Source organism: Phyllobacterium sp. K27 (genome assembly GCF_054796155.1).
The window spans coordinates 1,485,277-1,714,823 of the sequence record NZ_CM139240.1 but is presented as its reverse complement, the minus strand read 5'-3'; the positions used below and the strand labels follow the sequence as shown (position 1 = coordinate 1,714,823).

Annotated in this window: 223 protein-coding genes, 1 tRNA gene, 2 other RNA genes, 2 pseudogenes and 1 riboswitch (2 of these 229 only partly in view); of the genes and pseudogenes, 99 read left to right on the top strand and 129 right to left on the bottom strand. The window is 52.0% G+C overall.

Annotation, left to right across the window (positions count from 1 at the left end; all coding sequences use genetic code 11):
- The 5 genes from nthA to miaA form a co-directional block, all read right to left on the bottom strand.
- A protein-coding gene (gene nthA / locus ACYJL1_RS08310; protein ID WP_460894975.1) for a nitrile hydratase subunit alpha crosses the window boundary here: on the bottom strand, positions 1–123 show its 5' portion. Its footprint begins 498 nt before the window's first position; the window shows 123 of its 621 coding nt (coding positions 1–123); its start codon is at positions 121–123; its stop codon lies beyond the left edge, outside the window.
- A 37-nt stretch (positions 124–160) separates the two neighbouring features.
- Entirely contained in the window at positions 161–754 is a 594-nt protein-coding gene (locus tag ACYJL1_RS08305; RefSeq protein ID WP_460894974.1) for a LysE family translocator, read from the bottom strand.
- A gap of 116 nt (positions 755–870) precedes the next feature.
- Positions 871–1,443, bottom strand: coding sequence for an acetolactate synthase small subunit (gene ilvN / locus ACYJL1_RS08300; protein WP_115052604.1), 573 nt, complete (start codon positions 1,441–1,443; stop codon positions 871–873).
- 17 nt (positions 1,444–1,460) lie between these two features.
- Entirely contained in the window at positions 1,461–3,215 is a 1,755-nt protein-coding gene (locus ACYJL1_RS08295; RefSeq protein ID WP_460897972.1) for an acetolactate synthase 3 large subunit, read from the bottom strand.
- A 320-nt stretch (positions 3,216–3,535) separates the two neighbouring features.
- Complete coding sequence (gene miaA, locus ACYJL1_RS08290) at positions 3,536–4,429, bottom strand: tRNA (adenosine(37)-N6)-dimethylallyltransferase MiaA (RefSeq protein WP_460894973.1); 894 nt, start codon at positions 4,427–4,429, stop codon at positions 3,536–3,538.
- 15 nt (positions 4,430–4,444) lie between these two features.
- Here miaA and serB point away from each other — a divergent pair, with 15 nt between their 5' ends.
- Positions 4,445–5,332, top strand: coding sequence for a phosphoserine phosphatase SerB (gene serB / locus ACYJL1_RS08285; RefSeq protein ID WP_460894972.1), 888 nt, complete (start codon positions 4,445–4,447; stop codon positions 5,330–5,332).
- 167 nt (positions 5,333–5,499) lie between these two features.
- Here the strand turns inward: serB and ACYJL1_RS08280 are convergent.
- The 7 genes and pseudogenes from ACYJL1_RS08280 to ACYJL1_RS08250 form a co-directional block, all read right to left on the bottom strand.
- A pseudogene (locus ACYJL1_RS08280) lies at positions 5,500–6,897 on the bottom strand (DegQ family serine endoprotease); the annotation flags it as partial.
- 304 nt (positions 6,898–7,201) lie between these two features.
- Positions 7,202–7,387, bottom strand: coding sequence for a DUF2065 domain-containing protein (locus tag ACYJL1_RS08275; RefSeq protein WP_460894971.1), 186 nt, complete (start codon positions 7,385–7,387; stop codon positions 7,202–7,204).
- A 15-nt stretch (positions 7,388–7,402) separates the two neighbouring features.
- Positions 7,403–8,347, bottom strand: a complete 945-nt coding sequence (gene hflC / locus ACYJL1_RS08270) for a protease modulator HflC (RefSeq protein WP_460894970.1) — start codon at positions 8,345–8,347, stop codon at positions 7,403–7,405.
- The gene (gene hflK / locus ACYJL1_RS08265) at positions 8,347–9,453 is read right to left on the bottom strand and encodes an FtsH protease activity modulator HflK (RefSeq protein ID WP_460894969.1); all 1,107 of its coding nucleotides are present in this window, start codon (positions 9,451–9,453) and stop codon (positions 8,347–8,349) included. Before hflK ends, hflC begins: the two co-directional genes overlap by 1 nt.
- 189 nt (positions 9,454–9,642) lie before the next feature.
- Positions 9,643–10,146 (bottom strand): dihydrofolate reductase, encoded by a 504-nt coding sequence (locus ACYJL1_RS08260; protein ID WP_460894968.1) that lies wholly within the window; start codon positions 10,144–10,146, stop codon positions 9,643–9,645.
- A gap of 49 nt (positions 10,147–10,195) precedes the next feature.
- Positions 10,196–10,990, bottom strand: coding sequence for a thymidylate synthase (locus ACYJL1_RS08255; protein ID WP_460894967.1), 795 nt, complete (start codon positions 10,988–10,990; stop codon positions 10,196–10,198).
- A gap of 122 nt (positions 10,991–11,112) precedes the next feature.
- Complete coding sequence (locus tag ACYJL1_RS08250) at positions 11,113–11,424, bottom strand: DUF2853 family protein (protein WP_460894966.1); 312 nt, start codon at positions 11,422–11,424, stop codon at positions 11,113–11,115.
- Between the two features lie 277 nt (positions 11,425–11,701).
- Between ACYJL1_RS08250 and ACYJL1_RS08245 the strand changes: the two genes are divergently transcribed.
- The gene (locus ACYJL1_RS08245) at positions 11,702–11,908 is read left to right on the top strand and encodes a hypothetical protein (RefSeq protein ID WP_115052592.1); all 207 of its coding nucleotides are present in this window, start codon (positions 11,702–11,704) and stop codon (positions 11,906–11,908) included.
- Positions 11,909–11,925: 17 nt separating this feature from the next.
- On the opposite strand, the gene ACYJL1_RS08240 is transcribed toward ACYJL1_RS08245, so the two are convergent.
- Entirely contained in the window at positions 11,926–12,513 is a 588-nt protein-coding gene (locus ACYJL1_RS08240) for a tyrosine phosphatase family protein (RefSeq protein WP_460894965.1), read from the bottom strand.
- Between the two features lie 94 nt (positions 12,514–12,607).
- On the opposite strand from ACYJL1_RS08240, the gene ssrA reads away from it, so the two are divergent.
- From ssrA to ACYJL1_RS08210, 6 genes are all read left to right on the top strand, one after another.
- Positions 12,608–12,966: a transfer-messenger RNA gene (gene ssrA / locus ACYJL1_RS08235) on the top strand.
- A 138-nt stretch (positions 12,967–13,104) separates the two neighbouring features.
- Positions 13,105–13,455 carry an ArsR/SmtB family transcription factor gene (locus ACYJL1_RS08230; protein WP_460897885.1) on the top strand — a complete coding sequence of 117 codons (351 nt, stop codon included), beginning with the start codon at positions 13,105–13,107 and terminating at the stop codon, positions 13,453–13,455.
- Positions 13,439–13,912 carry an SRPBCC domain-containing protein gene (locus ACYJL1_RS08225; RefSeq protein ID WP_460897884.1) on the top strand — a complete coding sequence of 158 codons (474 nt, stop codon included), beginning with the start codon at positions 13,439–13,441 and terminating at the stop codon, positions 13,910–13,912. The genes ACYJL1_RS08230 and ACYJL1_RS08225 overlap by 17 nt, the downstream gene beginning before the upstream one ends.
- A 39-nt stretch (positions 13,913–13,951) precedes the next feature.
- Positions 13,952–14,722 carry a DUF899 domain-containing protein gene (locus ACYJL1_RS08220; RefSeq protein WP_460897883.1) on the top strand — a complete coding sequence of 257 codons (771 nt, stop codon included), beginning with the start codon at positions 13,952–13,954 and terminating at the stop codon, positions 14,720–14,722.
- A 42-nt stretch (positions 14,723–14,764) separates the two neighbouring features.
- The gene (locus ACYJL1_RS08215) at positions 14,765–15,031 is read left to right on the top strand and encodes a hypothetical protein (RefSeq protein WP_460897882.1); all 267 of its coding nucleotides are present in this window, start codon (positions 14,765–14,767) and stop codon (positions 15,029–15,031) included.
- A 169-nt stretch (positions 15,032–15,200) separates the two neighbouring features.
- A complete protein-coding gene (locus ACYJL1_RS08210; RefSeq protein WP_460897881.1) occupies positions 15,201–15,746 on the top strand; it encodes an AAA family ATPase in 546 nt (181 codons plus the stop codon).
- A 52-nt stretch (positions 15,747–15,798) separates the two neighbouring features.
- Here the strand turns inward: ACYJL1_RS08210 and ACYJL1_RS08205 are convergent, their stop codons facing one another.
- A complete protein-coding gene (locus ACYJL1_RS08205) occupies positions 15,799–17,007 on the bottom strand; it encodes a multidrug effflux MFS transporter (RefSeq protein ID WP_460897880.1) in 1,209 nt (402 codons plus the stop codon).
- Positions 17,008–17,310: 303 nt separating this feature from the next.
- Between ACYJL1_RS08205 and ACYJL1_RS08200 the strand changes: the two genes are divergently transcribed.
- The 5 genes from ACYJL1_RS08200 (at position 17,311) to ACYJL1_RS08180 (ending at position 19,808) form a co-directional block, all read left to right on the top strand.
- A complete protein-coding gene (locus ACYJL1_RS08200) occupies positions 17,311–18,018 on the top strand; it encodes a TetR/AcrR family transcriptional regulator (RefSeq protein WP_460897879.1) in 708 nt (235 codons plus the stop codon).
- Between the two features lie 206 nt (positions 18,019–18,224).
- The gene (locus tag ACYJL1_RS08195) at positions 18,225–18,818 is read left to right on the top strand and encodes an SspB family protein (protein WP_460897878.1); all 594 of its coding nucleotides are present in this window, start codon (positions 18,225–18,227) and stop codon (positions 18,816–18,818) included.
- 8 nt (positions 18,819–18,826) lie between these two features.
- Positions 18,827–19,018, top strand: coding sequence for a DUF4169 family protein (locus ACYJL1_RS08190; RefSeq protein WP_460897877.1), 192 nt, complete (start codon positions 18,827–18,829; stop codon positions 19,016–19,018).
- A complete protein-coding gene (locus ACYJL1_RS08185; protein ID WP_460897876.1) occupies positions 19,015–19,248 on the top strand; it encodes a ribbon-helix-helix domain-containing protein in 234 nt (77 codons plus the stop codon). Before ACYJL1_RS08190 ends, ACYJL1_RS08185 begins: the two co-directional genes overlap by 4 nt.
- 74 nt (positions 19,249–19,322) lie before the next feature.
- The gene (locus ACYJL1_RS08180) at positions 19,323–19,808 is read left to right on the top strand and encodes a VOC family protein (protein WP_460897875.1); all 486 of its coding nucleotides are present in this window, start codon (positions 19,323–19,325) and stop codon (positions 19,806–19,808) included.
- 157 nt (positions 19,809–19,965) lie between these two features.
- Here ACYJL1_RS08180 and ACYJL1_RS08175 read toward each other — a convergent pair whose 3' ends face one another.
- The 6 genes from ACYJL1_RS08175 to ACYJL1_RS08150 all read right to left on the bottom strand — a co-directional run bounded on the left by ACYJL1_RS08175 (position 19,966) and on the right by ACYJL1_RS08150 (position 28,582).
- Positions 19,966–23,622 carry an AsmA family protein gene (locus tag ACYJL1_RS08175; protein ID WP_460897874.1) on the bottom strand — a complete coding sequence of 1,219 codons (3,657 nt, stop codon included), beginning with the start codon at positions 23,620–23,622 and terminating at the stop codon, positions 19,966–19,968.
- A gap of 163 nt (positions 23,623–23,785) precedes the next feature.
- A complete protein-coding gene (locus ACYJL1_RS08170) occupies positions 23,786–25,195 on the bottom strand; it encodes an FAD-binding oxidoreductase (protein ID WP_460897873.1) in 1,410 nt (469 codons plus the stop codon).
- A gap of 110 nt (positions 25,196–25,305) precedes the next feature.
- On the bottom strand, positions 25,306–25,674 hold the full coding sequence (locus ACYJL1_RS08165; RefSeq protein WP_460897872.1) for a DUF2185 domain-containing protein: 369 nt from the start codon (positions 25,672–25,674) through the stop codon (positions 25,306–25,308).
- A gap of 8 nt (positions 25,675–25,682) precedes the next feature.
- A complete protein-coding gene (locus ACYJL1_RS08160; RefSeq protein WP_460897871.1) occupies positions 25,683–26,636 on the bottom strand; it encodes a hypothetical protein in 954 nt (317 codons plus the stop codon).
- Between the two features lie 109 nt (positions 26,637–26,745).
- On the bottom strand, positions 26,746–27,633 hold the full coding sequence (locus tag ACYJL1_RS08155; protein ID WP_460897870.1) for a dienelactone hydrolase family protein: 888 nt from the start codon (positions 27,631–27,633) through the stop codon (positions 26,746–26,748).
- Positions 27,634–27,670: 37 nt separating this feature from the next.
- Positions 27,671–28,582 carry a DMT family transporter gene (locus tag ACYJL1_RS08150; protein ID WP_460897869.1) on the bottom strand — a complete coding sequence of 304 codons (912 nt, stop codon included), beginning with the start codon at positions 28,580–28,582 and terminating at the stop codon, positions 27,671–27,673.
- Positions 28,583–28,727: 145 nt separating this feature from the next.
- On the opposite strand from ACYJL1_RS08150, the gene ACYJL1_RS08145 reads away from it, so the two are divergent.
- Positions 28,728–29,198, top strand: a complete 471-nt coding sequence (locus ACYJL1_RS08145) for an Lrp/AsnC family transcriptional regulator (protein WP_460897868.1) — start codon at positions 28,728–28,730, stop codon at positions 29,196–29,198.
- A gap of 1 nt (position 29,199) precedes the next feature.
- Here the strand turns inward: ACYJL1_RS08145 and ACYJL1_RS08140 are convergent, their stop codons facing one another.
- Positions 29,200–29,733, bottom strand: coding sequence for a glyoxalase superfamily protein (locus tag ACYJL1_RS08140; protein WP_460897867.1), 534 nt, complete (start codon positions 29,731–29,733; stop codon positions 29,200–29,202).
- A 183-nt stretch (positions 29,734–29,916) separates the two neighbouring features.
- The gene (locus ACYJL1_RS08135; RefSeq protein ID WP_460897866.1) at positions 29,917–32,259 is read right to left on the bottom strand and encodes a glucose/quinate/shikimate family membrane-bound PQQ-dependent dehydrogenase; all 2,343 of its coding nucleotides are present in this window, start codon (positions 32,257–32,259) and stop codon (positions 29,917–29,919) included.
- 257 nt (positions 32,260–32,516) lie between these two features.
- Between ACYJL1_RS08135 and ACYJL1_RS08130 the strand changes: the two genes are divergently transcribed.
- On the top strand, positions 32,517–34,958 hold the full coding sequence (locus ACYJL1_RS08130; protein ID WP_460897865.1) for an ATP-dependent helicase: 2,442 nt from the start codon (positions 32,517–32,519) through the stop codon (positions 34,956–34,958).
- Positions 34,959–34,962: 4 nt separating this feature from the next.
- Here the strand turns inward: ACYJL1_RS08130 and ACYJL1_RS08125 are convergent, their stop codons facing one another.
- From ACYJL1_RS08125 to ACYJL1_RS08105, 5 genes are all read right to left on the bottom strand, one after another.
- Complete coding sequence (locus ACYJL1_RS08125; protein WP_460897864.1) at positions 34,963–35,400, bottom strand: helix-turn-helix transcriptional regulator; 438 nt, start codon at positions 35,398–35,400, stop codon at positions 34,963–34,965.
- Positions 35,393–35,644 carry a type II toxin-antitoxin system RelE family toxin gene (locus tag ACYJL1_RS08120; protein WP_460897863.1) on the bottom strand — a complete coding sequence of 84 codons (252 nt, stop codon included), beginning with the start codon at positions 35,642–35,644 and terminating at the stop codon, positions 35,393–35,395. Before ACYJL1_RS08120 ends, ACYJL1_RS08125 begins: the two co-directional genes overlap by 8 nt.
- 89 nt (positions 35,645–35,733) lie before the next feature.
- Positions 35,734–36,357, bottom strand: coding sequence for an N-acetylmuramoyl-L-alanine amidase (locus ACYJL1_RS08115; protein ID WP_460897862.1), 624 nt, complete (start codon positions 36,355–36,357; stop codon positions 35,734–35,736).
- Between the two features lie 108 nt (positions 36,358–36,465).
- Positions 36,466–36,948: a CreA family protein gene (locus ACYJL1_RS08110; RefSeq protein WP_460897861.1), complete on the bottom strand. Its 483-nt coding sequence runs from the start codon at positions 36,946–36,948 to the stop codon at positions 36,466–36,468.
- An 85-nt stretch (positions 36,949–37,033) separates the two neighbouring features.
- Positions 37,034–37,666, bottom strand: a complete 633-nt coding sequence (locus ACYJL1_RS08105) for an LbetaH domain-containing protein (RefSeq protein WP_460897860.1) — start codon at positions 37,664–37,666, stop codon at positions 37,034–37,036.
- Positions 37,667–37,780: 114 nt separating this feature from the next.
- Here ACYJL1_RS08105 and ACYJL1_RS08100 point away from each other — a divergent pair, with 114 nt between their 5' ends.
- From ACYJL1_RS08100 to ACYJL1_RS08090, 3 genes are all read left to right on the top strand, one after another.
- On the top strand, positions 37,781–38,656 hold the full coding sequence (locus ACYJL1_RS08100; protein WP_460897859.1) for a 50S ribosomal protein L11 methyltransferase: 876 nt from the start codon (positions 37,781–37,783) through the stop codon (positions 38,654–38,656).
- Between the two features lie 300 nt (positions 38,657–38,956).
- A complete protein-coding gene (locus tag ACYJL1_RS08095) occupies positions 38,957–39,559 on the top strand; it encodes a hypothetical protein (RefSeq protein WP_460897858.1) in 603 nt (200 codons plus the stop codon).
- A gap of 99 nt (positions 39,560–39,658) precedes the next feature.
- Positions 39,659–41,497, top strand: coding sequence for an aminopeptidase P family protein (locus tag ACYJL1_RS08090; RefSeq protein WP_460897971.1), 1,839 nt, complete (start codon positions 39,659–39,661; stop codon positions 41,495–41,497).
- Here the strand turns inward: ACYJL1_RS08090 and ACYJL1_RS08085 are convergent, their stop codons facing one another.
- Together ACYJL1_RS08085 and ACYJL1_RS08080 are read right to left on the bottom strand one after the other, a co-directional pair.
- Positions 41,498–41,791 (bottom strand): AzlD family protein, encoded by a 294-nt coding sequence (locus tag ACYJL1_RS08085; RefSeq protein WP_460897857.1) that lies wholly within the window; start codon positions 41,789–41,791, stop codon positions 41,498–41,500.
- Positions 41,791–42,537, bottom strand: coding sequence for an AzlC family ABC transporter permease (locus ACYJL1_RS08080; protein ID WP_460897856.1), 747 nt, complete (start codon positions 42,535–42,537; stop codon positions 41,791–41,793). The genes ACYJL1_RS08085 and ACYJL1_RS08080 overlap by 1 nt, the downstream gene beginning before the upstream one ends.
- A gap of 133 nt (positions 42,538–42,670) precedes the next feature.
- Between ACYJL1_RS08080 and ACYJL1_RS08075 the strand changes: the two genes are divergently transcribed.
- Entirely contained in the window at positions 42,671–43,015 is a 345-nt protein-coding gene (locus tag ACYJL1_RS08075) for a cupin domain-containing protein (protein ID WP_460897855.1), read from the top strand.
- Positions 43,016–43,062: 47 nt separating this feature from the next.
- Here ACYJL1_RS08075 and ACYJL1_RS08070 read toward each other — a convergent pair whose 3' ends face one another.
- The 8 genes from ACYJL1_RS08070 to ACYJL1_RS08035 all read right to left on the bottom strand — a co-directional run bounded on the left by ACYJL1_RS08070 (position 43,063) and on the right by ACYJL1_RS08035 (position 52,973).
- Positions 43,063–45,363 carry a TonB-dependent hemoglobin/transferrin/lactoferrin family receptor gene (locus ACYJL1_RS08070; RefSeq protein ID WP_460897854.1) on the bottom strand — a complete coding sequence of 767 codons (2,301 nt, stop codon included), beginning with the start codon at positions 45,361–45,363 and terminating at the stop codon, positions 43,063–43,065.
- Between the two features lie 247 nt (positions 45,364–45,610).
- The gene (locus tag ACYJL1_RS08065; protein ID WP_460897853.1) at positions 45,611–46,315 is read right to left on the bottom strand and encodes a DUF2461 domain-containing protein; all 705 of its coding nucleotides are present in this window, start codon (positions 46,313–46,315) and stop codon (positions 45,611–45,613) included.
- On the bottom strand, positions 46,312–48,456 hold the full coding sequence (gene ligA / locus ACYJL1_RS08060) for an NAD-dependent DNA ligase LigA (RefSeq protein ID WP_460897852.1): 2,145 nt from the start codon (positions 48,454–48,456) through the stop codon (positions 46,312–46,314). Before ligA ends, ACYJL1_RS08065 begins: the two co-directional genes overlap by 4 nt.
- A 62-nt stretch (positions 48,457–48,518) precedes the next feature.
- Positions 48,519–50,189, bottom strand: a complete 1,671-nt coding sequence (gene recN / locus ACYJL1_RS08055; protein ID WP_460897851.1) for a DNA repair protein RecN — start codon at positions 50,187–50,189, stop codon at positions 48,519–48,521.
- 24 nt (positions 50,190–50,213) lie between these two features.
- Positions 50,214–51,113: an outer membrane protein assembly factor BamD gene (locus tag ACYJL1_RS08050; RefSeq protein WP_460897850.1), complete on the bottom strand. Its 900-nt coding sequence runs from the start codon at positions 51,111–51,113 to the stop codon at positions 50,214–50,216.
- Between the two features lie 495 nt (positions 51,114–51,608).
- Positions 51,609–52,136 carry a DUF4865 family protein gene (locus tag ACYJL1_RS08045; RefSeq protein ID WP_460897849.1) on the bottom strand — a complete coding sequence of 176 codons (528 nt, stop codon included), beginning with the start codon at positions 52,134–52,136 and terminating at the stop codon, positions 51,609–51,611.
- Entirely contained in the window at positions 52,136–52,567 is a 432-nt protein-coding gene (locus tag ACYJL1_RS08040) for a cupin domain-containing protein (RefSeq protein ID WP_460897970.1), read from the bottom strand. Before ACYJL1_RS08040 ends, ACYJL1_RS08045 begins: the two co-directional genes overlap by 1 nt.
- A gap of 16 nt (positions 52,568–52,583) precedes the next feature.
- Entirely contained in the window at positions 52,584–52,973 is a 390-nt protein-coding gene (locus ACYJL1_RS08035; protein ID WP_460897848.1) for a tautomerase family protein, read from the bottom strand.
- Between the two features lie 109 nt (positions 52,974–53,082).
- Between ACYJL1_RS08035 and ACYJL1_RS08030 the strand changes: the two genes are divergently transcribed.
- The gene (locus ACYJL1_RS08030; RefSeq protein ID WP_460897847.1) at positions 53,083–53,973 is read left to right on the top strand and encodes a LysR substrate-binding domain-containing protein; all 891 of its coding nucleotides are present in this window, start codon (positions 53,083–53,085) and stop codon (positions 53,971–53,973) included.
- 1 nt (position 53,974) lies between these two features.
- On the opposite strand, the gene lpxC is transcribed toward ACYJL1_RS08030, so the two are convergent.
- The 24 genes from lpxC to ACYJL1_RS07910 form a co-directional block, all read right to left on the bottom strand.
- Positions 53,975–54,925 (bottom strand): UDP-3-O-acyl-N-acetylglucosamine deacetylase, encoded by a 951-nt coding sequence (gene lpxC, locus ACYJL1_RS08025; RefSeq protein WP_460897846.1) that lies wholly within the window; start codon positions 54,923–54,925, stop codon positions 53,975–53,977.
- Between the two features lie 116 nt (positions 54,926–55,041).
- The gene (gene ftsZ, locus ACYJL1_RS08020) at positions 55,042–56,730 is read right to left on the bottom strand and encodes a cell division protein FtsZ (RefSeq protein WP_460897845.1); all 1,689 of its coding nucleotides are present in this window, start codon (positions 56,728–56,730) and stop codon (positions 55,042–55,044) included.
- A 67-nt stretch (positions 56,731–56,797) separates the two neighbouring features.
- Positions 56,798–58,120 (bottom strand): cell division protein FtsA, encoded by a 1,323-nt coding sequence (gene ftsA / locus ACYJL1_RS08015; RefSeq protein WP_460897844.1) that lies wholly within the window; start codon positions 58,118–58,120, stop codon positions 56,798–56,800.
- Positions 58,117–59,058 carry a cell division protein FtsQ/DivIB gene (locus ACYJL1_RS08010; RefSeq protein WP_460897843.1) on the bottom strand — a complete coding sequence of 314 codons (942 nt, stop codon included), beginning with the start codon at positions 59,056–59,058 and terminating at the stop codon, positions 58,117–58,119. Before ACYJL1_RS08010 ends, ftsA begins: the two co-directional genes overlap by 4 nt.
- Positions 59,046–59,972 (bottom strand): D-alanine--D-alanine ligase, encoded by a 927-nt coding sequence (locus ACYJL1_RS08005; protein ID WP_460897842.1) that lies wholly within the window; start codon positions 59,970–59,972, stop codon positions 59,046–59,048. Before ACYJL1_RS08005 ends, ACYJL1_RS08010 begins: the two co-directional genes overlap by 13 nt.
- A 262-nt stretch (positions 59,973–60,234) precedes the next feature.
- On the bottom strand, positions 60,235–60,573 hold the full coding sequence (locus ACYJL1_RS08000) for a type II toxin-antitoxin system HicB family antitoxin (RefSeq protein WP_460897841.1): 339 nt from the start codon (positions 60,571–60,573) through the stop codon (positions 60,235–60,237).
- A 191-nt stretch (positions 60,574–60,764) separates the two neighbouring features.
- On the bottom strand, positions 60,765–61,721 hold the full coding sequence (locus ACYJL1_RS07995) for an IS481 family transposase (protein ID WP_460897840.1): 957 nt from the start codon (positions 61,719–61,721) through the stop codon (positions 60,765–60,767).
- 84 nt (positions 61,722–61,805) lie between these two features.
- Positions 61,806–62,780, bottom strand: a complete 975-nt coding sequence (gene murB, locus ACYJL1_RS07990; protein WP_460897839.1) for a UDP-N-acetylmuramate dehydrogenase — start codon at positions 62,778–62,780, stop codon at positions 61,806–61,808.
- Positions 62,781–62,825: 45 nt separating this feature from the next.
- Positions 62,826–64,226 (bottom strand): UDP-N-acetylmuramate--L-alanine ligase, encoded by a 1,401-nt coding sequence (gene murC, locus ACYJL1_RS07985; RefSeq protein WP_460897838.1) that lies wholly within the window; start codon positions 64,224–64,226, stop codon positions 62,826–62,828.
- The gene (murG, locus tag ACYJL1_RS07980; RefSeq protein ID WP_460897837.1) at positions 64,223–65,350 is read right to left on the bottom strand and encodes an undecaprenyldiphospho-muramoylpentapeptide beta-N-acetylglucosaminyltransferase; all 1,128 of its coding nucleotides are present in this window, start codon (positions 65,348–65,350) and stop codon (positions 64,223–64,225) included. Before murG ends, murC begins: the two co-directional genes overlap by 4 nt.
- A gap of 9 nt (positions 65,351–65,359) precedes the next feature.
- Entirely contained in the window at positions 65,360–66,517 is a 1,158-nt protein-coding gene (ftsW, locus tag ACYJL1_RS07975) for a putative lipid II flippase FtsW (RefSeq protein ID WP_460897836.1), read from the bottom strand.
- A complete protein-coding gene (gene murD / locus ACYJL1_RS07970) occupies positions 66,517–67,935 on the bottom strand; it encodes a UDP-N-acetylmuramoyl-L-alanine--D-glutamate ligase (RefSeq protein ID WP_460897835.1) in 1,419 nt (472 codons plus the stop codon). Before murD ends, ftsW begins: the two co-directional genes overlap by 1 nt.
- A gap of 6 nt (positions 67,936–67,941) precedes the next feature.
- Positions 67,942–69,024: a phospho-N-acetylmuramoyl-pentapeptide-transferase gene (gene mraY, locus ACYJL1_RS07965; RefSeq protein WP_460897834.1), complete on the bottom strand. Its 1,083-nt coding sequence runs from the start codon at positions 69,022–69,024 to the stop codon at positions 67,942–67,944.
- A gap of 31 nt (positions 69,025–69,055) precedes the next feature.
- Positions 69,056–70,489 carry a UDP-N-acetylmuramoylalanyl-D-glutamyl-2,6-diaminopimelate--D-alanyl-D-alanine ligase gene (locus ACYJL1_RS07960; RefSeq protein ID WP_460897833.1) on the bottom strand — a complete coding sequence of 478 codons (1,434 nt, stop codon included), beginning with the start codon at positions 70,487–70,489 and terminating at the stop codon, positions 69,056–69,058.
- The gene (locus tag ACYJL1_RS07955) at positions 70,486–71,955 is read right to left on the bottom strand and encodes a UDP-N-acetylmuramoyl-L-alanyl-D-glutamate--2,6-diaminopimelate ligase (RefSeq protein ID WP_460897832.1); all 1,470 of its coding nucleotides are present in this window, start codon (positions 71,953–71,955) and stop codon (positions 70,486–70,488) included. The genes ACYJL1_RS07960 and ACYJL1_RS07955 overlap by 4 nt, the downstream gene beginning before the upstream one ends.
- A gap of 72 nt (positions 71,956–72,027) precedes the next feature.
- On the bottom strand, positions 72,028–73,767 hold the full coding sequence (locus ACYJL1_RS07950; RefSeq protein WP_460897831.1) for a peptidoglycan D,D-transpeptidase FtsI family protein: 1,740 nt from the start codon (positions 73,765–73,767) through the stop codon (positions 72,028–72,030).
- Complete coding sequence (gene ftsL, locus ACYJL1_RS07945) at positions 73,767–74,180, bottom strand: cell division protein FtsL (protein ID WP_460897830.1); 414 nt, start codon at positions 74,178–74,180, stop codon at positions 73,767–73,769. Before ftsL ends, ACYJL1_RS07950 begins: the two co-directional genes overlap by 1 nt.
- A gap of 3 nt (positions 74,181–74,183) precedes the next feature.
- Positions 74,184–75,221, bottom strand: coding sequence for a 16S rRNA (cytosine(1402)-N(4))-methyltransferase RsmH (rsmH, locus tag ACYJL1_RS07940; protein ID WP_460897829.1), 1,038 nt, complete (start codon positions 75,219–75,221; stop codon positions 74,184–74,186).
- Positions 75,221–75,664, bottom strand: a complete 444-nt coding sequence (gene mraZ, locus ACYJL1_RS07935) for a division/cell wall cluster transcriptional repressor MraZ (RefSeq protein WP_460897828.1) — start codon at positions 75,662–75,664, stop codon at positions 75,221–75,223. The genes rsmH and mraZ overlap by 1 nt, the downstream gene beginning before the upstream one ends.
- A 361-nt stretch (positions 75,665–76,025) precedes the next feature.
- Positions 76,026–76,460: RNase P RNA component class A (gene rnpB / locus ACYJL1_RS07930), an RNA gene on the bottom strand.
- Between the two features lie 89 nt (positions 76,461–76,549).
- Positions 76,550–77,299 carry a lytic transglycosylase domain-containing protein gene (locus ACYJL1_RS07925; protein ID WP_460897827.1) on the bottom strand — a complete coding sequence of 250 codons (750 nt, stop codon included), beginning with the start codon at positions 77,297–77,299 and terminating at the stop codon, positions 76,550–76,552.
- Between the two features lie 213 nt (positions 77,300–77,512).
- Positions 77,513–78,277, bottom strand: coding sequence for a peptidoglycan recognition protein family protein (locus tag ACYJL1_RS07920; protein ID WP_460897826.1), 765 nt, complete (start codon positions 78,275–78,277; stop codon positions 77,513–77,515).
- Positions 78,264–78,983: a TerB family tellurite resistance protein gene (locus tag ACYJL1_RS07915; protein ID WP_460897825.1), complete on the bottom strand. Its 720-nt coding sequence runs from the start codon at positions 78,981–78,983 to the stop codon at positions 78,264–78,266. Before ACYJL1_RS07915 ends, ACYJL1_RS07920 begins: the two co-directional genes overlap by 14 nt.
- Positions 78,984–79,104: 121 nt before the next feature.
- Positions 79,105–79,461 (bottom strand): hypothetical protein, encoded by a 357-nt coding sequence (locus tag ACYJL1_RS07910; protein WP_460897824.1) that lies wholly within the window; start codon positions 79,459–79,461, stop codon positions 79,105–79,107.
- A gap of 175 nt (positions 79,462–79,636) precedes the next feature.
- Here ACYJL1_RS07910 and ACYJL1_RS07905 point away from each other — a divergent pair, with 175 nt between their 5' ends.
- From ACYJL1_RS07905 to ACYJL1_RS07870, 8 genes are all read left to right on the top strand, one after another.
- Complete coding sequence (locus tag ACYJL1_RS07905) at positions 79,637–80,158, top strand: GNAT family N-acetyltransferase (RefSeq protein ID WP_460897823.1); 522 nt, start codon at positions 79,637–79,639, stop codon at positions 80,156–80,158.
- Between the two features lie 67 nt (positions 80,159–80,225).
- Complete coding sequence (locus ACYJL1_RS07900; protein WP_460897822.1) at positions 80,226–80,672, top strand: MarR family winged helix-turn-helix transcriptional regulator; 447 nt, start codon at positions 80,226–80,228, stop codon at positions 80,670–80,672.
- Between the two features lie 5 nt (positions 80,673–80,677).
- On the top strand, positions 80,678–82,321 hold the full coding sequence (locus ACYJL1_RS07895; protein ID WP_460897821.1) for an MFS transporter: 1,644 nt from the start codon (positions 80,678–80,680) through the stop codon (positions 82,319–82,321).
- 4 nt (positions 82,322–82,325) lie between these two features.
- A complete protein-coding gene (locus ACYJL1_RS07890) occupies positions 82,326–83,366 on the top strand; it encodes an HlyD family secretion protein (RefSeq protein ID WP_460897820.1) in 1,041 nt (346 codons plus the stop codon).
- Between the two features lie 168 nt (positions 83,367–83,534).
- Positions 83,535–84,800, top strand: a complete 1,266-nt coding sequence (locus ACYJL1_RS07885) for a BtaA family protein (RefSeq protein WP_460897819.1) — start codon at positions 83,535–83,537, stop codon at positions 84,798–84,800.
- Positions 84,801–84,803: 3 nt separating this feature from the next.
- Positions 84,804–85,463 carry a class I SAM-dependent methyltransferase gene (locus tag ACYJL1_RS07880; RefSeq protein ID WP_460897818.1) on the top strand — a complete coding sequence of 220 codons (660 nt, stop codon included), beginning with the start codon at positions 84,804–84,806 and terminating at the stop codon, positions 85,461–85,463.
- Positions 85,464–85,573: 110 nt separating this feature from the next.
- Positions 85,574–86,392, top strand: coding sequence for a glycoside hydrolase family 25 protein (locus ACYJL1_RS07875; RefSeq protein ID WP_460897817.1), 819 nt, complete (start codon positions 85,574–85,576; stop codon positions 86,390–86,392).
- A 113-nt stretch (positions 86,393–86,505) separates the two neighbouring features.
- Positions 86,506–87,717 (top strand): lytic murein transglycosylase, encoded by a 1,212-nt coding sequence (locus ACYJL1_RS07870; protein ID WP_460897816.1) that lies wholly within the window; start codon positions 86,506–86,508, stop codon positions 87,715–87,717.
- Here ACYJL1_RS07870 and ACYJL1_RS07865 read toward each other — a convergent pair.
- Entirely contained in the window at positions 87,712–88,947 is a 1,236-nt protein-coding gene (locus ACYJL1_RS07865) for an alanine racemase (protein WP_460897969.1), read from the bottom strand. The genes ACYJL1_RS07870 and ACYJL1_RS07865 overlap by 6 nt on opposite strands.
- 139 nt (positions 88,948–89,086) lie before the next feature.
- Here ACYJL1_RS07865 and ACYJL1_RS07860 point away from each other — a divergent pair, with 139 nt between their 5' ends.
- A complete protein-coding gene (locus tag ACYJL1_RS07860) occupies positions 89,087–90,022 on the top strand; it encodes a DMT family transporter (RefSeq protein ID WP_460897815.1) in 936 nt (311 codons plus the stop codon).
- Positions 90,023–90,504: 482 nt separating this feature from the next.
- Here ACYJL1_RS07860 and metF read toward each other — a convergent pair whose 3' ends face one another.
- Both metF and ACYJL1_RS07850 read right to left on the bottom strand, forming a co-directional pair.
- Positions 90,505–91,431 (bottom strand): methylenetetrahydrofolate reductase [NAD(P)H], encoded by a 927-nt coding sequence (gene metF / locus ACYJL1_RS07855; RefSeq protein ID WP_460897814.1) that lies wholly within the window; start codon positions 91,429–91,431, stop codon positions 90,505–90,507.
- Positions 91,431–92,438 carry an ArsR/SmtB family transcription factor gene (locus ACYJL1_RS07850; protein ID WP_460897813.1) on the bottom strand — a complete coding sequence of 336 codons (1,008 nt, stop codon included), beginning with the start codon at positions 92,436–92,438 and terminating at the stop codon, positions 91,431–91,433. Before ACYJL1_RS07850 ends, metF begins: the two co-directional genes overlap by 1 nt.
- A 127-nt stretch (positions 92,439–92,565) precedes the next feature.
- On the opposite strand from ACYJL1_RS07850, the gene ACYJL1_RS07845 reads away from it, so the two are divergent.
- Positions 92,566–92,883: a DUF2293 domain-containing protein gene (locus ACYJL1_RS07845; protein WP_460897812.1), complete on the top strand. Its 318-nt coding sequence runs from the start codon at positions 92,566–92,568 to the stop codon at positions 92,881–92,883.
- Here ACYJL1_RS07845 and bluB read toward each other — a convergent pair.
- The 3 genes from bluB to ettA form a co-directional block, all read right to left on the bottom strand.
- Complete coding sequence (gene bluB / locus ACYJL1_RS07840; protein WP_460897811.1) at positions 92,816–93,559, bottom strand: 5,6-dimethylbenzimidazole synthase; 744 nt, start codon at positions 93,557–93,559, stop codon at positions 92,816–92,818. The two genes, ACYJL1_RS07845 and bluB, sit on opposite strands and share 68 nt — an antisense overlap.
- Before the next feature lie 46 nt (positions 93,560–93,605).
- Positions 93,606–93,798, bottom strand: a riboswitch (cobalamin riboswitch).
- 27 nt (positions 93,799–93,825) lie between these two features.
- Complete coding sequence (locus tag ACYJL1_RS07835; RefSeq protein ID WP_460897810.1) at positions 93,826–94,434, bottom strand: MOSC domain-containing protein; 609 nt, start codon at positions 94,432–94,434, stop codon at positions 93,826–93,828.
- A 97-nt stretch (positions 94,435–94,531) separates the two neighbouring features.
- Positions 94,532–96,181, bottom strand: a complete 1,650-nt coding sequence (ettA, locus tag ACYJL1_RS07830) for an energy-dependent translational throttle protein EttA (RefSeq protein ID WP_460897809.1) — start codon at positions 96,179–96,181, stop codon at positions 94,532–94,534.
- A 481-nt stretch (positions 96,182–96,662) separates the two neighbouring features.
- Between ettA and ACYJL1_RS07825 the strand changes: the two genes are divergently transcribed.
- The 4 genes from ACYJL1_RS07825 to ACYJL1_RS07810 all read left to right on the top strand — a co-directional run bounded on the left by ACYJL1_RS07825 (position 96,663) and on the right by ACYJL1_RS07810 (position 100,834).
- Positions 96,663–97,604: a lysophospholipase gene (locus ACYJL1_RS07825; protein WP_460897808.1), complete on the top strand. Its 942-nt coding sequence runs from the start codon at positions 96,663–96,665 to the stop codon at positions 97,602–97,604.
- Positions 97,601–98,800 (top strand): CaiB/BaiF CoA transferase family protein, encoded by a 1,200-nt coding sequence (locus ACYJL1_RS07820; protein ID WP_460897807.1) that lies wholly within the window; start codon positions 97,601–97,603, stop codon positions 98,798–98,800. The genes ACYJL1_RS07825 and ACYJL1_RS07820 overlap by 4 nt, the downstream gene beginning before the upstream one ends.
- Positions 98,784–100,433, top strand: a complete 1,650-nt coding sequence (locus tag ACYJL1_RS07815; protein ID WP_460897806.1) for a thiamine pyrophosphate-binding protein — start codon at positions 98,784–98,786, stop codon at positions 100,431–100,433. The genes ACYJL1_RS07820 and ACYJL1_RS07815 overlap by 17 nt, the downstream gene beginning before the upstream one ends.
- An 80-nt stretch (positions 100,434–100,513) precedes the next feature.
- On the top strand, positions 100,514–100,834 hold the full coding sequence (locus ACYJL1_RS07810; protein WP_460897805.1) for a lipid-A-disaccharide synthase N-terminal domain-containing protein: 321 nt from the start codon (positions 100,514–100,516) through the stop codon (positions 100,832–100,834).
- A gap of 8 nt (positions 100,835–100,842) precedes the next feature.
- Here the strand turns inward: ACYJL1_RS07810 and ACYJL1_RS07805 are convergent, their stop codons facing one another.
- The 8 genes and pseudogenes from ACYJL1_RS07805 to ACYJL1_RS07770 form a co-directional block, all read right to left on the bottom strand.
- The gene (locus tag ACYJL1_RS07805; protein WP_460897804.1) at positions 100,843–102,153 is read right to left on the bottom strand and encodes a UDP-glucose dehydrogenase family protein; all 1,311 of its coding nucleotides are present in this window, start codon (positions 102,151–102,153) and stop codon (positions 100,843–100,845) included.
- Between the two features lie 135 nt (positions 102,154–102,288).
- A pseudogene (gene mgrA, locus ACYJL1_RS07800) lies at positions 102,289–103,313 on the bottom strand (L-glyceraldehyde 3-phosphate reductase).
- 242 nt (positions 103,314–103,555) lie between these two features.
- On the bottom strand, positions 103,556–104,557 hold the full coding sequence (locus ACYJL1_RS07795; RefSeq protein ID WP_460897803.1) for an ABC transporter ATP-binding protein: 1,002 nt from the start codon (positions 104,555–104,557) through the stop codon (positions 103,556–103,558).
- A gap of 27 nt (positions 104,558–104,584) precedes the next feature.
- Positions 104,585–105,646, bottom strand: coding sequence for a Gfo/Idh/MocA family protein (locus ACYJL1_RS07790; protein WP_460897802.1), 1,062 nt, complete (start codon positions 105,644–105,646; stop codon positions 104,585–104,587).
- A complete protein-coding gene (locus ACYJL1_RS07785; RefSeq protein WP_460897801.1) occupies positions 105,643–106,482 on the bottom strand; it encodes a carbohydrate ABC transporter permease in 840 nt (279 codons plus the stop codon). Before ACYJL1_RS07785 ends, ACYJL1_RS07790 begins: the two co-directional genes overlap by 4 nt.
- Positions 106,483–106,492: 10 nt before the next feature.
- The gene (locus ACYJL1_RS07780) at positions 106,493–107,443 is read right to left on the bottom strand and encodes a carbohydrate ABC transporter permease (protein ID WP_460897800.1); all 951 of its coding nucleotides are present in this window, start codon (positions 107,441–107,443) and stop codon (positions 106,493–106,495) included.
- 145 nt (positions 107,444–107,588) lie between these two features.
- Positions 107,589–108,848, bottom strand: coding sequence for an ABC transporter substrate-binding protein (locus ACYJL1_RS07775; RefSeq protein WP_460897799.1), 1,260 nt, complete (start codon positions 108,846–108,848; stop codon positions 107,589–107,591).
- A 54-nt stretch (positions 108,849–108,902) separates the two neighbouring features.
- The gene (locus tag ACYJL1_RS07770) at positions 108,903–109,811 is read right to left on the bottom strand and encodes an N-acetylmuramic acid 6-phosphate etherase (RefSeq protein WP_460897798.1); all 909 of its coding nucleotides are present in this window, start codon (positions 109,809–109,811) and stop codon (positions 108,903–108,905) included.
- Between the two features lie 198 nt (positions 109,812–110,009).
- Between ACYJL1_RS07770 and ACYJL1_RS07765 the strand changes: the two genes are divergently transcribed.
- The 9 genes from ACYJL1_RS07765 (at position 110,010) to ACYJL1_RS07725 (ending at position 118,863) form a co-directional block, all read left to right on the top strand.
- Positions 110,010–110,897, top strand: coding sequence for a glucosamine kinase nucleotide-binding domain-containing protein (locus ACYJL1_RS07765; protein WP_460897797.1), 888 nt, complete (start codon positions 110,010–110,012; stop codon positions 110,895–110,897).
- Positions 110,890–111,678, top strand: a complete 789-nt coding sequence (locus tag ACYJL1_RS07760) for a GntR family transcriptional regulator (protein ID WP_460897796.1) — start codon at positions 110,890–110,892, stop codon at positions 111,676–111,678. The genes ACYJL1_RS07765 and ACYJL1_RS07760 overlap by 8 nt, the downstream gene beginning before the upstream one ends.
- Before the next feature lie 14 nt (positions 111,679–111,692).
- Positions 111,693–112,703, top strand: coding sequence for an SIS domain-containing protein (locus ACYJL1_RS07755; RefSeq protein ID WP_460897968.1), 1,011 nt, complete (start codon positions 111,693–111,695; stop codon positions 112,701–112,703).
- Positions 112,700–113,860, top strand: coding sequence for an N-acetylglucosamine-6-phosphate deacetylase (gene nagA / locus ACYJL1_RS07750; protein WP_460897795.1), 1,161 nt, complete (start codon positions 112,700–112,702; stop codon positions 113,858–113,860). Before ACYJL1_RS07755 ends, nagA begins: the two co-directional genes overlap by 4 nt.
- Positions 113,861–113,912: 52 nt before the next feature.
- Positions 113,913–114,512, top strand: a complete 600-nt coding sequence (gene pncA / locus ACYJL1_RS07745; RefSeq protein WP_460897794.1) for a bifunctional nicotinamidase/pyrazinamidase — start codon at positions 113,913–113,915, stop codon at positions 114,510–114,512.
- A gap of 149 nt (positions 114,513–114,661) precedes the next feature.
- Positions 114,662–115,972 (top strand): sn-glycerol-3-phosphate ABC transporter substrate-binding protein UgpB, encoded by a 1,311-nt coding sequence (gene ugpB / locus ACYJL1_RS07740; RefSeq protein ID WP_460897793.1) that lies wholly within the window; start codon positions 114,662–114,664, stop codon positions 115,970–115,972.
- Between the two features lie 66 nt (positions 115,973–116,038).
- On the top strand, positions 116,039–116,929 hold the full coding sequence (ugpA, locus tag ACYJL1_RS07735) for a sn-glycerol-3-phosphate ABC transporter permease UgpA (protein WP_460897792.1): 891 nt from the start codon (positions 116,039–116,041) through the stop codon (positions 116,927–116,929).
- Positions 116,930–116,942: 13 nt separating this feature from the next.
- Positions 116,943–117,791: a sn-glycerol-3-phosphate ABC transporter permease UgpE gene (gene ugpE, locus ACYJL1_RS07730; protein WP_460897791.1), complete on the top strand. Its 849-nt coding sequence runs from the start codon at positions 116,943–116,945 to the stop codon at positions 117,789–117,791.
- 1 nt (position 117,792) lies between these two features.
- Positions 117,793–118,863 carry a sn-glycerol-3-phosphate import ATP-binding protein UgpC gene (locus tag ACYJL1_RS07725; RefSeq protein ID WP_460897790.1) on the top strand — a complete coding sequence of 357 codons (1,071 nt, stop codon included), beginning with the start codon at positions 117,793–117,795 and terminating at the stop codon, positions 118,861–118,863.
- A 158-nt stretch (positions 118,864–119,021) separates the two neighbouring features.
- Here the strand turns inward: ACYJL1_RS07725 and ACYJL1_RS07720 are convergent, their stop codons facing one another.
- The 4 genes from ACYJL1_RS07720 to ACYJL1_RS07705 all read right to left on the bottom strand — a co-directional run bounded on the left by ACYJL1_RS07720 (position 119,022) and on the right by ACYJL1_RS07705 (position 122,957).
- A complete protein-coding gene (locus ACYJL1_RS07720; protein WP_460897789.1) occupies positions 119,022–119,804 on the bottom strand; it encodes a MetQ/NlpA family ABC transporter substrate-binding protein in 783 nt (260 codons plus the stop codon).
- A 22-nt stretch (positions 119,805–119,826) separates the two neighbouring features.
- Positions 119,827–120,492, bottom strand: coding sequence for a methionine ABC transporter permease (locus ACYJL1_RS07715; protein ID WP_460897788.1), 666 nt, complete (start codon positions 120,490–120,492; stop codon positions 119,827–119,829).
- Positions 120,482–121,522 carry a methionine ABC transporter ATP-binding protein gene (locus tag ACYJL1_RS07710; RefSeq protein ID WP_460897787.1) on the bottom strand — a complete coding sequence of 347 codons (1,041 nt, stop codon included), beginning with the start codon at positions 121,520–121,522 and terminating at the stop codon, positions 120,482–120,484. The genes ACYJL1_RS07715 and ACYJL1_RS07710 overlap by 11 nt, the downstream gene beginning before the upstream one ends.
- A gap of 334 nt (positions 121,523–121,856) precedes the next feature.
- Positions 121,857–122,957 carry an NADH:flavin oxidoreductase/NADH oxidase gene (locus ACYJL1_RS07705; RefSeq protein ID WP_460897786.1) on the bottom strand — a complete coding sequence of 367 codons (1,101 nt, stop codon included), beginning with the start codon at positions 122,955–122,957 and terminating at the stop codon, positions 121,857–121,859.
- Here ACYJL1_RS07705 and ACYJL1_RS07700 point away from each other — a divergent pair.
- Positions 122,956–123,354, top strand: a complete 399-nt coding sequence (locus ACYJL1_RS07700; RefSeq protein WP_460897785.1) for an ArsR/SmtB family transcription factor — start codon at positions 122,956–122,958, stop codon at positions 123,352–123,354. The two genes, ACYJL1_RS07705 and ACYJL1_RS07700, sit on opposite strands and share 2 nt — an antisense overlap.
- A 398-nt stretch (positions 123,355–123,752) precedes the next feature.
- Entirely contained in the window at positions 123,753–126,044 is a 2,292-nt protein-coding gene (locus ACYJL1_RS07695) for a putative bifunctional diguanylate cyclase/phosphodiesterase (RefSeq protein WP_460897784.1), read from the top strand.
- 38 nt (positions 126,045–126,082) lie between these two features.
- Here ACYJL1_RS07695 and ACYJL1_RS07690 read toward each other — a convergent pair whose 3' ends face one another.
- Positions 126,083–127,897 (bottom strand): acyl-CoA thioesterase, encoded by a 1,815-nt coding sequence (locus tag ACYJL1_RS07690; protein WP_460897783.1) that lies wholly within the window; start codon positions 127,895–127,897, stop codon positions 126,083–126,085.
- A gap of 300 nt (positions 127,898–128,197) precedes the next feature.
- Between ACYJL1_RS07690 and ACYJL1_RS07685 the strand changes: the two genes are divergently transcribed.
- Entirely contained in the window at positions 128,198–128,344 is a 147-nt protein-coding gene (locus ACYJL1_RS07685; RefSeq protein ID WP_460897782.1) for a hypothetical protein, read from the top strand.
- 14 nt (positions 128,345–128,358) lie between these two features.
- Here ACYJL1_RS07685 and ACYJL1_RS07680 read toward each other — a convergent pair whose 3' ends face one another.
- From ACYJL1_RS07680 to ACYJL1_RS07665, 4 genes are all read right to left on the bottom strand, one after another.
- Positions 128,359–129,156 carry an inositol monophosphatase family protein gene (locus tag ACYJL1_RS07680; protein ID WP_460897781.1) on the bottom strand — a complete coding sequence of 266 codons (798 nt, stop codon included), beginning with the start codon at positions 129,154–129,156 and terminating at the stop codon, positions 128,359–128,361.
- A gap of 29 nt (positions 129,157–129,185) precedes the next feature.
- Positions 129,186–130,250, bottom strand: a complete 1,065-nt coding sequence (locus ACYJL1_RS07675; RefSeq protein WP_460897780.1) for an ABC transporter ATP-binding protein — start codon at positions 130,248–130,250, stop codon at positions 129,186–129,188.
- Positions 130,250–132,472, bottom strand: a complete 2,223-nt coding sequence (locus ACYJL1_RS07670) for an ABC transporter permease (RefSeq protein ID WP_460897779.1) — start codon at positions 132,470–132,472, stop codon at positions 130,250–130,252. Before ACYJL1_RS07670 ends, ACYJL1_RS07675 begins: the two co-directional genes overlap by 1 nt.
- A gap of 82 nt (positions 132,473–132,554) precedes the next feature.
- The gene (locus ACYJL1_RS07665; RefSeq protein WP_460897778.1) at positions 132,555–133,583 is read right to left on the bottom strand and encodes an ABC transporter substrate-binding protein; all 1,029 of its coding nucleotides are present in this window, start codon (positions 133,581–133,583) and stop codon (positions 132,555–132,557) included.
- A gap of 180 nt (positions 133,584–133,763) precedes the next feature.
- On the opposite strand from ACYJL1_RS07665, the gene ACYJL1_RS07660 reads away from it, so the two are divergent.
- A complete protein-coding gene (locus ACYJL1_RS07660; protein WP_460897777.1) occupies positions 133,764–134,780 on the top strand; it encodes a LacI family DNA-binding transcriptional regulator in 1,017 nt (338 codons plus the stop codon).
- Here ACYJL1_RS07660 and ACYJL1_RS07655 read toward each other — a convergent pair.
- Together ACYJL1_RS07655 and ACYJL1_RS07650 are read right to left on the bottom strand one after the other, a co-directional pair.
- Entirely contained in the window at positions 134,773–135,447 is a 675-nt protein-coding gene (locus ACYJL1_RS07655) for a GGDEF domain-containing protein (RefSeq protein ID WP_460897776.1), read from the bottom strand. The genes ACYJL1_RS07660 and ACYJL1_RS07655 overlap by 8 nt on opposite strands.
- 21 nt (positions 135,448–135,468) lie before the next feature.
- On the bottom strand, positions 135,469–135,975 hold the full coding sequence (locus ACYJL1_RS07650; protein ID WP_460897775.1) for a peptide deformylase: 507 nt from the start codon (positions 135,973–135,975) through the stop codon (positions 135,469–135,471).
- A gap of 225 nt (positions 135,976–136,200) precedes the next feature.
- Between ACYJL1_RS07650 and ACYJL1_RS07645 the strand changes: the two genes are divergently transcribed.
- Positions 136,201–138,333: a sensor histidine kinase gene (locus ACYJL1_RS07645; protein ID WP_460897774.1), complete on the top strand. Its 2,133-nt coding sequence runs from the start codon at positions 136,201–136,203 to the stop codon at positions 138,331–138,333.
- A gap of 584 nt (positions 138,334–138,917) precedes the next feature.
- Here the strand turns inward: ACYJL1_RS07645 and ACYJL1_RS07640 are convergent.
- Positions 138,918–139,139 carry a hypothetical protein gene (locus tag ACYJL1_RS07640; RefSeq protein WP_460897773.1) on the bottom strand — a complete coding sequence of 74 codons (222 nt, stop codon included), beginning with the start codon at positions 139,137–139,139 and terminating at the stop codon, positions 138,918–138,920.
- Between the two features lie 348 nt (positions 139,140–139,487).
- Here ACYJL1_RS07640 and ACYJL1_RS07635 point away from each other — a divergent pair, with 348 nt between their 5' ends.
- Together ACYJL1_RS07635 and ACYJL1_RS07630 are read left to right on the top strand one after the other, a co-directional pair.
- Positions 139,488–139,625: a hypothetical protein gene (locus ACYJL1_RS07635; protein WP_460897772.1), complete on the top strand. Its 138-nt coding sequence runs from the start codon at positions 139,488–139,490 to the stop codon at positions 139,623–139,625.
- A gap of 178 nt (positions 139,626–139,803) precedes the next feature.
- A complete protein-coding gene (locus ACYJL1_RS07630; RefSeq protein WP_460897771.1) occupies positions 139,804–140,007 on the top strand; it encodes a hypothetical protein in 204 nt (67 codons plus the stop codon).
- A gap of 43 nt (positions 140,008–140,050) precedes the next feature.
- Here ACYJL1_RS07630 and ACYJL1_RS07625 read toward each other — a convergent pair whose 3' ends face one another.
- The 3 genes from ACYJL1_RS07625 to ACYJL1_RS07615 form a co-directional block, all read right to left on the bottom strand.
- The gene (locus tag ACYJL1_RS07625; protein WP_460897770.1) at positions 140,051–140,245 is read right to left on the bottom strand and encodes a hypothetical protein; all 195 of its coding nucleotides are present in this window, start codon (positions 140,243–140,245) and stop codon (positions 140,051–140,053) included.
- Between the two features lie 39 nt (positions 140,246–140,284).
- A complete protein-coding gene (locus ACYJL1_RS07620) occupies positions 140,285–140,620 on the bottom strand; it encodes a hypothetical protein (protein ID WP_460897769.1) in 336 nt (111 codons plus the stop codon).
- Positions 140,621–140,967: 347 nt separating this feature from the next.
- A complete protein-coding gene (locus ACYJL1_RS07615; protein ID WP_460897967.1) occupies positions 140,968–141,441 on the bottom strand; it encodes a VOC family protein in 474 nt (157 codons plus the stop codon).
- 200 nt (positions 141,442–141,641) lie between these two features.
- On the opposite strand from ACYJL1_RS07615, the gene ACYJL1_RS07610 reads away from it, so the two are divergent.
- The 4 genes from ACYJL1_RS07610 (at position 141,642) to ACYJL1_RS07595 (ending at position 144,434) form a co-directional block, all read left to right on the top strand.
- A complete protein-coding gene (locus ACYJL1_RS07610; protein WP_460897768.1) occupies positions 141,642–142,025 on the top strand; it encodes a VOC family protein in 384 nt (127 codons plus the stop codon).
- A 304-nt stretch (positions 142,026–142,329) separates the two neighbouring features.
- Positions 142,330–142,713 carry a DUF6152 family protein gene (locus tag ACYJL1_RS07605; RefSeq protein WP_460897767.1) on the top strand — a complete coding sequence of 128 codons (384 nt, stop codon included), beginning with the start codon at positions 142,330–142,332 and terminating at the stop codon, positions 142,711–142,713.
- On the top strand, positions 142,710–143,186 hold the full coding sequence (locus ACYJL1_RS07600) for a DUF6644 family protein (protein ID WP_460897766.1): 477 nt from the start codon (positions 142,710–142,712) through the stop codon (positions 143,184–143,186). The genes ACYJL1_RS07605 and ACYJL1_RS07600 overlap by 4 nt, the downstream gene beginning before the upstream one ends.
- A gap of 423 nt (positions 143,187–143,609) precedes the next feature.
- On the top strand, positions 143,610–144,434 hold the full coding sequence (locus tag ACYJL1_RS07595) for a nickel-binding protein (RefSeq protein ID WP_460897765.1): 825 nt from the start codon (positions 143,610–143,612) through the stop codon (positions 144,432–144,434).
- Between the two features lie 74 nt (positions 144,435–144,508).
- On the opposite strand, the gene ACYJL1_RS07590 is transcribed toward ACYJL1_RS07595, so the two are convergent.
- Together ACYJL1_RS07590 and ACYJL1_RS07585 are read right to left on the bottom strand one after the other, a co-directional pair.
- Positions 144,509–144,585, bottom strand: a tRNA-Ile gene (locus tag ACYJL1_RS07590).
- Between the two features lie 98 nt (positions 144,586–144,683).
- A complete protein-coding gene (locus ACYJL1_RS07585) occupies positions 144,684–145,736 on the bottom strand; it encodes a sugar-binding transcriptional regulator (protein ID WP_460897764.1) in 1,053 nt (350 codons plus the stop codon).
- Positions 145,737–145,966: 230 nt separating this feature from the next.
- Here ACYJL1_RS07585 and ACYJL1_RS07580 point away from each other — a divergent pair, with 230 nt between their 5' ends.
- Positions 145,967–146,611, top strand: a complete 645-nt coding sequence (locus ACYJL1_RS07580; RefSeq protein ID WP_460897763.1) for a hypothetical protein — start codon at positions 145,967–145,969, stop codon at positions 146,609–146,611.
- On the opposite strand, the gene ptsP is transcribed toward ACYJL1_RS07580, so the two are convergent.
- From ptsP to ACYJL1_RS07555, 5 genes are read right to left on the bottom strand one after another with little or no spacing between them, the layout of a single operon-like run.
- Positions 146,608–148,566, bottom strand: a complete 1,959-nt coding sequence (ptsP, locus tag ACYJL1_RS07575) for a phosphoenolpyruvate--protein phosphotransferase (protein ID WP_460897762.1) — start codon at positions 148,564–148,566, stop codon at positions 146,608–146,610. The two genes, ACYJL1_RS07580 and ptsP, sit on opposite strands and share 4 nt — an antisense overlap.
- 37 nt (positions 148,567–148,603) lie before the next feature.
- Positions 148,604–148,981, bottom strand: a complete 378-nt coding sequence (locus ACYJL1_RS07570) for a PTS glucitol/sorbitol transporter subunit IIA (RefSeq protein ID WP_460897761.1) — start codon at positions 148,979–148,981, stop codon at positions 148,604–148,606.
- Positions 148,982–149,010: 29 nt separating this feature from the next.
- Positions 149,011–150,033 (bottom strand): PTS glucitol/sorbitol transporter subunit IIB, encoded by a 1,023-nt coding sequence (srlE, locus tag ACYJL1_RS07565; protein WP_460897760.1) that lies wholly within the window; start codon positions 150,031–150,033, stop codon positions 149,011–149,013.
- Positions 150,034–150,051: 18 nt separating this feature from the next.
- Positions 150,052–150,810 (bottom strand): PTS glucitol/sorbitol transporter subunit IIC, encoded by a 759-nt coding sequence (srlA, locus tag ACYJL1_RS07560; protein ID WP_460897759.1) that lies wholly within the window; start codon positions 150,808–150,810, stop codon positions 150,052–150,054.
- Between the two features lie 40 nt (positions 150,811–150,850).
- Positions 150,851–151,285: a transcriptional regulator GutM gene (locus tag ACYJL1_RS07555; RefSeq protein WP_460897758.1), complete on the bottom strand. Its 435-nt coding sequence runs from the start codon at positions 151,283–151,285 to the stop codon at positions 150,851–150,853.
- Between the two features lie 199 nt (positions 151,286–151,484).
- On the opposite strand from ACYJL1_RS07555, the gene ACYJL1_RS07550 reads away from it, so the two are divergent.
- A complete protein-coding gene (locus ACYJL1_RS07550; protein WP_460897757.1) occupies positions 151,485–152,123 on the top strand; it encodes a hypothetical protein in 639 nt (212 codons plus the stop codon).
- On the opposite strand, the gene ACYJL1_RS07545 is transcribed toward ACYJL1_RS07550, so the two are convergent.
- From ACYJL1_RS07545 to ACYJL1_RS07530, 4 genes are all read right to left on the bottom strand, one after another.
- Positions 152,104–153,423 carry an acetoin dehydrogenase dihydrolipoyllysine-residue acetyltransferase subunit gene (locus ACYJL1_RS07545; protein ID WP_460897756.1) on the bottom strand — a complete coding sequence of 440 codons (1,320 nt, stop codon included), beginning with the start codon at positions 153,421–153,423 and terminating at the stop codon, positions 152,104–152,106. The two genes, ACYJL1_RS07550 and ACYJL1_RS07545, sit on opposite strands and share 20 nt — an antisense overlap.
- A 3-nt stretch (positions 153,424–153,426) precedes the next feature.
- Positions 153,427–154,425, bottom strand: coding sequence for an alpha-ketoacid dehydrogenase subunit beta (locus ACYJL1_RS07540; protein WP_460897755.1), 999 nt, complete (start codon positions 154,423–154,425; stop codon positions 153,427–153,429).
- 4 nt (positions 154,426–154,429) lie between these two features.
- Positions 154,430–155,461 (bottom strand): thiamine pyrophosphate-dependent dehydrogenase E1 component subunit alpha, encoded by a 1,032-nt coding sequence (locus ACYJL1_RS07535; RefSeq protein WP_460897754.1) that lies wholly within the window; start codon positions 155,459–155,461, stop codon positions 154,430–154,432.
- 183 nt (positions 155,462–155,644) lie between these two features.
- Positions 155,645–155,938, bottom strand: coding sequence for a hypothetical protein (locus ACYJL1_RS07530; protein WP_460897753.1), 294 nt, complete (start codon positions 155,936–155,938; stop codon positions 155,645–155,647).
- Positions 155,939–156,081: 143 nt separating this feature from the next.
- On the opposite strand from ACYJL1_RS07530, the gene ACYJL1_RS07525 reads away from it, so the two are divergent.
- Complete coding sequence (locus ACYJL1_RS07525; protein WP_460897752.1) at positions 156,082–156,810, top strand: SIMPL domain-containing protein; 729 nt, start codon at positions 156,082–156,084, stop codon at positions 156,808–156,810.
- A gap of 498 nt (positions 156,811–157,308) precedes the next feature.
- Here the strand turns inward: ACYJL1_RS07525 and ACYJL1_RS07520 are convergent, their stop codons facing one another.
- Positions 157,309–157,761, bottom strand: coding sequence for a YcgN family cysteine cluster protein (locus tag ACYJL1_RS07520; RefSeq protein WP_460897751.1), 453 nt, complete (start codon positions 157,759–157,761; stop codon positions 157,309–157,311).
- 245 nt (positions 157,762–158,006) lie between these two features.
- On the opposite strand from ACYJL1_RS07520, the gene ACYJL1_RS07515 reads away from it, so the two are divergent.
- Positions 158,007–160,130, top strand: coding sequence for an OmpA family protein (locus ACYJL1_RS07515; RefSeq protein ID WP_460897750.1), 2,124 nt, complete (start codon positions 158,007–158,009; stop codon positions 160,128–160,130).
- Positions 160,131–160,327: 197 nt separating this feature from the next.
- Here the strand turns inward: ACYJL1_RS07515 and rpoD are convergent, their stop codons facing one another.
- Positions 160,328–162,355 (bottom strand): RNA polymerase sigma factor RpoD, encoded by a 2,028-nt coding sequence (gene rpoD, locus ACYJL1_RS07510; RefSeq protein WP_460897749.1) that lies wholly within the window; start codon positions 162,353–162,355, stop codon positions 160,328–160,330.
- 303 nt (positions 162,356–162,658) lie between these two features.
- Positions 162,659–164,620, bottom strand: coding sequence for a DNA primase (dnaG, locus tag ACYJL1_RS07505; RefSeq protein WP_460897748.1), 1,962 nt, complete (start codon positions 164,618–164,620; stop codon positions 162,659–162,661).
- 363 nt (positions 164,621–164,983) lie between these two features.
- Here dnaG and ACYJL1_RS07500 point away from each other — a divergent pair, with 363 nt between their 5' ends.
- On the top strand, positions 164,984–166,654 hold the full coding sequence (locus ACYJL1_RS07500; RefSeq protein WP_460897747.1) for a Na/Pi cotransporter family protein: 1,671 nt from the start codon (positions 164,984–164,986) through the stop codon (positions 166,652–166,654).
- 16 nt (positions 166,655–166,670) lie between these two features.
- Here ACYJL1_RS07500 and ACYJL1_RS07495 read toward each other — a convergent pair whose 3' ends face one another.
- Complete coding sequence (locus ACYJL1_RS07495) at positions 166,671–166,835, bottom strand: hypothetical protein (protein WP_460897746.1); 165 nt, start codon at positions 166,833–166,835, stop codon at positions 166,671–166,673.
- Positions 166,836–166,928: 93 nt separating this feature from the next.
- Here ACYJL1_RS07495 and ACYJL1_RS07490 point away from each other — a divergent pair, with 93 nt between their 5' ends.
- Both ACYJL1_RS07490 and cml read left to right on the top strand, forming a co-directional pair.
- Positions 166,929–167,417: a GNAT family N-acetyltransferase gene (locus ACYJL1_RS07490; RefSeq protein ID WP_460897745.1), complete on the top strand. Its 489-nt coding sequence runs from the start codon at positions 166,929–166,931 to the stop codon at positions 167,415–167,417.
- Between the two features lie 506 nt (positions 167,418–167,923).
- Positions 167,924–169,126 (top strand): CmlA/FloR family chloramphenicol efflux MFS transporter, encoded by a 1,203-nt coding sequence (gene cml, locus ACYJL1_RS07485; protein WP_460897744.1) that lies wholly within the window; start codon positions 167,924–167,926, stop codon positions 169,124–169,126.
- 70 nt (positions 169,127–169,196) lie between these two features.
- On the opposite strand, the gene ACYJL1_RS07480 is transcribed toward cml, so the two are convergent.
- Entirely contained in the window at positions 169,197–169,646 is a 450-nt protein-coding gene (locus tag ACYJL1_RS07480; RefSeq protein WP_460897743.1) for a GatB/YqeY domain-containing protein, read from the bottom strand.
- A 281-nt stretch (positions 169,647–169,927) separates the two neighbouring features.
- Between ACYJL1_RS07480 and carA the strand changes: the two genes are divergently transcribed.
- On the top strand, positions 169,928–171,169 hold the full coding sequence (gene carA / locus ACYJL1_RS07475) for a glutamine-hydrolyzing carbamoyl-phosphate synthase small subunit (protein ID WP_460897742.1): 1,242 nt from the start codon (positions 169,928–169,930) through the stop codon (positions 171,167–171,169).
- On the opposite strand, the gene ACYJL1_RS07470 is transcribed toward carA, so the two are convergent.
- Entirely contained in the window at positions 171,166–172,086 is a 921-nt protein-coding gene (locus ACYJL1_RS07470; protein WP_460897741.1) for an aldo/keto reductase, read from the bottom strand. The two genes, carA and ACYJL1_RS07470, sit on opposite strands and share 4 nt — an antisense overlap.
- A gap of 82 nt (positions 172,087–172,168) precedes the next feature.
- A complete protein-coding gene (locus ACYJL1_RS07465) occupies positions 172,169–172,633 on the bottom strand; it encodes an Lrp/AsnC family transcriptional regulator (protein ID WP_460897740.1) in 465 nt (154 codons plus the stop codon).
- 142 nt (positions 172,634–172,775) lie between these two features.
- Here ACYJL1_RS07465 and ACYJL1_RS07460 point away from each other — a divergent pair, with 142 nt between their 5' ends.
- Complete coding sequence (locus ACYJL1_RS07460; protein WP_460897739.1) at positions 172,776–173,498, top strand: aspartate/glutamate racemase family protein; 723 nt, start codon at positions 172,776–172,778, stop codon at positions 173,496–173,498.
- A gap of 15 nt (positions 173,499–173,513) precedes the next feature.
- On the opposite strand, the gene ypfJ is transcribed toward ACYJL1_RS07460, so the two are convergent.
- Positions 173,514–174,425, bottom strand: coding sequence for a KPN_02809 family neutral zinc metallopeptidase (ypfJ, locus tag ACYJL1_RS07455; RefSeq protein WP_460897738.1), 912 nt, complete (start codon positions 174,423–174,425; stop codon positions 173,514–173,516).
- 337 nt (positions 174,426–174,762) lie between these two features.
- Between ypfJ and carB the strand changes: the two genes are divergently transcribed.
- Positions 174,763–178,248, top strand: coding sequence for a carbamoyl-phosphate synthase large subunit (gene carB / locus ACYJL1_RS07450; RefSeq protein ID WP_460897737.1), 3,486 nt, complete (start codon positions 174,763–174,765; stop codon positions 178,246–178,248).
- A 29-nt stretch (positions 178,249–178,277) separates the two neighbouring features.
- On the opposite strand, the gene ACYJL1_RS07445 is transcribed toward carB, so the two are convergent.
- On the bottom strand, positions 178,278–180,062 hold the full coding sequence (locus tag ACYJL1_RS07445) for an ABC transporter ATP-binding protein/permease (protein WP_460897736.1): 1,785 nt from the start codon (positions 180,060–180,062) through the stop codon (positions 178,278–178,280).
- 335 nt (positions 180,063–180,397) lie between these two features.
- Between ACYJL1_RS07445 and ACYJL1_RS07440 the strand changes: the two genes are divergently transcribed.
- Positions 180,398–180,610, top strand: a complete 213-nt coding sequence (locus tag ACYJL1_RS07440) for a cold-shock protein (RefSeq protein ID WP_008124164.1) — start codon at positions 180,398–180,400, stop codon at positions 180,608–180,610.
- Positions 180,611–180,695: 85 nt separating this feature from the next.
- Here the strand turns inward: ACYJL1_RS07440 and ACYJL1_RS07435 are convergent, their stop codons facing one another.
- A complete protein-coding gene (locus ACYJL1_RS07435; protein ID WP_460897735.1) occupies positions 180,696–181,370 on the bottom strand; it encodes a type 1 glutamine amidotransferase domain-containing protein in 675 nt (224 codons plus the stop codon).
- A gap of 180 nt (positions 181,371–181,550) precedes the next feature.
- Positions 181,551–182,165, bottom strand: a complete 615-nt coding sequence (locus ACYJL1_RS07430; RefSeq protein WP_460897734.1) for a glutathione S-transferase family protein — start codon at positions 182,163–182,165, stop codon at positions 181,551–181,553.
- A 242-nt stretch (positions 182,166–182,407) separates the two neighbouring features.
- Here ACYJL1_RS07430 and ACYJL1_RS07425 point away from each other — a divergent pair, with 242 nt between their 5' ends.
- Positions 182,408–183,610 (top strand): pyridoxal phosphate-dependent aminotransferase, encoded by a 1,203-nt coding sequence (locus ACYJL1_RS07425; RefSeq protein ID WP_460897733.1) that lies wholly within the window; start codon positions 182,408–182,410, stop codon positions 183,608–183,610.
- A gap of 360 nt (positions 183,611–183,970) precedes the next feature.
- On the opposite strand, the gene ACYJL1_RS07420 is transcribed toward ACYJL1_RS07425, so the two are convergent.
- Together ACYJL1_RS07420 and trxB are read right to left on the bottom strand one after the other, a co-directional pair.
- Complete coding sequence (locus tag ACYJL1_RS07420) at positions 183,971–184,867, bottom strand: LysR family transcriptional regulator (protein WP_348599327.1); 897 nt, start codon at positions 184,865–184,867, stop codon at positions 183,971–183,973.
- A 59-nt stretch (positions 184,868–184,926) separates the two neighbouring features.
- Entirely contained in the window at positions 184,927–185,901 is a 975-nt protein-coding gene (trxB, locus tag ACYJL1_RS07415) for a thioredoxin-disulfide reductase (protein WP_460897732.1), read from the bottom strand.
- A gap of 280 nt (positions 185,902–186,181) precedes the next feature.
- Between trxB and ACYJL1_RS07410 the strand changes: the two genes are divergently transcribed.
- Positions 186,182–187,582, top strand: a complete 1,401-nt coding sequence (locus tag ACYJL1_RS07410; protein WP_460897731.1) for a TrkH family potassium uptake protein — start codon at positions 186,182–186,184, stop codon at positions 187,580–187,582.
- A 96-nt stretch (positions 187,583–187,678) separates the two neighbouring features.
- The gene (locus ACYJL1_RS07405) at positions 187,679–188,149 is read left to right on the top strand and encodes an Lrp/AsnC family transcriptional regulator (protein WP_122084125.1); all 471 of its coding nucleotides are present in this window, start codon (positions 187,679–187,681) and stop codon (positions 188,147–188,149) included.
- Here the strand turns inward: ACYJL1_RS07405 and ACYJL1_RS07400 are convergent.
- Both ACYJL1_RS07400 and greA read right to left on the bottom strand, forming a co-directional pair.
- Positions 188,146–189,216, bottom strand: a complete 1,071-nt coding sequence (locus tag ACYJL1_RS07400; RefSeq protein WP_460897966.1) for a glycosyltransferase family 4 protein — start codon at positions 189,214–189,216, stop codon at positions 188,146–188,148. The two genes, ACYJL1_RS07405 and ACYJL1_RS07400, sit on opposite strands and share 4 nt — an antisense overlap.
- Positions 189,213–189,686 carry a transcription elongation factor GreA gene (greA, locus tag ACYJL1_RS07395; protein ID WP_115052440.1) on the bottom strand — a complete coding sequence of 158 codons (474 nt, stop codon included), beginning with the start codon at positions 189,684–189,686 and terminating at the stop codon, positions 189,213–189,215. Before greA ends, ACYJL1_RS07400 begins: the two co-directional genes overlap by 4 nt.
- Before the next feature lie 281 nt (positions 189,687–189,967).
- Here greA and ACYJL1_RS07390 point away from each other — a divergent pair, with 281 nt between their 5' ends.
- The 3 genes from ACYJL1_RS07390 (at position 189,968) to ACYJL1_RS07380 (ending at position 193,121) form a co-directional block, all read left to right on the top strand.
- On the top strand, positions 189,968–191,113 hold the full coding sequence (locus ACYJL1_RS07390) for a PQQ-dependent sugar dehydrogenase (protein WP_460897730.1): 1,146 nt from the start codon (positions 189,968–189,970) through the stop codon (positions 191,111–191,113).
- A 75-nt stretch (positions 191,114–191,188) separates the two neighbouring features.
- On the top strand, positions 191,189–192,094 hold the full coding sequence (locus ACYJL1_RS07385) for a DMT family transporter (RefSeq protein WP_460897729.1): 906 nt from the start codon (positions 191,189–191,191) through the stop codon (positions 192,092–192,094).
- A gap of 88 nt (positions 192,095–192,182) precedes the next feature.
- Positions 192,183–193,121: an extensin-like domain-containing protein gene (locus ACYJL1_RS07380; RefSeq protein WP_460897728.1), complete on the top strand. Its 939-nt coding sequence runs from the start codon at positions 192,183–192,185 to the stop codon at positions 193,119–193,121.
- Here ACYJL1_RS07380 and ACYJL1_RS07375 read toward each other — a convergent pair.
- Positions 193,118–194,302: a low temperature requirement protein A gene (locus ACYJL1_RS07375; protein ID WP_460897727.1), complete on the bottom strand. Its 1,185-nt coding sequence runs from the start codon at positions 194,300–194,302 to the stop codon at positions 193,118–193,120. The two genes, ACYJL1_RS07380 and ACYJL1_RS07375, sit on opposite strands and share 4 nt — an antisense overlap.
- Before the next feature lie 298 nt (positions 194,303–194,600).
- Here ACYJL1_RS07375 and ACYJL1_RS07370 point away from each other — a divergent pair, with 298 nt between their 5' ends.
- Positions 194,601–195,023 carry a VOC family protein gene (locus ACYJL1_RS07370; protein WP_460897726.1) on the top strand — a complete coding sequence of 141 codons (423 nt, stop codon included), beginning with the start codon at positions 194,601–194,603 and terminating at the stop codon, positions 195,021–195,023.
- Here ACYJL1_RS07370 and ACYJL1_RS07365 read toward each other — a convergent pair.
- Complete coding sequence (locus ACYJL1_RS07365) at positions 195,020–195,409, bottom strand: acyl-CoA thioesterase (protein ID WP_460897725.1); 390 nt, start codon at positions 195,407–195,409, stop codon at positions 195,020–195,022. The two genes, ACYJL1_RS07370 and ACYJL1_RS07365, sit on opposite strands and share 4 nt — an antisense overlap.
- 158 nt (positions 195,410–195,567) lie before the next feature.
- Here ACYJL1_RS07365 and ACYJL1_RS07360 point away from each other — a divergent pair, with 158 nt between their 5' ends.
- The 5 genes from ACYJL1_RS07360 (at position 195,568) to uvrB (ending at position 202,395) form a co-directional block, all read left to right on the top strand.
- Entirely contained in the window at positions 195,568–196,764 is a 1,197-nt protein-coding gene (locus ACYJL1_RS07360; RefSeq protein WP_460897724.1) for a mandelate racemase/muconate lactonizing enzyme family protein, read from the top strand.
- A gap of 139 nt (positions 196,765–196,903) precedes the next feature.
- Positions 196,904–198,073 carry an alpha/beta hydrolase gene (locus ACYJL1_RS07355; protein ID WP_460897723.1) on the top strand — a complete coding sequence of 390 codons (1,170 nt, stop codon included), beginning with the start codon at positions 196,904–196,906 and terminating at the stop codon, positions 198,071–198,073.
- A 105-nt stretch (positions 198,074–198,178) separates the two neighbouring features.
- Positions 198,179–198,436, top strand: coding sequence for a SemiSWEET family sugar transporter (locus ACYJL1_RS07350; RefSeq protein ID WP_460897722.1), 258 nt, complete (start codon positions 198,179–198,181; stop codon positions 198,434–198,436).
- A gap of 92 nt (positions 198,437–198,528) precedes the next feature.
- On the top strand, positions 198,529–199,461 hold the full coding sequence (locus tag ACYJL1_RS07345) for an HNH endonuclease (RefSeq protein ID WP_460897721.1): 933 nt from the start codon (positions 198,529–198,531) through the stop codon (positions 199,459–199,461).
- A gap of 111 nt (positions 199,462–199,572) precedes the next feature.
- Complete coding sequence (gene uvrB, locus ACYJL1_RS07340; RefSeq protein WP_460897720.1) at positions 199,573–202,395, top strand: excinuclease ABC subunit UvrB; 2,823 nt, start codon at positions 199,573–199,575, stop codon at positions 202,393–202,395.
- Between the two features lie 7 nt (positions 202,396–202,402).
- On the opposite strand, the gene ACYJL1_RS07335 is transcribed toward uvrB, so the two are convergent.
- The gene (locus ACYJL1_RS07335; RefSeq protein ID WP_460897719.1) at positions 202,403–202,987 is read right to left on the bottom strand and encodes a TetR/AcrR family transcriptional regulator; all 585 of its coding nucleotides are present in this window, start codon (positions 202,985–202,987) and stop codon (positions 202,403–202,405) included.
- A 122-nt stretch (positions 202,988–203,109) separates the two neighbouring features.
- Between ACYJL1_RS07335 and ACYJL1_RS07330 the strand changes: the two genes are divergently transcribed.
- Positions 203,110–204,414: an MFS transporter gene (locus ACYJL1_RS07330; protein WP_460897718.1), complete on the top strand. Its 1,305-nt coding sequence runs from the start codon at positions 203,110–203,112 to the stop codon at positions 204,412–204,414.
- 9 nt (positions 204,415–204,423) lie between these two features.
- Here ACYJL1_RS07330 and ACYJL1_RS07325 read toward each other — a convergent pair whose 3' ends face one another.
- On the bottom strand, positions 204,424–205,008 hold the full coding sequence (locus ACYJL1_RS07325) for a TetR/AcrR family transcriptional regulator (RefSeq protein WP_460897717.1): 585 nt from the start codon (positions 205,006–205,008) through the stop codon (positions 204,424–204,426).
- 155 nt (positions 205,009–205,163) lie between these two features.
- On the opposite strand from ACYJL1_RS07325, the gene ACYJL1_RS07320 reads away from it, so the two are divergent.
- Both ACYJL1_RS07320 and ACYJL1_RS07315 read left to right on the top strand, forming a co-directional pair.
- The gene (locus ACYJL1_RS07320; RefSeq protein WP_460897716.1) at positions 205,164–206,192 is read left to right on the top strand and encodes an NAD(P)-dependent oxidoreductase; all 1,029 of its coding nucleotides are present in this window, start codon (positions 205,164–205,166) and stop codon (positions 206,190–206,192) included.
- A gap of 102 nt (positions 206,193–206,294) precedes the next feature.
- Positions 206,295–207,812 (top strand): helicase HerA domain-containing protein, encoded by a 1,518-nt coding sequence (locus ACYJL1_RS07315; RefSeq protein WP_460897715.1) that lies wholly within the window; start codon positions 206,295–206,297, stop codon positions 207,810–207,812.
- 1 nt (position 207,813) lies between these two features.
- Here ACYJL1_RS07315 and ACYJL1_RS07310 read toward each other — a convergent pair whose 3' ends face one another.
- The gene (locus ACYJL1_RS07310) at positions 207,814–208,515 is read right to left on the bottom strand and encodes an HAD family hydrolase (protein WP_460897714.1); all 702 of its coding nucleotides are present in this window, start codon (positions 208,513–208,515) and stop codon (positions 207,814–207,816) included.
- Positions 208,516–208,668: 153 nt separating this feature from the next.
- Here ACYJL1_RS07310 and ACYJL1_RS07305 point away from each other — a divergent pair, with 153 nt between their 5' ends.
- From ACYJL1_RS07305 to ACYJL1_RS07295, 3 genes are all read left to right on the top strand, one after another.
- Entirely contained in the window at positions 208,669–209,514 is an 846-nt protein-coding gene (locus ACYJL1_RS07305; protein WP_460897965.1) for a transglycosylase SLT domain-containing protein, read from the top strand.
- Positions 209,515–209,884: 370 nt separating this feature from the next.
- Entirely contained in the window at positions 209,885–210,100 is a 216-nt protein-coding gene (locus ACYJL1_RS07300) for a cold-shock protein (protein WP_008124224.1), read from the top strand.
- 369 nt (positions 210,101–210,469) lie between these two features.
- Positions 210,470–210,898 (top strand): BA14K family protein, encoded by a 429-nt coding sequence (locus tag ACYJL1_RS07295; RefSeq protein WP_460897713.1) that lies wholly within the window; start codon positions 210,470–210,472, stop codon positions 210,896–210,898.
- Positions 210,899–210,941: 43 nt separating this feature from the next.
- Here the strand turns inward: ACYJL1_RS07295 and ACYJL1_RS07290 are convergent, their stop codons facing one another.
- The 3 genes from ACYJL1_RS07290 to ACYJL1_RS07280 all read right to left on the bottom strand — a co-directional run bounded on the left by ACYJL1_RS07290 (position 210,942) and on the right by ACYJL1_RS07280 (position 213,034).
- Positions 210,942–211,586: an MBL fold metallo-hydrolase gene (locus tag ACYJL1_RS07290; protein WP_460897712.1), complete on the bottom strand. Its 645-nt coding sequence runs from the start codon at positions 211,584–211,586 to the stop codon at positions 210,942–210,944.
- Between the two features lie 108 nt (positions 211,587–211,694).
- Positions 211,695–212,006 (bottom strand): hypothetical protein, encoded by a 312-nt coding sequence (locus tag ACYJL1_RS07285; RefSeq protein ID WP_460897711.1) that lies wholly within the window; start codon positions 212,004–212,006, stop codon positions 211,695–211,697.
- Positions 212,007–212,143: 137 nt separating this feature from the next.
- Positions 212,144–213,034, bottom strand: coding sequence for a branched-chain amino acid aminotransferase (locus ACYJL1_RS07280; protein WP_460897710.1), 891 nt, complete (start codon positions 213,032–213,034; stop codon positions 212,144–212,146).
- 246 nt (positions 213,035–213,280) lie between these two features.
- Between ACYJL1_RS07280 and ACYJL1_RS07275 the strand changes: the two genes are divergently transcribed.
- The 3 genes from ACYJL1_RS07275 to ACYJL1_RS07265 all read left to right on the top strand — a co-directional run bounded on the left by ACYJL1_RS07275 (position 213,281) and on the right by ACYJL1_RS07265 (position 215,998).
- Complete coding sequence (locus ACYJL1_RS07275) at positions 213,281–213,784, top strand: MarR family winged helix-turn-helix transcriptional regulator (RefSeq protein WP_460897709.1); 504 nt, start codon at positions 213,281–213,283, stop codon at positions 213,782–213,784.
- A gap of 32 nt (positions 213,785–213,816) precedes the next feature.
- Positions 213,817–214,545, top strand: coding sequence for a response regulator (locus ACYJL1_RS07270; RefSeq protein WP_460897708.1), 729 nt, complete (start codon positions 213,817–213,819; stop codon positions 214,543–214,545).
- Positions 214,546–214,702: 157 nt separating this feature from the next.
- Positions 214,703–215,998: a sensor histidine kinase gene (locus ACYJL1_RS07265; RefSeq protein ID WP_460897964.1), complete on the top strand. Its 1,296-nt coding sequence runs from the start codon at positions 214,703–214,705 to the stop codon at positions 215,996–215,998.
- 23 nt (positions 215,999–216,021) lie between these two features.
- Here ACYJL1_RS07265 and ACYJL1_RS07260 read toward each other — a convergent pair whose 3' ends face one another.
- Together ACYJL1_RS07260 and ACYJL1_RS07255 are read right to left on the bottom strand one after the other, a co-directional pair.
- A complete protein-coding gene (locus ACYJL1_RS07260; protein ID WP_460897707.1) occupies positions 216,022–216,357 on the bottom strand; it encodes a tRNA-binding protein in 336 nt (111 codons plus the stop codon).
- A 45-nt stretch (positions 216,358–216,402) separates the two neighbouring features.
- Complete coding sequence (locus ACYJL1_RS07255) at positions 216,403–216,903, bottom strand: type III secretion system chaperone family protein (RefSeq protein WP_008124252.1); 501 nt, start codon at positions 216,901–216,903, stop codon at positions 216,403–216,405.
- A gap of 547 nt (positions 216,904–217,450) precedes the next feature.
- Here ACYJL1_RS07255 and ACYJL1_RS07250 point away from each other — a divergent pair.
- Positions 217,451–217,624, top strand: a complete 174-nt coding sequence (locus ACYJL1_RS07250; protein ID WP_460897706.1) for a hypothetical protein — start codon at positions 217,451–217,453, stop codon at positions 217,622–217,624.
- 20 nt (positions 217,625–217,644) lie between these two features.
- Here ACYJL1_RS07250 and ACYJL1_RS07245 read toward each other — a convergent pair whose 3' ends face one another.
- Entirely contained in the window at positions 217,645–217,941 is a 297-nt protein-coding gene (locus ACYJL1_RS07245; protein WP_460897705.1) for an accessory factor UbiK family protein, read from the bottom strand.
- 169 nt (positions 217,942–218,110) lie between these two features.
- Here ACYJL1_RS07245 and lgt point away from each other — a divergent pair, with 169 nt between their 5' ends.
- From lgt to ACYJL1_RS07185, 12 genes are all read left to right on the top strand, one after another.
- Positions 218,111–218,962 carry a prolipoprotein diacylglyceryl transferase gene (gene lgt, locus ACYJL1_RS07240; RefSeq protein ID WP_460897704.1) on the top strand — a complete coding sequence of 284 codons (852 nt, stop codon included), beginning with the start codon at positions 218,111–218,113 and terminating at the stop codon, positions 218,960–218,962.
- A complete protein-coding gene (locus ACYJL1_RS07235; RefSeq protein ID WP_460897703.1) occupies positions 218,959–220,053 on the top strand; it encodes a class I SAM-dependent methyltransferase in 1,095 nt (364 codons plus the stop codon). The genes lgt and ACYJL1_RS07235 overlap by 4 nt, the downstream gene beginning before the upstream one ends.
- A gap of 60 nt (positions 220,054–220,113) precedes the next feature.
- The gene (gene pgeF / locus ACYJL1_RS07230) at positions 220,114–220,899 is read left to right on the top strand and encodes a peptidoglycan editing factor PgeF (RefSeq protein WP_460897963.1); all 786 of its coding nucleotides are present in this window, start codon (positions 220,114–220,116) and stop codon (positions 220,897–220,899) included.
- Positions 220,900–220,903: 4 nt separating this feature from the next.
- Positions 220,904–222,055 (top strand): M24 family metallopeptidase, encoded by a 1,152-nt coding sequence (locus tag ACYJL1_RS07225; RefSeq protein WP_460897702.1) that lies wholly within the window; start codon positions 220,904–220,906, stop codon positions 222,053–222,055.
- A 63-nt stretch (positions 222,056–222,118) separates the two neighbouring features.
- A complete protein-coding gene (locus tag ACYJL1_RS07220) occupies positions 222,119–222,721 on the top strand; it encodes a hypothetical protein (RefSeq protein ID WP_460897701.1) in 603 nt (200 codons plus the stop codon).
- 148 nt (positions 222,722–222,869) lie between these two features.
- Complete coding sequence (locus tag ACYJL1_RS07215; RefSeq protein ID WP_460897700.1) at positions 222,870–223,802, top strand: ribose-phosphate pyrophosphokinase; 933 nt, start codon at positions 222,870–222,872, stop codon at positions 223,800–223,802.
- Between the two features lie 188 nt (positions 223,803–223,990).
- A complete protein-coding gene (locus ACYJL1_RS07210; protein WP_460897699.1) occupies positions 223,991–225,043 on the top strand; it encodes a type I restriction endonuclease in 1,053 nt (350 codons plus the stop codon).
- Between the two features lie 222 nt (positions 225,044–225,265).
- A complete protein-coding gene (locus ACYJL1_RS07205) occupies positions 225,266–225,901 on the top strand; it encodes a 50S ribosomal protein L25/general stress protein Ctc (RefSeq protein WP_460897698.1) in 636 nt (211 codons plus the stop codon).
- A 24-nt stretch (positions 225,902–225,925) separates the two neighbouring features.
- Positions 225,926–226,645 (top strand): aminoacyl-tRNA hydrolase, encoded by a 720-nt coding sequence (gene pth / locus ACYJL1_RS07200; RefSeq protein WP_460897697.1) that lies wholly within the window; start codon positions 225,926–225,928, stop codon positions 226,643–226,645.
- Between the two features lie 12 nt (positions 226,646–226,657).
- Positions 226,658–227,761 (top strand): redox-regulated ATPase YchF, encoded by a 1,104-nt coding sequence (ychF, locus tag ACYJL1_RS07195; protein ID WP_460897696.1) that lies wholly within the window; start codon positions 226,658–226,660, stop codon positions 227,759–227,761.
- A gap of 9 nt (positions 227,762–227,770) precedes the next feature.
- Complete coding sequence (locus tag ACYJL1_RS07190) at positions 227,771–228,235, top strand: MaoC family dehydratase (protein ID WP_460897695.1); 465 nt, start codon at positions 227,771–227,773, stop codon at positions 228,233–228,235.
- Positions 228,232–228,705 carry a MaoC family dehydratase gene (locus ACYJL1_RS07185; protein WP_460897694.1) on the top strand — a complete coding sequence of 158 codons (474 nt, stop codon included), beginning with the start codon at positions 228,232–228,234 and terminating at the stop codon, positions 228,703–228,705. Before ACYJL1_RS07190 ends, ACYJL1_RS07185 begins: the two co-directional genes overlap by 4 nt.
- 24 nt (positions 228,706–228,729) lie before the next feature.
- On the opposite strand, the gene ACYJL1_RS07180 is transcribed toward ACYJL1_RS07185, so the two are convergent.
- Together ACYJL1_RS07180 and ACYJL1_RS07175 are read right to left on the bottom strand one after the other, a co-directional pair.
- Complete coding sequence (locus tag ACYJL1_RS07180) at positions 228,730–229,275, bottom strand: adenine phosphoribosyltransferase (protein ID WP_460897693.1); 546 nt, start codon at positions 229,273–229,275, stop codon at positions 228,730–228,732.
- Positions 229,276–229,370: 95 nt separating this feature from the next.
- Positions 229,371–229,547 carry the 3' portion of a cytochrome c1 gene (locus ACYJL1_RS07175; RefSeq protein WP_460897692.1) on the bottom strand. It continues 693 nt past the right edge of the window, so the window shows 177 of its 870 coding nt (coding positions 694–870); its start codon lies off the right edge, out of view; its stop codon occupies positions 229,371–229,373.

Genomic DNA, 229,547 nt, shown 5'->3' with positions numbered 1-229,547 from the left:
GGCATCTATCGCCAACGGATCAATAAGGCCCTTCTGGGTAAGGATTGTTTCCAGCGCACGCACCCGCGCAGCCATCGGGTCAAGCTCATTATCATGGTGGTGGTCATCGTGATCATCTGACATGGCAAAATCCTATGCATCTGCGCGTCTGGGCGCAAGGTCACTTCAACATAGGCCAAAGACTAGCGACCAAGAGAATTGCCATGGTGATATTGAACCATTTAAGTCTCGCAGGATCGGTGAGCCAACTGCGCATGATCTGGCCAAATGCTGCCCAACTCGATACCGAAGGTATATTAACGACGGCGAAGGCGATGCCCACGGTCATCATTGTCGTGAAATAGGCGTCTGGAGAGGTATAAGTAGCCATGGCTGTTACAGCCATTACCCAAGCCTTGGGATTGATCCACTGAAATGCTGCCGCTTCGAGAAATGTCATTGGCCGCGCCTTGCCATCAACGTTGCTTATTGAGCGAGACATCGCAATTTTATAAGCAAGATAAAGAAGATAGGTACCTCCCGCAAATTTCAGGACGATATAAAGCACGGGTATTGTTTCAATCAATGCACCAAGTCCGGAGCCAACGCCAATTAACAGGGTGAAGAAACCGGAACCGATGCCCAGCATATGCGGAATCGATCGCCTGAAACCGAAATTGACGCCAGAGGTTAGCAGCATCAAATTATTTGGTCCCGGCGTTATCGATGTCACGAAAGCGAAAAGAAGCAGTGTCAGAAAAATATCGAGCGTCATCTGAAAACCAACCCAAAAATGCAACGCTAATATCTGGCCAACCGTCGCTCAATGTCTAACTTGTCAGGGGCACAATTTAGCCCTGACAAGTTGGAATGATGGGATTGAGAAGGTGATCACATGCCCAAAGGACCACGGTTCATTGCCGCTACGCCGGTGCGGCAAATCTCGACAAGACCAAGCGGCTTCATGATCGCAATAAACTGATCAATCTTGGAACCTTTACCTGTGATTTCAAAGATGAAGTGTTCGGTTGTCGCATCAGCAACTTTTGCATGAAATGCATCTGCAAGGCGCAGTGCCTCATTGCGATGTTCGCCAAGTCCAGCAACCTTAACCAGCGCTAGTTCCCGCTGGATTGGGCCAGCCTGACCAAGCTCGTCAGCGCGCACTGAGAGATCCACAACACGATGCACTGGCACGATCCGCTCTAGTTGATGGCGTATCTGGTCAAGAATGTGCGGCGTACCCCGTGTCACGATGGTAATGCGTGACAGATGCTGCTCGTGCTCCGTTTCAGAGACAGTCAAGCTTTCAATATTGTAGCCGCGACCGGAAAAGAGCCCAATGACGCGCGCAAGCACACCAGGTTCATTATCTACAAGGACAGATAGGACAGTCGTGACAGGTAGTTCAGTCTCCTTGGCAATGAAATATGCCGAGCCGGAGGCTAGATTTTGAGCATTCATACTATTTCTCCGGGTTCTTAAACGAGCTGTCTGCCCTTGGCATCAATGGCATTTGCAACGGCTTCATCCGTCGCTTCATCGGGCAGAAGCATTTCATTGTGCGCCTTGCCTGACGGTATCATCGGGAAACAGTTTGCAAGATTGGCAACGCGGCAATCGAACAGCACAGGCTTTTTGACATCGATCATCTCCTGAATGGCATCATCAAGATCACCCGGCTTCTCGCAGCGAATACCATGCCCGCCATAGGCTTCCGCCAATTTAACGAAGTCCGGCAATGCTTCCGTATAGGAATGCGACAAACGATTGCCGTGCAGCAATTGCTGCCATTGGCGGACCATGCCCATATACTGATTATTCAAGATAAAGATTTTGATCGGCGCTTCATATTGCACAGCCGCGCTCATCTCCTGCATGGTCATCTGAACCGAGGCATCCCCAGCAATATCGATAACGAGCGAATTTGGATGGGCGATCTGCACCCCCAGCGCTGCCGGCAAACCATATCCCATAGTGCCAAGTCCACCGGAGGTCATCCAGCGGTTTGGCTTTTCAAAGCCATAGAACTGGGCTGCCCACATCTGGTGCTGACCAACTTCCGTCGTAATGTAAGTGTCACGATCCTTGGTCAAGGCATAGAGGCGTTCAAGCGCATATTGCGGCATGATCACGTCTTTGTTGCGCGTGTAAGACAAGGATTTACGGCTACGCCATTTGTCGATCTGCAACCACCAATCATCAATCGCCTTTGCGTCAGGCTTCGTGGATGAAGCACGCAACAAGCGGATCATATCCTCAAGAACCGAGGCAACATCGCCTATGACGGGGATATCGACACGAACGGCTTTGTTGATTGATGACGGATCAATATCGACATGAATCTTTTTCGAATTGGGCGAGAATCCACTCAAGCGCCCGGTAATACGATCATCAAACCGTGCCCCAATATTCACCATAACGTCGCAATCATGCATGGTCATATTGGCTTCGTAAGTGCCATGCATGCCGAGCATTCCCAGCCAATTCTTGCCCGAAGCCGGATAAGCCCCCAGTCCCATCAACGTTGAGGTGATAGGAAAATTGGTCAACTGCACCAACTCGCGCAACAATTTGCTTGCCTCGTCACCTGAGTTGATGACGCCGCCGCCCGAATAGATCACAGGACGCTTCGCAGTCAGCATCAGCGCTACAGCACGTTTAACGGATTCGAGATCCGCTTGAACAGTAGGGCGATAACTGGTGCGCGGACTGGTTTCCGGCGGCGTGTAAAAGCCGGTTGCGAACTGAACATCCTTAGGAACATCAACCAGAACCGGGCCGGGACGACCGGTGCGCGCAATGTGAAAAGCTTCGTGCAATATGCGGGAGAGATCGTTTACGTCCTTCACCAGCCAGTTATGCTTGGTGCAAGGGCGCGTGATACCAACGGTATCGCACTCCTGAAAAGCATCGGAGCCGATCAAGCTGGTTGGAACCTGTCCGCTGATGCAAACAAGCGGGATAGAATCCATCAACGCATCCTGAAGCGGCGTAACAGCATTGGTTGCACCCGGGCCTGATGTTACGAGCATAACACCGACCTTGCCGGTGGAACGGGCATATCCTTCAGCCGCATGACCAGCGCCTTGCTCATGGCGAACAAGTATGTGGTTGATCTGGTCCTGCTGGAAGAGTTCATCATAAATCGGAAGTACAGCACCGCCGGGATACCCGAAAATATCGGTTACGCCTTGATCAATGAGTGCCTGCACGACCATTTCGGCGCCGGTCATTTCACGTCGTTGTGAGGTTTTACTGCTATCCTGTTTATCTGCGGTCATCGTCTCTTCCCGTCTATTCTGCGGCGCAAAGCCTTCCAGAAGGTGCTTTCGTTTAACTGAGATGTAGAAAATAAAAAAGGCCCCCGAGGGAGCCTGTGTTTCGCGCATGGGAGCTTTCGCCGGGTGCTTACAACACCCTGCCCATACGCGGTCCCACGACAATAAGAACTGTTTTCATGGTCGCGGACGATAATTTAGCGATTTCAATTCGTCAACCGGCAAAGTGTAAATCAGCCTATGTGATTACATCGGCAATGATAAAAGCTGATAAATCACGGATATTGCAGTCTTTCCCAATCATCACCAAGTTGATTGCGAAACCAGGTCATCTGCCGTTTTGCATATTGTCGCGTGGCAATTGTCGCAAGTTCTGCCGCCTGTTCGGCTTTTAATCTTCCGGCCAGTACTTCCGCAATCTCCTTAACGCCAATCGCACGCATGGCAGGCAGTTCATGCGACAGGCCGAGTGACAACAAAACCTTGACCTCCTCAATAGCGCCCTCTTCCATCATTGTTTCAAAACGTTTCGCGATACGCGAACCAAGCCACTGCCGATCCGGTTCAATAACGATCTTTCTAGCCGTGGCAGAATCGATCAACGCCCGGCCAGCCGTCTTTTGCCATTCAACAATTGAACGACCCGAAGCATCAAAAACTTCAAGCGCACGCACGATGCGTTGGCTATCGGTTGGGCGGAGCGAGGCAGCAGCAAGAGGATCTTTCAACAACAAAAGTTCATGAAGTTTTTCGGCACCCAACTCCGTATCCTGCATCCGCCAGAAAGAGCGAATATCATCCGGAATTTCCGGCATTGTTGAAAGACCGCCAAGAAGCGCGCGGAAGTAAAGCCCGGTGCCACCTGCAAAAATCCAATTCTTTTCAATAAGTTCTGGAGATTTCAGCAGCGCTTCGACATCTGAGAACCAGCGACCAGTTGAATAGGCAACGGATGGCAAGACGTGTCCATAAAGGTAATGAGGCACCCGTTCCAACTCAGCCTTGCCCGGACGGGCGGTCAACTGTTCCAGCACATTGTAAACTTGCATGGAATCCGTATTGATGATCACGCCTTCCAATTCCTCGGCTAAACGAAGCGCGAGCGTTGACTTGCCGCTGGCCGTTGGTCCGGCTATCAGGATTATCTGTCTCGTCAAATCACTGCCCAAATGGAAATCGCCCCTATGCCTCTGATGGCCACGCTCATTGCAAATCCAGCCGCACCCAATTTAACACCATCTCTGGGGATTAAAGCCTCGGCGGCTATCAATGCAACAGGTCTTTATTGGCTGGCCGATGGAATTGCCTGTGACATCACTTTGAAAGACACCAGCGACCCGGAAGAAGCCAGAAGCCTCCTTACCCGTGCGATTGATGGTGAACCTGTTGATATTATTATTCAAAATCAAGACAGCAGACGAAAAAGAATCCTGATTGCTGACATGGATTCGACCATAATCCAGCAGGAATGCATCGATGAACTGGCAGAAGAAGCCGGGTTGCGCGATAAAGTAGCCGCAATCACAGCGCGAGCCATGAATGGCGAAATCGAGTTCGAACCCGCGTTGCGAGAACGCGTTGCCCTGCTGAAGGGCCTGCCCTATTCAGTCATTGATAAAGTGATCGCCAGCCGGATTACCTTGATGCCGGGCGGGCCAGAGCTTATCAGAACCATGAAGAAACACGGAGCCTATACGGCACTTGTTTCCGGAGGCTTCACGGTGTTCACGCAACGTATTGCCGAAATGATCGGGTTTAATGAGAATAGCGCTAACATATTGATAGATAATGGAGAAACGCTAACAGGCGAGGTCAAGGAGCCTATTCTTGGGCGTACTGCAAAAGTGGCCGCTTTAACTGGAATTTGCCAACGTTTTGGCCTTGAGCCGAAAGAAGCGATCGCAGTGGGCGACGGGGCTAACGATCTTGACATGCTACAGCTTGCGGGAACTGGCGTGGCTCTTCATGCAAAACCTGTCGTTGCCGAACAGGCAAAGGTCCGGATTGACCACGGTGATCTGACTGCCCTTCTCTATATTCAGGGTTACCGAAAGTCCGACTTCATTATCTGAAAATTACTCGCCTACCCACAACCGTTTTTCACGCTCTGGTGGAAAAAATACAGGAAAATTCGAGCTTTTCTCTGCAACCTCCCACGATTATGCTTCGAAATGAATCTGAACCGGTAAAAACATCACCGAACAGGGTGCTTTCATACGCAGATTGAGTATCCGAATGCTCAATCCATCTGCAATGTTACAAATCGCAACTCACCGGTCTTGGATGCGAGCATGAGGAGCGCATTCTTGCGGCCCTCATCGCGGAGCTTTTCGATACGTGCTGCAACGTCCTCCGGAGTCGAAACTGTCTCCTGCGCAATATCGACGATGACATCTCCTGCTTGTATCCGCTTGTTGCCAGCAACCGAATCATCCTGAACTTCCGTCACGAGCACACCTTCGACTTCTTTGGCGATACCGAATGACTTGCGGGTATCTTCGTCCAATATGCCCAGAGTCATACCCAAGACATCGACGCCCTGAATGGCCCCGTCTTCATCCTGATCAGCATCAGCAGGTTTCTTGGCAACCTGCTCGCTATCTTCAAGACGGCCAAGCGTGACCTTCACTGTCTGTTCCTTGCCCTTGCGAACGACGACGACATCCACTTCCTTGCCCACGGGGCTTTCAGCGACAACCCGCGGCAGGTCTTTAACAGTTGCCACCTCTTTGCCATCGAAACGGATAATCACATCACCGGGCAGTATAGAACCATTGGCAACAGGACCACCATCAATAATACCGGCAACCAGTGCCCCCCTGCTGGTGGTCATGCCGAGGCTTTCGGCAATATCATCTGTCACGGGTTGGATACGCACGCCAAGCCAACCGCGGCGCGTTTCGCCAAATTCACGCAACTGGGCGATCACGCCAGACGCAAGCTCGGCAGGGATAGCGAAGCCGATACCAATTGAGCCACCGGTTGGCGAGATAATCGCGGTATTGATGCCGATGACCTGACCATACATATCAAACAGCGGCCCACCAGAATTACCGCGATTGATCGCAGCATCGGTTTGAATAAAACTATCGTAGGGTCCGGAATTAATATCGCGGTTACGTGCTGAGACAATGCCCACGGTTACTGTGCCACCGAAACCGAATGGATTACCGATTGCCATAACCCAATCGCCAATGCGCGTTTTTGAAGAGTCGCCGAATTTCACAGCAACAAGCTTGCGCTTCTTCGGATCAACTTTGAGAACGGCAAGATCTGTCTTGGTATCCTTGCCAACCAATTCCGCCTTCAGCTTCGATCCGTCGCTAAAGTTGACCTCGATTTCGTCCGCATCGGCGATCACATGATTATTGGTTACGATAATGCCTTCTTCGGCATCAACGACAAAACCTGAACCAAGCGATTGTACCTGGCGAGATGGATTGTTCCTCCCCGGTTCTTGCCTGTCAAAATAGTCATTGAAGAACTCCTGGAAGGGCGAGCCATCGGGAACTTTCGGCATCGGAATCGGACCCGATTCGCCATCTCGTCCTTTAACGGTCTGCGACGTGGAAATATTCACAACAGCGCCCAAAAGACCCTCGGCAAGATCGGCCACGGAAGCTGGCCCCTGCGCTCTTGGCTGCGCACTATTGGGAACAGCCGGCGCTTGTGTCTGGGCATATGCCGACGTGACCAGCACCGGGCTAAGTCCGGTGGTTGCCAAGGCGGACAATGCAATTGCGGCTGTGGCAGAACGAAGCGCTTTGCGGGCAGTGCAGGAAACCATGACGACAGGCCTTTTCAGTAAGGTCGAGTATTTCAGGCCAGCAAAACCACCACTATGGTCGAAAGTATGGCCGAATAGCAGTTCAGCGTTTATTTCGATGGAGTTCAACTCAAGATTTGCTGATTAGGTCAGGACTCCAAAGCAACATCCAGCTCTACCCGCGGACAAGCCATATGACGAACACGCCAATTGCGATCGATGCAACGCCAGCTACGCGTAAGAAACCATCGGGTTGCTCGCTGACATCGCGGGCAACCCGTTTGGCGACGATTGGAAAACACCCATAGAGTAATCCTTCAAAGACGAGGAATAGCCCAACGGCATCCAAAAAATCAGTCATCAGCCGATCCTGCCCCTATTGAGGGGCAGGTGTTGTTGCAGCAGGAGCAGGCGGTGTCGACCCGCTAACTGGCGGCAATGCTCCACCAGCATCCTGGAAATAGCGGAAAAACTCGGAGTTAGGCGAAAGGACCATTGTTGTTCCGGTGTTCTCCAGTGCAGTGCCATAGGCCGACATTGACCTGTAGAAAGCAAAGAAGTCCGGGTCCTTGGAGAAAACTTCCGCGAAGATGCGGCTGCGTTCGCCTTCACCCTGACCACGAATAATTTCCGATTCCCTGCGGGCTTCGGCAACAATCTCAACCACCTGACGATCGGCAATGGCCTTGATCCGCTGAGCAGCTTCACGGCCGCGCGCACGTAAACGTTCGGCTTCAGCAAGACGCTCGGCGCTCATACGGGCAAAAGTCTGTTGCGACACTTCCTGAGTAAGATCGGTACGGCGAATACGCACATCGGTGATCTGCAATCCAAGCGACTCGGAGTCCGGACGCAATTGCTCACGCACTTCAAGCATCATGCCTGCACGTTCATCGGACAGCGCGGCTTCGAATCCGCGCAGGCCATATACGCCACGCAAAGCAGCATCCAGACGGGTACGAAGACGGGCTTCTGCCAACGTCACATCACCCGAAACAGTCTGACGGAACTTGCGAGCGTCAGTAATGCGGTAAACGAGAAACGCATCGACTTCATAGAACTTGCCGCCGGAAACCTGCACACGGATATTATCGAGTTCAAAGCTGAGCTGACGATTTTCGATCATCTGCACACTATCGGCTTCAAGAAAGCCGAAAGGCATTTTGAAATAGATACCTGGCTCGGTTTCCACATCGACGATTTCACCAAAGCGCAGGACAATAGCCTGCTGTCCGGCCCGCACAACGAAGATTGAAGCATAGACCAGAAGCGCGACGAAAAGGATTGCACCGACATAAATCGGGAGACGATTCTGGTTCATCACTGTGCTCCTCCGGCTGCCGGCTTCGCCTGCTTGTTCAGTTCTGGCAGTGGCAGATAGGGAACAACGCCCTGCCCGTTCTGATCAACAATAACCTTGGTAGAGTCTTTCAGCACACGCTCCATCGTTTCAAGGAAAAGACGCTTGCGGGTCACTTCCGGCGCCTTGGCATATTCATCGTAAACAGAGGTAAAGCGCTGGGCCTCACCCTCTGCTTCCTGAACGATACGGCTTTTATAAGCCGCCGCATCTTCACGGATCTGCGCACCCTCACCGCGAGCCTGACCAAGCTTCTGGTTGGAGTATTGGTTGGATTCTTCTACGAAACGGTCTTCGTCCTGCTCGGCACGCTGAACTTCATCAAAGGCGTCAGCAACTTCGCGCGGCGGAGCTGCATCTTCAATCGAGAGCGCATTGATGGCGACTCCAGCGCCATAGTCATCAAGCGTTTTTTGGATGATGCCCCGCACATCATTGGCTATACCGGCACGATTATCACGGAAAATATCCTGAGCCGGGCTGCGGCCAACGATCTCGCGCATGGCGCTTTCGGAAACCTGCTGTACGAGATTTTCCGGATTCTGGACCTTGAACAGATAGGAAACCGGATCGGAAACGCGATAAAGCACAGAGAACTGAACATCGACGATGTTCTGATCACCGGAAAGCATCAGGCCTTCCTTGGCACCGCGTGTACCCTGCCCGCCAATATTCTTCTGCTTTTCGACAATTTCCACCTTTTCGTAAGATTCAATTGGCCAAAAATGGAAATGCAGACCGGGCTCAGCAATAGCCGTCTTCGGCTTGCCAAAGCGCAATTCAACTGCCCGCTCGTCCGGCTGAACAGTATAGACAGACTGGAAAACCCAAAAAGCTACAACGGCAAGTCCGATCAGGCCCCAGATAGCTGGACTACCGCCACTGCCGCCGGGGATTGCCTGCCGCAGGCGATCCTGACCACGGCGGAAAATGTCTTCAAGATCCGGAGGCGTATTGCCTCCACCGCCGCCTTGCGGTTTTTGCCCCCAAGGGCCACCACCACCGCCATTGTTATTACCGCCGCCGCCCCAAGGACCGCCGCCACCGTTCTGATTACTCCAGGGCATTCCTACCTCTTAATTTGAACGAAAATCACCACCCTGTGGCTACCCCTCGCTAGTCCAATACCCCGTTTATAGGGACGGCGGGGTTCGCTTTCAACGTACGCCGATGCTTTTCTAGGCCTTTTGCTGAAAAACCGAACAATTATCGCCAGTTATCACGACATTTTCATAATATGCGCCGTGTTGACAAGGTTAACGGCGTCTCTCGTAGACAACATAGCGCGTCGGATAGTTGTCTTTTTCACCAGCGGGAAATTCTTCACTGGACGATTCCGACCAGATCGCAGGATCAATCTCGGGAAAATGGACGTCACCCTCCACGCTCGCGAGCACCCACGTCACATAGAGCTTATCAGCACGGCTGAAACTCTGCCGGAAAATCTCACCGCCGCCAATAATGCAGATTTCGTCGACTTGATCCGCGTCGGCGTGACTGCCTGCGACAAGCAGCGCTTCGTCAATAGAGCGGGCCGAAATAACACCTTCGACACCAAAGGCAGGATCGCGCGTGATGACGATATTGGTGCGGCCAGGCAAAGGCTTTCCAAGCGAATCCCAAGTCTTGCGACCCATGATGATGGGCTTGCCCATGGTAATCGCCTTGAAACGCTTCAAATCAGAAGACAATCGCCACGGCAGATCATTATCCCGGCCAATCACACCATTCTGCGCAATGGCAACTACAAAGCTGATCATTCAAACTTCTCCCTCTTCAGAGGCAGTACTTTATTCATCGACAGACGAACTAAACCGCAATAGGCGCCTTGATGCCGGGTTCAGCGACATAATCAGCGAGACGGAAATCGTCATACTTGAAAGCGAAGAGGTCGGTCACTTCGGGATTGATATGCATGACGGGCAATGGCCCCGGTTTACGTGCAAGCTGCAATTGCGCTTGCTCGAAATGATTTGCATAAAGATGCGCGTCACCCAGCGTATGGACGAAATCACCCGGTTTCAGACCCGTCACCTGAGCGATCATCATCATCAGCAGCGCATAGGAGGCGATGTTGAAGGGAACGCCAAGGAAGATGTCTGCGGATCGCTGGTAAAGCTGGCAGGATAGCTTGCCGTCAGACACGTAAAACTGGAAGAGGCAATGACAGGGAGGCAGCGCCATCTCATCAACAAGCGCAGGATTCCACGCCGATACGATCAGGCGTCGTGAATTGGGATTGGTTCGTATGGCGCTGAGCAAACCGGCAATCTGGTCGATATGCCCGCCATCCGGTGTCGGCCATGAGCGCCATTGATAACCATAGACGGGGCCAAGGTCACCATTTTCATCGGCCCATTCATCCCAGATCGTCACGCCATTCTCACGCAGATAGGCGACGTTGGTGTCACCTTTCAGGAACCAGAGCAACTCGTGGATGATGGATTTGAGGTGAAGTTTCTTCGTGGTGAGCGCCGGAAAGCCTTCGGCCAGATCAAACCGCATCTGATAGCCGAAAACCGACCGTGTACCCGTGCCTGTGCGATCGCCGCGGTCGGAGCCGTTGTCGAGAACGTGCTGTAGAAGATCAAGATAGGTGCGCATCGTTTCTCTTTAACAGATTCGACCAACGAAGGTGTAAAACTTGTGCGTGATCCACAGCACTGCAAACAGAAAAAGCCCTGCCGTCAGTTAAACAGCAAGGCTCGTTCTGTTGAGCCGAAAATTCAGATGCTATCCAGCGCTCCAAGCGCCTTCGCCGTCAGATAATAGAAGGTAACACGGCTTTTGGTGCGATCCTCCTTCATCGTCACGCATACGGACTCGATTGCAGCATCGGCTTTGGCTGCATCTGTCAGGCCGAGCTTTTTTCCCACCCAATTGGTGCGAACGCGCGCCAATTCTTCAGGATCAGTACAGGATACCAGTGATGAATCCCGGTTGCGCAAAGCAATTCCGAGATGTTTGACGATTTTTGCAACGATGGCTTCATCAGCCGCAGCATCGTAATGACGAACATCGGTCAGATAGTCACTCATGTAAAATCCCCTGATTGTTAGGGTCCGGACTCATTAATCTGGTCGAAATGGTATGAGGTTTTTCGTTTGGATACAAGGAGCAAAGGCGAAGGCAATGTGGTTCATTGTCGAGCTTTTGCGACAAAGTAGCCGGGCGAAAAGACCATATCCTCCGGACGCCGAAACGGCTGCAAGCTGCAGTGTGGGGCAGTCAATGCCAGATAACGACACGAAACTGCTTTCGAAAAATTCCCCCAAAGGATACTACATCCCAATCAAATGACAGGAAGGCACCGCCATGGATACTGTAGAAATTACAACGCGAAGTGATTTTGCCATGTGGGCGATTGAGCGCGCTCAGGAAATAGTCAGGTCCGAAGGGTCGGCGCTTGCGCTCGCCGCGCGCGACATGGATGAAGCCGGATTGAAAGAATCCGGAGCGGCGCTGGGCAAAGCCATTGCCGATGCAATGCTGGAAGTTTTCGACGGCCTCGTGCCTGAATAACCTATGGCACAGAACTGTCAGGCCGCCGCCCTTCCCATCTCCAACTCACGCGTGCGACCGATGCGCCTCATCAATTCTTCGAATCTGGCATCGCGCTTGAGCTGGAACGCATAATGGCGGCGCAATTCGGCGACCAGTTGACCCTTGCGATTTAGCAGATCATCAGCATAGCCAACCATCAGAGAATTTGGCCAAGCCTGAGGGCGGATCGTCCGCAACCGCTCAAAAAGAAGCTCCTCGCTTTCGTCAGGGCTGTCTTGCGCCATCAGTGTCAGCATGGCAGCGGTGGAACGTGAAACGCCCATATGGCAATGCACAAGCAGATGACCCTCAACGCGATCTTCTGCCGATTGAAGCAGGCGTGAGCCGAAATCGAGTATTTCCGTCATATGCTGCTTTTGAGGCAAAATGCGGTCCGGCGCAGCGTCGATAATATCGTGAAATTGCAGAATTGTGCGATCATGGACACCATAGGTTTGAAAAGCTTCCAGCGCCGGCCAATCGGGATCAACAATTGAGAGCACATGGCTGACGCCGCGCTCCCTTTGATCGGGCAGCTCGTCAATACCGCATATTGTGAGCGTGGATATTTTCAATGTCTGCATGATTTGACCGCTTTGCTGATGATTGTACGTTCTGCTTATAGGGCAACAGAGCAGCGGCTGCTACACTTGCATCAACCGGAAAATCAATGATTTGAGCGTTGATTTATTTATGTGGCGCACCTATATACGTACCGCTGGCTTCGGCCAGCTATGGTGATAAACGGACGATGAAATAAGCCATTTGGACCCGGGGGCGGTACCCGGCGCCTCCACCACAATGCAGCAGATTATCGCTGCCTTGTGGCGGGGGCGAAATAGGATCGACAAGGGTGTAAAGATCGAACTTTTGCCCGGCATTGTACCACCGTTATCGGGCTAACTCAGTAGTTGCAAACGACAACTATGCGGAAGCACGTCTCGCTGCTTAATGCAGTGCGATAGCTTCAAATTAAGTCCTAGGGGTTCGCACTTCTAGGCGGGGTTCGGAGGTACCTGGCAACAGAAACCTCCACTTCTCTCCCCTCACTGAAAAACCTCCTGCCATGCAAAGTTCGCGCTTGCAGACCTTTCCGCTTGCAAAGTTACGCTTGACGATCTCATTCGCGAGGCATATATAACCATTAAGTTAAATAACCGAATGGTTCGATAGCAATGCAAACAGATCGCCTCGATAATATTTTCTCTGCACTGGCCGACCCTACACGCCGTGCAATTCTTGCGCGGCTGTCGCTCGGAACAATTTCGGTGACGGAATTGGCCGAGCCTTTCAAAATGTCAGGCCCTGCCATTTCAAAACATCTGAAAGTTTTGGAGCGTGCAGGCCTGGTTATTCGTGGCCGGGAAGCGCAGTGGCGCCCATGCACCCTTAATGCTGCCCCGTTGAAAGAAGTGGAGACCTGGATCGAGCACTATAAGCGCTTCTGGGAAAGCAGCTTCGAGCGGTTGGAAGAATATTTGGAAGAAATACAGATGGAGGAGCAGAACAATGATTCAGGACAATAGTGCCACGACTGCAAACACCGAATCAGGGCGTGTGTTGACAATCAACCGGGTTTTCAATGCTCCCCGCCCCCTGGTTTTCAAGGCATTTACCGACCCGAAGCGAATGCTGCAATGGCTTGGTCCCCGCGACTATCCGGCAAGCTTTGTCGAGGCAGATGTGCGGCCCGGCGGCAAATGGCGCGCCTGTCTTGATTCTGCAGCAAGCGGCGAAGAGCTCTGGCACGGCGGAACCTATCACGAGGTCGTACCGGATGAACGGCTCGTTTTCACATTTGCCTGGGACCAGGAAGACGGAAAGGCTGGCAGGGAAACACTTGTCAAAATTGATTTCGAAGATCTAGCGGGTAAGACCAAAATGCAGTTTCAACAGTCCGAATTCGAAACAGTAGAAGACTGCGAAGGTCACCGGAAGGGTTGGAACAGTGCTTTTGACAGGTTGGAAGAACTCCTCGCCTGAAGTCAGCAGCGATGAAGCAAACAGCAACAGGAGATGATCATGCAACATGAGATCGTATCACGCGAGCAATGGCTCCAGGCACGTACTGCACTGCTCGAAAAAGAGAAAGCCTTTATGAAAGCGCAAGACCGGATGAGTGCGGAAAAGCGTGCGCTGCCTTGGGTGAAGATCGAAAAGGAATATGTCTTTGACAGCCCATCGGGCAAGGTAACACTGTCCGACCTGTTCAAGGGTCGCAGTCAGCTTTTCGTCAAGCATTTCATGCTGGCCCCGGGTCAGGAAAAGCCCTGTCACGGTTGCAGCCTTGTCGTCGATCATATGGATGGCATTTTGCGGCATCTTGCGAACAATGACGTATCTTATGTCTCGATTGCACGCGCGCCAATCGCGGAAATCGAAGCCGCACGCAGGGCCATGGGCTGGAATTTCCCTTGGGTGTCATCTTTCAATAGCGACTTCAACTATGACTTCGACGTATCTTTCACGGCGGAAGAAAGAGAAAAAGGCACGGCATTCTATAATTATCAGCATGGCGATCCGGGGATCGATGATCTCTCCGGTGGCAGCGTGTTCTACAAGGATGAAGCCGGCCAGATCTATCACACCTATTCGGCCTTTGGCCGGGGCGATGAGCAATTCCTTGGTGTCTATGCCTTTTTCGACGTCATGCCCAAGGGCCGCAACGAGAATGGTCCGCATTTCAACCTCGGCGATTGGGCGCGTCTGAAAGACACCAGCGGCAGAAACGGGAATGCAGCGGCTCAAAGCCGCGAGCAGACAACCGACTGCGCCTGTTCGGCGCCTAGCTGAGTTCGCCCCATGTGCTGCGCACTCATCGCATTGTGTATCGCAATGGCAACCGCAACCCGGGCGGGGCTGAAAAACATCCTCGCCCGGCGGTTGCGTATTTTCAGCTATGCCATCGTTTCGATCACTATGATTGCGGGCTCGGCTTTCGCCGCAGAGCATGTCCGGCACTACCTCAACAGGGCAGCCGATAATGAGCGTTCTGTGCTGGCCGAAATTCTGGCGCAACCCATTTGCAGTGGCGCCACGACAGATAAAATCAAGCCTGCACAGCTGTCCTTTGCGGACTATGAAAAACTCAAGCGCCAATGAAATCCGCTTGAGTTTTCCAAAGAGACTTGTTTAAATTCCCATACGGTTCGCTGATCAAGCACCGGCACCCTCCCCCAAATCCTTCCAAGCCAGCGGCGCTTTGCGTCTGCTGTTCGTAAACCCATGACGCTGACAGCCGTGATTGCGGCGGCGTCAGCAGGAGCGATCCATGCACATTGTAAATGAAAGCTTTGTCGTCCTCACAGGCGGCCCAGGTTCAGGAAAAACGACTCTCATTGAAGAGTTGAAACAACGCACTCATGCCGCTTCAGTCGAAGCCGGGCGAGCAATTATCCAGCACCAAATGAGCATCAGGGGACCAGCGCTCCCCTGGAAGGACCCGGCTCTTTTCGCTGAATTGATGCTTTCCTGGGAACTGCGATCTTACGACATTGCAAAAGACATGGAAGGGACAGTCTTTTTTGACCGCGGCATCCCGGACGTCGCAGGCTATTTACAACTATCGAAACTTCCGGTGCCCACGCATGTGAAAGAGGCTGGCGAGCAGTACCGTTATAATCCACTGGCTTTCATACTGCCGCCCTGGGAGGAAATCTTCGAGCAGGATAAGGAACGCAAACAAACGTTTGAGGACGCCATCCAGACCTATCATGCCATGGTGAAAGCCTATGGCGATTATGGCTATGACTTGATCGAAGTGCCACGCTTGCCGGCGGGACAACGGGCCGATTTCATTCTCGAACACCTATCATGAAAAGGGCCCGAAACTGCATTCGGGCCCTTTCCTCCACATCTGTAACCCAGAATTATTCGGCAGCAGCACCAACTTCAACAGGACGGCGGCGGCCGATCGTCAGCTGAGTAATGGCGAAGGCTATCACGGCGCACATAGCAATGCCGGCTGCCATCGGCAGGGGCTTTCCTGTGAAGAAAAGCGCTGCCACAATCATAGCAATGATCGATATCACAAACTGCAAAGTGCCCAATAAGGCCGATGCGGAACCGGCAATTTCTCCGTGATCTTCCAGCGCAAGAACACCGGTCGTTGGAATAACAAGGCCAAGGAACCCATAACCCACAAACAGGAATGCAGCCAGAACCGGCAATTGGTCAAAGCCGGAGCCCATGACAATAACCATGGTGGCCAATGTTAACCCAAAGCCTGTGACCGCCATACGCATGACACGTACCAAGCCAAAGCGGCTGCCAAGCCAACCGGTCAATTGCGACACGGTGAAGAACGAAACCGCATTGATCGAGAAGGCAATACTGTATTGCGTTGGAGTGAGGCCGTAATGGTCAATCAAGACGAAAGGCGAGTTGGCAAGATAGACAAGGAAACTCGCAATGCCAAAACCGCCAATCATCGACAAGATGATGAAATTGCGGTCACGCAGCAGAATTCCATAAGCATTAAGCGCGCTGCGCAGCCCACTTTCGGCCCGCGCTTCCTTTGGCCGGGTTTCTTCAAGCTGTGTTGACAGCAAAACCAGACCGATGAGTGCTGCAATCATTACAGCCCAGAACACGCCGCGCCATCCGAAAAAGTGAATAACGGCACTGCCTGTCAAAGGCGCAAGGATGGGGGAAATGCTGAACACCAGCATCAGTAGCGACATAAGGCGGGCCGCCTGAACGCCGGTATGCATATCACGCACAACGGCGCGCGGAATGACCATGCCCGCCGCACCGCCAATTCCTTGAAGGAAGCGGAATGCGATCAGCATCTCCACACTGGTTGCCAGAGCACAACCAATGCTGGCTACGGTAAACAAGCCGATCCCCAGATAGAGCGGCAGCTTGCGCCCCCACATATCCGAAAGCGGACCATAGACGATCTGGAACAGCGCAAAAGACAGGAAGAAGGCCAAAAGGCTCATTTGCACGGCATTTTCATCCGCCGCCAAATCCGCTCCGATGAACGGCAGCGCAGGCAAATACATGTCGATCGCAAAAGGACCAATGGCCGACAACAATCCAAGAATGACTGCATAGCGTAGGAAGGAGGACTTCATGATGATGCTCTTTCAAGCAATCGCGGCAGATAAGCGCGTTGCACTTGCGAATTGAACGGCTTTGATAGAGCGCACTGTCTCATCTTGATGAAACAGCCGCTCTATCCGTAATTTTTCCGCAGCTTCCTCCGGAAAGCTGCATCCGGTATTCTGGAACTACGATAAACATGAAGGCGTCTGCTTGGGAGGAGCGGCGCTCACGCAATAAATGGCGCGTCAATATATTTGGACACAGTTGTAAAATTAGACACTATTGTCTAACACGTCAAGACGCATTATCTTGGTCAGATGAAAAATCGTACGATGGCCCCAAGCCGATCATCAAGTGCACGAAAAGACACCGGCCCTACCCAACACGGTCAATGTTCAAAACGTGTTTCCATTCTGGACGCCGCAGCAAACGTCTTTTGCCGAGAAGGTTTTTCGGGAGCCAGTATTGATGAAATTGCGATTGAGGCATGCGTATCGCGACAGACAATATACAATCACTACCGCGAAAAAGAAACGCTGTTTGTGGCGGTAATCGAAGATGTCATGGAGCGGGCGAACGCTATGCTTTTCTCCACACTTTCGACCTTCCCTGACAAGCCGGATCATTTGCAGAAGGATTTGACTGACTTCGCCATGCGACTGACGAAGAATTGCCTGTGCAATCAGGATGGAAAGTTCTTGCGCAGGCTCGTCCAGTCAGAAGGTGAGAGATATCCGCATTTGTTTGAAGGCTGGCGTCAGCACGGTCCATGCAAGATCAGCACAACGCTTGGTGCCTTGTTCGCAAAGCTCGCCCATAAGGGCGCATTGCAAATCGATGATTTTGATCTCGCCGCCCGCCAATTCCTGGCATTGGTGAATGCTGACCTCCAGATGATTTATCTGTTTGGCGGGAAACCGACAGAAGAAGAGCTACAGACCGCCGCAAACAACGCTGTTGAAACTTTCTTGCGCGCCTATGGTCCGCGCGAACAGGAAACCAGTGACCAACCGGCTCCCGTTCTGATGGCTGTAAGTTAAATTTCACTCCTTTACGTAGCCGCCACAAATTTTGCCGCAAACTGTATTGATAATACCCTTTGTAGATATCGATATTCTATTCATTGGATAAATTTAACCCCATTGCTGACAAGCAGTCGCAAATGCATTAGCGATGCGCCATAATGGCCGGATACGATTTCTATCTCCGCTTGACAGGCAGGGGGGAATCCATGGGATAAGAGTGCATGCCACAAGATATGATCCGTTACGATATACTTGCCCAGGAAGCGCTTCGCGGCGTTATCCGAAAAGTGCTAGGCGAAGTTGCCAAGGCAGGACTGCCGGGCAACCATCATTTTTTCGTCACCTTTTTAACCGGCGCACCCGGTGTGCGTATTTCGACGCGGCTTCACGAGAAATATCCAGAACAGATGACGATTGTACTTCAGCATCAGTTCTGGGACATGCAGGTCACTGATACCCATCTTGAAGTCGGCTTGTCATTTGGCGATGTGCCGGAGCGGCTCGTCGTACCGTTTTCCGCGATTCGTGGTTTCTACGACCCGTCTGTAAACTTCGAGCTGGAGTTTGATGTCGAGGTTGAAGAAGCCGTTGGCGACAATGATCAGGGCATTACGAGCATAGCGCCAGCCGAGATTGTTGACGGACCAAAGCTGGCTTCGACCAGCGCCAAGCCAAAGCCTCCCGCAAAATCTGCAAAAAAGCCTGCGAAAGCATCTGGAAAAACGGAAGCGCCGGAAGATGCAGGAAGCGACGATAATGGCGAGAAAGCTTCGGCTTCAGTCGTTTCTCTCGATTCATTCCGCAAGAAGAAGTAAGAGCTTCCATGGCTGAGATCGTAAATCTCCGACGGGTCAGGAAGCGAAAGGCCAAAGATGCCGAAGAGAAGGTTGCGGCCCAAAACCGTATCCTTTTCGGGCGAACCAAAGCCGACAAGAAATTTGAAACCGCTTTATCAGATAAAGCAGAGCGGTTTCTGGATAACGGTCGGCTGGAAAAGCCATCGGACGACAAGTGAGCCTTGTCCAGAAACGCTCGGTGACAATTCATGGGCACCGCACCAGCTTTTCACTCGAAGATCCTTTTTATGAAATCATTACCTCCATTGCACAAGACCGCCAGATGACCCTGGCGGCGCTTGTCGCTGAGATTGACAAGGACCGGGATCGCGACTCCAGCCTTTCATCCGCATTGCGGTTGTACGCATTGGCCTGGGTGCAAAATGGTGGCATGTCGACGCAAAAATAATTCCGGCATCATGTAGGATTGGCCAGCTTTCCTTCGTCTTTCAGGCAGTTCAAATCGCAATGAAAGGGAATGACATGCCAATCAAACAAAAAATTACTCCATGCTTGTGGTTCGAAGGCAATGCCGAAGAAGCGATGGATTTCTATTTTTCCATTTTTGAGAGCGGAAAGATCCTTAAAAAAACTTACTGGGGTAAGGGCGGAATGGGGCCGGAAGGTTCATTGCTTACCGCCCGATTTGAGATCGCCGGTCAGGAATATATCGCGCTCAATGGTGGTCCGGAATTCAAGTTCAACGAGGCCATCTCTCTAACAATCGATTGCGGGTCCCAAGCTGAAATAGACGAACTCACCGAGAAACTGACGGCTAATGGCGGTGAAATCGGTCCGTGCGGTTGGGTTAAAGACAAGTACGGTCTGTCATGGCAAATTGTGCCGTCCATACTCACTGAAATGATGCAGGACAAAGATCAAACGAAGGTTGACCGCCTTTTAGGAGCGCTGCTGCAAATGCACAAACTTGATATCAGCAAGCTGGAAGCGGCTTATAGGGGAGAATAACTGCAAGGTGTGCGGTGCGTGGTTCGACAAGCTCACCATGAGGGAAGTAGTTTGGCTGCATGAATATCGCGACGCCCGTCACATCATTGCAATCCACGATCTCCCTCATGGTGAGCTTGTCGAACCACGCACCGCAATAACTGCAAATTTAACAGGCTCACTGCGGAACGGTAGTCGGCTCGATGGTTTTCAAGAACTCATCGACCGACTGTCTGTCAATTGCGCCTTGCGGCTGTGCTGGCGGGGGTGCAGCGGGCAGAGTTTCAAGAGCTTTGCGCGCTGCCTCCTCAGCGGCTTTTCTTTCCGCCGCTTCACGCGCTTCCTGCTCGGCTTTGATGCGCGCGGCCCTCACCCGCTCTTCTGCCAACGCCTGAAACAACTGTGTCTCGCGGCGCAGACGCTGCTTTTCCACCAGCGATGCTTGCAATGTCTCGACGCGCTGTTGCTCGCGCTCCAGCGCGCGCTGGGTCAGGAACTGCTCCAGCGGTTGACGATTAAATGTCACCGCTGGATTTTTCCATGGACCATCCAGCGCAAACTCGACCACAGGATCAGCACCGACAACCACAGCCTTTCCGGGTTCAAAGGTAAATTTGCCTTGGGAAGCAACCGTCATTTCCGGAAAACTTATCCGCAAATCAGCCGAAAGCCGGGCATCCTCGTTACTCAACTGGAATGTTGATGTGCGCGCCACTCCCCCGGCAATCGTATAGGGAATCTCGGAAGCGGTAGCGTTCAACACACCAGCGTTCAAATATTGATCGATGGTCGTATTGATGGCGGCGGTCGTAACAGGCCCCTCCACAGCGTCGACATTCGCCAAAATCGGTATGAGCGCTGCCGGATTGAGCGAGTTGATTGCCAGCTCGCTGACCGACACCACGCCGGAGCCGGCAATCGATTTGACAAACTCGCCCATGGAGGTTCCGGTTGCATTTATCGAGGCTGATATTTTAGCCTTACCTTTGACTGGCGGTATACCAGTTTCCGGCCGGTAAATCTCATCAATGGCAGCTTGATCAAGCGTGAACTGGCCAGTCGCCAAACCAGTACCACTTGTGTTGCGAAGCTCGAACATGCCGCCCAACTTGCCGCCGAACAGATCGCCTTTCGTGTCATCGAGGCGCAAAGCACCGTCTTTCAGTGAAGCATTGGCTTGAAAGTTGCGTATCTGGCCAATGATTCCCGCATCTGCCGTTTCAGCTTGCAGTTTCAGATCAAAACTCAACGGAAAGAGTGGGCTTGCAAGAAAAGCCCGTTGCGGCCACAGCGACCTGCCTTCACCATCCGTACTGCCCGTGCCGAGAAGAAACTGCGTTACAGCATCAAGATTGAGTTGGCCAAGCGTGATATCGCCTTGTGCGTTTGGCACGCCATTTTCGAGCACAAAGCCGAGGCGTCCGCCAATTTTCGTGTCGCTCACCTGCCCGCTCAGGTCAGGGAGCATGAGCTTGCCATTGTTCAGCGAAAAGCTGCTGGCGGCATCAATGGGCATGCCATTACCAAAGCCGGGCAAGGAATAGCCAGCCGTGGCGAGATAAGCATCAATATCCGTGCTTTTGAGCGAGGCGCGGCCCTCACCGCTCAAAGCACCTTCTGCATAGCGGAAACTCCCGTCCAACAATGCGCGACCATCTGGCGCTTTCAAAGCGAGCTGCGTCTGAAACCCGGCCTTCTGGTTTCCTTTGAGAGCAATATCGGCTTCAAGCTCTCCTGCAAGACCGAGCGGCAAGGCAGGCAGGCCAATAAAGGCCATCAAACCTTCTGCGTGCTCGGTGCGGGCATTCATGGTCAATTCGAGCGTGCGCAGTTGCTCGTCGCTCATCATGTTTGTACCGGACAGGGTGATGTTCATCCCGCCGGACTTTCCCGCAGCACTTAACGAAAACTCGTTTGTTCCGGACTTCCCCTGCAGCGTATTGGCGAGAACGCTCAGCTGCGTTTCCTCAAACAGACCGGGAAAACGCGATGCCCGCTCTTTCATGGCAACGAGAAATGGGAAGTCAGGAAAGCGTTGTGCAAGCGCATCTACAAACGGCGCCATGTCGTCTGAAAGCAGGGTGGCGTCAATCGAGCCCGATGGCTCCGCCTTAAAGGGTTCCAATTTGCCTGTGGCGGTGATCGTGGTGCCAGCAACATTGCCAATGGTCAGGCGATCAATATCAAACACACCATTGCGCAGACGGAATGCCGTATCCACCGTTTCGGCAATGAATCCATCATGGGTAACCGGTCCCGCCTTCAGATCAACATCAAGGTCCTGGCCGTTCAGGATTGAAGAATCTGTGCTCGACGTATTGCTGTTGAATAATGCCGAGAAGGCTCCTAGCGCATCTGCATCCAGCGCACCGCCCTCCAGTTTCAGCTGCGTCAGTGGCAGTGAATCGCCCTTTGCGCTGCGAACGAGCGATCCCTTCAATGATGCACCACCAAGCGCCAGTTCGAGATTATCAACCTTCTGCAATTCGTCGTGCAGGCTTACATCGCCAGAAAAACCCGCACCGCGAATACGGCGGATCGCATCATCCACAGAGTTCGTCAGCCAGGCAGCAAGTCCCGAAGGCTGGCGCGATGCCACGAGCAATTTGCCATCGAAGCCGAAATTATCACCAACCTGCAAGACGCCCTTTGCCTCAAATTGCGTACGCCCCGGCAGTTCCGCTTTGAGCTGATTTATCGTCCAATTACCGGCGGCGGGCGCTGCATCAACCGTGACAGAACGTATTGTCGTATCGCCCGCCACGATAGCAGGTAGTTTCAGATCGATTCTGCCAGGCACAGTGGGTACTGGCAATTGATCCATCAGACGCCGAAATATGCCAAGGCGTTGTTCCGTCGTTTCAGAGCTTTCCTTCGCGTTTTCCTGCTCCTGCTCCTGATTGCCGAAAGTAACCTGCTGGCCATCGGCTTTCACCTCAAATCGCGGATCAGAGCCATAATCAAAATGGGCATTCCCGTTGACCACATAGGGGTCGGCGGCGGGCCCTTGTTCCATACGGAATTCCGGTATGACTATCCTTGCATGGTCGGCTTCGAATTGTCCAAACAAGCGAAGATCGGAAAGCAATGGCTTCTCTGTCGATTCGGCCTTTTCTCCAGTTTTAACAATGGGTTCGTCGCGGGAGCGAATGTCAATACGGCCGGCATATTTCAAGGCGCCTTGATCGAGCGTGATCTGACCGTCAGTTTCCATCGTCGCCGGAATACGATCGGGAATGACACGCGCATGCATTTGCAACGATCCGTCAGGCTTTAACGCACCGGTCGAAGACGAAACAGACAATTTCTCGCCATTGAAGAACAGGCTTCCATCGAATTTCCACGGCCCGGAAAGGTCTTCAGCAGACATGGTAGCATTCAGATCAGAAAGGGAGCGGGTCGTGCCCGTCGAAGCATCGCGGACAATCAACGAACCATTGTTTATCTGCAGATTCTCCAACTTGACCTGCGTCTTCTGGAAAGGTGTCCGTGGCCGGATAGCCCAATCGACAATGCCGCCTTCATTGATCCGCACGGTTGCCGCCGGCTTTTCCAGCCGCATATCGAATATGAGAATCTCGCCACGCAAAAAGGGTGCGAGTTCCGCGTCCATCGAGAATTTCTCGACAGTTATCACCGGTTCGACACCGGGGTCACCGACGCGCACGTCTGAAAAAGTCACGGATGGAAATGGCAACAGCCGCGCACTGGCGTTTCCGGCAACAGTCACCGGACGGCCAAGCAAAGTGGAAGCTTCTCGTTCGAACGAAGAGCGATAACCGGCCCAATCGACGAAATATGGCACCACGAGCGCCGCCGTCAGCAGCAGTACCAACAATCCGCCGATGAAAACAAACAAACGTGCCAGTGTCTTACTCCGATAGGTTCGCGCCGGTCACCATAGAAACGACTTTATGGCAGCGCCGAGACATGACCGGTTTTACGCGCGATTTGCAATGCTTACACCATGCTTTAACACGCGGAATCAAAATGCGAACCTAAAGCCGTAAGATCTTGCCAGGATTCATGATATTTCCCGGATCAATAGCTCGCTTGATCGTTTCCATGACATCGACAGCACCACCAAGTTCAGCACGCAGAAACTTGATCTTCCCTTGCCCGATCCCATGTTCGCCGGTGCACGTTCCATCCATCGCGATAGCGCGGAGATTCAGGCGCTCGACAAAGGCCTCCACATTCTCGATTTCGACTGGATTCTTCTCATCAAAAAGCACGAGCACGTGGAAATTGCCATCACCGGCGTGACCAACGATAGGTGCAATGAGACCGCTCTGCTCAATGTCCCTCTCGGTCTCGACGATGCATTCGGCCAGACGTGAAATCGGCACGCATACGTCGGTGGAAAGCGATTGCTTGCCAGGTGCCAAGGTCATGCAGGCAAAGTAGGAATTGTGCCGCGCGGACCACAGTTTTTCCCGCTCTTCAACATTGGCGGTCCATTTAAATTCGCCACCACCATTGGCCGCAGCAATTTCTCCAAACAATTCCGCCTGCTCGGCGACACTCGTTTCACTGCCGTGGAACTCCAGAAACAGATAGGGTGCGGGATCATAATCCAGCTTGGAATAGGCAATCATTGCCGTCATTTCGAGTTCATTGACGAGCTCGATGCGCGCAACAGGAATTCCCATCTGAATTGTTTCGATAACCGTATTGCAGGCACTTTTCAGATCAGGAAAAGCGCAGATACCACCGGAAATCGCTTGTGGAATGCCGTATAATTTCAAAGTCAGCTCGACGATAATGCCAAGCGTTCCCTCGGAGCCGATCAAAAGCCTTGTCAGATCGTAGCCCGCTGAAGTCTTCTTCACCCGCTTCGACGTCGTAATAAGCCTGCCATCCGGCATCACGGCTTTAAGGGCCAAAACATTTTCCCGCATCGTGCCATAGCGGACGGCGTTTGTTCCCGACGCGCGGGTTGCAGCCATACCGCCAAGGCTGGCATTTGCACCGGGGTCGATAGGGAAGAACAAACCGGTATCGCGCAGATACTCGTTCAACTCCTTGCGTGTGACACCCGGCTCAATGACGACGTTCAAGTCTTCATTATAGACCTTCAAAATGCGATTCATCCGCGAAAGATCAATTGATATGCCTCCAGCGGGCGCATTCACCTGGCCCTCAAGCGAGGTTCCGGTTCCAAACGCGATAACGGGTACCTGCCATTCACTGCAAAGGCGCACAATCTCCTGCACGTCTTCAACAGACTCGGCAAATACAACCAGATCAGGAGCCTGATTCGGCACATAGCTGGTGGTATGGGCATGCTGCTCGCGGATAGATTTTCCGCCTTGAGCATTCTCGCCGAAGCGCTTCTTGAGGATTGATACAACGGTCGCAATGCCGTTCTCGTTGCGCAGCAATGCACCTGCGTCTGCCAATGCCATTCCAGTTTCCAGCCTTTTGTTGGATTCTCTTCAGGTCGGCATTTTCAGGCAATACACGGCCCTTGTCCAGTTGTAACTCTGCGTTACACGAAAGGTCACGTGTGCCAACGTCAATCGTCGTCCTCGTCATCATCTTCGTCGGGAGACCAATCCGTCACAGCAACAAAGCGCTCCTGCTCGCCGGTCTTTTCAAAGACGCTTCCAACGGGCGAATCCAGAAGGGGGATTATGCTCGGATCATAATTTGCAATGGTATTGACGTCGAAGATACCACTGTTCTCAGGATCTTCCATGTAATCGTCGCTCTCAAAGCCGGAGAGGAAGCGCCAGCCGCTATCAAGATCATTATCGGGATCTTCACGATACATGAATCGCACCGGATAGCCGTCAATGGTTATTGTGTCAGTAGCGATGCAACCACCATAATTGCGTATCAGTGGCCGTATTTCTTCCTTGGTGAGTCGGTAACTTTTATCCATACCCAATTTTAGTTGATCGTCATGGACTTGGCTAGCTTCCGGAAGCGGTCGGCATATTTGCTTTTTTCCGTGCTGTTAACGATAAGGATGGCGCGTACGTAACGACTGGTCTCAAACCGGGCGATCTGCGCCACATACAGCGCATCGCCACTGGCGGAATCTGTCGCCGTCCCATCGATTTCGATCCACTCCGCGCCATCCGCCTCACTGCTGGTCTCATTGTCGGATTGGACGTCCTTTATCCCGGTTAGCGATGCAAAGGCCTTTTTGGAGAACTCAAGCCGTGTAGCGGGTTCCGGAGCCGTATTCAGATTTGAGGCGATAACTAGCATTGGCTGCATGGAGTTGATCGCAACATCATTCGGCCCCTCGGTCAGAAGCAATGTCGCTCCGGCAATAACACGCACGGGGCGAAAACCGGATGTATCGGAAACTTTGAACGGTAAAGATGCGATCTGGTCGGACAGGCTTGTCGGGGGGCGAACAGTCAAAGTGCGCAGGGCTTTTTCTACATCAGCGTCCGACAACACACCTTTGGCGCCATCCGGTATCTGCACTGTCACCATCGCCGTCGTGCTTTCAGCACCCACAAGCACGATCCACTTGCGATACTTAACACCAGCCGCGACCTGACTGGCGCGGATCAGCTTTGAAACGACAGCGCCTTGTACCGGCCACTCGTCGGGACCGGATATTGTTTCTATGCCGGCAGCCAGCAAGCCTTCCCTGTTAAAGCCCGCAGCAATTGTGGCATAGGCATCAACGGGAAGCTCGGTCACCACAATAGATGTGCCCTTGGCGGGGTCTTCAAAACCGCTGAAACTGGATGATGGCGCCAGACCAGCTGGCGGAACCAAGCCGATACCTGATCCACCGGGAAAAACCGCTTCTTGAGCGAATCCGGGCTGAGCGAGCGCCAGCAAAACAAACAATAGAGCGAAGACCCGTCCAGCAAACCGCATTTATCAATTCCCGTTTTATTCCATGCACAAATAGTAAGCACAGAACGATCCGGCAAGCGATTGGTTTCGCAGGCCGATTGGTCTGGACCACAACTGAGTTGAATTGCTCTCAGTTTAAATGCTTCTTGAAAAACTCGACAGTGCGACCCCATGCCAGATCAGCGGTCTTCTTGTCGTAACGCGCTGCAGAGGTGTCATTGTTAAAGGCATGATTAGCGCCTTCATAGATATGAATCTCAAAGGTTTTCTCGTTGGCTTCCAGCGCCTTCCTATAGTCCTCGATTCCGGCATTGATTCGCGTGTCGAGACCGGCATATTGCAAAAGCAAAGGCGCTTTGATCTTTGCGACGTCCTCTGACTTCGGCTGGCGGCCGTAATAGGCGACACCTGCCCCAAGCTGTGGCGCATTGACAGCAAGGTCATTGACCATGCCGCCGCCCCAACAAAACCCCACTGCGCCAACCTTGCCATTTGATGATTTGACTTTGGCAAGATAGTCCAGAGAAGCGATGCCCTCTGCGATCGCCGTCTTTGAATCCAGAGCGCCGATCATGCCACGCGCTTTTTCCTCGTCCTCCGGCGTGCCGCCAGCCGATGAAAGCAGATCCGGCGCCATTGCAACAAAACCTTCAAGTGCCATGCGCCGGGCAACGTCACGAATATGGCCGTTCAGGCCGCGATTCTCGTGGATGACGATAACCGCCGGAAGCTTGCCCGAAGTCTCGACAGGAACGGCGAGATAGGCCTTTATATTACCGGAAGGCCCTGCAAATACGAGATTTTTGGTAAAGAGCCGTTTGTCTTCCGGTGCAATGATTGCAGCCTGAGCAGAATTTGCTGCAAGCATGGGAGCAATGACTGCCGCAGCGGCGCCCGAACCTGCAAGCTTGGTGAGCTTGTCCATGAAAGAGCGGCGGTCAAGCGTGAGGTGGGTATACTCATCAAACGCATCGACCATCGCCTGGGTAATATTCGGATGCTTTGTTGGTTCGCTCATTTTATAACCCTTCTCGAGGATGAGCCCCCTCCTCCAATCAAATCCTGACCCGATGCGACAGGATGCCGGTAGAAAGAGCAACGCCAAGTCCTGTGATGACAGCAGCTGCAATTTCCCAGACGCCGAGCGCCTCGTCAAGGAAGATGGAGCCACCTATCGCTGCAAGTACCGGCGTGAGTGCACTGAATGCAGCAGCCTGACTGCCGCCAAGCGAACGAACGGCTATGCCATAGGCCAGCATGGCAGCCAGCCCCGAGAGGACGCCTTGGGTTAGAAACTGCAAACCAAGCTCCGGCAGTGGCACATCCATGATCGTGGTACCGAAGCAGGCAGCCAACACCAAGTGGATAATAAATGACCAGACAGCAATCAAAGCCCCACCCTGCAGAGCGGTCAGACCTGAACGCTTGAAAGCGTGGGTGTACCCGGCCCAAAGCAATGCCCCAAGTGGCAGGCAAACAAAGCTCACCCATGAAATCTCATGGCTGCCAATGGCAAGCGTCAAGAGAATGGCAAGCCCGGCAACAATGGCGGCAAGGCCGAGCCAGCGTGTGGGGTCCGGGCGCTCGCCGAACAACACGACCCCGATCAAAGCGGCTGCAAGCGGCATGGAACCGCCGAGCAACACGCCAACGGCAGCGGCAGGCGTCGAATGAATGGCAAAGGTGGTGATCTGGAAAAATAACACGCCTGCGCCACACACCATGATTGCGAGCAATGCCAGGGGCACATTGCGCGGCACAAGACCAATCTTCAACCAGACCGGCGCCAGCACCAGCGCTGGCAGACCATAGCGGATGAGACCAAGATCAATAGTGCCAAGTTGCGTGCCGCTTGAGTGGCGCGTAGCGACAATCCATGTTGCCCAGATGAAGACCGTCACCAGAGCGCCAGCATAGCCGGGTGCCAGAGAGCTTGACTTGTTGATTTCCGGTGAGATCGCAACCATCGAAGTTTCCTTTCAGATTAACTGAATATGTTTTCCGTGGAAGCAATATATGGCGAATGGCACTAGCAGGTCCTTGCAAGTTGATGCCACTTAGAATAGCATTTTAGCAACTTTCAATAAGATCTAAAAGAAAAATAGGCAAATTATGCCAAATCTTGATAAATTTGATATTGGTATCCTCGAAGCGCTTCAAAGCGATGCGCGCGCGACAAATGTGGAGATTGCAGAAAGGGTGAACCTCTCACCCTCGCCTTGCTTGCGGCGCATCCGCAATCTGGAAAAGTCGGGCGTTATTCGAGGTTATCGCGCCGATATTGACCGCAAGGAAGTTGGGCTTGGACTGACTGTCTTCGTGGAAATCAAAGTGGGGCAGCACAGCAAGGCAAACTCCGAGCTTCAACAGGCGGCTTTGATCGCCATGCCGGAAGTGACCGGAGCGTTTCTCATTTCAGGAACTGCGGATTTCCTTGCTGAGGTGGTCGTCGAAGACCTTTCCGCCTATGAGCGGTTTCTTACGGAAAAACTGCTGGTCCTGCCCGGCATATCCGACATTCGCTCGAATTTTGCCATTCGCACGATCAAGACCAACAGTCCGTTGAAGCTGCCTCAGCGCTGAATCAGGATTCGCAGAAGGTAATCCGGTTGCTGAACGGGTCAGTAACGGTAACTTCTCGTCCCCAGGCTGCTTCTTCAAGACCAGGTTTCATGAAGCGATAGTCTTGGGAATACAATTCCTTATGAAAAGCCTCAATACCCGTCATGCGGACAAAGACCCGAGCGCCTGGGCTGGCATCGCCTGAATGTTCGCTGAGATGCAGCGTCAGACCGGAACGTGATACCTGACAATAAAGCGGAAAATTGTCTCCAAACCGATGCTCCCAATCGAGCGTGAAGCCAAGAAAATCGAGATAGAATTCCCGGGCTTTAGAGACATCAAAGATACGCAGGATGGGATTGGCAGGTCCGATGGCAATATTCCGCTTTGTAGCAGGCTCATCGGCGATCCTGGCCGCCAACACATTCCAACTATCGAAACCGAAGCCGGCTGCGACGAGTTCAAGCCCCTCACTGTGGGAAATTTTGATATTCTTTTCGTCCAGAGCGTTGCGCAGCGATTTGGCAATAGCCTTGGCGTCATTGAATGTACGCATGATCGATCCTTCGTCGTCGTCGGTGAATCTGGAAAGTCAGTGCTCGCATTGCCGACCCGTTCACCTTTCAAAGGATGAAGCCAAGCTTGTTTACTCGATACATTCACCGTAACCCGAAGGCTGCGAGCGGCTGGCTGTATCAGCCGCACGCAGCAATATTACTGCTTCAGATTACCGTCAATCTTATTTTGGCAGGGTATAGGCGATGACGTAATCGCCTGGCTTGGTCCCAACCGAACCATGGCCGCCCGCAACAATGACCACATATTGCTTGCCATCATCCAATGAGAACGTCATCGGCGTCGATTGACCACCGGCAGGGAGACGCGCCTCCCACAATTGCTTGCCATCGGTCACATCATAGGCGCGCAGATAATCATCAACCGCAGCGCCGAGAAACGCGACACCACCAGCGGTGATGATCGGACCGCCAATGCCCGGCACGCCAACCTTGAATGGCAGCGGCAGCGGGGAAGAATCCCGCACAGTGCCATTGCGATGCTTCCATGCGATCTTGCCCGTGCGCAGATCGGCACCAGCGACATAGCCCCATGGCGGTGCCTGGCAAGGCAGGCCCAACGGCGAAACAAACGGCCCCATGACCACCGCGTAAGGTGCACCCTCATTGCGGTTGAGCCCCTGTTCGCTACCCTTGGTGCCAACGCCAGGCGGAGGCACATCGGCGCGTGGCACAAGACGCGAGGTAAAGGCAAGATAGGTCGGCATGCCGAACATGATCTGTCGTTCGGGATCAACCGCGACCCCACCCCAGTTGAACACACCAAAATTGCCCGGATAGACCAGCGTCCCCTGCAATGAAGGTGGGGTATAGCGCCCTTCATAGCGCAGCTTCAGAAACTCGATCCGGCACGCGAGCTGGTCGAACATCGACACACCCCACATATCCGTGCCGGTCAATGGCGGCGGCGAGAATGTCAGGTCGGAAATGGGCTGCGTAGGCGCGGTAAAGTCGCCCTCAATCGCACCTTGCGGTGCAGGTATTTCCTTGATGGGGATGATCGGCTCGCCCGTGCGGCGGTCGAGCACATATATATCACCCTGTTTCGTCGGCCCCACCAGTCCCGGCACGGTGCCGTTGGCTGTGTTGATGTCAACCAGCGTGGGTTGCGCAGGCACATCCATATCCCAAAGATCATGATGGACAGTCTGGCGCACCCAGCGCACCTGGCCGGTATTGAGATCAAGCGCAACGATGGAGGATGAGAATTTCTCGACATTGGCCGAGCGCCCTGCCCCAAGCTGATCAGGTGTCTGATTTCCCAGCGGAACATAGATCAGTCCAAGCTTTTCGTCGGCGCTGGAAACTGACCAGCTATTGGGAGAATTATGCGTGTATGTCTGCCCCTCCGGCAATGGCGTCGTTACATCCGGATTGCCGGAATCCCAGTTCCACACAAGTTCGCCGGTGTTGATATCGAAAGCGCGGATAACACCGGACTGTTCCTTCGTCGAATAATTATCATTGACCGCACCGCCGACAATGATCTTTCCTGCCGCAACAACCGGCGGCGATGTGGAATAATAATAGCCCGCAGGATTATAGGGCATGCCCTTTTCAAGATGCAGCGTGCCCTTGTCAGCAAAGGCTGGACAAATCTGGCCATTGGCCGCATCGAGCGCGATCAAACGCGCATCGGACGTTGGCAGATAGACGCGTTCCGCACACGGCTGTCCGGGCGTTGCCGCAGGGTCGGCATAATATGACACACCACGGCAGGTCTGGTGCTGACGATCGGGATTCATGCCGGAATTGGAATCAAACTTCCACTTTTCCTTACCTGTTGCAGCATCGAGCGCGATGGCCCAATTATGCGGTGTACAGATGAACAGCGTATCGCGAACCTTCAGCGGCGTTACTTGATAGGTGGTCTCGCCGACATCTTCCGGCAGCTTGACGTCGCCCGTCTGATAGGTCCAGGCGACTTGCAACTTGTCGACATTTTGCGTGGTGATCTGCTTAAGCGGCGAATAGCGCTGACCATAGGGTGTACGCCCATACTGGTGCCAGTCACCTTCAGGCATATTGCCACCCAAATCGACAGTATCCGAGACAATTTCCTTGCTCAGTTCGCCCGTAATTTGCAATGGATCCTGACTCATTGAATAGCCTGCAACCACCAGCGCAGCGACAACAGCAACGGACAATGCCAAGGCCGGGCCGCCGGATGAAGAACCGGCACTACCTGCAGATGAATTCAAGCCTCGCCTGATCCACGGAGCAAGCAACCAAAGGCCAAGGATCATGATGACACCGCCCCGCGGTGCAAGCTGCCACCAGTCGAAGCCGATTTCCCAGATGGCCCAACCGAGCGTTCCTATGACCAACAGTGCATAAAACAGCAATGCGGACGACCGCCTGCGGAAGAGCAGAAAGGCAACTACGAGGAACGCAAGAGCGGCAATGATGTAATACCAACTGCCTCCCAGGACAGCGAGCCATATACCGCCGATGCCAAGCGCTGCGCCAATGAAAAGGAAAACGAGTGCGGTGAGAGTGATTGCCATGGGGAAAGTCCCTTTCCAAGCTCAATCATAACCGGATGATCCTGACACGGGCAACGAATGTTGCCGCCGACTGTCAAAACCTTGAAGGTAACGAGTCACTAATCAAAATGGGTAGGCCCATAAAGTGGGAGACGCAATATCCTGACTTGATATTTCAACCTCACGCCTCAACCGAAAGTCGGGGCTAATTGCAATTGTTCTCTTTTTGTATCGCATTTTTCTGGTTTTTCGGTGCCGAATCACTACATTGGGTTCAAATGTCTGGATTACCTGACGATATTCCGTTTTTTGACGAACCTGAAGCGCCACGCCAGCCTTCGGGCATAGCTGCGCGCGCCATGCAGGCGCGTAGCGCACCACCTTATCTCAACGGCCTTAACCCTGAACAGCGACTGGCGGTTGAAACGACCGAGGGACCTGTACTCGTTCTGGCTGGTGCAGGCACGGGCAAAACACGGGTGCTGACTTCGCGTATTGCGCATATCCTTTCGCTGGGCAAAGCCTGGCCAAGCCAGATACTTGCCGTGACATTTACGAATAAAGCAGCACGCGAGATGAAAGAGCGCATTGGCGTTCTGGTCGGCGGCGCTGTCGAGGGCATGCCATGGCTGGGTACATTCCACTCCATCGGCGTCAAACTGCTGCGCCGTCATGCCGAACTCGTGGGCCTGCGTTCCGACTTCACCATTCTGGACACGGATGACGTCATAAGACTGATCAAACAGATCATTCAGGCGGAGGGTCTGGACGACAAGCGCTGGCCCGCCAAGCAATTTGCGCTGATGATTGATGGCTGGAAAAACAAAGGGCTTGGGCCTTCGGAAATTGCCGAAGGCGATGCCCGGTCATTTGCCAATGGCAAGGGCCGCGAACTTTATACCGCCTATCAGAACCGCCTCAAGACATTGAACGCCTGTGATTTCGGCGATTTGCTGTGCCACCCTATCCGCATGTTCCGCGCCTATCCCGATATTCTCAAGGAATATCACGCCAAGTTTCGCTATATTCTTGTTGACGAGTATCAGGATACCAATACCGCGCAATATATGTGGCTGCGCCTGATTGCACAGGGTTCGAAGAATGTCTGCTGCGTTGGCGACGACGACCAGTCGATCTATGGCTGGCGCGGCGCGGAAGTGGACAACATTCTGCGCTTCGAGAAAGATTTCCCCGGTGCAGTCGTTATCCGGTTGGAGCGCAACTACCGTTCCACTGCGCATATTCTTGGCACCGCATCGCATCTCATTTCCCACAATGAGGGACGGCTTGGCAAAACGCTTTTTACCGATGCGCCAAACCCGGAAGATGCCAAGGTCAATGTGCATGCCGGCTGGGACTCCGAGGAGGAAGCACGGGCAGTTGGCGAAGAGATTGAGCAGGCCCAGCGCAAGGGCCACAATCTCAATGACATTGCCATTCTCGTACGCGCTTCATTTCAGATGCGTGAGTTTGAAGACCGCTTTGTCACGCTTGGCCTGAATTACCGCGTTGTCGGAGGCCCGCGCTTCTATGAACGCATGGAAATCCGCGACGCGCTTGCCTATTTCCGCGTCGTTGCGCAAGGCTCCGATGATCTGGCGCTAGAGCGTATTATCAACAATCCCAAACGCGGGCTTGGCGAAGCTGCAATCCGACAGGTGCATGATTATGCCCGCGCCAAGGACATTGGTATGCTGGATGCGGCCGCAGATCTTGTGGAAACGGAAGAATTAAAGCCGAAGCCACGCTCCGCTTTGCGCGAAGTGGTGGAAAATTTCCGGCGTTGGCAATCACAGATCGATTCAACACCACATACGGAACTGGCCGAGAAAATTCTCGATGAGTCCGGCTATACTGCCATGTGGCAGGCGGATCGTTCAGCTGAAGCGCCGGGACGGCTGGAAAACCTCAAAGAGCTTATCCGCTCGATGGAAGAATATGAGTCACTGCGCTCTTTCCTTGAGCATGTGGCACTGGTCATGGATGCCGAGCAGAACGAAAATCTTGATGCTGTTAACATCATGACGCTGCATTCAGCGAAGGGGTTGGAATTTGAAACAGTCATTCTTCCCGGCTGGGAGGAAGGTCTGTTTCCGCATCAGCGCGCGCTTGATGAAGGTGGACGCTCCGGGCTGGAAGAGGAGCGCCGTCTGGCCTATGTCGGCCTGACTCGCGCCAAGAAAAATCTGCATATCTGGTTTGTTTCCAACCGCCGTATTCATGGCCTGTGGCAATCCACCATCCCTTCCCGCTTTCTTGAAGAACTTCCCGAAGCGCATGTGGAAGTGATTGCAGGCGGTGACAGCTATGGCGGCTATGGCGGTCGCGGTGGTTATGGCCAATCGCGTTTTGATCGTGCCGATCCTTTTGAAAACAGCTATTCAACGCCAGGCTGGCAAAGAGCCCAGCAGAACCGCTCAGACGCAACGCGGAACAATTGGGGCTCGCGGTCAGGCGCACGCGTGGAACGCATAGGCTATGGCGAAACGGATTCCGGCCATGGCGCAGGGCGCGGCTCTGTTAAAGGCCGCATGATTGACGGCGAACTCGTCGCCAAATCTGTCAGCGAAACGCCGTCGAATTTCGATGTTGGCGACCGGGTATTCCACATCAAATTCGGCAATGGCAACGTCTCTTCCATTGAAGGCAACAAACTGACCATCGACTTCGACAAGGCCGGACAAAAACGCGTGCTGGATAGTTTTGTGAAGGGGATTTGAACTGTTATCCCGCCAAATCATCAAGTGTCACATTCAGTATAGTCGCAATACGTTTCATCACTGATAATGATCCATCTTTTGAACCATTTTCAATTTCGGAAAGATATGGTTGCGAAATTCCTGCTGCCTGCGACAGCGCCACGGCTGTCATGCCGCGCCACTTCCGGAAAACTCTCACCGGGTTCTCACCTTGCACGAGAGCGAGTACCACATCTTCGGGAAATGCCTCCTCCTCGCCCCGTGCAATAGCATCTCGAATGTTCAATGCTTCCACAAGTTCATTTATGGAATGACCATCGCTGCCAAGCACGACATCATCGAGACGGGTTATAATTGCTTTTAAAGCGAGAAAATCGCCTTCTGAAATCATGGCGTAACGCTGATCGCTGCCCGGAGGCATGACATAGCTTACCTTCAGTTCACCCATTTTTGCCTCAATCATAGACACTACTCCGTGGGCCAATTTTAATGATTGTCAGCACGTTTCCATTCTCATCAAAAATGACGCGCCACTCACCAACCCGAAGGCGCTTAAGTCCCAAGCCTTGCAAGGTTTTCACATTATTTTTCAAACTTGCGGGATCATCCGCGTAGGCGCGGATTTTCCTTATTATCTTTTCAGCTTCGTTTTTCGGAATTCGTCGCAATAATTGCGACGAAGATTTGCTATATGCAATAGTTTTCATTATAATTATTACCAATAGCTATAAAATGCAATAGATTTTAATTAATCCAGTGTACCTCTTCTCAATGTCTGAACAAGCGATAGCTGCGATTAGCAGCTTGGCACATATACCCTCCCCCTGAACGCATCCATATCCCAGGCGGGTCCTGGGTCTGACTTTCGGCCCGGCGCAATGTCATCATGGCCCATAATGTCTTCGATCCTATAGGCGGCGCAGATTGCCCGCGCCGCAGCGACAGCTGTTTCCATCTGCGCTTTGGTAAAAATTTCCCAACCACAATCCGGAACACCGAATTTGTGGCGTGCCTCGATAATTTTTGAGCGGGGAACATTGACGCCAGTCCATGAAGACCAGCGATCTTCCATCCTCTTGAGTGGGCCCCAATTTTCAATTTCGATGCCTATTGAAGAACTGTTCAAGCCGGAATAATGCCTGCCGTCTTTGCCCGTCCATCGGCTTTTGCCCGCGTGCCACGCCACCCTGTTGAAAGGAACGCATTGCTTTACAGTTCCGTCACGACGGATAACCAGATGAGCCGAAACATTGGACGATTTTTGAGCGAAGTAACTGGCAATATCCGAATTCGGGCCACTGGCCGTATAGTGGATAATGAGAAATTTCGGGGTGAGGCGCCCGCCCATATTGGGTGATGGAACAAAAGGAATTTTACTGGAACCGGCATATAATCTGTGGCTTTTAACGGCAAAACTCATGATAAAATTCCTTAAAGCAAATCTATATCCCGCATAATAAGTTTTTATTCCTATTCGTCAATGAAAAAGATGCCGCATCATGCGGCATCGCTGCTTCGTTCTTGCTGATTATTCCGGCTTACCCTTGGTCCAGGTGACATTGCCCGCAAATAGCGGGACCGTGGATATGGAAGTCTTGGCCGAACCGTCCTGCACCTGGCTGGCATGGGCCAGATAGATCAGCGTATTGTTCGCCTTGTCGTAAATGCGGGTGATGATGAGCTTCTTCCAGATCAGACTGGTGCGCTCGGAGAATACCCGCTCGCCGCCTTCATCCAGTTCAATATCACCGATAACGACCGGACCTGTCTGCTGGCACGAAATGGAGGCATTGGACGGATCTTCGAACCAGTTGCCCTTTTGCAATCTGTCGATGACACCGCGTGAGAAGGAGGCAAGATGGCAGGTGACGCCCTGCACTTTCGGATCAGTCACAGCATCAATGACAATATCATTGCCCAGCCAATCGACGCCGACTTGCCCCACCTCCTCCGCATGAGTAGGCATTATGGCAGCGCCCAGAATGGCCAGTGCAGCAAGAGTACGCTTCATCGAAATCTCCACAAATTTTGGCAGAATGATACGCTCCAGTTGGGTATGAAGCGTGTGGGATGCAACCGGGAACGGCGATATTGCGTTAATGTTCCCATTTGGCGAGAAAATCTTCAATGCTCAGGGATTGGATGTCAGCAATGGCATCAAACAGGATCGTATGCGGCCAATCCCACCAGGCAAGCTTGATCAGGCGAGCAGCAATCTCTTCCGGAAAACGCGGACGTATGGGCTTGGCAGGATTACCGGCCACGATCATATAGGGTGCGACATTCTTGGTGACGACAGCATTGGCACCGATGACCGCGCCATGACTAATGCTGATCGCCGGCATGATCACTGCGCCATGGCCGATCCAGACATCATGACCAATTCTGACCCGCTTCGCTTGCCTGCGCGCACGAAAATCGGCGTCTATGCCCTGAAACTTGAAAAACTCATTGGGCCGGTAGCTGATCTTGTGGGTTGTGACCCGCTCCATGGGATGTTCTAGTGCGTTGATGCGCACATTTGGACCAATAGAACAAAACCGGCCTATATCGGCGTAAATTCCCTCGCTGTGGCGCTCAATATAGGAAAAATCCCCCATTGTGACGTCGCGCAGGATGACGCGCTCGCCAACTTCCGCATATTTGCCAAGCTTGACGCCCTTCAGATGCGCGCTCGGGTGGATGCGCGGCTGCGGATTAAGAAAGCGGGGATCGTCAGTTTCAGTCATTGCGGTTTCTCGTATCAGGGTGAGCAATTCTTTCGCACAAATGATGCACCGTTGCCTATGGCGAAAATCCTGATAGGGGTAGCCAATAACAGCCTTTCCGAAAGCAAAAAGCCCATGACGACCCAGACCCGCCTTTTCATTACTGCCGGCAAGGCCGAAGCCGAGCGGCTGTTTACCTTGCTTGAAAATGCTTTCGAAGACGATGGCTTTCCAATCTCCTCAGCCGAGATCGATGAGGATCGCGAAATATTCGAAGTTTCGGTCTATACATTTGAACCGGAAGAGATCGAAGCCCGGATGATCGAAGCACTGGGCAGCAACTGGCCGGTAGAGCGCGAGCAGGTGCCGGATATTGATTGGGTGGCGCATTCGCTGGAAGGGCTGAAGCCTGTGCGCGCCGGACGGTTCTTCGTGCATGGCTCGCATGATCGCCACAAGCGCCGCACCAATGATCTTGGCATTGAAATCGATGCCGGGCAGGCTTTTGGCACCGGCCACCACGGCACGACCTCGGGCTGTCTTGATATGATCGGCGAAGTGATCCGCCGTGAACACCCGCGCAATGCGCTCGATTTGGGAACAGGTAGCGCGGTGCTGGCAATCGGCATTGCAAAACTAACGCATATTCCCGTTCTTGCGACGGATATCGATCCTGTAGCAGTAGATGTTGCGAGGGAAAATGTGGTGAAGAACGGTGTCGCTTCCCGGGTTCGCACCGAAACAGCAACCGGCTTCCATCACCCAGCCATGCGCAGCGCGGCACCTTTTGAGTTGATTGTCGCCAATATTCTGGCGCGCCCGCTGATGATGCTCGCGCCTGAAATGCGCAAGCATCTCGCCTGGGGCGGCTCGTTGATCCTTTCCGGCATTCTGGAAAGCCAGCGCGAAAAAGTGCTGGCCGCCTATCGCGTGCAGGGGCTTTTCCACGTGAAGACCCTCCGCCGCGAAGGCTGGGTCACGTTGCATCTGAAAGCGCGCGCAACTTACTGACCCATGGGCTAAATGCTTCTTTGGTATAATTGACAGCCTTATCTCGATATAGCGCTATGAGGATCAAGGCGTACGATATGGCCTAAAAGGATCACTTCGTCTGGATGTGCTCGAAAAAGTTAAAAATGGTGTCGTTTGCGTTTACGATCTCAAAACAGGCAAAACAGGTCTCACACCCGCCAGAATGGTAGAGATTGGCCAATCTGTGCACAAGAATTTTTCAGGACCATACCGCATCTTCGTTATCCCAATCCAACCTGAGCTAGATTATTGACAACAGCCGCACATGTGAAACAGGCTATGATGCCCTTGCTGGAGCGCCATTCCGATCTGGCGCTTATTGGACGCATGCTGGTCTTAACACCAGTACGCAATGTTCTCCGCTTTATCTGTATAGATCGGCGCTCTAACCCCAATATTTTTGTGGTAGACACAGCAATTACACTATCATTTCTCAGATTGAATCATTGGCCTTTAAGCGGGGGGCGTCTTCTCTACATACATCAACGTTTATGGGACATCCGCGATCCGGAATCTATTGAGCTCATGCGCAACATGATTGAGGAGGCCTTACCAGAACTGCGCCGAATAAACTCGATAGATGACTATGTAACCCACCGTAGCAATGATCCCGAAAACTCCTGGTATTTTCTTCGAAATGCCAGCCTGCGCGCAATAGCTGCCTTAGCGAACGGTGACCTTGATCTTGCAATTTCTTTTATTGAAGAAGGCATTACAAGCGGTCTGCTGGATAGGAAACCAGACTACTATAACGCGCTGATATCTCATGATAGGGCGGCCTTATTGAGGAATCTACAAGAAAGGCAAGCTTTCACGATCAAGAATCTCAAGCTCGAAAAATACTGGGAGCCCACGCCCTTTCCGCTTGAACTTCAGGACTAAAACACGGCAAGCGATTAAACCGGTTGCTAAATTCAATGCTCCATTGCGCAGAGCAAATGGGGAAGCTAGGTTTCGACCCAAACAAAAGAGGTCGATATCATCATGTTCCAGTCGTTTGAGGTGTCCAGCAATCCTGCCACCGGCGCACCGCGTGTTGCAAAATTACGCGCTGAACTCGAAGCCTTGAAGCTGGATGGTTTTCTTGTGCCACGCGCTGACGAGCATCAGGGCGAATATGTCCCTGCCCGCGCGCAGCGTCTGGCCTGGCTAACAGGCTTTACCGGTTCTGCGGGCGTTGTTCTCGTGCTGAAAAGCAAAGCGCATCTTTTCGTTGATGGGCGTTATACCCTACAAGCGGCAGACCAGACAGATCCTTCTGTGTTCACTATAGAAAGCCTTATCGAAACGCCGCCCCCCGTTTGGTTGCGCAATATTGAGCGCCCGCTGACCATCGGCTTTGATCCCTGGCTGCACACAATCAGCGAGACAAAAGCCCTGCGTGAAGCGCTGGAGAAAAATGGCGGCAGTCTTGTCGCCGTGAAGGACAATCTGGTTGATCTGATCTGGGACGACCAGCCTGCTCCCCCACTCGAAGCCGTGACGATCCAGCCGGAAAAATATGCGGGTAAGCTTGCCAAGGTGAAATTGCAGGAACTGGCTGATACTGTCGGCAAAGCCAAAGCAGATGCAACCATTCTGACAGACCCATCCTCCATTGCATGGGCGTTCAATATCAGAGGCAATGATGTCAGCAATACGCCTCTGCCCTTGGCCTTTGCCCTGATCCCCGCTAGCGGCGAACCCTCGCTTTTCATCGACAAGCGCAAGCTTCCGATGGAAACAGAAGCCTATCTGACCCAGCTTGCTACGTTGCGTGCGCCTTCAACACTCGACAATGGCGTCGCCGATTTTGCTGCACAGGGTCACACGGTCATGCTCGATCCGGCTCTTGCTGCTGAAAAGCTGCGGCTGATCATTGAAAAGGCGGGGGGCAAAGTCGTGGAAGGTCTTGACCCCGCCCGCCTGCCCCGCGCGATTAAAAACAAAACCGAGCTTGAGGGTGCACGCAAATCGCATGAGCGCGATGGCGTGGCCATGGTCTCCTTCCTGTCCTGGATTGACCGTCAAGCGCCCGGTACAATTGACGAAATCGATGCCGCGACCAAACTGGAAGAAACGCGCCACGAGACTGCGCAGGGCTTCCAGATGCCGCTCGAAAACCTGTCATTTGACAGTATTTCCGGTGCTGGACCCAATGGCGCTTTCGCGCATTATCGCGTCAATACGGAGTCCAACCGCAAGCTGCAGGAGGGCGAACTCTATCTGATCGATAGCGGCGGTCAGTATCGTGATGGCACCACCGATATCACCCGGACCTTGCCTGTCGGCACGCCGACCGACGATATGAAAAAGAAGTTCACGCTGGTTCTGAAAGGCATGATTGCCATTTCAACGGCTCGCTTTCCCAAGGGAACGCGGGGGATGGATATAGATGTGCTCGCGCGTATTGCTTTATGGAAGCAAGGCTATGATTACGGCCACGGCACCGGGCACGGCGTCGGCTCTTTCCTTTCCGTGCATGAGGGCCCGCAAAATATTTCTAAGCGCGGCACACAGGAACTTTTGCCGGGCATGATCCTTTCCAATGAACCTGGATACTACAAACCGGGGGGGTACGGCATTCGCACGGAAAACCTGCTGATTGTAACCGAGTTGGAGGTGCCGGAAGGCGGCGATTTGCCGATGATGGGATTTGAGACAATCACCCTATGCCCCATCGATAAGCGGCTGATTGATACGAGCCTGCTGGTTCGCGAAGAACTGGTCTGGCTTGATGCCTACCATGCCAAGGTTCGGGAAAAATTGCTGCCTCACACCAATGGCGAGGCGCGCGAATGGCTCGTCAATGCGACAGAGCCATTCGGTCACGAAGGATAATCAGGAAAACTGGCGCAGCAGGATGATAACCGCTGCGCCAGCCAAAAACATAGTCAGCGCGTTGAAGCGCAATGCGATCAACCCGGCAAAAGCAAGCGCGACCAATCCACGCCAATCAGCATTAGCCGCCGCGGGCGCGACCAGCGTTGTCAAAACCGCAGCCGGCACTGCATTCAGCGCGACTTCAACGCGTGGATGCACCCGCTCGAAGCGCGACAGAACGAGATGGCCGCCGATGCGCGTCAGGAAAGTGGCAATTGCGCCTGCAATAATGATCCAGAAAATCGAGGACATCAGCGTTTTTCCTTTGCAGGTTCAGGTTTAGCTAGAATGACCGCGACGAGAATGCCCGCAACGGCGCCAATGCTCACGTGCCAGGGGGATCCAATAGTCTTGGCGGCAATGATCGAGGCAATGGCACTGGCAATGACGATTGGTCCCCAATTGGCACGGGTACGGAACCCCATAACCAATCCGAGAAAATAAATGGGAAGAAGCATGTCAATGCCAAGCGCATGTGTATCGCTTATAAGATTGCCGAAAAGCCCACCTATGAATGCCTCGAGAACCCACATTACATAGATTGGCGTGGCCACGCCAAGATACCAGATGAAAGTCACCGGTCTGCCGGATTCCGCACGTCTTTCAGTTTCAGCATATTGCGGGTCGGTCAGTAAAAAATAGCTGAGCATGGCCTGCAATGGCCGGAAATGCCCGATACGCTGCCCCACTGCCGCGGAATAAAGAACATGGCGGAAGTTGACCGCGAAGATTGAAAAGACAATGAGCCAGGCTGGAATGTTCTGACCAAACAGCTCGATTCCAACCATTTGGCTGGCACCGCCGTAGATTGCGGCGCTCATGAGCACAGTTTCAAACAGGCTGAAGCCTTGATCGATTGCCAGCGCGCCGAACAGCAAGCCAAATGGGGCCGACGCGATCATGATCGGCAGCCCTTTGGCAAAGCCTTCCCAAAACTGCGTGCTCTTGCTTGTTGGATCAGCCTGCAATGGCTTCTGTTGGCGTATATGTTCGTCCATGGCCATCATCTATGCCAGCAAGCCCGTTCTGTCACGTTAGATTTCTTGATGGATATGATCAATTGCGGACACAGCCATGTCTTGCTGATGAAATGTTGACTGTCTAAGTTTCCCTAAAACCGGAGGAGAAAAAATGGCGCATCTTATCGACAGGGAAGCATGGGAGGAACGTCCGCTAAGCTGGCACGGGGAAATTACCGGCAAGCCCTATGGCACCAATGTGTCGATCATATTCAACAATCAGGAACGTGTTGGCGCCGGGCCGCGACTGCATAAACATCCCTATACGGAAACCTTCATTATTCGCAAAGGGCGGGCGCGTTTCACAGTTGGGGAGGAAACAATCATCGCTGAGGAAGGGCAAATCGTGGTCTGCCCGGCAAACACGCCGCACAACTTCAAAAATCTGGGACCAGGAGCACTGGAAACAATCGACATTCACGCCAATGAAGTATTTGTCACCGAATGGCTTGAGTAACGGATCCGGCCTCTCGCCTTTCGACAAGAGGCCGGATCAATTTTTGACTAAAACTTCTGCGTCAGAGATACACGGAAGCTGCGACCGACCTCAGAGTAGCGGCCAGTAATATCGGTACCATTTCCATCGGGATTTATTCCGTTTGGAACATCCGTTGCAGTCCAGTACTTCTTATCGAACACATTGAAAATACCGGCCTGTATCTTCAGACCCTTGGCAAATTTCGGCTCCCAATAGGCAGTGGTGTCAACAATAGCGTAACCGGGAGCGACAAAGCCTATAGGTTTATTATCCGTTGTGCTTCTTTCGACTTTGTCTCGTCTGGCAGCCATTGTCATGGAGACGTCAGCACCCCAGCTATCGGCCGCATAGCCAAGACCAACAATGGCGCGGAGTGGCGGAATGGAGTTCAGATATTGATCTGTCTCAGTATCCTTGCCTACGGCATATGCAACCGATGCCCATGTCGTCCAGTTTTCAGCAAAGGTTACATGACCGCTCAACTCAGCACCATAAATCTGAACCCGTGCCTTGTTTTCGTATCCGGTAATGCCGCCAACCGGATATTCAGGATTGGGTCTGGCAATTTGAACATCCGCAATGAAATTACGATAGTAATTATTGAATACACTGGCTGATAAACCATACGTGCCATCATCATACTTCGCACCAATTTCAAAACCATTGCTGGTTTCCGCCTTCAGATCCGGGTTGCCAATTCTTGCATAGGAGCCAGGTGCGCCGTAATTCTGGTAAAGCTCCATCGCCGACGGCATCCGGAAGCCCTGCGCCCATTGTGCATAGAAATCGAGATTATCGTTTGCATGCCAGGTTGCCCGGAGCTTCGGCGTGAAGCGTGAATCGCTGTTGGATCCAGGCAAACTGCCATCATAATTCGGCCCGCGCTCGTAAGCTGCAGTCGATTGCGGGCTATGCTCGTACCAGTCAAAACGACCGCCCGGTGTCAGCGTCAGCTTACCATTGAGAAGTTCGATGTCATCCTCAACGTAAAGACCAAACCCCGTCGTTTCCACATCAGGCATGTCCGAAGCATTGGTATGCAGCATTTTGCAGGATTGCGGGCCAAATGGTGAGGGAATCATTGTCCAGTCAACATCCGGGCAATTGTCTACCCCTGCGGAATATTGATGCAGGTCCTGGCGGTAAATCTCCGCTCCAATGCGGAATTTGTGTTGAATGCTGCCAATCTCGACACTCTTTGTGGCATTGCCTGTAAAACCGTAAGCGTCGAGCTTCAGCTCATTGTCACGCTTGTAGACGCCAAAAGGATAGCCGTAACGGAATGGATCGCCCGGTATAATGAACGACCTGCCATCCGGCACTCTGATTGCATCGGTGGTGGTGTTCAAAGTCTGCCGGGTCCAGTAAGCAATGGCGTGCGCTTCATCAACCCAGCCGGTTTTGTCCGGCGCGACATAATCATAACTGCCCGAAATCCGGATGCGCTCTGATTCTTCACCCGACTGGAACTTGCCGGGCACATAAGACGATGTTGTACCGATAAAATTATCGCCATCCTGTTCGCGGTTGGAGATTTCTCCCGTCAAACCAAAGCGATGGCCGCCTTCGACGTTCTGGTAAAGCTTTACGAGCAGATTACGCTGATCAAGATCGAGCGGGTTTGGCTCCGTCCGTCCGGCACCGAACCCGCCAATGTCGCCCATCCGGTCTTTTTCGTGACCTGTTGTGTACCCGCCCTGGACAAGCAGCTCAGTATCATTGATACGCGTTGCAGCAGCGATATTTGTCCGCCAACTGCGGTTTGAATCATCATAGGTGCCCTTGCTCCAGACACCCCAATTTTTTCCTTCACCAATAATATCGGCTGGATCAAGCGTATGTATCTGGATAACCCCGCCCAGAGCACCAGACCCATAACGGCTGGAATCTGTGCCCTTGGTGATGTTGATCTTGGAAAGGCCGTCAAAACCGAACGTATCCAGCCCACCTTGAGTACTGCGTGGATCAGAAATCCAAGGCACACGAATGCCATCAAGAGTAGTCAACACGCGGTTCTGATCAAGCCCGCGAAGGTTTATGCTTTTAGAGGTTGAGTTGTAGTTTACACCTGCATCAACTCGGCGGCCAAGATCCTCGAAGTCCTGAACCATACGGTTTTGGATCACCTCGCGGTCGACAGTATTTGTCAGCACCGTTGCTTCCTCACCACCCTGTTTGCCCTTGAGCACAATGGGTGCAAGCCTGATGCTTTCACCTTCAGTCGCAGCGGTCTGCGCTGCCGCGACCCCAGTACCCAAACCAAGCGCCAAAATGGTGCCAGCGCTACCGCACATAAGGCGTGCAAACAGAGTCTTACCCAAAACCATCACAAATCCCCGTGAGAAAATGCTTGGCTGGCTGGACCTGCGACAGGGTTATCGCGAGATGTCGATGGCTTGCTGAGCGAATAATGTACGCAATCGCGCACAACTCAGGGTAGGTACTTAAACTTTACTATTTAAGTCAAGATTAATCGCACAGAATATTTCCATATGTTTCAGCGAAGGGACATATGTGACAAGAAGGTCACAATTGATGATTGTGACGAGTGGTAAGGACAGCAAAAGAAGGGGGTCAGGCAGGTATCGTCCCTTGAATTGCCCTGCCCCAATCTATCAGCGGCTTGGCACGTAGTGCAAAATCGAACAGATCATCCGCCAGCCCCGCAGATGTAATTCTGCCGGGTTCAATCGTATAGCGAACCATAAAATGCCGGTTGCGTAACGCTTCAATAAGATCAGCATCCGTCACATCTTCAAACCCGCGTGGCGTGCGCTTCAAACGCTCAATATCACGCAGTTCCAAACCATTCTTGGCAAGCGCCTTGACCATTGCACGATATTTTTCCGGTTTGGCAACAATCGCTCTTCGCATCGCAAGTAAAAGTTCGGGCTTGCCCTGCCAGAAGGCAACGGCGGCGTAACACCCCCTATATTCCTCAAGGCCGACACAGACATAAAAACAACCGCTTTCGCTCCACTTGCTTCCATCGGGCGAAAGCAATGCCGACAGATGCCGGTTGTAGGGACTTTTATCCTTGGCGAAGCGCGTATCGCGTTTGATACGAAATTGCGATTTCTTGCGATCGCCCTTGAACGGCAGTCCGGCCTTCTCAAAACGCACGATCAGATCATCGACGAGATCACCCAAAGGCTCATAAAGATGCGCTTCGAACAGATCCTTGTTTTCCAGAAACCATTCACGGTTCTGGTGGAAGTCCAGCGCTTTAAGAAAAGGAAGTGCTTTATCGCCGAAGCCCTTGAAGACAGTCTCGCTCATGCGCCCACCAGTTCAAACCACGCATCTTCGTCAATGACCTCGATGCCCAATGCCTGTGCCTGTATCAATTTCGAACCTGCACCCGGACCGGCAACAACAAGATCGGTTTTCTTTGAAACGGAGCCAGCGGTCTTCGCACCATAACGTTCCGCCATTGCCTTGGCTTCATCGCGCGACATGCGTTCCAGCGACCCGGTGAACACTATGGTTTTTCCCTCGACAGGCGAGTTGCTGACTATACGGACTTCCTCGTCAAGAGGCGTGACTTCATTGAGGAGTGCCGCCAGCGCATCACGATTATGCTGCTCTGCATAGAAATCGACCAGAGCTTCCGCCACGATGCTGCCAATGCCTTCAACATCGTTCAACTCACGCCACGCATCATTGCCCTTGTCACCTCTATCCTTTGGCGGAACAGCTGCGATTGCCGCATTGGCAAGCGCATCATAGGAACGATAGGCCTTTGCCAGCCGCTTGGCATTCACTTCGCCGACATGACGAATGCCGAGACCGAAGATAAAGCGGCTGAGCGAAACTTCACGGCGCTCATCGATGGCGTCGTAAAGTTTCTTGACTGAAGTCGCGCCAAAGCCATCAATATTTTCAAGCTTGGCCAAAGAGCCAGCCTGTCGCTTTTTCAGCGTGAAAATATCGGCGGGCGTGCCAATATGCAGCGCGGGATCGTCGGACTTGAAGAAGAATTCAACCTGCTTTTCACCAAGACCTTCGATATCAAAGGCATTGCGCTGGACAAAATGCCGTAGGCGTTCAACGGCCTGTGCAGGGCAGACCAACCCGCCAGTGCAGCGGCGCACGGCCTCGCCCTCTTCGCGCACCGCGTGGGAACCGCATGCAGGGCAAGTATCCGGGAACACATAAGGTTCTGCCCCACGGGGCTTGTCTGCCACGATATCAACGATTTGCGGAATAACATCGCCTGCGCGTTGCACCACCACCGTATCGCCAATACGCAGATCGCGGCCTTCGCGGATCGGTTGGCCATTCTGGCCGATCCCCTTGATATAATCCTCATTGTGCAGTGTGACATTCGTCACCACGACGCCGCCAACAGTAACAGGCTCAAGCCTCGCAACAGGCGTGAGTGCGCCTGTGCGACCCACTTGAATATCTATACCGCGCAGGATGGTCATGGCGCGTTCTGCCGGAAATTTATGCGCAATCGCCCAGCGCGGACTGCGTGACACGAAACCCAGACGCTGCTGTAGCGCCAGATCGTCAACCTTATAGACCACGCCATCAATATCGTAGCCGAGCAGAGCACGCTGCTCTTCAATCTGGTGATAGTGTTCGACCAGACCTTCGACGCTTTCGAAACGCTGCATCAGCGGGTTAACGCGGAACCCATAGGTTTTGAAGGCCTCTACCATGCCCATCTGCGTGGAGGCCGGCATTTTGCTTACCTCACCCCATGCATAGGCAAAAAATTGCAGAGGTCGCGAGGCAGTGATGGTGGAATCCAGCTGGCGTAGCGATCCGGCAGCAGCATTGCGCGGATTGGCAAAAACCGGCTTGCCATCCTTGGCCTGGCGCTCATTCAGGGCAGCAAAATCGGCGTGGCTCATATAAACCTCACCACGCACCTCGAGCACATCCGGGGGATTTCCATCAAGCACGTTGGGAATGCTGGCAACTGTACGCGCATTCAGAGTAACATTCTCGCCAGTCGTTCCATCGCCGCGCGTTGCGGCCGTCACCAGTCGACCAAGCTCGTAACGTAGAGAAAGTGACAGTCCATCAATCTTTGGTTCGGCGGTAATTGCCACGCTTGAATCGGCACCCAGCTTCAAAAAGCGACGGACGCGACCTACGAAATCCTCCACATCGCTGTCATGAAATGCATTATCCAGCGACAGCATCGGAGCGGAATGGGTGACCTTGTTGAACTTCTCCGAAACACTGGCGCCAACCTTGTTGGATGGCGAATCCTCGCGTTTCAGCTGAGGAAAACGTTGTTCGATGGCAAGATTGCGCCTTCGCAGCGCATCATACGCGGCATCAGAAATTATTGGTGCATCTTCGGTGTTATAACGATAATCATGTTGGGCGATTTCGGCTGCAAGCCGACCGAGTTCCTCGGCTGCTTCCGCTTCGGTCAGTTTTTCTACTGCAATGTCTGCCATGGCTTGCCTGTTACTGGATTCGGCGCGAGACTAAAGCCTTTCTTGCTTAAATGGAATCCGATTCAAGCTGCATTTTCCCGCAGCAAGCGAACCGCCGCAGCACGCGCTTCGTCAGTGACGCTTGCGCCTGCCAACATGCGCGCGATTTCTTCCTGACGATCATCCGTTTCCATTGCCCGGATCGATGTCGCCACACGATTATTGCCCGCAGATAATTTGGCGATGAGGAAATGAGTCTGCGCCCGTGCTGCGACTTGCGGCGCATGAGTGACCGACAGCACCTGCACATTGCCCGACAAACGCCGCAACCGCAGGCCTATCGCATCAGCCACCGCGCCGCCAACACCTGTATCAATTTCGTCGAAAACCAGCGTAGGGGCCGATCCGCGATCTGCCAGGGCAACTTTCAGCGCAAGCAGAAAGCGCGAAAGCTCGCCGCCTGATGCGACTTTCATCATTGGACCTGCGCGTGTGCCGGGATTGGTTCGCACCCAATATTCGACCGTATCAATACCGTCTGCAGTGCGATTATTCGCATCCGTCGTCATCTCGACGATAAACTCCGCCCGTTCAAGCTTGAGCGCTGGAAGCTCGGCCATGACAGCCTGCTTCAAATGTTCAGCGGTCTCGTGACGATGAGCGGAGAGTGACAGCGCAGCCTCATCATAGGCATCACGCGCCGCAAGGGCTTCCTTTTCCAACGCAGCCAAACGTTCGGCTCCAGCATCTATGTCGGCAAGGTCCTCATCCATGCGATCCCGCAATGCTGAAAGCTCATCCACAGTCACTGAATATTTGCGCGCCGCGCCGCGCAGGGCAAACAGGCGCTCTTCGGTTTGTTCCAGCACGCGCGGATCAAAATCAATGGCGCGGATCGCCTGCTCTATTCCATTTTGCGCTTCGGCCAGGAAATTCAGGGCCTCGTCAATCGCTTTGACCACTGGTTCCAGCAAATGCGGCGCTTCCGGCACTTTACGCTCGAGCCGCCGTACCAAGCTGGCAAGCGATGGCACGGGTGAGGCATGGCCCGACAAAATATCATTGGCCTCATTGACATCACCGGCAATCTTTTCCGAGCGCATCATCTCCGTGCGCTTTATGGCCAGCATTTCCTCTTCCTGCGGCTCTGGGTCAAGCTTGGAAAGCTCGTCCACCGACGCACGCAAATAATCAGCCTCACGGGCTGCCGCCTCAACCTTTGCACGATGGCGAACCAAAGCGTTCTCAGTTTCGCGCCATGTCTTATGCAGCGACCGGACAAGGCTTGCCTTGGTTTCCAGTGCTCCGAAGGCGTCGAGCAATGTGCGATGAATATCAATATCGATCAGTGCTCGATCATCATGCTGGCCATGAATTTCGACAAGCCGACGTCCTAGCTCTTTGAGCATTGTAACGCTCGCCGCCTGATCATTGATAAAGACCCGGCTCCGCCCATCCGCATTCTGCACACGCCGCAGAATGATGTCGCCATCATCGTCAATGTCATTTTCACGCAAGAGCTGGCGAGCCGGATGGCCGCCTGCGACATCAAAAACCGCGGTAACCTGGCCCTGCTCCGCACCATGCCTGACAAGGGATGCATCACCCCGCGCGCCAAGCGCAAGCGACAAGGCATCAAGCAGGATGGATTTGCCAGCACCTGTTTCACCTGTAAGCACAGACAGGCCTTCGCCGAACTCGATGTCGAGCCGTTCAATCAGGACAATATCGCGGATCGACAGATGCGAAAGCATGATCGCTCAGGTTGGGTTCTAGTTCTATGCGCCTTCTTTGCCGCCGGTGATAGCAGAGGCTGCTTTCGAGAGCCACGAGCCCGCATTTTCGCGCGGCTCGAGACCACCGCTTTGCAACAGCTTGTAGCTATCCTTATACCATTCACTGTCAGGATAATTCTGACCAAGAACGGCGGCAGCAGCTTGAGCTTCGCTCGTCAGGCCAAGCGCATAATAGGCCTCAACAAGACGCGCGAGAGCTTCTTCGATGTGACGGGTATTGGAATATTGCTCAACGACACCACGGAAACGTTTGATGGATGCCAGATAATCCTTCCGCTCCAGATAGTAGCGGCCGACCTGCATTTCCTTGCCTGCGAGCTGATCGCGGCCGAAACGAATTTTTGCCTTTGAGTCTTCCACATATTCCGAGTCGGGATAGTTCTGCACAACCTCCTGAAACGCGGCAATCGACCTACGGGTCATGGTCTGTTCGCGTGTTACGTCGGGAATCTGGCGATAATAGGAAAGGCCAGTTATGTAATAGGCATAGGCGGCTTCAGGCTGCGTTGGATAAAGTGCGATATAGCGCTTCGTCATGGCAACTGCGTCATCATATTTGCCGCTGCGGTAGTTGGCGAAGGCACCCATGACCAGAGATTTGCGTGCAAATTCGGAATAAGGGTGTTGGCGATCAACCGCATCAAACTTCTTGGCAGCCTCATCAAGGCGGCCTGAATTCAAGTTTGCCAAAGCCTGATTGTAAAGAACGTCTGCTGGCTCAATCGTGTCTACATAAGCGGAAAGATCAAGATCATCGTTGGATGCGCAACCCGAGATTGCAACAGCGCCGGCAATCGGAAAGAGAAGAAGAGCGAGACGGACCTTTCCGCCAAGCCTTGCGTTTCCAAACCTTGCGCTGATAAGCGTTCTGCTATTCGCCATGCTGTCTCCGGCCCCACATTATAATTTAAGAGCATTTGTCGCGAAACCCGATATCACGTTTTCGCGCCATGCTCTAGACATAGACAATCTTACCGTCGGTTGGGCGTTCATAAACCACAAGCAACAGGAATCAGCAATCTTATTGCCATGCAATCGTCCAAATTTGTGGCGGAGCAGGAATTAGTCGGCCTTTGGCAGCGAAAGATGCCCGATTTTATAGGTTTGAACGCCTGTTTGCGATGCTAGAGCAAGTTTTGTTTATATAGAGTCATTCTGCCGGAGGGAATTCGTGGACAAGATCAAGGGATTTAGCGAGGCCGATGTTTATCCATCGGACGAGACTGAAGCCCGATGGAATTGGTCCGAATTCACCCGGCCCTTTGGGTTTCCGGCTGACGGCCAACCACTTTGTCAGGCAGCTTCGTCCGATGGAACCACATCGACCTCGCTACCTTCCTCGTGGATTGTCTCGTCATCCGAGAAACAGAACTGGCTCTATATAAGCAAAATTTGCTCTAACTGCGGCGCTTCTCTCCACATTCGCAGGCGTATATGGTTCCAGAAAGTGGGATCAAAAGCCGAAACTGCTGCAAGCGCCCCACCTTTTTCAGCGTCTGCAATAGCCTTGTTCATTTCATAAGCTCGCAAATCTGTCAGCGATGACGAAGGTTCTATCGGCAGTATTTCTCTCGTGGCGAAAGCAGCCGATGCTATGGCCGCAGATATTTCCGTCTGCCATACGATCCATGTTTTGATGCTTGGTCGCCCGAATGACTGGCTGACTGCCGCAAATCCATTCCCGCAGACAAAATCGTTCAGGCCGGCTTCATGCCGCCATAGATAGAATGGCGCATAAAGGTTTTCGCGACTTTGCGTTTCATCGTCTCCGCGCGCAGTCAGATAAGCCTTGAATGCAAGATTGGGGAAACTGTCCAGTAACGGTCCCTTTTCCGCTATCCGCCGGTCGATTATGCCCATGTCATAATCCGCCGGCAGCGTAAAACTATATTGCATCGCAATCATTACACTGTCTCCTTGCGAATAACGGGCTCAAGCCACGATACGGCGGCTCCATCCTGTGTGGCTTGAATGCTGATATAGCAGAACATGCTGGTGGGGCTTGCTCCATGCCAATGGCGCTCATTTGGCGCGAACCAGACACAATCTCCGGCACGCAATTCAACCATTGGACCGCCGTCACGCTGGGCAACGCCAACACCTGACAGGACATAGAGGAATTGTCCGCGCGGATGCGTGTGCCAATGGGTAATAATTCCGGGGTCGACCGAGGCTCGCATAACATTATTCTCGCCGTCAACGTCGCTTTCCAGCAGCATTTCCGCCCAGAAGGGAGCCGTGGAAATATTAGTGGGGCCGCGTTTGATAGATTGGCCTGCTTGACGGACGGTCATTTGTTGCGGGCAACGTTTGAGTGACTGTGGTGGGCTTTTCATTGTCTCGCTGATCCGTTCACGCTGGTTCGACCATCTGTGTGTCGCCATTGCTGAAGGACCACTCATCGCGTGTAGATGTGCTGACGACGATCATAATGTCTTCGGGGCGAATACCGGGCGACTTACCAAGAAGCTCCACGACACGCTTGTAGAACGCCTGCTTGGTGGCTGTATCGCGCGGCTTGCCGATCGTTATCGTGAAGATGACAAAATCGTCGGAGCGACCCTCGCTGAAGTAAGTCGGATCAATGATGAGTTCGTTGGGCCGATGCTGATGAATGGCCTGAAACTTGTCAGTTAGCGGAACGTTGAAAGTCTCTACCATTGCTTGGTGGAAACTGTCCGACAACGCCTTAAGGTACTCGGAAGATTTGCCTTCCAAAAGTGAGATCCGGGTGAATGGCATTGGACTTCCTTTCATGAATTGCTTGACCACCAATCATTAAACCCGCACAATCATCCTGAAAATCAGATTATTTAGGATTAGTCATCCTAAAAAAGTGGACTATTATTTGATGAGGAAGATCACGCTCGATCTGGATGTGCTGCGCACTTTCTCGACTGGAATGGAGTTGGGCAGCTTCGCCAAAGCTGCTGAACGTCTTGGCCGTTCGACATCGGCAGTCAGTGCCCAGCTGAAGAAGTTGGAACAGCAAGCTGAAACGGCTATCTTTATTAAATCCGGCCGTGGTCTTGCCCTCACAGAGGCTGGCGAAACCATGCTTGGTTATGCGCGGCGCATGATTGATCTCAATGATGAGGCGATAACGGCCGTCCGTGGCAGCGAGCTGGAAGGCTGGGTGCGGCTTGGCCTGCAGGAAGATTTTGGCGAAAGCCTGCTAACGGATGTGCTTGGTCAGTTTGCCAGAGCGCACCCTAAGGTGCGTATTGAGGCGCGCGTGACGCGAAATGCCGACCTGCTGGACCGGATCACATCAGGGCGTCTTGATCTTGCATTGGCGTGGAGCAACGGAGTTTCCGCAACACCGCACTATGAACACGTTCTTGATGTTCCCATGTGCTGGATAGGCCCCGCCGGAGAGGCAGGCAATTGGCAAAACCCAAATGAACCCTTGCCTTTAATTTCACTGGAAGCGCCTTGCCTTCTGCGCACCGCTGCCGTTAACGCCCTTGACCACGCCGGAATTGCCTGGCGGCTATCGTTTATCAGCCCGAGCCTTACAGGACTATGGGCTGCCACGGCTGCCGGTCTGGGGGTGACGATACGAACCTCCTTTGGTCTGCCAGCAACAGTACAACGGCTGGCACCGCAGGAAGGCGGATTGCCATCCCTGCCCTCACTCGGTTTGATGCTTCATCGGTCTGAGGCGCAGCCCGAACCAGCAACAGCCCGGCTTTCAGCCATTCTGCTGCAAGCCGTCAATTCAATACCGCGAGTAGAATGACTTATATGGTTGAAGCCGCGCTGGCGGTCTTGCTCACTTCCATAGACGAACCACCCTGCGGCGCCTCCACAATTTCGAATGCCGACAGATCTTCAAGCAAAGCACGTAGTGCGGTAGCATTCAGACGATGCCCGCCACGATAGGAGCGAAAGCAGCCGATAAAAGGGGCACCCGCAAGCGATAAATCGCCTATGGCATCGAGGGTCTTGTGACGAACAAATTCATCCGGATACCGCAATCCGCTGGGATTGATGACAGTATTGTCATCACCAATGACCAAAGAATTATCCAATGATGACCCAAGTGCGAGGCCAGCGGCCCAGAGCCGTTCCACATCACGCATGAAGCCGAATGTACGGGCGCGCGATATTTCCATGCGGAATACCGCGTCATTCATGTCGTTCGCAAATTTCTGACGACCTATGACCGGTGTTTCAAAGTCAATCTCGACTTCATAACGTGTGCCGTTATAGGGAATGAATTCCGCCCAAGATGCTCCAGACTCAACACGAGAGGGTTTAAGAATGCGGATGTAACGCCGCTTGGCTGATTGCTGGACTAACCCCGCCTCATCAAACGCCTCTAGGAAGGCAGCTGATGATCCATCGAAGATGGGTACTTCGGGACCATCAATCTCAAGCACCATATTATCAATGCCAGAACCTGCAATGGCAGCCATGACATGTTCAATAGTGCTGACACTCATACCTTGAGCATTTGTCAGCTTGGTCGAAAGATCTGTTGCACCGACTTCCGAAACCAGCGCTTTGATTGCGTGGCTGGCGCCTGCGCTGTCAATCACATGGAAGACAATGCCGGTATCGACTGTCGCAGGTATAAAGGAAAGCGTGACTGGAGCACCGCTATGGACGCCCGTGCCCGAGACCGAAATGCGTTTTGCAATTGTTGTCTGGAAATCCTGCAACAAAAACCTCGTATTTGTGAATCGCATTGGTGCGACGCTTCGCCATCAACTAAGCCGTTTGCTGTGTTTTTCAATGGGTTGAATGAAAAATTCCGCCATTGAGGCAATGGCGGAATTTCAGTTCTGGGATGCCTGAAATGGGATCAGTTGGCCTGACGGCGAAGGAATGCCGGGATTTCCAATTGATCGTCTTCCGAAGTCTGACGCGCTTGTGGCTGAACGCGACCCTGCTCATCTAGCTGTCCACGACGAGGTGCATAGATGGAAGCATCTTGCGAAAGCGGACGGCGTGGCTCAGCCGGGCGCATTGCAGGCTCGCGTGGCTGCGCTGGTTCCAGACGGGCAGTCTCGTCTTCGCGACGTGTAAGACCGGCTGTAAGGCGCTTGAGGAGACCCATAGGGCCACGGTCCTCATGGGCCTCGTGGGCAGCCTGGTCACGGGAATGATCGCGTGATCCCATATCACGGGCGTTGAGTTCGGCCTGAACCAGTGGCGGGAAATCAGCAACATTCGGCATACGCGGTGCAACCGGCTGCGGTGCAGGCTCAGCCATCTGCGGTTCAGGCTGCGGCGCTGGCTGATAGGCCGGTGCCTGTGGTGCAGCGGCAACCGGAGCATCAAAGACTTCCGGAGCAGGCGCCTGGAAAATACGGCTCTGCGGACGGAATTCCTGCTGGACTGGTTGTGGTGCATGCTGCGCTGTATCAAGCCCGGCAGCGCGGACTGCCTCTGCAACAGGCGAAGCTGGCTGCTGGACAGACGGACGAGCGACTGTTTCAACCTTGGCTGCCACCTGCGGCGCTGGCTTTGGCATTGGCTTTAGCGGCTGGCGAAACTCGATCGGCGCTGGCGCCGCATCCCCAACCTGCTTGTCGATCCCGGTCGCAACAACCGAAACACGGATGATGCCTTCAAGGCTTTCATCGAAGGTGGCGCCAAGAATGATGTTGGCGTCCTGATCAACTTCCTCGCGGATACGTGTTGCAGCTTCATCAACCTCAAACAGGGTCATGTCGCGACCGCCTGTAATGGAGATGAGGAGGCCTTTGGCACCCCGCATGGAGGTTTCATCCAGAAGCGGGTTGGCAATTGCGGCTTCAGCAGCAGCCATTGCGCGGCCATCGCCGGATGCTTCGCCTGTGCCCATCATTGCCTTGCCCATTTCGCGCATGACTGAACGAACGTCAGCAAAGTCGAGATTGATCAGGCCTTCCTTGACCATCAAATCGGTAATGCAGGCAACACCCGAATAAAGAACCTGATCGGCCATTGCGAATGCGTCGGCGAAAGTCGTCTTGTCATTGGCAATGCGGAAGAGGTTCTGGTTCGGAATGACGATCAGTGTATCGACATTCTTCTGCAGGTCTTCAATGCCCATATCGGCGGTGCGCATACGGCGCTGACCTTCGAAATGGAATGGCTTGGTGACAACACCAACTGTCAGAATACCCTTTTCCCGTGCAGCGCGAGCGACAACAGGAGCAGCGCCAGTGCCTGTACCACCGCCCATACCGGCCGTAACAAAGCACATATGCGTACCCTGAAGGTGATCATTGATTTCATCAATGCACTCTTCAGCGGCTGCCCGACCAACTTCCGGCTGCGATCCAGCGCCGAGACCCTCGGTTACCGAAGCGCCGAGTTGAACCAGACGCTCTGCCTTGGACTGCGCCAAGGCCTGTGCGTCGGTATTTGCCACAACGAATTCAACGCCGCGCAAGCCGGCATTGATCATGTTATTGACCGCATTGCCGCCGCCGCCGCCAACACCGAAAACGGTGATCCGGGGCTTAAGCTCGGTAATGTCCGGCTTTTGCAGATTGATGCTCATTTGTCCGTTCCTTTTTGTCTTTACCGCGTCGCCGCTGCGGCAATTTCTTTTGGGTTTCCCCGATTAATTAAAAACTCTCTTTCAGCCACTGGCCGATACGCTGAAAACGCCCACCCGTACCTGTCATCAGCGATGATGAACCGGCCTTTACAGAACGCTCTTCGATACCTGCTACCTGCGGATAGATCAGGAGACCAACCGCTGCAGAAAAAGCCGGACCCTTTGCCGCTTCGGGAAGCCCCGTAACGCCCAATGGACGGCCAATCCGTACATTGCGAGCCAGAATACGGCGGGCCACTTCGGGTAGCCCTGCCAACTGACTTGCACCGCCCGTCAGAACAACGCGTTTGCCTACAATCTGGCCATAACCGGATTGATTGAGGCGATCGCGCGCCAGTTCCAGTGTCTCTTCGACACGGGCACGAATGATGCGCGTCAGAACTGCGCGCGGATATTGATTGGGTACATCGCGGGCATCATTGCCGAGCGGCGACACACTGATGAGATCACGATCATCGGCAGCACTTGGAAGCGCCGAACCGTGCATGACCTTCAATCGCTCGGCATCATCCATATGAGCCGACAAGCCACGAGCCACGTCCATGGTCACGTGATTGCCGCCAATGGCGATTGCATCCGCATGAATGAATTTGCCTTCCGAGAAGACCGAAATCGTTGTTGTGCCACCGCCCATATCGATGCAGGCAGCCCCCATTTCGGCTTCATCATCGACGAGCGCCGAAAGACCGCTGGCATAAGGCGTAGCAATCATCGCCTCGACTGACAGATGGCAGCGATTGACGCAAAGCTCGAGATTGCGCAGCGGAGCCGCATCAGCCGTCAGCACGTGCATATCAACGCCGAGCGTATCACCAATCATGCCGAGCGGATCGCGGATGCCGCGCTCACCATCAAGCCCGTAAGCAATCGGCAGTGAATGAACGAGATGACGCTCTGTTGCCAAAGCCTGCTTGGCACCGGCAGCGAGGACACGGCGAATGTCTGCCTGATCGACCTCATGACCGCCAAGATTGATGCTTGCGGAAAAGCTTTCACTCTTCAAGCGTCCTGCAGAGATATTGACGATCATTGAATCGACAGTCAGGCCAGCCATACGTTCTGCTGCATCTACAGCCAATCGAATAGCTTGCTCTGCGGCGTCCAGATTAACAATGACGCCGGACTTGATGCCGCGCGATTTCTGATGCCCGATACCCAAAACTTCAATGCGATGTGTGCGGCCTGGCAAATGCGCACTTTCCTCGCGCGGACGCAGACGGGCGATGATGCAGCACACCTTGCTCGAACCTATGTCCAAAACCGTCAAGGAACGCGTCCGTTTTGCGGAAGACGTTCCTGATGTTGCGCTTTTTCCGTTCAGAATACTCATACACGCTTCTCCGAACGCTTGGACGCCTTATCACGCGCCTTCAGATACTCAATACGCTGCACCATGGCTTCCGGTGTCAGCTTCACAACAACACGGTCATCCAACCGCAAATCGACAGAAGCAATATCGCGAGACAACAAACCTGCCTTTGCTTCCATGCCCGCTATGTCAGCCAAGGCTTCAGAAACACCATGCTCAGGCAGCATCAGCGTTACGCCATTTTTGAGAACCAGATCCCAGCGGCGATCTCCCACGCGGGCATAGGCCCGAACGTCCCGGGCAATCTGCGGATAGGCAGCCATCTGCGCCATCAGAAGCTTTACCTGCTGATCAGCACCCGCACCGATGACCAAAGGCAATAGCGCACTGCGTCCACCGGTAAAAGGAACGATGATCCGGCCATCAGCATCAATAACGTTCAGTTCAGTACCATTCTGCCAGACGGCCAATGCCGTGCGCTCATGGATCGAAATCTGGATCGTATTTGGATAAACCTTGAAAACATCCACGCTCTCCACCCATGGCAGGCTTGCAACAGCAGCCTGTGCATCAGCGGCACTTAAGCCGACCAGCGATGTCTCGCCATCAAGGCCAAGTGCGCCGAGAATATCAATCTCGGACGTTTCTTTATTGCCAACAACTTTTACATCTTCAATGGCAAAGCCGAATGTGGACGTTGTAACCTTGACCACTTCCGGAGCATGACCACCGAGGATCGCGCCGTAGGCACCGGTCAATGCCAGGAAAACAACAGCCCCGAATGTGCCTGTGTGATTCGGGATCGACACTTCCCCATCGACCACCCGCAAGAACACACGTACGGGCTTACGAAGAAACTTTGGCAAGACCATGCGAAAACGGCCAAAAGCCACCGATCTGTCCGAAGACATCGGCGCAGCACCGCGGCGGTGCGTATTTTTGCCCTTCAACGCAAACACGATGCGTCCTCCACCATCCAACTCAACAATTCACCGAAGGAATGCCCCGCAGCTTTGGCGATATCAGGCACAAGTGATGTGGGAGTCATGCCCGGCTGGGTATTCACTTCCAGCCAAATAAGCTCGCCATCTTCGGAAAACCGGTCGTCATAACGAAAGTCCGACCGGCTAATCCCTTTACATCCAATTGCCTGATGCGCCTTGAGAGACAGTGTTTGTATTTTTTGGTAAATTTTTAGTGAAATTTTAGCGGGAACCACATGATTTGATCCGCCTGCAACATATTTTGAATCATAATCGTAGAACTGATGCCCCACCGGAATGATTTCGCACACACCGAGGGCCTCATCGCCCATCACGGCGCATGTCAACTCACGCCCGTGAATGTAGCGTTCGACCATGACAGAGCCGCCGAATCTCCACTCATCAGAGGTAACGATCTGCGGCGGGTGCGGCTGATTTTCCTTGACGATGACAACGCCAAAGCTCGACCCCTCACTTACAGGTTTGATGACATATGGCGGCTTCATGGGATGCTTGGTTGTAAACTCCGAGCGATCCATGACCTTTGCCTCTGCAACGGGAATACCCGCAACCTTGGCAACGATCTTTGCCTGCTCCTTATTCATCGCCAAAGCCGAAGCAAGTACACCGGAATGGGTATAGGGAATCTGCAAATATTCGAGAATGCCTTGAATCGTGCCATCTTCGCCGAATGGACCATGCAGTGCGTTAAACACGACATCGGGCTTAAACTCTTGCAAGACATTGGCGATATCGCGAGACACATCCACACGAGTGACTGTGTAGCCTTCCGCCTCCAAAGCATCAGCACAGGAATTACCTGACGAAAGCGAAACGGGACGCTCCGAAGAAAATCCACCCATCAGCACCGCAACATGCTTTTTCGCCATCAAGGCATCCCCTCAAACACATCCCCATCTGACGTGCAGCCAAACCGAAGCCCACAAAAACAGGCCAGCCACACGCGGGCGGAAAAAGGCATGAGTCGTCGCACATCCGGCGGCAAGGACCGCAGATACCCAAGACTGGCAGAACCAGCCGACTCAAATCAGTTAACGCTTGCCCCTAAAGAATCAGAGAGTTGATTCGCTGACAAGTCCCCAATGATTCAACAATGATATTTCGTGTAAAAAAATGTGTCAGGAGCGCGATTCAGGCAGCACGGGCAGCGGCTTCGATTGCTTCAGCCACCCATTCATTGAGGCTTTTATTTTCCGCGGCAGCCGCCAAAACGGCAGCTTCATGAACTTCAGCCGCAAGGCGTACGTTAAAACATCCCGAAAATTCACGAAACGGAGGAATATTTTTCTCCGCACACATTTCAAGAAAAATCTCGAGAGACTTTCTGCCTTCGCTCAAAAGCTCATCAACGCTTCTGGCATAGAAATCGGCCCCGCCATTCAAACCGAGGAACTCACCGCGTATGAGACCAATTTCAGGATCGAACGAAACGGCAGCCTTGTGGCCATCCACATCCAGAATGTTTTTCAAGGTTTTACTCCATGACCTTCAAGCCAAGGCAAGCGCTTTGCATTCAGGTCGCTGCGTGGTTCGACGGGGCTCACCATGAGGAAAGTGGTTGGATTGCACATTAGTCGCCAACCTTGCAGGGAATAACTCCCCGCAAATAACAACCTTCCTCATGGTGAGCCCCGTCGAACCACGCACAACATACGTGCAGGCTAGCTGTGGAGCCTCAAGAGGTTGTCCCAGTTTAGACTGAGTCGACTGATGGGTGTTTGTGATTTTAGGCTGCCGTGCGGGCGATGCCAATTGTACATATGCGTCCACTGTGGGAGATGGGCTTTGCGGAGCTCTGACGAAGGATAGGCACGTGCATAGGCCCATTCTCGCAAGGCTGTCTGGATGAAGCGTTCGGCCTTGCCGTTGGTTTGGGGCGTATAGGGTTTGGTTCGGATATGCTTGAGACCGAGCGCCTTGCAGGCCTTTGCAAAGTCCTTGGCTTTGTAGCATGAGCCGTTGTCGGTCATGACGCGTGTGACGGTGACGCCGAGGTGCTTGTAGTAGGTGACCGCCGCCTTGAGAAAGGCAATGGCGCTGACGGCCTTCTCGTCGGGCAAGATATCTGTGAAGGCGATGCGGGAGGCGTCGTCGATGCAGACGTGAACGTATTCCCAGCCGACACCACGTGAGTTGCTCTGCCCTTTGCGGTCACCGGTGATGCGGTGACCGACCCGTTCGAAACGGCCTAGCCGCTTGATATCGAGATGGATCAGGCCACCTGGCTCACTATACTGGTAGCGCACCACCGGTTCGGCCGGTTCAATGTCCTTCATCCGCGAGAGCTTTGCGCGCCGCAGGATACGGCTGACGGTAGCGGGCGAGACGCCCGTTTCGAGAGCAATGTGCTTGCCAGTCAGGCGCTGGCGGCGAAGCGTGATGATACGCTGCGCCAGCGCCTGATCTGTCTGCTGTGGACTGTTTTGCGGGCGCGACGAGCGATCGATCATCTGGGCACGCCCACCCTGTTCGAAGCGTTTGACCCAGCGCGACACGATCTTGAGCGAAACGGCATAAACGCGGCCGGCTTCTGCCTTGGTCAGCGCACCGCAAAGAACCGCGACAGCCATTTCCTCTCGACGCAACGGGGTCAGTCGGGCATTTTTAGGAATGTTCATTCGGAGCGATCCTGGAAAACTGAGGTGTGGTAACTCCAGTCTCCTAAATCCGCTCCGAATGGACAACCTCCTGAAAGCTCACACCTAGAGCAGTTGGCCCATGAATTCATGCACTTCCTGCCCCGGACGGAAAAGACCAAGCCGCTTTATTTCCCAGTGCAGGCGAATTCCGGAGTTTTGGAGGACACGCGAACGTATTGTTTCGCCCAATGTTTCAAGATCGTAGCCATTGGCCGTGCCGGTATTGATCATGAAATTGCAATGCATCGGCGACATTTGCGCGCCGCCAATTCTCAAGCCTCGCCCGCCTGCCGCATCGATTTCCTTCCAGGCAGATGAGCCTTCAGGATTTTTGAATGTCGATCCGCCCGTTTTCTCCCGAATTGGCTGCACGGTTTCACGATGATGCTGAACCGCATCCATCGCCGCCTGAATTTCGCCGCGCTCACCCGGCGTTCCTTCAAAAAGGGCAGAGGTGAAAATCAGATCGCCGGCCGCACCGGAATGACGATAGGCATAACCCATATCGGCATTGGAAAGGATATGCAGTTCGCCCTTGCGATCCAGCGCCCGAACCTCAACGACGCGCTCACGGGTTTCGGCGCCATTGGCACCCGCATTCATGCGCAGCGCACCACCAATGCCGCCAGGTATGCCATGATAAAAATGGAACCCGGCAATGCCCGCTTCCAAAGCGGCAGAGGCCACGCGCTTGTCGGGCGTAGCAGTACCGGCGCGCAGTTGCGTATCGCCAACGCGCTCTACTTCGCCAAAACCTTTGGCCGAAAGGCGCACAACGAAACCCGGAATGCCACCATCCCGCACCAGCAAATTTGAGCCGATGCCGACGGTCAGAATCGGATATTCTTCTGGAACGGCTTTCAGGAACGTTGCCAAATCTTCTTCATCGGCAGGTTGAAACATGACTTCCGCAGGCCCGCCTGCACGAAACCAGGTCACTTTTTCCATGCCCATATTGGGCGTAAGCCGCCCACGCAAACCAGCAAAACGATCCCCCAGCTTTGCAAGCAGGGCTTCGCCATCAACGAGTGAAGACATTTTATCCTTCCAACAGTTCTGCCCTACCAAGAGCAACTGCCAAATCTAGAGCGCCGCCAGTTCTTTTGGCAAGGCATAGGCCCATTGGGTGATATTACCAGCCCCAAGAAAGATGACAAAATCACCTGGCTTGGCGATTTCTGCAATCAGCGGAGCGATTTCCTGCGGGCCATTGATGTAGCGCGCATCTCTGTGCGCTGCTGTCTTGATCCGAGAAACCAAGGTTTCCGACGTGACGCCTTCAATAGGATCTTCGCCGGCAGTGTAAACCGGGGCAACGATAACCGTATCAGCATCATTGAAGCAGGCCGCAAATTCATCGAACAGACTGGCAAGCCGGGTGAAACGATGCGGCTGCACCACAGCAATAACACGGCCTTTGGCCGATTCGCGTGCGGCCTGCAGCACTGCTTTTATTTCGACAGGGTGGTGACCATAATCATCAAATACGTCGACGCCATTCCAAGAACCGGTATGCGTGAAGCGCCGCTTCACACCACCGAATACTGACAGGCCCTTTTTGATATCAGCCGATGAAATGCCCAGCTCGTGCGCGACCGCAATGGCGGCGGTAGCATTCGATACATTATGCTTGCCAGGCATCGGCAAATGTAGCCCGGTAATCTCGGTCACTTCGCCGGTCTTGCGCTTGGCGATGTGGACATCAAAACGGGAACTTGCTCCATCCACGATCAGATTGACAAAACGCACATCGGCCTGTGGATTTTCGCCATAGGTGATAACACGGCGATCCTCGATACGCGAGACAAGCGACTGAACTTCCGGGTGATCCAGACACATGACGCCAAAGCCATAAAATGGAACATTTTCAACAAATTGGCGAAATGCCTCACGCACCCGATCGAATGTGCCGTAATGATCGAGATGTTCCGGATCGATGTTGGTGACAACTGCGATATCTGCCGGAAGCTTCAGGAATGTGCCATCGCTCTCATCGGCCTCGACGACCATCCAGTCGCCCGCTCCCATGCGCGCATTGGTGCCATAGGCATTGATGATACCGCCATTGATAACGGTCGGGTCGAGTTTGCCCGCATCAAGCAGCGTTGCCACCATTGACGTCGTGGTCGTCTTGCCATGAGTGCCGCCAATGGCAACGGCCTGACGGAACCGCATCAGCTCAGCCAGCATTTCTGCACGGCGGACGATGGGCAGCAGCTTTTCGCGTGCAGCCACCAGTTCAGGGTTGGATTTTTTGATAGCAGTCGAAACTACGATGACTTCTGCATCACCAATATTAGGCGCCGCGTGGCCGACAAATACCTCTATGCCCTTCTCACGCAAACGCTGCACATTGGCGCTGTCTGCCTGATCGGACCCCTGGACCTTGTAACCAAGATTATGCAGCACCTCGGCAATGCCGCTCATGCCGATACCACCGATACCGATAAAATGGACCAGACCTATATTGAGCGGCATCTTCATGGACGCACTCCTTTTTTGAATTCTTCGACGCTTTGGCCGGTTGCAATAGCCTCTGCGAGATCGCCAAGCAACCTTGCCGCGTCCGGTTTGCCTGTCGAGCGTGCCTTTTCAGCAATAAATGCCAGACGGGTTGGCTCGTTCATGGCGCTCGTCAGGATCGCTGCAATGCGCTCAGGCGAAAGATCCGACTGCTTGATCACATCGGCTCCACCTGCTGCTTGCAGCGCAGCGGCATTGGCAGCTTGATCATGGTCAAGCGCATGAGGAAACGGCACCAGAATGGCTGGCCGTCCAATGGCCGCGATCTCCGAAACAGTGGATGCGCCTGACCGGGACAAAACAAAATGCGATTCTGATATACGGCGCGCCATATCCGTAAAGAACACCGCTACCTCGGCCTTGATTCCTGCACGATGATAGGCCGCGCGAAGCTGCGCCTCATCTTCCGGGCGAGATTGCTGTGTTAAAACAAGACGGGCCCGTAAATCCGGCGCCAGCAGATTTATCGCCGCCGGTATCGCCGTCGAAAAATACTGAGCACCCTGGCTGCCGCCAAACACCAGAAAGTGGAATGGCTGATGTGCCTGTGACGCCTTGTAAGACTTGCCTATTTCGGCAAGCACCGCCGGACGCACCGGATTGCCAGTGACAATTGTCTTGGCTGAAAAAGGCCCGCCATTGTCAGGCAGAAATCCTCCAGCGATGGCATTGACGCGTGGGGCAAGCGCTTTGTTGGCGCGACCCATCACAGCATTCTGCTCATGAATGAGCGACGGGATTTTCAGGGCAGTGGCCGCGTAAAGTGGCGGGAGCGTCGGATACCCCCCAAAACCGGCAACGAGCTTCGGCTTCAAAGAGCGGAACAATTTGCGGGAATCAAGATTGCCGAGCCAGAGCTTCCAGAATGTTTGCGCCAAAGCGATCGGGTTTCGCCCGCCAATCGTGGCAGAGCGAACAACATGAACCTGACTTGCCGGGAAATTGGCGGTAAAGCGTTGCGCACGATCATCGGTGGCAAGATGAATTTCCCAGCCTCGATTAATCAAATCATGCGCCAGCGCTTCGGCCGGAAAGAGATGGCCGCCGGTACCACCGGCGGCAAGAACAATGATACCCTTGGACATATCAGCCTCTTAGCCTGCGCCCATCATGGCTGGCCTTTGCGAATTTCCCAAAGTCGCAGAACGGCGGCCTTCAGGTCTGCGCCTGGTCAACGCCAACAATAGTCCTGACGAAATTGCCACGGAGATAAGCGACGAACCGCCATAAGAGATGAATGGCAGCGTCATGCCCTTGGCGGGCATCAGATGCAAATTGACCGAGATGTTGATGATCGACTGAAAACCAAACAGGATCACCAGCCCCGATACCGCAAGGCGTGTGAAGTCGTCACGCTCTTTGAGAGCAATCGATAGGCCGCGAATGACGATGAAAGCGAAGATCAGAACGATCAGAAGGCAAAGCACGATCCCATATTCTTCGGCAGTCACCGAAAAAATGAAGTCCGTATGACTGTCCGGAATAATACGCTTGATGGTTCCTTCACCAGGTCCTTGTCCGAGCCAGCCCCCACGAATAATCGCTTCTCGTCCAGCATCCACCTGAAACGTGTCGCCCTCTCCGGTAATGAAGCGGTCAATACGGCCAGCAACATGAGGAAAGACTGTGTAGGCACCGAAGAAACCGACAACACCAAGACCGCCCAAAGCGATGATCCATATCCACGGAACACCAGCCATGAAGAACATAGCGCCCCATGTTCCAGCAGTCAGGATCGTTTGGCCTAGATCAGGCTGTGCAACCAGGAGTGCAGCGACAACCCCGAACAGGACCATGGAAAAGAAATTGCCGGGAATGTCCTTACGGCGCTCATTTTCGGCGAATAGCCAGGCACAGACTATGACAAAGGCAGGTTTCATGAATTCGGATGGTTGAACGGATATGCCAGCCAGCGAAATCCACCGGCGTGCGCCTTTGACTTCAACACCGAAGAACAGGGCGAGCACCATCGCACCCAGTGCGCCGGCGAGCAGGATGATCGCAAATCGCCGGATTGTTCTTGGGGCCATGAACGACACCGCAAACATGACGATCACTGCCGGAACCATGAACATGGATTGATGCTTGACGAAGTAGAAGCTCTCTAGCCCGAGGCGCTCAGCCACAGCGGGGCTGGCGGCAAAGGACAGCAGAATGCCAAGCCCCATCAGGCTCAGACAGGCGGCGAGAAGAAAACGGTCAATTGTCCACCACCACTCGGCAACGGGACCACGGTCAATGCGACTAACCATTAGCTTCTTGGCTCCCCAATAGGTGATGCGCCCTCAAGCGCCAGAACGGCAGAGCGAAAAGCTTCACCGCGTTTTTCAAAATTCTGAAACTGATCGAAACTGGCACAGGCAGGAGACAACAGGACCACTGGTTCGCTGGCATCATCCTTGCTGGCATCCAATGCCGCATGCTGAACGGCAACATCGATCGTGCCGGAAATCTCATATGGAGTGGCATCACCAAGTGTTGCTGCAAATTGCGGAGCAGCTTCGCCAATCAGATAGGCTTTTGCGATACGCGGAAAGAAACCCGACAGAGAGGCAATCCCGCCCTCTTTGGGCAGCCCCCCGGCAATCCAGTAAATGCGCGGAAAGGAAGACAATGCAGGCGCTGCCGCCTCGGCATTTGTCGCTTTGGAATCGTTGACGAAAAGCGTAGAATCCAGTTTTGCTACCTGTTCCATCCTGTGAGCAAGACCGGGGAAAGTCCTTAGACCCACATTGATCTCTTCGGCTGAGAGACCCGCCGCCTGGCAGGCGGCAAATGCTGCAAGAGCATTTTGCGCATTGTGTTCGCCGCGCAGCGATCCAATGCCTTCAAGCGAGGCAATCGTGGTTTTAACACTGTCATGCGCATGGATCAGATCACTGCCAAGGGCGAAAAAGCCCTCTGCTATTGGCATACGCTTCGAGATACGGGCGACAAGCTTGCCTGCGCGTTCCAGCCGGTCGGCAATTGCGGCGCAAAAACTGTCATCAACGCCAATGATCGCGGTCTGACTTCCTGCCACCAGTCGTTCCTTGATCTCGGCATAGTGCTGCATCGTGCCGTGGCGGTCCAGATGATCGGGCGTGAGATTCAACAGGATACCCGCTGTCGGATTGATCGAAGGCGCAAGATCAATCTGGTAGGATGAACATTCGACCACATAGACGCGCCCGTTCGCCGGAGGGTCCAACGTCATGACCGCAGTGCCAATATTGCCGCCAAGCTGCACATCGCGGCCAGATGATTTGATGATATGGGCGATCAGGGCAGTGGTGGTGGATTTCCCATTCGTGCCAGTAATGGCGATGAATGGAATCTCTGCTATCGGCCCATCTGCGAGGACGAGATTGCGCTCCCGCACGAACAATTCAACATCACCGATAATCTCAACACCTGCTGCCCGCGCAAGATCAACACTCCAGTGCGGTCTCGGATGGGTCAGCGGGACGCCGGGAGACAAGACGAAAGAGGAAAACTGCTTCCAATCGACATTGCGCAAATCAGACGTCGTAATGCCTGCATTTTGGGCGCGGGTAACACTATCGGGATTATCGTCCCACGCGATAACCTTCGCACCGCCAGCAATAATGGCTTGGGCCGTTGCAATGCCCGAACCGCCGAGCCCGAAGAGCGCGACGGTTTTATCCTTCATGGAATGGGCAGATATCATATCGACTTATCTCAACTTCAACGTTGAAAGACCAATGAGCGCGAGTATCACAGCAATGATCCAGAAGCGGATCACGACCTGACTTTCCGTCCAGCCCTTCTTTTCAAAGTGATGATGGATCGGCGCCATGAGGAAAACCCGTTTCCCCGTCAATTTGAACGAAGCAACCTGAATGATGACAGACATGGCTTCCATGACGAAAACGCCGCCGATGATGGCAAGCACGATCTCATGCTTGGTTGCGACAGCGACAGCGCCGATCAGCCCGCCAAGTGCCAGCGAACCTGTATCGCCCATGAAAATTGCGGCGGGTGGCGCATTGAACCAGAGGAAGCCAAGCCCTGCACCGATGACCGATCCGAGCACCACAGCGAGTTCGCCTGTACCGGGGGTAAAGTGGATTTGCAGATAATCTGCAAAAATCGCATTACCCGCCAGATAGGCGATGATGCCGAAAGATGCTGCAGCAATCATGACCGGGACCGTTGCAAGACCATCCAGACCATCGGTGAAATTCACCGCATTGCCTGCACCAACCATGACGAAGGCAGCAAATGGCACGAAGAAAATTCCAAGATTGAGAATAAACTCTTTAGCAAAAGGAAAGGTCAGTGATGATGAGAAAGGCTCCTGCCCTGCCCACATGATTGTCAGACCGGCAATGGCTGCAATAATGAACTCGATGCCAAGACGCGCACGGGCGGAAAAGCCCTTGGATGCCTGTTTACTAACCTTCAGATAATCGTCGTAGAAGCCGATAGCGCCAAAGCCTAAAGCAACAAGCAGCACAACCCAGACATAAATATTGGACCAGTTTGCCCAGAGCAATGACGAGAGAATTATGCCCGTCATGATCATCAGACCGCCCATTGTCGGCGTACCGGCCTTCTTGAAGTGAGTCTGCGGGCCATCTGCACGGATAGGCTGCCCACGACCTTGACGAACCCGCAATGAATCGATGATCCGGGGTCCGAAAAGGAAAACAATGAGCGCCGAAGTAATCAGCGCGCCGCCGGTCCTGAACGTGATATAACGAAACACGTTGAGAAATTGCAGTTGTTCCGCCAGACCGGCAAGATAATAAAGCATTGACTAGTGCCCTTTCCCCATCCCCGCAGGCTCACTCAGCAGGAGCGAGAGGTTCGGCGGTGTTATATTTCTGCAAGAGCGTTTTGACGATCCGAGAGAAGCCGGTCCCCTTGGACGACTTGATCATGATCACGTCACCAGCTCTGATCGTATTCAGCAATTGCGGTTGCAATTCTTCCACGCTCTGCCTGTATTCGGTGCGAATTTCAACCGGCATGGCTTCTTTCAGCGCCGCCATCTCCGGTCCGCCGAGAAAAACCATGTTGATATTGTTTGCGGCGATGACCGAGGATAATTCGGCATGCAGCTTGGGTGACTGCTTCCCCAGTTCCAACATATCGCCCAGAACGGCAATGCGGCGCCCTTTCCCCGTGGGAGTTGCCGACGCAAGAAGTTCGACGGCTGCACGCATTGATGCCGGATTGGCGTTGTAGCTCTCGTCAATAAGCGTAAATGTGCCCTTTGCGATCTCAAGCCTATGCCGCTCGCCGCGTCCGCTTTCAGCCCTAAGCGACGAAAGCGCCAAGGTAACCTTCGCCATATCTGCGCCGGTGAGATGTGCAGCTCCAAGCACGGCAAGAACATTCTGGACAATGTGGCGACCGGGTGCACCAACCTTGGCCACAACCTCTTCGCCGGCAAGACGCGCAGTCATGCATGAGCATGCATCATGCAGTTTAAGCTTCATCAAGCGGTAATCCGCTCTGGCATTTTCGCCAAAGGATTTGATGTGCTCGACACCAGCTTCAAGCGCCAGTTTCTCCAGGAATTTATAGTGCTTGTCATCGCGATTGAGCAGCGCATAGCCACCGGGCAACAAGCCTTCGAAAATTTCCGCCTTGGCTGTTGCAATCTCCTGAAGATTCTTGAAATGACCTAGGTGTGCCGGAGCAATCAAGGTCACGAGTGCAACGTGCGGGCGAACCATTTTAACCAGAGGGCGGATTTCGTCGGCGTGATTCATCCCGATTTCGAATATTCCGTAATCCGTGTCCTGCGGCATGCGCGCCAGTGTCAGCGGCACGCCCCAGTGATTATTGAACGATGCAACCGAGGCATGAACCTTACCGGCTTCGGAAAGAACGTGCCGCAGCGCCTCCTTTGTCGTTGTCTTGCCGACAGAGCCAGTCACCGCGATGATCTGCGCGTGAGAGCGCTCGCGCGAAGCAATGCCAAGCCGCGTCATGGCAGCCAGTACATCGTCCACGACGATCATGGGGGCTTTCAGCTTGCCAAGAGCAGGCAATTTGGCTTCTGCGACGACCAACAGCGCTGCGCCCGCGGCAACAGCGGCAGTGGCATAGTCGTGACCATCCAGAGCGTCGCCCTTGATGGCGAAAAATGCCTCGCCGTCCCGCAATGTTCGCGTATCGATGGAAATGCCGGTGATCCCCTCGGGAAGTTTACCAACGGGCCTGCCATTCATAGCCGCAATCATGGCATCGGAAGACCAAAGAAGGCTCATATACCGCCCTCCTGTGACATACGATCTTTCAATGCCTGCGCCACTTCAATGTGGTCTGAAAATGGAAGGACGACATCGCCAACAGTCTGGCCTTCCTCATGGCCTTTTCCTGCAATAATCAATGTGTCGCCCGATTTCATCATGGTGACAGCTTCGCGGATAGCTTCGCGCCGGTCACCGATTTCGCGCGCTCCCGGAGCTGCTGCAAGAATTTCGGCCCTAATGGTTTCAGGCACTTCTGAGCGTGGATTGTCATCCGTAACAATGACGACATCCGCGAGCCGCGTAGCGATTTCGCCCATCATCGGACGCTTGCCTTTGTCACGATCGCCGCCACAACCAAAAACCACGATAACGCGGCCAGTTGTAAATGGGCGCACTGATGTCAGCACATTTTCAAGCGCATCGGGCTTGTGCGCATAATCAACATAAGCGGGGGCACCTTCTTCTGTTGCTCCGACCAGATCAAGCCGTCCCGGAGCCCCTCTGAGACGTTCGAGACCGCGCATCGCCGCTGCTGCGGGAACACCCGTGGCGATAGCAAGACCTGCTGCTACAAGCCCATTGGCGACCTGAAAATCACCGGCAAGCGGCAATGTTATTTCATAAATCTCACCCGCAATGTGCACTTCAACGTGCTGACGGAAACGCTCATGTTCAACCCGTTTCAGCGAAATAAACTCGCCTTTGCGTCCGACCGTCAGGACGTTGCAACCGGCTTCTGTCGCTGCGGCAATTGTCGCCTTGGAGAAGGGGTCGTCGGCAAAGATGACCGCTGGAGCGCCTTTGGGTAGAAGCTCCGTGAAGAGCCGCAGCTTGGCAGCATGATATTCTTCAATCGTAGGGTGGTAATCCATATGGTCCCGCCCGAGATTGGTGAACGCGCCAGCGGCAAGCCTCACGCCATCAAGCCGACGTTGATCGAGGCCATGAGATGAGGCTTCCATAGCCGCATGGGTCACGCCTTCATCAACAAGTTCGCTCAACAGCTTGTGCAGCTCCACCGGATCTGGCGTTGTCAGCGAGCCGTAGTCATCGCGCGTCGGTGAGATGACGCCAGTGGTGCCGATGCTGGCAGATGCGAAACCTGCCTGCGCCCAAATCTGCCGTGTGAAGGAAGCAACGGAGGTTTTTCCGCTCGTCCCGGTAATAGCCACCATCACGTCAGGCTGACGCATGTAGAAACTCGCCGCAGCAAGCGCCAGAGTACGGCGCGGATCATCAACATAGATGATCGGCACACCGATATTTCCAAGCTTGGCATCACTGGATGCAATGATAACCGATGCACCTCTTTTCACCGCGTCTTGGGCATAGGCAATTCCGTCGGCCTTTACCCCTTTAAGAGCGGCAAAAACATATCCCTTCTGAACCTGCCGGGAGTCCGATGTCAGGCCTGTAATGATCCTGTCTCCAAATTCGGAGATGGCCAAGGCTGGGATGCCGTTCAATTCTTTCAACTTCATGGCCGGACCGGAACCTGTTCTTTCCCGTGAGTTCGGTTGAAAAACGCCTCTTATTGATTCGTTTTTCGAGTGTTATTGGTTAAAGTTCACCATCATTGGAGCAGATATTTGTTCTTCATTGAAATCCGGCTGTACCCCCAAGAAAGTGGCAGAGCGCCGGATAATCTCCTGAACCATGGGCGCAGCATTGTAGCCAGCCGTCGCACCGATCTTGCCGGCTTCTGCCTTTGGCTCATCCACAATGGTCAACACGACATATTCAGGCTTATCGATTGGAAATGCGGCAACAAAGGCGTTGAACCTGACATCCTTGGAGTATCGTCCATTGACGACCTTCTCGGCTGTCCCGGTCTTGCCGCCAACGCGATAACCGGGCACCGTGGCGCGATTACCCGAGCCACCGGAACCTTTTTCAGCATTCAGACGATACAAGTAACGCATATCTTCGCTGGTCTTTTCGCTAACGACCTGCTTAGCAACTTTGTTGGCTTCTTCGATGGTACGTGGCAGGAATGTCGGCGGCATGAGGCGACCGCCATTCATAAGAGCGGCGGCGCCAACGGCCGTCTGCAAGGGTGTAGTCGCCATACCGTGACCGAATGCGATGGTGATCGAGTGAACTTTTTTCCAGACTTTCGGCTCCATTGGCCGAGCCACTTCCGGCAATTCAGTTACCATACGGTCCAAGAGGCCCATGCGGTGCAAAAATTCGCGGTGACCATCGATACCAACAACGTCGGCTTCCTTTGCAGACCCGATATTGGATGAGTAAATGAAGACTTCCGGCAAGGTAAGAACACGGCCTTTGCCATGAAAATCCCGGATCGTCTGGCGGCCAATAGTAATTGGCCGACGCGCATCAAATGTGCTTTGCAAATTGACCTTGCCGGAATCAAGCGCCATTGCGGTGGTAAAGCTTTTGATGGTCGAACCCATCTCATAGGCACCGGCAGACATACGGTTAAGCCGGTCTTTTTCCAGGGCGTTATAAGGATTATTCGGGTCAAAATCCGGCGCCGAAGCCATTGCGAGAACTTCACCAGTCCTGACGCTCAACACAACTGCGCCAGCGGCAATGGCACTGTATTTTTGCATGGCCTGAACAACCACGTCGCGCACCACGTGCTGCACCCGCAGATCGATCGAAAGCTTGACGGGTTCCAGCGATCGACTATCCGCAAGACCAGCGTCACGTAGATCCGACAAGCCGTGGTCGTCGATATATTTTTCCATACCGGCAATCCCCTGATTGTCGATATTGACCAGACCAAGAATGTGTGAGGCGGTGGGACCACCGGGATAAAACCGTGCTTTCTCGGTGCGAAAGCCGATGCCGGGAATGCCAAGAGCCATGATTTGGCTCTTTTGCTGCGGAGTGAGGCCACGCTTTAACCAGGCAAACCCCGCCTTGCTTTTCAGGCGGCTATAGGTCTGCTCAAAATTAAGATCGGGAAGGACCGTTGATAGCAGTTCGATTGCTTCATCAGGGTCAATGATCCTCTTCGGTTCGGCATAAAGCGAATTCGTCTTGATATCGGTGGCGAGTACTTCACCGTTACGGTCAAGAATATCTGGTCGCGCAGCCAGAACCGTGCCGGTCGGGCCGTTATATCCGTTTGTGTCTTCCTGAATTCCGTAATAAATCAGCCTTCCGCCAATCACACCATAAATGCCTATGAAGCAAGCAATTGCCATAACAACACGGTTACGCGCGCGATTGCCTGATTTCTTCTTCTTTGCATCAACTGCAAAGGTCGGCGCAGTTCCTGATTCGAGCTCAGTCTTTTTCCGCTTGATCCAAACAGCAGCCATTATTGCGCAGCTCCTTTTGGTGCGGGATTGGTTTTCTTCGTCACACTTCCAGTCAACGTGGAATCCGGTTTCAAATCCTTGGCGCTGGCCTCTATAAGAATGTCTTCTACGGAGTCGAAAATGACCGGCTTGGGTTGCGGAAGGTCATTGATATTGATGATCTGATTGGCTTGAACGAGTTGAAGATCCAACTGCCCCTGAAAGGCTTCCACTAGTTTTTGCAAACGGTTTGGTTGCGTAAGGAGGCTCCAATCGGCCTTGAGCAGATCAATCGTGTCGCGCTCTTCCGAAATCATACGCTCAAGCTTTGTCACTTGATTCATCTGCTTCTGGGCGTCGTGCTTGATTTTATAGGTTATCGATGCCGCCGCTATCATCAACCCGATCAAAATGATGTCGAAGGTACGCAGCACTGGTCAACTCCCCATTTTCTTCTGAGACTGGGTTTCATGAAATATGGGCAGATTGGGCAAACCATAAATCGCATGATCTTCAGCAAGCGGCGCGCTATCTGTACGGATGCCTGCACGAAGCTTGGCCGAACGCGCCCGGGGATTGCGTGCTGCTTCGGCTTCTGTGGGCGCAACAATACCCTTGCCTATGGGCGTGAACGTGGCACGACGCTGTTCGACCTGCGGCAAATGACGAGAGCCACCGCCTGAGCCTGATCGATCAGCAAAGAAGCGCTTGACGATACGGTCTTCAAGAGAATGAAACGTTACGACGACAAGGCGCCCACCGGGCTTCAAGACACGTTCAGCTGCATGTAACGCGCGCACCAGCTCGCCAAGCTCATCATTCACAAAAATGCGAAGCGCCTGAAACACACGCGTCGCAGGGTGTATCGGCACTTTCGGATTTCGACCCACCAGCGCTTCGATTGCATTCGCCAGATCGCGGGTACGATGAAACGGTTCTGTCGCCCGCCGCTTGTCGATCATTCGGGCAATGCGTCCAGCATTGCGCTCTTCGCCAAGAAAATTGAAAATGCGCGCCAAGTCACCAATTTTCAGTCGATTGACTACGTCGGCTGCACTGGGACCTGAGCTCGACATGCGCATATCGAGTGGCCCATCCTTCTGGAAAGAAAAGCCACGCTCAGCCTCGTCGATCTGCATGGATGAAACGCCAATATCGAGCACAATGCCATCGGGAGCCCCCAGAAGCGCGACGTTGTCCAAGGTAGAAAAGGTTCCCTGAACAAGAGTCAGCCTTCCCGCATATTCTTTTTCCATGATACGGCCAGCTTCGATAGCCGAAGGATCACGATCAATCGCTGTTACTTCAGCGCCCATTTCGAGAATGCGCCTGGTGTAACCGCCAGCCCCGAAAGTTCCGTCTATGATTCGCTGACCTTCTGCTGGCTGCAAGGCGGCAATGACCTCATCGAGCAGAACGGGCACATGACGATTGTCCGAGTTCATGGATGTATTATCCTTGCCGGAACCGCTCATCAGCTTGTCTCCAAGCGGCGTTTTTCCGCCAGCCGGGCCCGAACCCTGGCGCGATGCGCTTCGAACTGATCCGGCTGCCATATCTGAAAATGCGTATTCGCACCCGCAAAGGTCACATCCGTGGAAATGCCCGTATGCTCCCGCAGGAAATCCGTCACTGTGATTCGCCCATCCGCGTCCAATTTGAGAAAACCGCCATCCGCGTGCAGATAGAACGACATATCGTCCGCCGTCTCCGCGAAGGGGTCTTCGCTTTCGAGCTTTTTGTCGAATCGGGTCAACAACTCCGGTCCGCCCACATCCAGCGCAGGAAGATGTAGGGAGCGCAGGGCATAAAGCTCCGTATGACCGGCGGACTGCACAATCAGACGGAACTGAGCCGGAACGGAAACCCGTCCCTTTGCATCGATCCTGTTCGTCATATGCCCGAGGAACCGGTTCAAAGCTCAACCCCGCCGTTCTGACCTCAAGGGTCTCTAATCGTTTCGCCCCTGCCTCCCCCTGCAACCAAGGAGAGCAAATCTCATAAGCGCGCGTCGAAACTCCGGCTAAATGCCGGCCCTGCATGGCAAAATCCAATGTCGGGAAACACCGTGTCGACTGAACGCTACTGATGAAATCAATCGATATCATGGGGCACTGTGGGCGTCAATGGGATTAGAGTACACATGATGGGAGCAGCTTGCAAAACCAAGCGCACTTCCGGCGATTCTGAATTTATCCCTCATTAAGCTTAATGAAGCGTTAGGAATCGCCGTCCCGACATCTCCCTTTCGGGAGAATGATGAACAATCGGAGAGTTAAAGTGCCAGCTGGCCTGTAAGCCGGGTTCTGTATGGCCGGACTTGCGTCCGGCGCGGCAGCCATTCATCTTGGACGGATGTTGCCATCCGTCTCCTGCAACCTACCCGGACGACTGACCCGGAAACTGATCGCCTGACTTTCGCCAGGCACGCCGTCCCTATTCGGTTTTGCTCCCGGTGGGGTTTGCCATGCCGCCCCTGTTACCAGTTGCGCGGTGGGCTCTTACCCCACCCTTTCACCCTTACCCCGTCATTCCTTGTGTCCCATCTATTCATAGACGCGGCACAACGAAAGACGGGGCGGTTTCCTTTCTGTGGCACTTTCCCTGGGGTCGCCCCCGCCGGACGTTATCCGGCACCGTGTTTCCCTGGAGCCCGGACTTTCCTCACATGCCGCCTTTCGGCTTATGACATGCGCGGCTGCCCGGCCAGCTGGCGCCCGTATAAATGCCTATCTTCCAGAAAAGGCAAATGAAAAAAGGCCGGACGGTAATCCAGCCTTCCTCAGAGCGACAAAACGAATGCTTAGTTAGCCGCCATCTGTGACTTGACCTTGGCGCAATAATTGGCCGAAATCGGGTTCATTCGGGTGGCACCGTGCCCCGCATTGTAACGAAGGATCGTACCGCAGGTCGTGCCATTGCCAAGCTTGTGGGCTCCGGCAAGGTACTTCATACCCCAGCGAATGTTTGTATCCGGGTTGTAGAGCGCCTGACGGCTACCCGTGTAGCCTAAGCCCTTTGCTGTCGAATACTTGATCTGCATCAAACCAACCTCACCAGCGCGGCCAGTCATGTTAGGACGGTAGTTGCTCTCAACGCGAACAACAGCATGAGCAAGGGCAACCGGCACACCATAAGACGATGCATAAGAAGTGATAATACTGGAATATTTGGTCGAACCACCAGCAGAGGCAATGCTGCCAGTTGTCATTTTATCAATGCGATTATTTACCGTCGCAGTCTTGAGACGGGCCTTTGCCTGAACAACCGGACGCTTGGAGCCAGAAACCTTCTTCGAGATGCGCTGAGTTTTTGCTCCAGCCTTTTTCCCCGATGAGTCCTTGGCAGTTACCTTTTTGCCGCGGCTCTTTGCATCAACTTTCTTTGCAGTTTTTTCAGTTGCTTTTTTCTTGTCAGCTTCAACGCGTTTGGCCTTTAAATAATCAGCCAGATTAGTCGGCTGAGCCTCTACCGGTTTACTGAATGCTGAATTTGAACCAAACAAAGCCACCGCCCCAACGAGGGCGCAAATCATACCAAATCTATTTGTCATCTTTTTCCGTTTAATTTTTTGGGCCGCACGAAAAATGCGCGCCGGGAACGTTCCGAGCCCAAAAACCTAAATGGGCTGCCCGAAACACTGGGCTAGGATGTGACGGCCCAATGCAGCCGAATATTGATACATCAAATAACTTTGTGTAACCCATTGTAATATATAGGTTGCAATGCACAAAAGCTTTTAAAAAAGGCTTTGACGTTCAATAAGTTACACTGACAATGCCGGAAGGGCAGAAAGTAGCTTATGCAGCGTTTCGATAGTTGACATGTCCGCGACTCCATCGACCTTTGCAGGCCGAAAGTGGCGCTGGAAGGCCAAAACGCTCAATTCGGTCGCATTTCCAAAGATGCCATCAATGGGCACACCGTAGCCGTAGAGGGCCAGCATGGACTGCAAAGCTTCGACAGGTTGCCCCTGATCGCCGGCAGAAAAGAACCGACCGCCACGCACCGGAGCCGGATCGACCCAATGCCCGACACCGGAATTAAAAAGGATGGGCCAGGGAAATTTCTCGCCAGGATCAATTTTGCGCGCTGGCGCAACATCGGAATGGGCAAGGATATTTTCAGGGCGAATCCCATTGCGCGAAATTATACCCTTGCAAAGGTCGATAACTGCATCGATCTGTTCACTTGGAAATACAGGGAAGCCGAGCAATGGGCCGGCGTTTACGATCTCAATGCCAATTGAGCAGGAATTGATATCGGTTTCGCTTTTCCACGCTCCCTTTCCAGCGTGCCAGGCGCGCTCACTTTCGGGAACCAACTGCACGACCCTGCCATCTTCATGGACGATATAATGTGCTGAAACTTCGCTTTGTGGATTTGTCAGCCAGTTTTCCGCAGCTTCCCCTGTCTCCATTCCAGTATAATGCAGAATAAGAAAATGCGGACGCTTTCCGTCCTTCCGGGGACCAAAATTTGGCGATGCATGAACAGCCGCGTTCAAGTGATCAGGTTTAAACGCGCTCATATGCCTTCAGGTCTTTTTCGACTTTTTCCCAAGCCGCATTGATAGCCGCTATGCGTTGATTGGCGATCGCCATGAATTCTTCCGGCACACCACGAGCGATCAACATATCCGGATGATTTTCGCGTACCAGCGCGCGATACTGCTTGCGTGCAGTTTCAAAATTGACATTGCGGGCCAGCCCCAGGACCAAGTAGGGATCTGCCTGTCCACGCCCGACATGTCGGGCAAGGATACGATCGAACTTTTCCTCATCAAGCGCAAAAATTTCCGCAACTGTTCCAAGAAACGTCAGCTCCTTGTCGTGCAATGCGCCATCGGCCTTGGCGATATGGAAAAGCCCGTCAAGAACGTCTTCGAGCATTTGGCAGTTTCTATGACCGGACCCGCACAGCGACGCCAGCTGCGCTGCATAGGCCTCGTAGCCGGCAACATCCTGCTTTGCCAGATTATACAATCGGGTCACCTGATCTTTATACTGTGCAGGCACGTGAAAAATGTCGTGGAATGCATTGACCTCGGCTTGCGACACGACACCGTCAGCCTTGGCCATTTTGGCCGACAAAGCAATCATCGCTATCGAGAACGCTACGCGTCGCCGCGTTTCAGGATCGCCCTCAAACGCTGTACGTACAGCCTCGATAATGCTGGAGAACGCATCGACTGCTGTGGTGGTGATGAAATCGCTGATGCGGCGCCAAATAGACATGGCTCTATTTTATTCAAAGTTTTTCGCAATTGCGAGAGAGATAATCACGCATCAAAACTGTTTGACATTGACGGGCGCAAGTACGGCAAACACAAGGTCTGCCGTGCTTGCTGATTGAATATTATTGAACGCCAAGCGCATCCTTGATGGCTTTTTCAGCTGCATCGGCAGCGGCCTTAACCTGATCGGCTGTTTGTCCCGCCGCTTTTGCAGCTTCTTCAGCTGCCGTGCGGGCGGTCTCGACGGCAGCCTGCTTCTGCTCGGCAGTCATGGTTGCGGCCTGCTCTTTGATGGTCTTCATCGCATCTTGAGCAGTCATTGGCTTGGCTGGTTCAACTGCTGCGGGAGCTGGTGCCGGCGCAGGAGCTGGTGCCTCAGTCGTTGCAGGTGGCGTTTCCGTCTTCTGCTCGCTTTCACCACAGCCAGCCAAAGCAAACAACGACACGGTTGCCAAGGCGATAACAAATTTATTCTTCATCTATTTTAATCCTCTCCTAGATACTCAAGTGGCCCCTCACATCCACTCTATCTGAAATAAGGCGGAATGGAGTTCTATTTTTATTTTCAATCAACTCTTATGTGGATATCTCTTTGTAAACATGGCGACATTCGTCATTTGCCTGTCAATAATATGTAACATTCGGAGTTTGCGCATGGAAACCCTTATCCGGAGGCTGAACAGCAGTGATACGGAACGATTCCAACAACTACGTTTATACGGGTTGAAAGCGACACCGGAAGCATTCGGTTCAAGCTTTGAGGAAGAGGCTGATCTCGACCTGAGCGAGATTGGACGTCGTCTTGACGCCTTGCCCAACGCTGTCTTTGGTGCATTTGCTGACAATGAGCTGGTCGGCGTTGCGGGTTTCGCCGTAAATCCCAAAACGAAACAAAAACACAAAGGGCAGCTTTGGGGTGTCTATGTGCATGAACGATGGCGTGGACATCAGCTCGGAAAAAGGCTGACGCTGGCAGTGATCGACTATGCACGCAATCATGTCGATACCCTGCACGCAACTGTCATGGCTGCGAATATCTCAGCCCGCACACTTTACCTTGGCCTGGGATTTACAGTGTTCGGCGTGGAGAAGGATGCTCTGCGTTTTGGCGGCAAATCCTACACTGACGAACTCTTTTACGTCTCGACTTGCGCTAAATATCAGTTCGAAACTTGAAATCCAATTCGTTCGAGGTTATATCGCGTGTTAATAATTAGCAACCTACTTATTATATGGCTATCTTATGACGCATCGCGGTTTGCATTTCATTTTTGTAGATGAGCTAAGTAGGGCCAGCCGGAAGCTGCGCACGCACTTTGATTCGCGCGTGAAAAAATTGGGGCTGACGCAGGCCAGAGCCAGAACGTTGCTGCTGCTGGACCGGCTTGAAGTGCTTAATCAAAAAGAGCTTGCAGAAGAGCTGGATATTGAAACACCCACGATGGTGCGGCTGCTCGATGGTCTGGAGAATCAGGGATTCATTCAGCGGAAAGAAGCTGACGGTGACCGGCGCGCCAAGGAAATTCATATCACACCCACGGGTAGAACATTGGCAAAAAAGGTCGATCATCTGGCTCAAAAGCTTCGCGCAGATGTTCTGGCGGGTATTGCTGATGGGGATTTGCAGAAAACGATCGATGTACTTCAGTCAGTTAACCGCAATATCAGCGAACTTGACGGGAAGGACTGAATCGCATGCTTCCTGAAGCTGAATTTGTTGGCTTTAATCCGAACAGAACCGAACCACCTGCTGCTGCTACGCCCGTGCCTATGCACCCGCTTCGTTCTGCAGCCTATATTGGTGCCTCGACACTGCTATCGATGACTCAAGGCCTTGGAATGAATCTGATTGCGACCAATATCCCGCAGATTCAAGGCTATCTCGGAGCAACAACCACCGAAACAACCTGGCTGATCGCTGCCTATATGGCACCGAATGTCAGTCTGTCGATCGCGCTTATCAAGATCAGAAATCAGTATGGTCTGAGAAACTTTGCGCAATTGAGTCTGGCAATTTTTGTGTTCGTATCGCTGCTGCATCTGGTCGTTACGGATTTACAATCGGCAATCATCATTCGCTTTGTAAGCGGTATCGCCGCCGCTCCATTATCAAGCCTTGCCTTCCTTTACATGCTTGAAGCTTTCACACCCGCGCGCAAGATGACGATAGCGATTTGTCTGGTACTGACCAATATCTCGCTTGCATCGCCCTTGGCACGCCTGCTTTCTCCGACGCTGTTGGATATCGGCCAATGGGGCGGACTATATACATTCGAAATTTCGCTCGCTCTCATTGCCTTCGGTGTCATCTATCTCTTGCCGCTAACGCCGATACCAAGGGCTAAAGTCATCGAAAAACTGGATATCGTCAGCTATCTTCTGATCGCTATCGGTTTCGGTTGCATCGCCGTGACGCTTGTTACCGGCAGACTCTATTGGTGGTTCGAAGCCCCTTGGTTGGGCGCCCTTCTCGCCGTTGCCATTACAACCATCACGGCCGCTGTCGTCATCGAACTTAACCGTGAGAAACCGCTCCTCGACATTCGCTGGATAGCCAGCAAAGAGATCGTGCATTTTGCCGGAACCATCCTCCTTTTCAGGCTTGTCGTCTCCGAGCAATCAGCTGTTGCCAATAATTTCTTTCAGAATCTGGGCCTGTTAAACGATCAAATCAGCATGATCTACATCATTTCCATGGCTGCCATGATTGTAGCCGGACTTTCCTGTGCGGCTGTAATGACACCGGAAAGAGTGCCTGCAATCCATGCGGTTGCATTGATGCTTCTGATTGTCGGCTCCTATATGGACAGCCAATCGACGAACCTCACGCGCCCTGCGCAAATGTATGTCAGCCAGGCCTGTATTGCGGCAGCGACAGCGCTGTTCCTGCCTCCAGCCATGTCGGTCGGACTAAGCTCGGCGCTTAAGCGCGGGCCCAACTATATTTTGAGCTTCATTATCGTGTTTCTGGCCACTCAAAGTCTTGGTGGGCTCTTCGGGCAAGCGGTTTTCGGCACATTCATCACGATACGCGAGAAATTCCATTCCAATATTCTAGCCGAAAGCATCGTCCTATCGGACCCGCTTGTAGTGCAACGAATTGGCCAATTGACCGGAGCCTATAGCCGGGCGATTACGGACAGTAACTTGTTGAACGCCGAAGGCATTGCCTTGCTTACTCAACAGACGACGCGAGAGGCCAATATTCTGGCTTATAACGACGCCTTTTTGCTGATTGCCATCGTTTCCCTCCTCGCACTCATCGCCCTTTTAACGCACGTCTCCGCCCGCGCACTTCTGCGCCGTCGAGCACCGTCCCTCACCGTTCAAACGAGTTGATTCCATGTCAAAATACTTGCGTCATTCAGCAACGATTTTTGCCATTCTCATTGGAATTGCGGGACTCACCCTTGTTCTTTACTCATGGAGGCTGCCGCCATTTCAGAGCGATATTGAGATAACCGAAAATGCCTATGTGAAGGGGTATGTCACTCTCATAAGTCCGCAGTTGAGCGGCTATATCGTCGATGTCCCGGTTCAGGATTATAACAAGGTCAAACAGGGTCAGCTCCTCGCAAAAATCGATGACCGGATATTTGCTCAAAAGCTGGATCAGGCCAAAGCAACCCTTGCCAGTCAGCAGGCTGCCCTCGACAACTCAACCCAGCAGCAGCGGGCCGCCGAAGCCCGTATTGGCTCCAGTCGGGCGCAACTCGATAGTGCCGAAGCTGTATTGAGACGCGCCGCAGCCAATTGGGCTCGTATCGAACCATTGGCTCGTCAGGGCGTTTTGACAAAGAGCGACGCGGAACAGAGTGAGACAGCATTGGAACAGGCCCAAGCCTCTGTAACCCAAGCTAAAGCAGCGCTTGAAGTCTCCAAACAGGACCTTGAGACCATCAAGGTGAGCCGTGGTTCGCTGGAAGCAGCGGTCGCTGGGGCAAACGCGGCAGTTGAGTTGGCCAGCATTGATCTGTCAAACACTCGGATCGTAGCTCCACGTGATGGCACGCTTGGTGAGGTTGGCGTCAAGCTCGGGCAATATGTCAGCGCAGGAACGCAACTGATGGCCATCGTTCCCAGTGATGTCTGGATCATTGCCAATTTCAAGGAAACCCAACTGAGCAGGATTGCGTTGGGGCAGCCGGTCACATTCACAGTAGATGCTCTCAACCGCAAAAGCCTGTCCGGCAAGGTCGAACGCTTTGCACCCGCAGCTGGCTCTGAATTCAGCGTACTTAAACCCGATAACGCCACCGGAAACTTTACTAAAGTCGCGCAACGTATTTCTGTGCGCATATCAGTCGATCCTGGCCAGGATCTGGCACAATATCTCGCGCCCGGAATGTCGGTCGTGGTGCAAACCGAACCATTTGAGCACTGAAGTCCGCAAAGCTTGGGCGATGCATTTCGATTCAAAAACCAATCGCTTATCAGTAAAATTTTAATCAAATTGTCATGGTCTTCATCCGATACGTCACAGCAGCGTCACCGACTTGTTACATGCGGATGCTAGGCGAGCAGGAATTTCCAATAAAGGGGATTCGTTTGGATGCCAGTTGCTCGACAGTCTGCAAATACACCGCCTCCTCGCCCGCATGTCAAAAATGAAAAGTTGAACAGGGCTGTTCGGCAAAACCGGCTTCTGTCACGTGCCGGATTATCCGAAAGATTATTTGCTCATGTCTTCAAGGGACTGGTCTATCCGCAAATCTGGGAAGACCCGGAAGTTGACATGGAGGCTCTGCAGATACGCGCCGGCCATCACATCGTTACAATTGCATCCGGTGGCTGCAACGCAATGTCTTATCTCACGGCCAATCCCGCAAGTGTCGAAGCCGTTGATCTCAATACAGCTCATGTTGCCTTTAACCGCCTTAAACTTGCAGCGGTCGTCAATCTTCCCAATTATGATGCGTTTTATCGCTTCTATGGAACAGCCGACAGCAAGTCCAACCTCACGGCTTATGAGCGCTTCATTCAACCACATCTTGATGCAACCAGCCGCGCCTATTGGGAAAAGCGGATGCTTTCCGGGCGCCGACGCATCACCATCTTTTCGCGTGATCTTTATCGTCATGGCTTGCTTGGTCTGTTTATTGGTATGGGACACCGCGTCGCCCGTTTATACGGCATTGATCCACGAGATATTTTGAAAGCATCAACGCTGGCCGAACAGCGGGTCTATTTCGACACCGCCCTCGCCCCACTTTTCGACAAACGTATGATCCGATGGGCGACAGCGCGGAAATCCTCGCTTTTCGGCCTCGGCATTCCGCCCCAGCAATATGACGCGCTGGCAACAGCCGGGAACGGCGATATGGCCAAGGTATTGCGCGGTCGCCTTGAAAAACTCGCCTGCGGCTTTCCGCTTTCGGAAAATTATTTTGCGTGGCAGGCCTTTGGTCGGGGCTACAGCGACAATGCCGAGACGGGCCCGCTACCTCCTTATCTATCTCGCAAGAATTTTGAAGCGGTGCGCGAGCGGGCTGGCCGAATGAGTGTCGTCAACGCGTCATATACAGAGTTCCTGAGCGCGAAGCCTGCCGGTTCGGTGGATCGCTTCATACTGCTGGATGCACAGGACTGGATGAACGATACACAGCTTAACGAGCTTTGGACCGAGATCACCCGCACAGCCGCTCCCGGCGCGCGCGTCATCTTCCGTACCGCTGCCGAGCCATCTCTTCTGTCGGGCCGTGTTGATGACGCAACGCTAGCGCAGTGGGAATACAGCGAAGAACAGTCGAAAGCGCTTCATGCTCGCGACCGCTCTTCGATCTATGGCGGATTTCATTTGTATACATTGAGAGGCTAAATCATGTTTACGAAGATCGAACATGGTCCTCTCATGGATCGCGTCTACCGGCATCAACGGCACTTTTATGATGCGACGCGCAAATATTATCTACTGGGTCGCGATCCCATGATTGCCGGCCTTAATCCACCAGAACGAGGCTCCATCCTGGAGATTGGTTGTGGAACGGGCCGAAACCTCATTCTAACCGGCGATGCCTATCCTAAGACTTCCCTTTACGGCCTTGATATTTCGCATGAAATGCTGGCGACGGCCCAAAAGAAAATAGAAGCTGCGGGCATTGGCAAGCGGGTCAAGCTTGCTTACGCCGATGCAGCCGAGTTTAATCCGCAACTGCTTTTTGGTCGTCGGCATTTTGACCGAATTTTCATCTCCTACGCCGTGTCGATGATTCCGCAATGGCAAACCGTTGTGGAGCAAGCAGTAAGCCACCTTGCCCCAAATGGCTCACTCCATATTGTGGACTTCGGCGATCTGGCAGATTTGCCAACCATTGCCCGAAAGGCGCTTTATACGTGGTTGGACTGGTATCATGTCACGCCCCGCAATGATCTGTTCGATGTGGCTGAAGCCATTGGCCTGCAAAACAACGCTGTAGTGCACAAACAACGGCTTTACCGCGGGTTTTCATGGATAACGATCATCCGGCGGAAAGGCGCGTAATTATCAATTTTATGTGTGCCAACGCGGTCGCTCATGAACTGTTAAGCATAATAGTGCATCTGTGAGTTTGCACCAATGCCGACCAATGATCCAGCCGCGGAAAACTTTATATGAAACGCCTTGTAGCCGCCTTCATGACGCTTCTTCTCACCGGCTGCACAACTGTCGATTATAATTTTTCAGATGCCAAAAAACCATCGGCTAGCCGTCAGATGGATGCCCCATCCGGCAATGTCAAAGCACCACGTTATGGCGATAGTGATCCCCATGACTGGACCGGAAAAACGCCTTGGCATTATCCAGTGCACGGCACGGACGTATCAAAATATCAATCCACGATAGACTGGCAGACCGTTCGATCAAGCCGCATATCTTTCGCCTTCATAAAAGCAACTGAAGGCGGTGACCGGGTTGATGACCGCTTTGCAGAGAATTGGGCTGCCGCCAGGTCCGAAGGCATTCCGCGCGGTGCTTATCACTTCTACTATTTCTGCCGCTCAGCCGCTGATCAGGCCCGGTGGTTTATTCGCAATGTACCCAACGATCCGGGTGCCCTCCCGCCTGTGCTCGATATGGAATGGAATTCTGCCTCGCCCACCTGCAAGCTGAGGCCCAACGCTTCAATCGTTCGCAAAGAGATGCGCGTCTTTATTGATATGGTGGAACGGCATTATGGCAAGCGCCCGATCATTTATACCACTGTCGATTTCTTTGACGATAATGATCTGCGACAACTCTCCGGTTATCCGTTCTGGCTTCGCTCCGTTGCCGGTCATCCCGATGAGAAATATGGCCCGCACCCATGGACCTTCTGGCAATACACCGGAACCGGTTCAATTTCCGGCATACGTGGAGACGCTGATATCAATGTTTTTGCCGGCAGCGAAAGTGCTTGGAAACAGTGGCTGGCGCGCAACAAAGTCCGATAAAGCTTTGAGTTCCGGGGTTCTCTCTATTCTGTGACTTCACCTAATGGCCGTTATCGTGCATTAGCAGGGAAAGTGTGCGTGCTGTTGACGCGCCTGCCATCAACGAGATCCCAATGAAGAAACTATCCATCGCCATCGTCACCAGTCTGTTTGCCGTTTCCAGTGCTCAAGCTTTAGACCAGGTGGCACCTGCAGAGCCTGTTGTTGCCAAACCTGCTTGTGGCGGCGAACTTGAACCTTGGTTCAATGGCTTGATTGCCGAGGCGAAAGCCGCAGGCGTCAGCGATAAGGGCATCAGCGAGCTGTTCAAGGCGTCAATGGACGACAAGGTGCTGGAGCGTGACCGCGCGCAGGGCGTGTTCAGCCAGACATTCTTGACGTTTTCATCGCGCATGGTTGCTGATTACCGCTTGAAGCAGGGTGCTGCCAATCTGAAGAAATATGCTGATACTTTTGCCAAGGCAGAGGCAGAATATGGCGTACCTGGCCCCGTTATCTCCGCCTTTTGGGGATTAGAAACTGATTTTGGCGCCGTTCAGGGCGATTTTGATACACTCAATGCTCTCCTTACTCTATCCTACGATTGTCGTCGGCCGGAACTTTTCCGCCCACAATTGATCGCATTGCTCAAACTTTTTGATAAGGGTGTCGTGGATGCAAAAACAACCGGAGCCTGGGCTGGAGAGATCGGTCAGATGCAAATGTTGCCCACCGATTATCTGGAGCGCGGCGTTGATGGCGACGGCGATGGCAAGGTTGACCTGAAAGGCTCCGCGCCCGATGCGATCATGACCGCAGCCCGCGTTATGCGCGATCTTGGCTGGCGCAAAGGCGAGCCATGGCTCGAAGAGGTCAAACTCACCAAAGAACTCCCATGGGAGAACGCCATCCGCACCAATCGCCTGCCCCACTCAAAATGGGCTGAATGGGGTGTGACAGGGCTTAAAGGGCCGCTTGGTCCCGATGATGGCGACGCATCCTTGTTATTGCCAATGGGCCGAAAAGGTCCAGCGTTTCTTTCCTATTCAAACTTCGACATCTTTGTCGAATGGAACAAATCCATCATCTACGCGACCACAGCCGCCTATTTCGCTACGCGCTTGGCAGGAGCAGGACCGCTGGAACAGACCACACCTGAGCAGGGGCTAAACCCGGAACAGATGAAAGAACTGCAGACCAAGCTGGCAGCGCGCGGCCACGATATGGGCCCGAAGATTGATGGCGTATTCGGCATTCTGACCCGCGATGCAGTTCGTGAAGAACAGATGCGGCTTGGGCTTCCCGCCGACTCTTGGCCAACGCCGGAACTTCTCAACAAGCTATAGGTCTTGTGACGCGTATTCCATCGTCTCAAGCGAAGCAAAACCTTCTGGTCGCCCGCCAGCTTCAAACGGTGTTTCCACCTCGACAAATGTGTCCGGGTAGAAACCGTTAAACCGGGTACGCAGCGATAAGGAATAGGCACCGATATTGCCTATTTCGATCCAGTCACCTGTATCCACGGTTTCCGGCAACCAGAACGGACGAGACAGGATATCAACGGAATCGCAAGTCGCACCGCAAACTCGAAACGGTACGATTGTCTCCGGATTGCCATTACGGTGTTTCTTGGCAGGATCCGGGATAAATCGGGCTGGCAAGGTAATTTTTCCGGTCCAGGAATCCGACAGGGATGCCCATATACCATCATTGATGTAAAGCCGCCTGCCTTTGCGCAGAAGCACGCGAACAATCAGCGAAAAGGCTCTCGCAACAATAACCCGTCCGGGCTCAGCAACCAGCGGCAAATCCCCAAAGCCATATTCGTTGATGTCGCCGCGCAAACGGGACATCAACTGGCCCAGCGAGGGCATCTCAACCTGCTTGCGTTTTGGGTCGTGACCATATTCAGCAGGAAAACCACCACCGACATCCAGTCCGGCCAGTGTCACGCCAGCACGATTCCTGACCCAATCAGCGGCACGCAATGCCCGTTCATAGGTATCGGGATCATCAATCTGACTGCCAACATGGAAGCAAAGGCCCACCTTGTAACCAATTTTCTCCGAGCGTTGCAGCAGTTCCACCGCGTGGGCCGGAGCAGCACCGAATTTCTTTGAAAGCTCGTAGGCAGCATGCCCTTTTGTTTGTAAGCGGATATAAAGCGTTATGCTTCCGGGATCGATATCCAAGGCGCGCACGATACGCGTGACTTTGGCGATTTCATCTTCATGATCCACGGCGAGGATACGAATGCCATAGGTCTCAAGCGCCAGACGAATGTCCGACTGTGCCTTGATCGGGTGCATATAGAGCATATGTGCGTTGGGAGCGACTTTTCGAACAGCCGCAAATTCTCCCGGCGAGGCCACATCAAATGTATTGATACCGTTGCGGGCAAGGGTTTCCAGCACAAGATTTTCACCATTGGTCTTAACTGCATAGGCTGTCTCGCCGGGAAACATCTTCATGAAGTTATGGGCGTCTTCGATGAGAACCTGAGGCCTGAAGCAATATACCGGCTGATCCAGGCGCAATTCGAGCGCGGCATCACGGGCGGTGGCGAATCGTTGCATCTGTGTATCTTGCGTCATCCCAAACTCTTAGCAAGTGAAAGTGACGGATGAAAGTCACGACTGAATGCAAGAATTGGGTGGCAACGCACGATAAAAAGCATAAGGATTTGCAATCCATCACACTTGGAAGGGTAAGTCTGTGTCTATTGCTGATGCCAAAGCTCCGCCGCCGCTTTCGATGTCCGGTTTCGTCTGGCTGCAACTTCTGTTGCTCGGCGCGATTTGGGGTGGTTCATTCTTCTTCGCGCGCATAGCCGTACAGGTTGTTCCTCCCCTCACTCTGGTGTTGTTTCGTGTTGTCATTGCGGCACTGGCGCTGCACATTTATCTTGCGAGCCGCGGCATCAATTTCTGGGACTACCGTCGCCATGCACTCGGTTTTGCAGGACTTGGCCTGTTGAACAACGTCATTCCTTTTTCCTTGCTCTTCATTGGGCAAACTGCGCTGGGTGCTGGCCTGGCCTCCATTTTCAATGCGACAACGCCTATCTGGACAGTGATTTTGGCGACCATTCTGACTGCCGACGAAAAGGTCACCGTGCCTAAGCTTGTCGGTATTCTTCTGGGCATCGTCGGAATAGTGGTGATGATCGGACCTGGAATATTAACCGGTCTTGGCGGCCCACTATGGGCGGAACTTGCTGTCATCACCGCAACCTTATCCTATGCCTTCGCCAGCATTCTGGCTAAGCGCTTCAAGGGAATTCCGCCAACCGTCACGGCGACAGGGCAAATGACTGCATCGACACTGATCATGATACCTGTCGTGCTGCTCTATGATGGATTACCACATCTGGATGCAATAACCCCGGGCATCTGGTCCGCAATTCTCGGATTGGGACTTCTATCAACGGCCTTTGCCTATATTCTCTTCTTTTCAATCGTGAAGGCGTCAGGGGCAACCAATGCCTCCCTCGTCACGCTGATTGTTCCGGTCAGCGCCGTGCTACTTGGAACAATTTTTCTTAGCGAAACACTCGCGGCGCAAGATATTGCCGGAATGGCACTTATTGCCATTGGACTCTTGGTTATTGACGGTCGCCTCCTAGCTATTTTCAGAACGAGGAATAGGTAGAATTATCATAAATTTTCAGTAGTTAGACCGAAATACCGGGAGTTAATCCTGTTCAAAACATGGCAAAACAAGGCCTGCATAGACGTTGCGTTAATTTTGCCGCACTGCAAAAATTTACCGCCATCTTACATTTTTTTTATTTTTTCCGCCATTTTTAAACGTTTAAATGTGTTTATTTTCAAAAACTTATCGTTCCTGTAGAAAAATTTTCTACATTCTTTGTCATCATCCGGTAATATTTGGGCTTTTTCTGTGGCGAATTTGCGCTATGTTATGCAGGTTAACTGCAGGAGACAAGCGATGGGACTAACTCGATCGATGAATGTCCTTATGATCTGTGCAGCGTTCGCATTTATTGGTGCAATGGTCGTAGGACTGATACCTTGAAATAAAATATGAGCGCTACGGATATGGTCTCTGACCGTTAGATAAGTGAAACAAACGAAACGGCCCGGTTATAGCAACCGGGCCGTTTCACTTTATCAAGCGGCAGCGCCAGCCAGATTGGACTGAAGTGCGCCCGCATCCGGACGAATACCGATCAAGTGGCAGATTGCGAAGGCAAGATCGGCGCGGTTCATTGTATAGAAATGGAAATCCTGCACTCCACGCTCGACCAGATCCAGCACCTGCTCGGCAGCAACAGCCGATGCCACCAGCGCGTGAGTCTGCTCATCATTTTGCAGCCCATCAAACCGCTCTGCCAGCCATGCAGGTATGTGCGTGCCTGCTTTGGAGCAGAAGTTGGTTACCTGGGTGAAATTGTGAATTGGAAGTATGCCGGGCAAAATTGGGATGTAGATGCCAGCGCGCCGTACCTTTTCGACGTAACGCTCATATTGGTCGTTTTCAAAAAAGAACTGCGTGATGGCACGTGTCGCGCCATTATCGACCTTGCGCTTCAACATATCGATATCGGTGGCAAAATCCGGGCTTTCCGGATGCTTTTCCGGATAGGCAGAAACTGAAATATCGAAGTCTGCAAAAGCTTTTAATCCAGCAACAAGGTCAGCGCCGTTTTCATAACCGCCTGGTGTCGGCTTGTAATGGGCACCCACGCCGCTTGCGGGATCACCACGCAAGGCAACGAAGCGATTGACGCCCATGGCTGCAAACTCACGGATTACCGTGTCTACCTCTTCCTTTGTGGCATCGACGCAGGTCAAATGTGCCGCTGCATTCACATCGGTTTCAGTTAAGATACGCTTGATTGTACGGGCTGTGCGTTCACGGGTAGAGCCACCTGCCCCATAGGTCACAGAGACAAATTCCGGGTTGAGTGGAGCCAGACGTGTTACAGTTTCCCAAAGGCGCTCTTCCATCACCTCGGTCTTTGGTGGAAAGAACTCAAATGAAACCCTGATATTGCTACCAAGATCAGCACGGCGGGATTGGCGGAAAAAACTCATTAGACACTCTCCGTAACGCGGGAGGTTGAAACGGGATCGGCAATAAGCAGGCGTGGGTCGCGTGCCAGCCACAATTTAACAGTCAGCTTGTCTTTGTCTTTTGGCTGCAATTCCATGCTTTGCTCCAGCGTCAGTCCGGCTTCTGTCAGCCAGTCCTTTATCTGCCCGTCATGAAAACCGAGACGCAAATGCGCATGTCTGTCGCGAAGAAATTCAAGCTCATGCGGAGCGAAATCGACGATCAACATTCGGCCGGAAGGACGCAAGGCACGCGCAGCTTCACGAATAGCCTCAGCCGGATTATCAAGGAAATGCAAGACTTGGTGGATTGTCACCAAATCAAACGACTCTCTGTCTACCGGCAAGGAATAGACGTCACCTTGACGAACTTGCGCATTGGCAACGCCAGATCTCTCAAGGTTTGACCGGGCAATCGTCAACATGTCGCGATTGATATCAATGCCAACACCGCGCAAGTAAAGCGGGGCAAAGAGCTCAAGCAGACGTCCCGTTCCAGTACCGACATCAAGCATTGCCTGAAATGGCCTTGTGCCTACGATCTTTGTAAGCGCTTCTTCGACAGCGCCGTCTGGAACATGCAAGGAGCGGATAGCATCCCAGCTCGAAGCATTCGCGCTGAAATAGGCCGCTGCACGCTCACGACGCTGAAGCTTCACTGACGAGAGACGCTCAAGATCGCGCTCCAGCAAAGGATCAGAGCAATCCAGACGCTCCAGCAGGGAACGAGCAATATCTCCCACGATTAATGATTCTGCCAAACGGAAATAGGCCCAGGAACCCTCCTGATAGCGATTGATAAGGCTTGCTTCAAACAGCAACTTCAGATGTCGTGAAACGCGTGGTTGAGATTGGCCCAAGATGGAAGTGAGATCAGAAACGGTAAGATCACCACGCGACAGCAAAGCAAGAATACGAAGGCGGCTAGGCTCAGCTGCCGCTTTCAATGTATCAACCATCAGGTCGAGATTAAGATTGTGCCGGTCCATAACCAATCCTCAAAAGATATAAAGATATGTTTATGTCATGACGAGAGCTTTGGCAAGGCTTTTTTGCCATTGACGACAATTTCTGCCGCGTCTGAAATAGGTAGTAGAATCAAATCAGGGGGACATCATGAGCGCAGGAACGAACCGTCAGCGTTCAATCAACAAGGCGTTGACCTTGCTTTTGCCCGCCGTTCCTTACTCAGATTCAGAACCAATACGCGCAGCCGCAGGCGCGCCACACATGAAAACTCTGCCGCCCCCGATTGCCGTATGGTTAGCGGCGGTTGCTCATGTGCGGCATCAACATACGGATTATGATGCGCTTCGTAACGAGGGATACGACAAGGAGTCGGCACGTTTCTTCGTGCTTGAGGCGATCAATCGCAAACTGACGGAATGGCGGGCGACACGTCTTCTGGATCCGGATGAGGAAGATTCGAGCTAAGCCGACCCCAACCTTCTTCAAAAATAAGATCCTGCAGTTGGATTCTTTTACGCCAGCCTTTTTTTTCCAACTCTGGCGCATTGAAAAGCTCGCTGACATAACCCAGGCACAGATAGGCGATGATCTCGACATGATCCGGAATGCCTAATATTTGGCGCATATCGCTGTCGTGATAGATGCTCACCCAGCCGACTCCAATGCCTTCAGCACGGGCAGCAAGCCACAGGTTTTGAACCGCACATACGGTACTGTAAACATCCATCTGCCGGTTGTGGGTACGACCGAGCACGACCTTGCCGCCACGTGTCCGGTCACAGGTGATGCATAAATTAATCGGCGCCCTAAGGATGCCCTCAAGTTTGAGAGAGGCGTAGAGCGCTTGGCGTTCATCCTGAAACAAAGCAGTGGCTTCTTCATTGGCTTTGCTAAAGGCCCGGTGCACTTCCTTCTTGCGGGCCATATCTCGGATAGTGATGAAATTCCAAGGCTGCATAAAGCCGACCGACGGTGCATGATGGGCCGCATCAAGCAGGCGCAACAAAACATCATCAGCTATCGGTTCTGGCAAAAACTGATCGCGGACGTCTCGTCGGTTATAAATGGCTTTGTAAACCGCAGCACGCTCATCGTCAGTAAAATCGGCGGCAGGAACCGGACCATCAAAAATTTCGTGCATTGTTTGCTCCTAACAACGCTTGAGACCTTTACTGCCGTCCGCGCAGCTTGGGCTATAAGGTCCGGCCGGTCTTCTGACTGAGGTTCAACTGAACCGTGCGCCTTCCTGCAACTCTTCAATTACAGTGGCATAATGCGCGGTCATCCCCTTTACAGCGTTGGGCACGTGCCGGATTTTCACCGGCTTCCCGATTCTCCGCAATCGTCTGAATTGCTGGCACCGGACCTGTTTTCCTATTCGCCATGAAAAAACTTCTCGCGCAAGTCTCAGGGCCTGTAAATCCACTGTTCGGGAATACGAATGTCAACTTTTTCACCGACATGTATGATGCCCGGCTTTTCAACCCAGGCGACAAGACCCCGCGAGCGCTTGGACACCCGCACAAAATCCAGTGCGGTGGTGGTCTCGTCAGGTGTACCGGCATTCGCTGCAATTGCGCGACCTGCGATTTTACAGGGCGCATTCTGTCCATCAACTTTCAACGTGACACCACCCTCGAAAAACATGAGCGATCTGGGTGGCAACATTGATAGAGACGGGATACCGGCTATCACCATATTCCCGCCAACCCATTCGGCTTTAAGCTCAGGCAGGCCCATACCCGCTGCAATCTGCTCAAGTTCATCAGTACTCAGAATGGACAGCTGACGTTCATTGCGCATCTCGGTGCCACGCGGATACCAAGGCTCGCGTCCGCCGGAGCGACGTGTCTGACCGGCATGAAAATCACCTACAATACCGTCAAAAGTTAGTTCCAGCGAACTTGTCGAAGTTGTAACAAAATCATGCCCCAGCGCTTCAAAGAGCCCGTTTACACGCCCGCTGATTTTGCGAGACGGAACTATTTGGTCTTGCTTGCCAAACAGATCGGTCATTGTTTTGCTCCAAGAAAAAACACTGGTTAGAATCGGCAGCTGTGGCTGACGATAGCGTCAGCCAAAATAAGGGGAGCCTTTCGACTCCCCCTTGCAATCACCGGGTCAGAGGCTTGTAGCTTGGACGTTTGGGATTGACACTATCGGGGCCGAGACGACGGATTTTGTCGTTCTCGTAGTCTTCGAAATTGCCTTCAAACCATTCGACATGGCTGTCGCCTTCAAAAGCGAGGATATGCGTCGCAAGGCGATCAAGGAACATGCGATCATGGCTGATGATCACAGCGCAACCTGCATATTTCTCCAAAGCATCCTCAAGGGCTGCCAAGGTTTCCGTGTCCAGATCATTTGTCGGTTCGTCGAGCAGCAGAACATTGCCGCCGGACTGCAGCATCTTGGCCAAGTGCACGCGATTGCGCTGACCGCCGGAAAGATTTCCGACTTTCTGCTGCTGGTCTGTACCCTTGAAGTTGAATGCCGAAACATAAGCGCGGGAGTTCATCTCGTGCTTGCCAAGTTTGATGATGTCAGTGCCGCCGGAAATCTCTTCCCAGACATTCTTGTCGGCTTTCAGGTGATCGCGACTCTGATCGACATATCCGAGATTGACTGTCTCACCGACACGAATAGTGCCTGAATCCGGCTTTTCCTGACCGGTGATCATCTTGAACAAAGTGGTTTTACCCGCACCGTTCGGACCAATAATGCCAACAATACCGCCGGGTGGCAGCTTGAAAGTCAGATTTTCGATTAGCATACGGTCACCGAAGGACTTGGTGAGATTTTCGGCTTCAATAACCACCTGACCGAGCCGTTCACCGGCCGGTATGAGGATTTGCGCATCGCCGGGGCGCTGATCATTGGCGGCGTCAACCAGCGCATCATAGGCCTTGATACGCGCCTTCGACTTAGCCTGACGTGCTTTCGGGCTCGCGGAAATCCACTCGCGTTCGCGCTCCAGAGCTTTCTGACGAGAATCGTCTTCGCGGCCTTCTTGCAGCATGCGCTTGGACTTGGCACCAAGATAAGCAGAATAATTGCCTTCATAGGCAATGCCACGTCCACGGTCGAGCTCAAGAATCCAGCCCGTTACATTGTCGAGGAAGTAGCGATCATGTGTAATGAGCAGCACGGAGCCTTTATATTCACGCAGATGCTTTTCCAGCCAGGCAGTCGTTTCAGCGTCCAAATGGTTGGTCGGTTCGTCGAGCAGGAGAAGGTCAGGCTGCGACAGGAGCAAGCGGCACAATGCAACACGGCGGCGCTCGCCACCGGAAAGATTCGTTACTTCGCTGTCACCAGGCGGGCAACGAAGTGCTTCCATTGCCATTTCGACCTGTGATTCAAGGTCCCAAAGGTTTTGGGAATCGATAACATCCTGCAACTTGGCGCCTTCATCAGCGGTCTCGTCGGAGTAATTCATCATCAATTCATTGTAGCGATCGAGAATGGCCTTCTTATCAGCGACGCCATCCATAACGTTACCCATAACGTCTTTGGTCGGGTCCAGATGCGGCTCTTGCGCCAGATAACCGACGGTTGCTCCGTCTGCCAGCCAAGCCTCACCTGTATATTCCTTATCAAGGCCGGCCATGATCTTCAGAACTGTAGACTTACCGGCGCCATTTGGACCAAGAATACCAATCTTGGCATCTGGATAGAAGGACAAGTTGATATTCTCAAGAACCTTTTTGGTTCCATATGCCTTGTTCAGGCCGGACATGTGATAGATGAATTGGCGTGCCATAACGCGCGTCACTCCGATGCTCGGGATTTCTTTTGAATGAATTTGCGCCGTATGTAGGCGAAAGCCTTAGCTGTGGCAATGGATGCCTATGAATTTCGACTTTCACTGAAACGAGCGAAACCGGGCGCGGATATTTCCGTCACCCGGTTTCCCCTCTGGTGCCGCAACGGGAAGCGTCCTCTTCTCCCAGTAACGGCCATGTAAACAAACCAGACGAAACACGTTTCGTCCTTGGGCAGCATCAACGGTTCGCAATGCACTAACGATTGCAATAATCGCAAACTAATATGCTTCAGGTATGAAGTTCTGCGGCAAGTTTAAGAGGTTTGCAAGGGGTTTTTGCAAAATAAAATTGCAACTCAACTTCCAGCCTAATAATTGTGCACAATATTCCAAAATTAAAGGTATTTTGCAGATTGTTTTCTACATTGACTAATTTTGCGGCACGTTCTCAATTGGCATCTGCATAAACAGGTAAGCCATGGCGTTTGATAATCCCGAATTTTTGAATACCCCAGATGACACTGCAATTGCTGTGCGACACATATCGGCAAGGGGAGATGCTTGCGCAATTGTTCAAGTAAATCATGGATTGGCAGAACATTCCCTGCGTTACAAGAGATTTGCTGCCCATTTGAGCGAGCAAGGCTTCCATGTCTATGCACATGATCATCGTGGCCACGGCCTAACAAGGGCGCCAGACGCACCAGCCGGGCGCTTTGCTGCGAAAGACGGAATGGAAGCTGTGTTGCGTGACGTCGATGCAGTGAACTGCCACGCACGGGAACGTCATCCTGGTCTGCCACTTATAATCTTTGGACATTCTCTGGGAGGACTGATTGCTTTCAATTACGTGCTGGAGCACCAAAGCAAAATTGATGCAGCTGCGATCTGGAACGCAAACTTTTCTGCTGGAATGCTGGGTCGCTTCGCCCAAGGCTTGTTGCTCACCGAACGCATGTTTCTAGGTTCTGATGTTCCAAGCATGCTGCTGCCTAAACTGACATTTCAGGAATGGAACCGCAGTGTCGCTAATCCGCGAACAGATTTCGACTGGTTGTCACGGGACTCTGCCGAAGTTGATTTGTACATAAACGATCCTCTTTGCGGGTGGAGTCCTACGGTAAGCATGTGGCGTGATACGTTCGATTTGGTATTCATGGGGGCAAAGAATAGCTCGTTGAGCAAGTTACGTCGCAACCTACCCTTCAACCTCGTTGGCGGTGCCAAGGACCCTGCGACAGCACAAGGCACTTCCGTCAATCATTTGGACCATAGAATGCGCAAGCTCGGCTTTACTGACGTTACCACCAAAATATACCCGGATACGCGCCATGAAGGCCTTAACGAAATCAACCGTGAACTTATCATGAGCGAATTTGCCCAGTGGGCTGTCCGCACAGCCTCAAAGGCAAGTCGATGATCGCAGTGCAAGCAGAAGCTCCGCTTAAAGGCATACGAGTCATCGAGTTGGCGCGCGTGTTGGCTGGTCCATGGGCCGGTCAGATTCTCGCCGATCTTGGAGCCGATGTTATCAAAGTCGAAAACCCTGCCGGGGGTGACGAGACCCGTGGCTGGGGCCCTCCTTTCATAACCAGCGCAGAAGGTGAAAACCTTTCAGCCGCGTATTTTCACTCCTGTAACCGAGGCAAGCGCTCTATCACTGCCGATTTTACGACCGCCGAGGGACAGGAGACCGTGAAAGCGCTTTGCCGGTCCGCAGATGTTGTGCTTGAAAATTTCAAGGTGGGCGGATTGGCAAAGTACGGACTGGACTATAACAGTCTGAGCGCGGAGAACCCACGTCTTGTCTATTGTTCAATAACAGGTTTTGGACAAACCGGGCCTTACGCGGCGCAGGCAGGCTATGATTTCATCATTCAGGGCATGTCCGGACTGATGTCTGTGACTGGCGATCCTGCGGGCCAGCCTCAAAAAGTAGGCTTGGCAGTCGCAGACGTATTTACCGGTCTCTACTCAGTCATTGCTATTCAGGCTGCCCTCGCCCACGCAGCCAAGACCGGCCAAGGTCAAATGGTGGATATGGCACTTTTTGATGTGCAATCCGCCGTGATGGCCAATCAGGCGATGAATTATCTGGCAACAGGAAAAAGCCCGAACCGCATGGGTAACGCACACCCAAATATCTCACCTTATGAAGTGGTACCAACCTCCGACGGTCACTTGATTCTCGCGGTTGGGAATGACGGGCAATTCGCAAGGTTCTGTTCAATCATCGAACATCCAGAATGGGCCAGCGACGAGCGATTTCTTACAAACCGCTCGCGGCTCGAAAATCGCGCAATACTCACAACGCTCATCAGTACGGAAACCTCAAAAAGAACCCGGGCTGAACTGCTGGAGGCATGTGCGGCAAACGCGGTGCCAGCTGGACCGATCAACAAGATCGGGGAGATGTTCGAAGATCCGCAGATCGTGGCACGGCAGTTGCGGCTTGACCTTGAAGACTCACATGGCAGCTCTATTCCTTCTGTGCGAACACCGATCATCATGTCAAAAACACCATTGGCCTACGCACGGCCCTCGCCTCGCTTGGGCGAGCATACTGCCGATATTCTCCAACAGCTGAAGGACGCATCCAATGAAGACGGGCGGTGAACTGATCGTTGAAGCTTTAGCTGCCAATGGCGCGGAACGTCTGTTTTGCGTGCCTGGTGAAAGCTATCTGGCCGTATTGGATGCGCTTTATGATGCGAAGATCGGCATAACGATTTGCCGCGCAGAAGGCGGCGCTGCCATGATGGCCGAAGCTTGGGGTAAGCTTACAGGAAAACCTGGAATCTGTTTCGTCACGCGCGGGCCGGGAGCGACCAACGCTTCTCCCGGCATACATATCGCTATGCAGGATTCAACTCCCATGATCCTGTTCATCGGGCAAGTTCAGCGCGATGCCCGCGAACGCGAGGCATTTCAAGAGGTGGAGTATCGCCGCTTTTTTGCCGATACCGCCAAATGGGTGGCAGAAATTGACGATGCCCGGCGTATTCCCGAATTTGTAACCCGCGCATTCTCTGTCGCGACCTCCGGGCGGCCTGGCCCGGTTGTCCTTGCTCTGCCTGAGGACATGCTGACCGACATGGTTGAAGCGGTCACGGCACAAGCGTGGCAGCCGGTGGAGACCGGCCCATCCGCCGCCAGTATAGAGAAGCTTGCAGACATATTACAGGCCGCCTCTAAACCACTCATGATATTGGGGGGAACCCGTTGGAGCGCAAATGCCGTTAAATCAATTACCCATTTTGCCGAGAAATGGCACCTTCCCGTGGGGTGCTCGTTCAGACGGCAGATGCTGTTCGATAATTTACATCCCAACTATGCAGGCGATGTCGGAATCGGCATTAACCCGGCATTGGCTGCACGTGTGAAAGAGGCTGATGTATTGCTGCTCGTGGGCGGACGGTTTGGCGAAATGCCCTCCTCCGGCTACACGCTCATGGATAGCCCCTACCCCAAGCAAACCTTGATCCATATCCATCCGGATGCAAACGAGTTGGGTAGGGTTTACCGGCCAACCCTTTCGATCAACTCGGCACCAGACGCATTTGCCGAGGTGGTGGAACATCTTGCCCCACCATCCCACATAAATTGGCTTGGGGAAGCTGATGCAGCGCATAAATCTTATTTGGCCTGGTCGACGCCGCCGCAAAGCGGCCCCGGTAAAGTCGCGATGGGACCAATCATGTCCTATCTTGAAACCATATTGCCTGACGATGCGATCATGACCAATGGTGCCGGCAATTACGCGACCTGGTTGCATCGGTTCCATCGTTTTCGCCGCTATGCGACACAAGCAGCTCCCACGTCGGGATCAATGGGCTATGGTCTTCCTGCCGCTGTTGCTGCAAAACAACTTCATCCTGAACGCACGGTCGTCTGTTTTGCCGGCGATGGCTGCTTTCTCATGAACGGTCAGGATTTTGCCACTGCAGTGAAGTACAATCTGCCTATTATTGTTCTCGTTATTAATAATGGCATCTATGGCACAATCCGCATGCATCAGGAGCGCGAATATCCGGGACGCGTATCGGGCACGGACCTGACCAATCCCGATTTCGCAATGCTAGCACGAGCCTATGGCGGTCATGGTGAGACGGTGGAAACTACCGGCGAGTTTGAGGGCGCTTGGCAACGTGCAATACAAAGCGGAAAGCCAGCGATCATCGAAATTCGCCTGGATCCGGAAGCGATCACTCCGGCCAAATCATTGAGTGATATCCGCAACCGCATATAAACCAGATGGCGCAGGGCTTCATTCAGTGATAATCAGCCCGCCCGCGAGGGATTTTTCCCTGAATAATATGGAGATCAGCAATGGCTGAAGCATTTTCCAATTGGCTGCATACGGTTTTTATCGAGCAGTTTGACGCCTGGATTTTGCTGGGCTTTTTCGCTCAGGGCTGTTTCACCATGCGCTTCGTTGTCCAGTGGCTTGCGTCGGAAAAGGCGAAGAAGAGCGTCATTCCCGTTGCCTTCTGGTTTTTCTCGCTGTTTGGCGGAGCGTTGCTTTTTGTCTATGCGATCGTGCGAAAGGACCCGGTATTCATAGCAGGCCAAGGCTTTGGCCTGTTTGTCTATATTCGAAATCTCTGGCTGATCGCCAATGAGAAACGGACTCTTACCCAAGATATGTAAGCAACAGCCTACCTAATAAGCGGTCGCCCGACTGAGTGATATTCGATTCCCGCGCCTACGAGTTCCTGCTGGTTGAAGACATTACGCAGATCAAACAGAATATTGCCGCTCATCAGTTCTGAAACCTTTTTCAGATCGAGCGAGCGATAGGCATTCCATTCAGTCAGCAATACGGTGATGCCGGCACCTTCAATGGCCTCATAAGCAGAGGTGCACCAGATAACGCCCGGCAGTACCGGTTCGGCAGCGCTACGCGCTTCCGGGTCATGCGCCCGCACAGTCAGGCCTGCATTCTGTAGGGCTGGAATAATGTCCAAGGCCGGAGACTCACGGATATCATCCGTATTTGGTTTGAATGCGATGCCGAGAACAGCAATAGTCTTGGCACCGCTCTTGTTTGCGGCTGCCACAATCCGTTCAGCCATCGAACGCTTGCGCTGCTCATTGACTGTAACAACCTGTTCAATCAGCGTCTGAGGTGCATTCATCTTGCGTCCGGTTGCAGCGTAAGCTCGTGTATCCTTGGGGAAACACGAACCACCGAACCCCGGACCGGCATGCAGGAACTTCGAACCAATGCGATTATCCATGCCAATGGCACGCGCAACGTCCTGCACATTACCGCCACTCTTCTCGCAAAGGTCCGCCACTTCGTTGATGAAAGTCACTTTCATCGCCAGAAAGGCATTGGCGGCATATTTGATGATCTCGGCGTTTTCCAGTGTCGTTACAATCATCGGCGTTTCGCGCAGATAAAGCGGGCGATAAACGCGCTTCATGGCAGCGGCACCGGCATCATCATGCACCCCAACCACAACGCGATCGGGCCGGAGGAAGTCCTCTACCGCCGAGCCTTCACGCAGGAATTCCGGGTTGGAAACCATCGAGAATGGCACGCCCGGCCGCGCCTTGGCGATGCGATCACGTACATCGGCATTGGTGCCGACAACCACCGTCGATTTGATGACAATCACGGCATTCGGCTTCATGGCGGCAGCAATCTCTTCCGCCGCCGCATGAATATATTGCAGATCAGCCTCGCCATCACCGCGTCTTGACGGTGTACCGACCGCGACGAATATCACGTCGGCATCTGCAACTGTCTCGGCGAGTTCGGTCGTGAATGTCAGCCGACCGTCGCGCGCATTGCGCGCAAGCAGTTCATCAAGGCCGGGTTCAAAAATGGTGACTTCACCCGCCTGCAATCGTTTGACGATAGCCGGGTTTTTATCAACGCATGTTACCGAAAAGCCGAACTCGGCAAAGCACACTCCCGATACCAGACCGACATATCCGGTCCCGATCATCGCAATCTTCATCGAAAAGTTCCATTCCGCATGTTTTGGCAGGTTCAGTTTCTGGCGCAGACGTTTCGCACAATTGACGCTTCATGCCAATTACCTACGATCAATGGCGGCACAATCTGCCGCCGTAGCAATGTTCCGTCTGATATGTCAGTCCAGTTTGACCGGTTTGCGCTCCGGCCCCTTGCGTTCCGCAGATGCAGCCCAAAGATTGACATTGGCGTCATTCGCATAGCTATCGATCTCGGCGAGTTCCGCATCGGTGAACTCAAGATTATCGAGTGCTCTCACACAATCAACGACCTGTTGTGGCTTGCTGGCACCGATCAAAGCCGTCGTAATGCGACCATTCCTCAACACCCAAGCCAAAGCCATTTGACCAATGTCTGTCCCCGTCTGGAGGCTATCTCGTTCAATGAGCGAATATTGGCAATATTCTGATCGCTAAGAAAGTCAGGATTGAGTGATTTCCCTTGTGCAGCACGGCTCTGTTCCGGAACACCCTTAAGATATTTGTCCGTCAGCATCCCTTGGGCCAAAGGCGAGAATACAATTGAGCCAATCCCCAGATCCTCCAAGGTATCAACCAAACCATCTTCCTCGATCCAACGATTAATCATGGAGTAGCTTGGCTGGTGAATAAGGCAAGGCGTGCCAAGCTCTTCGAGAATGGCCGCAGCTTCACGTGTACGGTGAGAATTATAGGAGGAAAGCCCGACATATTGAGCGCGGCCAGACCGCACGATATGGTCAAGCGCCATCATGGTTTCTTCAAGAGGCGTATCCGGGTCGAAACGATGGGAGTAAAAAATATCGACGTAATCGAGACCAAGCCGCTTCAAGCTCTGGTCACAACTGGCAATGATATATTTACGGCTGCCCCACTCGCCATAGGGGCCGGGCCACATTCCATATCCCGCCTTGGAGGATATGATCAGCTCATCACGGTGCGCTTTGAAATCTGTACGCAGAATTTCACCAAAAGCGGTCTCCGCAGAGCCGGGGGGTGGGCCGTAATTATTGGCAAGATCAAAATGGGTTATGCCAACGTCAAATGCCTGCCGACATATGGCCTGTTTGAGATTATGAGGCGTATCATCGCCGAAATTGTGCCAAAGGCCGAGAGAAATCGCTGGTAGCCTTAAGCCGCTGCGGCCACAACGATTATACTTCATGGCGTCGTAGCGCTTGGAATCCGGGATATAGCCCATAAGATCGATCCTGTTCTCGTCAATAAATATGCCGCGCACTCGATCGCCGGACGCCCTCACGGACGCAAGAGGCGATCTATTCCTTTGTTTTTAGCATCGGATTATCCAAAAACCGGGATTCCACTTTTCGGTCCGATGCTCTAAGGCGACTCTGTACGCGGCGGTGACTATGGCCCAAACGGTTTATGATGTCATGACATGAATCGTCACGATTTGATGACCTGCCCTTCGCTGTCAAAGCGATAGGTGCGCCCGGCATCAGGCGTTGCATAAAGAATGCAGTCTACTTCATATTGATGCTCTCCGAACAGGCGGACTGTCAGCGGTCCGAAATCGGTTTGCAGATAGATGATCGTATCGGCACCCAAATGCTCGACGTGAATGACAGATCCCTTCCACTCACCTGATGTGGGGCTGACCTGAATATGCTCTGGGCGAATGCCGATAGTTTTCGCGTCGCTATGACCAAGCTTTGTTGCATCAATCAGGTTCATTTGCGGTGACCCGATGAAGCCAGCAACGAAGACAGTTTGTGGAGCATTATAAAGCTCCATAGGCGACCCCACCTGCTCGATCTTGCCCTTGTTGAGAACGACGATCTTATCGGCGAGCGTCATTGCCTCAACCTGGTCATGCGTCACATAAATCATTGTCGCTTTGAGCTGACGATGAAGACGGGCAATCTCCAGCCGCGTGTTAACACGCAGCGCAGCATCAAGATTTGACAATGGCTCGTCAAAAAGAAACAGCTTAGGCTCACGTACGATGGCGCGCCCGATTGCAACACGCTGGCGTTGACCACCGGAAAGCTCTGAAGGACGCCGCTCCAGATAATCGTCAAGCGACAACATGGCGGATGCGACTTTGGTACGCTCCTTGATTTCGCCTGCCGGTTTTCCCGCCTGTTTCAAACCAAGCCCCATATTGTCACGCACCGACAGATGCGGATAAAGCGCATAGGTCTGGAAAACCATCGCAATGCCGCGTTTGGCCGGCGGCGTATTGTTGACCTTCTTCCCATCAATATGAATTTCGCCAGACGTTGCATCTTCCAGACCGGCGATAATGCGCAGCAGGGTTGACTTGCCACAACCTGATGGCCCGACAAAAATGACGAACTCGCCATCCTCTACTTCAAGGTCGATACCTTTCAGTACGTCCACATGGCCAAAGGACTTAACGATATTTTCGATCTTCAAAGAACCCAATGTCTTGTTCCCGTTTCTTGGATAAATTTACAGGTTTACTGGCTGGCCGGTGCGAACACTTTCGTCGGCTGCAAGACACACGCTCAAAGAGCGCACAGCGTCCTGCATGTGGCGCGTGAGATCAATGTTTTCCCGGATAGCCTTGAGAACATAGGCCTGCTCAAGATCGCAAAGTTCCTGATGACCGGGTTCCCCCGCCATATTCAACAACTCGTCTTGTTTGGTAAAACGCCCATCGGCGCCCATCGCTGCCGAATGCAACTTTATTGTTGACGTCTTGGTATGCGAGTCGATGTCGTCCGATTTCGCATTCTGATCCATGACAATAGACACGCAGCCATTGGGAGATATGACATCCTTTACGAAGAAGGCGGTTTCGGAGATCATCGGACCCCAGCCCGCTTCATACCAACCCACAGTCTTATCATCGAACAGAACTTGCAGATGACCATAATTATACATTTCAGGCGCAATCTCATCTGATAGCCGTACGCCCATACCTCTTACCTGTACGGGCTTAGCGTCAGTAATCTGCAACATCACATCGAGGTAATGCACACCGCAATCAACAATCGGCGATGTCGTCTGCATAAGCGCCTTATGCGTGTTCCAGGTTGCACCACTGGATTGCTGATTCAGATTCATCCGGAAAACATACGGACCGCCAAGTTTGCGCGCTTCGTCGATCAACCGAATCCATGACGGATGATGCCGCAATATATAGCCGATAACCAGTTTGCGGCCATATTTTTGGGCGGCTGCAACCACACGCTCCGCATCAGCGACAGTCGTGGCAAGTGGCTTTTCAACGAAGACATCCGCCCCCGCTTCCATTGCCGCAACCGCATAATCCGCATGGCTGTCGGAATAGGTATTGATCGAAACCAGTTCCGGCTTCAGCTCCGCCAAAGCTGCCTCAAATGACGGATGTATCGTGTATCCCGCAAGCTCCGGCTGCAGGTCAACCACTGACCTGTTAACCAAGCCGACAATCTCAAAACCCGGATTATTGTGATAGGCGAGCGCATGACTGCGGCCCATATTGCCAAGCCCGGCAACCAGAACGCGGATCGGCTTTTGTTCGCTCATTTCACGGCTCCTGCAGTGATGCCGCGGATCAACTGCCGCGAGAAGATAAGATAAAGGACAAGCACCGGCACAATCGCCAATGTCAGTGCAGCGAGAACGGCATTCCAGTTCGTCACGAACTGACCGATAAAGACTTGGCTACCCAGCGTTATCGTCTTGGTCGCGTCGCTTGGCGCAAGGATGAGCGGAAACCAGAGATCGTTCCAGATCGGTATCATCGTAAAGACGGCAACGGTTGCCATGGCCGGCCTTATCAGTGGCAGGACAAGCCGGAAGAATATCGAATATTCGGAAAGACCGTCGATGCGTCCGGCATTCTTCAAATCATCAGAAACGGTCCGCATGAATTCTGTGAGAATAAAGACTGCCAGCGGCAGGCCCTGTGCGGTATAAACCAGGATCAGCGCGGTAAGTGTGTTGACAAGACCAGCTGCGACCATCCCCTGCAGAATAGCAACTGTCCCGAGGCGAATCGGGATCATGATCCCAAGCGCAAGATAAAGACCCATCAGCGTATTGCCGCGAAAACGATATTCCGACAATGCAAATGCAGCCATTGCTCCAAACAGAAGAACGAAGAAAATCGATACGGAGGTAACGATGAAACTGTTCTGGAAATAGAGTGTGAAATCGCCCTGTTTCAGTACTGTCTCATAACCCACAAAACTGAATACCGATGGCGTCGGCAATCCCAGCGGATCGCGAAAAATAGAAGCGCGATCCTTGAAGGAATTAATGACTGTCAGGAACACAGGAAATAAAGCAATGAGCGTATAGCTTAGCAGCGCAAGATGTACCAAGCCGGTCCGAACTGGGGATGTTGTTGTTTTCGCCATGAACGTAATCCTAGAACTGGTAACGGCGCATGCGCCGCTGAATGGCAAACAGGTAGAGACAAACGCCCGAGAGGATGATGAGGAACATCACCGTCGCAATGGTCGCGCCCATGGATTTGTCACCGATCTGTAGCTGGAAGCCGAAGAAAGTTCGATAAAGCAGCGTTCCAAGAATATCCGTCGCCCCATCCGGCCCGGCCAGCGCACCTTGCACGGTATAAACCAGATCGAACGCGTTGAAGTTGCCCACAAAAGTGAGGATCGAGATGATGCCAATGGACGGCAATATCAGCGGAAGCTTGATCTTCCAGAACTGACTCCATCCGGTAACACCGTCACATTCTGCCGCTTCCAGAACTTCATCTGGGATGTTCAGCATGGCCGCGTAGATCAGCATCATCGGTATGCCGACATACTGCCACACAGAAATTAGCGACACCGCAATCAACGCCGAGCCAGGCTTGCCAAGCCAGGGAGAGAAAAGCGATTTGAGGCCGACTAGATCCAAAAGGAATGGCGAGACGCCCCATATTGGCGAAAGGATGAGCTTCCAGATAAACCCGACAATGACAAATGATAGCAGCGTCGGCAGAAACAGAGCGGTGCGGTAAAAGGCGCCAAAGCGCAATTTCGGCACTGACAGGAGCGCTGCCAATGCAACCCCGATTGGATTTTGCACGACCATGTGAATGAAAAAGAAGATGAAGTTGTTCTTCAGTGCGTTCCAGAAGCTTGCCGCCCAACGCGGATCTCCAAACAGCACAGCAAAATTGTCAAAGCCTACAAAGACGCTTTGGCCATCTTTAACATTAAACAGCGAAAGACGCAGTGTTTCGATGAGCGGAAGGATCATCACCGCCGTGTAGACGAGCAAAGCCGGTGCCAGAAACACCAATATGTGCCAGCGCCAGTGACGCTTGTCGTTGCCGCGGTCGGCCGATACATGCTCGACTGTGCTCATGGATAAGAGAACCCCTGCTTGTGGTTTTGGCCGCATCATAAAACGGCGTGCGACTGCCGATCTGAATCCGTTGCGCCCGGTTATCGAGCCTCAGGATAAAAGAAATGAACGGGGCATCAAACGACACCCCGTTCATGATCAGTGCTTATTTGGCCGGCTTGTACCAGCTATCGAGACCGTCCTGCAGCTTTTTGGCGGCAACTTCAGGCGTATCCGTACCATTGATAACGTTGGCGGATTCTACCCACGTCTCGTTTTCGAGATTAGGCGTGCCCCGCGACAGGATCTGATAAGTCGAACGAATTGTTGGCTTGCACTTTTCACGCCAGGAAACGAACTCCTGCGCCAATGGATCCTGCATCTTTACCGGCGTCGAATTCAGGCTGAAGAAGCCCGGCAGCGCATTGGCGTAGATATTGGCAAATTCAGGCGAAGCGACCCAATCAAGAAACTTTTTGGCTTCTTCCGGATGCTTGCTCTTGGCATTCAGGCCTGCACCAATGTCATTGTGATCTGAGATGTAGCATGCATCACCGGCATTTTTCACCGGTGGTGGGAATGCGCCCATTTTGAACTGGGCTTGGGTGTTGAACAGGCCAATTTCCCATGAGCCAGCTGGGTAAATGGCAGCACGACCCAATGTGAACAGATTTTGGCTGTCGGGATAAGTCTGGGCTTCAAAGCCATCGCCTAGATAGTCCTTCCACTTCAGCAAAACCCTGAAAGGCTCGACCCAAGGGTCGTCTGTGAGCTTTTCCTCGCCCTTGATCAGCTTGGCGCGACCTTCTTCACCCTTCCAATATGTCGGACCGATATTCTGGTAGCCCATGGTTGCGGCTTCCCACAGGTCTTTGGTGCCCATCGCCATTGGAATATAGGTGCCATCAGCCTTGATCTTGTCGAGAGCTGCAAAGAATTCGTCTTCAGTCGTTGGAACAGCGATGCCGAGTTTGTCAAATGCCTCTTTGTTGTAAATGAAGCCATGAATAACCGAAGCCATCGGCACGCAGAAGGCGTCCTTGCCATCGTCTGTCGTCCAAGCAGCCTTAGCTACATCAGAGAAATTCTTCATGCCGGGCAGATCGGTGAGGCTGGCAAGGTTGCCACGCTTGAACTGTTCCAATGATTTATCGAAGGGGCGGCATGTAATGATATCGCCAGCACTGCCTGCATCGAAACGCGCGCCAAGAGCCGCATCATATTCGGTGGGTGGTGTTGGCGCGAATTTCACCTTGATACCGGGATTCTTTGCTTCAAAGGCCGGGATCAGCTTTTCCTGCCAGATAGCAAGATCGTCCGTACGCCAGCTTTCAATCGTAAGCTCGGTGTCGGCGGCATGGGCAAAACCGGCTGTCGCCAGGATGCTTGTCGCCATTAGCAGTGATTTCAATGTCTTGCTTCCCATTTTAGTCTCCTGTTGCACCCTCATGAGCAGTGCCGTTAATGAGAACCCAAGACCCTAACGGGAACCAAGGCTCTCTTTGAGTTCCGAAAGCGACGGGCGAAGCCTCTGTTGATTGCTTTCGAGAATTCTTGTTGCTGTATTTGAATGTGCGCCGGTAGCCAGCAATATTGCCAATTTCACGGACCCGCCGCTTGCATCCAGAAATTTCGCAGCGTCGTTCAGATTGCATGCGCTTATTGCCGAGACGATGCGGGCAGCTCGCTCGCGCAATTTGATATTATCCGCGACCAGATTGACCATGTAGCCGTCATGTACGTGTCCAAGATGGATCGCCATCAAAGTAGACAATAGATTGAGCGCGATTTTTTGGGCCGTTCCAGCCCCCATGCGCGTGGAGCCAGCGACCATTTCCGCCGGAGTCTCTAGCGCAATGGCAACATCAACACCGTCAAAGATCGGCACATCGCGATTATTGGCAATCGAAATGGTTCTAAGTCTGCGTCTCTTGGCCTCATCGATTGCTGCCAGAGCGTAAGGCGTCGTACCGCTTGCCGAAACGGTTATCAGGCAATCGCCCTCGCCCAAGCCTGCATCTGCAATATCCTTCGCTGCTTGACTGACATCATCTTCATAGGTTCCGGCAAGACGATTAAGGCTGGCAATGCCACCGGCGATCAGAATGACAATCTTTTCAGGCGCGATGCCATATGTGCCGGGAATTTCCAGCGCATCGGCCAAAGCCATAAGGCCTGAGCTTCCAGCGGCTGCATAAACCAACTTACCGCCGCCAGCGATTGTTTCAGCAGCGATCCGTGCGGCCTCACCGATCGAGCCCAATTCATTGGAGACAGCTTGTGCAGCAGCGATTTGCGCATCCAGCAACAAGCGTAAAACAACGTCCGGTGACTTTTCGTCAAGACCGGTCGCCCTGTCGTTGCGTTGCTCGGTGCGGCTAGGTTCCACTCTGCTCTCCTCGTTTTTATAATTAATGCCAAAAAAATACCACTTGTCCAGTGAATCTTAAAGAAATCCTACGGTCATTTACCCATAGCTAATTTTACGTATATATAACAACATATTATAGGAAAATTCCCAAACGCGTAAATTAACGCTTGGCTATTGGTACTTTATTGGTATTCTATTCGTGGAGGGCAATTTGTCGTGACTTATCTCTTGGGAATCGATGGTGGTGGCACTGGTTGCAGAGCGGCGTTGGCCACTCTGGACGGTCGTATCCTTGGTATGGGCAAGAGCGGCTCAGCCAATATAATGACTGATATGAATGCGGCGCGGCACAATATACTTGATGCCACCGAAGCGGCATTCGCCAGCGCTGGCATTGACAAGTCATTGATCAGTTCCTCATCGGCAGTTCTTGGGCTAGCCGGGGCAAATGTTGGAGACAATGCTGCAAGCCTCAAAGCCTCGCTCCCATTCAAGAACGCAATGGTGCTCTCCGATGGCCTGATCGCGCTTCAAGGCGCAATCGGCAATAATGACGGCACTGTTGTTATTCTGGGAACTGGGTCGGTCTTCATTACACGCACGGGAGATGACGTGCGGTTCGCCGGTGGATGGGGATTCAAGGTCGGTGATCTGGGAGGCGGCGCACGCTTGGGCCGACATCTCCTTGAGGAAGCGCTATTGGCCTATGATCGTTTCCACCCTGCCTCCGCGCTCACACAAGCAGTCATGCAGCGCTATGGAAACAATCCGCATAAGATTGTGCAATTTGCACATTCTGCATCTCCGAGTGACTTCGGGGCGCTCGTGCCGATGATATTCGATTACGCCGCTAAAGAAGATGCGGTTGCTCTTGCTCTCTTGCAAACTGCTATTGATCAGATTGAGCAGGGACTTGATGCTATCATGTCAGCATGTCAGACACGACTTTCCCTTCTTGGCGGGCTTGGTCCGCTTTATGAAAAGCGCCTGTCAGCTCGTTACCAGGAAAAGCTGCAAAAACCACTGAACGACGCTTTGACCGGCGCCGTACAGCTTGCAGTTTTGAATTTCGCCTCAAAGCCGGTGGAGCACATTCATGTCTGACGGCCTGATCGATATTCTCCCAACCCTCAATGACGGATCGATTGCAGGCGGTCCTCTTTATGTAAAATTGCAGCGGCTAATTGAAAATGCCGTACTTGATGGCTTGCTCAAACCCGGAGACGCGTTGCCGCCAGAACGCGAACTTGCCGCAATTGCCGATATTTCGCGCGTAACAGTTCGCAAGGCAGTGCAGGGTCTCGTCAATGATGGCTTGCTTATACAGCGTCACGGCTCTGGCACATTCGTCGCGCCTCGCTCTGCCCGGGTCGAGCAATCATTGACACATCTAACCTCGTTTACGGAAGATATGGCTCGTCGCGGCATGATTGTTCGATCGACCTGGCTTGATCGTGGTATTTATGCGCCATCTCCTGAGGAAATGGTGACGCTAGGTTTAACGTCAGGCGAAAGGGTTTCACGGATCAGCCGTCTGCGTGTTGCCAATGATACCCCTATGGCCATCGAACGAGCGGCTTTGTCAGTGCATGTTCTGCCCAGTCCAGAACTGGTCACTCTATCGCTTTATGCGGTGTTGGCTGCCAACGGCAATCGCCCCGTTCGCGCGATACAGCGCATCTCAGCAGCAATTCTGAAAGAGAATGACGCAAAATTGCTTCAGGTTCCTACCGGATCAGCCAGTTTGAACATTGAACGAATCTCCTACCTCGATTCCGGAAAAGTGATTGAGTTCACCCGGTCCATTTATCGCGCAGATGCCTATGAATTTGTCGCAGAGTTGAAACTCGGCGACAGTTCGGAAATATCAGGAGCAGTACTTTGAGCAAGACAACATTGATGCGGGAAGAAATTCTCTCGATTCCTGACGTGACTATGCGTTTTCTGGATAGCTCTCGTGTTACTCTTGCCGCTGCCGGTGCAAAGCTACGCGAAAAGAACCCGCCATTTCTTGCATCCATTGCACGAGGCTCATCGGATCATGTCACGGCTTTCCTCAAATACTCCAGCGAGTTAACGGCGGGTATTCCTGTTGCATCACTTGGTCCATCGGTCTCTTCCATTTACGGCGTAACCTTGAAGCTTGGTAGTGCGGCCACCTTATCCATCTCACAATCCGGCAAAAGCCCCGATATTGTCAGCATGACAAAGGCAGCGCGCGAAAGCGGCGCACTGACGATTGCGATAACAAATGCCATCGACTCCGATCTTGCTTACGCAAGTGATCTCCCCATTGACATTCTTGCTGGCCCGGAGCGTAGCGTTGCAGCGACAAAATCCTTTGTGAGTTCAGCGGTAGCGGGTCTTGCCTTGATCGGGCACTGGACCAATGATCAAAAGCTGCTTGCTGCCATAGATGATCTCCCTGCAGCTATGGCAAAGGCCGTGACATGCGACTGGTCACCATTTGCCGCGGCACTGGAAAATGAGAATTCGCTTTTTATTCTTGGACGCGGACCTTCGCTCGCTATTTCCAATGAGATTGCCCTGAAATTCAAAGAAACCAGTGGCATCCATGCGGAATCATACAGCGCAGCAGAAGTAATGCATGGGCCAAAGGCGATCGTCGGCAAGGGCTTCCCTATTTTGGTGCTTGCTGCAAGGGATGCAGCCGAAGCATCGCTCATCGATGCTGCTGACCGCCTTGCCGACCAGGGTGCAGCGGTTTTCCTGACATCAAACAGAACCTCCAAGGCTACAGCCCTGCCTTTCGTTGCCACATCGCACCCACTCACCGATCCACTCGCACTACTCGTTTCATTTTACGCATTTGTAGAAGGGTTTGCGCGCAGCCGTGGATTTAATCCGGATGAACCACCTCACTTGCGAAAAGTGACGGAGACCATATGAGTACCGTCTACGCGATTACCGGCGCCGCCATTTTTGATGGCGAGAATTGGCACCAAAACTCCGCGTTGGTCGTGGAGCACGGCGTAATCAAAGGTATCGAAGATGCAAGTGCTCTGGCTGCGTATGTCCGCCGGGTCGAGATGAACGGTGGAAAACTCGTGCCCGGGTTCATCGATATTCAGGTAAACGGTGGCGGTGGTGTGTTGCTCAATGACGGACCAAGTATCGACACTATCCGTACCATCTGCGACGCACATTTTTCTTTTGGCACCACTGCGCTGCTCCCAACGCTTATCACCGATACGCCTGAAATCACGGCTGCGGCTATCGCCGCTAGTAAGGCGGCGGCACAGGAAAAAGTGGCAGGCTTCATCGGACTGCATCTTGAAGGTCCCCATCTGTCTGTTAGCCACAAGGGTACGCATGATCCTCAGCTGATCCGGCCTATGGACGATGCGGATCTGATTACAATTATCGAAGCCGTTCAGGAGATACCGGTACTTCTCACCACCGTCGCCCCGGAAACGGTTCCACCGGAAAAGATCAAGGCAATGGTCAACGCGGGTGTTATCGTCAGCCTTGGTCACAGCGGTGCATCATATGAAACAGCTCTTGCTGCGCGCGATGCTGGCGCATCAATGGTCACACATCTTTTTAACGCAATGAGCCAACTCGGCCATCGCAGCCCGGGTGTTGTCGGCGCAACTTTGCAATCAGGAGAATTGTCAGCCGGTCTGATTGCCGATGGCTTTCACGTTGACAAAACCTCCATGTCGATTGCGCTCCGCGCCAAACAAGGCCCTGGCAAGATTTTCCTGGTGACCGATGCGATGTCTACAATAGGCACAGATATTACATCATTTACTTTGAATGGCAGGACCATAACACGCGCTGGTGGCCGCCTGACTCTTGATGACGGCACTCTTGCCGGTGCGGATCTTGATATGATTTCGGCCGTTCGCTTTGTGCATCAGCAATTGGGACTTACACTCGATGAAGCACTGCGTATGGCCTCGCTTTATCCTGCCCAAAGCATTCGTATTGACCATATTCATGGTCGCCTCTTGTCGGGTTATGTGGCGAACATTGTCCATCTGAATGAAAATCTTGATGTGGATCATGTCTGGATTAGTGGCGACGTCCACTATGCGCGTTGACGTCCGAGCGTAATTGACCATAGACTCTCCTCATTCCGCAGGAGATTTCATCATGGCCAAGGACGCATTAATCGTTATCGATGTTCAGAACGATTTTTGCGAAGGCGGTGCCTTAGCTGTGTCCGGTGGTAAGGAGATCGTCCCAATCATCAATAAGCTGATACTTCGTTTTGACAGAGTCATCCTGACGCAGGACTGGCATACATCTGCTCATTCGAGCTTTGCCTCAAGCCATCCTGACAAAGCACCCTTTGAAACCATTGCTATGCCTTATGGCGAACAGACTCTTTGGCCGGACCATTGCGTGCAGGGCACAACCGGCGCCGATTTTCATCCTGATCTGGAGTGGACTAAGGCCCAGATGATTATCCGCAAAGGTTTTCGCCCGCACATCGACAGTTATTCGGCATTTTATGAAAACGACCATGCGACGCCAACCGGCCTTGCTGGTTATCTGAGAGAACGTGGGATCACTCATGTGACACTTGTCGGGTTAGCCACCGATTATTGTGTCGCCTACTCGGCACTTGACGCCGTCGCACAGGGTTTTACCGCAGAGGTCCTACTGGACGCCTGCCGCGCAATCGATCTTGGTGGCTCGCTGGCAGCGATGACAATCAAGATGCGCAAAGCAGGTGTAACGCTCATTTGAGACTTAAAAAAATGAACAGCTGAGCATTTTTCCACAGGACTACACATGCCTTGTTAGACTAAAGTCAAAAAACTGTTGTTTCTCTGTCACATAATGAGGATACTTAGCCCAAGCGCGCTAAAGACGACGCCTCACCATGGGAGACTACAATGATTAATCACGGCACCAAATTCACCGTGGCCTTCGGCATTTTGCTGGCCTCATCGACCGCATCTTTCGCTGTTACCGAAATTAGCTGGTGGCACGCCATGACAGGTGCCAATAATGAAGTTGTCGAGACCTTGGCCAAAGAGTTCAACGAAGGTCAGAGCGAATATAAGGTCGTACCTGTATTCAAGGGCACATATCCGGAAGCACTCAATGCTGGCATTGCAGCGTTCCGCGCCAAACAGGCTCCGGATATTCTTCAAGTTTTTGATGCTGGCACGGGCGTCATGATGGGTGCAGAAGGCGCGGTCAAGCCGGTTGCCGACATCCTGTCGATGGGTGAGGCAAAATTCGACAAGAGCCTCTATCTGCCAGGGATTGTTGCCTATTATTCGAAGCCAGACGGCACCATGCTGTCATTCCCATATAACAGCTCTTCTCCCATCCTTTATTATAATAAAGATGTCTTCAAGAAGGCTGGCCTGGACGAAAACACACCGCCGAAGACTTGGCCCGAGGTTTGGGAAGCAGCAAAGAAGATCAAAACAAGTGGCGCCGCCAATTGTGGCTTTACTTCCACATGGATGACATGGATTCAGACTGAAAACTTTGCGGCATGGAATGACCTTAGCTGGGGCAGCAACGAAAACGGCATCGCCGGAACGGATGTCGAGCTAAAAATCAATGCACCTATCTTTGTCAAGCATTTTCAAGCGCTGGCCGACCTCGCCAAAGATGGAACTTTCCGTTATGGCGGTCGTGCGTCCGAGGCTAAGCAATTGTTCCTGTCGGGCGAATGCGGCATTTTGAACGAATCCTCAGGTGGACTTGGCGATATCGTAAAGTCAGGCATGAATTTTGGCACAGGTCAGCTTCCCTATGAACCGGAAGCAAAGAATGCGCCACAAAACACTATACCGGGCGGTGCAAGCCTTTGGGTATTTGCCGGAAAAACCGACGAGAAGTATAAGGGCATAGCCGCTTTCTTTGACTTCCTCTCCAAGACTGAAATCCAGTCGAAACTCCATCAGGTATCAGGCTATCTTCCGGTTACGCTGGCAGCCTATGAGGACACGAAGAAATCCGGTTTCTATGAAAAGAACCCTGCTCGCGAAATTCCAATCAAACAGATGATGGGCAAGGCACCGACGGAAAACTCCAAAGGTGTTCGCCTCGTCAACCTGCCTCAGGTTCGCGATATCCAGAACGAAGAGTATGAAAACATGCTTGCTGGCAAGCAAACTGCCCAAGAGACCCTCGATAAGATCGTCGAGCGCGGCAATGCAGCAATCAAGCAGGCCATCGGTCAGTAATCAAGCCGTCAAAAATACCCGCCCGTATAATCTCATACGGGCGGGATTTGTTTAAGCGAGGCGTTAATGGCATCTTCCACTCGTGTCACCTTTCCGAATAAACTGCTGCCCTATCTTCTATTAGCGCCTCAACTGGCAATCACTGCGATCTTCTTTTACTGGCCCGCATCGCAGGCCATACAGCAATCTGTATTAAGGGAAGACCCGTTTGGACTGTCGACACAATTTGTCGGATTAGCCAATTTCAAGCGCGTTTTGAACGATCCCAATTACTTGAACTCACTTCAGGTGACCGTAATATTCTCAATTGCCACCGCTTTGATTGCCATGGCTTTCGCACTGCTGCTTGCCGTAATGGCCGACAAGGTCATCCGCGGCAAAGGTGTCTATCGCACACTCCTCATCTGGCCATATGCTGTCGCTCCCGCGATTGCTGGCATGCTCTGGCTGTTTCTCTTCAACCCTTCAATGGGTACATTGGCCTATCTGCTTCGCTCGACCGGCTATAATTGGGATCCGCTGCTCAACAGTGATCAGGCAATGGTGCTTGTCGTGGCAGCTGCTTCCTGGAAACAGATCAGTTACAATTTTCTGTTCTTCGTCGCTGGGCTACAGTCCATCCCCAAATCGCTGATCGAAGCTGCGGCTATTGATGGTGCGGGAGAAACCAAACGCTTTTGGACGATTATTTTTCCGCTGCTTGCACCAACGACATTCTTCCTGCTGGTCGTGAATACCGTTTACGCATTCTTCGACACGTTCGGCATTATTCACGCCGTTACAGGCGGTGGCCCGGGCAAGGCAACCGAAACCTTGGTTTACAAGGTTTACAATGATGGTTTCGTCAACTTGATCCTCGGAGACTCAGCGGCACAGTCCGTTATTCTGATGGTGATTGTCATAGCTATGACTGCGGTTCAATTCCGCTATGTCGAGCGCAAAGTCCATTACGGCTGAGGGGAACCGGATCATGATTCAAAACAACCCCATCAGTCGCATCATTGCCCATATCATCCTGATAAGTGGCATTTTGATCGTTGCCTTCCCGATCTACTACACCTTTGTCGCTTCGACGCAGACATTGCAGGACATTATTCGTCCCCCGCTATCCCTGCTTCCCGGAGGTCATTTCTGGGAGAATTATTCCACTGCCCTGTTTGGCGGCATCAGCAAGATCGGCGGCGTTGGTGTTGATCGCCTTTTGCTCAACACACTGGTCATGGCGCTCGGCATTGCCATCGGCAAAATCATCATCTCGATTCTGTCTGCATATGCGATTGTCTTCTTTCGCTTTCCGGGCCGCATGTTCTTTTTCTGGTTCATCTTCATAACGTTAATGTTGCCGGTCGAAGTTCGCATTCTGCCTACCTACAAAATCATGGTCGACCTTGGTCTGATCGATACCTATACGGGCCTTATTCTTCCGTTGATGGCGTCGGCTACAGCAACGCTATTATTCAGACAATTCTTCATGACAATTCCGGGTGAATTGGTTGAGGCAGCCCGCGTTGATGGGGCCGGTCCGTGGCGATTCTTCAAGGATATTCTCCTGCCATTATCGAAGACCAACATCGCTGCCCTTTTCGTCATCCTCTTTATCTATGGCTGGACCCAGTACCTCTGGCCATTGCTTATGACCAATCGCAACGACATGGCAACGATCGTCATTGGTTTGCGCAAAATGATCGACTTCACCGACGCCACCACGCAATGGCATCTGGTGATGGTCACCTGCATTCTTGCCATCGTGCCACCAATTCTGGTCGTTGTTCTAATGCAACGCTGGTTTGTGCGCGGACTGGTTGAAACGGAGAAATAATATGGCAAGTGTAGAACTAACCGATGTCCGCAAGGTCTATGGAAGCTCTGTTGAAGCGGTAAAGGGCGTCAATATTTCCATCAATGATGGAGCACTTTGCGTGCTGGTCGGCCCTTCCGGTTGCGGGAAATCCACCCTCCTTCGAATGATCGCTGGCTTGGAATCCATTACGGACGGCACTGTCAAGATCGATAGTACAGTCGTGAATAACCTGGGTCCTGCCGAAAGGGACATTGCCATGGTTTTCCAGAACTACGCGCTTTATCCACATATGAAGGTCTACGATAATATGGCCTATGGATTGCGTAACCGTGGCATGCCTAAAGACGAGATCGACAAGCGTGTGAGAGAGGCCGCGCAAATCCTTGAATTGACTCAACTTCTGGAGCGGCGACCAAAAGAGCTTTCAGGTGGTCAGCGCCAGCGTGTTGCAATGGGGCGCGCCATCGTACGCAGCCCGAAAGTGTTCCTCTTTGACGAGCCGCTTTCCAATCTGGATGCAAAACTGCGCGGCCAGATGCGGGTGGAAATCAAAAACCTGCAACGTCAGCTAGGCGTCACCAGCGTTTACGTTACGCACGATCAACTCGAAGCAATGACCCTTGCAGATATACTTGTTGTCATGAATGGCGGTGTCGTGGAGCAGATTGGCGCGCCGCTGGATATATATGAGAAACCCGCAAGCACCTTCGTTGCAAGTTTCATTGGCGCACCTCCCATGAACCTCGTTCCCGTTACGGCTGACGGATCAGGACTCATCCTCAAGGACGGCACGCGTATTGGCGCGCAGGGTCTGGTAGTTCCCGCATCCGGCGCCGTTATCGGCTTTCGTCCTGAGGATTTGGAAGTATCCGCCGGGACAGACACCCATATAGGTGGGTTGGCGCTTGATCTGAAAGTGCTCGGTGTCGAACCTGTTGGTGCCGAGAGCTATGTCTATGGTATTATTGGCGGGGAGCGTGTCGTCGTGCGCGTCTCCGGACGCTCGACTTCACAGACTGACGATCATCTGCGCGTGATTATTCCCAAGGAAAAGCTGCACCTCTTCAACGAGGCAGGAAAGCGTATCTAGGGCATCGGATCGAAAAGTGGAACCCGGTTTTCGGGTAATCCGATGCTAAAACAAAAGGATAGATCGCCATCTTGCGTCCGTGAGGACGTACGGCGATCTAAATGCAAAAACTCCCCCAATCGCTGGGGGAGTTTTTTCATTTCGGCTGATAATATCGATTACCAGCTTGGAACGGCAGCGCCCTTATACTTGTCCAGGATAAACTGCTTTACCGGCTCTGAATGGTAGGACTCAACCAATGTTTTCACCCAAGGCTTATCTTTATCGGCGGTGCGAACTGCAATAAGATTGATATAGGGTGCCTTTTCACCTTCCTTCAGGATCGTATCCGTCATCGGATTAAGGCCAGCTTCGAGCGCGTAATTGGTATTGATTGCGGCGGCATCAACATCGTCGATCGAACGCGGCAATTGGGCTGCATCAAGCTCGACAAATTTGAAATTCTTTGAGTTCTCTGTCACGTCGGCCGGGGTAACTTTCAAGCCAACACCGTCTTTCAGCTTGATTGCACCCTTGTCAGCCAGAATAAGCAAGGCGCGTCCGCCATTTGTCGGATCATTCGGAATCGCAATCGTAGCCCCGTCCGCCAACTCGTCGAAACTCTTCACTTTTTTGGAATAGATGCCCATGGGAAAGTTGACGGTATAGGCAACATCGACGAGATCGAATTTGCGATCTGCAATCTGGTTGTCGAGATATGGCTTGTGCTGAAACGAGTTGGCATCCAGTTCGCCATCATTCAACGCCTGATTTGGTACGACATAATCTGAGAACTCAAGTATTTCGATATCAAGCCCCTTTGGCTTGGCAACTTCCGCAACCTTTTCCAAGATCTGCGCGTGCTCACCCGGCGTCACGCCGATTTTGATTGTTTCGGCAAAGGCCACAGTCGCGCTAAGGCTTGCTACCAGAACGGCAACGCCAAGTATCTTCTTCAGCATTTTGTACTCCTGTTTATGATGATTATTTTGGTCGATTACGCTTGTCGAACTGCCGAGCCAGCCGATCACCCGCGCTCTGCACCAACTGCACAAGAACGATGAGGACGACCACTACGATGGCCATCACATCCGGCATGAAACGTTGGTAACCGTAACGGATACCAAGATCGCCAAGTCCGCCACCGCCGATTGCGCCGACCATGGCTGCATAGCCGATGAGACTGACGATCGTAAGCGTTAAAGCCGAAGCGATACCAGGCCGGGCTTCGGCGAGCAAAACCTTGAAAACGATCTGCATCGGGCTTGCGCCCATGGCACGTGCAGCTTCAATGAGACCGGGGTCGACTTCACGGATTGCTGTTTCGACCAAGCGAGCAATGAAGGGTATGGTTGCAATTGTCAGCGGGACAATCGCGGCCGTCGTTCCGATGGATGTACCGGCAATAGCCCTTGTGAAAGGAATAATGGCAACAACCAGAATGATAAACGGCGTGGATCGAGTAGCGTTGACGATAAGTCCCAACACTTTGTTTATTGAAGGAGCAGGAAAGAGTTCACCGCGCCCGCTCGTCGCCAGAAAAACTCCCAGTGGAATGCCAAATAGCGATCCAATCAGACCTGCCACAGCAACCATGTAAAGTGTTTGCCCGGTTGCTTTGAACAACAGCGCCAGAATATCAGCGGACATAACCCAACACCTCCGACGACAGACCATGCTCGGCGAGGAAATTGCGCGCCAACTCTATCTTTTCCATGTCAGCTGACAGAGAAACAACCAGCATACCGAAAGGCCTACCTGCAATTTCATCGACCGCTCCAGCCATGATATTGACCTCTATGCCAAGGTCACTGCCAAGCCGTGCAAGCATGGGTTCTGTTGCATTCTCACCTTTAAAGATGACCCGCAAGATTGTACGCGAACCAGATGCGGCAACGTTAGTCATGCGGCTGGTAAGGAACTCCGGGAGATACATGCCGGCCAGACCGCCCAGAAGTGCCCGCGTCGTCTCATGCTTGTGTCCGGTAAACACGTCGAAAGTCGGCCCCTGTTCAACGATCCGGCCACCATCAATAACCGCTACATGATGCGCAATCGTCTTAATCACTTCCATTTCGTGGGTGATTAGGAGAACGGTTAGCCCAAGCTCACGATTGATTTTTTGGAGGAGTGCTAGGATTGACCGTGTTGTTTCCGGATCGAGCGCCGATGTAGCCTCATCCGAAAGCAACAATTTTGGTTCCGTCGCCAAGGCACGTGCGATGCCGATTCGTTGTTTTTGACCGCCGGACAGTTCCGACGGATAACGATTACGCTTGTCGGAAAGCCCGACCAGATCGAGCAGAGGAGTAACCCTCTTCTCTATTGCCTGTTTGTCGACACCAGCAATTTCCAAGGGTAGAGCAATATTATCGAAGGCCGTTCTGGACGATAAAAGATTAAAGTGCTGGAAAATCATGCCAATCGAGCGACGTACGGAGCGCAAATTCTTTTCGCCCAACCCCGCAACATCTGTCCCATCAACGAGAACATGACCGGATGTTGGTTTTTCAAGGCCATTAACCAGACGGATAAGTGTTGACTTACCTGCTCCCGAGCGACCGATGATGCCCGTCACGGAGCCGCGGGGAACGACAAGGTCTACATCATCCAGCGCAACAACCTCCGCCCCGCTGCTACCGGCACTAAATCGTTTCGAGACTCGTTGGAATTCAACCATAGGCTTAGCTCTCGATCCGTCGCTTGGCGACGGATCGAGAAGGCCTTTTTCTATTTTATTCATAACTGCCATGTTCATCCGCGGCGCTCGCACAACCGCCCTGTTGCCTGTTTGCGACCGTCTATACAGACCATCCGCGATTTTCGATAGACCTTGACAACAGACATGAACATTTCAGCTTCGGATTGTTGATGGCAAAGACCTGCTGTTGCCAACAACATAAGTGACGCGCGCTAGAACTGACACGCAGTATATTTCTCAATCTTCGCCACAGCCGGAATCTCGTTCTAAAGATTCTGGCTATGGTAGCCAATTAGAACCTCGTCCAATTTTATTATGCTGCCGCGCGATATCGCTCCAACCAATGAGCATATGGTGGCGGGAGAATCCATGATGGCTTTTCAACGCCTAATTCTTTCGCGGCACGATAAGGCCAATGGGGCTCATCAAGCAGAGGGCGACCGAGCATCACAAGATCCACCGATCCATCCTGCAAGAGACCTTCCGCCTGTTGCGGGGTGCTGATGTACCATGATGTTGATGCTGGCAGGCCTGTCTCATTCCTAACACGCGCTGCAAGAGGACCAAGAAACGCAGGACCCCAAGGGATATTGGCTTTGCCAGTGGAGAATCCCATGCTGACATCGATAAAATCCAGCCCATCAGCCTTCAGCAACTTTATCAGTTCAATTGCTTCCCTTACCGTATCTTCATCATTGCCATCATATTCGATGACGCCAAGGCGCATGGCAAGGGGCAAATGTTGTGGCCAGACTGCGCGTACCGCCTGAAGCGTTTCACGAAGAAAACGCGAGCGGTTCTCGAAACTGCCGCCATACTCGTCTGTGCGCTGATTAGAATGTTTGGACAAAAAGCTTTGGCCAAGATAGCCATGCGCAAAATGCAGTTCCAACCACTCAAAGCCACTGGCCAACGCGCGTTTTGCACTGTCTACAAAGGCCTGCTTTACCCGCTCTATATCGGCAATTGTCATTTCACGAGGAATTTTTGGCAAGCCACCTCCATAAGCAATCGAAGAAGGAGCTATGGTTTCCCAACTGCGTGGGTCATCAGCAGCGATGTGATCGTCACCTTCCCATGGACGATTAGCACTCGCCTTACGCCCGGCATGTCCGATCTGTATTCCCGCAACTGCTCCCGCCGCTTTGATCGTCTTGACGGCTTTGGCCAGTTCTGCCGCCTGTTCCTCATTCCATAATCCAACGCAAGCGGGAGTGATCCGCCCTTCAGGGGACACAGCCGTGGCCTCCACTATCACGAGACCGGTGCCCCCTCTAGCCAGTCCCCCTAAATGAATTTGGTGCCAATCGTTGATTACACCATCAACAGCAGAATACTGGCACATGGGTGATACTGCTATGCGGTTGCGTAAGGTGACGCCCTTGAGAGTGTAAGGTTCGAAAAGAGTGGTCATGCGCTATTCTCCAGTAATTGCTATTGTTCGTTTGTTCGATATTATTCGAACAATAGCAATACACAAAATTTTGTGCTACCCAAGCCCCATGAGACAGTTTGTGCACCCTTCACCATCAGATATCAGGCTCGAGTCAGTTCTTCATGCCTTGAGCGATCCTGTCAGACTTTCAATCGTCCGGCAGTTGGCCCGCGATGGCGAAGCGACCTGTGCCGCGCTTGATGGCGGCCGCCCCAAATCCAGTATGTCCCATCATTTCCGTATTCTGCGAGAGTCCGGCGTAGTGAAAACTCGTAATGAAGGCACGTCGCATATGAACGAGCTTCGATCACAGGACCTGGACAATGTATTTCCCGGCTTACTAACCGCAATTCTTAATACCACGCCAAATATTTGAATCTCGGAATTTTGATTTGGCCCTTCGCATGGTTCAACGAACGCCAGTCACTGAAAACACCGTGCATATCAAGCAGTCAAAAAAGCGCAAACTATATAATGACTATACTTTGTGCTGAAAGTATATACAAATACTTACGGCTTAATTTCCTGTAAACTTAATGCAGTTCACAATTAGAGCCAATCGACTGATAAATATGTTTCACTTGACATCCAACCTCAAATGTCTAGGTTTTTCAGACTTAAAGACATTGGTAACTAATATAGAGAAAGTGATTCATTTTAACGAATACAGAACTCAAAACAGTTAGAACTGACTGATCCGTTTTTGTATTGCCGAGGCTCCGCGTGCGACTGTCAAGCTTTCATACTTTTGACGCTGTCCGATCGATGTTCGGCATGCGCGGAAACATAAACCCCGTTGTCAAACGCCGCGTTTACGCGGAGCAGATGGACGTCGCGCTTAGGTTGGCACCTTTCACGGTTCTCGTGGCGATGTGTGTTGTGTTCGTTGTCACTTACGTTTTTTGGGACCTCGGTCCCCGCCCCTATCTGGCTGGTCTAGCGACAGTCGTGGCTTTCATGACCGCTGTTTCCCTGCTGGCCTGCTGGCAATGGTATAATGTTCCGAAGGTAAAGGAGCTGGGCTTTGACGCCATAAAATACCTGATCATTGTATCTGCCCTTTATGGTATTTGTCTTGGAAGCATACCCTTGATGCTTTTCTTGAATGCTGATGCATACCATCGGCTTTTGATAGCCTGTACAGCAGCAGGTCTGATGGCGACGGGCATTGGTGTAGCGGTCGTGCCCCTGGCAGCAATCGCGTATTCGGGTACGATCATTACCGGCTCCTTCTTTGCGCTGGCCTCTACTGGCGAAGATTTTTTCCTTTTCATCGCAATTTTGCTGGCGTTTTACGCGCTCTTCATTCTGTTCACAATTGTTCACATGAGCAATCTTATCGTTATGAGAACGCTCGATCAAATTAAGGTGGAACAGCAAAAAGAAGTTATCAGCTTGCTACTCTATGATTTCGAGGAAAATGCCAGTGACTGGATCTGGGAGACTGATGCCGATCTGAAACTGCAGCATACATCGCCACGCCTTGCTCAGATTTCTGCAAAAGCTATGCGTGAGCTGCAGGGCATGCCTTTCGCGCAGCTTTTCAAGATAGACCAATCACATGCAGATGCCGCGATAAAAGTCGGTTCGATCTGGCAGGCTATCGAGAACCGTGCAACTTTCCGCGACCATATCCTACCCGTGAACATCAAGGGGGAGACGCGGTGGTGGTCTCTTACCGGCAAACCAATTTTCGATAATGCCGGCCAATTTGTTGGATATCGCGGCGTTGGATCAGACGTAACTGCAGCAAAACAATCCGAAGACCAGTTGTCTTATCTGGCGCGCTACGACGTGTTGACCGACCTGCCTAACCGCACGTTGTTCAATGATCAGCTGAGTGAAGCAACAAAGAATCTGGAACACGGCCTTCGCAGCTTCGCCGTATTTTGTATTGATCTTGATGAATTCAAGACCGTTAATGACAGTTTCGGCCACGGCATTGGCGATCAATTGTTGAAACAGGTCGCCGATCGTCTCCGGAGCAGTTCGCCATCCACCTACACTGTTGCTCGTTTGTCAGGGGATGAGTTTGCAATATTGGCAAATGGTGCCGACCATGCTGTAGCAACGGAACTTGCCCATCAGCTGGTGCACAATATTTCCCAACCATTTTGGATCGATGGCATCCAGATCAACATCCATATCAGTGTTGGCATTGCGATAGCACCGGTTGACAGCGTCACAGACATTATGCGCTGTGCAGACTTGGCACTTTATCGCACCAAGAATGAGGGCCGTAACAGCTACCGGTTCTACGAAGTTGAAATGGATGCACGTATAGAAGCCAAACGTGCACTTGCCATGGACCTGCGCGGTGCTTTGGCCCGCAACGAATTCATCTTGCATTTCCAACCGATCGTCTCTGCTTCAACGCTCAAGACCGTCGGTTTCGAAACGCTTTTGCGGTGGAAGCATCCCGTTCACGGATTTATTTCGCCAACGGTCTTCATTCCCATAGCAGAAGAAACCGGCAATATAATTCCACTGGGAGAATGGATCATTCAGGAGGCGTGCCGAACGGCAGTTGATTGGCCTGCAGATATCCATGTTGCAATCAATATCTCAGCGATTCAGTTTCGCCATTCCGATCTTGCTTCAATTGTGCGGGATGCACTTACAAAGAACAAACTCAATCCCAGCAGATTGGAACTCGAAATAACGGAATCCGTATTCCTTGAGGCAAATGTTGCCGCAATTTCACTCCTTCGGCAATTTCGCGCTATGGGCGTCAGCGTAGCACTTGACGATTTTGGTACCGGATATTCCAGTCTGAGCTATCTGCGAAAGATGCCCTTTGACAAAATCAAAATCGACCAGTCATTTGTGCGCGATCTTCCACACAATCGTGGCAGCTTGGCAATTATCAGAGCGGTCATGGGTTTGGGCGCAAGCATGGGTATGAAGATTACGGCCGAAGGCGTTGAGACGCGCGAACAACTGGCATGCCTTCAAAAAGAGGGCTGCGATCAAGTGCAGGGTTTCCTTTTCAGCCCAGCGGAACCAGTGGAAAAAACTTTCGCTCTCCTGGAATTTGATCGCGAAAGATATCAAGTCGCAAGCTAGAGCAATTGATCAAAACGCTCCCAAATTTATCGACCGCCTCAGGCTTGCCGCTTTGACTGCTCAATAGTTTTCGGACGATAGTTGGGCGACAGACGCGAGTCCTTTGGCCAATAGGCCAGAAAGCCCTTGATAACGTCTCCGGGTATGTCGAGCGGGTTATAATTATCCCTATCAACAAACATCAAGGATTGTTCGCCGTGCCCGAGAAGCCCTTGTGAATGGCTGTGAATCTCGTGGCTTAAAGTCACGAACTTCCGATTGTGGCGAGCGATCTTAATCCTGACGCTGATCTGCTCGAACTCTTTCGACTCGCGTCGGTAATCGTGCGTGAAGGAACGGGTAAGAATATAAAAACGGGTCGTCGCTAGATCAAAATCCGGCATGCATACATTGAAGAATAGCTCGCGCGCTTTCCCGACCCAGCGTACATAATTTGCGAAATATACGTTACCGACCGAATTGGTATCATCATAGGTCGGAACGAGTTGCATGACGAACCACTCCCCATCGAAGCCATGTGAGGGCGATGTTTCCTCATTGTCCGTCGATATAAGCGGCGTGGATGTCATCATACGTACGGGTTGATCGACAATATCCACGGGAATGGCTTTAGAACGTGGCCCAACCAACTCAATGATGACCGGCAACGCACCGATAAGGCCAATGAACGGCGATATCACCAAGAAGCCCGGAATAGGTTCAATATACCCAATTACAAAAATCAGCGATGAGCCGCATCCAATCATGAAACTCAAAACAGGATCGAAGCGCGCCTTCGCCCCAAGAGCCTCACAGACAAGATTCGCCGATGCGCTGACAAATAGCGTCGCAAACGGCATCATGAAGTACATCAGCGAAAAATTTGCGGGCACAGCTGCATAGGAAACCCATGTTGCGCCAATCAGCAGCCAGAGTGGTGAAGAAGCAATGCTGTCAGGAATCAGTGCGAGCAGCGGGCTGTTACTGCGCAGGTTCTTTCCCTTCAAAAACCACGACGTTGCGCAGTAAAAGCTATCAACGGTCGAGGCCATCGCAATGGTTGTCCAAATCACGAAAGCCACAGCAAGATAAGGCTGACCATTTTCGGCAGACAGCACAGTAGCTGCCGAAACTGCCCCTTGTGCGCTTGGCAATCCATCAATCGAAAGAATACTGCCAATAGGCCCCACGGCTGAAGCAGTTAGTGCATTAAGAAACAGAAACCCGAAAAAGAGCAAGGCTCCCATTCCGTAAGCTAACCCTACATTTCCGCCTTCACGCTTGATAGTCACCGCACGTTGCCAATGCTGTATATCCAGCCACGGCCCAAGCAAAAAACCAATCAGGGTTGGCATAACCAAACCATAGAAACGGGCATCGAAACTTTGCAGCGGCACGCCCGGATAAGTTGATGATTCCGCAAGTCCCAAGTACAGCACAATAGCCGCAGACACGCCTATAATTGCATAGACGATATGCAACAGTTTGAGTTGCTGCAAGGAAAGTGCGTGGCCAATGGCGCAGGCAAACAGGAGCAGAAGTGCGATGCCCAGACCCGAACCTTCACCAACGACAGGCTGCCAGAGATAGGCGACAAACCCGAAGATTGTTACAACCAGCGCTGCCATTTGAAACAGCAGGAAAACGCCCGCATAGCGACCCTCAATATCCTTGATAATTTGGTCCGGTGATCGTTTGGTTCGTCCTAGAATAAAACCGAACAACCAAAGCCCCACGACATTGGCTATCGCAAATCCAAAGAAACCCAGCCAGCCATATGTCAGCGTGACGTGGATGGAGTAAAAGAAGCCCAACCCCCAAAGCCAAGATAGGCCGATTGTCGGCGCCCAAAGTAAATCTCGCACAAACTTCATGATATCCAGCTTTTCCAGAACCAGTGCCCCACACACCAACATTAATCGATGTTATTTGCTGTGATATGTCAATGATCTACGCCCGGCACACACATCAGGAAACCGTACTTTTTTAGCATGCACAATTTGAGGGCAAAGTTGCTCATTTAAAGGCATGCTTATGCATATTTAGTGTATCATCGACATAGTATCAGACCAACAACATATCTCGATGGATGATATGAGCGTGAATTTGAGGGCGGGCACTATTGCCAGTATTGCAGCCGGACCATCTGTAATTTTGGCAGGGAAGGAATATCCATGAATCGCAATATGCTTTTTCTGATCATTGGCGGCCTTATAGTGCTCGTCGCCGGTTTGGGATTTTACATTTACGATAAAGAATCAAAGCCCGATGGCATTGAACTCAAAATTGGCGAAGGTGGCGTTTCCATTCAGGAAAACTAACGACCCCAAGCTATTCAAAGGTTGGCAATGGCGCGCAGATCGCTAACTGCGCCCGTGGCTGCAGCAAGTACGGGTGCACCTTTGGTAAGACCATCGCCTTTAACCGGAAATGGATGATGCCAGCCCCCCGCCTCTTTAACGAGGCAATATCCAGCCATGCAATCCCACGCATGCATGTAAGGTTCATAATAGCCCACCAATCTACCAGCCGCGACATAGGCGAGCATCAATGCACCGGAACCGTTGCGGATGAAGTTTCCACCTGCATCCAGCAGTTTTTCCACAATGCGAGCCACACTTGCCGGGCTCACATGATGGTTGGCGCCTATTCCTGTAACCGCATTGCGAATTGTTCTGTCACCATTGAGCTTCAGGACCTTTCCATTCAAGGTCGCGCCCATTCCCAGTGCTGACGCGTATAGCTCATCATTGCATGGAACGTAGATTACCCCGATGGCAATTTCCTCACCGTAGAGCGCAGCGATCGAAATACACCAGCTGGGCATGCCGTTGACGAATGGGCTGGTGCCATCAATAGGATCAATGACCCATGTATAATCAGATGTGCCGACGCTAACGCCATATTCTTCGCCCAGTACAGCGTCGTCGGGGAAGCTTTCGACAATCCGGGACCGGATAAGCTCCTCTACTTCCCGATCTGCAATGGACACGACATCCTGAGGATCAGCTTTTGTCTCGACAATCAACTGCTCTCGCGCATTAAAATATTTTAACGCCAGAACGCCGGCTTCAATTGCCATCTTCTGGGCCAAGGCAAAGCGTTCCTCGAGATTGGCGGCATGAGATGTCATTGTCTGTTCCTCTGAAAAAAACTGGTAGGTCAACTATTGATGAGTGCAATGCCACGATGATGAAAACCGATACTGACATTGGTACCCGGTCGAAGATGCTGATCCACAGCCGGATCGACGACAAAGAGCGCGCCAGATTCTGTCTCGACTTCGTACTCCACATGATCGCCCAGATAGGCCGCAAATTTGATCCTGCCGGGAAACGCAGCATCCTCAGCCGTCTGCAAAATGATGGCATTCGGTCTTACTGCAAGCTTGGCTGGGCCGGGTGCAGAATGACTCCGTGCCGGAACATTATGTTCAAGTTTTCCAACCCGAACGATGGCCTGCCCCCCTTCGCTTCGCAGCACTTCACAGGGCACAACATTTGCTTCGCCTATGAAATCGGCAATGAACGAGGACACCGGCGCCTCATAGAGTTCGCGAGGAGATCCCTGCTGTGCTACAATGCCGTCCTGCATAACGATGATGCGATCGGATACAGCCAAGGCCTCCTCCTGATCATGTGTTACATAAACGGCAGTAAAGCCAAGGCGTTGCTGAAGTTCGCGAATTTCCGTTCGCACGCGGCGGCGCAACCGCGCGTCAAGATTGGATAATGGCTCATCCAGCAGCAAGACTTGTGGCTCCAACACCAGAGCGCGGGCAACTGCAACGCGTTGCTGTTGCCCACCGGAAAGCTCAGCAGGCAATCTCTGTCCATAGCCTGCAAGTCCAACCTGGTTCAGGCCCTCTTCTGCTCGCTCCCTCGCTTCTGCTTTTTTCATCTTCGACGATTCAAGACCGTAAGCCACGTTTTCCAGAACTGACATATGCGGAAATAACGCATAGGACTGGAACACCATCGACACGTCCCGCTCATTTGCGGGAAGCATGGTGACATCCTTGCCGCCAATCATGATCCGTCCAGCAGTTGGATGCTCAAGGCCGGCCAGCATACGCAAAGTGGTTGTTTTGCCACAACCAGATGGCCCGAGAAGAGTGACCAGCGTTCCGGGCTCTATATCGAGCGACAGATCGTGGATGGCCGTAAAGGTGCCAAACTGTTTTTTGACGTTGGAGAAAACGACTGATCCTGTGAGGTTGGGTGCCATTACACGGCCTTCTCTGGAGATGCGGGTGGTATGAAAGCAGTTGCAACACGGTTCTCGCGGCGCAATTTCCTCTCCCCAACCAGAAGCTGGAAACAGGTGATGATAACGACCATGACAATGATCAGCATGGACGAGTAAGCAATCGCCACGCCGTACTCTCCATTTTCGACAAGGCCGACAATATAGGCAGTCGCCATATTGTACTCGGCGCTGACGAGGAAGATGACCGCGCTAATCGATGTGATGGCCCGAACGAACGAATAGACGAGCGCCGCAACGATTGCTGGACGCAGCAAGGGCAAAATCACTTTGCGAATTGTCCGGAAGCTGGCTGCGCGCAAGGTCAGCGAGGCTTCATCGAGACTCTTGTCTAGCTGGCTCATGGCAGCAATGCCTCCCCGCACGCCCACTGGCATATTGCGAAAGACAAAGCACGCAACAAGTATCAGGGCAGTACCAGTCATTTCCAAGGGCGGCAGATTAAATGCCATAATGTAGCTGATACCGATAACAGTGCCGGGGATAGCAAAACTCATCATAAGTGCAAATTCAAACACATTCCTGCCGACGAAACGCTGCCTGACGATCAGGTAAGCTGTCAGCAAGCCAACGGCAGCTGTTAGAGGTGCGGCGATCAAAGCAATTTTGATTGTCGTCCAGAAAGAATTCCAGGCCACGCCAGTCCAAGCGATTGCTCCATCAGCGAAGGTAAATGAGAAGGCACGTTGGTAGTGGTCAAAGGTCAACGTATTATCAAGTCCCCAAGTGCGGACGAAACCGCCGAAGAAGATCATTCCGTAAATCACCAGCGTGAAAATGATCCACGGAATGACAATCGCATGAACGCCGATCGACAAGGACTTCGGAAGAGCGATATGGGCGCCGGAATCGCCTTTACCCGTTACCGTCGCGAAACTCTTGCCTGACAGCCACAGACGCTGTGCCAGAAAAGCTGAAAGCGTGAAGAAGAGTAGAATTATCGCGAGCACCGCAGCGCGTGATGGATCGTTTTGCGAGCCAACAACAGCAAAGAATATCTCTGTTGAAAGGACACCGTGACTGCCTCCTAGAACCAATGGATTACCGAAATCGGCCATGCTTTCAATGAATCCAATAAGGAAAGCATTGGCGAGACCGGGCTTCATCAAGGGTAGCGACACCCTCCAGAAGGTGCGCCAGCGATCTGCGCGCAGGGTCTGCGAAGCCTCTTCCATTGAAGGGCTTACCCCCTCAACCACCCCGATGAGCACGAGAAATGAAATCGGCGTAAACGACAGTACCTGCGCGATCCATATCCCCGTCAATCCGTACAGCCAGCGACCCGGCTCAATTCCAAAAAGGCTTGATAACTGCTGGGTGACAACGCCCGCACGGCCAAAAAGAAGGATCAGCGCCAAGCCGATTACGAAGGGTGGCGTGATGATTGGAAGGACGGTCAGGAGTCGAAGGCCCTTTTTGAATGGAAAACGCGTGCGTGTTGCAACCAAAGCAAAACAAAGCCCCAAAAGCGTCGATCCGAACGCCGTCAATATTGCCAGCAATAACGTTCGCCATGCAATGCCACAGCGGTTTCCACCAACGAGACAATCCAGACTCCAGATTGAAGGATCTTGAATATTGCGAATGAAGCCGGACGGTTCAAATGAACCATCAAAGCTTTGAAATGCGCCAACGAGCATGCTTCCGACCGGATAGAACACGAAGATTGCTACGAGGAAAATGAGCAATGCGATCGATGCAACAACGAAGGCATCGCCCCTCAGCACAGCTCGCTCAGCCAGCCCAAATGAGAACATCAACACAAGAGAGAGAGCAACCAGACCTGCACCAGCGCCCATTGATGATTGCCCGTCGGAAAGTGGGCCGAATAAATGCTCGCTAATCGCCCAGGTCCACCCGCCAAAGCCCACAGCTAATCCCTGAAGAACGAGGAATAGAAGACCGGCAGATCCAGCAGTGACAAGCAGATTTGAACGAAGTTTCGATACGGTCAAAGTGCGGGCGAAAAGGCCAATTGCAAATATTGACGCGATGATCGCTATAGTCCAGCGGCCATAGCCAAATATCTGGACAAGCCCCGGTCCCTCTGCAGCACCAGCAGGAAAGCCGCCAAGCCAATCAAAGCCGTAAAAGCCCGTTTCAATTCTGTACCAAGGCACCAGAATCAGACCCACAAGTCCGATACCGAGAGCTATGTTCAATCTCCGGTCACTGCGTTCCATAGGGCATTCCGCGCATTATTGTATGAGTATGGAGAGTGCATGCCCAAAATTCTATTCGGGCATGCTCCAGATTATTTGACAATCAATTGGCACTGGCGCCGATTTCCTTGTCCCAACGCTCAAGCAACTCTTTGCGCTTGGCAGGATCACCATAGGTCTTGAAGTCGTAGTCAATAAGCTTGATATCTTCAAACCTCGGAGCTTCCGGCGGAATAGTTGCAGTCTTGTTCGATGGCAATTGGAAGGATTTTGCATCCTTCATACGAGATTGAACTTCACCACTCAGAGCCCAGTCATACCACTGCTTGGCTTCATCAAGATTACGAGCTCCCTTGATGATCGACATTGAGCCTATTTCATAACCGGTCCCTTCGCATGGCGCGACTGCCTTAACGGGGAAACCTTCCGATGTCTGCGCCACCGCATCATGCATAAACACGATACCAAGCGCAGTCTCGCCACGCGCCGCAGCTTTTACCGGCGCCGAACCCGATTTGGTGTACTGCGATACATTCGCATTTAGCTCTTTCAAATATTCGTATGCCTTGTCTTCTCCCATAATTTGCACGAGAGATGCCAAAGCCGTATAAGCGGTGCCCGAGGAATTGGGGTTCGCCATCTGGATTTCCCCCTTATAGGCAGGATCGACCAGATCAGCCCAGCATTTGGCTTCCTTGAGACCCTTCTTCTTCACGATTTCCGTGTTGTATCCCCAGCCCAGCGCGCCAGCGTAGACACCTACTGTTTTGTAACCTGCGCTTTCGGCCTGTTTTTTGGCCCAATCCTGCAACTGGTCCAGCAATGGCGATTTATACTCCTGCGTCAGGCCTTCAGATGCTGCTTGAAGATGAGGATCGCCGGTGCCCGCCCACCAGATATCGGTTTTGGGATTGCGTGCTTCCGCGCGGATTTTGGCATAGGTCTCGCCGGACGAGAGTCTCACCATGTTCACGGAGATTCCCTTCTCCTTTTCAAACAGGCCCTTCATCATTTCACAGATGACAACATCGGCAGAGCAGATCAAATTGAGACTTCCGGCGGCCTTCGCTTCTCCAGGTATCACCTGAAAGCCAAAGGCAAAAGCAGCAGCTATTGCGAACACTGATCGCATGGTTATTCCTCCCTGAATAATACGGCACCTCCATGCCGCACGCATTTTGCAAGCGTGTGCAAAAGTTTCACATGCCAAGTCCCATTGTCAAGTAACGAACTTGATTACGGCTAATAAATTTGCGTATAAATGCACTTTCAGTATACGCAAGCGCGTGCAAGTTGTGCAAAGGAGGACTGATTGAGCAAGTCATTTGTCAGCGCCAATGACGTCGCGCGACACGCAGGTGTATCGCGGTCAGCAGTTTCACGTGCATTTACGCCAGGTGCAAGTGTCTCCGAAGATACGCGCAAACGCGTTATGAACTCGGCTCAAATTCTCGGATACCACGTCAATCAGCTCGCGCGAGGCCTTATGCGCAGCGAAAGCGGCATTGTCTGTCTCGTCGTGTCTGAAATGGACACACCATATCGCGCGAGGCTTGTTCGAGCTCTCTCCTATGAGCTGCAAAAAGCCGGAAAGATATCAATGCTCATCAACACTGATCGCTCAGATGGCGGCGTTGATGCAGCGTTGCGACAAACATTGAACTATCGCGCTGATGCATCCATACTGCTCTCCGGTCTTCCTGACAAAGCGATCACAAAACTATGCCTCGACAGTGGGCAGAGGATTGTACTGATCAATCGCGACGATGACATCAGCGGGCCCTTTCACATCAATCTCGATGATCATCAGGCGGCTAAAATAGCCGTAAGCGCCTTTCTGCGCGCGGGCTGCCGTTCACTAGCGTTTGTCAACTCAGAGGTGGGAACGCCAAGCCTGATGGCCCGCGAGAAGGGCTTCTTGGCTGCCGCAGCAAACTTTGGTCTTGATGCGACAACAACACGCCATGGCAATACCGTTTATGAGAGCGGCAGGTGTGCCGCGCATACCCTTCTAACCAGTTTAAATCGACCGGATGCAGTTTTTTGCGTCAATGACTTGATGGCGCTCGGATTTATGGATAGCGCCAGGCAAGACTTTGGCATTCGCATACCAGAAGATCTATGCCTGATCGGCTTTGACAACATTGAGCAGGCCGGATGGTCATCCTATGAGTTGACCACCTTTGCTCAACCGATAGATCAAATTGTTGAGGCAAGTTTGTTCTGGCTCGGTGATGCCCCTGACGATCAAAACGTTAAATCCCAGACCTTCAATGCACCGCTCGTTTGGCGAAAGACAATTCGAGGAAACCACCAGCCAATTAGCTAAACGCTCCCCAAAGACTAACTCTTCCACGTCCATTGCGCTTGGACTGGTAGAGCGCAGTATCCGCCAGATTGAGAAGATCGTCCGGTCCAGCTATTGCCGCTTTATTGTCCTCAGCAAGTATTGCTATACCCAGGCTGATAGATACCAATCCGCTCGAACTAGCTTCATGCTTGATATTCAATGCAGTGACGGAATCAAGCATCTGGGTTGCGATTTTCATCACGTCATATTCGGGAACGCCGAATAAGAGCGCAGCGAATTCCTCCCCACCAAAACGTGCAAGCGATCCGCCTGTCTGTTTTACAACCTTGTTCAAGTTACGAGCGACCTGCATAAGACAACCGTCGCCTGCGAGGTGTCCGTAGAAATCATTATAAGTTTTGAAGTGGTCAATATCGACCATTATCACAGCAAGATTTTTGCGAGCCTCGTGAGCCTGTCCAAATGCTTGCCTAAGAAGATAATTAAACTTTCGCCTGTTAGGCAAATTGGTGAGATGATCCCGTTCAGAGAGGTTTTTTAGCTTACGGTTGGCAGCTAAAAGCTTTTCTTCGAGCTTCATCCTTAACTCGACAGTATTTGAAAGTTGCTCTTCAATACGCTTTTGCATGCTGATATCGACGCTGGTGGTCATGGCGGTAAATGAATTGTCTTGAATCAAACTCAAACTGACTCAGCGAGCAGCGGATCAATCCATTATACTACTTCGAATCTTCTCGAAGCGCTTTACAATTCGATCACGTCTTAACTTGGATAGTCGGTAAATCCAGAAAATCCCATCGAGCTGATCGATCTCGTGTTGCAAGCAAACAGCCAGAAGACCATCTGCAGCCTGTGTTTTCTCCAATCCAGACAGATCCTGATAACGCACCCGGACTGCAGCAGGTCGTTCTATGGACTCCATGACACCCGGCATTGATATGCTTCCTTCATCATGCCGTGCCATTTCACTGGAGGACCATTCAACTGTAGGATTGACATAAATTGACGGTTCTGCCCCTCCGGGAACCTCAATTGCAATAACGCGTTCCAGCACGCCGATATGAGGTGCAGCAATACCAATTCCAGGTGCCGCTCGCATTGTCTGTAAAAGATCATTCGCCAATTCCTGCAAATGATTGTCGAACGCCTTCACAGGGTGAGCGATTGCTCTTAAACCAGCATCGGGGAACGTCAAAATCCTTCTTCTTGTCAACGCAATTCTCCATTAGGCAGACAGGCAGAGCGTGTCGTGAAATAACCTTTCTCACTGCGGTAGAGCAATGTCGCAGAAGAAGCTTGCTTTACAAGTTAAGCTGGGAGCAATAATCGAAACGTCTATCTTGTCGCTCTGGCTGATTGAGCGGCGCAAAGAGGCTGATGAATGCCGGGCAGCAAAAACACAATAAAACACCAAGTGTTACCCAAGGGTGCGTTAGGTATGACGCTCCTGGTCTTGGCGACCACTATCGTGTCCTTTGTTGTCATGATGGGTATAACAGGAATTTCGCCCACAAAAACTGTTACACAGATCATCATAGCGGCGAACGCGGTATCCATCTTCATTTTGATCTATTTGTCCTATGCAACATTAAGAAAACTGATTTTCTTCAAGAGCAAAGAGAAAAACCGCGACCTACATACCAGTATCACAATTGTTTTTGCGTTGATTGCCTCAATCCCGTCAATCATAGTTGCTTGTTTTTCGCTCATAGTTCTCGATAACAGATTGAATTCTTGGATTAATCCCGAGAATAATCAGATTATCGACATGTCTATCAAGGCTGCGCAGTCTTATACGGAAGACAATGCCCAGAGCCTTTTATCCACAACGTTGTCGATGGTAATCGAGCTTGACCAGCGGAGGCTTCTTTACAATCTCGACAGGGGTGCTTTTTCGGATTGGCTTACATACGATGCCGACCGCAATAATCTGCTGGGCGCCTCTCTGGTCAAATCCAACGGAGAAGTAGTCGTTAGCGCACGATTGTTCAACGACCTGACATTACCGGCAGTTCCACTCAAAGCGATCAGCGGTGCGGCTGGTGATCGTCCTGTCTTGATTCCGCCAGGAGCAACCAATCTTGTCGGGGCCGTTATTAAAACCCAGGCACTGCCCGATCTTTATCTCTACACAATTCGCTCCGTAGATGCATCTGCCCTCAACAATATGCGTGTTATGAACGATAATAATACGGAGTATCAGTTACTTGCCAGCAACAGATCTAATACACAAATTGCCTATGCACTCCTCTACACCGAACTGACCTTGTTGCTTTTGCTGACAGCGGTCTGGACAGGTATTGCGGTCGCCAATCGCGTCGTGCAACCGATCCGCGCGCTGATTGGCGCTGCAGAAGAGGTAGCAACCGGCAATTTTGATATCTCTGTGCCTGTAAAGGGCTCCGACGGCGACATTGGAGCCTTGTCACAAACATTCAACAACATGGTTGGACAGCTAAAAACCCAGCACCATGATCTTACGTCTGCCAAAGACGAAATCGACGAGCGAAGGCGTTTTACTGAGGCGGTGCTGTCGGGCGTGACCGCAGGTGTTATCAGCGTCAACGCAAATGGCGAAATAGCAGGCTTGAACCGCCCTGCTGAAAGCATGCTTGATATCAATGTAACTGATGCACTTGGCCAGCAGCTCACCTCGGTATTTCCAGAGATCAGCGAAATCTTTGCTCTGGCCGGTATCAATGATCGATCATCGCACCGTAGACAGATCAGTATTGCACGCAATGGCGTTGCCCGCTCGCTGAACGTTCAAATAACGCGCGAGGATGCTGATGACAGAAACGCCTCTTATGTCGTTACCGTCGATGACATTACTGATCTCGTAGCCGCCCACCGTTCATCTGCTTGGGCCGATGTGGCCCGTCGTATCGCACATGAAATCAAAAACCCGCTTACTCCAATCCAATTGTCTGCCGAACGCATCCGCCGTCGCTATGGCAGGGTTATTGTTGAAGACCGCGCAATTTTTGATCAATGTACAGACACTATTATTCGTCAAGTTGGTGATATTGGTCGCATGGTCGATGAGTTTTCGGACTTTGCGCGAATGCCAAAACCGCAATTCGCCACAACAAACGTGGTAGACGTACTGAAGGATGCTTCATTTCTGGTTGAAATTAGCAACAATCGCATCACATTCGAACATGATTTCAGCGACGAGCCGCTTTTGGGTAATTTCGACAATCGCTTGCTTGGCCAAGCCTTCGGAAACATTCTCAAGAACGCGTCTGAATCAATCGATGGAACGCTTGAGCAGGGCATTATTGATCAGGGGCATATCCTTGTCCGTGCAAAAGGGTCTGGCACCTCAATCTTGGTCGAAGTGCTGGACAACGGAAAGGGACTGCCAACAGAAAACCGCCATCAATTGCTTGAGCCTTACGTCACGACGCGAGAAAAAGGTACCGGCCTAGGGCTGGCAATCGTCAACAAGATTATCGAAGATCATGGCGGTCATTTGGAAATGCTTGACGCACCAACAGATTTCCACGGCGGACGCGGCGCATTAATGCGGATGGTCTTTCCCAGACTCATCGAAACCTCTGCGGCATGACCAACGCATCGCCATATTCCCTAGCGCACATCAGAATGTGATGATGCTTGTACCCGGCAAAAATTGAACAAGATTGATTAAATTGCTATAATACAACCATTCCATTAATGAAGTGCGAAACAAACATTCGCAATCGGATGGAGAAAAGGATCACGACATCGCTCAACGACATTGGCGCAAGTCAAGACAGTTACGTGATTATTGAGAACGCACTGATTTGGTCAGTCACTCTCAGGAGGAGTCGATAAGATGCGGCACACAAAGCACAATGGTGATATTTCCAATTGGATGACATGCTGTATGATTCTGTTCGGTGCGCTGGCAGTCATGGCCGTGCTGCTTGCTGTTTAGGCATGAGAGTAAATATCCCTTCGTAATGAGGATATGAAATTACCTGTACCCGCTAAGCGTTGCGTTTGGCCTATTGCCTAGCTCTTACCTGCCTGTTTGCCGCCGGTCATGCACAGTCGAGTTCGCAAGAAATCTGCCGTCGCGCTGATAGTCGCTTTGAGGCCAGGCGCGCGCCATCTGCAACGCGTTAGGTACCGATTAAAGTGATCAGAATTTGACTGACTTACCAAATTTCAGGTGGGGGTGTGCACGCGCCCCGAATTCCATAAGACGACCTCCTGCCTGCCGTCTCTATACACCACTGTTAGTGACGCCTCCGAACTGGAAATAACTTTCGCATGCGCCCACTCATCATCATTAGGGAAACCTGATACCACCTCATGCTTGAGAATTTTCACATCATCCCCTTCTTTTAGAGAAGCTCTGTATTTCGAAACAAGATCTGGCTGTTCCATGATCAATCCTCCCAGTTACTACAACCTTTTCCTAAGCCAAGGGTTGCAGTGTGTGTTTGAGGGAACTTCTTCCTCGCAGGAGTCGTTTCCCCACTTATGGAGGTAATTCCGTCGACGAAATACATGGCTCGCCAAGTTGGCATGAGGTCTACCGTACAGATCATATAACCAACAGAGTTCAATGTGACGGCATGGATACCGAAGCTTGATACCGCCAAGCACACGTTCTTGAAATCATATGACAGTTAGATTACCGCCTGCGTACGGCGTCCACTGAAACCGACTAAAAGTAAAGCGGCGCAACAAAGTGCCGGTAAAAATTGGCACGAGGTAGAAAAGGAGACGGATATGACAACAAGAATAGCTTGGTTTTGTGCTGCAGTTGCCGTCATTGCAATTGCAACCTTTATCATCATAAACCCGCTTGAAAACCGCACGACCGGGCAGCAACCATCACCGCATGCGCTGGATCAATCGGGGCAATAACAACTCAAGCTCGTACTTAATCGCATATCATGAGAGGCAGCAGAGGCACGTCCCGGTCAATTGCCGCATCCATTGGCTGCTACCCGAATCTTTAAGATAGACCGCAAGTCGCAAGCGTTTCCATCTTGTCTTCCATTCAGCAACACGGTTAGATCGCTTTTTTACAAGGGGACGAGCCATGATTGCAGCTTATATCGACGAGTTGATTATGTTTTGCGCCGGATTATGGATGACAGCTGTGGGTTTTCGCTATCTTCCTTTTCCAACTCCCAGCCAAGGCGCCAAGAACGCGTGGCTTGCAAGCCTCGTACCTCATTTCAAATGGATGGGACCTTCATTGCTGGTAATCGCTGTCGTTCTGGCAATCGCCTCACCGGCTTAGCGAAGTTCTCAATTGGCAGAAGCTCGACGACGCCTGTGTGACGCTACTTATTTGGCGCCTGTCGATCACGCTCGTTCTCTTTTGCATTTGATTTGAACGTAGCGTCACCATCTTCTTTATCGGATAGAATTCGTGGATTGGCACTCACAATCCCATCGTTTCTCCCACCATGCTGAGTCTTCACAAACTGCCCTTTGGCATCTTTTTCAGGATCGTTCTTGTCCGTTTTCTCTGTCAACGCAATGTTCCTTTCCAAGCCTTCACCAGTTATGCAGCTTCACTGAGGCGTATCGTTTGAGGGATTGACCTGAGTGCTCCCTCCAGATCCGGTCTGCGGTCTTGCATTTTCAGCGGGCGCATTGGAGGTTGGTTGGTCACCAGACGGAGGTGTTGCCTGATCAAAAGCTTTGTTCTGGCCGGCTGCGGGATTTTCTTGCTCAGTTACGGTTGCGTTGTCGTCAGTGCTTTCGCCAAACAACTCGGCCCCACCCCATGCAATCAAAGTAAGAAGCAGTCCGCTCACCAATACAAGCAATATCGGTTTACCCAATGAACCTTGCCTGGCCTCTGTGCCAGTTCTCTTCACGTCGTTCGATGGGCGCTGGTCAGTCATTGCTACCTCCTTCCATTTGGAAGGTGAACCAGCGAAAACGGTTATGGTTCCGAGGCACGACAATATGTTGCATAATCATGCCATGAATGTGGGTATCTGATGCTCTACTTCGTTGCGTTGATGCACAGGCCTTCGAAGGATTTGCGCGAAAGGCAGAAATACTCGAAGATACCGCTTCGGTGCTCGCTTGGATCATGAAAGCCAAGCCAGACGGTGGCCTTATAACTGTTTGAATATATCCAGGGACCGCCTCAAACAGCGGGAGCTGGTAGTCCCATCAGCCCGTCCTGAGACCACGGACCTCGATCCGTAAAGACCGACACCAAGTTTCTGCGCGTGGATCATTCTCAGCCGCGGCGTGCAGCCTCGATTGCAGCAACGTCAATTTTCTTCATATCCATCATCGCTTCAAATGCACGTTTCGCTTCATCGCCTCCAACGAACAGAGCTTCAGTAAGCACCCGCGGCGTGATTTGCCATGAAACGCCCCATTTGTCCTTGCACCATCCGCAGGCACTTTCTTGACCGCTATTGCCGACAATTGCGTTCCAATAGCGATCTGTCTCCTCCTGATCATCAGTAGCAATTTGAAACGAGAAAGCCTCATTATGCTTGAATGCGGGGCCACCATTGAGACCAAGACAAGGTATTCCTGCAACAGTGAACTCCACCGTCAGCACATCTCCCTTGCTACCGGAGGGAAAGTCACCGGGAGCATGGTGAATGGCCGTAACGAAGCTGTCGGGGAAAATCTCTGCGTAAAAGCGGGCTGCGACCTCAGCGTCCTTGTCGTACCAAATGCATATTGTGTTCTTGGCGATTGGCATCACTTATCCTCCTGTTCAAGACTATACTGCATTCTGTGCAGCAGCTGATCAACCGACAAAAGAAGTGGAACACACGCGCATGCTGGTGGACTATCATGACAGCAAAAAGAGACTTGCGGGATTAAGGCGCTGCTTGCGTACAAGCAGGGATCGCATATCATCCCTAAAACTCGAAATGATGGAAGGATAGCGGAGTGTTCAGTCACATTGCTGTTGGTTCAAATGACCTTGCCAAATCTCAGACATTCTATGATGCCCTGTTTGCTGCAATGGGTGGCGACAGCGGAAAAATGGATGAGAAAGGGCGCCTCGTTTACATTAAGGAGGGGCGGGCATTCATTGTCACTCTTCCTATAGACGGAAACACGGCATGCCACGCCAATGGCGGTACAATTGGCTTTACAATGACATCGCCTGAAATGGCGATTGCCTGGCACGATGCTGGTGTGAAGAATGGAGGAACATCCATCGAGGAGCCGCCAGGGGTCCGCCACATATGGGGAAGGCAGTTCCACATTGCTTATCTTCGTGATCCAGATGGCAATAAACTATGCGCTTCTCACACAGTTCAGCCATAACGAATCCCATATGTGCAACTTATTCAGAGTATCCACTGGCTTTGACGCGGTCCGCAACCTCTTCAATGGCATTGGATTCCTTGCGCTTGCTGAAAATATAGCGCAGTCGGTCAATATCCATTTATCGGCATTATTGAAGAAGCGTGATGTCTGAATACCACTGCCCAAGCCTCAATATCCTGCCCATATGGAAGCAGCTGCTGCGCAACTGATCGGACCAACTCCTCACTCAAGAGTGATGACGCATATGCGGCCTGATGTGTTTTGATCCTGTTGCGACCATATCCGCAAGGAGGAGATCACGATGTTCAATGCGAAACATATTGCGGGCGCAGGACTTCTGGCGTTGTGTTCCGCAACGGTGGCCATGGCCCATCACGGCTGGTCCTGGGCGGAAGGCGAGCAGACCATGCTGACCGGCATCATCCGCACGGTCTCGTTAGCTCCGCCCCATCCTTCACTTTCCGTGGATGCCAATGGCGAGAGCTGGCAGATCGATCTCGGCAATCCGCGCCAGACGGAACGCTCCGGCTTTCGCGAAGGTGCCGCCAAGCCCGGGGATGAAGTCATCGTTCTCGGCAACCGGTCCCTGGACAAGAATGAGAAACGTATGAAGGCCGTCCGCATCACCATCTCGGGCAAGAATTACGACATGTACCCGGATCGCATAAAAACGACCGAGGAATGATCTGGCCCGCTCTCGAATGGCTTGGACAGACGCCGCTTGCACTGGTGCTCGCCCGCAATTCCACGCTCTACATGTTGGTCAACGCGGCTCATATTCTCTCGATCTCTGTGCTCGTCGGAGCAATCCTGCCGCTTGATCTGCGTCTTGTCGGCCTGTTCCGGCAGCTGCCGCTGGCACATATGGGGCCATTCCTTGCCGGCTTTGCTGCGGCAGGCGCCGTGTGCGCCATATTGACAGGCTTCATGCTCTTCAGTGTGCGACCGGTCGTCTATGCTCAGAATCCGGCCTTCCTGGCGAAGCTCTGCATCCTCGCTATTGGAGTAATCAACGCCGTGGCGCTCCATGCGGGCAAGGGCTGGCGCGCCGCGATACGGGATGGAGAGATTCCGATGATGGTCCGCGCCAGTGCCCTCATCTCTCTGATCGCCTGGCCATCAGCAATCGTCGCGGGCCGCTGGATCGGCTTCCTGTGAACCGATCCAGCGGCTGGCGTCAAGCTTAGGAGGAAGTACAGCTTTGGCTTTACGGGCCGACGGGACTAGCTGGTACTGCGGAGAGGATACGAGCGAAGGCAGGAACAACGCTGGAGGGTAAATGATCGATAAGGATGCGAAAAAAGCTCTTATGAAAAAACTGGAAAACTTAGGAAGCCGAGAATGCAATCAAGCTGTTTCCATTGGAAGACGCTCAGTTGGATCGGTTTTCTCCGAACTATATGACTTGATGTCGGAAGTGAGCTGCTCACACGACCAACGCCATGCTCACAGCGTAATAGCCAATATGCGGTTGTCACCAGAGCAATCACGCGCATTGCTTGATTGGTGCAATGGTAACGATCGATTGCCCCAAATTCCGATAGGGTATACACTTCTTGGAGACTGGGAAGGGGAAAGACGATGGCCATATTTATGGATCGTCATGATCTCAAAGGATTTAGCGCCGCAGACGTTGCCGAGGCACATCGGAAGGATCTCGAAGTCCAGGACGACTATGGGGTGAAGTTCCTGACCTACTGGTTTGACCACCAGCGAGGCACTGCGTTTTGCCTGGTAGATGCACCAGACAAAGAAACCGCTCAGTGCGTCCATCGCGTGGCGCATGGCAGTGTAGCCGGCGAGGTTGTCGAGGTAGCCCTTTCCGCCGTAGAGGCTTTCCTTGGCCGGATCCAAGATCCCGAACCTCTTGCAGGAAAATCACAAAATAAAGAATGCGCCCATCGCGCGATCATGTTTACAGATATAGTGGGCTCGACAGAAATGACCGCCCGCCTCGGCGACCGCATGGGCACGGAACTCGTCAGGGCACACGATTCCGTAGTCCGAAAATGCTTGAAAGAGTACAGCGGGAGCGAGGTGAAACACACCGGCGACGGCATAATGGCGTCCTTCGTGTCCACTACGCAGGCCGTTGATTGCGCCACCGCCATTCATCAAGGGTTCCAGCGATACAACCGAGGTAACGCCGAGCCTATACACATTCGGATCGGCATTGATTGCGGAGAACCCGTCGAGGACAGTAACGATCTTTTTGGCACAACAGTTCAGCTAGCTGCCCGCTTATGCTCGGCAGCCTCGACTGATCATATTCTCGTTTCGGAGAGTGTATTCCGGGATCAGCACAGCAGCGCTACCTTTACGGAAACCGCACCAATGCAATTGAAGGGATTCTCTGCGCCGATACCTGCGTTCGAATGCACGTGGGCTGGATCAGTTGGGAACTGAGAGCGCTGTTCTCCTGTCCCGTGGGACGTACCGAAAGCGGCGTTCTCAAGCAACGGCCTTGGTCTGACAGGGGATGGTGGGCCCGGAGGGACTCGAACCCCCAACCAAGCGGTTATGAGCCGCCGGCTCTAACCAATTGAGCTACAGGCCCCACCTGAGGCAGCGTTGCAAGAAACGCAAGCCGTGCGGGGATCAATAACGGGAAAAATCCCGAATGCAATCCCCGACTTGCCAAACAGTCCAATTACCTCAACTTTTTCTGACAGAAGCTTCTGCCCGCACCGTTTCATTATCAGCGAGTGCAAGCAATTGTCTGGCGCTTTCTTCGTCGGTGATGAATACAGTTGGTCGAATGAGTTTCATAGCACCGTAGAGCGCAGTGATCTTTTCCCGCCCTCCCGATGTGAGAACACGCACGGGAACTCTCTGTATGGTGTCTATACCGACAGACATGACAAGATCATGAACCGGGTGATCGACAAGATTTCCTTGCGTGTCATAAAAATGGAACAAAAGGTCGCCAACCGCACCTCTTTCAGCCAATGAGGCTTGATGCCCTTCATTGAGAAATCCGATACGATATGGTGTGCTTGATGCTGTCTCGATGGCACCCACGCTGAGCAGCACCATGTCCAGATCTTCTGCCATTTCGAAAACGCTTTTTAACCCGCACCGCTCGATCAGTGCAGTACGGGTTTCGATGCTATCCACCATTGCCGGAGCTGGAATAAGATAGCCCTCGCCTTGAAAAAGCTGGGCGAACTGCCATGCAAATTCAGCAGGATTGAACCGGCGCGGTTGACTGATTCCCCCCAAAAGCGAAATGACTGTAAAATCTTCAAGCGCCCGGGCCTCGATAAATGAGAGCGTGCTGAGCAGTGTGCGGCCCCAGCCGACACCGACGCGCATGCCATTGCTGACTACATCTGATAGATATGCGCCAGTCGCAGCACTAATGGCAGGTATTGGATCGCTTTCCGCTTGAGATAAAGGCGCAATAATCACTTTGTCCAAACCGAATCGCTGTTCTAACTCACGCTCCAACGCGATCAGATCAGAAAGATAACCCTGAATGCCGATTTTGACCTCGTTGCGCGCCCGCGCTTCTGCCAGCATTCGCACAATTGTTACTCGCCCAACACCGAGGACTTCAGCAATCTCGTTCTGCGTCATCTGTTCGATGTAATACATCCATGCAGCACGCATGCGCATCCGGCTGATTTTCGTGTCAGGCTGGCCAACATCTAATGCAGCTTTTTTTTGGTTGCCAGCACCACTCAGTCGCTTGCGTCGATCAGTCAATCATCTCCCCCCTATGCCTGCGCGGACAAATCGTCTGCGTGGTCATTATTATACAACCCCACCATAATATTATTTAGCAAGCCACGAAAAAAAGATACAAAGCCTTATCCACTTTCCTGCATGGGATTGCCAGTATGTTACGGGACATTCAAAACGACTTCGTCATCAATCTGAAAGACAGGCTCCGAGATGTTCGCCATCTCATAAGAGCCAGTCGGTATGATGCAGCATTGACACCTCATGAACTGCCCGAATTCATGCTGGATAAGGTCGTTCGGGTGTTGGATAAAGCCCTTACGTCAGTGGAAACAGTGTCCATTTCACTTATTTCACAAAATCCGGCTGCTCATTCCGGCGCTTCCGAGGCCCACAGCTTGGCCACTTATTTCTGTGGGAATCGTGATACTGGCGAAACGTTATTCTGCCGCGACATGTATTACCTGACAAAATATCTTCTCAAGGCGCTCCATGAACCCAATGCGCTTGTTCATGAAGCGGGGTTCGCATCTGTCCATGCCACGATGATTCGTCGGCATGCTGCTTTGCTGGCAGCAACAACAGGCGGTGATCAGAAGGCCATAGCCACGGCGTGCGCCGCATTGGCTATCGAGTTGCAGTCGCGGTACCGGAGCACGGCACTGTTCACGCAGCACGCGCCTGATCAAACGAAATCGTTTTTGTGCTTCTCTGCTGTCGCATTGGCAATAGGTTTGGCGACATATTCAAATCATAAATCCGGCGGCGAAAAGCTGGTAGAAACCACTCTCTTGGCCCTGCAAGCGCGTCCCGAAAAGTTCGAACAGGCTATAACCGGACGCGATAGGCTCCACACACTATCCGACCTATTCGCTTTTTTAATACCGCATCTGCCCTAATTCAGTTGAGTCATGTCTCGCACGCATTTTTTGGCCCTTTGAATTGACGCGGGGCTCATGCTGAGTTCGGTCAATCCCATTTGAATGAAAGTCGGGATAAGATCAGGGCGAGCCGCAGCTTCACCGCACATACCCACCATTATTCCTGCTTGAACACCGGCAGAAGTCGTCATCTTGATGGCGGTCATAACTGCGGGATGCGTTACGTCATTTAACTTGGCAACCGTTGGATTGAGCCGGTCCGCAGCCATAATATATTGGGTCAGGTCATTCGTTCCTATGGAGAAGAATGCGACTTCACGTGCAAGTGCCGGAGCAATCAATACAGCGGCTGGCGTCTCGATCATAACCCCCAAATCGAACGACGCATATTCGTGACCTTCTGCTTTCAGTTCAGAGACGCACTCAGCGATGAGCGCTCGTGTTGCACGCACTTCATCAATGCTTGAAACCATCGGCAACATGACTTTGATACTTCCCTTGGCAGAAGCGCGCAAAAGCGCGCGCAACTGAGGTTTAAATACATCGGGCCGATCAAGGCACATGCGAATTCCACGCCATCCCAAAAACGGATTGTCCTCGTCAGGAAAATCAATGCCTGAAATGGCCTTGTCTCCGCCTATATCAAGCGTGCGGACAATAACTGGATAAGGTGCAAAAGCGGTTGCAAGCGCCGCATAGGTTTCTGTCTGAAAATCTTCCGATGGCAGGTGCATGTGACGCATGAACAAAAGCTCTGTCCGAAAAAGTCCGACACCCATTGCACCGGCTTCCTGCGCAGCCTCGATTTCCTCAAGCGACCCTATGTTGGCTGCGACTTCAATAATCGTCCCGTCTGTACGTTTGGGAATAAAATCTTTGAATGCAGTGAGTGCCTGTTTTTCAGTTGCCGCTTCTGCGATTTTTCTTTCAAATCTTGCGACGATATTCTGATCCGGATCAACGAATACCTCACCGCTGTGACCGTCAATTGCAACGGTACCAATATTCTTTAGACGCTGCACATTCGATCCAAGCCCAAGCACAGCAGGAATACCATGGGCACGCGCAATAATGGCTACATGCGATGTGGCCCCTCCGCGACCGCATACAATACCCGTAATGCGTTTGAGAGGCGCACGCGCCAAGTCCCAGGCTCCAATATCTTCGGCAATCAGGATTGAGCCCTCTGGAATTGCATCCAGATTGACATCGTTCTGTCCAAGCAAAGCCAAGCAAATCTGGCGTCCGACGGCGTTTATATCGTCAGCACGCGCATTCAAATAAGGGTCATCAAGAGCTGCAAAATCCGAGGCAATTCTGGATGTCGTGCCAATCACAGCCGATACTGCATCCATCCCACTTTCAACAAGCTTTGTAGCGCCGTCAACGAGATCTTCATCGCAGGCAATATCCTTCAGCGCCGCAATGATCCCTCTATCACTCGTAGCGAGGGCATCAAGCTCAAGCGATGCATTCATGCGATCCTGCACTGTTGCAAAAGCCTGCCTCAATCGAACGAGTTCTGCTGGAATGGCGTCTTTCGCAATAGCCCGGTTTTCCTGATCAATGACAGCCGGGAAAAAACAAAATGCCTGTCCAATCGCCATGCCTTCACTTGCCGCAACTCCTCGCAACTGACCGTACGACATGGTGCTATTCGCAACTGTCGTGACCTCGGCGGATTCTGGGGATTTTCCCCCATTGATTTCAAACGTACCTGAGAGGGGATTTTCGAGAAAACCAATAAGGGCCTCGACAGCCTCAGCCGCATCGGCTCCAGTAGCGCGAACCGTTACCTCTTCATTTTCTTTGACGCCAAGCAGCATCAGCTTCACGGAGCTTTTTGCGTTGATCGACTTGTCGACCTTGATCAATTCGATATCGCACTCGAAACCCTTGGCAAGGTTCACAAATCGAGTGGCTGGCCGCGCATGCAATCCATCATGCACCCGGACGATAGTCGAGCGTTCCATTCAATTCTCTCTTCGGTATTCGATGTATTTCCAGCAATCAACCGATGGTAATCACGGTTCCGACTTTCAGCGCCGATATAAGCTTGTCGGCCGATATTTCAGCAGCGCAAATTTCCCCTGGTCGCTCCACCTTGCTGGCACCATTAAAAGTAATGACAACGTGACCAATTTCCTTGACCTTTTGCCATGCATAATCACCCATTCCGGTAATCTTGGCCGAAATGTCGCCGATCTGAATAACTGACCCGACAGGAGGACTTGAATCAGAAGGATCAACCTCTGAAAGATGGAGAACGGAAACCTCGGCCAGTTCAGGAGGGGCGCCTTCGGCAAAAAGAATGACGACGCCTCCTTCCGCGAGATCCGCCACTTCAGGCCCGACGGCTGTTATCCGTGTTTTGAATTGGACTGACATAATAGCGAACCTCTATCTCTTCTTTTGGTTTAAAATACGATCAGGCTGACAACCCAGGCGATCAGCACAGATACGGGGCCCATGATCTGGCGGCTTATCAGAACAGCGGGTACACCAATTTCAATCGTCTTTGGTTTGGCTTCACCCAATGCCAAGCCAACCGGCACGAAGTCGCAGCCAACTTGCGTATTATAAGCAAAGAGCGCCGGCAGAGCCATCGCAGGCGATATTGTCCCATTGGCGATCTGCGGACCGATGATTGCAACCCCGATAACCTGCGCGATCACAGCGCCCGGCCCCAATATTGGTGACAGAAATGGCAAACCGCAAATCGCAGAAAGTATCAGCAACCCAACAATATTGTTGGCAAGAGGCCCCATCGGTTGCGCCAATACATCACCGATGCCGGTGTACAGAATGAAACCGATAAGCATCGTAACGAACGCCATGAAAGGCAGAACATTGCGAACAACCTGATCGATGGTCCGGCGACCGGCATTGAAGAAAATACCAACAACGCGGCCCATTACACGACCAACAGCGCTGATCAGACCGATAAGACCGCCTTCACTTGCCTGTCCTGCGTCAGAAGCACGCAAGGAAGCAGCAAGCTCGGCAGGGGTTGGCGGCGCAGACCGCGATGAGGAACTGCCGGCAACCGCGCTTGGCTGCGATCCGTCGGCAAGCACGATATCGCTTTCCTTCACACCCGAAACATAGATATCTTCTGTGATAAACTGTGCCAAAGGGCCCGCTTGCCCAACCGACGTCAGATTCACTGTCGGAATGCGCTTGCGAGGGTAAACGCCGCAACGCGCCGTACCACCGCAATCGACAACAACGACACCCATTTCACCCTCAACAGGCGGAGCCTTGAAACCATCAACGGCTTCACCACCGGTAAGTTCGGCAATGCGCCTTGCAACGGGATGAATACCACCTCCGGTAACGGAAACAACTTTGTTCCGCTCCGGTGTCAGCTGGATCACGAGTGGGCCTCCCCACCCATTCTTGCCGCGGGAAATTTTTACTGGCGTATAAGTTTTTGACATTGTCTGTTCCCCCCGGACTTAAAGCTCAATGCCCTGACGGCGTGCCATTATGGCTGTTATCCGCTCAGTCAACATGCCCTTCAGCAAGATAACGATCAGTCCGACAATCGCATACCAGATCGCGACATTGATGTGATAACCAGCAGGGACAGCACCCTTTTTTTCAAGTTCAAGGAGTGCAACCAGAATACCGCCCCAAACGAAGTACTCGCCAGGATTAATATGGGGAAACAGCCCGAGAGGCGGATGAACATAAGAAACAGCAGCGTCATAGAAGGCAGGCTTATGTTTTTCCTCAAGAAAGGAGCCGAATGTATAAGCCATTGGATTCGTAAGAAAGAACACCGAAAGCAGTGGCAGAATGGTATATCGCGTTAGCGCGATCCGTCCTGCACCACGTGCAATTCCGTGAACCCGCTCTTCTCCGACGAGTTCTGTCAGAGCATAGAATGCTGTCATCAGGACAACCAGAGTGGGAATGATACCCGTTACGAATCCGGCAAAAACCTCGCCACCCTTCTGGAAGATGCCGATAAAGTATTTACCGATACTCGTCAGCCAGCCAAGTTGCTCTTCTTGCTGTACATTCTGCAACTTTTGCTTGAATTCTTCGACGGAAATGTCGCCCGTTGACTGTGCAAGAATGAGAAGATCATTTCCTGCATGGTTTACTGCATGTTTGCCATGCAAGGCCGCATCCGAAACGATCGACCCGGCCGCCGATATATGGTGGGCGGCGATATCCGCATGCTGTGCCAAAATTGTTAGAATTGACATGTTTCCCTCCTCCTTTTGGTCACCCCCGAAGTGACCGTCCCTATGCGTTGACTGCTCTTATACCGGCAAGCCCCTTACTCTTCGGTTCAGCCTTTGCTCTATCGATCTGAGCTATCGCAACTTCTGTTGCTTTTGCGAGTGCGCGATCTTCCTCTGTCGTCATCAACGAACTCGTTCGCAAAGCATCAATCGACATGTTTTCGAATTCCGGACGCCGTTTAAACTTTGCAAATACAGAGCGGCCACTCATGACCAGAAATCGTTGAATCGCCAAATCTGCATTTGTTACGATCAGTACGATCATGCCTTTGCCAAGGCGACCGCGGACATTGCCGGCTCCAACAAAACCATCATTATATTTTGACGTGATCCCCTTCATGACATCAGTGTAGTGGCGCATCTGGTACCAGACACCAAGCGATTGCAAAGCCCACAAAAGACCGAGCGCGAGCAACCCCCATTGCCACATGACCATGCCAACTCTCCTCCCTGTTTCACCGTACGATGTGGTATGATTAGCCTATAACCTGAAAAACCGTCACCGGTTTTTGAAAAGGGAATGGCAATGATCGAAAATACCCAACAGTGAACAGAAAAAAATAGAACATTTGTTCTTTAAAGTGTCAATATGTATAATACACAAGTCAAAGCTAAACACAGTCAGGTGAACGGGAATGAGCTTTATTTTTAAGGATGAACTTGTTCGCATGCCAGACCTACGGCATCGGTTGCGTCAATTGCGCTGGTTTCGCATGGCTTTTCGAAAGAACGCTGCACTGGTGACCCAGCATTTTGGCTATCACTTTTTAATTGACGACACCAAATTGACACGAGCTTTTCTCAACTGGATCGAAACCGTCGAATTGCAAAAATCATATGCTGATATTGATCGAAAAGACTTCATTGTCTTCGCAGCAGGCATTGCACTTAAGGAATTGATTAAAGAGGGGCCCGCAAAGCTCACTGGAAAGGCGGGCGAGAGTGCCCTCTCACAATCGGAAATGCGCGAAATTGTGGCATTTTGGCCGGAGGGCTTTCTCTACACTAATTATTGTGTGGGTGCGATTGCTGCGATCTGCCAACAGGAGTTTGGCACAGCACCTGAAACCAGCAAATGCGCCGAGGATTTGCGGACGTGGTGGTCTTATCGCGAGAATGTTGCTGAGATACCCGATTATGCGATCGCATTTCTCGACAAATTCATCGGCATCGAGCCCAATTGGATCACACCAAATCTCGCATCTGCACGGAGCGCCATCCGGCGTGCCACACTTGATAACAGAACTATCAATCCTATTTTACCGACCGGCTGACTTCCTTCAATATCCGCATGACCACCTCGCGGCGCTCCAGTTGCGGCATGTGGCCGGTTTGAGCAAACAGGTGCAATGCGATCTCGCCGGGCAGACCAGCGACATGGCTTGCAGGAATGATACGGTCTGCGGCTCCGAAAATAACGCGGACCGGAATCGAGAGGCGGTTCAATGTCTGCCTTATGCTGAAGATCTGAGTACCATCTGCAAAGAAGCGTTCACTGATCAATCTTTGCGCTTCACGTAAGTCCTCACTCCCTGATTGCTGCAAAGTGGCTGCGATAAAGGATTTGGATAGAAGGCTCTCATCTTCGACCAGCTGCTTCATCCACGCAGTCAGGCTGGCTTCAGAGCGGGCACGTACGAAACCCGTGAGGAATGCACCGTTGATTTCCGGTCCTAGTCCAGCCGGCGCAATCAAGACCAGTGCTTGAACGTCCAAATTCCCGCGACCAGAAACCAGAGTAGCAATAGCCCCACCGAACGAATGCCCAACAAGTATGAGTGGCCCGGAATGTTGTTCGGTAATGGTTTGCTCGACCATTCCGGCAATCGCTTCAAGTTCACCGGGGATGGAACATGTGGATCCGCCATGACCAGGCAGATCGACGGCGAGAATTGGGTTATCAATATTGCCGCCGCCAAGCATCGGCCGCCAGCTGTTCATATCTGCGCCAAAGCCGTGAAGCAGGACAATCGGCGCGAGCGACTTGTCTTTGCCTTCTCGCAACCAGGCAGCCTTGAGCGTATCTCCATTGCTGACTTCTGTCCGGGTGGCTTTAGACCCGGCAGCAGGTGCCTTGCAGGTTTTCAGTTCAACGTCTTTCTTTTGCACCCGACCTTTTGGTCCGGAACCGGAGATAGAAGCCAGGTCGACACCTGCTTCGCGCGCAATACGCCTAGCCAGAGGAGTAGCGCGGACACCTTCATTCTCATATGGGGCAGAGGCCACGTTCGTAGGTTTAACCGGAACATCTTGCGATACGACCTCTGACTGCAGCTGCGGCACCGCAGTTTGCACTTCCGTTTCTACGGGAGCGATGGCCGCGTCATAGCTTTCATCCTCAGCATATATCCAGCCGACAGCTTGCCCTACAGGAACGGTGGATCCCTCCTGTGCCGTCACATTACGCAAAATACCCGATGCCGGCGCGTCGACTTCCATCGCTGCCTTGTCAGTCTCGATTTCAAAAAGCAATTGACCTTTTGTTATCGTATCCCCCTCCTTCGCATACCATCTGGAGATCTGGCCGCTTTCCATATCCATATCGACCTTTGGCAGGATAACTTCGACTGGCATAACCTATCGCACCCCTTTTACGAGATCGCGCGCGCTCTGGATAATTCCCGGCACTTGAGGAACCGTCGCCTTCTCCAAATCGGGATTATAAGGAATTGGAGTTTCTGCACCGCCAAGACGAACGATTGGCGCATCCAGATAGTCAAATGCTTCGCTCTCGGCAATCATGGCGCTCACTTCGGCACCCACACCAAGTGTCTTCACACCCTCATAGACGCACATGAGCTTCGACGTTTTCTTTACGCTGGCAATTATGGTGTCCTTATCCATCGGACGCACAGTTCGTAAATCGACGACTTCAACGCTGATGCCTTCTTTGGCTAATTCCTGGGCCGCCTCAAGCGCCTTGTGCACCATGATCGCTGACGCAACAATCGTTAGGTCAGTGCCTTCACGCACAACAGCCGCCTTGCCTATAGGGACAATGTAATGGCCCTCTGGAACTGGCCCCTTCATTTTGTAAAGAAGCTTATGTTCAAAGATCATGACGGGATCAGGATCCTCGATCGCAGCAAGCAGCATGCCCTTGGCATCATATGGAGTTGACGGTTGGATAACTTTCAACCCGGGGACATGACCAAACCATGCTTCGAGGCTTTGGCTGTGTTGTGCGGCCGCTCCTGTGCCGGAACCGGCAGGAAATCGCATAACCAGCGGAACTGAAACCGCACCGCCGAGCATATAGCGCATTTTCGCTGCCTGATTGACTATCTGTTCCATCGCCAACGCAGCAAAATCAGAAAACTGAAACTCGAATATGGGCCGCATACCCGTCAGAGCGGCGCCTACAGCAACGCCTGCCCCGCCCAGTTCCGAGATGGGCGTATCCATGACGCGATCTTCGCCGAAACGTTGCACCAGATCACCGGTGACCTGAAATGCACCGCCGTAGACGCCTATATCCTCTCCCATAAGAAACACCCGGTCATCAGCCTCCATAGCGACTGCCATCGCCTCCTGGATCGCCTGCGAATAGCTCAGTTCGCGCACTACTTCATTCATGAGATCAGTCCGTATATACGTCACGCGTGAGATTATTGAGGTCTGGTGATGGACTGTCTTTGGCAAATTCGATCGCGTCAGCGATCTCCTTTGCTACACTATCGCAAAGATCCGTGATCTGACTGTCGTCGAGGAACCCAAATTCTTTCAGCTGATCCTCAAACAGATGAATGGGATCGCGATTGCTGATCCACTCCTCGATTTCCTCTTTGGTGCGATAGCGGTTGCGGTCACTTTTCGAGTGCCCACGATGACGATATGTCTTGCACTCGATAAGTGTGGGCCCCTCGCCGCGGCGTGCACGCTCCACTGCATTGTGAGAGGCTTCGGCAACGTCTGAAAGGTTGTTACCATCAACAATTACACCCGGCATGCTGTAAGCGACCGCGCGGTCGGCCACATTGGCTACGGCAGTTGAACGTGCCGTAGAAGTAGACATGCCATAACCGTTATTTTCGCAGACGAAGACAACCGGCAGTTTCCATACCGAGGCCATGTTGAGAGCCTCATGAAAGGCACCTTCATTGTTTGCACCATCACCAAAATAGGAAACGACTATCTTGCCGTTCTTCTGTTTCTTGGCTGACAGTGCTGCGCCTACGGCTATAGGAATGCCTCCACCAACAATGCCATTTGCACCAAGATTGCCTTTGGAAACGTCCGCAATATGCATCGAACCGCCGCGGCCCTTGCAGTAGCCAGTTTCTTTACCAAAGAACTCAGCAAACATTTTTGAAACATCCGCGCCTTTGGCGATGCAATGACCATGCCCGCGATGCGTAGAGGTAATCATGTCATCTTCGGCTAGCGGCATGGATATGCCGACGGCGCTTGCCTCCTGACCGATTGAAAGGTGCATCGTACCGTGGATTAGCCCGCGCGTGTATGACTCCTCGGCGCCCTCTTCAAAGCGGCGTATCAGGTACATTTTGCGCAAGGCTTCCTTCAATTGATCTGGCGTGTAGTGCCGAAAAGCGAATGGAAGGTTGCTGCCGTCATCCTTGAGCTTGGCATTTGACGTACTGGCGGAAGCCATCTCGGCGCTCCTTGACTGATTGTCCAACTATGCTGCTGGCGCCCCGAAAGACATGATTGCAACTGCATTATCGAGTAATGAACATTTGTATCTTAGTCAACACCTATGTCCAAATCTCGAAGTTGGCACAAAAGCAAACGCCCGCTCATGTGGGTATTTTCTTTCTCAACAAGATGCTGCTCCTCAGTCGCCAAACCGATGCCCTTCGCGCTCCGGATCAATTGCAATCTCCGCTTCCTCCTCGTCATCCGGCAAGGCTGCATCACTTTCCTGATATGGATTATCATCGTCGTCTTCGGACAGATCACCAGCATCTTCGGACTCAATCTGGCGTTCACCCAATATTGCCAGTTCATCATCTGCCTGCACTTCCGTCATACCAACATCATCCAAATCCTGGATCTCGATTGGCGTCTTGGTGGGCTTTTCCTGCTTTTCGGACTGCGTGGCGCTATTTTTGTCTTTCTCGTCAGTCATAATGTACTCCTTTGGCTGTTCAGAAACGCTGAACCGCGCTTTTCGATGCATATTTTACATGCCGTAAGATTTTTTACTTTTTGCCCTAATCCACCCATAATGACCTGCGAGTCAGCAGCTTCACGTCATTTGGGGAGATATCCATGACATCAAAAATCCTGACCTTAGCCTTTGCAACAACTGCGATGATGGCAGTTCCCTTTGCTGCCCTCGCGGATGAAACTCCGCGCCCCCGCATCATCGTAACTGGCGAAGGCGAAGCTGCAGTTGCGCCTGACACTGCAGTTCTTTCGCTTGTCGTCATGGAGGAGAAGCCAACGGCACGGGAGGCGCTGACCGCCAATAATGAATCGATGACCAAGGTTCTTGATGGAATGAAGAAGGCCGGTATCGCTGATCGCGATCTTCAGACCTCCGGATTTAACATCGAACCGCGTTATGTTTATCCGGAAAACAAGGACGGCAAACAACCGCCTGAAGCACCAAAAATCGTTGGCTATGCAGTATCCAATTCACTTTCAGTCCGCGTCCGTGACTTGAAAAAGGTAGGAGAAATTCTGGATCAATCCGTATCGCTCGGCGTCAATCAGGGTGGTAATCTTACATTTACCAATGACAAACCTGATACGATACTTGAAGAGGCCCGCAAGAAAGCGGTCGCAAATGCAATTTCAAAGGCGAAGACTCTAAGTGCTGCTGCCGGAGTTGAACTTGGCAAAGTCGTGGAGATTACCGAGCAATCATACAATCCTGGCCCGATGCCTATGGCGCGAGGCAAGATGATGGCTATGGCCGCTGACTCAGTTCCTGTAGCAGCAGGCGAGAATAGCTATAATGTAACTGTTAATGTTACTTTTGAGCTCAAGAATTAATCGATCGTCACTTCCGGTAACAAAAAAGGGTGCCCAGGCACCCTTTTCACCTCAAAGCTGATTAGCGAACAATCGGACATCCTCTGGCTCTCGCAAAGACCACCGCAGTTCGATTGCCATATCTCCAACCAGTCACACGTAAAACGTTTCTTCGCACAGTTACCCTCGGGTTACGCAATCCCATGCGGCGGGCCTTGCTTGCTGCCTGCCTGACCGTGCAGGCGCGACGATATGCTGGACTCCAGTGGCCCCTTCTATGGTCCACTTTGACAATCTTCGATGAAGCAATTTCAGTATTCACAAGCGGTTGAGCAGATGGTGCAGCCGAAGCAACCCCTGCGCCCAGCACGGAAGAAATACCAATTATGGCGCCCAGCGCCAGCATTTTGATAGAATGACGAGCCATAGAAGCTTCTCCTGTCAGTACGTCCAGCCAAACCGGACAGACAATAAAGACCAAACCAGCCCTCTTTGTTCCCTGATCATACTATAAACAGTTCAATCGCCAGGCATTCTGATCATGTGTTCAAAATAATCTTCAGCAGATTTCAGATCGTGATCAAAGGCAGTGACTTGTCCGCGAACAGAGATACCCGCTTCATGAATTGTCTCACCGCTACCGGAAACTAATGGATGCCACCAATATAGATCCTTGCCCTCATCGACGAGCCGATAGCCACAGGTTTCAGGTAACCAGCTGACGCTTCTTACAATTTCGGGAGTAAGAAACACGCAGTCGGGCACCTTTTTCTTGCGGTGAACATAATCCGAGCATTGGCACGTCCCTGCATCAAGCAGCGTGCAGGCAACCGTCGTGAAGTAGATTTCTTCAGTATCTTCGTCTTCAAGTTTGTGGAGGCAACAACGACCACAACCATCGCAAAGGCTTTCCCATTCAGCGCGGTTAAGCTCATCAAGTGTTTTGGTTTTCCAGAACGGTTCGCTATGCATGCGCTCAAATACAACGTCGGCATCATCCCGTCCAGCGCAAGGATGACTTTGCCATGAACGCCAGATGAACGGCCCCTTCACATCAGATACAGGCGTAGGCTGCAATCCTGCATTTATCGGATTCGGTCATCAGGACCGGACAGAACAATGATCGCGTGACAAGACCTTGCCTTAAAAATGGAACAGGTTGCGGTTGAAAACATTTGACGTGTTTCAGACTTTTGAAATGCGAGACAGGGATGGACATGAAACGGACAGCACTTTTCTTCGCCTCAACAGCAATTCTCTTTTCATCGCCGCATGCGATGGCAGAGCAGCCGACTTTGAACAGGCCGTATATTTCATCGAATACAAATGTTCCGCAAATGCTGCTTGCACAAGTTGAAGAGCAAGAGCCTGAAGCTGAAGCAATTGAAAAGCCAATCAGGAAGAAGAAGCAGGTCGAGGAACAGATAAACGACGCCCAGCAGCAAGCGGTGGAGGAGTCCGATGCAGCTGCCGAGTCGCAAAAACAAGCTGTAGAGCAGGCAAAGAAGCAAGCCGATCAGGGCGCGAGGGATGCCCAGGCAAAGGCTGCTTCGAAGGCAGAACAAGCTCAACGTGATGCTCAAGCAGAATCTGACAAAGCTGCGGAGCAACAAAAGGCTATTCAATCGGAGGCCAAACAAAAAGCGGCAGACGAAGCGGCGGCGGCAGAGGCGGCTCAAAAGCAAGCCTCCGATGATGCTGAACAAGCCAAACGGGATGCCCAAGCCGAAGCAGACAAAGCAGCCGAGGAGCAAAAGGCCGTAGGAGAGGCCGCCCGCGCGAAGGCTGCATCCGAAGCTGAAGCAGCTAAAGCAACGGAGGAAGAAACTGCCAAGGAAGCTGAGAACGCCAAGAAGGCTGCTCAGGAAGAGTCTGACAAAGCCGCAGCCGCTCAAAAATCAGAGGAAGAAAAAGCGCGCAAGAAAGTAGAACGCGCTCAGAAGGACGCTGACAAGCAATCTGAACAAGCAGTCGAAGACGCCAAGAAGGCGGCTGACAAAGCTTCCAAAGGAACGCCAGCCCAGGACACTGCCCCTGAAGTAATTGAACAGAAGCCAGCAATTGTAACGCCCAACCAGCCAGCGGGCGAAACTCCAACAGCGCCATCTCAGGAAGCTACGCCCGTAACACCAGATCAAAATTCGACGCCTGCAGATGAAACGACCACTGCCCCTTTGGGAGAGACGGTTGAGCCGGGGCAGCAGGAAGCATCGCCCCTCCCCGAGAATGCTGCACCCGTGCTCGATAGCGATAAGCCGCTAAAGGGTGGGCGCGAGGAAAAAGGCCGTGGTGGTAAAAAGGATCAAGCGACAGGAAAAGCCTCGGAGGCGCAGCCAGCGGTTGAAGCACCAGCAACGACTTCTGTCGCGCCGCCAAAATCTGATGCAGATGTCCAGCAGGAGCTTGCTCCGGTCAAGATCGAGCCAGTGCGGACAGAAAAAGGCACACGCACCAAAGAGCGTAGGCGAGATGAGCGCCCCGATGATGTGCAGGTCATCAAGCAGTTTGATAACCGTACTATCGTTGAAGTGAACAATAATATCTTCGTCGAAAGCTCGGATCGCCCCCGCATGTCACGGGATGCGCAAGATGTTTATTATGAGGACTTGCCGCGCAATCGCACACGGGAAACGATTATCCGCGAGAATGGCGTTCAGATTATAACAGTGCGTAATCGCTACGGGGATGTGATTCAGCGCTCACGGGTAATGCCAGACGGACGTGAGGTCGTGCTGAGTTACGCGCCTGACTATGATCGCGAAGAACGGCTCGTTTGGCGCGATCCGGGTGACGATCTGCCACCGTTGCGTCTTACCATTCCGGTGCGCGAATACATTATGGATGCGGAAGAAGTACCGGAGGAGGAGGTTTATGAATTTTTTGCTCAACCACCGGTCGAACGCGTCGAGCGTCTCTATTCTATAGACGAAGTGAAGCGCTCTGCACGTATTCGTGACAAGGTTCGCCGTGTCGATCTGGATACAATCACCTTCCCCTTCGGTTCTGCTGAAATTGGTGAAGATCAGATCGCCCGCATCGAGAGTGTTGCCAATGCAATAGCACAAACATTGAAAAAGAACCCAGCAGAGACCTTCCTTATCGAAGGCCATACGGATGCGGTGGGTTCGGATCAGGCAAATTTGATCCTATCGGACAAGCGGGCCGAGTCAGTGGCGCAGGCCCTGACCAATGTCTTTGACATTCCACCAGAAAACATGGCCACACAAGGTTATGGCGAAAACTATCTGAAGATCAAATCAGAAGGCCCTGAACAGCAGAACAGGCGTGTTGCGATCCGCAGGATCACTCCATTGGTCGCGCCGATGGCAAGCAACAAGTAATTCCCTTCGAAACAAACTGAACCCGGCGCAAGCCGGGTTCAGCCTATAGCTGATGGTGGAGGATACAACGACAGATATCTATCTTTTGCTCTAACAGATAACGAGTAGCGCAAATAGTTGAAGTGCCAGTCTGCTAAAAACAAAAAAACCGGGATGGCGAAACCATCCCGGTTTTTTTGCATTAACCATTGATAGTATTAGCTATCCAAGAACGATCGCAGCTTGCGCGAGCGGCTCGGGTGTTTGAGTTTGCGCAATGCTTTCGCTTCAATCTGACGGATACGCTCACGCGTAACCGAGAACTGCTGGCCTACTTCTTCCAGCGTGTGATCCGTGTTCATGCCGATACCGAACCGCATGCGCAAGACGCGTTCTTCACGCGGTGTCAGCGATGCCAGCACCCGTGTCGTCGTATCGCGCAAATTCGCTTGAATTGCAGCATCGATGGGCAGAAGCGCATTTTTGTCCTCAATGAAATCACCGAGATGTGAGTCTTCTTCGTCACCCACCGGTGTTTCGAGCGAGATCGGTTCCTTGGCAATCTTCAGGACCTTACGGACCTTCTCCAACGGCATTGCCAATTTCTCAGCCAATTCTTCCGGCGTCGGCTCACGGCCAATCTCATGCAGCATCTGGCGCGATGTGCGAACGATCTTGTTGATCGTTTCAATCATGTGTACCGGAATACGGATCGTGCGAGCCTGATCGGCAATAGAACGGGTGATTGCCTGCCTGATCCACCATGTCGCATAGGTCGAGAACTTGTAACCACGGCGATATTCAAACTTATCCACCGCTTTCATCAAACCGATATTGCCTTCCTGAATAAGATCAAGGAACTGCAACCCGCGATTGGTGTACTTCTTGGCAATGGAAATAACGAGACGCAGATTTGCCTCAACCATTTCTTTCTTGGCTAGAGCGGCTTCGCGCTCGCCTTTTTGCACCTGGTTAACGATGCGGCGGAACTCAGAAATGGAAATTGCAGTTTCCTGCGCCATATTCTGAATTTCTGTCCGCAGATTCTTGATCGTCTCTTTTTCGTTCTTCGTGAACTCTTTCCAGCCGCGTGTGGTCAGGTTGGAAACGGCTTTCAGCCAGTTCGGATCAAGTTCGTTGCCCTGATACTCTTTCAGAAAATCTTCGCGGCGTACACCGTAGGACTCTGCAAGACGCAGCAAACGTCCCTCGTTCTGGACTAGGCGCTTGTTGATATCATAAAGCTGGGCAACCAGCGCTTCAATACGATTTTGATTCAACGACAGCGACTTCACTGCCTTGATCAGCTGGTCCTTGAGCTCCTTATAACGGCGCTCCTGACTTGGCGACAGCGAACCGGATGCAGCAAGGCGGTTCTCAACCTGTTGATCCTGAAGCTTGCGCAGCTTTTTGTAGGTATCAGCAATGACGTCAAGCGTCTCCATAACCTGGGGACGCAGTTCGGCTTCCATCGCTGCAAGCGACAGATTTGCTTCATCATCCTCATCATCATCGTCTTCTACCTGCGTATCGCCACCGACATTTGTAATGTCATCATCATCACGGCGACTGCGCGAACGGTCATTTCCTGGCGCAGGCTTTTCTTCTTCAACGCGCTCGATTACCGGGGCCTGCTTTGCTTCAGGACCGGCATAGGTCGTTTCAAGATCAATAATCTCGCGCAAAAGAATCTGCGATTCATTCAAGGCTTCGCGCCAAATAATGATCGCTTGAAATGTCAGCGGGCTTTCGCACAAACCGGAGATCATGGTCTCGCGGCCAGCCTCAATACGCTTGGCGATCGCAATTTCACCTTCGCGCGACAAAAGCTCCACAGTTCCCATCTCACGCAAATACATGCGGACAGGATCATCTGTGCGATCCGTTGGTTCTTTCTTGGTGACAGTCGGAGCTACCGCAGTGCCCGTTGACTCAGCGAGCTCGCGTGCATCGCTTTCTTCGTCGGCGCTGGTGTCAGCCTCTTCAGCGTCTGCGTCCTGCTCGTCATCCTCAACGACATTGATACCCATATCACTGAGCATCGCCATCGTATCTTCGATCTGTTCTGAAGTGACCTCTTCAGATGGCAGAACTGCATTGAGTTCATCCATCGTCACATAGCCGCGCTTCTTGGCGAGCTTGATCATCTTCTTGACAGCGTCATCGGAAAGGTCGAGAAGCGGACCGTCTGGCGCGCCTTCGCGCTCGACTTCTACTTCTTCATTTTCCTTTGCCTTCGTTGCCATATTCTATATCTCCAAGCGACATTCGCTTTTTTCATGCATGAGAACAACGAGTGCAGCAGCGCACCGGTTCCCCTACATCAATCAAGGTATTAATGATCGACTAGCCGAAATCCTGTTAATGGCGGATTAACCCTGTTATTCCGGTGGCGAGCACGCTGCATCTTTGTTGAATTTGCCGGTATTTCTGCCAAACCCACAAACATCAACGCAATATCTACAATTCTGCGCAATCTGATTCCGTCATTATTGACCCACGTCAACCCCGACTCAACTGATTCGGGTCAAAAAAGCGAATCAATTCGGTTAAAAACCCTTCCCCGAGCGTCCAGAAGGGATTCCAAACCCTTCAATCAGTGCCTCCGTGGCCTGCGCGTTACGGATATCATTCTGTATATCGAGTAACCTGTTAAAGTTTTCTTCGGTCGCATCTGCACCCAAAGCTACCCGAGCCAATTCCAGTTCTTTATGTAGTGCGCGAGCGCGCTGATGCAAGTGGATGGCCTGCCGCAGAGCCTCTCTGGCATCTTCTTCTGCAGCGTCGGCGGACGCAAACCACTCACGATTACGGCGAATAACAGCTTCAAGCGCTTCAACCAAGGTAGACAGACCTTGGTCAGCGATCACTTTGCGCATTTCAGCACCGTTAGCGACATGATGCTCAGCCATAGCATCAAGCATTGCCGTATGAAAACGCTTCAAATCCGGATGATCCAATTCAAGATCGACAACGGTTTCAAAATCATCCTCAATTAAACGAGGATGATTGAACAGGGCCATTAGAATAGCGGTTTCCCTAGTAGGAAGCTTTGATGATGACCTGCCGCCCAATGCTGATTGTGTTAGGGTGGCACTTACAGCAAGTCGCCCGCTCGCTGCACCCTTCCCGCGTTGAGCATATCCGTTTTGGCCATAACCATTTTGATTATTGCCGCGCTCACCATTATTACGACCAATACTGCGTTGGTTTGACCCAAAAAACTGCTGGATCCGCTCACGCACGTCCTGACCATAATGACGCCGGACATTCTCATCACTAATTAAAGCAGTCATCTGCTTTAAGCGCGCTTCAAGCTCGGCTCGACGTTCAGGCGTGTCAAAGACACCGCTTGATGTCTCACGACTCCATAGCATGTCCGCCAAGGGCCGCGCGTCATTAAGCACTTCCTGAAAAGCTTGAGGTCCCGACGACTTAACGAGGTCATCCGGATCTTTACCTTCTGGCAGTACAGCAAAACGAAGTGAAAATCCCGGCTTCAAAACCGGCAAAGCCAAGTCAATGGCCCTATGTGCAGCCTTTATGCCGGCACTGTCGCCATCAAAACACAGCACGGGTTCGGGGGACATTCGCCAGAGAAGATCCAGTTGATCTTGCGTCAGCGCTGTGCCCAGAGGCGCAACGGCATGCGTGAAGCCCGCTTGGGCCAAGGCGATAACGTCCATATATCCTTCGACGGCAATGACAGCCTTGGCCGCCTGTCCTGCCTGTGGCTGCGCAGCTTTGCGGGCGCGCAATGCGTTGAATAGGATCTTTCCTTTGTGGAAAAGCTCCGTTTCATTGGAGTTCATGTATTTTGCGATGGCATTGGGAGCGAGCGCTCGTCCACCAAAGGCAATAATACGCCCCCGCAAATCCTCAATCGGGAACATGATACGATCACGAAAACGATCAAAAGAAACTGGCTTGTCATCTCCATAGACAACCAGCCCACATGCTTCCATTTGATCCTTTGTAGCCCCCTTGCTGGCCAGATGTTCTTTAAGCGCATTGCGGCTTTCAGGAGCATAGCCGAGACGGTAAGAATGTTGCGTTGCTGCGCTCAGGCCACGATCCCGCAAGTAAGCCCGTGCTTTTGCTCCACCAGCCGCCTGCAACTGATCCTCAAAGAACTTGGTTGCCATTTCCATGACATCATAAAGCGTCGCGCGCTTCGCCTCGCGTATCTCCATTTCGGCGTCACGTGCAGGCATGGGAATACCCGCCATGTCCGCTACACGCTCCACCGCCTCTGGAAAGCTCAAGCCCTCCAGCTCAGTCAAAAAACGAAAATGATCGCCTGTGACCCCACATCCGAAACAATGGTACCGCCCTTTGCGGTCCTCGCAGTGAAAGCTTGGTGATTTCTCCCCATGAAACGGACAGCAAGCCCAGAAATCACCTTTCTGAGCATTGGTTTTCTTTCGATCAAACGAAACGCGTGTCCCGATTACGCTGGAGATCGGCACACGCTCCCTGATCTCGTCGAGAAAAGATGGCGGAAATCGCATATGAATATTCGTTCTAAATTACGCCCTGCTGCAAGATATGGACTGCTCGATACGCAGGTCCCAAATCCACGCTCATTGTGCCTTAAATAAGGTCGCTATGAAAGGCCTTCAAGCGCTTCATCCCCGACTCATACAATGCAACCAAAGTAGACGAGGCTTTAATTTTTACAAAGCCGGCAAATTATCAAAATCCCATATATGAATTATCTTCCATCAACATATTTACGCTAGGAACGACATATTTTTTCTTAGCCGGGACATATTTTTTTCTCTTTTTGAGTGATATCTTATATTAATAAGTTGCAATCAAACTTGGCATGGTTGCTATTTCCCGCTTCTTTCAACACGTCAGGATTGTAGCAAGTGAATGGTTCCGCAATTTTGTTGCATTTGGCAGGCGCCGTGGCGCTTCTGCTGTGGGCAACACGAATGGTTCGAACAGGCGTCGAGCGCGCCTATGGAGAACGCATGCGTCAGAGCCTACGCGGCGTCCTGCACAACCCTATTCTCGCAGTTCTCTGGGGCCTAATGCTCTCTATTGCTTTACAGAGTTCCACAGCGGTCAGCCTGCTTGTCGGCTCATTCGTCGGTTCGGGTTTTGTCAGCGGTGTTGCAGGACTGATGGCAGTTCGTGGCGCCGAAGTCGGATCAGCCCTGGTTGTAAAAATTCTCAGCTTCGATCTCACTCTGCTGGTGCCGCTCTGTCTTGTCGCAGGCACGGTCATCTTCATGTCAACAGAACGGAGCAATTGGCGGCAAATTGGCCGCATACTGGTCGGCATCGGTCTTTTGATTCTTTCGCTGGAGATGACAGGGCAAGCGACCGAGCCTTTACGCAATAGCGACCTGCTCCCGGTTATTGTTGGTTACCTCAATACCGATCCGGTTACGGCGTTTCTGCTTGCGGCGATTATGACATGGCTATTCCACTCCAGTATTGCCGCTGTGCTTTTATTAGTCACCTTCGCCTCACGAGGCCTTATCCAGCCTGAGTTGGGCATTGTGATGATCTTCGGCGTAAACCTCGGATCATCATTTATAGCCCCTCTTCTCACCCGATCAGCTGCCCCACAGGCTCGGATTGTGCCAATGGGAAACCTGCTGATGCGGGGGGCTGGATCAATCGTGATCCTCGTTCTTTTTATGACATTCAGACCCTCGATTGCTTTCCTTGGCGCGTCTCCAGCAGATCAAGTCATCAATGGCCATATCCTGTTCAACATCATCATCCTGTTGGCAGGAGTACCGTTGTCAGCACTGGTTTTACGCATAACCAAGGCAGTCGTTGCATTGAACGCACCCATCACGCCCCCTCCTTCTCTGGTTCAAGCAGAATTGAGTGCCTTGGATGAGAGTGTCTTGGACACACCAAGCCTTGCACTGGCGAACGCAACACGAGAAACTGTGATGGTGTGCGAGACAGTAGAAATCATGCTTCGCGGCGTCATAGAGCTTTATGAAAATCCGGAACAAGATCGCATCAACGAACTATCAATGCTTGACGATAAGGTGGATCGCAAGCATGCAGCGATCAAACTCTATTTGGCCAAACTGACAACGAAAAAGCTATCTGATTTTGAGGTAGCCCGTGCTCAAGAGCTGCTGGGCGCATGTGTTAAACTTGAACAGGTCGGCGATATCATTGTCCGAAATATGCTCGCACTCGTTCAGAAGAAAATGGATCGCAAACTAAAATTTACGGATGAAGGCTGGCTGGAACTCAGCAACTTCCACGCAAAAGTATTGGTTAATGCCCGTATGGCTTTCAATGTGCTGGTATCCCGTGATCGGGAAACTGCGCATCAATTGGTTTTGGAAAAGGATCACCTGCGTGACCTTGAGAAGCAGAGCAGTCAGCGCCATTTCAGTAGATTACGCGAAGGGACAGTGCGCAGTCTGGAAACCAGCTCAATCCACCTCGACACCATACGGGACCTAAAGCAGATCAATTCGCTTTTGGCCTCAATGGCTTATCCTGTTCTTGAGGAACAGGGTCTGTTGAACACCACGCGCCTGCGCGCGTTGCACAGCTGAGCGAATGAAGATGGTCTCAATAGTTGCGATGTATATGAGTATTTGATCCGATAAAAGCTCCCATTGCAGAGCCGATGAGAACTCCAAGCAACATGTTACCCATCATAGTTTCACCGATACCAGCACCGATGGAAAGGCCCGCAAGTATTCCGATTACGGTAGACCAAGTGTGTTCTTTCATATCTGCCTCCATTTATTAACCATAACGTAGGCACGTCATTTCGGTTCCACCTGTTTGGTGCACAAGGCGCAGTACACGCAAAGGACGCGATTGATGCTCATGCTCAGACCAATGCGAACAGATCAGTATTTGGATTTCTTGGATTATTTCATTACCGATTACGCAATCGAGATTGCAGCTAATTATGACCTTGAGCATTCAACCGCAAAGGATCGGGCCATCAGCGAAGTCGAACGGGATTTGCCACAGGGAATTGATACGCCCGGACACACCCTGACTTGTATTGTTGATCTTGGAGAAAATACAGAACGCGTTGTCGGCTATCTTTGGTATAAAGTGAATGTGAAAATGAGAGAGCTTTATATCTGCGACTTCTATATTTTTCCTGCTGAACAAGGCAAAGGACACGGCAAAGAAGCGTTAAGACTTCTCGAAAATGAAGCCGGAATCATAGGACTTCATCAAATCAAATTACGTGTTGCCGCCAATAATCGTCGCGCGAAAAATCTGTATGATGCCTTTGGGTTTCACGTGACAGGTATCAACATGAGTAAACATATCGCCGAGCGTGGAGATAATTGATGGCCGAGACAGATGACGTAGCGAACGAACCTCATGATGCAAGCAAAAACTGCTCCATCAGCCATGTACGGAGCCTACGACCCGGCAAACGCGATCAAGAGGAATGTTAAGACAAAAAAGGACCGCTGCGGGAGGAGGTGCAGCGGTCCTGATTGTAAATGTACCGCGGGAGGAGTGCAGTACATTCGGCGTTGGGGTATCTGGGAGGAAAGAGCCCAACACGATGAAGATAGCAAAGCCTAAATTTTTTGCTACCTTCAAATATGCATAATAGCTATGCAAATAATTGCATGCCTTTTCATGCCAGTTGCAGTCGGCGTCTATGACTGCTAGTCGAGTATGCAATTCCTACGTCCCGTCTGGAGCAGTACAATGGGTGCACAGAAAACCTCGGACAACTAAGCCGCAGCAACCTTTACGTTGTTGCGGCGACCTGTCGGACCAATCCTATCATTTGATCACAGGCAAACGCCGCTAAATGAATTCATTTTTGCGGACATATAATCATGCCTATCGAACGACAAATCTGGGCTTACTCGCTCCCGGCAACCCTCCTATTGATGGCGCCATTTGACATTCTGGCTTCGCTTGGAATGGATATCTACCTTCCAGTCGTTCCAGCAATGCCTGGCATTTTGGGAACAACTGCGAACATCGTCCAGCTCTCGCTTAGTCTTTACATGATCCTTCTAGGTCTTGGACAAATCATCTTCGGGCCCTTGTCCGACAGGATCGGCCGACGGCCAGTCCTGCTCGCAGGGGCTCTGCTTTTTACCGGGGCATCGTTTTGCCTCGCCTTGTCATCCACAGCACTGCCTTTTTTATTGTTCCGGACTCTACAGGCAATCGGCGCATCGGCGGTGCTGGTAGCAACATTTGCCACGGTTCGGGATGTTTATGGTGAACGGCCAGAAAGCGCGATCATCTATGGGATGTTTACGTCAATGCTCGCATTCGTACCGGCACTTGGCCCCATCGCAGGCGCCCTCATCGCAGATATGCTTGGCTGGAGGACAATATTTGTCGCCCTGGGTGGCCTGAGCGCGTTGGCAGGCTTGCGCGCTGTTTTGATGTGGCATGAAACATATCCGATCCACACATCTACAACGGAACGAACATTCATTCCGATCCTTTGCAACATCACATTCTGGACTTACACCCTGGGATTCAGTGCGGCGATGGGAGCATTCTTTGTATTCTTCTCGACAGCGCCCAGGGTTCTTATCAACAATGCACAATATACCGAAATACAGTTCAGTCTGGTCTTCGCAACTGTTGCAGTCGTGATGATAATCGCCAGCCGATTTGCCAAACAATTTGTGTCGCGATGGGGCATAGAAGGCTGCCTGATGCGCGGAATGCTGACAATTATTGCTGGGGCAATAGCGCTCTCGATCGGCCAGCTGTTTCTCACTCCATCATTTGCGAGCTTTGTGTTGCCGATGTGGATTATCGCTGCCGGCATCGTGCTGACGGGATCGGTTACCGCGAATGGTGCCCTTGCCGATTTTGCTGATAGGGCTGGTTCCGCTGTAGCTCTCTATTTCTGCATTCAAAGCCTGATCACGGGGCTTATAGGAACCAGTGTCGTCATCTTGTTTGATGGCAGCACACCCCTGCCATTGGTGGTCTACTCCTTACTACTTCCCGTAACCGTGTTATCGGCACTCGCCTTGCAACGTCGCACATTTCAGAAAAACGCCGTATAATCAAAAAGGGCGAAAGACTTAGTCTTTCGCCCTAGTCATTGGGGTCAAACCCAAGCAGCCAATGCAGGCTTTATTGCAATATTTCTTTGACGATGCCGCTAGCTTTACTAAAGTCCATTTGCCCGGCGTACTTTTCTTTAAGGGCATTCATGCACTTGCCCATATCGCGTAGTCCACCGGCTCCTATTTCGCCGATTACCTGCGTGCAGGCACTGCGTATGTCAGACTCACAAAACTGTTTCGGCATAAAATCGCGAATAATCTCGATTTCTTCACGCTCCTGTTCAGCCAATTCAAGTCTGTTGCCTTCTTCATACATCTTGGCGGATTCCTCGCGCTGCTTGATCATCTTCGCCAGAATCACGCAGATTTCATCGCCGCTAACCGGGTCTTTCCCGACTCCACGATTTACGATGTCACGATCTTTGATGGCTGCCATGATCAAGCGCAGCGTTGATACGCGGCGTTTATCCTGGGATTTTATAGCTGTATTCAGTGCCTCGGCGATTGTATCGCGCATGGCCGTATTCTCCTGTTATGCATTCACCCTAGTCATGGCTTCGAGCGAAATCAACAATGGCGCCATGTCATCCACGACATGAATTACCACCAAGTGCTCGTCTTGCAATTGACCGAGGGCGTTGCTTTGTTTATGGACTGGGACTTAGCCAGACATTTTTATTGTTGCTGCGGTGGGTGATTATCAACCATCGCGCTCAGCCACGTCATATGGGATATTTGAGTGCATTTTTCAATGCCCTTTTTATTCACTGCGACGCTAGCTCAATTTAGGAGTACCGCATGACAGCCATACCAATAGAAGCAGGTACGCAAGCAAAAACCGCGGCATGGTCCGAAGTAAAGCCCACAGCTTTGCTCGTATTGGCTGACGGCACCATTATTGAAGGCAAAGGTCTCGGTGCCACTGGCATTTGCGAAGCTGAAGTCTGCTTCAACACTGCGCTGACTGGATATGAAGAAATCCTCACTGACCCTTCATATGCTGGTCAGATTGTCACATTTACATTTCCGCACATTGGTAATGTCGGCGCTAATAAGCAGGACATTGAAGATCTTACGCCAGCCAATCGTGCCGGTGCAGTTGGTGCAGTGTTCAAGGCCGACATCACTTCACCATCGAGTTATCGCTCGACCGATCACCTGAATACATGGTTGAAAGCACGTGGCGTTATCGCCCTTGCTGGTGTTGATACGCGAGCATTGACGGCACTCATCCGCGAAAAGGGAATGCCAAACGCTGTAATTGCACATGATCCTGATGGTAAGTTCGATATTCCAGCGCTCAAGACGCGCGCTGCTTCGTGGCATGGCTTGTTGAATCTTGATCTTGCCAAGGACGTTACGTCAGGACAAAGTTCGGTATGGACCGAAAAGCCATGGGTTTGGAACGAAGGCTTTGCCGAACAGAGTTCACCTGAGTTTCATGTCGTTGCGATTGACTATGGTATCAAGCGGAACATCCTGCGCCTTATAGCAGGACTTGGTGCGAAGATTACAATTCTCCCTGCGACCGCCACCGCAGAAGATGTTCTGGCCCACAAACCAGATGGAATATTTCTCTCCAATGGACCTGGCGATCCAGCTGCAACCGGAAAATATGCCGTCCCGACAATCAAGGAACTGATTAAAACTGACATTCCAGTATTCGGTATATGCCTTGGGCATCAAATGCTGGCATTGGCACTTGGTGGCGACACCAAGAAAATGCATCAAGGCCATCATGGGGCGAATCATCCAGTTCGTGATGACACAACCGGCAAGGTTGAGATCGTTTCCATGAACCATGGCTTTGCCGTTGATGCCGCCTCCTTCCCTGAAGGCGTGGAAGAAACCCATGTCTCGCTATTTGATGGCAGCAATTGCGGCCTGCGTGTAACTGGCCGTCCTGTATTTTCGGTTCAGTATCATCCCGAAGCCTCTCCCGGGCCTCAGGACTCACACTATCTTTTCCGCCGGTTCTTTAATCTGATCCGGCACAAGAAAGGCATGGAATTATTGTCGGAGCGTGATCACGCTGCTTAGGCGACGTCTTTCCCTGTACTGGCCTTTAAAATCGCAAACCACTGCTGGCGATCGAGCTCGATATCGAGAGCGGTCGCCATGGTCTTTAGTCGATCAATTTTCAGACTGCCAAGAACAGGTACCAATCTGGCTGGATGACGGAGCAGCCAAGCAATGGCAACTGTCGAAATGTCGCTCGTCCCTAAATCTGAAGCGACTTCGCTCAGAGCCATGCGAAGTCGAGCTTCTCGCGGGCCCTCGCCTGTGAATAGACTACCGCCGCCGAGCGGTGACCAGATCATCGGTGGGTATTTCAGTCGTTGGGCATGATCAAGACTTCCGTCTGTCAATGGTGCAACATGTATGACAGAAAGCTCGATCTGGTTTGTGACGAGTGGAAACGGCAGCCGCGATGCCAGAAGATCAAACTGCCATGGCAGAAAATTTGAAACGCCAACTGCACGCACTTTACCAGCTTTGACGACATCTTCCAGACCCCGCGCAGCATCATCAGCATCCATCAATGGGTCAGGCCGATGGATCAGCAGCACATCTATATAATCGGTCTTCAGATTTTTTAGCGAACGCTCCACTGAAGCCTTAATGTGCGTCGAACTCGTGTCATAATGCTTGATGCGATTTTCGGGGCGTGCATTCGATACCAGCATGATATTGCATTTAGTGATCAACTCAATTGTATCACGCCTGCCGCCCCAATGCTGCAATCCCGCACCAAAAGCCTCCTCGACGCCGTAATCGCCATAAATATCAGCATGATCGAAGCTTGTTATGCCGATATCGATTGCACTATCAACCAACTTGGCAACACTGCGAGCATCAGGTCTATCAGGGCTGCTTAAAAGTCGCCATGCGCCAAGAGCCAACCGGGAAAGACTGAGATCGTCGTGACCTAACGAGATACGCTTTTCATAAGACATACTGTTTTCCTGTAAATAAAACAGATTGAGTCGCCCGGCGATACACCATTTGTTCCGAACGCAGCCTTTCCCTTCTGACAGATTATTTTGCATAAAGGGTGGGCACCGCCGTTGTGGCTTTCAATGTCTCCATTGATACGGAGGCAGAAATGTCAAAAAAATCCACCTTTTCAACAAGTGTTTTATAAATTTCATCATAGGCCTCAACGCGCGGCAGAACGAGCTTTAATATATAATCGATCGTGCCGGTCATACGATGCACTTCGACAATCTCCGGTATATCAGCAATCGCTGCCCGGAATTGTTCCAGCCATTCGGCCGAATGCCGTGCGGTACGAATGATAACAAACATCGTGGTTGGCAAACCAACCAGCGGCCGATCGAGCAGAGCCACACGGCGCTTGATGTACCCCTCTTCTTCCAGGCGCTGAATACGCCGCGAGCATGCGGAAATCGAAAGGCTCACTTTATCAGCGAGGTCGGAAATGCTTTCCGCAGCGTTTTCTTGCAGCATATCAAGAATCTTGCGATCACGATCGTCGATCATCCGTAAATCCAAGCAAATTAATCGCGCATACTTAGCAATATACGCCCTGATTTTGCGCAATCATAACCGAAAGTTGCAAATATTGCGAATACATTGTGCGCCATATTCCTTATTGTTCAGATCACAAAATGAGGGATCGAGAATGCGCACTATCGGACTGATCGGCGGAATGAGTTGGGAAAGCACCGCGGTTTATTACCGTCAGATTAACGAGGAAATCCGCACACATCTCGGCGGGTTGTCATCGGCAAAAATCGCCGTTCAATCGCTGGATTTTTCCGAAGTTGTTGCCCTGCAAAAGAGTAACCGCTGGGATGATGCAGCTGCGCTTCTGTCGGATGCAGCCCGTCGGCTAGAAGCTACCGGAGCGGATTGTGTCTTGATCTGCACCAACACCATGCATCTCGTTGCTGATGAGGTCGCCGCTGCCGTCAACATTCCCCTTATCGACATCAGGCATGAAACGGGCCGTACTCTGTCTGACGTGAGCAAAAAGCGCCCACTTCTACTGGCGACCCGTTACACTATGGAGCATGGATTTTACGCAGACTATTTACGCGATAATTTCCAGATTGATCTTGTTGTACCGAACGAAATCAATAGAGCCAAAGTGCACTCAGTCATCTTTGATGAACTCTGCTGCGGTATCGTAAAAGACGAGTCTCGCCACGCACTTGAGAAAATCGTTGCCCGTGGGAAAGAGACTGGCGCCGATTGCGTGATCCTCGGTTGCACTGAAATCTGCCTGTCATTAACCGAAGATAATCTGGCATTGCCTGTTTTCGATTCAACCACGATACATTCCCGAGCAGCTGTGACCTTTGCACTGGGCCACGCTACGGCGGACAGGCGGGACGCGGTTTAACGCGTCCCGGTCAGGTTAAATGCTGCCGCTAAACGTATCGCAATCATCCAACTTGCCGCTGTCGAAGCCTCGCTTGAACCACTTGCTGCGCTGTGCGGATGTTCCGTGATTAAAACTTTCCGGAACGACATAACCTTGGGTCTTGCGTTGCATGGTGTCATCGCCGATCTGCTGTGCAGCATTAAGCGCCTCGTCCAGATCACCAACATCGAGAATACCCTTCTGCTCGGTGAAATGCCCCCAGATACCGGCGAAACAGTCTGCCTGTAGTTCAACGCGTACTGACATGGCGTTGGCTTCCGCTTCGCTCATGTTCTGCCGCATCTGGTTGAATTTTGGCAGTACACCGACAAGATTTTGCACATGATGCCCAACCTCGTGCGCCAACACATAAGCTTGCGCGAAATCACCTGAAGCGCCGAATTTCTGATCCAGCTCGTCATAGAAACTCAGATCAATATAGAGCTTCTTATCTCCTGGACAGTAAAAAGGACCGGAAGCGGCGCTGGCAAAGCCACATGCAGAACGTACCTGATCGCTAAACAGTACCATGGTGGGCGCTGGATAGGCCTGGCCCTCAGCCTTGAAGATACCGCTCCAGACATCTTCCGTCTCCGCGAGAACTGTTTTGGCAAATTGTGTCGTTTCGTCGTTATTTTTTACCGAAGTATCGCTCTGGGTCTGGCCTGGCACCAATTGTCCACCACCGGAATCGACCAATATCTGCATCGGATCAATGTTGGTGCAGAATTTCAAAAACAGAAAAATCGCGGCAAGTATGATGATGCCTGAAAATCCACCACCTCCCGCTGTCCGTAGCCCGGAACCGCCAGGAATGCGAAACCTTCCGCCACCCGGAAAACCGCCGCCAGCTTGGCCGCGCTGATCTTCAACATTGTCGCTCTGTCTACGCCCCCGCCAACGCATGTTCCGTCTCCTGATCGCTTGCCGATCCAAACCGGCTGATACGCTGTATGCACAAACAACAATACGCAGCATTTGTTTCACGCGCGATGTTATTTTTCAACTCAGACTTGCGATCAGTTGCACATCAACTTTTAAGATAAGCTGTTAAGAGTGCACTTGGATGGCGGATGTTGCGTTAAACCAGTCTTAAAAAGCACAAATGACGCTTTTTTGGGGTTACGTAAAGCGTTTCATTTGCCTATAAGGCAGCCTTAGCCTCGCATTTGAATTCAAGTAGCTGCCCGTACGGTAAAACCGTGCGGTTTTTTGTGCAGACCGCTATGATAAGGAACCGAACATGCCAAAACGCACCGACATCAAATCTATTCTGATTATCGGCGCTGGCCCGATCATTATCGGTCAGGCATGCGAGTTCGACTACTCCGGCACCCAGGCCTGCAAGGCCCTGAAAGAGGAGGGTTATCGCGTCATCCTCGTCAACTCCAACCCGGCGACGATCATGACCGATCCGGAATTGGCCGATGCGACCTATATTGAGCCGATCACGCCTGAAGTCGTTGCGAAGATCATCGCCAAGGAACGCCCTGACGCGCTGCTGCCAACCATGGGTGGTCAGACAGCTCTGAACACTGCCCTTTCTCTACGCCGTATGGGTGTCCTTGATCGTTATAATGTCGAGATGATCGGTGCGAATGCTGAAGCAATAGACAAAGCGGAAGACCGCGCATTGTTTCGCGAGGCCATGGCGAAGATAGGCCTTGAAACGCCGAAATCAATGCTGGCAAACGCCACCGAAGTCAAAGATCTCGACCGTAAATTGCACCAGGAACAACGCGAGGCTGTTAAAGCCCAATATTCTGGCGCGGAACTTGATGCAGCTCTGGACAAGCTGGAAACCGAATGGCAGCTCGGTGAAGGCGACCGCAAGCAACGCTATGTATCACATGCCCTTGGCATGGCTGGTGCCGCTTTGGATCACGTTGGTCTACCCGCCATTATCCGTCCCTCCTTCACCATGGGTGGTACAGGTGGTGGTATCGCCTACAATCGCACTGAGTTTTACGACATCATTGGCAGCGGACTTGACGCATCGCCAACCACTGAAGTGCTGATCGAAGAATCCGTCCTAGGTTGGAAAGAATATGAGATGGAGGTCGTTCGCGACAAAGCGGACAATTGCATTATCATTTGCTCCATCGAAAATATCGACCCGATGGGCGTTCATACCGGTGATTCGATCACTGTCGCTCCGGCTTTGACGCTGACGGACAAGGAATACCAGATTATGCGCAATGCATCGATTGCAGTATTGCGCGAAATCGGCGTGGAGACTGGCGGATCGAATGTACAGTTTGCGGTCAATCCAGAAAATGGCCGTTTGATCGTCATCGAGATGAACCCGCGCGTGTCGCGCTCATCTGCTCTGGCATCGAAAGCAACTGGCTTTCCGATTGCCAAGATTGCCGCCAAGCTTGCTGTTGGCTATACGCTTGATGAACTCGACAATGATATTACCGGCGGCGCTACGCCAGCCTCGTTCGAGCCATCCATCGACTACGTCGTTACCAAAATACCGCGTTTTGCCTTTGAAAAGTTCCCTGGCGCAGAACCTACACTGACAACGGCCATGAAATCGGTTGGTGAAGTGATGGCTATTGGTCGTACTTTCAAAGAGTCGCTTCAGAAAGCTCTGCGCGGACTGGAGACAGGCCTTACCGGACTTGATGAAATCACCATTCCCGGCATTGGCGAAGGCAATGATAACAATGCCATTCGTGCTGCTATTGGTACCCCTACCCCAGACCGGCTGCGTATGGTCGGGCAGGCGCTACGCCTCGGATTGACTGTCGAAGAAGTGCATGAAGGCTGCAAGATCGATCCATGGTTCCTTGAACAGATGGCCGAGATCATTGCCACGGAGGAGCGCGTGCGGGAGCATGGACTTCCTCAGGACGCACAAAACCTGCGCGCACTGAAGGGCATGGGTTTTTCTGACGCGCGTCTTGCAAGCTTGGCAAAAATTGAACCCAGCGACGTGACCAAGCTACGCAACAAGCTTGACGTTCATCCAGTCTTCAAGCGCATCGACACCTGCGCGGCCGAATTTGCATCACCAACAGCCTACATGTACTCGACATATGAGGTCCCATTTGCAGGCGCTTTGATTTCCGAAGCGCAGATATCTGACCGCAAGAAAGTTGTCATTCTTGGTGGCGGTCCCAACCGCATTGGCCAAGGCATCGAGTTCGATTATTGCTGCTGTCATGCTGCCTTTGCACTGCGGGATGCTGGCTACGAAGCCATTATGATCAACTGTAATCCCGAAACAGTGTCTACAGACTATGACACCTCGGACCGGCTGTATTTTGAGCCACTAACAGCCGAAGACGTGCTGGAAATCCTGCGGGCCGAGCAGACGGCCGGAACCTTGCATGGCGTGATCGTGCAATTTGGTGGTCAGACACCGTTGAAGCTTGCAGATGCGCTTGAAAAAGCTGGCATCCCAATTCTTGGAACCTCACCCGACGCTATCGATCTCGCTGAAGATCGCGACCGCTTCCAGAAATTGCTGATCAAGCTTGATCTTACACAACCCAAGAATGGCATCGCCTATTCGGTCGAGCAGGCACGCACCATAGCTGGGGAGCTTGGCTTCCCCCTTGTCGTGCGTCCCTCCTACGTTCTGGGCGGCCGTGCAATGCAGATCATCCACGATGAGCGAGGACTACAAGCCTATCTGCTCGATACAGTTCCTGAACTGGTACCCGAGGACATTAAGCAAAAATACCCGAACGACAAGACCGGACAGATCAACACGCTGCTTGGCAAGAATCCGCTGCTGTTCGACCGCTATTTGACCGAGGCCATCGAGGTTGATGTGGACTGCCTCTGCGACGGCCAAGATACCTGGGTTTCCGGTATCATGGAGCACATCGAAGAAGCAGGTATTCATTCAGGAGACAGCGCCTGCTCTTTGCCTGTTCATTCCCTTTCCGCTGAAACCGTGGCTGATCTGGAAAAGGAAACCGCAGCACTTGCCAAGTCGCTCAATGTAATCGGATTGATGAACGTGCAATACGCCATCAAGGACGGCACGATCTACGTTCTCGAAGTCAATCCACGCGCCTCACGGACAGTTCCATTTGTTGCCAAAACCATAGGCACCCCAATTGCCAAAGTGGCCGCCCGTATCATGGCGGGGGAAACGCTGGAGCAAGCTTTATCGCATTACGGTGGCAAACCTTCGACCACAGGACGCAAACATATTGCAGTCAAGGAGGCTGTGTTCCCGTTCGCTCGATTCCCCGGTGTAGATACACTGCTTGGACCGGAAATGCGCTCGACAGGCGAAGTCATGGGGCTTGATTACGATTATGCTCTGGCCTTCGCCAAGGCGCAGCTCGGAGCGGGCGTTGACCTGCCGCGCGATGGCACTTTGTTTGTATCCGTGCGGGATGAGGACAAGCAGCGCATTCTCGCTCCGGTAAAGCGTCTTGCAGAGCTGGGTTTCAAGATACTCGCTACTGGGGGAACAGCCCGATTCCTTGGCGAGAACGGCGTTGCGGCGCAAAAAATCAACAAGGTGCAAGAGGGGCGTCCGCATGTTGAAGATGCCATCCGCAACCGTCAGGTACAGTTGGTATTCAACACCACTGACAGCGCCAAAGCGATCTCGGATTCAAAATCGCTACGCCGCGCAACATTAATGCAAAAAGTGCCGTACTACACTACGCTATCCGGTGCCGATGCTGTTGCTGAGGCAATCGCTGCGCTAAAAGCCGGATCACTGGAAGTGCGGCCACTTCAGGACTATTTCGCCTGAGTATTGGCGGGCAGACAAGACCAGACTGTCTAAACACCTAGCAACCCCTCCTCTTCTAACCCATGCCCGGAGGGGTCGCTGACAAAATGCAGCACCTTGGAAAAGACGTGTTCGTTCTTTTCCTCGCGCCCGATATGCACGACCGTCGATTTCTCAAGATGTTCGCGCAAGACCGCCACTATCCGATCATAAGCATCTGACTCCATCGCGTCGAGCGACTCGTCAATAACCACCCAATCGGGTTTGTGCAGCATCAAACGTGCAAATGCGAGCGATTGTTGTTCGTCATCACTAAGTTCGCGATCCCATCGTGCATTGAAATTCAGCATGGTTTCAAGCCGTTTCAAACCAAGCTGTTGCAGTGCTCCAACGAGTTGCTTGTCAGTAAAACCATCCTTCCCTAACGGATAAGACATCGCTTCGCGCAAGCTACCTGGTGGAAAATATGGCAGGCGTGGCATGTAAATAATAGTTTTGTTGGCAGGTAATGTGATAGTGCCAGCACCCCAAGGCCAGAGGCCGGCAATAGCCCGAAACAGCAAAGTTCGATCAATACCCGCTTCGCTTGTGATAAGGACACGATCACCCTCTTTGACGACCGCGTGCCCTTCTTTAAGCCGCACTGTGGCACGCGGCGCAGTGATTTTGAGTGAATCAAGAATGATTTGGTCTTTATCTGACTCGGCAAACTTTATGCGCTGCTCAATGCCATTCATGGCATCTGTTGCCTGCACAGCTTGCCTGAAAGATGTCACACGCAAGAGTGTGGCGCGCCAGTCAGCAATCGCACCGAAATTGTTGACGAACCACTTCAGCGCGTCGTGCACCTGATTGAATGCTCCAATGGCCATCATCAGGCCGCCAAATGAAAGGTTGCCTGCAAAATAGACAGGCGCAGCAACAAGAATCGGTGCCACAATGGTTATCCAGCCATAACCAGACGTTACCCATGTGAGCTGCGTCAAGGCCCTAACCAACAAACGAATTGATGCAAGAAGCCTATCAACATCAAAGCCGAGACGGCGGTTTTCATCGCCCTCACCGCGGTAAAGCGAAATCGCATCAATATGCTCGTTCACTCGCATCAGTGAGAAGCGCAGTTCCGATTCCTTCTGATATCGATCGGCATTATATTTGATAAGCTTGCGCCCGACGAGCCAACTCAGCCAGGACGCGAGCCCTGCGTAAAGGATTGCAGCCCACACCATATAACCCGGAATGGAAAAACTGTAGCCATAAATATTGAATACGAATCCGCTTGAAAGCGCCCATAACACACCTACGAAGCTGACCATCAGGATCGTGGACTGCAGCAGCCCAAATCCGAGATCTGTCGACATTTCAGCCAAATGCCGTGCATCTTCATGTAAGCGTTGATCGGGATTAACCCCAATAGGTCCTGAATTGGACAGCTTGAACGCCCGGCGAGGCACCAACCACTCGCCGATAAGATCACGCGTCAGGCCCTCCCGCAGTTTCAGCCGCGTCATTTGATTGAGCCATGTCTGGCCCACATTCAAGACCAGAAGCGCAGCCGCAATCCCGAAAAATACCATGAGTTGATCAAGGAAAGCTGGAAAGTCACGCCGCGACAGGGCATCGTAAAATGGCACGTTCCAACGATTAAGCAGCACCTGGCCCACTGAAGTCAGGATAATGATGCCGAATACACCCGAAATAAACAATATCAGCCGGTTGCGAACCGGAGAGTTCCTGTAAATATCCGCGATAACGCCAAGCTGAGCCCAAAGCCCGGCTTGTACTTCGCCAGCGACGGAGGTTGCTGGCACTTTCCTGGGTTTCTGCTTCGCCATTGGGATCCCCCGTCGAAGACCGTGATTCGGCTTATTCACTCTAACATTGACTTTTTCAAACCACTCAACAGCACCTGTAAGTTTTGCGATAGAACAAAAACTTTCGCACTAGACGCTTGGCCGGACACTCATAAAGTCGGATAAAGTTCCGTTTTGAAAACGGCTTGTTTTGCCAGAAATTCTATCATATGTATTTTGCATCGATTTTATCGGTCGAGTGACTTTGCGACCTGCGTAACCTGTTGCGCTTCCTGACGAGCTCCATTGCATAGGTTCGATTCCCTGGGCCGCATATGTGCATGCTGCCTGTTTTATATATCTGAAAGGAACTTCCCATGGCTTCGGGAACAGTGAAATGGTTCAACGGCACTAAGGGTTACGGTTTCATCCAGCCCGACACTGGTGGTGCAGATGTTTTTGTCCATATTTCCGCTGTTGAGCGTGCAGGCTTGCGCGGTCTCAATGATGGTCAGAAGGTCAACTATGAAATCGTACAGGACCGTCGTTCGGGCAAGTCGTCCGCAGACAACCTTAGCGTTGAAGGCTGATAGCCGCACACGGGAATCGTCTGATTTCTGAACGCACATGAATTTGAAGAGGCGGGATTTTATCCCGCCTCTTTGCATTATTGACCTAACGAAGCAATTTGAGAATTTCTCCGGCAACAGCTGCCGAAGACGCTGGGTTCTGCCCGGTGATAAGATGGCCGTCAGCAACGGCCAGCACCTGCCAGTCTTCAACTTTTTCGTAATAGCCGCCAAGCCGCTTTAGCTCATCCTCGACAAGGAAAGGCACCACCCTCGTAAGTCGCACCGCCTCTTCCTCGCTATTTGTGAAACCAGTTACTCGCCTGCCTTTGACCAGTGGCTCACCGTCAATCTTCGCCTGCAACAACACCGAAGGCGCGTGACAAACGGCCCCGACCGGCTTCCCATTTTTGTAAAACTGTTCGATGAGTTTGATCGAAACATGGTCAGACGTCAGATCCCAGAGCGGGCCATGGCCGCCTGGATAAAAGATTGCGTCATAGTCCGCCTCTTTCAGTTCCGAGAGCACCTTTGTATTCGCAAGAATCTCTTGCGAAGCTTTGTCCTGCCGGAACCGCTCTGTCATTTCCGTTTGACTGCCCGGCTCATCGCTCTTCGGGTCCAGTGGCGGCTGCCCGCCTTTGGGTGAAGCAACAGTGATTTCAGCGCCCGCATCTAAAAACGTGTAGTAAGGTGCGGCAAACTCCTCAAGCCAGAACCCGGTTTTCTTGCCCGTGTCGCCGAGCTTATCGTGAGAAGTGAGGACAATGAGGATTTTCATGATTTGGCCCTTGGAGTTGCTTCTGATACCTCTTGATATGATTGCGGCAACCATTGGTTTCAATGGTTGCCGCAATCATGGATTGTATTTGAATCTATCTAGTCAATTTCAAAGATAAGCTTCTGAATAAACGAAATTTTCTCGAATACTGATCTGCACTCCCCAGACCAACCGCCTCCCTCATTCCGGCAGCCACGTTATTGGCACATGACCTTCGTCACCGGCAACGCGGCTTAGCCATTTTGAAACGGAGGGATAGGCTGAAAGATCAAAGCCACCTTGGTTGGCTTCGTGTGTATAGGCATAGAGGGCTATATCCGCGATCGTTAGACCTGTGCCGACAAAATAAGGTGTCTTCTGTAGCTGGTTTTCCATCACCAGCAATGCTTTATTACCGCCTTCCAGCGTGGCGGCCAATCTTTCCGGTGTCGCATCCTTGGCTCGTTCGGGGTAGACCAACAGCGCCCGCCGAACAGCAATGTTTGGCTCGTGCGTATACTGCTCGAAGAACAACCATTGATACATCAAAGCACGCTCATAGGCATCTTCCGGAATAAACCGACTGCCTTCCGCAAGATGCAGCAATATTGCATTCGATTCCGCCAGCAAGCGTCCGTCGTCAAATTCCAGCAGAGGAACCTTGCCATTGGGGTTTTTGGCCATGAAGTCAGGTTTGCGGGTTGAGCCATCAACAGATGAAATCGAAACATGCTCGAACGGCAAGTTCAATTTAGCCATCAAAAGCCGAGGCTTGTAACAGTTTCCGGATTCAATTCGCGAGTATAGCTTGGGCATGGTCTGTCTCTCCTGTGGCAGATCGTATTTCTCCGCAACCGCTGACAAGGTCCAATCAGTTCTATTGACGCATTGCGCAACTGATACTGATATTTTTGACATGGGATGTCACACCCTGCACAGAAAGTGTAGGAAGTGAAGCCTTTACGCATGCTTTTGCTTGCGATTCTCCAGGTCTTGGGACATAGCAGTCCCGCAAACCGGCTACCGGTCATCAACGCTCGCTTCAGGAGAACGATACCATGGCATTCCTCGCCGACACCCTTTCCCGTGTGAAGACATCCGCAACGATTGCGATCACCCAGAAAGCGCGTGATTTGAAAGCCGAGGGACGTGATGTCATTTCGCTTTCTGTGGGCGAACCAGATTTCGATACGCCTGATAATATCAAGGAAGCTGCCATTGCTGCAATCCGCCGTGGCGAGACCAAGTATACGCCGGTCTCGGGCATACCACAGCTACGCGAAGCCATTACGCGCAAGTTCAAGCGTGAGAACGAACTGGAGTACAAGGCAAACCAGACCATTGTTTCCACTGGTGGCAAGCACGTCATTTATAACGCCCTTCTATCGACCTTGAACCCAGGCGATGAAGTTATCTGTGTTGCGCCCTATTGGGTCAGCTATCCCGAAATGGTTTCTCTTTGCGGTGGAACACCGGTGATTGTGTCAGCCATTCAGGCAAACAATTTCAAGCTGCAGCCAGAAGATCTAGAGCGTGTCATTACATCAAAGACCAAATGGATCATCATGAACTCCCCTTCGAATCCGTCCGGGGCGGCTTACACTTGGGACGAGATGAAGAAGTTAACAGATGTTCTCGTGCGTCATCCGCACGTGTGGATTCTGACCGATGATATGTATGAACACCTGACTTATGGTGATTTCAAATTCGTTACACCAGCGCAAGTCGAGCCAAATCTTTATGATCGTACGCTGACCATGAATGGTGTTTCGAAGGCCTATGCTATGACTGGCTGGCGCATTGGCTATGCCGCCGGGCCCATTGAGCTGATCAAAGCAATGGATATGGTTCAGGGACAACAAACTTCGGGTACAAGTTCTATTTCACAATGGGCTGCTGTTGAAGCGCTTGATGGCACACAAGAGCATTTACCAGTTTTCAAAAAAGCTTTCGAAGGACGTCGCGACCTGATTGTCTCAATGTTGAACCAGACAAGCATGCTTGAGTGCCCCAAGCCGGAAGGTGCGTTCTACGTATATCCTTCCTGTGCTGCAGCTATCGGCAAGACTGCCCCATCTGGCAAAGTCATTCAAAGTGACGAAGACTTCGTTAGCGAATTGTTGGCCACCGAAGCCGTGGCTGCAGTGCACGGCTCTGCTTTTGGCCTTGGTCCTAACTTCCGCATTTCATATGCAACGTCCGATGCAAATCTTGAAGAAGCGGGAAAGCGCATACAGCGCTTTTGCGCAAACCTACGCTAGAAACTTTAATGGGTTTGGGAAAAGGGGGCCAAGGACGGTCCCCTTTTTTGTTCACCACTATACCAGACGAGGCGAATGACCAGTTTCGACCTATAAAAGTCTAAATCGGATAGGCCGCAAACTGAAAAAAAAGACCGGACAAATGCCCGGCCTATAGTTTTGAAGGTGCTGTTTCCAGCAAAACCTCCAGAGGGGAACACTTGGCAGTGTGCAAATGGGAGGAGGAGGCATACGACCAAGTAATGTGCATATGTTCTCTGACAGAGGGAGTTGCAACCCCACAAAATCGCATGGCAGCCATGCGCACAATGCATAACGAGGCGATCCGCGAAAAGAGACCCTATCTAAGACAATCGCAGCCTAATAGGACCAGGTACGAGCCTTGTTAAAAAGAAAATCTCTGAACACATGCAACTTGGCAGCGTTCTTTATACCCTCAGGGTAGCAGAAAAACGTATCGAATGATGGCAACTCCATCTCTGGCAACAAGCGCACCAGCGTAGAATCCTTCTCGATCATATAGTCTGGCAGCACACCAATACCGACGCCCTTCTGGATGGCACGCTTGATCGAGAGAAGGTTATTAATCTGTAGTACCGCCGGACGCAGATTGCCGTCAGAACGTCCTATGACTTCAAGCCAGTTAAGGTTTGTCAGATATGAGGGAGCCGGTTCTCCAAAACTGACAATGCGATGAGAGTCGATTTCATCTATACTTTCAATCTTGCCATATTTGGCAATGTAACTTGGCGAAGCATACACGTGCATGTGCACCGTAAACAGCCGGCGTTGGATCAGGTCCGGTTGCTGCGGCTGACGCAAGCGGATAGCACAATCCGCATGGCGCATGGTCAGATCAAGTTCTTCATTGTCAAAGAGCAATTGCAACTGCACTTCAGGGTAAAGTTCAATAAACTCCTGGACGCGCTCGACTAGCCAGCCAGAACCAAGACCCACCGTAGTGGTCACACGCAGCTTACCCGAAGGCCTGTCCTTGCTTTCGGTAAGGCGAGATCGAACGTTCTCCAGCTTCATCAGCACCTCGTGTGCTGTGCGGTAGAGTACTTCGCCCTGCTCGGTCAGTATCAGCCCACGGGCATGCCGATGGAAAAGCGGGACGCCTACGTCCTGCTCCAGCGCGCTGACCTGACGAGAGATGGCTGATTGCGATAGATGCAGTGTTTCAGCGGCGTGAGTGAACGACCCAGCCTCGGCAGCAGCATGAAATATTCGCAACTTGTCCCAATCAAGCGACATCGCGCGGTCTCTCCCCCTTTGTCGGCCCCGAAAATCGAGGTCGGCCTCTTACACAGCGCCTACTCGGCGGCCTGACGCACCGGTTCCTGTGCGGCCAGCCAGCGCTCAGCTTCGAGAGCTGCCATACAGCCCATTCCAGCCGCCGTAACAGCCTGACGATAGACGTCATCGGTTACGTCGCCTGCAGCAAAAACGCCCGGAACGTCCGTGGCAGTTGAATCTGCCGCAGTCCACAGATAGCCATTCGGCTTATGCTTGAGTTTTCCCTTGAACAGTTCCACCGCAGGTGCGTGTCCAATGGCGATGAAAACGCCATGTGTTGCAAGTTCTGTGATTTCGCCACTCTTTACATTCTTCAGGCGGACACCGGAAACTGACGCAGCCATTGGCGGCTTCGCCTCTGTTCCAGTAATCTCATCAATAACATTATCCCAGACAACTTTGACATTTTCTTTGCTAAAGAGCCGATCCTGAAGAATTTTTTCTGCACGAAAGTGGTCTTTGCGATGCACGACCGTAACCGACTTGGCGATATTTGCGAGATATAGCGCCTCTTCAACAGCTGTATTACCGCCGCCAACAACAACAACATCCTTGTTGCGATAGAAAAAACCATCGCATGTGGCGCAGGCAGAAACGCCAAAGCCCATGAACGCCTGCTCGGTCGGTATGCCAAGCCATTTAGCTTGTGCACCTGTCGCAATAATCAAAGCATCACAAGTATATTGTGTTCCGCCGTCGCCAGTCAGACGAAACGGTCGGATCGACACGTCAACTTCCGTAATGATGTCATGAATGATTTCAGTTCCCACGTGTTCGGCCTGTAACCGCATCTGCTCCATCATCCACGGGCCCTGAACTGGATCGGCATAACCGGGATAATTTTCCACATCTGTTGTGATCATAAGCTGACCGCCCTGCTGAAGACCTGCAATAATGACAGGTTTTAGATTAGCACGGGCAGCATAGATTGCAGCGGTATAGCCGGCAGGACCGGAACCGATAATGAGGACGGGCACATGGCGCTGTGTCATAACTAGACCTTAATGATACACCTTAGAGATATGCGATAAGTGACACACACCACCACCGCTTTCAATGATCTTAAGGTAGTGTTTCAGCCCCCTCCCTTGCAAGGTCTGCATCCAATATAGCAAGGTTAGCCACAGCTTGTGCAGCTTGGACTGGTGTTTCGTAGCGGATTGTGTCAATTCCGGGATAAGTCTATGAAATGCCAGCACTCAACACCGCGATCACGAGGCCAGTCCTATCCTTCGAACCATTACCAATATTTGCGCACGATTTGGCTTGGTCATGGCTGGAACCATGCTTGTTCCGGCTTTGGTTGACCTCCATACCGGTAACAGCGATTGGATAGTGTTCGTGCAATCATCCATATTTACCGGTGTCCTAAGCGGGCTGGTGGTGCTTGCGACCCACAATTCCGAGATTCGCTTCAGCCCGCGCCTTGGTTTCCTCTTGATCGTCACCATCTGGTTGACAGCTGCACTATTAGGCGCGCTTCCGCTTTATTTTTCGACACTCCCCATCAGCTTTCCAAAAGCGCTCTTCGAATCGATGTCCGGTATTACCTCGACAGGGGCCACTGTTTTGACGGGGCTGGATGCGATGCCCCGTGGAATACTGATGTGGCGATCGCTGCTATGCTGGTTTGGCGGCCTTGGCTTCGTAGGGTTGGGTCTTTTACTGCTGCCATCTCTACGCGTGGGCGGCATTCAATTGCTGCATATGGAATCATCCGACAAATCTGAAAAGATATTGCCACGAATCCACCAGATCGCCACGGGCATCATCTTGGCCTATATATCCCTAACGCTGCTGTGCACAATGCTGTACTTCATTGCAGGTATGGGGATGTTTGACGCCATTAATCACGGCATGACTACTGTAGCCACAGCTGGCTTTTCCACACATGATTCTTCGTTGGGTTTCTATGCCCACAACCGTGCTATTCTGGTGGTGGCAACTACTTTCATGATTTTGGGAGCTCTACCCTTCGTGCTCTACATCAAAGCACTGATGCCCCAACGATTATCATCCCTTGCAGATCCGCAGCTTGTTCTGTTTTTGAGCATCGTCACAGGCTTCAGTTTCTTTTTGGCGGTTGGATTGAAGCTCGAAACAAATATAGGCTTTGGCGACGCGCTTATCGCCACTTCGTTCAATCTCGTGTCAATCCTGTCAACGACTGGATACGCCACTGAGGACTATACACTTTGGGGTGCGGAAGCGCTTGGCATATTCTTCCTCGTCACATTCCTCGGTGGCTGTGCTGGTTCCACCTCAGGCGGTATCAAGCTTAATCGCATCATCATCCTCTGGCAGCTTGCTTCAGCAAGTCTCACCCGTCTGATTATGCCGAACGCAATTATAAAGATGCGCTACGGCCGCTCCGAGATAACACAGGATGTCTCTCAGTCAGCCCTGCTTTTCATATTTCTATACATGGCATCATTGATTATCGGTTCAACCCTCCTCACAATGCTCGGTAATGACCTTGGCACCTCAATCACTGGCGCACTGACAGCACTTTCCAACGTCGGACCGGGTCTTGGCGACACAATAGGACCAGTTGGCAACTTTTCGACACTCAGTGATCCTTCTTTGCTGGTTCTCAGCTATCTTATGCTCGCCGGACGTCTTGAGATCATCACAGTCGTCATTCTCTTCACCCGCCGTTTCTGGAGCAGATAGCATGAACCTGTTTGCAACCGTCGCGCGATGCATTACACAGCGTCAGGAATCGCCTATGGTGACCGTCAAGCTTTGGGATGGGGATAAACAAAAATCATGCCTTTGAAGGCGGACCTCGACGCTATCGACTGGAAAATCCTGAAACAATTGCAGGATAACGGCCGTATCACCAATGTTGAATTGGCTGAGCGTGTCGGCATCTCGGCTCCACCATGCCTGCGTCGTGTGCGCAAGCTGGAGGAAAGCGGCATCATCCAAGGCTACCGCGCTATCTTGAATGGCGCAATACTTGGTCAGGACATTGTCGCCTTCTGCATGATCCGGCTGCACCGTCAGTCAGACGCCGATTTGAAAAGTTTTGCAGAGAAAACCAAGGGCTGGACCATTGTTCGTCGCGCATGGATGGTTTCGGGGGAATCCGATTTTCTGCTTCATTGCGTATCAGCGGACCTTAGCACTTTCCAGAATTTCGTCATTGAGGAACTGACATCAACACCTAACGTGGATAGCGTGCGTACCTCACTGACAATACGATCTGTCAAAAATGAACCATTGATGGTGCTTTAGATCACGCGATTACCTGCAAAAATCTCTTCGTAGACTTCCAGAATACTGGCGGCTTCCTTCTGCAGCGGAAAATTTGCTCGTACGTGAACAAGCCCTGCTTCTGCTGCCTTTTCGCACTGTGCAGAATCAGCCAGATAAGATTCAATGGCCTTCTCAAGCGCAAGGCCGTCACCGGCTGCAACCACTGCCCCCGTTTTGGGCGTAATCATCTCCGCATAGGCTCCCGCATCGCTTGCAACGACAGCTGTCTGCGAAGACATGGCTTCCAACGGCGTTAAGCCAAAGCCTTCATTGCGAGAAGGAGCAACATAGAGTGCCATCCTTCTGTACCAGATACGTACGTCCGGAACTTCGCCGAGGAACAATATCCGATCTTGCAGATTGGCCGCAGCTATGCGCCCACGTAAATCCCTCTCAAAGCTCGCAAACTCATGTGTTGTCCGGCCAGTCATGACTGCTGTCCATTCCGGATATTGGGGCAAAAGATTGATCATCGCATCGACGAAAAGATCGGTGCCTTTTGATGGACGGATACGGCCGGAACATCCAACAAGATATTTTCCCGGCAAGCCCGTGGCCGAAAAACTGTCGTCTTTTGTCCGCGGCGGATGAAACTTCTCAGTATCTACGCCATGCATAATGACCCGGTGCGGAACTTTGAGGAAGCTCCCGGATCTGCCACTTGTTGCAATGACGCCATCCATCTGCCGGATAAGCCATTTGGTAAAAGGTCTGTGATCGCGCTGAGCCGCCGAGGTAAATAAAAGCTTGAACTTCATGCCCAGAACCGAGCGCAGGATGATCCCTACGACCATCTCGGTATTGCGGCGCGCGTGCCAGATGCGGAACGGTCGTCTGCGTGGCCTAAACCAAGCACCTCGCAAATCGGCCCAACCAATATGAGGCAATGTAGGTGGAAGACCCGGGCCTATCGTTACGATTCCAAGACCATTGGCCCGCTGCAATGGAACGAGTTGAACAATTGTCGAGGTAACCCCAGACAGCTTACGCTTCAAGTTTGGAGCTATTACCTCGACTTCGTTCAATAATTCAGGCACTTGATTCAGATAAATTTGAATCCGACGATCTCATAAGACCGTGCACCGCCAGGGGCATTCACTTCGATCGTATCGCCTTCGCTCTTGCCGATCAGGGCACGAGCAATAGGTGACGAAATGGAAATACGGCCAGCCTTTGGATCCGCTTCCTGATCACCCACGATCTGATAGACCTTTTTGTCTTCAGTATCTTCGTCGATAAGCTCTACGGTAGCGCCAAATTTGATCTTGTCGCCCGAAAGCTTGGAAATATCGATGATTTCGGCTCGAGCCGTATAATCCTCAAGCTCGCCGACGCGTCCCTCATTGTGGCTCTGCGCTTCCTTGGCTGCGTGATATTCTGCATTTTCCGATAGGTCGCCATGCGCGCGCGCCTCAGAAATCGCCAGAATAATCCGTGGCCGCTCTTCCTGTTGGCGAAAGCGCAGCTCCTCCTTGAGCTTGTCAAAACCAGCTTGAGTCATCGGGACCTTTTCCATGCCCTCTCCTTTCGTAGTCAATGTCGGGGGCCTGCTTCCAAGCCTCGCAACACAAAAAGAAAACGGTCACCAAAGCTCAAAACTTTGGAACCGTTCAGTCATTCGTTCTTTAATATAGCACCGTTTGCCGCAATTTCACGAAGAAAGTGGAAAAAGTCGCAGCCACGCTACGCTTTCACCATTCCGGGCAGGAAACAGGCTAATTCACATCACTGTGAGACGACTGTAACTCAGATTACATGCAAAATTGTACAATGCCAGAATTGAAAGGATGTCGACGCATGAGACGGAATTGCAAGATCTTGACCGCAAGCCTGCTGACTCTTCTTTCCGCATTGCAATCCTTGGCCATGGCAAAGGACTTCAAAACCGAAACTGTCACAGTCTCCGCTGAAACTGTTGCCGACGGTCTCGATCATCCATGGGGTCTCGCATTTTTGCCTGACAGCTCCCTGCTCGTGACTGAACGTTCGGGGACAATGCGCCTGGTTAAAAAGGGAAAGACATCCGAGCCAATCGAAAATGTTCCCGAAGTTTGGGCAAATGGCCAAGGCGGTTTGCTTGATGTTGCAGTAGCCCCGGATTTCTCGACAAGCAATGTGATTTACTTCACTTACTCGCAACCGGGCCAAGGCGGTGCGGGCACGGCCCTTGCCAGCGCAAAGCTCATTTATAATGCGGATGACGCTGAACTTGAAGATGTGCGCACCCTGGTTTCGATGAACAGAAAAACGAGTAAAGGCCAACATTTTGGCTCCCGGATCGTAATTTCACCCGATGGCAAGCTCTTTATCACGATGGGGGAACGCGGTCAGCAAAAGCGCGCGCAAGACTTCAATGATCATGCTGGCTCGGTTTTGCGCATCAATTCGGACGGCTCGATCCCCTCTGATAATCCCTTTGCTGATGGCAAAAAAGCATTGCCCGAGATTTGGTCCAAGGGCCACCGTAATCCTCAGGGCGCGATATGGGATCCATTGACCAATTCCCTGCTTACTCTCGAGCATGGAGCCAAGGGAGGCGATGAAATTAATCAGCCTCAAGCTGGAAAGAACTATGGCTGGCCCGTAATAAGCTATGGCGTCGACTACTCGGGTGCGAAAATCGGCCAAGGCACGGCGGCAGAAGGCTACGAACAGCCCCTATACTATTGGGATCCATCAATCGCACCATCCGGCCTTGCCGCCTATGATGGAGATATGTTTCCGGAGTGGAAAGGCGATCTGTTGGCAGGTGCCCTCAAGTTTGAAATGCTGGTACGCATTGACCGTGACGAGAAAGGCGCCATGAAGGGAGAAGAACGGCTCTTTGAAGGAGAGTTCGGACGTATCCGGGACGTACGTGTAGCGCCGGATGGATCTGTCTATCTTCTTACAGATTCGAATAATGGAAAAATTATCAGATTAACACGCGCTTCGGACGCATGATGACGCTTGCCCCGTCGCATCCCAATAGATAGAGATGGCGGTGACGCTATAGCCGTCATAACCATCGGGGGTAGGATGACGCGCGGGCGTGCCAATTTACTGCTGCTTACAGCTGGAGCTATATGGGGTCTTGGTTTCGTAGCTCAATCGAGCGCCATGCGAGGCGTCGAAGCTTTCATGTTTATTGGCCTGCGTTTTCTTCTGGCCGCTCTTACCGTTACACCGCTTGCTTTTCGCGAAGCGCGTCTTGCGACCGGCAAGCTTGAACCGAAAGATTATTTGGGTTTCGTTTTCATTGGTACCCTGCTGTTTACTGGCGCTGCGCTGCAACAGGTTGGTTTGGAAACAACATCCGTCACAAATTCGGGCTTTCTCACGGGCCTATATGTTGTGATGGTGCCATTTCTGGCAGTGGTTCTGTTTTGGCAATGGCCCCACCTTATAGTTTGGCCTTGTGCATTGACCGCCTTGACCGGAATCTATCTGCTTTCCGGAGGCAAGGTGGAGGGTCTATCTGTTGGCGATTGGCTGACCATAGCCTGCGCAGCATTCTGGGCGCTGCAGATTATTTTCATTAACCGGCTCGCTATTAAAAGTGGCCGTCCGATTATGCTGTCACTTGTGCAGTTTCTCGTCTGTGCCGTACTTGGCTTGATTATTTCAAGTGGCGCCGAGCACAGCAATCTTTCCGATATTCTCTCAGTCGCACCACTTATTATCTTTGCCGGCATTTTTTCTTCGGGTATTGCCTTTACCTTGCAGGCCGTTGGCCAACGCTTCACAACCTCTGCACAGGCCGCAATCATGCTGTCATCCGAAGCGCTCTTTGCGGCGATTTTCGGAGCAATGCTGCTTGGCGAAACAATATCTTTCCGTGGGGCCATAGGGTGTGCTCTGATATTTACTGCCATGATTGCCGTGGAGCTTATTCCTGCATTGAACAATCGTTCCATCGAGAATCGAGCCTCAGTTTCGCCATAGGCCTTAACCGAACGACTGACCATTCCTTTACAATTTGACGCTACCTTTGCGTGTGATTAACCCGATTTCGGGCAAAGGATGTGGTGACATGAGTTTTGCGTTGTCGTCCCCCAAGCGTTCTCCACGCTTTTTAACTTTTGCCGCTTTAACGCTTTCAGCCTCCTTAAGTGCGTGTGGAATGGACGATGTCAGACGCCCTTCTGCAGATGTTGGCAATTGGCAAGAAACCATCGCTGTACAGCCACAGCAGGATTTTGAACGTCAAGCTGAAGAGAACTATGAGCAGATTGTGACCGTCGCCCCTGCTCCGGTTGCACTGGAGACATACGATCAGCCGGTTGAGAACATCCAACCACTTTCCGGGGCTGAAGAATTGCCCGTAGAGAATGATGAAAACAGTTCCGAAAAAGCCTATGGCTATCCCGGCAGTATTAGCGATCCGATCTCGCGTGGAGAAAGTGCATTTGCGATGTCAGGCAGCGAGGTTTCTTGCCGTACGCAACTGAAACGCCTCGGCGTAGTGTTTCAGGAACGCGACCCGATCAATGATGGCGGCGTTTGCCGCATCGACCATCCCCTGAAAGTCGCCGGGTTCGCCAGCGGACGAATAAAACTGAAACCAGCTGCCACGCTGAATTGCCAAATGACCCTCGCCTTCGCCAAATGGGTCAAAGGCGATCTGGCACCTTCCACCCGTCTGCGCTATCTTTCGGGCGTTAACACCATCCATCAGGCATCCAGCTACTCCTGCCGCACAATGAGCAATCAACGTGGGCGGGCCATGTCAGAGCATTCGAAGGGAAATGCTTTGGATATTGCCAAAGTCACCTTGAACAATGGCAAAGACATTAAAGTCCAGAAGCCGGGATTATTCTCATTTCGCCAGCGCGGCTTACTCAACAGCGTTCGCTCAGATGCCTGCAACTATTTTACTACCGTCCTTGGCCCAGGCTATGACATCTTCCACCGCGACCATTTCCATTTTGATCTCATGGAGCGGCGCAGTGGAAAGCGTTCATGTCGTTAGGCATGATGCGGATCTGCGCGCCTGCCCTTTAACTCCCATATCGTCACGATGATGAGGATGAGGCTCGTAAGAGTGCCAAGTATGAGCGGCGACAAATGGTTGGCAAAAAAGACTAGTCCTGCGCAGAGGGCCAATCCGACGATATGCGAGAGTGGTGGGCGACCGGCCACATAGAATTTGAACAGAAGATTTCCTGTCAGATAGAGGGCAGTGCCGCCGATCGAGGTCCATATGGCCGTCGCTTCAAGGTGGCCAGTTGGATGAGCAAGTATCAGTTCATTTGACACAGCGACCACTATGATTCCGGCAACCAGAAGAGCATGAATATAGGTATAGGCAATACGAGCGATACGACCCGGATCATCCGTCGCAGCAATCTTGTGATGGGCAGCTGACTGACCGACATTGAAATAAATAAGCCACATGGCAACGGATGCGATGAATGTAGTCAGAAAAGCCGAAAAAGAAAACAGATCCCATTGTTGTTCGGCAAAGGTCGCTCCTGAAACGAGAATGGATTCACCGAGCGCAATAATGATGAACAAAGCGGCGCGTTCGGCCATGTGGTCGCCATTGATATCCCAATCAGAAGTAGAAGATGAACCCAGTCCAGGCGTATGGAACCCGAACGCCGGTCCACCCAGTTCGATTGCTAATGCTATACCCCAGAAAAATATTCGATGCTCAATGTCAGCAAGGCCGCCGGAAATCCAGAATATCCCCGAGATGGCCAGCCAGATTGAAATACGCAAAAAATTGCGAAAATTGCTTTGGTTGTGATGGCGCACCGCCCATAGCATAAAGAGCGATCGTCCAAGCTGCATGAATACAAAAGCAATTGCGAAAACCAGACCACGCTCTCCAAAAGCCGTTGGAATGGACGTCGAAAGCACCAGTCCGGCAAGCATCAGAACGAACAACATGGCGCGTATCGGAGGTTTGGACGGGTCCATCCAATTGGTTACCCATGTGGTGTAAACCCAAACCCACCACACTGCCGCAAGTAGCAGAGCGCTTTCAACGACGCCTTCCAAGGTTAGATCATGCAGGAGCAGGTGCGAAATCTGGGTAATAGCGAACACAAAAACCAGATCGAAGAACAGCTCTACAAAATCCACCTTTGCACTATCTTTCGCACTCCGCTTGCGGGAGTAATCGCTTGCTGCGCCTAAAAACAACACTATTCACCTCAATTGTTTAATACTTTTGTTTAATACTTTTCTGCAGGAGCAGACCACTTTATAACTTTCACAGCTTCCGACCGTGTCCATGCAAAAAACTCAGACCTATGCTTATTGCAGCCTTATTGCAGAGACCTTTTCTTCTGTCACTAACTGCGCGCGGCTCGTGCCCAACCAATAGGTGAATAAATCTTCACATAAGAACTTATTCCTATATCACTCCTGACAAACAGGCCTTGCTCAGAACGTTTACTGTCATGCTATATACCTTTCTAAACGCAACATCGTGGAGGACGCAATGAGCTTTACCGACCGATATCCGATCATCATCACTGCCAAAAAAGAAGCGTGCCGTGATTTCTGGATCAAACATCTGGGCTTTGTTAGTGGCTTTGACAGCACCTGGTTTTCATGGCTTTCGGCAGAAGATGGCTCTGCTTCCATTGCCTTCATGACGCCGGATCATCCCTCATCCCCTCCAGGCTCAGAAAGTTTTAGCGGAACTGGGATGTGCTTCGAATTACAGGTTGACGATGCAAAGGCGGCCTTTGAAAAAATCAGCGCAACTGGCCTGAAGATCGAATATCCAATTACCGATGAACCATTTGGTCAACGGCGTTTCGGATTCCATGACCCATCCGGCCTTTGGATTGATGTAGTGGAACAGATCGAAGCTCAGGCCGGATTCTGGGACAAATATATGGTGGGCAGTCAAGGCTAGATCTCTTCTGGAACGGGCGTTGGGTGACCTTCTTTATCGAGCGCGACCATTACAAAATCGGCGTAGGTGACCCTTTCCATCAGATCAGAAAGATAACGCTGCGACCAAGCCTCAACCTTAAGGGTGATTGATGTCCGCCCGACGTGGGAAATATGCGTGTAAACACAAAGCGTATCCCCAATCTTGACTGGTTTAGCGAACGCCATTTCCTTTACCGCAGCAGTCACGACCCGGCCCCGCGCTCGTTCCGCTGCACGGATACCGCAGGATAAATCCATCTGCGCCATGACCCAACCGCCGAAAATATCGCCTGCAGCATTGGCATCTGCAGGCATAGCCAGTGTACGAAGTGTCAGCTCGCCGATAGGTAGTATCTGTTCGGTCATTAGCGATCTCCAAGGCAATGTCAGTTATGGTCGTTGTTCTGGTTGCTGCTATCCTGTCCAGGAACTGTCGGAAACCTGATATCCTGGGTCGTTACGCGGTTTCTGCAATACGTCAAGCCTCGCATAGTCTCTTGTAAGGCAAATGTCTGGAGAAGCTATTGAAAATCATCGACGTCAAAACTTTCGTTGTCGGCAACCCACCACCTTCGTTTGGAGGGGCATGGTTTCTTTTCGTCAAGTTGATGACCGATTCTGGCGTTGTCGGTTATGGAGAGGCCTACAATTCCACGATAAGTCCGCAGATTATGAGGAAAGTCGTGGAAGATATCGCCGAACGCTGGCTCATCGGCGAAGACCCTCATCATATCGAGAAGTTCTTTCGACGCGCCTATTCCGGCGGATTTACACAGCGCCCGGACGTTACCGTCATGGGAGCAGTATCGGCGCTCGAAATGGCCTGTTGGGATATCATCGGCAAAGAAGCCGACAAACCCGTTTATGAATTGCTCGGCGGTCAAGTCCACGAAAAATTACGCAGCTATACCTATATCTACCCTAAGCCGGAACTTGGCGAAACTTCAGATATATATTGGAATGCCGAAGCTTCCGCAGAGCGGGCAGCAGAGTATGTCTCGCAAGGCTATACGGCGGTGAAATTTGATCCCGTTGCCCCCTATACGTCATTCGACCCCCGCCAGTTGTCTCTGGAGCAGCTGGAACTGGCCGAGAAATTCGTTCGTCTTGTCCGTGAAGCTGTCGGTCCAAAGGCTGATCTTTTATTCGGGACCCATGGGCAGATGACACCGACCAGCGCTGTTCGACTTGCCAGGCGGCTTGAGCCCTATGATCCGCTGTGGCTGGAAGAGCCTGTGCCGCCGGATATGCCGGAAAATATGGGTTATGTTCAGCAACACACCTCCATCCCAATAGCGTCCGGTGAACGTTTGACTACAAAATATGAGTTCCAGCGCTTGCTGGTGAATCGCGCAGCGAATATTCTTCAAATGAATCTCGGGCGAGTGGGTGGTCTGCTAGAAGCGAAAAAGATCGCGGGGATGGCCGAGACGTTTCATGCCCAAATTGCTCCGCATCTTTATTGCGGACCGATCGTTGGCGCAGCAAATATTCAATTGGCAACCTGCAGCCCCAACTTCCTGATCCTCGAATGCATCCAGGCATTTGGCGGCTTTCATGCAGAAATACTAAAAAAGCCGATCCTATGGGAAAACGGTTATGTCATTCCCTCATCTGAGCCCGGCCTTGGTGTCGAATTGGATGAAGTCGTTGCCGACGCACACGCTTATGACGGACATGAACTCCACCTCAATATGGGGCGTGACCCCTTGATGGCCTGACATCTGTCATTTTTGATGTTGGAAATTTGTCACGCTGGTGAGCAATTGCAGGCATAATTTACAACCTAACGCAGGATTTATGTTGCAGTAGTTGGCGATTGCTGTTTCAAGCTCAGGAATTGTATTTCGGAGTTCGGCCATGATACTTTCGCGCTTGTCAGCATTACTGCTTCTCATGCTCGCTTTATCTGGCTGCGGCGGACGCGCGGTGCTTGGACTTGACGCAAGCGGCGTAGTCAAGGCAAACGCTGCCGTTCCTACCCCGGTCCTCAATGACAAGACCGGACCAAAAGCCGTTATACCCGTGTTTGTTGCAACAAGCCGCGAACGCTCTGACGACCTTTCTTTGCCCTATTCGGCTAAACGTTCACCGACATTGAATTTTTCTCGTGTCGATATTGGCATTCCTCCTACGCACAAGAACGGGCAGGTCGAAAAATCGAGCTCCAAGCCTAATCCTGCACGCAGCTTTGCTGCAACGACGTTCCAGCCCTACGACAACGGTGTTTCCTGGGTCGGAAAAATCAATGCTGAACTTGCAAAACGCCCTGCAAACCAGCGGGAGCTTTTCATCTTTGTGCACGGCTACAATAACAATTTTGCAGACAGCGTCTTCCGCGCAGCACAAATGAGCTATGATTTTGGCATTCCCGCAGTGACAGTCCATTACTCCTGGCCTTCTGCAGGTTCACTCGGCCTTTATGTTTATGATCGCGACAGCGCTACTTTTGGACGGGACGGATTGGCAGAAACTTTGCGACTAGCCGCTAAGACGAAAGCCAGCAAGATTTTGCTTGTCGGACATTCCATGGGAACATTTGTTGTTATGGAAGCTCTGCGCGAGTTGGCAGAGAATGGTCAAACAGACGTTTTTGACAGGATGTCCGGTGTGATGCTCGCGGCTCCCGATATAGATATCGATGTTTTCCAGGCTCAGGTTGCTGATATAGGGCAATTGCCAAAACCTTTCACCGTCCTGGTTTCCCGCGCTGACCGTGCACTGAATGTATCAGGACGGATTGTCGGCGGCCACCCGCGTGTCGGCGATGGCTCCAGTATTCCTGTTCTGCAAAAACTAGGTATTGTTGTGCTTGATGCTTCCGATCTGGACGGCGGTGCACATGGTGTTTTTGCCAGTTCTCCAACACTGATGAATATGGCCCGCAGCGGACAGCTTTCTGAACGCGTTCTTGATGGTGATGAACGGTCGGCGGGACAAGCTGTGCTGGCTGACGGCACGTCTGTGATAACAGGCGCGGCGTCACTGGTGATATATCTGCCAGGAAGACTTTTAGGCGTCGTTCAATAACAGGAGAAATATCAATTAAGTGATGCCAAACGCTACGATTCCGCTGTATTTTCGGGACGAATTCTCTCATAAATCAATTGCAAAAATCCTTTGAAAGTCCGCGCCGTGCCGCTTCACATTGAACTCATTGGTAGCCTTGCTGCCGTTATCACAACTATGGGCTGGATCCCGCAGATCTTGAAAATCGTGAAGTATAGGGACGCGGCCAGTATTTCTCTCGTGACCAATGTCACCTTGGCCTTAGGTGTATTTCTTTGGTTTTGCTACGGCATCATGATCGTTTCCTGGCCCGTCATGGCAGCAAATGGAATAACCTTGCTGCTGATCCTCACAATCCTGGGCCTAAAGCTCCGATACGGCTGATCATTTCAGCCTTTCAGGTTGCATGATGCCGTAAAATGCAATTGCGGATAAGTTTCACTTGTTGTCTGAAACCATAAGTTTGAAACAAATCAGTGTTTCAACAATCAATTTCAGATCGCATGCCCGCAGTATTTCAGATCAAATCAAATCAAGAGAATGCAGCTTTATTTCACGAAACTTTCCTCTTTGAAAACAAATATTTACCTTTGGTAGACAGTGTCCGGAATGACTGGATTATCTACTATCGACCTGCCAGACGAGCCGGTGAATCCAGCAGCAGCACAACAGGATATTTTGCCACTGCTCGCGTCATCGCAATTCATTCGATCGTCGGGAATACCGGGTACTCCACAGCTAAATTGGCTGATTTCTGCGAGTTCCCAAGCGTGCCTTTCAGCATCACATTTCCGACAGGTTCCACCAAATTCTACTTTGAGCAGAACATGTTGGAGTCAGATGGCAGTTTGAACAAACATGCCAGTCAACAGCGCGTTCGCCTTCTATCCACCGACGAATATAATAGAATTATGGAGTCGGCTTTCAATGGACATATGGACCAAAAAACATCGGTGGCCCCGACACCTCCCTATTCTGGCTTTGCAGAAGATCCGCCCGAACTTTTATTGAGAAATCGCTTCATAACCTCACGTGCTCTGCGCGACCGTACGTTCAGTAAAGCGGTGGGGGAAGCATACGAATGGAGATGCGCCATGACGGGGATTGACCTGTGTGCGGCGGATGGAAGTCACGAAGTCGAGTGTGCTCATATCAAACCAGTCAAAGATTCGGGACCGGATTCAGTACGCAATGGAATACCATTGCTACGAACCTTTCATTGGCTTTTTGATAAAGGCTTTATTTCCGTTGAATCCGACTACCGAATTGTAAAATCATGCCGGTATTATCATGCGAAGATAGATAGTTTAATAAATGCGTCTGGCAGGATCATGCTGCCCAAAGACGTGATGCTACACCCGCATCCTGATTTTCTGCGCTACCATCGCGAGCACGTGTTCAAACCATGAAGCTGCATCCCCATCCTGACAGGCTACTGACAGCCTTGTGTCAGTAGCCTGTCGCGGCATACCGCTTTTGAAGGTCAGCCTCTTTCCATTTGCACAGACTCTCACCATATTATGCCTATGGCAAAATCACCTGACAAATACACGCTCGACGGTTTCGGCGAAGCGCCCCAATCTGAACTGGAAGGCACACCGTTGACTGGTTCAATTGGTGACTGGGCAGCTCAGATCAACGAGGAAACCAAAAAATCACAACCAAAAGCTGCCAAGGTAAAAAGAGCATCAGGGGATAAATCAAACGCAACAAGGACGTCGCGCGGCACATCCATTGGTGGATCATCTGATCCAAAAATCCGTGCAGCAGCAGGTCTCAATCCGGTAGCAGGGCTTGATGTCAATCTCGAAGAAGCATCCAGCATTGCCCCAGGCGGTGCGACCGCGACCGTTGCCGCACTTTCTGCATTGATTGAGAGCGGAAATCCGCTGTTCAAGAATGGAACTGCATGGCAGCCGCATCGGCCAGCACGACCGAATAAATCTGAAGGCGGAATAGCCATCCAGATGGAAACCGAATTCGTGCCCTCCGGCGATCAGCCAACCGCAATACGCGACTTGGTATCCGGCATCAGCGATAACGATAAAACGCAGGTCCTCCTTGGCGTTACCGGCTCGGGTAAAACCTTCACCATGGCAAAGGTGATTGAGGAGACCCAACGCCCTGCCCTTATTCTGGCGCCTAACAAAACACTGGCGGCCCAACTCTACGGCGAGTTCAAATCCTTCTTTCCGAACAATGCTGTCGAGTATTTCGTTTCCTATTATGATTACTATCAGCCGGAAGCCTATGTGCCGCGTTCCGACACCTACATTGAGAAAGAATCGTCGATCAACGAACAGATCGACCGGATGCGCCATTCGGCAACGCGGTCGTTGCTTGAGCGTGACGATGTGATTATCGTCGCCTCTGTATCGTGCATCTATGGTATCGGGTCGGTTGAAACCTATACTGCTATGACGTTCGAAATGAAGATCGGCGACCGATTGGACCAGCGGGCGCTGCTCGCAGATCTGGTAGCGCAACAGTATAAACGTCGTGATATGGATTTCACACGCGGTTCATTCCGTGTACGAGGTGATACGATTGAGCTTTTCCCGGCTCACTTGGAAGATCGCGCTTGGCGTATTTCAATGTTCGGTGACGAAATTGAATCGATAACTGAATTCGATCCACTGACTGGCCAAAAAACCGGCGATCTGCGTTCCGTCAAGATTTACGCGAACTCGCATTATGTAACACCACGACCAACACTCAATCAGGCAATCAAGTCGATTAAGGAAGAACTGAAACATCGTCTGGTTGAACTGAATGCCGCAGGACGCCTGCTTGAAGCCCAGAGACTGGAACAACGTTGTACCTTTGATATTGAAATGCTTGAGGCAACAGGATCCTGCGCAGGCATTGAAAACTATTCCCGTTACCTGACTGGTCGTCAGCCGGGTGAACCACCTCCCACGCTTTTTGAGTATATTCCTGATAACGCACTGGTTTTTATTGATGAAAGCCACGTCACTGTTCCCCAAATCGGGGCGATGTACAAAGGCGACTTCCGTCGCAAAGCGACCTTGGCCGAATATGGATTTCGCCTCCCCTCCTGCATGGATAATCGTCCTTTGCGGTTTGAGGAGTGGGATGCCATGCGCCCGCAAACCGTTGCAGTATCCGCCACGCCTAGCAAGTGGGAGATGGAAGAAGCCGGTGGCGTGTTTGCCGAACAGGTCATTCGTCCGACGGGGCTCATTGACCCTCCTGTTGAAGTACGCCCAGCCAAATCGCAGGTCGATGATGTGCTTGGTGAAATCCGCGAGACGGCAGCCAAGGGCTACCGTACACTTGTGACAGTTCTCACCAAGCGCATGGCCGAAGATCTGACTGAGTATCTCCACGAACAGGGCATTCGCGTTCGTTACATGCACTCGGATATCGATACTTTGGAGCGTATCGAGATCCTGCGAGACTTGCGTCTCGGCGCATTTGACGTGCTGGTCGGCATTAATCTGCTTCGCGAGGGCCTAGATATTCCAGAGTGCGGCTTTGTTGCCATTCTCGATGCGGACAAGGAAGGCTTTCTGCGTTCAGAAACCTCGCTGATCCAGACAATCGGTCGTGCTGCGCGTAACGTTGACGGCAAAGTCGTCCTTTATGCTGATAATATCACCGGCTCCATGGAGCGTGCGATGGCAGAAACCAATCGTCGCCGCGAAAAGCAGGAGGCTTACAATACAGAGCACGGTATAACGCCTGCCAGTATCAAGAAGAATATCGGTGATATTCTCAATAGCGTTTATGAACGTGATCATGTTCGCGCCAACATCTCCAGTTTTGCAGAAGAAGGCGCAATGATGGGCAACAATCTCAAGGCCCACCTTGAGCATCTGATGAAACAAATGCGGGATGCGGCTGACGATCTGGACTTCGAGGTGGCTGCCCGACTGCGCGACGAGATCAAGCGCTTGCGTGAAATGGAACTTGCCATCTCGGACGACCCAATGGCTCGGGAAGTGGAAATGGAAAGCCCTGTTACCGGCCGTACCAAAGGCAGGCATAATGCCGGTCGCTCGGTGCATCGTGTCGTCACGGATGAAAGCGAAGAAAACAATGCGCTCTTCCGCAAACCGCATCTCGACGAGATGGGCGGAGATACAACGCGCCCACTCGGGCCTGGAGTGTTCCGCAAAAATTCGCTGGATGAAATGACCGTTGGTCGTACCGAAAAGCCCGTCATCGGCAATGTACCGGAGAAACCTGCTTTCACTGGTACAAATCGGAACGATCAGACGATTATTCGCCGCGAACGCACCGGAGCGGGTTCATATGAGGATTCCAACGACGCTCGTAAGAAGCGTCGCCCAGGGAAAACAGGAAGGCCGGGCAGATAGCAAGAAGTTACCGGTCATCACCATCTTCAGGCCCTAAAACAGCACGTCCCGCGTTTAATATTTCATCGGCAAAGGCTGGATCGTTGACGGCGCGGGAAAGGACTACGGCGCCTACCAATCCGGCCATTGTTGCAATTGCCTTTTCACGCTTGGCCCTGTTAGAGCTGCCTGAAATCACGCTTTCAAGTATCTCAAGCAGCTTTTTGGTGCCATCCGTAAAGTTCGTCTGAACCTCGCCGCCATGCCGTGCAATATCCGGCGCAAGCATTGCCATGGTGCAGCTGTTGGCGAGACCGCCCGAATGACTTTTCGCAAGATAGGACGATACAATCGCAGCAAGCGCTTCTTTAGGCCCTTGTTCAGTCAAAGCTGACCATTTTTCCGCTGACCGCTTCATTGCCTCATCGCAAGACACCGCAATCAGGTCGTCTTTCGATGCAAAATGTCCATAAAAGCCGCCGTGAGTTAGCCCCGCATTTTTCATTAAATCAGCCACACCAATTCCATCAAAGCCTTTCTGACGGAATTGCTGGCTTGCAACTTCTATGATGCGGGCGCGGTTTTCCGCTGCTTGTTCTTTACTGACGCGCATGCTGCGGTCCCCTTCAAAACAACTATTGACAAAATATATGACGCTCGTCATGAATAGTCAAACATGATGATCATCATTTAAATGTTGACAGCAATCAACGGCCCATTCTTGAAAGACCTGACATGATCTCCAATCCACTCGCAGCCGCATTGGCAAAGCGCAACTTCCACTACGGCTGGATCGTTGTTGCCGTTACCTTCCTGACAATGCTCGTCACAGCGGCCGCTGTTGGCGCTCCTGGCGTGTTGATAGTCCCGCTCGAAAAAGAATTCGGCTGGGAGACCAAAGAAATCGCTACAGCATTCTCAATTCGTCTCCTGCTTTTTGGACTGATGGGCCCGTTTGCGGCAGCCTTCATGAATTATTTTGGCGTCAGGAAAGTCGTTTGCGTTGCGCTTGTCCTCATCTCTGGCGGTCTCTTTGCATCGCTTGCGATGACAGAAATCTGGCAACTCATCCTATTGTGGGGCGTCGTTGTTGGTTTTGGTACAGGTCTGACCGCAATGGTACTGGGCGCAACGGTTGCTGCTCGGTGGTTCACCGAACGCAGAGGACTTGCCCTTGGTATGCTAACTGCAAGTTCCGCTACCGGTCAGCTCGCTTTCATGCCACTCATGGCTTCCCTCAGCGAAAATTATGGTTGGCGGACTGCTATTATGCTAATCTGCGGCTTGTTGATGGTTGCCGTGATTGCGGTCTTTTTCCTCATGCGTGACCGGCCTGCGGATGTTGGTTTGCCTGCCTATGGCGACAAGGAGGTGATACCTACTCCTCCGGTAACTGGGGGGCTTATCACCCTCATCACTATGCCGCTAATTGCCCTAAAGGATGCTTCGCGTAGCAGCACCTTTTGGGTTTTGTTTGCCACATTCTTTGTCTGCGGGGCTAGCACCAATGGTCTTGTCGGAACACATTTTGTTGCCATGTGCGGTGATTTTGGCATGGTGCCGATAATGGCGGCCAGCGTTCTGGCAATGATGGGTTTCTTTGATTTTTTCGGTACAATCGGCTCTGGCTGGCTTTCCGATCGCGTAGACAATCGTTGGTTGCTTTTCTGGTATTACGGTTTGCGTGGGCTTTCGCTCCTGTATCTGCCTTATTCGAACTTTTCGTTTTATGGCCTGTCTCTCTTTGCGATGTTCTATGGGTTGGACTGGATTGCAACTGTCCCGCCAACGGTTAAACTCGCTACTGATCGCTTCGGCCGTGAAAAGGCGGGACTGATCTTCGGCTGGGTTTTTGCGGGTCACCAATTGGGCGCCGCTTCTGCAGCCTATGGTGGCGGGTTCGTTCGCACCGAATACCAAACCTACATGCCGGCATTTTTTGTGGCAGGCATATTGTGTTTGATCGCCGCATTATTGGTGTTGACCCTTAGCAAACACGGCAAACCAACTCCTGTTCTGAAAACTGTTCCAGTCAATTAGCGGGCAAGTCTATTTGGATAGCCAAGTGACGATGAGCGACTGCAGCACCGCTGCAGCCGCTTTTTCTTCAAGCTTGTCGCGTACCATCTCGCGTGAAATTGCTTCCGCCGCGCCAATAATTCCGACGCAACGCGAGCGAAGATCGTCTGCTGCGATTTCTGTATATGGCGCGAGTATGGAACAATAAAGATCAACGTAGCTGTCAATAAGACCGCATTGGATTTCGTCCATGACCTCGTCGCCTCTAAGAGCCGCAGAAATGGCCGACCATTCTGCCCCAATGGTTTGATAGCAAGCCATATAAGCATTGCTCACGACACGGGCGACGTCGTTCAACTGCTTGGGTGCTTCTGCAATCGCAGCGGTAAGCTCATCAATTTGCTGCTGATCAAGCTGCTCAAATAGAGCAATGAGCAATCCACTCCGTGTCCTGAAGTGCTCATAGGCAATCGGCTTGCTCACACCCGCCTTTTCAGCAACGTAGCCCAAGGTCAAGGCATCTGTACCTTCGTTTCGAACGATATCGAGAGCGATCGATAACAACTGATCGCGACGTTGCGCCTTTGGCATCTTTTTGGCAGCGGCTAGTCCCATTTCGCATTCAACCCTAATTCGACAAGCGGCAATAATTGTGCGCCAGCATCTTGCAATGTTACTACTAGTAACTTACTAATAGTAACACACGTTATCGGGAAAGAAAATCCCAACCAACGTTCACCATCGTCCAGTTTAAAGCAGGAGTCTAGGCCATGCCATTATCCACTACCGATCCCGTACTGATCATCGGCGGATCAGGAATTGTGGGTGCAAAAGCAGCACAAATACTACGCAAATTATATCCAGATCTGCCGATTGCCATCGGTGGCCGCAACCTAGCAAAAGCGCAACGCGTCGCTGACGGGATCGGTCACGCGCAAGCTGTCAGAATTGACTTGGAACGCGACGATCTGGGCCAGGTCAGTAGTGCCAACTACAGCGCAATTGCGGTCTTTGTAAAAGACGCGACCCTCAACAGCATGAAGTATGCACAGGCCCACGGCCTACCCTACCTCAGTGTGTCGAGCGGCGTTTTCGAAGTAGGACCAGAAATGGCACTCGCTATCAGTAAGCCTAATGCAGCTCCCATACTGATGGCGAGTAATTGGCTTGCGGGTGCTGCAACATTTCCGACCCTGCAAGCCGCACGCAAGTTTAAAACCATTGATGATATCTCAATCACAGTCGTGCTTGACGAAGAAGATATGGGCGGACCAGCGGCTCTTGCAGACTACGAACGACTTACAGAATCGGCACCCAATCCACTGCTCCTCTCGGATGGCCGCTGGCAATGGATAAAAGGGGACGATGCAAAGCGGGCATTTGTGGATATTGACGGCACGGCAGTAGAATCGACGGCCTATTCGCCGCTGGATGTCCTCAGCCTCTCAACAGCTACAAATGCCAGATCTATCCGTGTTGGCCTTGTCTATGGCACATCGGCCAGCCGCAGACGCGGAGAACCATTTTCAACCGAGATCGCTATCGAGATAACCGGTGAATTGGTTGCCGGCGAGCGTGCTGCAACGCGGCTTGATATTGTGCATCCGGAGGGACAGGCTCCTCTCACCGCCCTGCACGTGGCACTTAGCGTTGAACGTCTTCTTGGGTTGCATGGCGGCGAGCCTGTAAAAGCCGGACTTTACTTGCCGGATTCTTTGACAGATGCAGATTATATCGTTGATCGGATGAAAGAATTCGGAGCAGTTTTTCAGGAGAACGTCAAAGCAGCTGTGGGTTAATTCCGCAAAATAACAGAAGACTCAAGCATCCGGCCCAAAGGGATGCTAGACAGACCGCGCGCGAAATTTCGCGCGCGGAATCATATTGAGTTTGGAGAAACGATGAAGGTCGATATCGACATGGGAGCGGCGCCAGCAAGCGCAAAGGCCATGCTCGACCTGGAAGAGCTTTTGGCCACCCGCTTGCTCGTTCAGGGCAATTCGGGCTCAGGAAAGTCTCATCTTCTACGCCGACTTCTTGAACAAAGCGCGCAATGGGTTCAGCAATGCGTCATTGATCCCGAAGGTGACTTTGTCACACTTGCTGACAAATACGGACATGTGGTCGTTGACGGCGCTCGCACGGAGAACGAGTTGACACGGATTGCTGCCCGCATCCGACAGCATCGCGTATCAGTTGTTCTCGATCTCGAAGGTCTGGATGTCGAACAGCAAATGCGATGTGCAGCCGCGTTTCTTGGTGGATTGTTCGATGCAGAACGGGACTATTGGTATCCGATGCTGGTTGTCGTGGACGAGGCACAGCTTTTTGCCCCTGCCGTAGCCGGAGAGGTTTCGGACGAAGCCCGCAAACTTTCGCTTGGTGCGATGACAAATCTCATGTGCCGCGGCCGCAAACGGGGCCTTGCCGGTGTGATTGCAACCCAGCGACTGGCGAAGCTGGCAAAGAATGTGGCAGCGGAAGCTTCCAATTTTTTGATGGGGCGCACATTTCTTGATATTGATATGGCACGTGCCGCAGATTTGCTGGGCATGGAGCGTCGTCAGGCAGAGCAGTTCCGCGATCTGGCTCGTGGCCATTTTATCGCGCTCGGTCCTGCCTTGTCACGCCGACCGCTGCCAGTGACCATCGGAGCTGTCGAGACATCAGCTCGCTCTTCCAGCCCCAAGTTAACTCCTCTTCCCCAACCAGGTGACGATGCACGCGATCTTATCTTCACACCAGCTCCAGAAGAGCGTCGCACAATCTCGCGCAAAACACCTACGCCGCCTACTCCTACCCCGACAGCGGATATCCTCAACCAGTTGACCCAAGCCAAAGCTATGGTAGAGGCCGAATCATCCGCGCCAACATTGTTTCCTGAAATCGACGAGGCTGAACGTAATAGCCTTATCGAAGCAATCATGTATGAGATGCTTAACGATCCCGATGCCTCTTTTCGTGCAGACGCCGTACTGTATCAAGATTTTCTCGTCCGTTGCCGTATTCGCCGCGTTCCGGGTGATCAGCTATCGCTGCCCACGTTTCGACGCAAATTGGCAGTTGCTCGGGCTGGAATTGACAGGGAGACTGCCCAAGGCGAGCCCTGGCAACAGGCGTTGGAGCTTTCAAAAAGCTTGCCCGATGACGTACAGGGCGTTTTCTTTATCGTGGCTCAGGCGGCTGTTACAGCCAGCCCCTGCCCCTCAGATGCTACGATAGCGCGCGCTTATGGCACACATTCAACGCGGCGTGCGCGACGACTGCTTACCTATTTCGAAGAACAGGGATTGGTGGTTGTGCGCACTGATTTTACCGGTAACCGCATTGTGGCGTTCCCGGATCTTGGATGTGAAACAGCATCGGGCGATCCCAATGGGCCAGACGAAGCGGCCCACGAGCAGTTTGCTGCTGAATAGGTCAGCCAATCTCTTCAAGAAGTGGAGTAAGCTGCCCGAGATGGTCTATCTTACGAAATCTCGGACTTTTTAGCGGAGCTTCCACATGCTCCAATGCCCAAGTGAGTTCATGAGGAACGAATATGCCCCATGCACCTGCTTCGATAGCCGGAACAATGTCGGATTTGAGTGAATTGCCGATCATCAAAGCCCGCTCAGCACCATTTCCATGTCGGCTGAAAACACGCTCATACGTGCCTGTGTCTTTATTACTGACAATTTCGATTGCATCGAAGAAATCCCCGAGACCTGACTGCGCCAGCTTGCGTTCCTGATCGAAAAGGTCACCCTTGGTGACCAGCACAAGCTTGTAACGTCCAGTTAATTGCTCGAGCGTATCCGCAACGTGGGGGAGCGTTTCGACGGGATGTCGCAGCATTTCACGTCCCGCATCAAGGATTTGGGCGATCACCTTTGCGGGTACCCTGCCCTCAGTTACTTCAACTGCCGTCTCTACCAATGAAAGAGTGAAGCCCTTGATCCCAAATCCATAGGATTCCAAATTGCGTTTCTCTACCTCAAGCAGCCTTTGGGATAAATCAGCAATATCGGCATAGGGTGCCAATAAATTGGCAAAGTGCTTTTCAGATGAACGAAAGAACTGCTCATTCTCCCAGAGCGTATCATCAGCGTCAAAACCAATCGTTGTAATGGAAAGTGGCATCGCATTGCTCTTTAATCTGGGTGGCTAAGTATGGCCGTCCGGCAGTGACAGAATCGTAAACCAGTACCTTTTATCAAAAATATAGGCATGCTTAATGCTCAATACTGCTCTCTCAGTTGAAAGGCCACTGTGACCCGTTGCAAATCGACTATCATGCTTGCGGCAGGCAGCATTTTGGCCACCTTCAATGCATTGGCCGCAGATAACCCGACTGTATCGGCTCCAGCTGCAGCGCCGACGCCAAGTGTCACCCAAATTTGTGCGGCCATCGCAACCCATGCGGATGGCCATGGAGTTCCTCGCAACTTCTTTGCCAAGCTGATATGGAAAGAGAGCCGATTTGACGTGTCAGCAACAAGCCCCGTCGGAGCACAAGGGATCGCACAGTTCATGCCCGGAACGGCAAAAGAGCGCAGCCTAGCCGATCCTTATGATTTTTCGCAGGCGCTCCCGGCCTCGGCCAAACTATTGAAAGATCTGCGAAAAGCCTTTGGAAACTGGGGGTTGGCGGCCGCTGCCTACAATGCCGGGCCCACAAGGGTCTCCCGCTGGATATCCACTGGAGGCTTCCTTCCCTTGGAAACCGAAGAATATGTGCTCGACATCACTGGAATGTCGGCAGGCGATTTTTCGACCGGCACCGAAATTAAGAATACTCCACTTAACAATAAACTCAACTTTGACTCTGCTTGCAGACAGCTTCCAATCGTACGGTTCGCGACAGTCCCGATGGCGCGGATCAAACCAAAGCCTTGGGGAATTCAGATTGCTGGCAATTTCAGGCAATCTGCAGCGGTGCGTCAGATGCAACGATTGAAGCGAAGCTTTCCCGCTGTCCTCGAAAAGCATGAAGCAATCATCAGCCGCACTCGTTCAGCTATGGGTAGGCGCGGAATTTACGTTGTCCGTATCGGTGCCGATAGCCGGTTAGAGGCTAATCAAATCTGTGCACGGCTACAAAGTGCTGGCGGCGCCTGCATTGTTACGCGTAATCGTTAACACTAGTTTTCCGTGCAACATGCATAGGTTTGCAACATACATATTATGACCTATTTTCTACATGCCCTCCTCATGAGGGCAACGCATTTTTACCTATTGCCTCAAGTGGTAGAAAAACTTTTGCTTGCCAAAAAAGACTTATTCTAGCAGTCTCAAAGCGTTCGGGCATCTATGAACACTGGAAGACTGGAAGAACGGCGCGCCGGAACCGCAAGAATACCGGGTCGGGAGTAATCCCGGCAATGATCGGCTCCTTTCCTGAATTCGAGAATTGCCTGCATGACCTCCGTCGGAAGTAAGCACAGAAGACGGCACTACCAATCCCGCAAACCCGGAGGGGAACGCGGTAATTTTGAAAAAGGAACTGAGCATGGCACAGACCGGTACGGTCAAATTCTTCAACAGCGAAAAAGGTTTTGGCTTTATCAAGCCGGATGACGGAGCAGCAGATATTTTCGTTCACATCTCTGCGGTTCAGGCGTCCGGACTTACAGATCTTGCAGACAATCAGAAAGTTTCTTTCGATACAGAGCCAGATCGCCGCGGCAAGGGCCCGAAGGCAGTAAATATCTCGATTACAGAATAGGTTTTGTGATCACACTGCCCCTTTTAGAGCTCGTCCATAGGGCGAGCTCCGTAGGCTATGTTTATATTAGACTAGTTGAAATCTCCGGCACGAACGGGGGCTTCAATCTTAATTGCGGAATTTGAACCCACTTTATCAGATTGGGTTCGAGTACTTTTATCTTGCCTTGGAATTGCTGAAATCATGTGTCCTGTTCCCCGTCCGGAACAATGTTGACTAGACCAGCAAGGAACAAACAGCCTCGGCCACCGTTCAGCCTGCATTCATTCTGAGATAGTTAAAACAACGTTATGGTTAGCGGTCCGAAGGGTCGTAACCCAAAATAATCAAGCGGCGTAGAAAATCGCCAAGATGCTTCAAGGAGGCACAATGAATAAGGGTATGAAAATTGCCATTCTTGCAACTGCCGTAGCTGCGACCGTTATTGCACCACTGTCATCAGCATCGGCCGACCATCGTTGGCGTCATCATGATCGCGGCTATCGTCATCACCATCGTGGCGGCGGAGACGCACTGGCTGCCGGTGCTATTGGCCTCGCAGCGGGTGCGCTAATTGGTGGTGCCCTTGCTCAACCGCGTGAGCCCGAAGTAATTTATCGCGACTATGATGACCGCCCCGTATACAGGGCTCCAGTTCGAGTTTACCGCCAGGTCGAAGCACCACGCTATTATGGGTCAGCCCAGCCTTGGACCCGTGCTTGGTACCGCTATTGTACGGACCGCTATCGGTCGTTCAATCCGGAAACAGGAACATTCCGTGGCTATGACGGACGTGACCATTTTTGTAATGCCAATTAAACCTTCAATGAAAAAACCGCCGGCCATTCCGGCGGTTTTCTATTTATTCGTTCAAGAATGGGTTGGTACGACGCTCGTCGCCAAATCTTCCACCTGGACCGTGACCACAGATAAACCCGACATCGTCCCCCAGAGGGAGAAGTTTTGTAGTAATCGCATTAATCAACGTAGCGTGATCACCGCCGGGCAGATCAGTCCGCCCGACCGAGCCATTAAAAAGCACATCTCCGACGTGAGCAAACCTTGCCACTTTGTTGTAATAGACAACGTGCCCCGGAGCATGCCCTGGACAATGCAGGACTTCAAATACATGGTTTCCAAACGATACGATTTCGCCGTCGCTCAACCAGCGATCCGGAGTGCAATTGCGCACGTTTCCTGAGATACGGTACTGGAGAGCTATTTCTTCCAAACTTTCCAAAAGAAACCGGTCGGCCTCGTGTGGTCCAATAATGTCAACGGCCAGCGCTTCTTTCATATCCATCGCACCAGCGGCGTGATCAATATGACCATGGGTTAACCAGATTGCCTCAATCACGATTCCGTTCGATTGAATAGCGTGAAGTATCTGATCATTGTCGCCACCCGGGTCAATAAGCACACCTCGCTTGTCATCACTGTCGAAAAGAATAGTGCAATTTTGTTGAAAGGCCGTAACGGGAATAATACCGGCCTGCAATTGTCCCATAATCTCTAAATCCTGTTGGTCGAACGGGAGAGAACCTAATGTAATATCAAACCAAATGAAAAGGGCGGTCTAAATGACCGCCCCCAATAAATCTTCATTTAACAATGATCAGGTCTTGGCCATTGAGTTCTTTATGGCCCCCGCAATTGCGGTCAGGATAATGCCACCAATACCACCACCTGCAATCTGACTGACAATAGCACCGACATCGAATCCTGAAGAGGCAACCGCATCTGCAACAACTGCTGCGCCACCTGCACCCAGATATTGAGTTAGATAACCGCCAATCAATCCGCCAACACCACCTGCAACAGTATTACCGGTTGTACCAAGGCTTAGATTTTTAAGAAGACCGCCGACAATATTACCGCCGACACCACCAGAGATAAGCTGGATAACGATAGGAAGAAGCGCTTCCATAATGGACACCCCGTCAACGTTTCAACGCCAGACTCATGCCTGACATACATCATGATGACTAAGTTTTAAGCAATGTCAAACAGCCTGATACATCGATGGAGTTGTATCAGGCTTGTAACGTTGACCGAGAGTCGCGGTTATTCTGCCGCGACTTTCTTCGGCGTTACTTCTGCAGCGTAATCATTCATCAAGTTAATAACGATTTCGCCTACCGTGAATTTATAAGAACCGATCTCAGATACAGGCGTAACTTCAGCAGCCGTTCCTGTCAGGAAACATTGCTCAAAATCCGCCATCTCTTCAGGCATGATTACCCGTTCAACAATGTCGTAACCTCTGCGCTTGGCAAGATCGATAACTGTACGCCGCGTGATCCCGTCCAGGAAGCAATCGGGCGTTGGCGTATGGATCGCTCCATCCTTTACGAAGAAGATATTGGCGCCGGTTGCCTCAGCTACCTGCCCGCGCCAATCCAGCATCAACGCATCCGCATAACCCTTAGCTTCTGCGGCATGCTTCGAGATCGTGCAAATCATGTAAAGACCAGCGGCCTTCGATTTAGAAGGAGCAGTCTTCGGATCCGGGCGGCGATATTCGGCCATATCGAGCCTGATACCTTTCAACTTCTGCGCTGGATCAAAGTAGCTCGGCCATTGCCAGATTGCGATCGCAACGTTGATTTTATTAGCCTGCGCTGAAACGCCCATGGACTCGCTTCCACGCCATGCAATTGGACGCACATAGGCATCTTGAAAGCCCTGCTTTGCTAACAGCTTACGACAGGCATCATTAAGTTCATCGACCGAGTAAGGAATCGTAAAGCCAAGAATTCGCGCGGATTCATGCAGCCGTTCCGTATGCTCATTCAGCTTGAAAATCTCGCCACCATAAGCCCGCTCGCCTTCGAAAACAGAACTCGCATAGTGGAGGCCATGGGTAAGCACATGAACCTTTGCATCTGCCCAGCGAACGAGTTCGCCGTTCATCCAGATATAACCTTCAAGCTGATCGAATGGAGCGGATGCCATGTTTTCCTCCAGGCCTTATCCTGATGCTTTTGCGGGTTTTGTTTTTCGCCAACTGGTCCCGATTTCCAATTGGTGTACCATTGCCCTTCGGCACCAATAGGCGTTTCTGTTACGGAAAGTTTCCGGAAACACGTATTGGCTTTTCGATTCATTCAAAATGCGGCCAACAGCTTGCCAAAAATTATCAGCAGTCTAAAATTAAGTCAACAACACTGACGTAATCTTTTCCAAGCCTGGGGACCCTGCATGAAAACTTATACACCAGATGAGCATATCGAGACAGCCCTGACCGAAAAACACGCCAAAGAACTCGACATTATCGAGCTGTTTTTCTTTGCTTATCGCGACTTCACGGCTGATCCGGATATGATACTGGAAAAGCTGACCTTCGGTCGAGCGCACCACCGAGTCCTTTATTTTGTCAATCGAAAGCCAGGCATGACTGTTGCGGAACTGCTGGACGTTCTAAAGATCACCAAGCAAAGCTTGGCGCGTGTCCTCAAGCAACTCATCGATACGGGCCACATCGTACAGATTCAAGGACCACGTGATCGACGGCAACGCGAACTCTATCCGACGCATCAAGGACGTCAATTGGCACTTGAATTGGCGGCACCGCAATCACGCCGCATTGCCAATGCATTGGAACAGCTTGATCCAAGCAACCGGGCGGTGATTGAGCATTTTCTCAAAGCCATGGTAAATTCCGCACAGTGGCAACAGATCGACAGCCTGCCGAAGTCAGGATAGATATAGATTTCCACTTGGTAATGAGGGGATGCATGACACAAGACACAGAAACAGTACCGGTTGGTAGCGATCTTGCGCTATCGGATGATGCTCCACATTTGCTGATCGTTGATGACGACACCAGAATTCGAAATCTGCTGTCCCAATACCTGACAGGCAGCGGCTTTCGCATTACGGTAGCGGCCAATGCTGACGAAGCAAGGCGAAAGCTTGCCGGCATAGATTATGACCTGCTCATCCTCGATGTCATGATGCCGGGCGAAAGCGGGATCGCTTTGACGCAAGCGCTCCGTCAGGAAAAAAATGTTCCGATCCTCATGCTTACTGCTCTTTCGGAAACGGACAGCCGTATTACGGGCCTTGAGGCAGGCGCTGACGATTATTTGCCCAAACCATTTGATCCGCGTGAGCTGATACTTCGTATCAACAATATTCTGCGGCGTGGCGCTCCGGCTACCCAGGCGAAAATCGAGCAAATTGTATTCGGCCCTTATACATTTGTCATAGCCAAGCGCGAGTTAAAGCGTTCTGGAGATTTGATTCGCCTCACCGATCGTGAACAAGACATCATGGCGATTTTTGCTGCCCGCGCGGGCGAAACTGTTCCGCGCCATGAATTGACCGGACAGGAAGGCGATGTGGGTGAGCGGACAATCGACGTTCAGATAAATCGCTTACGTCGCAAGATCGAGAACGATCCTGCCAATCCCGTTTGGTTGCAGACAGTACGCGGCGTTGGCTATAAGTTGAGCGTAGAATAACAAACACACGAAGCAGGAAGCGCAAGCGGATATCGATGTAATGGCAACCCCGGACGCCGCAAATCGCGCATTGGCCGTGAAGAAACGCCATTGGCGGCGCAGGCGTAGTACATTGCTTGGTCCTTGGCGAAAGTTGACGCGATGGCTAGCCCGCTGGATGCCTAAAAGGCTCTATGCCCGCTCGTTGATCATTATCATTGCACCAATGGTGCTGTTGCAATCACTAATTGCGTTCGTGTTTATGGAGCGCCATTGGCAGACAGTAACCCAGCGACTCTCAACGGCCGTAGTGCGCGATATTTCCGGCATCATCGATCTCATGGACACTTTTCCTCAAGATCCCGGCTATGAAAACCTGATTCGCATTTCGCGTGAACGGTTGGCGCTCAACATATCAATTCTGCCTCCCGATCCGCTCCCCGCACCTGGCCCCAAACCGTTCTTTTCAATTCTCGACAATATCTTGGGTGAAGAAATCACCAAGCAGATCAATCGCCCTTTCTGGATCGACACGATTGGAGATTCGGATCTCGTAGAGATTCGCATACAGCTCGAAGACAAGGTTCTGCGCGTCTTTGCTCGCCGCAGTCAGGCTTATGCCTCCAACACTCTTATATTCCTTGTATGGATGGCTGGCTCGGCGCTCGTCCTACTGGCAATTGCGATCCTGTTCCTGCGCAATCAGATCAAGCCAATTCAGCAGCTGGCCGCTGCAGCTGACAGTTTTGGTAAAGGGCGCGCGCCACCTCCGAACTTCAAGCCGCGAGGTGCCGAAGAAGTGAGGCGTGCCGGTGCAGCCTTTATTGTCATGCGTGAACGCATCGAGCGGCAGATCGAGCAGCGTACAACAATGCTCAACGGCGTCAGTCATGACCTGCGGACAATTTTGACGCGGTTTAAGCTCCAATTGGCTCTTGCAAGTAACAGAGTGGATACGAAAGCCATGGAACAGGACATCGACGACATGCAGTCGATGCTTGAAGGCTATCTTTCATTCGCGCGCGGTGAAGCTGATGAGGAAACCGGTAACTTCAATCTTGAACGCCTGTTCGCCAAGCTGAAAGACGAAGGCGTCCTGCTTGGGCGGGGATTTACCTCCACCATTCGCGGACGGCCGGAAATCCATGTCAGACCCAACGCGTTTTCGCGGTTGATCTCCAATCTCGTCTCCAACTCCTTCCGCTATTCTAATAACGTATCTGTCGCAGCAGATCATCGCGATGGTTGGCTGATACTGACTATCGATGATGATGGACCGGGTATCCCCAAAGAAATGCGTGATGAGGTCTTCAAACCTTTCTTCAGACTTGATCAGGCGCGCAACCAGGACGCAGGCGGCACTGGTCTAGGACTTGCAATCGCGCTGGACATTGCCCGTAGCCATGGCGGTGACATTACGCTTGAAGACAGCCCTAAAAACGGCTTGCGTGCAATTGTCAAAGTTCCGGCCTGAAACTATCATTCCAGACGTTACTCTTAAAACAATTTGCCGCCGTTCGGGACCTTATGGCTCACAGCTGCAAGCACAACTTCTCCGGCGTCATCGGGAAAACCAAGTGTAAGCACCTCTGACATGAAAGGACCAATCTGGCGCGGCGGAAAATTGACCACTGCCAGAACCTGCTTTCCCTTCAGCTCTTCTAACGTGTGCCGATTGGTGATTTGCGCTGAAGACTTTCTGATGCCGATCTCCGGACCGAAATCAATCCGTAGTTTGAAAGCAGGCTTACGAGCTTCCGGGAAGATTTCCGCTTCAATAATAGTGCCAACGCGGATATCGACTTTTTCGAAATCATCAAAACCAATAGTCATGATCTCTCAACTCCACAGCCACTTACTCCTGAATTAATAGATGAATCAGGCTGAACCAACTGTCTCGAACAAGATACTATCGAGAGACTCCCGCGCTGTTGAGCCGGACCAGACGACGAACTGGAAAGCCTGAAAATAGGTTTCGCATGCATCAAGCGCACTTGAGAGCAGCACTTCAACCTGCTTACTGGTAGGCTCGGCACCGCCGGAGAGAAGCAAGGACTGGCGATACATCACTGCCCCCTCTTGTCTCCAGAGATCAAAATGCCCCATCAGGAGTTGTTCATTTACCAATGAGAGGAGCCGCATCACTTCATTGATGCGAGGCTCGCTGACCGCAATGTCGAAAGCGCAAGCCAGATGCAGAGCTTCGAAGTCCTCCATCCATGAAAAGGATATCTGGTAATCAGTCCAGCTACCCTCGACCGTAATCGCAATCTCATCTTCACCGGTGCGCTCAAATGCCCATTCATTTGCATGGGCAACGTGTTCGATCACATCTACAGGATGTAAGTCACGCGCAATCTCTAGTTCCAGAAGGCTCATTGCCACTACCTGCTAAATCGAATCTCGTATAACGCTGCGGAAGATACAGCGCACCCAAACCAAGCACACCAAATGTATGCTGCATGTCGACGTGGAAGCACGCTGAATGCAGCAACATCTTTTTAAACTCGCCAGCGGGCAGAACACACCAACCGGATTGCGGCCATGAACTTATGACCGCAGCATGATCGTTGAAACGAATCATGCAGTAATTTCAGTGTATTGATGCTGAGTCACAGCGCCAGTCCCCTTTTGGCCAATTGATGAGAATGGGTGTGGACAGAAGTTAGGAAAAAGATTCACTTGGTCGCTTTAACTGACTCTAAGGAAACAGTTTTCGGCGATTTCCGCCTGTTGATAAATACTTAAGATTTATTTGGGGATAGCGGTTCGCAGCAAGGGAAAAGGGGCAAAGCAGGTCTATCAACGGAGCCAAATGGACTAAAGCATTCGATAACTTCGTCATACAGCCGATATCAAAACCTCTTAGCTTGTTAATTCCAACGCAACTCGCAAGAGTTTGGAACGGTCAAACAGGAGAAATAGCATGTCCGATGCAACTGAACCGACAGTCAAAGCAGTGCAAAAAAACGATGAGGGCAACTGGTATTACGTCATCACTATGGATGGAGTAGAGGGATCCAAGGTCGGCCCTTACGATACGGAAGAAGAGGCAATTGCTGCTGGCCAAACCAGCCTAGCCGACGACGACATTGCTTGAATAACTTCAACCAGAAAGCTTCAGGCCTTCTTGGTACGCGATGAAGCAGGCTTTGCAGATTCGTCCTTCTTGCCAACCAGCGCCTCCAATGCCTCGATACGAGCTTGGAGGGCTGTATTTTCCGCCCGCGCCCGGATTGCCATTTCGCGCACTGCTTCAAAATCCTCGCGCTGGACGACATCCATCGTGTTGAGCAAACGCTCCGCCTGACCGCGAAATGCAGTCTCAACCTCGCGGCGCACCCCTTGGGCAGCACCAGCAGCATCCGTTACGAGCTTTGCCAGTTCATCGAGAACGCGATTTGATCCATTGGTCATGGCACTTACCTTTCTGATTTCCCCATTCAAATAATGGCCGCTTGTAACGATTGCAAGCAAGTTGGCGCCAAGTCTGCATGCACAAATGTTACCGCAAATGCGGCTTGACGCCTATCACGCCCTCGCGCATGGTCCCGCAAAATCGAGAAAACCAAGACGGAGTGTCCTTGTGAGCGAGCTACTTGTACCGACTTTTGCTGCGATAGCTTTTCCTGAAATCGATCCAGTGATTTTTTCGATCGGCCCTATTGCAGTGCATTGGTATGGCCTTGGCTATGTGGTTGGTATTCTTTTTGCCTGGTGGTACGCTAAAAAGCTTATCAGCAAGCCACGGCTTTGGGCGAACAACACACCGCCCATGAAACCCATTGATCTGGACGATTTCGTCCTTTGGGCCGCACTTGGCGTGGTTCTGGGCGGGCGCATTGGTTATATTCTTTTCTACGATTTCGCAAAATACCTCAGTAACCCGCTAGATGTGTTCAAGGTTTGGGAAGGTGGAATGTCCTTTCATGGCGGCATGCTCGGCACGGCGCTGGCAATGGTGCTTTTCGCCCGCTCACGGAAAATCAATATATCCAGCATGCTTGATACGGTAGCTGCCGGCGTGCCCGTCGGCCTCGGCCTCGTGCGCGTGGCGAATTTTATCAACAGTGAGTTGTGGGGTCGTGAGACTGACGTATCATGGGGAATGGTTTTTCCAAACGGAGGACCTATAGTGCGTCATCCAAGCCAGCTTTATGAAGCCGCACTTGAGGGTCTTCTGCTTTTTGCGGTGCTTGCAGTACTGATTTTCTATGGCCGCAAACTGAAGAGTCCCCGCTTCATCTCCGGCACATTTGTGGCGCTCTATGGTTTGTCGCGTATTTTTGTTGAGTTTTTCAGGGAGCCGGATGCCCAGCTCGGCTATCTCTTTGGCGGCTGGCTGACGATGGGCATGGTGCTGTCAATCCCAATGGTCGTTATTGGTCTGGCGTTTATCGTGTCCGCGCGCAATCCCGAGGTGAAAACGCAACGATGAATCTCAAGCAGTGTATCATCCGCCAGATCGAGGCTACAGGTCCGATCAGCGTAGCAGAATATATGGCGCTGTGCCTTTTCGACCAGGATGGTGGCTACTACACAACACAGGAACCCTTCGGCAGAAGTGGCGATTTTATCACCGCCCCCGAGGTCAGCCAAATGTTTGGCGAACTTATTGGTGTATGGTGTGTTGGAGCATGGCAAGCACTGGGATCACCTGAACATTTCATTCTTTGCGAAATGGGCCCCGGTCGCGGCACGCTCATGAGCGATCTTCTGCGTACCGCCGGAAAGATCTCGCCAGCCTTTATGAAGGCAGCCAAGGTGACAATGGTCGAGCTCAGTGAGCGTTTGACCAAAATCCAACAAGACACGCTGGCAAAACGCCCTCTCGACATCAGTTGGCGTAAAACCATGTCCGAAATCCCGGCAGGCCCGCTTATCCTTATTGCCAACGAGCTTTTCGATGCCATTCCATCACGGCAATATGTCAAGTCGAATGGGCATTTTGTCGAGAGGATGGTTTCTACTGACAGTGACGGCAATCTGCTTTTTGTTGCAGGCTCTGGCTTGATCGAAAAAGACTTGCTACCCGGCGACAGTGATGCCGCGCCAGACGGCAGCATTTTCGAAATTTCTACCGCTCGCAATGCACTCATGCATCAGATCGCTGACCATATTCATCGAGAACGCGGGGCCGCACTCATTTTTGACTATGGGCACTTGCAGCAAGGCTATGGCGACACTCTGCAAGCGTTGAGCCAGCACGCGCCGATCAACTCTCTGAGCACACCGGGTGCGGCTGACATAACAACCCATGTCGACTTCTACAGCCTCGCGCAAACTGCTCGTGCTGAAGGATGTAAAACCAGCGCAATGACCCAAGGCGATTTTCTGATCGCCATGGGATTGCTGGACCGCGCCGGTGCTTTAGGGCAAGGCAAGTCTGGGGAAATTCAGGACCAACTGCATATTGATGTTGAACGTCTCGCCGGGCCCAACGAGATGGGAACCTTATTTAAGGTCCTATGTGTAACGGACCTGGCCACCCACACATTTCCTTTCAGACAAAATGAAACGGCTGATTGACTTCGTCTTAGAGCTAAATCACCATCCGCAGCCTTTGGGAGAAAACAGTCAGGCATGAACATACACGATAAACCAGCTCCATTGCGTTCATCCTTGCTGGGCTCGCCCGAGCAAAATCGAATCGATCATGGATTCTTCACTCGGAAAGGCGGAGTTTCGGATGGTATATATCGGGGCCTGAATGTGGGTAGCGGTTCCAACGATGATCAAGTCAATGTCACGGAAAACCGTCGGCGCGTTGCAGAAACTTTAGGTGCGCCACTTTCGCACCTTGTGACGGTGCATCAGGTGCATTCACCCGACGTCATCACCGTTACCGCGCCCCTCACCGGCGACCGGCCCAAGGCCGACGCTATGGTAACCGCAATGCCTGGTATAGTAATCGGCACACTGTCTGCCGATTGCGGTCCAATTCTTTTCGCTGATCCGGAAGCCGGCGTCATTGGCGCCGCTCATGCTGGTTGGCGCGGCGCCATTGGCGGTATACTTGGCAATACGGTTGAGGCAATGACCAAGCTTGGTGCGAAACGCGATCGCATCCAAGCTGTTCTGGGACCAACCATCGGTCCCGGCAACTACGAAGTAGGGCGTGATTTCTATAACCACTTCATCACAACGGACCCGTCATTTGGCAGATTCTTTCGCGAATCCGCCAATGAGAACCACAAGATGTTCGACCTCTGGACGTTTATCATCACGCAACTCCAACGCGCAGGCGTGAATGCGTCATCTCTTGAACTGTGCACTTACGCCGACGAAGATCTGTTCTTTTCCTATCGGCGCACCACCCACCGCAACGAACCCGATTATGGTCGCCAGATATCGGCCATTACAATTACGGAGTAGCATTATGGCCCTTCACTTCGAACCGGAAGAATTCAATGCGCGCCGTGATCGCTTAATGATGGTTATGGCTGAGCAGAAACTCGATGCAATCCTTCTTTTCGCACAGGAAAGCATGTATTGGCTGACCGGCTACGACACTTTCGGCTTCTGCTTCTTCCAGTGCCTCGTTGTTAAAGCTGATGGCAGCAATGTGCTGATGACCCGCTCTGCCGATTTGCGGCAGGCTCGCCAAACCTCAAATATAGAGAACATCATTGTTTGGGCTGACCGCGACAACGCCAATCCTGCTGCAGACTTGCGCGAACTGCTCAATGATCTTGATCTACTTGGCTGTCGCATCGGCATTGAATATCAAACGCACGGATTGACGGCAGCCAATGGTCGTAAGCTTGATGAGCAGCTTGCGGCCTTTGGCCAACTGGTCGATGCATCTGGACTTGTGGACAAGCTTCGCGTTCTCAAAAGCCCGGCGGAGATCGTCTACAGCCGTAAAGCGGCTGAACTTGGCGACGATGCACTGGTAGCAGCTCTAAAGCTCATAAAGGCGGGTGCGGATGAAGGGGCAATCCTTGCCGCAATGCAGGGAGCGATCTTTGCTGGCGGCGGCGACTATCCCGCCAACGAATTTATCATCGGCTCGGGTGAAGACGCCCTACTCTGCCGGTACAAAGCAGGCAGGCGCAAGCTCAACAAAAACGACCAGCTGACGCTCGAATGGTCAGGCGTGTACCGCCATTACCACGCACCGATGATGCGCACCATCCTCATTGGCAGAGCAACAAAGCGTCATCAAGAGCTTTACGACGCTGCAGTCGAAGCGCTGCAAGCTGTTGAAATCGCCATGACGCCTGATTCAACGTTTGGCGCTGTGTTTGACGCGCACGCCAAGATCATGGAAGAGCATGGGCTGACCCGTCATCGCCTTAATGCGTGCGGCTATTCGGTAGGTGCTCGCTTCACACCCTCGTGGATGGATATGCCCATGTTTTATTCCGGCAACCCCGAGCGTATCCAGCCGGACATGACCTTGTTCGCTCACATGATTATCATGGACTCCGACAGCAATACAGCCATGACATTGGGCCAGACCTATCTTACAACCAATGGCAAAGCGGAAACGCTTTCACGCCAACCTCTTGACTTGGTCGTGAAATAAAACTTTTGTCAGCTTTGTTTATCAAACCGCTTTTTGCGGTTGCTTAATGGGGTTTGAGGAAAGATGAAGTTGCGTAACGCACTGATTTGCACCGTCACCGCTTTCACGATGATAATTTTGAGCGGATGCAACAGTTCTGAAAATACCTTGGGTGTTACCAAATCCGATCTGCCACCAGCGCAGAATGGTGCAGCAGTATCGACAGGAACTGATCCCGCAGCTGTTCCTGCACCAGGCACCGCGTCAACGACAGGTGCAGCTCCAACAGTCAGCGGAACGGCGGCACCCAGCGTCGCGCACACGGCAAAACTGCGTTTTGCACCTATTGTTGGTGCGCCCATTGCCGCCGCGACACCACTCTCACAACGCCTCTCAGCTCTTGCCAAGCAAAAAGGTATAGTTTTAGGCACCGCTGGCGACACGGACAATACCCATGTCATGAAGGGCTATTTCTCTGCGCTGCCCGATGGCAATCAAACAACAGTCATCTATGTCTGGGATGTTCTCGATCCAGCAGGAACACGCCTTCATCGCATACAAGGACAGGAAAAAGTGCCAGGTGGCGCGACCGATCCATGGAGCACAGTACCCGCTACAACAATGGAAGGCATAGCTGACAAGGCAATCAACGGCTATCTGACGTGGGTTTCGGGCGCAAAGACGTGACATATTTACACGTTTGAAGGCTTAACCTCATCCAATTGTGCATGAATCGCCTCTGCCTGCTTGCAATGTGCGTCAGTCACAGTAAAAGGCGCGCCATACCCTTATTTTTATTTTGGCTGACGCTCTGAAAACGTCGAGGAAATACAGCATGAAACTCTTCGCGGGCAATTCCAATCGCGTTCTTGCCGAATCTGTTGCCAAGTATCTCAACATTCCACTGGGTAAGGCAAGCGTACGGCGTTTTGCCGATGAGGAAATCTTCGTCGAGATTCAAGAGAATGTCCGAGGCGAGGATGTTTTCGTCATGCAGTCTACGTCCTATCCGGCAAATGATCATCTGATGGAACTCCTTATCATGATCGATGCCTTCCGCCGTTCGTCGGCGAAACGCATAACGGCGGTGCTGCCCTATTTCGGTTATGCCCGTCAGGACCGCAAACCCGGCCCACGCACACCGATCTCCGCAAAGCTTGTGGCAAATCTGATTACCGAAGCTGGCGCGAACCGCGTCCTGACACTCGACCTGCATGCCGGACAGATTCAGGGATTTTTCGATATACCGACGGACAATCTTTACGCCGTACCTGTCATCGCCCGCGATGTTCGCTCTCACTACAGCACTTCGAACGTGATGGTCGTCTCTCCTGATGTCGGCGGCGTGGTCCGTGCCCGCTCATTGGCAAAGCGCATTGATGCCCAATTGGCCATTGTCGACAAGCGCCGTGATCGTCCGGGTGAATCAGAAGTGATGAATGTCATTGGTGACGTCAGTGGCAAGGACTGCCTGCTATTCGATGATATTGTTGATTCCGGTGGCACGCTTTGCAACGCGGCCGAGGCACTGCTCGCAAAGGGCGCAACGAGTGTTACGGCTTATATCACTCATGGTGTACTTTCAGGCGGCGCGGTAGCCCGCATCACTGGTTCCAAACTGAAGGAGCTGGTTATCACTGATTCCATTCAGCCAACTCCTGCCATCAATGCCGCTCATAATATCCGCGTATTACCTATTTCAGATCTGATCGGCGAAGCAATTGCACGCACGGCATCGGAAGAATCTGTTTCCAGCCTGTTTGATTGAGGTTCCTTCCGCTCGCAGTCATTGGTCAATAAAATGGTTGCGAGCCTTGCATAAGTTCACCTATTCATTGAATCTGGCTTGAGTTCGCACTCGAATTCCAACTTCGAGTGCGGCATATTCTTGATATTTTCGATTCGATGCTAATAGTATAGTTTTCTATATTTACTTATTTTTTAGGAGATTCACTTATGAATGCAGTTGAAGAACACTTAAAAATTCTTTCAGACAGGGTAAAATCTCACTCCAGCTCCATGGCGACTGAGGAAGCTGTAAAAACAGCAGTGGTACTGCCCTTCCTTCGTGCGCTTGGTTATGACGTATTTGATCCCTCAGAAGTAATCCCTGAATTTACAGCGGACGCAGTGGGTAAGAAAGGAGAGAGGGTTGATTACGCAATAAAAATTGACAATAAGATTCAGATACTTATTGAATGCAAACCTATAACTACAAAATTAGAAAAGGCTCACCTCAGCCAACTTTATCGATATTTTTCAGTTACAGAAGCCAAGTTCGCCATCTTGTCAAATGGCCGAACCTTTAATTTTTATACAGATTTAATCGCGCCGAATAAGCTCGACGAGCGTCCATTCCTTACATTTGATTTGTCTGACTTGCAGGGACAGCTAATCGCTGAACTAAAAAAGTTTGCTAAAACTGATTTTGACATAGACGGAATACTAGCATCCGCAGAACGGCTTAAATACACCTCTGGCGTCAAGCTGGAGCTTTCAAAGCTTATGGAAGAGCCATCCGAGGAATTCATCAAGCTTGTTGCAGGACAAGTATACGATGGAAGAATGACCCTACCAGTGCGAGAAATGCTCGCAGGGGTCGTAAAGACTGCATTTCGAGAAGTTATCATGGATGCTGTTAAGAGCCGCCTGTCATCAGCGTTAGCGGACACAGAGCAGGTATTGGAACAACTGGAAGGCCCTATCGAGATGGAAGACCAGCTTGTTACTACTGACGAAGAAATCGAAGGTTACTTGATTGTAAAAGCGATTGTTCGAGAAATATTGAAACCCTCACGTGTTCATATAAGAGATGCCAAATCCTATTGCGCCGTGCTGGTTGACAATAACAACCGTAAACCACTTGTCAGACTTCACTTTAATCGATCAGTCAAGTATGTTGGTTTATTTGATGGCGAGACAGAAGACCGTGTTATCGTTAATACACTGGACGATATTTACGACTATACAGATCGTCTTATAGCGACAGCATCAAAATTTGTCCAATAAAATGGTCCGCGTCGATTGGCTCGCAACTTGCACAACCGTGATCTTTCCGTTATAGAGCCGCCATCCGCGTAGACACCCTTGGAGGCAACGCGGAATGAGGCGGCCGATCATCTGCTACGGAATTACCGTTGGATGGCCTTTGGGCCGCTTCATGTTTTTTGGATTGTCATTGATTTGACTTTGCAGGAACACTCCAGATTTTGAACCTCGAAAGGAAATGCCATGAGCGAAGCATACGAGCTCAAGGCCGAGGCGCGCGAACGGGTCGGTAAGGGGTCCGCCCGGGAAATTCGCCGCAACGGTAAAGTGCCAGCAGTCATCTATGGTGACAAAAAGGCGCCAATCTCGATTACCCTAGACTACAAGACGCTGTTCTACAAAATCCACGGCGGCGGTTTCAAGACGACGATTGCCAACATCATTCTTGATGGCAAGTCGATCCAGGTTTTGCCAAAGGATTACCAGCTAGATCCGGTTAGTGACAGGCCAGTACACGTTGACTTCCTGCGCGTATCGGCCAAATCGGTCGTGAACGTGCATGTACCAATTCACTTCCTTAATGAAGAGCTTTCGCCTGGCATCAAGCGCGGCGGCGTTCTCAACATTGTTCGTCATGATGTTGAGCTTCATGCGCCAGCCAATGCCATTCCGGAAGCGATCGAAATTGATCTAACCGGCAAGGTTATCGGCGATTCGATCCACATTTCCGAAGTTACTCTGCCAAAGGGCGTAACACCGGTTATTCAGGATCGCGACTTCACCATTGCCACTATTGCAGCCCCAGCTGTCCTCGCCGCAGAGGAAGAGACGACTGAAGCTGCCGAGGGTGATGAAGCAGAAGAAAAAGAAGGCGAATAATCGCCTTTACGGGGAGTTGGTCGCGTGCTGCTCATTGCAGGTCTTGGCAATCCCGGCTCCCAATATGCCCACAACAGGCATAATATTGGTTTTATGGCGGCGGATGAAATACACCGCCGCCATAACTTTTCGCCCTGGGCGAAAAAGTTTCAGGCCCTCATCGCCGATGGCATCGTTAATGGCGAAAAGGTCATTCTGATCAAACCTCAGACCTTTATGAACCTTTCCGGGCAGTCGATTGGCGAAGCCATGCGCTTTTACAAGCTCGGCCTTGGCGATCTTGCGGTCATCTACGATGAACTCGACCTTGCTGCCGGAAAAGTACGTGTGAAAATCGGAGGCGGCTCTGGTGGACATAATGGTATAAAGTCTATCGATGCTCATGTTGGCAAAGATTATCGCCGCATCCGCATCGGCATAGATCATCCGGGCGTCAAGGAACTGGTCACACATCATGTGCTTGGCAACTTTGCGAAGTCAGACTCCGAATGGCTGGAGCCTGTACTTGATGCGATTGCTGCCAATGCCGACTACATCATCAAGAAGGATGATGCCGGTTTTATGAATCGTGTTGCTCTGGCCACGGGCCGAAAAACTGAAAACATGCAAGCCGAAAAGCCTGTTGCAAAACCGGTCGGTCAAAGCCATATCCGACAGGCGCGGGCCCAAAAGCCTGCAATTAACATTCCAAACTCGGGCCCCATGGCCGATATGCTGAACAAGCTCTTCGGCAAGAAAGAATAAGGATCGCACATTATGGGTTTCAAATGCGGCATAGTTGGTCTGCCAAATGTTGGCAAATCGACGCTTTTTAACGCGCTGACAAAGACTGCCGCTGCCCAGGCTGCAAATTATCCCTTCTGCACAATCGAACCCAATACGGGTGAGGTTGCAGTGCCAGATCCGCGTTTGCAGGCAATTGCAAAAATTGGCAAATCCGCCAACATCGTCCCGACTCGTATCAGCTTCGTAGACATCGCGGGACTCGTGCGTGGCGCTTCAAAGGGTGAAGGACTTGGCAATCAGTTTCTCGCCAACATCCGCGAAGTCGACGCGGTTGTGCATGTTCTGCGCTGTTTCGAAGATGACGATATCACGCATGTCGAAGGCCGCATTGATCCCGTCTCCGATGCTGAGACGGTCGAAACAGAACTGATGCTATCGGATCTCGAAAGCCTTGAGCGTCGTATTGTTCAATTCAGGAAGCGCGCAAGCAGCAAAGACAAGGAAGCAATGACGTTGCTGCCGGTCATGGAAGAGGCGCTTGCGTTGCTTCAGGATGGCAAGCCTGTCCGTTTCATGTTGAATGGCATTGCTCCAGAAGACCTCGAAATATTGCAGGGATTGAATCTCCTCACATCCAAGCCAGTGCTTTATGTTTGCAATGTTGCCGAGGAAGATGCGGCAACCGGCAATGAGCACACCGAAGCCGTTGAGGAGATGGCAACAGCGCAAGGGGCAGAGACCGTCGTCATATCTGCGGCCATCGAAGCGGAAGTGGCGCAGCTTCCCGAAGAAGAAGCCAAAGAATATCTGGATGCCATGAACCTTGATGAACCCGGACTGGATCGTCTGATCCGTGCAGGATACAAGCTTTTGCATCTTATTACCTATTTCACGGTTGGTCCAAAGGAAGCACGTGCTTGGACTGTCGAGCGTGGTTCCAAAGCGCCGCAAGCTGCCGGCGTCATCCATACAGATTTCGAACGAGGCTTTATCCGCGCGCAAACGATCGCCTATAATGACTATGTAACGCTTGGGGGCGAAGTCGCAGCTAAGGAAGCGGGCAAAGCCCGTGACGAGGGCAAGGAGTATATCGTGCAGGACGGCGATATCATGTTGTTCCGCTTCAATACATAAGAGGCTGCAATGAGCGCTCCCCGCTATGCGTTTGAAGATTTCACGGTCGGCAGCGAATGGCCGCTGGGCTCGAAAAATGTTGAGGCTAGCGAGATCATCGATTTTGCCAGCCAGTTTGACCCGCAGCCTTTCCATTTGGATGAAGCCGCGGGAAAGGCAAGCATCCTTGGTGGATTGGCCGCTTCCGGCTGGCATACGGTATCCATGTTCATGCGTATGATGTGCGATGCTTATCTGCTCGATTCCACCTCGCAGGGAGCTCCAGGCATTGACTATGCCAGATGGCGCGCGCCGGTTCTTGCTGGCGACACATTGACGGGCAAAACAACCGTCATGGAAAGCCGCGTATCCAAATCCAAACCGTCACTTGGATTCGTGGTTTTGCGCCATGAGATTTTTAATCAAGATGGTGTGCTTGTCTGCGATCTGCAAAATACCGGTATGTTTTCCTTGCGGGAGCCAGTGGCATCATGAGCAATGATATTGAAGCGCATCTCGGTCTTGAGGTTGAGCTTGGCAGCCATACATTCGATGCTGATGAAATTATTGCGTTCGCCCAAAAGTATGACCCGCAGCGTTTTCACATTGATGCAGAAGCGGCAAAGCAAAGCAATTTCGGCGCGCTCTGCGCGTCAGGCTGGCATACAACTGCTATTTGGATGCGGCTTAATGTCGAGAGTATGAAAGCCGTTGTCAAAGAAGCCCTGAAACGCGGCGAACAGCCACCGGCATTTGGTCCCTCACCCGGCTTTGAAAATCTCAAGTGGTTGAAGCCAGTTTATGCAGGAGACACGATCCGTTTTACCCGAACCGTGAACAGTGTGCGTGCGCTTCAATCGCGTCCTGGCTGGTCGATGATGCAGATGTCCTCCGCGGCCTATAACCAGAATGGCGTCCGCGTGATGGAATTTGATAGCGCCGCTCTGATTGCGCTGCCTGATTAGGGCCGCCGACATCGTAAGATCTTATCAGTGGCCGTCGAAATCGATTAGGGTGCGAACGTTTACGCCAAGCGCTTCCAGCTTTTTTCGCCCGCCAAGCTCTGGCAAATCAATAACAAAACAGGCCGCAACAATATCGGCGCCCAATTGTTGTAAGAGTTTGACTGCTGCCTCTGCAGTACCGCCTGTCGCTATGAGATCATCGACAAGCAAAACCTTCTCACCTGGAGCAATCGCATCCCGGTGCACTTCCATCTCGTCAAGACCATATTCAAGACTGTAAGCAATGCGCACTGTATCGTGCGGCAGCTTCCCCTTCTTGCGAATAGGTACGAAGCCCGCTGACAACTGGTGTGCCATCGCCCCGCCCAAAATAAAGCCCCGCGCCTCGATACCTGCAATCTTGTCGACTTTACCACCAGCATAGGGATGAACCAATTCATCAATGGCGCGGCGGAAAGCTCGTGCATTGCCGAGAAGGGTTGTAATATCACGGAACATGACACCGCGTTTTGGATAATCTGGAATGCTCCGAATACTATTGACGAGTGTCTGCTTCAGGGTTGAATCCATCTTATGATTCTTTCATTTCTTCGCCAGGAGGGATGGCCAAAGTCCACAAAAGAAAGGGGCGCAATGCGCCCCTTTCACGATCATATTATCACCGCTCAATGCGGAACGTCCGACCAAATCCTGCGCTTTGCCAGATAGACCAGACCTGCAAACAAGATCAGGAAGATCATGACGCGGAAGCCCGTCTTCTTACGCTCTTCCAGATGCGGCTCTGCAGCCCACATGAGGAATGCTGAAATATCCTGTGAGTACTGGGACAGGGTAGCTGGCGA

Excerpts from the sequence above, each read along its gene's own strand:
- ACYJL1_RS08305 (WP_460894974.1), bottom strand. The coding sequence starts at position 754 with ATGACGCTCGATATTTTTCTGACACTGCTTCTTTTCGCTTTCGTGACA.
- ilvN (WP_115052604.1), bottom strand. The coding sequence starts at position 1,443 with ATGAATGCTCAAAATCTAGCCTCCGGCTCGGCATATTTCATTGCCAAG.
- ACYJL1_RS08295 (WP_460897972.1), bottom strand. The coding sequence starts at position 3,215 with ATGACCGGCGCCGAAATGGTCGTGCAGGCACTCATTGATCAAGGCGTA.
- serB (WP_460894972.1), top strand. The coding sequence starts at position 4,445 with ATGCCTCTGATGGCCACGCTCATTGCAAATCCAGCCGCACCCAATTTA.
- ACYJL1_RS08275 (WP_460894971.1), bottom strand. The coding sequence starts at position 7,387 with ATGACTGATTTTTTGGATGCCGTTGGGCTATTCCTCGTCTTTGAAGGA.
- hflC (WP_460894970.1), bottom strand. The coding sequence starts at position 8,347 with ATGAACCAGAATCGTCTCCCGATTTATGTCGGTGCAATCCTTTTCGTC.
- hflK (WP_460894969.1), bottom strand. The coding sequence starts at position 9,453 with ATGCCCTGGAGTAATCAGAACGGTGGCGGCGGTCCTTGGGGCGGCGGC.
- ACYJL1_RS08260 (WP_460894968.1), bottom strand. The coding sequence starts at position 10,146 with ATGATCAGCTTTGTAGTTGCCATTGCGCAGAATGGTGTGATTGGCCGG.
- ACYJL1_RS08255 (WP_460894967.1), bottom strand. The coding sequence starts at position 10,990 with ATGCGCACCTATCTTGATCTTCTACAGCACGTTCTCGACAACGGCTCC.
- ACYJL1_RS08250 (WP_460894966.1), bottom strand. The coding sequence starts at position 11,424 with ATGAGTGACTATCTGACCGATGTTCGTCATTACGATGCTGCGGCTGAT.
- ACYJL1_RS08245 (WP_115052592.1), top strand. The coding sequence starts at position 11,702 with ATGGATACTGTAGAAATTACAACGCGAAGTGATTTTGCCATGTGGGCG.
- ACYJL1_RS08240 (WP_460894965.1), bottom strand. The coding sequence starts at position 12,513 with ATGCAGACATTGAAAATATCCACGCTCACAATATGCGGTATTGACGAG.
- ACYJL1_RS08230 (WP_460897885.1), top strand. The coding sequence starts at position 13,105 with ATGCAAACAGATCGCCTCGATAATATTTTCTCTGCACTGGCCGACCCT.
- ACYJL1_RS08225 (WP_460897884.1), top strand. The coding sequence starts at position 13,439 with ATGATTCAGGACAATAGTGCCACGACTGCAAACACCGAATCAGGGCGT.
- ACYJL1_RS08220 (WP_460897883.1), top strand. The coding sequence starts at position 13,952 with ATGCAACATGAGATCGTATCACGCGAGCAATGGCTCCAGGCACGTACT.
- ACYJL1_RS08215 (WP_460897882.1), top strand. The coding sequence starts at position 14,765 with ATGGCAACCGCAACCCGGGCGGGGCTGAAAAACATCCTCGCCCGGCGG.
- ACYJL1_RS08210 (WP_460897881.1), top strand. The coding sequence starts at position 15,201 with ATGCACATTGTAAATGAAAGCTTTGTCGTCCTCACAGGCGGCCCAGGT.
- ACYJL1_RS08205 (WP_460897880.1), bottom strand. The coding sequence starts at position 17,007 with ATGAAGTCCTCCTTCCTACGCTATGCAGTCATTCTTGGATTGTTGTCG.
- ACYJL1_RS08200 (WP_460897879.1), top strand. The coding sequence starts at position 17,311 with ATGGCCCCAAGCCGATCATCAAGTGCACGAAAAGACACCGGCCCTACC.
- ACYJL1_RS08195 (WP_460897878.1), top strand. The coding sequence starts at position 18,225 with ATGCCACAAGATATGATCCGTTACGATATACTTGCCCAGGAAGCGCTT.
- ACYJL1_RS08190 (WP_460897877.1), top strand. The coding sequence starts at position 18,827 with ATGGCTGAGATCGTAAATCTCCGACGGGTCAGGAAGCGAAAGGCCAAA.
- ACYJL1_RS08180 (WP_460897875.1), top strand. The coding sequence starts at position 19,323 with ATGCCAATCAAACAAAAAATTACTCCATGCTTGTGGTTCGAAGGCAAT.
- ACYJL1_RS08170 (WP_460897873.1), bottom strand. The coding sequence starts at position 25,195 with ATGGCATTGGCAGACGCAGGTGCATTGCTGCGCAACGAGAACGGCATT.
- ACYJL1_RS08165 (WP_460897872.1), bottom strand. The coding sequence starts at position 25,674 with ATGGATAAAAGTTACCGACTCACCAAGGAAGAAATACGGCCACTGATA.
- ACYJL1_RS08160 (WP_460897871.1), bottom strand. The coding sequence starts at position 26,636 with ATGCGGTTTGCTGGACGGGTCTTCGCTCTATTGTTTGTTTTGCTGGCG.
- ACYJL1_RS08155 (WP_460897870.1), bottom strand. The coding sequence starts at position 27,633 with ATGAGCGAACCAACAAAGCATCCGAATATTACCCAGGCGATGGTCGAT.
- ACYJL1_RS08150 (WP_460897869.1), bottom strand. The coding sequence starts at position 28,582 with ATGGTTGCGATCTCACCGGAAATCAACAAGTCAAGCTCTCTGGCACCC.
- ACYJL1_RS08145 (WP_460897868.1), top strand. The coding sequence starts at position 28,728 with ATGCCAAATCTTGATAAATTTGATATTGGTATCCTCGAAGCGCTTCAA.
- ACYJL1_RS08140 (WP_460897867.1), bottom strand. The coding sequence starts at position 29,733 with ATGCGTACATTCAATGACGCCAAGGCTATTGCCAAATCGCTGCGCAAC.
- ACYJL1_RS08135 (WP_460897866.1), bottom strand. The coding sequence starts at position 32,259 with ATGGCAATCACTCTCACCGCACTCGTTTTCCTTTTCATTGGCGCAGCG.
- ACYJL1_RS08130 (WP_460897865.1), top strand. The coding sequence starts at position 32,517 with ATGTCTGGATTACCTGACGATATTCCGTTTTTTGACGAACCTGAAGCG.
- ACYJL1_RS08125 (WP_460897864.1), bottom strand. The coding sequence starts at position 35,400 with ATGATTGAGGCAAAAATGGGTGAACTGAAGGTAAGCTATGTCATGCCT.
- ACYJL1_RS08120 (WP_460897863.1), bottom strand. The coding sequence starts at position 35,644 with ATGAAAACTATTGCATATAGCAAATCTTCGTCGCAATTATTGCGACGA.
- ACYJL1_RS08115 (WP_460897862.1), bottom strand. The coding sequence starts at position 36,357 with ATGAGTTTTGCCGTTAAAAGCCACAGATTATATGCCGGTTCCAGTAAA.
- ACYJL1_RS08110 (WP_460897861.1), bottom strand. The coding sequence starts at position 36,948 with ATGAAGCGTACTCTTGCTGCACTGGCCATTCTGGGCGCTGCCATAATG.
- ACYJL1_RS08105 (WP_460897860.1), bottom strand. The coding sequence starts at position 37,666 with ATGACTGAAACTGACGATCCCCGCTTTCTTAATCCGCAGCCGCGCATC.
- ACYJL1_RS08100 (WP_460897859.1), top strand. The coding sequence starts at position 37,781 with ATGACGACCCAGACCCGCCTTTTCATTACTGCCGGCAAGGCCGAAGCC.
- ACYJL1_RS08095 (WP_460897858.1), top strand. The coding sequence starts at position 38,957 with ATGATGCCCTTGCTGGAGCGCCATTCCGATCTGGCGCTTATTGGACGC.
- ACYJL1_RS08085 (WP_460897857.1), bottom strand. The coding sequence starts at position 41,791 with ATGTCCTCGATTTTCTGGATCATTATTGCAGGCGCAATTGCCACTTTC.
- ACYJL1_RS08080 (WP_460897856.1), bottom strand. The coding sequence starts at position 42,537 with ATGGACGAACATATACGCCAACAGAAGCCATTGCAGGCTGATCCAACA.
- ACYJL1_RS08075 (WP_460897855.1), top strand. The coding sequence starts at position 42,671 with ATGGCGCATCTTATCGACAGGGAAGCATGGGAGGAACGTCCGCTAAGC.
- ACYJL1_RS08070 (WP_460897854.1), bottom strand. The coding sequence starts at position 45,363 with ATGGTTTTGGGTAAGACTCTGTTTGCACGCCTTATGTGCGGTAGCGCT.
- ACYJL1_RS08065 (WP_460897853.1), bottom strand. The coding sequence starts at position 46,315 with ATGAGCGAGACTGTCTTCAAGGGCTTCGGCGATAAAGCACTTCCTTTT.
- ligA (WP_460897852.1), bottom strand. The coding sequence starts at position 48,456 with ATGGCAGACATTGCAGTAGAAAAACTGACCGAAGCGGAAGCAGCCGAG.
- recN (WP_460897851.1), bottom strand. The coding sequence starts at position 50,189 with ATGCTTTCGCATCTGTCGATCCGCGATATTGTCCTGATTGAACGGCTC.
- ACYJL1_RS08050 (WP_460897850.1), bottom strand. The coding sequence starts at position 51,113 with ATGGCGAATAGCAGAACGCTTATCAGCGCAAGGTTTGGAAACGCAAGG.
- ACYJL1_RS08045 (WP_460897849.1), bottom strand. The coding sequence starts at position 52,136 with ATGATTGCGATGCAATATAGTTTTACGCTGCCGGCGGATTATGACATG.
- ACYJL1_RS08040 (WP_460897970.1), bottom strand. The coding sequence starts at position 52,567 with ATGAAAAGCCCACCACAGTCACTCAAACGTTGCCCGCAACAAATGACC.
- ACYJL1_RS08035 (WP_460897848.1), bottom strand. The coding sequence starts at position 52,973 with ATGCCATTCACCCGGATCTCACTTTTGGAAGGCAAATCTTCCGAGTAC.
- ACYJL1_RS08030 (WP_460897847.1), top strand. The coding sequence starts at position 53,083 with ATGAGGAAGATCACGCTCGATCTGGATGTGCTGCGCACTTTCTCGACT.
- lpxC (WP_460897846.1), bottom strand. The coding sequence starts at position 54,925 with ATGCGATTCACAAATACGAGGTTTTTGTTGCAGGATTTCCAGACAACA.
- ftsZ (WP_460897845.1), bottom strand. The coding sequence starts at position 56,730 with ATGAGCATCAATCTGCAAAAGCCGGACATTACCGAGCTTAAGCCCCGG.
- ftsA (WP_460897844.1), bottom strand. The coding sequence starts at position 58,120 with ATGAGTATTCTGAACGGAAAAAGCGCAACATCAGGAACGTCTTCCGCA.
- ACYJL1_RS08005 (WP_460897842.1), bottom strand. The coding sequence starts at position 59,972 with ATGGCGAAAAAGCATGTTGCGGTGCTGATGGGTGGATTTTCTTCGGAG.
- ACYJL1_RS07995 (WP_460897840.1), bottom strand. The coding sequence starts at position 61,721 with ATGAACATTCCTAAAAATGCCCGACTGACCCCGTTGCGTCGAGAGGAA.
- murB (WP_460897839.1), bottom strand. The coding sequence starts at position 62,780 with ATGTCTTCACTCGTTGATGGCGAAGCCCTGCTTGCAAAGCTGGGGGAT.
- murC (WP_460897838.1), bottom strand. The coding sequence starts at position 64,226 with ATGAAGATGCCGCTCAATATAGGTCTGGTCCATTTTATCGGTATCGGT.
- murG (WP_460897837.1), bottom strand. The coding sequence starts at position 65,350 with ATGTCCAAGGGTATCATTGTTCTTGCCGCCGGTGGTACCGGCGGCCAT.
- ftsW (WP_460897836.1), bottom strand. The coding sequence starts at position 66,517 with ATGGTTAGTCGCATTGACCGTGGTCCCGTTGCCGAGTGGTGGTGGACA.
- murD (WP_460897835.1), bottom strand. The coding sequence starts at position 67,935 with ATGATATCTGCCCATTCCATGAAGGATAAAACCGTCGCGCTCTTCGGG.
- mraY (WP_460897834.1), bottom strand. The coding sequence starts at position 69,024 with ATGCTTTATTATCTTGCCGGTCTGGCGGAACAACTGCAATTTCTCAAC.
- ACYJL1_RS07960 (WP_460897833.1), bottom strand. The coding sequence starts at position 70,489 with ATGAGCCTTCTTTGGTCTTCCGATGCCATGATTGCGGCTATGAATGGC.
- ACYJL1_RS07955 (WP_460897832.1), bottom strand. The coding sequence starts at position 71,955 with ATGAAGTTGAAAGAATTGAACGGCATCCCAGCCTTGGCCATCTCCGAA.
- ACYJL1_RS07950 (WP_460897831.1), bottom strand. The coding sequence starts at position 73,767 with ATGGCTGCTGTTTGGATCAAGCGGAAAAAGACTGAGCTCGAATCAGGA.
- rsmH (WP_460897829.1), bottom strand. The coding sequence starts at position 75,221 with ATGAGCGGTTCCGGCAAGGATAATACATCCATGAACTCGGACAATCGT.
- ACYJL1_RS07925 (WP_460897827.1), bottom strand. The coding sequence starts at position 77,299 with ATGACAAATAGATTTGGTATGATTTGCGCCCTCGTTGGGGCGGTGGCT.
- ACYJL1_RS07920 (WP_460897826.1), bottom strand. The coding sequence starts at position 78,277 with ATGAGCGCGTTTAAACCTGATCACTTGAACGCGGCTGTTCATGCATCG.
- ACYJL1_RS07915 (WP_460897825.1), bottom strand. The coding sequence starts at position 78,983 with ATGTCTATTTGGCGCCGCATCAGCGATTTCATCACCACCACAGCAGTC.
- ACYJL1_RS07910 (WP_460897824.1), bottom strand. The coding sequence starts at position 79,461 with ATGAAGAATAAATTTGTTATCGCCTTGGCAACCGTGTCGTTGTTTGCT.
- ACYJL1_RS07905 (WP_460897823.1), top strand. The coding sequence starts at position 79,637 with ATGGAAACCCTTATCCGGAGGCTGAACAGCAGTGATACGGAACGATTC.
- ACYJL1_RS07900 (WP_460897822.1), top strand. The coding sequence starts at position 80,226 with ATGACGCATCGCGGTTTGCATTTCATTTTTGTAGATGAGCTAAGTAGG.
- ACYJL1_RS07895 (WP_460897821.1), top strand. The coding sequence starts at position 80,678 with ATGCTTCCTGAAGCTGAATTTGTTGGCTTTAATCCGAACAGAACCGAA.
- ACYJL1_RS07890 (WP_460897820.1), top strand. The coding sequence starts at position 82,326 with ATGTCAAAATACTTGCGTCATTCAGCAACGATTTTTGCCATTCTCATT.
- ACYJL1_RS07885 (WP_460897819.1), top strand. The coding sequence starts at position 83,535 with ATGCCAGTTGCTCGACAGTCTGCAAATACACCGCCTCCTCGCCCGCAT.
- ACYJL1_RS07880 (WP_460897818.1), top strand. The coding sequence starts at position 84,804 with ATGTTTACGAAGATCGAACATGGTCCTCTCATGGATCGCGTCTACCGG.
- ACYJL1_RS07875 (WP_460897817.1), top strand. The coding sequence starts at position 85,574 with ATGAAACGCCTTGTAGCCGCCTTCATGACGCTTCTTCTCACCGGCTGC.
- ACYJL1_RS07870 (WP_460897816.1), top strand. The coding sequence starts at position 86,506 with ATGAAGAAACTATCCATCGCCATCGTCACCAGTCTGTTTGCCGTTTCC.
- ACYJL1_RS07865 (WP_460897969.1), bottom strand. The coding sequence starts at position 88,947 with ATGCAACGATTCGCCACCGCCCGTGATGCCGCGCTCGAATTGCGCCTG.
- metF (WP_460897814.1), bottom strand. The coding sequence starts at position 91,431 with ATGAGTTTTTTCCGCCAATCCCGCCGTGCTGATCTTGGTAGCAATATC.
- ACYJL1_RS07850 (WP_460897813.1), bottom strand. The coding sequence starts at position 92,438 with ATGGACCGGCACAATCTTAATCTCGACCTGATGGTTGATACATTGAAA.
- ACYJL1_RS07845 (WP_460897812.1), top strand. The coding sequence starts at position 92,566 with ATGAGCGCAGGAACGAACCGTCAGCGTTCAATCAACAAGGCGTTGACC.
- bluB (WP_460897811.1), bottom strand. The coding sequence starts at position 93,559 with ATGCACGAAATTTTTGATGGTCCGGTTCCTGCCGCCGATTTTACTGAC.
- ACYJL1_RS07835 (WP_460897810.1), bottom strand. The coding sequence starts at position 94,434 with ATGACCGATCTGTTTGGCAAGCAAGACCAAATAGTTCCGTCTCGCAAA.
- ettA (WP_460897809.1), bottom strand. The coding sequence starts at position 96,181 with ATGGCACGCCAATTCATCTATCACATGTCCGGCCTGAACAAGGCATAT.
- ACYJL1_RS07825 (WP_460897808.1), top strand. The coding sequence starts at position 96,663 with ATGGCGTTTGATAATCCCGAATTTTTGAATACCCCAGATGACACTGCA.
- ACYJL1_RS07820 (WP_460897807.1), top strand. The coding sequence starts at position 97,601 with ATGATCGCAGTGCAAGCAGAAGCTCCGCTTAAAGGCATACGAGTCATC.
- ACYJL1_RS07815 (WP_460897806.1), top strand. The coding sequence starts at position 98,784 with ATGAAGACGGGCGGTGAACTGATCGTTGAAGCTTTAGCTGCCAATGGC.
- ACYJL1_RS07810 (WP_460897805.1), top strand. The coding sequence starts at position 100,514 with ATGGCTGAAGCATTTTCCAATTGGCTGCATACGGTTTTTATCGAGCAG.
- ACYJL1_RS07805 (WP_460897804.1), bottom strand. The coding sequence starts at position 102,153 with ATGAAGATTGCGATGATCGGGACCGGATATGTCGGTCTGGTATCGGGA.
- ACYJL1_RS07790 (WP_460897802.1), bottom strand. The coding sequence starts at position 105,646 with ATGAGCGAACAAAAGCCGATCCGCGTTCTGGTTGCCGGGCTTGGCAAT.
- ACYJL1_RS07785 (WP_460897801.1), bottom strand. The coding sequence starts at position 106,482 with ATGGCGAAAACAACAACATCCCCAGTTCGGACCGGCTTGGTACATCTT.
- ACYJL1_RS07780 (WP_460897800.1), bottom strand. The coding sequence starts at position 107,443 with ATGAGCACAGTCGAGCATGTATCGGCCGACCGCGGCAACGACAAGCGT.
- ACYJL1_RS07775 (WP_460897799.1), bottom strand. The coding sequence starts at position 108,848 with ATGGGAAGCAAGACATTGAAATCACTGCTAATGGCGACAAGCATCCTG.
- ACYJL1_RS07760 (WP_460897796.1), top strand. The coding sequence starts at position 110,890 with ATGTCTGACGGCCTGATCGATATTCTCCCAACCCTCAATGACGGATCG.
- ACYJL1_RS07755 (WP_460897968.1), top strand. The coding sequence starts at position 111,693 with ATGCGGGAAGAAATTCTCTCGATTCCTGACGTGACTATGCGTTTTCTG.
- nagA (WP_460897795.1), top strand. The coding sequence starts at position 112,700 with ATGAGTACCGTCTACGCGATTACCGGCGCCGCCATTTTTGATGGCGAG.
- pncA (WP_460897794.1), top strand. The coding sequence starts at position 113,913 with ATGGCCAAGGACGCATTAATCGTTATCGATGTTCAGAACGATTTTTGC.
- ugpB (WP_460897793.1), top strand. The coding sequence starts at position 114,662 with ATGATTAATCACGGCACCAAATTCACCGTGGCCTTCGGCATTTTGCTG.
- ugpA (WP_460897792.1), top strand. The coding sequence starts at position 116,039 with ATGGCATCTTCCACTCGTGTCACCTTTCCGAATAAACTGCTGCCCTAT.
- ugpE (WP_460897791.1), top strand. The coding sequence starts at position 116,943 with ATGATTCAAAACAACCCCATCAGTCGCATCATTGCCCATATCATCCTG.
- ACYJL1_RS07725 (WP_460897790.1), top strand. The coding sequence starts at position 117,793 with ATGGCAAGTGTAGAACTAACCGATGTCCGCAAGGTCTATGGAAGCTCT.
- ACYJL1_RS07720 (WP_460897789.1), bottom strand. The coding sequence starts at position 119,804 with ATGCTGAAGAAGATACTTGGCGTTGCCGTTCTGGTAGCAAGCCTTAGC.
- ACYJL1_RS07715 (WP_460897788.1), bottom strand. The coding sequence starts at position 120,492 with ATGTCCGCTGATATTCTGGCGCTGTTGTTCAAAGCAACCGGGCAAACA.
- ACYJL1_RS07710 (WP_460897787.1), bottom strand. The coding sequence starts at position 121,522 with ATGGTTGAATTCCAACGAGTCTCGAAACGATTTAGTGCCGGTAGCAGC.
- ACYJL1_RS07700 (WP_460897785.1), top strand. The coding sequence starts at position 122,956 with ATGCGCTATTCTCCAGTAATTGCTATTGTTCGTTTGTTCGATATTATT.
- ACYJL1_RS07705 (WP_460897786.1), bottom strand. The coding sequence starts at position 122,957 with ATGACCACTCTTTTCGAACCTTACACTCTCAAGGGCGTCACCTTACGC.
- ACYJL1_RS07695 (WP_460897784.1), top strand. The coding sequence starts at position 123,753 with ATGCGCGGAAACATAAACCCCGTTGTCAAACGCCGCGTTTACGCGGAG.
- ACYJL1_RS07690 (WP_460897783.1), bottom strand. The coding sequence starts at position 127,897 with ATGAAGTTTGTGCGAGATTTACTTTGGGCGCCGACAATCGGCCTATCT.
- ACYJL1_RS07685 (WP_460897782.1), top strand. The coding sequence starts at position 128,198 with ATGAATCGCAATATGCTTTTTCTGATCATTGGCGGCCTTATAGTGCTC.
- ACYJL1_RS07680 (WP_460897781.1), bottom strand. The coding sequence starts at position 129,156 with ATGACATCTCATGCCGCCAATCTCGAGGAACGCTTTGCCTTGGCCCAG.
- ACYJL1_RS07675 (WP_460897780.1), bottom strand. The coding sequence starts at position 130,250 with ATGGCACCCAACCTCACAGGATCAGTCGTTTTCTCCAACGTCAAAAAA.
- ACYJL1_RS07670 (WP_460897779.1), bottom strand. The coding sequence starts at position 132,472 with ATGGAACGCAGTGACCGGAGATTGAACATAGCTCTCGGTATCGGACTT.
- ACYJL1_RS07665 (WP_460897778.1), bottom strand. The coding sequence starts at position 133,583 with ATGCGATCAGTGTTCGCAATAGCTGCTGCTTTTGCCTTTGGCTTTCAG.
- ACYJL1_RS07645 (WP_460897774.1), top strand. The coding sequence starts at position 136,201 with ATGACGCTCCTGGTCTTGGCGACCACTATCGTGTCCTTTGTTGTCATG.
- ACYJL1_RS07640 (WP_460897773.1), bottom strand. The coding sequence starts at position 139,139 with ATGGAACAGCCAGATCTTGTTTCGAAATACAGAGCTTCTCTAAAAGAA.
- ACYJL1_RS07635 (WP_460897772.1), top strand. The coding sequence starts at position 139,488 with ATGACAACAAGAATAGCTTGGTTTTGTGCTGCAGTTGCCGTCATTGCA.
- ACYJL1_RS07630 (WP_460897771.1), top strand. The coding sequence starts at position 139,804 with ATGATTGCAGCTTATATCGACGAGTTGATTATGTTTTGCGCCGGATTA.
- ACYJL1_RS07620 (WP_460897769.1), bottom strand. The coding sequence starts at position 140,620 with ATGACTGACCAGCGCCCATCGAACGACGTGAAGAGAACTGGCACAGAG.
- ACYJL1_RS07605 (WP_460897767.1), top strand. The coding sequence starts at position 142,330 with ATGTTCAATGCGAAACATATTGCGGGCGCAGGACTTCTGGCGTTGTGT.
- ACYJL1_RS07600 (WP_460897766.1), top strand. The coding sequence starts at position 142,710 with ATGATCTGGCCCGCTCTCGAATGGCTTGGACAGACGCCGCTTGCACTG.
- ACYJL1_RS07595 (WP_460897765.1), top strand. The coding sequence starts at position 143,610 with ATGGCCATATTTATGGATCGTCATGATCTCAAAGGATTTAGCGCCGCA.
- ptsP (WP_460897762.1), bottom strand. The coding sequence starts at position 148,566 with ATGGAACGCTCGACTATCGTCCGGGTGCATGATGGATTGCATGCGCGG.
- ACYJL1_RS07570 (WP_460897761.1), bottom strand. The coding sequence starts at position 148,981 with ATGTCAGTCCAATTCAAAACACGGATAACAGCCGTCGGGCCTGAAGTG.
- srlE (WP_460897760.1), bottom strand. The coding sequence starts at position 150,033 with ATGTCAAAAACTTATACGCCAGTAAAAATTTCCCGCGGCAAGAATGGG.
- srlA (WP_460897759.1), bottom strand. The coding sequence starts at position 150,810 with ATGTCAATTCTAACAATTTTGGCACAGCATGCGGATATCGCCGCCCAC.
- ACYJL1_RS07555 (WP_460897758.1), bottom strand. The coding sequence starts at position 151,285 with ATGGTCATGTGGCAATGGGGGTTGCTCGCGCTCGGTCTTTTGTGGGCT.
- ACYJL1_RS07550 (WP_460897757.1), top strand. The coding sequence starts at position 151,485 with ATGAGCTTTATTTTTAAGGATGAACTTGTTCGCATGCCAGACCTACGG.
- ACYJL1_RS07545 (WP_460897756.1), bottom strand. The coding sequence starts at position 153,423 with ATGCCAGTCGAAGTTATCCTGCCAAAGGTCGATATGGATATGGAAAGC.
- ACYJL1_RS07540 (WP_460897755.1), bottom strand. The coding sequence starts at position 154,425 with ATGAATGAAGTAGTGCGCGAACTGAGCTATTCGCAGGCGATCCAGGAG.
- ACYJL1_RS07535 (WP_460897754.1), bottom strand. The coding sequence starts at position 155,461 with ATGGCTTCCGCCAGTACGTCAAATGCCAAGCTCAAGGATGACGGCAGC.
- ACYJL1_RS07530 (WP_460897753.1), bottom strand. The coding sequence starts at position 155,938 with ATGACTGACGAGAAAGACAAAAATAGCGCCACGCAGTCCGAAAAGCAG.
- ACYJL1_RS07525 (WP_460897752.1), top strand. The coding sequence starts at position 156,082 with ATGACATCAAAAATCCTGACCTTAGCCTTTGCAACAACTGCGATGATG.
- ACYJL1_RS07520 (WP_460897751.1), bottom strand. The coding sequence starts at position 157,761 with ATGCATAGCGAACCGTTCTGGAAAACCAAAACACTTGATGAGCTTAAC.
- ACYJL1_RS07515 (WP_460897750.1), top strand. The coding sequence starts at position 158,007 with ATGAAACGGACAGCACTTTTCTTCGCCTCAACAGCAATTCTCTTTTCA.
- rpoD (WP_460897749.1), bottom strand. The coding sequence starts at position 162,355 with ATGGCAACGAAGGCAAAGGAAAATGAAGAAGTAGAAGTCGAGCGCGAA.
- dnaG (WP_460897748.1), bottom strand. The coding sequence starts at position 164,620 with ATGCGATTTCCGCCATCTTTTCTCGACGAGATCAGGGAGCGTGTGCCG.
- ACYJL1_RS07495 (WP_460897746.1), bottom strand. The coding sequence starts at position 166,835 with ATGAAAGAACACACTTGGTCTACCGTAATCGGAATACTTGCGGGCCTT.
- ACYJL1_RS07490 (WP_460897745.1), top strand. The coding sequence starts at position 166,929 with ATGCTCATGCTCAGACCAATGCGAACAGATCAGTATTTGGATTTCTTG.
- cml (WP_460897744.1), top strand. The coding sequence starts at position 167,924 with ATGCCTATCGAACGACAAATCTGGGCTTACTCGCTCCCGGCAACCCTC.
- ACYJL1_RS07480 (WP_460897743.1), bottom strand. The coding sequence starts at position 169,646 with ATGCGCGATACAATCGCCGAGGCACTGAATACAGCTATAAAATCCCAG.
- carA (WP_460897742.1), top strand. The coding sequence starts at position 169,928 with ATGACAGCCATACCAATAGAAGCAGGTACGCAAGCAAAAACCGCGGCA.
- ACYJL1_RS07470 (WP_460897741.1), bottom strand. The coding sequence starts at position 172,086 with ATGTCTTATGAAAAGCGTATCTCGTTAGGTCACGACGATCTCAGTCTT.
- ACYJL1_RS07465 (WP_460897740.1), bottom strand. The coding sequence starts at position 172,633 with ATGATCGACGATCGTGATCGCAAGATTCTTGATATGCTGCAAGAAAAC.
- ACYJL1_RS07460 (WP_460897739.1), top strand. The coding sequence starts at position 172,776 with ATGCGCACTATCGGACTGATCGGCGGAATGAGTTGGGAAAGCACCGCG.
- ypfJ (WP_460897738.1), bottom strand. The coding sequence starts at position 174,425 with ATGCGTTGGCGGGGGCGTAGACAGAGCGACAATGTTGAAGATCAGCGC.
- carB (WP_460897737.1), top strand. The coding sequence starts at position 174,763 with ATGCCAAAACGCACCGACATCAAATCTATTCTGATTATCGGCGCTGGC.
- ACYJL1_RS07445 (WP_460897736.1), bottom strand. The coding sequence starts at position 180,062 with ATGGCGAAGCAGAAACCCAGGAAAGTGCCAGCAACCTCCGTCGCTGGC.
- ACYJL1_RS07440 (WP_008124164.1), top strand. The coding sequence starts at position 180,398 with ATGGCTTCGGGAACAGTGAAATGGTTCAACGGCACTAAGGGTTACGGT.
- ACYJL1_RS07435 (WP_460897735.1), bottom strand. The coding sequence starts at position 181,370 with ATGAAAATCCTCATTGTCCTCACTTCTCACGATAAGCTCGGCGACACG.
- ACYJL1_RS07430 (WP_460897734.1), bottom strand. The coding sequence starts at position 182,165 with ATGCCCAAGCTATACTCGCGAATTGAATCCGGAAACTGTTACAAGCCT.
- ACYJL1_RS07425 (WP_460897733.1), top strand. The coding sequence starts at position 182,408 with ATGGCATTCCTCGCCGACACCCTTTCCCGTGTGAAGACATCCGCAACG.
- ACYJL1_RS07420 (WP_348599327.1), bottom strand. The coding sequence starts at position 184,867 with ATGTCGCTTGATTGGGACAAGTTGCGAATATTTCATGCTGCTGCCGAG.
- trxB (WP_460897732.1), bottom strand. The coding sequence starts at position 185,901 with ATGACACAGCGCCATGTGCCCGTCCTCATTATCGGTTCCGGTCCTGCC.
- ACYJL1_RS07410 (WP_460897731.1), top strand. The coding sequence starts at position 186,182 with ATGGCTGGAACCATGCTTGTTCCGGCTTTGGTTGACCTCCATACCGGT.
- ACYJL1_RS07405 (WP_122084125.1), top strand. The coding sequence starts at position 187,679 with ATGCCTTTGAAGGCGGACCTCGACGCTATCGACTGGAAAATCCTGAAA.
- greA (WP_115052440.1), bottom strand. The coding sequence starts at position 189,686 with ATGGAAAAGGTCCCGATGACTCAAGCTGGTTTTGACAAGCTCAAGGAG.
- ACYJL1_RS07390 (WP_460897730.1), top strand. The coding sequence starts at position 189,968 with ATGAGACGGAATTGCAAGATCTTGACCGCAAGCCTGCTGACTCTTCTT.
- ACYJL1_RS07385 (WP_460897729.1), top strand. The coding sequence starts at position 191,189 with ATGACGCGCGGGCGTGCCAATTTACTGCTGCTTACAGCTGGAGCTATA.
- ACYJL1_RS07380 (WP_460897728.1), top strand. The coding sequence starts at position 192,183 with ATGAGTTTTGCGTTGTCGTCCCCCAAGCGTTCTCCACGCTTTTTAACT.
- ACYJL1_RS07370 (WP_460897726.1), top strand. The coding sequence starts at position 194,601 with ATGAGCTTTACCGACCGATATCCGATCATCATCACTGCCAAAAAAGAA.
- ACYJL1_RS07365 (WP_460897725.1), bottom strand. The coding sequence starts at position 195,409 with ATGACCGAACAGATACTACCTATCGGCGAGCTGACACTTCGTACACTG.
- ACYJL1_RS07355 (WP_460897723.1), top strand. The coding sequence starts at position 196,904 with ATGATACTTTCGCGCTTGTCAGCATTACTGCTTCTCATGCTCGCTTTA.
- uvrB (WP_460897720.1), top strand. The coding sequence starts at position 199,573 with ATGCCTATGGCAAAATCACCTGACAAATACACGCTCGACGGTTTCGGC.
- ACYJL1_RS07335 (WP_460897719.1), bottom strand. The coding sequence starts at position 202,987 with ATGCGCGTCAGTAAAGAACAAGCAGCGGAAAACCGCGCCCGCATCATA.
- ACYJL1_RS07330 (WP_460897718.1), top strand. The coding sequence starts at position 203,110 with ATGATCTCCAATCCACTCGCAGCCGCATTGGCAAAGCGCAACTTCCAC.
- ACYJL1_RS07325 (WP_460897717.1), bottom strand. The coding sequence starts at position 205,008 with ATGGGACTAGCCGCTGCCAAAAAGATGCCAAAGGCGCAACGTCGCGAT.
- ACYJL1_RS07320 (WP_460897716.1), top strand. The coding sequence starts at position 205,164 with ATGCCATTATCCACTACCGATCCCGTACTGATCATCGGCGGATCAGGA.
- ACYJL1_RS07315 (WP_460897715.1), top strand. The coding sequence starts at position 206,295 with ATGAAGGTCGATATCGACATGGGAGCGGCGCCAGCAAGCGCAAAGGCC.
- ACYJL1_RS07310 (WP_460897714.1), bottom strand. The coding sequence starts at position 208,515 with ATGCCACTTTCCATTACAACGATTGGTTTTGACGCTGATGATACGCTC.
- ACYJL1_RS07305 (WP_460897965.1), top strand. The coding sequence starts at position 208,669 with ATGCTTGCGGCAGGCAGCATTTTGGCCACCTTCAATGCATTGGCCGCA.
- ACYJL1_RS07300 (WP_008124224.1), top strand. The coding sequence starts at position 209,885 with ATGGCACAGACCGGTACGGTCAAATTCTTCAACAGCGAAAAAGGTTTT.
- ACYJL1_RS07295 (WP_460897713.1), top strand. The coding sequence starts at position 210,470 with ATGAATAAGGGTATGAAAATTGCCATTCTTGCAACTGCCGTAGCTGCG.
- ACYJL1_RS07290 (WP_460897712.1), bottom strand. The coding sequence starts at position 211,586 with ATGGGACAATTGCAGGCCGGTATTATTCCCGTTACGGCCTTTCAACAA.
- ACYJL1_RS07285 (WP_460897711.1), bottom strand. The coding sequence starts at position 212,006 with ATGGAAGCGCTTCTTCCTATCGTTATCCAGCTTATCTCTGGTGGTGTC.
- ACYJL1_RS07280 (WP_460897710.1), bottom strand. The coding sequence starts at position 213,034 with ATGGCATCCGCTCCATTCGATCAGCTTGAAGGTTATATCTGGATGAAC.
- ACYJL1_RS07275 (WP_460897709.1), top strand. The coding sequence starts at position 213,281 with ATGAAAACTTATACACCAGATGAGCATATCGAGACAGCCCTGACCGAA.
- ACYJL1_RS07270 (WP_460897708.1), top strand. The coding sequence starts at position 213,817 with ATGACACAAGACACAGAAACAGTACCGGTTGGTAGCGATCTTGCGCTA.
- ACYJL1_RS07265 (WP_460897964.1), top strand. The coding sequence starts at position 214,703 with ATGCCTAAAAGGCTCTATGCCCGCTCGTTGATCATTATCATTGCACCA.
- ACYJL1_RS07260 (WP_460897707.1), bottom strand. The coding sequence starts at position 216,357 with ATGACTATTGGTTTTGATGATTTCGAAAAAGTCGATATCCGCGTTGGC.
- ACYJL1_RS07255 (WP_008124252.1), bottom strand. The coding sequence starts at position 216,903 with ATGAGCCTTCTGGAACTAGAGATTGCGCGTGACTTACATCCTGTAGAT.
- ACYJL1_RS07250 (WP_460897706.1), top strand. The coding sequence starts at position 217,451 with ATGTCCGATGCAACTGAACCGACAGTCAAAGCAGTGCAAAAAAACGAT.
- ACYJL1_RS07245 (WP_460897705.1), bottom strand. The coding sequence starts at position 217,941 with ATGACCAATGGATCAAATCGCGTTCTCGATGAACTGGCAAAGCTCGTA.
- ACYJL1_RS07235 (WP_460897703.1), top strand. The coding sequence starts at position 218,959 with ATGAATCTCAAGCAGTGTATCATCCGCCAGATCGAGGCTACAGGTCCG.
- ACYJL1_RS07225 (WP_460897702.1), top strand. The coding sequence starts at position 220,904 with ATGGCCCTTCACTTCGAACCGGAAGAATTCAATGCGCGCCGTGATCGC.
- ACYJL1_RS07220 (WP_460897701.1), top strand. The coding sequence starts at position 222,119 with ATGAAGTTGCGTAACGCACTGATTTGCACCGTCACCGCTTTCACGATG.
- ACYJL1_RS07215 (WP_460897700.1), top strand. The coding sequence starts at position 222,870 with ATGAAACTCTTCGCGGGCAATTCCAATCGCGTTCTTGCCGAATCTGTT.
- ACYJL1_RS07210 (WP_460897699.1), top strand. The coding sequence starts at position 223,991 with ATGAATGCAGTTGAAGAACACTTAAAAATTCTTTCAGACAGGGTAAAA.
- ACYJL1_RS07205 (WP_460897698.1), top strand. The coding sequence starts at position 225,266 with ATGAGCGAAGCATACGAGCTCAAGGCCGAGGCGCGCGAACGGGTCGGT.
- ychF (WP_460897696.1), top strand. The coding sequence starts at position 226,658 with ATGGGTTTCAAATGCGGCATAGTTGGTCTGCCAAATGTTGGCAAATCG.
- ACYJL1_RS07190 (WP_460897695.1), top strand. The coding sequence starts at position 227,771 with ATGAGCGCTCCCCGCTATGCGTTTGAAGATTTCACGGTCGGCAGCGAA.
- ACYJL1_RS07185 (WP_460897694.1), top strand. The coding sequence starts at position 228,232 with ATGAGCAATGATATTGAAGCGCATCTCGGTCTTGAGGTTGAGCTTGGC.
- ACYJL1_RS07180 (WP_460897693.1), bottom strand. The coding sequence starts at position 229,275 with ATGGATTCAACCCTGAAGCAGACACTCGTCAATAGTATTCGGAGCATT.